Annotated in this window: 167 protein-coding genes, 1 rRNA gene, 1 other RNA gene and 1 pseudogene; 67 read left to right on the top strand and 103 right to left on the bottom strand. The window is 34.4% G+C overall.

Annotated features, from left to right (window positions below):
- Positions 1–133 precede the first annotated feature (133 nt).
- The 3 genes from rrf to trhA all read left to right on the top strand — a co-directional run bounded on the left by rrf (position 134) and on the right by trhA (position 2,336).
- A 5S ribosomal RNA gene (gene rrf, locus B5X55_RS08840) occupies positions 134–245 on the top strand.
- Between the two features lie 107 nt (positions 246–352).
- Positions 353–1,690 carry an amidohydrolase family protein gene (locus B5X55_RS08835; RefSeq protein WP_079512248.1) on the top strand — a complete coding sequence of 446 codons (1,338 nt, stop codon included), beginning with the start codon at positions 353–355 and terminating at the stop codon, positions 1,688–1,690.
- A gap of 13 nt (positions 1,691–1,703) precedes the next feature.
- Entirely contained in the window at positions 1,704–2,336 is a 633-nt protein-coding gene (gene trhA / locus B5X55_RS08830; RefSeq protein WP_079512247.1) for a PAQR family membrane homeostasis protein TrhA, read from the top strand.
- A 31-nt stretch (positions 2,337–2,367) separates the two neighbouring features.
- On the opposite strand, the gene B5X55_RS08825 is transcribed toward trhA, so the two are convergent.
- Together B5X55_RS08825 and B5X55_RS08820 are read right to left on the bottom strand one after the other, a co-directional pair.
- Positions 2,368–2,793, bottom strand: coding sequence for a DUF4268 domain-containing protein (locus B5X55_RS08825; protein WP_079512246.1), 426 nt, complete (start codon positions 2,791–2,793; stop codon positions 2,368–2,370).
- Positions 2,794–3,465, bottom strand: coding sequence for a ZIP family metal transporter (locus B5X55_RS08820; protein WP_079512245.1), 672 nt, complete (start codon positions 3,463–3,465; stop codon positions 2,794–2,796).
- 94 nt (positions 3,466–3,559) lie between these two features.
- Here B5X55_RS08820 and B5X55_RS08815 point away from each other — a divergent pair, with 94 nt between their 5' ends.
- Complete coding sequence (locus tag B5X55_RS08815; RefSeq protein ID WP_079512244.1) at positions 3,560–4,729, top strand: THUMP domain-containing class I SAM-dependent RNA methyltransferase; 1,170 nt, start codon at positions 3,560–3,562, stop codon at positions 4,727–4,729.
- Entirely contained in the window at positions 4,726–4,956 is a 231-nt protein-coding gene (locus B5X55_RS08810; protein WP_079512243.1) for a hypothetical protein, read from the top strand. Before B5X55_RS08815 ends, B5X55_RS08810 begins: the two co-directional genes overlap by 4 nt.
- Here B5X55_RS08810 and B5X55_RS08805 read toward each other — a convergent pair.
- From B5X55_RS08805 to rlmD, 3 genes are read right to left on the bottom strand one after another with little or no spacing between them, the layout of a single operon-like run.
- Entirely contained in the window at positions 4,951–5,718 is a 768-nt protein-coding gene (locus B5X55_RS08805; RefSeq protein ID WP_079512242.1) for a DUF6048 family protein, read from the bottom strand. The genes B5X55_RS08810 and B5X55_RS08805 overlap by 6 nt on opposite strands.
- Complete coding sequence (locus B5X55_RS08800) at positions 5,699–6,205, bottom strand: DUF6452 family protein (protein ID WP_079512241.1); 507 nt, start codon at positions 6,203–6,205, stop codon at positions 5,699–5,701. Before B5X55_RS08800 ends, B5X55_RS08805 begins: the two co-directional genes overlap by 20 nt.
- A 1-nt stretch (position 6,206) precedes the next feature.
- Complete coding sequence (gene rlmD / locus B5X55_RS08795; protein ID WP_079512240.1) at positions 6,207–7,619, bottom strand: 23S rRNA (uracil(1939)-C(5))-methyltransferase RlmD; 1,413 nt, start codon at positions 7,617–7,619, stop codon at positions 6,207–6,209.
- 219 nt (positions 7,620–7,838) lie between these two features.
- Between rlmD and rocD the strand changes: the two genes are divergently transcribed.
- The gene (gene rocD / locus B5X55_RS08790) at positions 7,839–9,119 is read left to right on the top strand and encodes an ornithine--oxo-acid transaminase (RefSeq protein ID WP_079512239.1); all 1,281 of its coding nucleotides are present in this window, start codon (positions 7,839–7,841) and stop codon (positions 9,117–9,119) included.
- Positions 9,120–9,171: 52 nt separating this feature from the next.
- On the opposite strand, the gene B5X55_RS08785 is transcribed toward rocD, so the two are convergent.
- The 3 genes from B5X55_RS08785 to B5X55_RS08775 are packed head-to-tail and all read right to left on the bottom strand — an operon-like array spanning position 9,172 to position 10,169.
- A complete protein-coding gene (locus tag B5X55_RS08785) occupies positions 9,172–9,486 on the bottom strand; it encodes a CCC motif membrane protein (protein WP_079512238.1) in 315 nt (104 codons plus the stop codon).
- Positions 9,487–9,518: 32 nt separating this feature from the next.
- A complete protein-coding gene (locus B5X55_RS08780; RefSeq protein ID WP_079512237.1) occupies positions 9,519–9,848 on the bottom strand; it encodes a CCC motif membrane protein in 330 nt (109 codons plus the stop codon).
- A 15-nt stretch (positions 9,849–9,863) separates the two neighbouring features.
- Positions 9,864–10,169, bottom strand: a complete 306-nt coding sequence (locus B5X55_RS08775) for a DUF2752 domain-containing protein (protein ID WP_079512236.1) — start codon at positions 10,167–10,169, stop codon at positions 9,864–9,866.
- A 60-nt stretch (positions 10,170–10,229) separates the two neighbouring features.
- Between B5X55_RS08775 and B5X55_RS08770 the strand changes: the two genes are divergently transcribed.
- A complete protein-coding gene (locus B5X55_RS08770; protein ID WP_079512235.1) occupies positions 10,230–10,772 on the top strand; it encodes a DUF8465 domain-containing protein in 543 nt (180 codons plus the stop codon).
- A gap of 1 nt (position 10,773) precedes the next feature.
- On the opposite strand, the gene B5X55_RS08765 is transcribed toward B5X55_RS08770, so the two are convergent.
- Complete coding sequence (locus tag B5X55_RS08765) at positions 10,774–11,277, bottom strand: hypothetical protein (RefSeq protein WP_079512234.1); 504 nt, start codon at positions 11,275–11,277, stop codon at positions 10,774–10,776.
- Positions 11,278–11,391: 114 nt separating this feature from the next.
- Between B5X55_RS08765 and B5X55_RS08760 the strand changes: the two genes are divergently transcribed.
- On the top strand, positions 11,392–12,540 hold the full coding sequence (locus B5X55_RS08760; protein WP_079512233.1) for a cysteine desulfurase family protein: 1,149 nt from the start codon (positions 11,392–11,394) through the stop codon (positions 12,538–12,540).
- Here the strand turns inward: B5X55_RS08760 and B5X55_RS08755 are convergent, their stop codons facing one another.
- From B5X55_RS08755 to B5X55_RS08745, 3 genes are read right to left on the bottom strand one after another with little or no spacing between them, the layout of a single operon-like run.
- Positions 12,541–13,194, bottom strand: a complete 654-nt coding sequence (locus tag B5X55_RS08755; protein WP_079512232.1) for a hypothetical protein — start codon at positions 13,192–13,194, stop codon at positions 12,541–12,543. It abuts the gene before it with no gap.
- Positions 13,195–13,203: 9 nt separating this feature from the next.
- On the bottom strand, positions 13,204–15,669 hold the full coding sequence (locus tag B5X55_RS08750) for a TonB-dependent receptor (protein WP_079512231.1): 2,466 nt from the start codon (positions 15,667–15,669) through the stop codon (positions 13,204–13,206).
- A gap of 5 nt (positions 15,670–15,674) precedes the next feature.
- Positions 15,675–17,366, bottom strand: a complete 1,692-nt coding sequence (locus B5X55_RS08745) for a M23 family metallopeptidase (RefSeq protein WP_079512230.1) — start codon at positions 17,364–17,366, stop codon at positions 15,675–15,677.
- A gap of 194 nt (positions 17,367–17,560) precedes the next feature.
- On the opposite strand from B5X55_RS08745, the gene B5X55_RS08740 reads away from it, so the two are divergent.
- The 4 genes from B5X55_RS08740 to rny all read left to right on the top strand — a co-directional run bounded on the left by B5X55_RS08740 (position 17,561) and on the right by rny (position 19,944).
- Positions 17,561–17,851, top strand: a complete 291-nt coding sequence (locus B5X55_RS08740) for a hypothetical protein (protein WP_079512229.1) — start codon at positions 17,561–17,563, stop codon at positions 17,849–17,851.
- A gap of 12 nt (positions 17,852–17,863) precedes the next feature.
- Positions 17,864–18,160 (top strand): cell division protein ZapA, encoded by a 297-nt coding sequence (locus B5X55_RS08735; RefSeq protein ID WP_079512228.1) that lies wholly within the window; start codon positions 17,864–17,866, stop codon positions 18,158–18,160.
- Between the two features lie 56 nt (positions 18,161–18,216).
- Positions 18,217–18,326, top strand: a non-coding RNA gene (gene ssrS, locus B5X55_RS08730) — 6S RNA.
- 49 nt (positions 18,327–18,375) lie between these two features.
- Positions 18,376–19,944 carry a ribonuclease Y gene (gene rny / locus B5X55_RS08725; protein ID WP_079512268.1) on the top strand — a complete coding sequence of 523 codons (1,569 nt, stop codon included), beginning with the start codon at positions 18,376–18,378 and terminating at the stop codon, positions 19,942–19,944.
- Between the two features lie 428 nt (positions 19,945–20,372).
- On the opposite strand, the gene B5X55_RS08720 is transcribed toward rny, so the two are convergent.
- From B5X55_RS08720 to B5X55_RS08640, 17 genes and pseudogenes are all read right to left on the bottom strand, one after another.
- Positions 20,373–22,385, bottom strand: coding sequence for a DUF349 domain-containing protein (locus B5X55_RS08720; protein ID WP_079512227.1), 2,013 nt, complete (start codon positions 22,383–22,385; stop codon positions 20,373–20,375).
- A 148-nt stretch (positions 22,386–22,533) separates the two neighbouring features.
- The gene (locus B5X55_RS08715; RefSeq protein ID WP_079512226.1) at positions 22,534–23,286 is read right to left on the bottom strand and encodes a shikimate dehydrogenase family protein; all 753 of its coding nucleotides are present in this window, start codon (positions 23,284–23,286) and stop codon (positions 22,534–22,536) included.
- Entirely contained in the window at positions 23,258–24,277 is a 1,020-nt protein-coding gene (locus tag B5X55_RS08710) for a DUF368 domain-containing protein (protein ID WP_079512225.1), read from the bottom strand. Before B5X55_RS08710 ends, B5X55_RS08715 begins: the two co-directional genes overlap by 29 nt.
- A 12-nt stretch (positions 24,278–24,289) precedes the next feature.
- On the bottom strand, positions 24,290–25,204 hold the full coding sequence (locus tag B5X55_RS08705; protein ID WP_079512224.1) for a DUF368 domain-containing protein: 915 nt from the start codon (positions 25,202–25,204) through the stop codon (positions 24,290–24,292).
- A gap of 17 nt (positions 25,205–25,221) precedes the next feature.
- Entirely contained in the window at positions 25,222–26,625 is a 1,404-nt protein-coding gene (locus B5X55_RS08700) for a tetratricopeptide repeat protein (protein WP_079512223.1), read from the bottom strand.
- A gap of 102 nt (positions 26,626–26,727) precedes the next feature.
- Positions 26,728–27,903, bottom strand: a complete 1,176-nt coding sequence (locus B5X55_RS08695; RefSeq protein WP_079512222.1) for an aspartate aminotransferase family protein — start codon at positions 27,901–27,903, stop codon at positions 26,728–26,730.
- Positions 27,904–27,912: 9 nt separating this feature from the next.
- Positions 27,913–29,616: an OstA-like protein gene (locus B5X55_RS08690; protein WP_079512221.1), complete on the bottom strand. Its 1,704-nt coding sequence runs from the start codon at positions 29,614–29,616 to the stop codon at positions 27,913–27,915.
- A gap of 71 nt (positions 29,617–29,687) precedes the next feature.
- Positions 29,688–30,410: pseudogene (locus B5X55_RS08685) on the bottom strand (DUF7133 domain-containing protein); the annotation flags it as partial.
- A 21-nt stretch (positions 30,411–30,431) separates the two neighbouring features.
- The gene (locus B5X55_RS08680) at positions 30,432–31,073 is read right to left on the bottom strand and encodes an SGNH/GDSL hydrolase family protein (protein WP_079512220.1); all 642 of its coding nucleotides are present in this window, start codon (positions 31,071–31,073) and stop codon (positions 30,432–30,434) included.
- Positions 31,074–31,202: 129 nt separating this feature from the next.
- Entirely contained in the window at positions 31,203–31,619 is a 417-nt protein-coding gene (locus B5X55_RS08675) for an SGNH/GDSL hydrolase family protein (RefSeq protein WP_079512219.1), read from the bottom strand.
- Between the two features lie 159 nt (positions 31,620–31,778).
- Entirely contained in the window at positions 31,779–33,080 is a 1,302-nt protein-coding gene (locus tag B5X55_RS08670) for a Gfo/Idh/MocA family protein (protein WP_394332841.1), read from the bottom strand.
- A 146-nt stretch (positions 33,081–33,226) separates the two neighbouring features.
- Positions 33,227–34,024, bottom strand: a complete 798-nt coding sequence (locus B5X55_RS08665; protein WP_079512217.1) for a 3-keto-disaccharide hydrolase — start codon at positions 34,022–34,024, stop codon at positions 33,227–33,229.
- A 136-nt stretch (positions 34,025–34,160) separates the two neighbouring features.
- Positions 34,161–35,432: an adenylosuccinate synthase gene (locus B5X55_RS08660; RefSeq protein WP_079512216.1), complete on the bottom strand. Its 1,272-nt coding sequence runs from the start codon at positions 35,430–35,432 to the stop codon at positions 34,161–34,163.
- A 19-nt stretch (positions 35,433–35,451) separates the two neighbouring features.
- Positions 35,452–35,928 carry a Fur family transcriptional regulator gene (locus tag B5X55_RS08655; RefSeq protein WP_079512215.1) on the bottom strand — a complete coding sequence of 159 codons (477 nt, stop codon included), beginning with the start codon at positions 35,926–35,928 and terminating at the stop codon, positions 35,452–35,454.
- A gap of 50 nt (positions 35,929–35,978) precedes the next feature.
- Complete coding sequence (locus tag B5X55_RS08650) at positions 35,979–38,183, bottom strand: RelA/SpoT family protein (RefSeq protein ID WP_079512214.1); 2,205 nt, start codon at positions 38,181–38,183, stop codon at positions 35,979–35,981.
- Between the two features lie 44 nt (positions 38,184–38,227).
- Positions 38,228–39,460 (bottom strand): M48 family metallopeptidase, encoded by a 1,233-nt coding sequence (locus tag B5X55_RS08645; protein WP_079512213.1) that lies wholly within the window; start codon positions 39,458–39,460, stop codon positions 38,228–38,230.
- Between the two features lie 45 nt (positions 39,461–39,505).
- A complete protein-coding gene (locus tag B5X55_RS08640) occupies positions 39,506–40,318 on the bottom strand; it encodes a TrmH family RNA methyltransferase (RefSeq protein ID WP_079512212.1) in 813 nt (270 codons plus the stop codon).
- 207 nt (positions 40,319–40,525) lie between these two features.
- On the opposite strand from B5X55_RS08640, the gene B5X55_RS08635 reads away from it, so the two are divergent.
- The 6 genes from B5X55_RS08635 to B5X55_RS08610 all read left to right on the top strand — a co-directional run bounded on the left by B5X55_RS08635 (position 40,526) and on the right by B5X55_RS08610 (position 44,181).
- On the top strand, positions 40,526–40,768 hold the full coding sequence (locus B5X55_RS08635) for a MoaD/ThiS family protein (protein WP_079512211.1): 243 nt from the start codon (positions 40,526–40,528) through the stop codon (positions 40,766–40,768).
- A complete protein-coding gene (locus B5X55_RS08630; RefSeq protein WP_079512210.1) occupies positions 40,768–41,187 on the top strand; it encodes a molybdenum cofactor biosynthesis protein MoaE in 420 nt (139 codons plus the stop codon). The genes B5X55_RS08635 and B5X55_RS08630 overlap by 1 nt, the downstream gene beginning before the upstream one ends.
- Positions 41,188–41,299: 112 nt before the next feature.
- Positions 41,300–41,773: a cyclic pyranopterin monophosphate synthase MoaC gene (gene moaC, locus B5X55_RS08625; RefSeq protein ID WP_079512209.1), complete on the top strand. Its 474-nt coding sequence runs from the start codon at positions 41,300–41,302 to the stop codon at positions 41,771–41,773.
- Positions 41,757–42,347: a molybdenum cofactor guanylyltransferase gene (gene mobA / locus B5X55_RS08620; protein ID WP_079512208.1), complete on the top strand. Its 591-nt coding sequence runs from the start codon at positions 41,757–41,759 to the stop codon at positions 42,345–42,347. Before moaC ends, mobA begins: the two co-directional genes overlap by 17 nt.
- 2 nt (positions 42,348–42,349) lie before the next feature.
- The gene (gene moeB, locus B5X55_RS08615; RefSeq protein ID WP_079512207.1) at positions 42,350–43,417 is read left to right on the top strand and encodes a HesA/MoeB/ThiF family protein; all 1,068 of its coding nucleotides are present in this window, start codon (positions 42,350–42,352) and stop codon (positions 43,415–43,417) included.
- Positions 43,408–44,181: a sulfite exporter TauE/SafE family protein gene (locus tag B5X55_RS08610; RefSeq protein WP_079512206.1), complete on the top strand. Its 774-nt coding sequence runs from the start codon at positions 43,408–43,410 to the stop codon at positions 44,179–44,181. The genes moeB and B5X55_RS08610 overlap by 10 nt, the downstream gene beginning before the upstream one ends.
- A 15-nt stretch (positions 44,182–44,196) precedes the next feature.
- On the opposite strand, the gene B5X55_RS08605 is transcribed toward B5X55_RS08610, so the two are convergent.
- The 4 genes from B5X55_RS08605 to moaA form a co-directional block, all read right to left on the bottom strand.
- Entirely contained in the window at positions 44,197–44,673 is a 477-nt protein-coding gene (locus B5X55_RS08605; RefSeq protein WP_143814444.1) for a hypothetical protein, read from the bottom strand.
- Positions 44,674–44,737: 64 nt separating this feature from the next.
- A complete protein-coding gene (locus B5X55_RS08600) occupies positions 44,738–45,202 on the bottom strand; it encodes a hypothetical protein (RefSeq protein ID WP_143814443.1) in 465 nt (154 codons plus the stop codon).
- 9 nt (positions 45,203–45,211) lie between these two features.
- Positions 45,212–46,426 carry a molybdopterin molybdotransferase MoeA gene (locus B5X55_RS08595; protein ID WP_079512203.1) on the bottom strand — a complete coding sequence of 405 codons (1,215 nt, stop codon included), beginning with the start codon at positions 46,424–46,426 and terminating at the stop codon, positions 45,212–45,214.
- Position 46,427: 1 nt separating this feature from the next.
- Entirely contained in the window at positions 46,428–47,411 is a 984-nt protein-coding gene (moaA, locus tag B5X55_RS08590) for a GTP 3',8-cyclase MoaA (RefSeq protein ID WP_079512202.1), read from the bottom strand.
- A gap of 92 nt (positions 47,412–47,503) precedes the next feature.
- On the opposite strand from moaA, the gene B5X55_RS08585 reads away from it, so the two are divergent.
- Positions 47,504–48,610: an XdhC family protein gene (locus B5X55_RS08585; protein WP_079512201.1), complete on the top strand. Its 1,107-nt coding sequence runs from the start codon at positions 47,504–47,506 to the stop codon at positions 48,608–48,610.
- A 34-nt stretch (positions 48,611–48,644) separates the two neighbouring features.
- Here B5X55_RS08585 and B5X55_RS08580 read toward each other — a convergent pair whose 3' ends face one another.
- Positions 48,645–49,835, bottom strand: a complete 1,191-nt coding sequence (locus B5X55_RS08580; RefSeq protein WP_079512200.1) for a cysteine desulfurase family protein — start codon at positions 49,833–49,835, stop codon at positions 48,645–48,647.
- 200 nt (positions 49,836–50,035) lie between these two features.
- Here B5X55_RS08580 and B5X55_RS08575 point away from each other — a divergent pair, with 200 nt between their 5' ends.
- From B5X55_RS08575 to B5X55_RS08535, 9 genes are all read left to right on the top strand, one after another.
- On the top strand, positions 50,036–50,905 hold the full coding sequence (locus tag B5X55_RS08575) for an FAD binding domain-containing protein (RefSeq protein ID WP_079512199.1): 870 nt from the start codon (positions 50,036–50,038) through the stop codon (positions 50,903–50,905).
- Between the two features lie 6 nt (positions 50,906–50,911).
- Positions 50,912–51,403 carry a (2Fe-2S)-binding protein gene (locus tag B5X55_RS08570; RefSeq protein WP_079512198.1) on the top strand — a complete coding sequence of 164 codons (492 nt, stop codon included), beginning with the start codon at positions 50,912–50,914 and terminating at the stop codon, positions 51,401–51,403.
- Between the two features lie 24 nt (positions 51,404–51,427).
- Entirely contained in the window at positions 51,428–53,794 is a 2,367-nt protein-coding gene (locus tag B5X55_RS08565) for an aerobic carbon-monoxide dehydrogenase large subunit (RefSeq protein WP_079512197.1), read from the top strand.
- Between the two features lie 226 nt (positions 53,795–54,020).
- Positions 54,021–54,491 carry an SRPBCC family protein gene (locus B5X55_RS08560; RefSeq protein WP_079512196.1) on the top strand — a complete coding sequence of 157 codons (471 nt, stop codon included), beginning with the start codon at positions 54,021–54,023 and terminating at the stop codon, positions 54,489–54,491.
- A gap of 66 nt (positions 54,492–54,557) precedes the next feature.
- On the top strand, positions 54,558–55,430 hold the full coding sequence (locus B5X55_RS08555; RefSeq protein WP_079512195.1) for an AAA family ATPase: 873 nt from the start codon (positions 54,558–54,560) through the stop codon (positions 55,428–55,430).
- 87 nt (positions 55,431–55,517) lie between these two features.
- The gene (locus tag B5X55_RS08550) at positions 55,518–56,654 is read left to right on the top strand and encodes a vWA domain-containing protein (RefSeq protein WP_143814442.1); all 1,137 of its coding nucleotides are present in this window, start codon (positions 55,518–55,520) and stop codon (positions 56,652–56,654) included.
- A complete protein-coding gene (locus tag B5X55_RS08545; RefSeq protein ID WP_079512193.1) occupies positions 56,647–57,648 on the top strand; it encodes an XdhC family protein in 1,002 nt (333 codons plus the stop codon). Before B5X55_RS08550 ends, B5X55_RS08545 begins: the two co-directional genes overlap by 8 nt.
- Before the next feature lie 171 nt (positions 57,649–57,819).
- The gene (locus B5X55_RS08540) at positions 57,820–59,025 is read left to right on the top strand and encodes a DUF3500 domain-containing protein (RefSeq protein ID WP_079512267.1); all 1,206 of its coding nucleotides are present in this window, start codon (positions 57,820–57,822) and stop codon (positions 59,023–59,025) included.
- Between the two features lie 12 nt (positions 59,026–59,037).
- Positions 59,038–59,445: a hypothetical protein gene (locus B5X55_RS08535; protein ID WP_079512192.1), complete on the top strand. Its 408-nt coding sequence runs from the start codon at positions 59,038–59,040 to the stop codon at positions 59,443–59,445.
- 94 nt (positions 59,446–59,539) lie between these two features.
- On the opposite strand, the gene B5X55_RS08530 is transcribed toward B5X55_RS08535, so the two are convergent.
- From B5X55_RS08530 to B5X55_RS08515, 4 genes are all read right to left on the bottom strand, one after another.
- Positions 59,540–61,939 (bottom strand): penicillin acylase family protein, encoded by a 2,400-nt coding sequence (locus B5X55_RS08530; RefSeq protein ID WP_079512191.1) that lies wholly within the window; start codon positions 61,937–61,939, stop codon positions 59,540–59,542.
- A gap of 237 nt (positions 61,940–62,176) precedes the next feature.
- Positions 62,177–63,469: an amidohydrolase family protein gene (locus tag B5X55_RS08525; protein ID WP_079512266.1), complete on the bottom strand. Its 1,293-nt coding sequence runs from the start codon at positions 63,467–63,469 to the stop codon at positions 62,177–62,179.
- A gap of 45 nt (positions 63,470–63,514) precedes the next feature.
- Positions 63,515–66,469: an amidohydrolase family protein gene (locus B5X55_RS08520; protein WP_079512190.1), complete on the bottom strand. Its 2,955-nt coding sequence runs from the start codon at positions 66,467–66,469 to the stop codon at positions 63,515–63,517.
- A 173-nt stretch (positions 66,470–66,642) separates the two neighbouring features.
- The gene (locus B5X55_RS08515) at positions 66,643–67,710 is read right to left on the bottom strand and encodes a DUF3810 domain-containing protein (RefSeq protein WP_079512189.1); all 1,068 of its coding nucleotides are present in this window, start codon (positions 67,708–67,710) and stop codon (positions 66,643–66,645) included.
- Positions 67,711–67,777: 67 nt separating this feature from the next.
- Here B5X55_RS08515 and B5X55_RS08510 point away from each other — a divergent pair, with 67 nt between their 5' ends.
- On the top strand, positions 67,778–69,223 hold the full coding sequence (locus B5X55_RS08510) for an aminoacyl-histidine dipeptidase (RefSeq protein ID WP_079512188.1): 1,446 nt from the start codon (positions 67,778–67,780) through the stop codon (positions 69,221–69,223).
- Positions 69,224–69,259: 36 nt separating this feature from the next.
- Here the strand turns inward: B5X55_RS08510 and B5X55_RS08505 are convergent, their stop codons facing one another.
- The 5 genes from B5X55_RS08505 to B5X55_RS08490 are packed head-to-tail and all read right to left on the bottom strand — an operon-like array spanning position 69,260 to position 73,085.
- Positions 69,260–70,060: a glycoside hydrolase family 5 protein gene (locus B5X55_RS08505; RefSeq protein ID WP_234999697.1), complete on the bottom strand. Its 801-nt coding sequence runs from the start codon at positions 70,058–70,060 to the stop codon at positions 69,260–69,262.
- Positions 70,061–70,324, bottom strand: a complete 264-nt coding sequence (locus B5X55_RS19005; protein WP_234999696.1) for a hypothetical protein — start codon at positions 70,322–70,324, stop codon at positions 70,061–70,063. It lies immediately after the preceding gene.
- Positions 70,325–70,370: 46 nt separating this feature from the next.
- Positions 70,371–71,507: a peptidylprolyl isomerase gene (locus B5X55_RS08500; RefSeq protein ID WP_394332840.1), complete on the bottom strand. Its 1,137-nt coding sequence runs from the start codon at positions 71,505–71,507 to the stop codon at positions 70,371–70,373.
- Positions 71,508–71,541: 34 nt separating this feature from the next.
- Complete coding sequence (gldI, locus tag B5X55_RS08495; RefSeq protein ID WP_079512187.1) at positions 71,542–72,072, bottom strand: gliding motility-associated peptidyl-prolyl isomerase GldI; 531 nt, start codon at positions 72,070–72,072, stop codon at positions 71,542–71,544.
- Positions 72,069–73,085 (bottom strand): DHH family phosphoesterase, encoded by a 1,017-nt coding sequence (locus B5X55_RS08490; RefSeq protein ID WP_079512186.1) that lies wholly within the window; start codon positions 73,083–73,085, stop codon positions 72,069–72,071. Before B5X55_RS08490 ends, gldI begins: the two co-directional genes overlap by 4 nt.
- 75 nt (positions 73,086–73,160) lie before the next feature.
- Between B5X55_RS08490 and B5X55_RS08485 the strand changes: the two genes are divergently transcribed.
- Together B5X55_RS08485 and B5X55_RS08480 are read left to right on the top strand one after the other, a co-directional pair.
- Positions 73,161–74,189 (top strand): alkaline phosphatase D family protein, encoded by a 1,029-nt coding sequence (locus B5X55_RS08485; RefSeq protein ID WP_079512185.1) that lies wholly within the window; start codon positions 73,161–73,163, stop codon positions 74,187–74,189.
- Between the two features lie 46 nt (positions 74,190–74,235).
- Positions 74,236–74,655, top strand: a complete 420-nt coding sequence (locus B5X55_RS08480; protein WP_079512184.1) for a nucleoside-diphosphate kinase — start codon at positions 74,236–74,238, stop codon at positions 74,653–74,655.
- Positions 74,656–74,725: 70 nt separating this feature from the next.
- Here the strand turns inward: B5X55_RS08480 and B5X55_RS08475 are convergent, their stop codons facing one another.
- From B5X55_RS08475 to recF, 3 genes are read right to left on the bottom strand one after another with little or no spacing between them, the layout of a single operon-like run.
- Positions 74,726–75,022: a DciA family protein gene (locus B5X55_RS08475; RefSeq protein WP_079512183.1), complete on the bottom strand. Its 297-nt coding sequence runs from the start codon at positions 75,020–75,022 to the stop codon at positions 74,726–74,728.
- Positions 75,022–75,438 (bottom strand): hypothetical protein, encoded by a 417-nt coding sequence (locus tag B5X55_RS08470; RefSeq protein WP_079512182.1) that lies wholly within the window; start codon positions 75,436–75,438, stop codon positions 75,022–75,024. The genes B5X55_RS08475 and B5X55_RS08470 overlap by 1 nt, the downstream gene beginning before the upstream one ends.
- Before the next feature lie 2 nt (positions 75,439–75,440).
- A complete protein-coding gene (gene recF, locus B5X55_RS08465) occupies positions 75,441–76,520 on the bottom strand; it encodes a DNA replication/repair protein RecF (RefSeq protein WP_079512181.1) in 1,080 nt (359 codons plus the stop codon).
- Between the two features lie 123 nt (positions 76,521–76,643).
- Between recF and B5X55_RS08460 the strand changes: the two genes are divergently transcribed.
- From B5X55_RS08460 to B5X55_RS08430, 7 genes are all read left to right on the top strand, one after another.
- Entirely contained in the window at positions 76,644–77,411 is a 768-nt protein-coding gene (locus B5X55_RS08460; RefSeq protein ID WP_079512180.1) for a tetratricopeptide repeat protein, read from the top strand.
- Entirely contained in the window at positions 77,411–77,896 is a 486-nt protein-coding gene (gene ribH, locus B5X55_RS08455) for a 6,7-dimethyl-8-ribityllumazine synthase (RefSeq protein WP_079512179.1), read from the top strand. Before B5X55_RS08460 ends, ribH begins: the two co-directional genes overlap by 1 nt.
- A gap of 85 nt (positions 77,897–77,981) precedes the next feature.
- Entirely contained in the window at positions 77,982–78,317 is a 336-nt protein-coding gene (locus B5X55_RS08450; RefSeq protein WP_234999695.1) for a riboflavin synthase subunit beta, read from the top strand.
- Complete coding sequence (gene mutL / locus B5X55_RS08445; RefSeq protein WP_079512178.1) at positions 78,317–80,167, top strand: DNA mismatch repair endonuclease MutL; 1,851 nt, start codon at positions 78,317–78,319, stop codon at positions 80,165–80,167. The genes B5X55_RS08450 and mutL overlap by 1 nt, the downstream gene beginning before the upstream one ends.
- Positions 80,168–80,911, top strand: a complete 744-nt coding sequence (locus tag B5X55_RS08440; protein WP_079512177.1) for a rhomboid family intramembrane serine protease — start codon at positions 80,168–80,170, stop codon at positions 80,909–80,911. It abuts the gene before it with no gap.
- A 3-nt stretch (positions 80,912–80,914) separates the two neighbouring features.
- Positions 80,915–81,793, top strand: coding sequence for a rhomboid family intramembrane serine protease (locus B5X55_RS08435; RefSeq protein WP_079512176.1), 879 nt, complete (start codon positions 80,915–80,917; stop codon positions 81,791–81,793).
- 5 nt (positions 81,794–81,798) lie between these two features.
- Positions 81,799–82,827, top strand: coding sequence for an endonuclease/exonuclease/phosphatase family protein (locus tag B5X55_RS08430; RefSeq protein WP_079512175.1), 1,029 nt, complete (start codon positions 81,799–81,801; stop codon positions 82,825–82,827).
- Here B5X55_RS08430 and B5X55_RS08425 read toward each other — a convergent pair.
- The 9 genes from B5X55_RS08425 to udk all read right to left on the bottom strand — a co-directional run bounded on the left by B5X55_RS08425 (position 82,808) and on the right by udk (position 89,744).
- Complete coding sequence (locus tag B5X55_RS08425) at positions 82,808–83,128, bottom strand: DUF6122 family protein (protein ID WP_079512174.1); 321 nt, start codon at positions 83,126–83,128, stop codon at positions 82,808–82,810. The two genes, B5X55_RS08430 and B5X55_RS08425, sit on opposite strands and share 20 nt — an antisense overlap.
- Complete coding sequence (locus B5X55_RS08420) at positions 83,121–83,750, bottom strand: WbqC family protein (protein ID WP_079512173.1); 630 nt, start codon at positions 83,748–83,750, stop codon at positions 83,121–83,123. The genes B5X55_RS08425 and B5X55_RS08420 overlap by 8 nt, the downstream gene beginning before the upstream one ends.
- A gap of 31 nt (positions 83,751–83,781) precedes the next feature.
- On the bottom strand, positions 83,782–85,482 hold the full coding sequence (gene lepB, locus B5X55_RS08415; RefSeq protein ID WP_079512172.1) for a signal peptidase I: 1,701 nt from the start codon (positions 85,480–85,482) through the stop codon (positions 83,782–83,784).
- 97 nt (positions 85,483–85,579) lie between these two features.
- Positions 85,580–86,281 (bottom strand): 4-hydroxy-tetrahydrodipicolinate reductase, encoded by a 702-nt coding sequence (dapB, locus tag B5X55_RS08410; protein ID WP_079512171.1) that lies wholly within the window; start codon positions 86,279–86,281, stop codon positions 85,580–85,582.
- Positions 86,282–86,283: 2 nt separating this feature from the next.
- Positions 86,284–86,931, bottom strand: coding sequence for a DUF5683 domain-containing protein (locus B5X55_RS08405; protein WP_079512170.1), 648 nt, complete (start codon positions 86,929–86,931; stop codon positions 86,284–86,286).
- A complete protein-coding gene (locus B5X55_RS08400) occupies positions 86,924–87,832 on the bottom strand; it encodes a ParB/RepB/Spo0J family partition protein (protein WP_079512169.1) in 909 nt (302 codons plus the stop codon). The genes B5X55_RS08405 and B5X55_RS08400 overlap by 8 nt, the downstream gene beginning before the upstream one ends.
- A 2-nt stretch (positions 87,833–87,834) precedes the next feature.
- Positions 87,835–88,608: a ParA family protein gene (locus B5X55_RS08395; protein WP_079512168.1), complete on the bottom strand. Its 774-nt coding sequence runs from the start codon at positions 88,606–88,608 to the stop codon at positions 87,835–87,837.
- 189 nt (positions 88,609–88,797) lie between these two features.
- Entirely contained in the window at positions 88,798–89,130 is a 333-nt protein-coding gene (locus B5X55_RS08390; protein WP_079512167.1) for an FtsB family cell division protein, read from the bottom strand.
- Entirely contained in the window at positions 89,130–89,744 is a 615-nt protein-coding gene (gene udk, locus B5X55_RS08385; protein ID WP_079512263.1) for a uridine kinase, read from the bottom strand. Before udk ends, B5X55_RS08390 begins: the two co-directional genes overlap by 1 nt.
- A gap of 108 nt (positions 89,745–89,852) precedes the next feature.
- Between udk and B5X55_RS08380 the strand changes: the two genes are divergently transcribed.
- The 4 genes from B5X55_RS08380 (at position 89,853) to B5X55_RS08365 (ending at position 95,375) form a co-directional block, all read left to right on the top strand.
- Positions 89,853–91,076, top strand: coding sequence for a multidrug effflux MFS transporter (locus B5X55_RS08380; RefSeq protein ID WP_079512166.1), 1,224 nt, complete (start codon positions 89,853–89,855; stop codon positions 91,074–91,076).
- Between the two features lie 189 nt (positions 91,077–91,265).
- The gene (locus B5X55_RS08375) at positions 91,266–92,945 is read left to right on the top strand and encodes a tetratricopeptide repeat protein (RefSeq protein WP_079512165.1); all 1,680 of its coding nucleotides are present in this window, start codon (positions 91,266–91,268) and stop codon (positions 92,943–92,945) included.
- Between the two features lie 2 nt (positions 92,946–92,947).
- A complete protein-coding gene (locus tag B5X55_RS08370; RefSeq protein ID WP_079512164.1) occupies positions 92,948–93,604 on the top strand; it encodes an SCO family protein in 657 nt (218 codons plus the stop codon).
- A 52-nt stretch (positions 93,605–93,656) separates the two neighbouring features.
- A complete protein-coding gene (locus tag B5X55_RS08365; RefSeq protein ID WP_079512163.1) occupies positions 93,657–95,375 on the top strand; it encodes a tetratricopeptide repeat protein in 1,719 nt (572 codons plus the stop codon).
- Positions 95,376–95,458: 83 nt separating this feature from the next.
- On the opposite strand, the gene acs is transcribed toward B5X55_RS08365, so the two are convergent.
- From acs to nagB, 8 genes are all read right to left on the bottom strand, one after another.
- Positions 95,459–97,366, bottom strand: coding sequence for an acetate--CoA ligase (gene acs / locus B5X55_RS08360; RefSeq protein ID WP_079512162.1), 1,908 nt, complete (start codon positions 97,364–97,366; stop codon positions 95,459–95,461).
- A gap of 72 nt (positions 97,367–97,438) precedes the next feature.
- Positions 97,439–99,133: a sodium:solute symporter family protein gene (locus tag B5X55_RS08355; RefSeq protein WP_079512161.1), complete on the bottom strand. Its 1,695-nt coding sequence runs from the start codon at positions 99,131–99,133 to the stop codon at positions 97,439–97,441.
- 35 nt (positions 99,134–99,168) lie between these two features.
- Positions 99,169–99,429: a DUF4212 domain-containing protein gene (locus tag B5X55_RS08350; protein ID WP_079512160.1), complete on the bottom strand. Its 261-nt coding sequence runs from the start codon at positions 99,427–99,429 to the stop codon at positions 99,169–99,171.
- Positions 99,430–99,469: 40 nt separating this feature from the next.
- Positions 99,470–100,546 (bottom strand): anhydro-N-acetylmuramic acid kinase, encoded by a 1,077-nt coding sequence (locus B5X55_RS08345; protein WP_079512159.1) that lies wholly within the window; start codon positions 100,544–100,546, stop codon positions 99,470–99,472.
- 53 nt (positions 100,547–100,599) lie between these two features.
- Positions 100,600–102,156 carry a glycoside hydrolase family 3 protein gene (locus tag B5X55_RS08340; protein WP_079512158.1) on the bottom strand — a complete coding sequence of 519 codons (1,557 nt, stop codon included), beginning with the start codon at positions 102,154–102,156 and terminating at the stop codon, positions 100,600–100,602.
- Positions 102,149–103,423, bottom strand: a complete 1,275-nt coding sequence (locus tag B5X55_RS08335) for an MFS transporter (protein WP_143814441.1) — start codon at positions 103,421–103,423, stop codon at positions 102,149–102,151. Before B5X55_RS08335 ends, B5X55_RS08340 begins: the two co-directional genes overlap by 8 nt.
- On the bottom strand, positions 103,407–104,939 hold the full coding sequence (locus B5X55_RS08330) for a glycoside hydrolase family 10-like protein (RefSeq protein WP_079512156.1): 1,533 nt from the start codon (positions 104,937–104,939) through the stop codon (positions 103,407–103,409). Before B5X55_RS08330 ends, B5X55_RS08335 begins: the two co-directional genes overlap by 17 nt.
- A 58-nt stretch (positions 104,940–104,997) precedes the next feature.
- Positions 104,998–106,926 carry a glucosamine-6-phosphate deaminase gene (nagB, locus tag B5X55_RS08325; protein WP_079512155.1) on the bottom strand — a complete coding sequence of 643 codons (1,929 nt, stop codon included), beginning with the start codon at positions 106,924–106,926 and terminating at the stop codon, positions 104,998–105,000.
- A 169-nt stretch (positions 106,927–107,095) separates the two neighbouring features.
- On the opposite strand from nagB, the gene B5X55_RS08320 reads away from it, so the two are divergent.
- Together B5X55_RS08320 and murQ are read left to right on the top strand one after the other, a co-directional pair.
- Positions 107,096–107,878, top strand: a complete 783-nt coding sequence (locus tag B5X55_RS08320) for a DeoR/GlpR family DNA-binding transcription regulator (RefSeq protein WP_317042697.1) — start codon at positions 107,096–107,098, stop codon at positions 107,876–107,878.
- Between the two features lie 4 nt (positions 107,879–107,882).
- The gene (gene murQ, locus B5X55_RS08315) at positions 107,883–108,695 is read left to right on the top strand and encodes an N-acetylmuramic acid 6-phosphate etherase (RefSeq protein ID WP_079512153.1); all 813 of its coding nucleotides are present in this window, start codon (positions 107,883–107,885) and stop codon (positions 108,693–108,695) included.
- A gap of 69 nt (positions 108,696–108,764) precedes the next feature.
- Here the strand turns inward: murQ and B5X55_RS08310 are convergent, their stop codons facing one another.
- Positions 108,765–109,886 carry a PQQ-dependent sugar dehydrogenase gene (locus B5X55_RS08310; RefSeq protein WP_079512152.1) on the bottom strand — a complete coding sequence of 374 codons (1,122 nt, stop codon included), beginning with the start codon at positions 109,884–109,886 and terminating at the stop codon, positions 108,765–108,767.
- A gap of 127 nt (positions 109,887–110,013) precedes the next feature.
- Between B5X55_RS08310 and B5X55_RS08305 the strand changes: the two genes are divergently transcribed.
- The 4 genes from B5X55_RS08305 to B5X55_RS08290 all read left to right on the top strand — a co-directional run bounded on the left by B5X55_RS08305 (position 110,014) and on the right by B5X55_RS08290 (position 120,688).
- Positions 110,014–118,599 carry a T9SS type B sorting domain-containing protein gene (locus B5X55_RS08305; protein ID WP_079512151.1) on the top strand — a complete coding sequence of 2,862 codons (8,586 nt, stop codon included), beginning with the start codon at positions 110,014–110,016 and terminating at the stop codon, positions 118,597–118,599.
- 150 nt (positions 118,600–118,749) lie between these two features.
- Entirely contained in the window at positions 118,750–119,463 is a 714-nt protein-coding gene (locus B5X55_RS08300) for a carboxylesterase family protein (RefSeq protein ID WP_079512150.1), read from the top strand.
- Positions 119,464–119,480: 17 nt separating this feature from the next.
- Positions 119,481–120,104 carry a multiheme c-type cytochrome gene (locus B5X55_RS08295; RefSeq protein WP_143814440.1) on the top strand — a complete coding sequence of 208 codons (624 nt, stop codon included), beginning with the start codon at positions 119,481–119,483 and terminating at the stop codon, positions 120,102–120,104.
- Positions 120,101–120,688 (top strand): hypothetical protein, encoded by a 588-nt coding sequence (locus tag B5X55_RS08290; protein WP_079512148.1) that lies wholly within the window; start codon positions 120,101–120,103, stop codon positions 120,686–120,688. Before B5X55_RS08295 ends, B5X55_RS08290 begins: the two co-directional genes overlap by 4 nt.
- Positions 120,689–120,779: 91 nt before the next feature.
- On the opposite strand, the gene B5X55_RS08285 is transcribed toward B5X55_RS08290, so the two are convergent.
- From B5X55_RS08285 to tsaD, 11 genes are all read right to left on the bottom strand, one after another.
- Entirely contained in the window at positions 120,780–122,534 is a 1,755-nt protein-coding gene (locus B5X55_RS08285; protein WP_079512147.1) for a RagB/SusD family nutrient uptake outer membrane protein, read from the bottom strand.
- A gap of 23 nt (positions 122,535–122,557) precedes the next feature.
- Positions 122,558–125,842: a SusC/RagA family TonB-linked outer membrane protein gene (locus B5X55_RS08280; RefSeq protein ID WP_234999694.1), complete on the bottom strand. Its 3,285-nt coding sequence runs from the start codon at positions 125,840–125,842 to the stop codon at positions 122,558–122,560.
- Between the two features lie 415 nt (positions 125,843–126,257).
- Positions 126,258–129,593, bottom strand: a complete 3,336-nt coding sequence (locus tag B5X55_RS08275) for a VCBS repeat-containing protein (RefSeq protein WP_079512145.1) — start codon at positions 129,591–129,593, stop codon at positions 126,258–126,260.
- A 187-nt stretch (positions 129,594–129,780) separates the two neighbouring features.
- Positions 129,781–133,338: a VCBS repeat-containing protein gene (locus tag B5X55_RS08270; protein ID WP_079512144.1), complete on the bottom strand. Its 3,558-nt coding sequence runs from the start codon at positions 133,336–133,338 to the stop codon at positions 129,781–129,783.
- A 111-nt stretch (positions 133,339–133,449) separates the two neighbouring features.
- Entirely contained in the window at positions 133,450–135,192 is a 1,743-nt protein-coding gene (locus B5X55_RS08265; RefSeq protein ID WP_079512143.1) for a RagB/SusD family nutrient uptake outer membrane protein, read from the bottom strand.
- A gap of 45 nt (positions 135,193–135,237) precedes the next feature.
- Positions 135,238–138,549, bottom strand: coding sequence for a SusC/RagA family TonB-linked outer membrane protein (locus B5X55_RS08260; RefSeq protein ID WP_079512142.1), 3,312 nt, complete (start codon positions 138,547–138,549; stop codon positions 135,238–135,240).
- Between the two features lie 408 nt (positions 138,550–138,957).
- Entirely contained in the window at positions 138,958–140,142 is a 1,185-nt protein-coding gene (locus tag B5X55_RS08255) for a class I SAM-dependent methyltransferase (protein ID WP_079512141.1), read from the bottom strand.
- 7 nt (positions 140,143–140,149) lie between these two features.
- Positions 140,150–141,250 (bottom strand): AI-2E family transporter, encoded by a 1,101-nt coding sequence (locus tag B5X55_RS08250; RefSeq protein WP_079512140.1) that lies wholly within the window; start codon positions 141,248–141,250, stop codon positions 140,150–140,152.
- Positions 141,251–141,253: 3 nt separating this feature from the next.
- A complete protein-coding gene (locus tag B5X55_RS08245) occupies positions 141,254–141,904 on the bottom strand; it encodes a DUF4159 domain-containing protein (protein WP_079512139.1) in 651 nt (216 codons plus the stop codon).
- 83 nt (positions 141,905–141,987) lie between these two features.
- Positions 141,988–142,695 carry a 16S rRNA (uracil(1498)-N(3))-methyltransferase gene (locus B5X55_RS08240; protein ID WP_079512138.1) on the bottom strand — a complete coding sequence of 236 codons (708 nt, stop codon included), beginning with the start codon at positions 142,693–142,695 and terminating at the stop codon, positions 141,988–141,990.
- Positions 142,696–142,711: 16 nt separating this feature from the next.
- Positions 142,712–143,740, bottom strand: a complete 1,029-nt coding sequence (tsaD, locus tag B5X55_RS08235; protein WP_079512137.1) for a tRNA (adenosine(37)-N6)-threonylcarbamoyltransferase complex transferase subunit TsaD — start codon at positions 143,738–143,740, stop codon at positions 142,712–142,714.
- A 65-nt stretch (positions 143,741–143,805) separates the two neighbouring features.
- Between tsaD and B5X55_RS08230 the strand changes: the two genes are divergently transcribed.
- From B5X55_RS08230 to B5X55_RS08215, 4 genes are all read left to right on the top strand, one after another.
- Complete coding sequence (locus B5X55_RS08230; protein WP_234999693.1) at positions 143,806–148,251, top strand: translocation/assembly module TamB domain-containing protein; 4,446 nt, start codon at positions 143,806–143,808, stop codon at positions 148,249–148,251.
- 162 nt (positions 148,252–148,413) lie between these two features.
- Positions 148,414–149,400: a 6-phosphofructokinase gene (pfkA, locus tag B5X55_RS08225; RefSeq protein ID WP_079512136.1), complete on the top strand. Its 987-nt coding sequence runs from the start codon at positions 148,414–148,416 to the stop codon at positions 149,398–149,400.
- A gap of 24 nt (positions 149,401–149,424) precedes the next feature.
- Entirely contained in the window at positions 149,425–150,426 is a 1,002-nt protein-coding gene (gene gap / locus B5X55_RS08220) for a type I glyceraldehyde-3-phosphate dehydrogenase (protein WP_079512135.1), read from the top strand.
- 87 nt (positions 150,427–150,513) lie between these two features.
- Positions 150,514–151,365 (top strand): N-acetylglucosamine kinase, encoded by an 852-nt coding sequence (locus B5X55_RS08215; RefSeq protein ID WP_079512134.1) that lies wholly within the window; start codon positions 150,514–150,516, stop codon positions 151,363–151,365.
- Between the two features lie 3 nt (positions 151,366–151,368).
- Here the strand turns inward: B5X55_RS08215 and B5X55_RS08210 are convergent, their stop codons facing one another.
- Both B5X55_RS08210 and B5X55_RS08205 read right to left on the bottom strand, forming a co-directional pair.
- Positions 151,369–151,749 carry a RidA family protein gene (locus tag B5X55_RS08210; RefSeq protein ID WP_079512133.1) on the bottom strand — a complete coding sequence of 127 codons (381 nt, stop codon included), beginning with the start codon at positions 151,747–151,749 and terminating at the stop codon, positions 151,369–151,371.
- Between the two features lie 18 nt (positions 151,750–151,767).
- Entirely contained in the window at positions 151,768–154,491 is a 2,724-nt protein-coding gene (locus B5X55_RS08205; RefSeq protein WP_079512132.1) for a putative LPS assembly protein LptD, read from the bottom strand.
- Between the two features lie 143 nt (positions 154,492–154,634).
- Here B5X55_RS08205 and B5X55_RS08200 point away from each other — a divergent pair, with 143 nt between their 5' ends.
- From B5X55_RS08200 to B5X55_RS08160, 9 genes are all read left to right on the top strand, one after another.
- Positions 154,635–155,876 carry an N-acetylmuramoyl-L-alanine amidase family protein gene (locus B5X55_RS08200; protein WP_079512131.1) on the top strand — a complete coding sequence of 414 codons (1,242 nt, stop codon included), beginning with the start codon at positions 154,635–154,637 and terminating at the stop codon, positions 155,874–155,876.
- A gap of 47 nt (positions 155,877–155,923) precedes the next feature.
- The gene (locus B5X55_RS08195) at positions 155,924–156,889 is read left to right on the top strand and encodes an MlaD family protein (RefSeq protein ID WP_079512130.1); all 966 of its coding nucleotides are present in this window, start codon (positions 155,924–155,926) and stop codon (positions 156,887–156,889) included.
- A gap of 4 nt (positions 156,890–156,893) precedes the next feature.
- Entirely contained in the window at positions 156,894–158,219 is a 1,326-nt protein-coding gene (locus tag B5X55_RS08190; protein ID WP_079512129.1) for a 4Fe-4S dicluster domain-containing protein, read from the top strand.
- Between the two features lie 8 nt (positions 158,220–158,227).
- Positions 158,228–159,019: a (Fe-S)-binding protein gene (locus B5X55_RS08185; RefSeq protein WP_079512128.1), complete on the top strand. Its 792-nt coding sequence runs from the start codon at positions 158,228–158,230 to the stop codon at positions 159,017–159,019.
- Positions 159,020–159,036: 17 nt separating this feature from the next.
- Positions 159,037–159,519, top strand: a complete 483-nt coding sequence (locus tag B5X55_RS08180) for an ABC transporter ATPase (RefSeq protein ID WP_079512127.1) — start codon at positions 159,037–159,039, stop codon at positions 159,517–159,519.
- A 93-nt stretch (positions 159,520–159,612) separates the two neighbouring features.
- A complete protein-coding gene (locus B5X55_RS08175) occupies positions 159,613–162,522 on the top strand; it encodes a serine hydrolase domain-containing protein (RefSeq protein WP_079512126.1) in 2,910 nt (969 codons plus the stop codon).
- 18 nt (positions 162,523–162,540) lie between these two features.
- Positions 162,541–163,680, top strand: a complete 1,140-nt coding sequence (gene bshA, locus B5X55_RS08170) for an N-acetyl-alpha-D-glucosaminyl L-malate synthase BshA (RefSeq protein WP_079512125.1) — start codon at positions 162,541–162,543, stop codon at positions 163,678–163,680.
- Positions 163,681–163,774: 94 nt separating this feature from the next.
- The gene (locus tag B5X55_RS08165) at positions 163,775–164,116 is read left to right on the top strand and encodes a hypothetical protein (RefSeq protein WP_143814437.1); all 342 of its coding nucleotides are present in this window, start codon (positions 163,775–163,777) and stop codon (positions 164,114–164,116) included.
- Between the two features lie 119 nt (positions 164,117–164,235).
- Positions 164,236–165,417, top strand: coding sequence for an OmpA family protein (locus B5X55_RS08160; RefSeq protein WP_079512123.1), 1,182 nt, complete (start codon positions 164,236–164,238; stop codon positions 165,415–165,417).
- A gap of 871 nt (positions 165,418–166,288) precedes the next feature.
- Here the strand turns inward: B5X55_RS08160 and B5X55_RS08155 are convergent.
- The 26 genes from B5X55_RS08155 to B5X55_RS08030 all read right to left on the bottom strand — a co-directional run bounded on the left by B5X55_RS08155 (position 166,289) and on the right by B5X55_RS08030 (position 199,110).
- Complete coding sequence (locus tag B5X55_RS08155; protein WP_079512122.1) at positions 166,289–166,981, bottom strand: fibronectin type III domain-containing protein; 693 nt, start codon at positions 166,979–166,981, stop codon at positions 166,289–166,291.
- Positions 166,982–167,521: 540 nt separating this feature from the next.
- The gene (locus B5X55_RS08150; RefSeq protein ID WP_079512121.1) at positions 167,522–170,077 is read right to left on the bottom strand and encodes an Ig-like domain-containing protein; all 2,556 of its coding nucleotides are present in this window, start codon (positions 170,075–170,077) and stop codon (positions 167,522–167,524) included.
- A gap of 847 nt (positions 170,078–170,924) precedes the next feature.
- Positions 170,925–171,977 carry an acyltransferase family protein gene (locus B5X55_RS08145; protein WP_079512120.1) on the bottom strand — a complete coding sequence of 351 codons (1,053 nt, stop codon included), beginning with the start codon at positions 171,975–171,977 and terminating at the stop codon, positions 170,925–170,927.
- Between the two features lie 58 nt (positions 171,978–172,035).
- Positions 172,036–172,833 carry a hypothetical protein gene (locus B5X55_RS08140; protein ID WP_079512119.1) on the bottom strand — a complete coding sequence of 266 codons (798 nt, stop codon included), beginning with the start codon at positions 172,831–172,833 and terminating at the stop codon, positions 172,036–172,038.
- Positions 172,834–172,904: 71 nt separating this feature from the next.
- Positions 172,905–173,942: a glycosyltransferase gene (locus B5X55_RS08135; protein WP_079512118.1), complete on the bottom strand. Its 1,038-nt coding sequence runs from the start codon at positions 173,940–173,942 to the stop codon at positions 172,905–172,907.
- Between the two features lie 284 nt (positions 173,943–174,226).
- Complete coding sequence (locus B5X55_RS08130; RefSeq protein ID WP_079512261.1) at positions 174,227–175,000, bottom strand: SDR family oxidoreductase; 774 nt, start codon at positions 174,998–175,000, stop codon at positions 174,227–174,229.
- A 13-nt stretch (positions 175,001–175,013) separates the two neighbouring features.
- Positions 175,014–175,754 (bottom strand): SDR family NAD(P)-dependent oxidoreductase, encoded by a 741-nt coding sequence (locus B5X55_RS08125; protein ID WP_079512117.1) that lies wholly within the window; start codon positions 175,752–175,754, stop codon positions 175,014–175,016.
- A 35-nt stretch (positions 175,755–175,789) separates the two neighbouring features.
- Entirely contained in the window at positions 175,790–177,064 is a 1,275-nt protein-coding gene (locus B5X55_RS08120; RefSeq protein WP_079512116.1) for an ATP-grasp domain-containing protein, read from the bottom strand.
- Between the two features lie 64 nt (positions 177,065–177,128).
- A complete protein-coding gene (locus B5X55_RS08115; RefSeq protein WP_079512115.1) occupies positions 177,129–178,361 on the bottom strand; it encodes a glycosyltransferase family 2 protein in 1,233 nt (410 codons plus the stop codon).
- A gap of 4 nt (positions 178,362–178,365) precedes the next feature.
- Positions 178,366–179,184, bottom strand: a complete 819-nt coding sequence (locus B5X55_RS08110) for an SMP-30/gluconolactonase/LRE family protein (RefSeq protein WP_079512114.1) — start codon at positions 179,182–179,184, stop codon at positions 178,366–178,368.
- A gap of 9 nt (positions 179,185–179,193) precedes the next feature.
- Entirely contained in the window at positions 179,194–179,940 is a 747-nt protein-coding gene (locus B5X55_RS08105; RefSeq protein WP_079512113.1) for an SDR family NAD(P)-dependent oxidoreductase, read from the bottom strand.
- A gap of 70 nt (positions 179,941–180,010) precedes the next feature.
- Positions 180,011–180,628: a sugar transferase gene (locus B5X55_RS08100; RefSeq protein ID WP_079512112.1), complete on the bottom strand. Its 618-nt coding sequence runs from the start codon at positions 180,626–180,628 to the stop codon at positions 180,011–180,013.
- A 381-nt stretch (positions 180,629–181,009) separates the two neighbouring features.
- Positions 181,010–182,191: a glycosyltransferase family 4 protein gene (locus tag B5X55_RS08095; RefSeq protein WP_079512111.1), complete on the bottom strand. Its 1,182-nt coding sequence runs from the start codon at positions 182,189–182,191 to the stop codon at positions 181,010–181,012.
- A gap of 3 nt (positions 182,192–182,194) precedes the next feature.
- Positions 182,195–183,346 carry a glycosyltransferase gene (locus tag B5X55_RS08090; protein ID WP_079512110.1) on the bottom strand — a complete coding sequence of 384 codons (1,152 nt, stop codon included), beginning with the start codon at positions 183,344–183,346 and terminating at the stop codon, positions 182,195–182,197.
- 10 nt (positions 183,347–183,356) lie between these two features.
- Positions 183,357–184,463: a glycosyltransferase gene (locus B5X55_RS08085; RefSeq protein WP_079512109.1), complete on the bottom strand. Its 1,107-nt coding sequence runs from the start codon at positions 184,461–184,463 to the stop codon at positions 183,357–183,359.
- Entirely contained in the window at positions 184,453–185,571 is a 1,119-nt protein-coding gene (locus B5X55_RS08080; protein WP_143814436.1) for an O-antigen ligase family protein, read from the bottom strand. Before B5X55_RS08080 ends, B5X55_RS08085 begins: the two co-directional genes overlap by 11 nt.
- An 8-nt stretch (positions 185,572–185,579) precedes the next feature.
- On the bottom strand, positions 185,580–186,518 hold the full coding sequence (locus B5X55_RS08075; RefSeq protein ID WP_079512107.1) for an ATP-grasp fold amidoligase family protein: 939 nt from the start codon (positions 186,516–186,518) through the stop codon (positions 185,580–185,582).
- A 48-nt stretch (positions 186,519–186,566) separates the two neighbouring features.
- Positions 186,567–187,925 carry a murein biosynthesis integral membrane protein MurJ gene (gene murJ / locus B5X55_RS08070; RefSeq protein ID WP_079512106.1) on the bottom strand — a complete coding sequence of 453 codons (1,359 nt, stop codon included), beginning with the start codon at positions 187,923–187,925 and terminating at the stop codon, positions 186,567–186,569.
- Entirely contained in the window at positions 187,925–189,025 is a 1,101-nt protein-coding gene (locus B5X55_RS08065) for a glycosyltransferase family 4 protein (RefSeq protein WP_079512105.1), read from the bottom strand. The genes murJ and B5X55_RS08065 overlap by 1 nt, the downstream gene beginning before the upstream one ends.
- Positions 189,026–189,209: 184 nt before the next feature.
- Positions 189,210–190,157 carry an ATP-grasp fold amidoligase family protein gene (locus tag B5X55_RS08060; protein WP_079512104.1) on the bottom strand — a complete coding sequence of 316 codons (948 nt, stop codon included), beginning with the start codon at positions 190,155–190,157 and terminating at the stop codon, positions 189,210–189,212.
- Positions 190,158–190,273: 116 nt separating this feature from the next.
- Positions 190,274–192,118 carry an Ig-like domain-containing protein gene (locus B5X55_RS08055; RefSeq protein ID WP_079512103.1) on the bottom strand — a complete coding sequence of 615 codons (1,845 nt, stop codon included), beginning with the start codon at positions 192,116–192,118 and terminating at the stop codon, positions 190,274–190,276.
- Between the two features lie 619 nt (positions 192,119–192,737).
- On the bottom strand, positions 192,738–193,775 hold the full coding sequence (locus tag B5X55_RS08050) for an acyltransferase (protein ID WP_079512102.1): 1,038 nt from the start codon (positions 193,773–193,775) through the stop codon (positions 192,738–192,740).
- 400 nt (positions 193,776–194,175) lie between these two features.
- On the bottom strand, positions 194,176–195,456 hold the full coding sequence (locus B5X55_RS08045; protein ID WP_079512101.1) for a nucleotide sugar dehydrogenase: 1,281 nt from the start codon (positions 195,454–195,456) through the stop codon (positions 194,176–194,178).
- A gap of 129 nt (positions 195,457–195,585) precedes the next feature.
- Positions 195,586–196,578, bottom strand: coding sequence for an SDR family oxidoreductase (locus B5X55_RS08040; RefSeq protein WP_079512100.1), 993 nt, complete (start codon positions 196,576–196,578; stop codon positions 195,586–195,588).
- A 106-nt stretch (positions 196,579–196,684) separates the two neighbouring features.
- The gene (locus B5X55_RS08035; RefSeq protein WP_079512099.1) at positions 196,685–197,716 is read right to left on the bottom strand and encodes an NAD-dependent epimerase; all 1,032 of its coding nucleotides are present in this window, start codon (positions 197,714–197,716) and stop codon (positions 196,685–196,687) included.
- Complete coding sequence (locus tag B5X55_RS08030) at positions 197,713–199,110, bottom strand: nucleotide sugar dehydrogenase (protein ID WP_079512098.1); 1,398 nt, start codon at positions 199,108–199,110, stop codon at positions 197,713–197,715. Before B5X55_RS08030 ends, B5X55_RS08035 begins: the two co-directional genes overlap by 4 nt.
- A gap of 299 nt (positions 199,111–199,409) precedes the next feature.
- Here B5X55_RS08030 and B5X55_RS08025 point away from each other — a divergent pair, with 299 nt between their 5' ends.
- The 6 genes from B5X55_RS08025 to B5X55_RS08000 form a co-directional block, all read left to right on the top strand.
- Positions 199,410–200,396: a UDP-glucuronic acid decarboxylase family protein gene (locus tag B5X55_RS08025; RefSeq protein ID WP_079512097.1), complete on the top strand. Its 987-nt coding sequence runs from the start codon at positions 199,410–199,412 to the stop codon at positions 200,394–200,396.
- A 391-nt stretch (positions 200,397–200,787) separates the two neighbouring features.
- Positions 200,788–201,915, top strand: a complete 1,128-nt coding sequence (locus tag B5X55_RS08020) for a DegT/DnrJ/EryC1/StrS family aminotransferase (protein WP_317042699.1) — start codon at positions 200,788–200,790, stop codon at positions 201,913–201,915.
- The gene (locus tag B5X55_RS08015; RefSeq protein ID WP_079512096.1) at positions 201,912–203,849 is read left to right on the top strand and encodes a polysaccharide biosynthesis protein; all 1,938 of its coding nucleotides are present in this window, start codon (positions 201,912–201,914) and stop codon (positions 203,847–203,849) included. Before B5X55_RS08020 ends, B5X55_RS08015 begins: the two co-directional genes overlap by 4 nt.
- A 43-nt stretch (positions 203,850–203,892) precedes the next feature.
- The gene (locus tag B5X55_RS08010; protein ID WP_079512095.1) at positions 203,893–204,663 is read left to right on the top strand and encodes a polysaccharide biosynthesis/export family protein; all 771 of its coding nucleotides are present in this window, start codon (positions 203,893–203,895) and stop codon (positions 204,661–204,663) included.
- Positions 204,664–204,703: 40 nt separating this feature from the next.
- Positions 204,704–207,070: a GumC family protein gene (locus tag B5X55_RS08005; protein WP_079512094.1), complete on the top strand. Its 2,367-nt coding sequence runs from the start codon at positions 204,704–204,706 to the stop codon at positions 207,068–207,070.
- A gap of 405 nt (positions 207,071–207,475) precedes the next feature.
- Positions 207,476–214,790: malectin domain-containing carbohydrate-binding protein (locus tag B5X55_RS08000; protein ID WP_079512093.1), on the top strand; the 7,315-nt coding region annotated here is incomplete at its 3' end.

Raw genomic sequence — 214,790 nt, 5'->3', positions numbered from 1 at the left:
GATCTTTATTTCTTTCTTTTTTTATAAGTCTCGCTTATTACTATACGTGTTACTTTCCTTTATAGGATCCTGTTCCATTCATGTCAACGATATTGCGGCGGAGGCCGCGATCGGGTACGTCCCGATCTATAACTTAGGTGGCCATGGCGACGGGGCCCACCCCTTACCATTCCGAACAGGGAAGTTAAGACCGTTTGCGCCGATGGTACTGCTATACTAAGTGGGAGAGTAGGTAGCCGCCTTTTTCGAAAGCCCTTTACAGAAATGTAAGGGGCTTTTTTTATACCCAAAATCTAAATAACTTCTTACTAAGTACTTCCTTTTAGTATATTTAAGTATCTAAATACATATTATGAAAAGGATATTCTGCTTACTTATTTTCGGTTCTATCGGTATCTTGGGTATTGCTCAAGAAAATAAAATAAAAGCATTGGTCGGGGGCACCCTTATTGATGGCTTTGGTTCAGAGCCTATTAAAAATAGCGTCATTATTATAGAGGGACAAAAAATAGTTTCTGTGGGTAATCAAGACAATACAAAAATTCCTGAAAATGCAGAGATTATTTCAACTGAAGGCATGAGTGTTTTACCTGGCTTATGGGATATGCATGTTCATACGATGTTAAATGGACATGCAGATTACGCGTATTGGGATAAAACTTATCCACCTCTTTTAGAAAAAGTTATTATGCCATCATCCGCTCATCAATTATTAATGGCAGGTGTTACTAGTGCACGTGATTTAGGTGCACCTTTAAAAGAAAGTATTGCGGTAAGGGATGCTATTAACAACGGTGAGATTCCTGGAGCAACTTTATATGTGTCTGGACCGTTTATTCAGCATAAACCATATCCTGGGACAGAAGATTTTAGATGGGGAATTGATGGTGTTGAAGATGCGCGCAAGAAAATAAGAAAACTAGCTGCCGCAGGTGTGGATATGATTAAACTAATTGACCAAGATCAAATGTCGATGGCAGAAGTTCAGGCTATTGTAGATGAAGCCCATAAGAACAATTTAAAAGTTGTGGCTCATAGTCATAGACCTGAGGAGATTAGAAGAGGATTAATGGCTGGTGCCGATTGTTTTGAGCACACTGGTTTATCATCTGCACCTGAATACCCTAATGATATTATGGAAATGATAAAGGAGCGTACTGCAGATATGAGCCAGGGCCCATTATTTTGGACACCTACAGTAGAAGTATTGTATAATTATGAATATATGCGAGATAATCCTGAATTTATTGATGAGGATTCTTGGCATAGAGGTTTACCGGATAGTGTGGTAACGGATATTAAAAAAAGTATTGAACATTCTGATCGTCTTCCTTATTTTCAATTAACTTCAAGTCGAAGACCCACTCTTGAAACTAAAGTAAATCAATTATTAAATGCTGGTGTTGTTTTAATGGTTGGCACCGATAGTGGAATACCAATGAAATTTCATAGTCAGTCAACTTGGAATGAACTTGATGTGTGGGTGAATGAATTTGGAATTGATCCAATGTATGCAATACGTGGAGCTACATATTGGCCATCATTGTGGATGGGAGTATCAGATGAAGTTGGTACAATAACTCCTGGTAAATATGCTGATATTATAGCTGTAAAAGGCGATGTATTACGATATATAAGTCTTTTGCAAGATGTAGATATGGTAATTAAACATGGTAAGCGATATAAATAAATAGAAGATATTAATGTCATATTTAGACACGATTGAAGAACATGAGAAGCTCAATTTCTTTTCTCATGCAGTAGGTTCGATTTTGGCAATTTTTGCCATGGTAATTTTATTGAGAGAGAATAGTTTCAAATCTTTCTATGCGGTATCTGGCTTAGTCATTTATAGTATTACATTAATTAGTATGCTTACGGTTTCTGCCGTTTATCACAGCGTTACTAACAGAGTTTGGAAGCATAGACTGCGAATCCTTGACCATATTAATATTTATTACCTAATAGCAGGTACTTATACTCCTGTGGCGCTAATTACCTTAATTGATGGTAATGGTTGGTTTATATTTTTTACGGTATGGGGAATAGCGTTGTTTGGAACATTTTTAAAACTGTTTTTTACTGGTAAATATGAAATTCTGTCTTTATTACTTTATTTGGTAATGGGCTGGCTTATTGTTTTTGATTTGGATAACCTTATTAATAATATATCAGAAAGGGGTATTCAACTTCTTATGGTTGGCGGTGCGTTTTACACCGTAGGTATTATATTTTATGCTATAAAAAAGATTCCTTATAATCACTTCATATGGCACATGTTTGTACTTTGTGGCGCAGTTAGCCATTGGTTTTTCATATACTTAAATGTAATATAAAACAAAAAGTATTTACTAGGTATATCTTAATTTAGGAATCAATAATATCCTTATACTCTTCAAAGAAAATCTCAATCTTAAGCATAGATTGATTTAAAAACTCCATTGTTTCTCTCCAGGTGTTTTTGTTGTGGATGGATACGTTATTTAATTCTATGTAAATTCTTGAAATTTCTTTTTTATTTTCTAGTAAAAAGAAGTCTTCGTAAACTGCTTCTGCAAGATATTCCTCTAGTAAAATAGATTTCAAGGCAACTAACTTATCCCATACTTTAATCCGTTGCTCAAATTCGGTATCAACATCTATAGATACCATTGCCTTTCTTAAATCGAAATGAAATTTAAAGGATAACCCCTTTATTTTTGTTTTGTATAATACCCATTTGTTTGGGAATGACTTTCCGAAGGCAATCCAAAATTCCTCACGTAATTTTCTAGAATCTTCTTTGCTGAACATTTACAAAAAATAAGCTATAGTTATCCCAAAAATAATGACTAATAGTTTTCTTAAGTTAAACTTATGGCCTTCAGAGCTTTCAAATAAAATTACGGTAGAAATATGCAAGAATACACCTATTACCAAAGCATTAAGATAGACCGCATAGGTCGATAATATTTCTACGGTATGCGCTAAAAAAGTGCCAATAGGGGTCATAACTGAAAATAGGACCATGAATAAACCTGCATGTATTGGCTTTATTTTAGAACCAAGAAAAAAGATACTTAGAATAATAGCTATAGGAATTTTATGAATTAAAATACCATAAATTATAGTATCGTTCAATCCAATTGGTAAGCCTTCTAATAAAGAATGTATACAGAGGCTTATGAAAAGTAACCATGGAAAATTTGTACTTTCTTTTGAAATATGTACATGTCCATGTTCTGCACCTTTAGAAAAGAACTCAAGAAATATTTGAAATAATATTCCCAACATTATAAATATTCCGATTGTTTTTGGGTCACTGTGGTTGTAGACCTCCGGTAATAATTCAAATATCGTTAGTGCTAATAAAAATGCTCCACTAAACGCTAATAGAAGTTTAAAATATTCATTTTTTTGAGGTTTGCTAACTACCACAAAAAGAAAACTCAAGAGTACTCCCAGTACAGGTAAAATATAAATCATGTAAATGCTTCTTAGGCTTAAATAAAAGGAAATAGGTCTTAAATTAATCTAGCGTCAAAATTAGCGTATTTTTGCGGTACGAGAAAAAGTAGATATGGGTAATAATTTTAAAATGGTCGCTAAGACCCTATTTGGTTTTGAGGAACTACTATCTAAAGAACTTAGAAATCTTGGTGCTAGTAATGTTATTGAGGGTGTTCGTAATGTATCTTTCGAAGGGGATCTGGGTTTTATGTATAAGGCAAATTTATGTCTAAGAACAGCTATAAAGATTATTAAGCCTATACATTCATTTCAAGTTAGAGATGAAAATGATTTATATAAAAAGATTTATGCAATGGACTGGACAGAATACCTTTCTGTCAGTGAAACCTTTGCCATAGATACTACTGTCAATTCTGAAGAGTTTACCCATTCTTTATATGTATCACAAAAAACCAAGGATGCAATAGTTGACAAGTTTCGCGATACTGAAGGTACACGACCAGATGTAGATATAAAGGACCCAGATTTACGTATTAATATACATATTCACAATAATGAGTGCAATGTTTCTTTAGATAGTTCTGGTAGCTCTTTACATCGCAGGGGCTATCGTACGGCTACTAATATTGCACCAATTAACGAGGTATTAGCGTCTGGATTATTGCTTTTAAGTGGTTGGGATGGTCAAAGCGACTTTCTTGACCCCATGTGCGGTAGTGGTACCATGTTGACAGAAGCGGCTATGATTGCTTGTAATATTCCTGCTAATATCAATAGAAAAGGATTTGCCTTTGAAAAATGGTCGGACTTTGATGCCGAATTATATGAGAAAATTGTTGATTCGAGTTTAAAGAAAACTAGAGAGTTTCATCATAAGATAATTGGATATGATAAGGCACCTTCTGCGGTAAGAAAAGCATTGGATAACATTGAAAATGCAAACTTGACAGATTATATCACCGTAGAAAGAAAAGATTTTTTCAAAACTGAAAAAGAATCTGAAGGTGCTTTACATATGTGCTTTAACCCTCCATACGGAGAACGATTGGATATAGAGATGGAAAATTTCTATAGCGCCATTGGAGATACCTTAAAAAAGGGATATCCTGGTACTAATGCATGGTTTATAACTAGCAACCTCCCTGCTTTAAAGTTTGTAGGTCTTCGACCTTCACGTAAAATAAAGGTATTTAATAGCCATTTAGAATCGCGTTTGGTTAAATACGAAATGTATGAGGGCAGCAAAAAAGCTAAACATCAAAAGAATAACGAAGAATGAAACCTAAACACAAAGTTCTTGTCTTTAATTTTTTAGGATTTGCTATTCTTTTTGTCCTGTTTCGATTTGGATTAAGCTTATTTCTGCAGTTAGATTCGTTCTATATGTCTTTAATTGCAGCCATTGCGGCATCTTTTCTCGCTCCTAAGTTTGTAGTAATTAAAAAAGAAGGTGTAGATAAAATTGTAATGAAATGGATTTTCTTGAAAGGTTTTAAAGAACTATAATTCTTCGGCTTCTTTCTCTGCTTGTTCAATTTTCTTATTTACCTTATTTTTTTTCTTGTATAATGGTAAGAAATAGGAAATACTATAATTATAGCCTACACCGAAGCGGCTGTCATCGGTAACTTTATTAAACCCTGGTATCCATAAATTTGGTAAACGGTCATCTTCCTTTTGTGCTAAAATTATCCCTAAACGAATGCTAGCTCCCATATAAATATTAGAAAATAGCTCAACTTTAGTTCCAAAAACTGCTTCTAGCCATGTAGCAGAAAGCCCTGAAAATTTTTCAGGAACATCTGAGCCAGTAGCAAAATCTTCTGGGTTCCAATAACGGTTTGTGTCAAAGTATTGGTAATTGTTTAATGTGTTTTCAAAAGTACTAAATGCCAATCTTCCTCCTAAATAAATTAGATTGCGCTCGCCATACCAATTTGCATAATTGTTTTTATTTACGCCTACTTTTAAATAACTGCCCGATGTGGTAAAATTAAATAAGTCTTCTTGCCTTGTTTTTTCTTCGTTACCTAATTCGGCTGCGATATATAAACTTTGAGTCAATCTATAATCTGCAACTATTTCAAAACCACTATAATTATTGGCTAATGAAGATGTTATAATACGGCTTAGATCTAACCCTAGGCTTATGCCATAAGACTGTTTATATTCAACAGTATCTTTTGGATTAAGGTCTATTGGCTTGCTTTGGCTAATAGCCAAGAATACAAAAAATAAAAAATAAAGATTAATGAAAAATCTTGACATGTGTAGAATCTGAATTGATGACTTGTGCTCTTATTATTTCTATATCTTTAATCCAATTATTGGTGTCAGACGATACATTTGCTTGCAAACTATCATAGTTAACCACAAAACCACATCCGCGAGATAAAAAATCTTCTAACCTTTTATAAGAGAAATTAACCGTATCTATATTGCCTGTCTCTGAACCGTCTTCTGCTGAGGCTGAAGCTGAGATAATTATAAAACTTGTAACGTCGACATCTGTTTTTAATGGAATGGATATAGTGTTCAGCGCCGTTCTATCGGCAACGGTATTAACGGTTACGTTTTGGCCCACACCAACAACCCTAATTGTAGGTACTATTTTTAAAGCCGATGTATCATTAATGTTATAAAATTCTATTACCAACAAAGGTGTATCACCTTCTACACAAATATCATCTTTCTCACAAGAAGCTACAGCTAGGATGCCTATAAATAGTACTATGCCAATTCGAAAACTTCTCATTTTAAACTTTCTTTTCTAAAAGTACAACATTTTCGACGTGGTGGGTTTGCGGAAACATATCTACAGGTTGCACTTTTGTTATCACGTACATATCTTTCATCATTTCTAAATCCCTTGCTTGGGTTGCACTATTACAGCTAACATATACTACTTTATTAGGCGCAATATTTAGTATTTGTTGTACAACATCTTTATGCATACCGTCGCGTGGTGGGTCAGTAATAATTACATCTGGCACACCATTCTGGGCAATAAACTGCTCATTGAAAATATTTTTCATATCTCCAACAAAGAAATCTACATTGTCAATTTCGTTTCTTAAAGCATTTTCCTTAGCATCTAAAATAGCCTCGGGTACAGATTCTATACCTACTACTTTCTTAGCTTTTTTAGACACGAATTGGGCAATTGTGCCAGTACCTGTATAAAGGTCATAAACAAGTTCATTGCCTTTTAAATTAGCAAAATTCCTAGTTATTTTATACAATTCGTATGCTTGTTCTGAATTTGTTTGGTAGAAAGATTTAGCGTTAATTTTGAATTTAAGTCCTTCCATTTCTTCAAAAATATGGTCTCTACCCGCGAAACAAATTATTTCTTGATCATATATAGTATCATTCTGTTTCGGATTGATAACATATAATAAAGACGTTATTTCAGGAAACGTGATTGAAAGATGATTTAAAAGTAGCTCTCTTTTCTCTTTATCGTTCTCAAAGAATTGGACTAGAACCATAATTTCACCATTAGAAGAAGTGCGAATCATTAAGGTACGCAACATACCATATTGGTTTCTAGGATTAAAAAAGGTTAATCCATTTTTAACAGCGAATTTTTTTGTCTCTAACCGAATTGCATTTGATGGATCTTTTTGAAGATGACATTTTTTAATGTCCAATATTTTATCCCACATACCAGGTATGTGAAAACCTAAAGCATTTTTATCTTCAATTTGGTTGTCAGATTGTATTTCATCTAATGTTAACCAACGACTATCTGAAAAAGAAAACTCCATTTTATTTCTATAGAAATATTGTTCTTTAGAGCCAAGAATGGGTGTCAGTTCTGGCAAATCTAGATGGCCAATTCTTCTTAAGTTATTTTCTACCTCTTTCTGCTTATAGAAAAGTTGGTGCTCATAACCCATGTCTTGCCATTTACAACCACCACATACTCCAAAATGCAGACATACCGGTTCAACTCTTTTATCTGAAAAAGAATGAAATTTAATTGCTTTTCCTTCGAAATAAGCTTTGCGTTTTTTTGTTGTCTGAACATCAACCACATCTCCTGGTACGGTGTTAGTTAAAAAAATAACCCTACCATCGGGTGCTTTTCCAATAGTCTTGCCTTTGGCTGCCGCATCTACTACCGTAACATTTTCAAAAATCTCTCGCTTTGTCTTTTTTCGCATGCCGCAAAAATAAATGGTTTCTTTGAAACGAGAATACTGTTGTTGATAGTATTAACAAGATATTGAAACCATTCGCCGTAATTTTTATTTTTGATGGCAATTATTTGTATTTTTGAGTTTCTACAAGGATGATTTCTCTCCCACGCTGAATTTTCGACTCTTCGAAAGGAAAAAGGTATAGAAGGAATTGCTAAAGTTTTATTTAAAGTAATTTTTATCATGTCAATTTTAGAAAACATCACTTCTAAGGATGCAATTGCATTAGAAGAAAAACACGGAGCCCACAATTATCATCCATTACCCGTAGTATTAAGTAAGGGTGAAGGTGTATTTGTTTGGGATGTGGAAGGGAAAAAATATTATGATTTCCTTTCTGCCTATTCAGCAGTAAATCAAGGTCATTGCCATCCAAAAATAGTAGGCGCGATGACAGAACAGGCTAAAACATTATCATTGACGTCTAGAGCGTTTTATAATGATATGTTGGGCAAATATGAAAAGTATGCAACCGAAACTTTTCATTTCGATAAGCTTTTACCAATGAATACAGGTGCAGAAGCTGTTGAGACAGCTCTGAAAATTTGTAGAAAGTGGGCATATGAAAAGAAATGTATTCCCGAGAATTCAGCAGAAATAGTTGTTTGTGAAAATAATTTTCATGGCCGTACAACAACTATTATTTCTTTTTCAAACGATTCTGTAGCACGCAAAAATTTTGGTCCTTATACAGAGGGATTCATAAAAATAGAATATGATAATCTGAACGCCCTAGAAGAGGTGTTGAAATCAAATAAGAATGTTGCAGGGTTTTTGGTTGAGCCTATACAAGGTGAAGCCGGGGTTTATGTGCCTTCTGCAGGATATCTAAGTGGAGCTAAAGCACTTTGTGAAAAGTACAATGTACTATTTATTGCTGATGAAGTTCAAACAGGTATTGCACGAACAGGACGTTTACTTGCGACTTGTGGTAATTGTTCTTGTTCAGATAAGCATTGTAGTGGCACACCTGAAACAAAACCAGATATATTAATTTTAGGAAAAGCGCTATCTGGTGGTGCTTATCCTGTTTCTGCGGTATTGGCGAATGATGCTATTATGAATGTAATTCAGCCAGGTAATCATGGTAGTACTTTTGGTGGTAACCCTATTGCTGCTGCTGTAGGTATGGCAGCCTTAGAAGTAGTAAAGGAAGAAAAGTTAGCAGAGAATGCTTTTGTATTAGGTGAACTTTTTAGAGATGAGCTAAACAAATTTATAGCTACTACTGATTTGGTAAATAGTGTTCGTGGTAAAGGTCTTTTGAATGCAATACTAATTAATGATACTGAAGAAAGTAGCACAGCTTGGGATATTTGTATGGCGTTAAAGGAGAACGGACTACTTGCTAAACCCACTCATGGTAATATCATTCGTTTTGCGCCACCTTTGGTAATGACGAAAGAAGAACTTCTAGATTGTGTTTCCATTATTATTAAAACGCTTAATGATTTTAAAAAATAGAAATAAAAAAATCCCCGATGTGAGTTGGGGATTTTTTTTGATTATAATTTATTTATTGGAAATCTGCAGTCGCAAAAAATGCGATAATCAATCCAAAATAAATAATTGTAAATATTAATAGAATCACGGCTAATGCAAGCCCAATGTAAGATAAAATCTTACCGGTATTTACATTTTCATATCCCCTATAATTACCAGGGTTTGCTTCATAAAAGTTCTTAGCTTTTTTTGCATTGCTTAAACCAATAATACTGAAAATAGCACCAAATGGGCCACAACAGAATAAGGTTAAAACGATAGATAATATGCCAAAAGTAAGGGCATTACTAGCGCCTGGTATTGATTTGTATTCTACAGTATTGTCCATTAATTTATTATGAATAGTATTCAATTAATACTTTATTGTTCAATTCCCCATTGTTCTAAAAGCTGCTTAGATTGTTCCATTTGTACATCCCAACCTGTTTGGTAAATTGACCATGCTGTCATTAAGAAATAAATAGCGCCTATTGCGAGAACAACTATAGCAATTATTTTAGTCGTTTTTAGGGTGCTATAATTTGAATAATCTTCAGGGTTTAGTTTATACGTATTTTCATCTTTTGTCACTAAAAACAAAGCAATTCCTCCTAGAATAATTCCAGGTAATCCTGCAAAACAGCAGCATAAGAATCCTAAAATAGAAAGTACTAGTGCTAATGTAACATTAGGTAATTTTTGTTGTTCCATAATTTAAAGGTTTAGTTAGATAAATTTTAAAATGTAATTGGTCAATATAAAACCTACGGTGCTAATCATAAGTATAATCGTAATAGTATTAGAATATTTTATAGGGGATAACTTATTGAAACCTAAAAAGGCAAATAACAATAACATTGGATAAATAGCCGGATACATTTGAAAAGCGGCCCAATATTCTCCTTTTAGTAAAAATAAAGCTGAACGCTGCAGACCACAACCAGGGCAGTCTATGCCTATTATTTGTTTGGTGAAACAGGGTAACATGTAGTTGTCTAACCCCAAAATAATAACTAACGCTTTAAATCGCATTTTTAATTTGAATTATAAGTCGGAAAATTACCATTATTTTTGAGCATACAAAATAAAAATATGTCTCAATTTCAGATAGGTGATATCGTAGAAACTATTGACGACGTTATAAAGGGCGTTGTAGATTCAATCAATGGAGAAGAAATAACCATAGTTAGTGATGATGGATTTTCGTTAGATTTTATGGCCAAAGAATTGGTTTATATCTCAAATGAGATTCATGTATCAAATTCTGAAATTGCCGAAATTAAAAAAGAAAAAGAACTACCAAAACGTAAAAAGGCTAATGTAGTCAGGGTGAAAGAAAGAACTGCACCTAAAATGGAGGTAGACCTTCATATAAATCAGTTAGTGAAAAATCCTAAACAGATAGGTAAGTTTGAAATGCTGAATCTACAATTAGATACAGCAAAAAGACAATTAGATTTTGCTATTAGTAAACGAATTCAAAAGATTGTTTTTATACACGGTGTAGGTGAAGGTGTGCTAAAAGAAGAACTGGGTTATCTATTCAGAAAATATGACAATGTTAAATTCTACGATGCCGATTATCAAAAATATGGTCTAGGTGCAACCGAGGTTTATATTTTTCAGAATTTTTAAATTACCCTCCTGTAGTTATTGTACCGAATTCATTTATTTGTAGATCAGTAATTCTACTACCATTTTCATTTAAAAATGTAATACCGCTTAATTTAATAGAGTGCGTAAAAGTTATATTATCGGTAGAACTTGTTGTAACTAATATGCTTCCGCCTTGAGCTTCAATTTCTTCCAAAACCGTAGGTGTTAGTGGTGGTGGTGAATCACAGAAATATGCACTAGTTACCTTATCTGAAAATATTCGGTAGCTAACCTGCGAGTTTCCAGGTACAGCACTCTCTATATCAGTTGTAGTTACTGTATTTTTCAAAAGCCCGCTTGGTAATGTTACAATTAAAGCTTCATCACCATTTATTTTGAACAAAACATTTGAAGTTGAAACGGACAAGACATTACAGTTTTGGACAGTATCAATACTATCAAAATTAACAGTTTCTATTTGTAAATCACCGTCATTACAACCAAAAAATAAAATTGAGCAACCAATAAAGAGGTATTTTTTCATAATTCAAATTTAATTTAAAATTTGGAAACCCCTCAGTAGCATGGCTGTCATTTATGGGTTAATTAACTTTATTTGAGCTATTTTTGTACTTTATTTATTTAAGAGTACGCTTATATGAAACATGTATATTTAGACAACGCAGCAACTACACAAGTGCATACAACGGTTATCGCCAAAATGCAAGATGCTTTAGCAAATTCGTACGGTAATCCATCTTCTACACATAGTTTTGGTAGAACGGCGAAAACTGCAATTGAAAGTGCTAGAAAAACTATTGCTAAGTATATAAACGCTCAGCCTTCTGAAATTATATTTACTTCTGGTGGTACTGAGGCTGATAACATGATTATTAGATGTTCAGTACGTGATTTAGATGTTAAAACGATTATCACATCAAAAATTGAGCATCACGCGGTATTACATACGGTTGAAGAATTAGAAAAAAAGGGTTCAATTCAATTACTATTCGTGAATTTAGATGCTTTTGGTAATCCTGATATGGCTCATTTAGAAACCTTATTACAAAGTGATGATTCTAAAAAGCTAGTGAGCTTAATGCATGTAAATAATGAAATTGGAAATAAAATAGATTTAGAGGCTATTACTCTTTTATCCAAAAAACACGGTGCATTAGTACATTCTGATACGGTACAGTCTTTGGGTCATTATAACTGGGATGTTAAGGCATTTCCTATTGATTTTTTAGCTGCTGCTGCTCATAAATTTCACGGGCCTAAAGGAATAGGTTTTGCTTTTATTCGTAAAAACTCAGGAATGAGTTGTATGATTTCAGGTGGTTCTCAGGAACGTGGTCTTAGAGCGGGTACTGAATCTTTTCATAATATAGTCGGACTAGAGGAGGCTTTTGTACATGCTTATGAAAATTTGGATAGAGAAAAGAAATACGTTGAAGAACTTAAATCTTACTTTATTGAAAAGGTGAAAAAAGAAATTCCTGAAGCTAAATTTAATGGACATTCTGGTGATTTAGATAAGAGTACCTATACTTTAGTTAACGTTTGCTTACCCATTACCGAAGATAAAGCTATGATGCTTCTATTCAATTTGGATATTAAAGGCATTGCTTGTTCTAAGGGTAGTGCTTGCCAATCTGGTAGTGATGCAGGATCACATGTATTAAACGAGATTTTATCTATAGAAGATATGAAAAAACCTTCTGTTCGATTTTCATTCTCATCGTATAATACAAAAGAGGAAATTGACTATACGATTGGTGTTTTGAAAGATATTATTGAGGCTTAATTAATCTTTAATTCGGTCACGTTTACGCTCTCTTTCATAAGGAAATTTACGAATAGCCAATTTCATCATACGGTCAATAAGATCAGTGGTATTTTTGCCTGTCTTTTTATTGATTTCTTTTTCGTATTTCCATAATAATTTACCTGATTTTCCATCACTGATTTTTATACCAATGCGGCCATAATTAGCACCACCCGAGATATAATCTGTAAAACTGAATTCTGTAGGCACACCACTAGATAATAAGATGTTTAAATCTAAGGTGCCACTAATAATACCATCAACTCCTAAGATTTCGCTAAGCTGTTTTGTTGTGTACACATCAATATTCTCATACGTAATATTGTTCTTTGCTAGTATAGCGGTTGTATTCTTTATGTTTTGAAATTGAACAGGTAGCTTTTTCTTTTTACTTCGTTCAGAGAAATAGGTTTCTAAAGCATTCTGTACCGCATAACCTTCATTTTGTTCCAGTCTTTTCTGTTCTGATTTAGACACCTTTTCATTGAGGTCTAAATTGGTTAGAAAAGGAATAATAGCCAAAAGGTTGTGGTCTGAACTTAAGTCATCAAAGTTAGGACTCTCATAAATATTCTTTTGAGCTATTACAGCAAAACAAGAAAGTAATGTTATAAAAAAAAGTATTCTTTTCATTTGATTGTTTTAAAGGCGTATTCCTAATCTTAAATTTAATACTCTTGATGTTAGGTAATTAGGAACCGCATATTCGTTCTTGCTGTCTGCGTCTCTCACCCAAGTATTCGTAATTGAATTTTGATTATTGAATAAATTGAAAATTTCAAAACCAAAGCTCAATTCTTTAAAAGTATGAAGCCAGTGTGTATTCGGATACTGTTTATCCTTACTTGCAAAAATATAGGAAATTCCTAAATCTGCACGTTTATAATCTCTTAATCTATTCTGAAATATGTATGGGTCTGCATAACTTGGTGATCCACCAGTAACTCCTGTTTGATATACTAGGTTCAAATACATTTTTAAATCAGGAATCGTCGGTATGTAATCTTGAAAAAGAATCCCCAATTTTAAGCGTTGATCTGTAGGTCTAGGTAAGTACCCTCGGTTATTTCTATTTTCTTCAGTTTTTAAGTATCCGATACTTATCCAAGATTCTGTGCCTGGTACAAATGCTCCGTTCATTCTTACTTCAGCACCATAGACATAGGCTTCTGTATCATTATTCGCTGAATACCGAATACGTACATCTTCTAAAGTATACGGATTTACATTCTCTAATTTTTTATAATAAGCTTCGCTTATTAATGTGAATGCCCGTTCCCATAGTAGAAAACTGTATTCATTACCTGCTACTAAATGAAAGGCTTTTTGTGCCTTTACGTTGGGTTGTATGGTTCCTGAACTATCTCTTAATTCTCTATAAAAAGGAGGTTGATGATATATACCTGTAGATAAGCGAAATAACATATCCTTATCCCATTTAGGTTTTATGGCAAGTTGCCCCCGAGGGCTAATAACAGTTTGTGATACTTTTTCAACATCGGTGCCACTAACTGTCCAATGATGAGAACGTACCCCTATATTATAATAGATATCTGTGTCGTTCCAAGTTTTTTGAGTACCCAATTGAACAAAACCAGAAAATCGATTCGTTTTTACAAAGTTCAATGCGTATATACCATTATAGGCTACTAATGGAGCATCAAATGAATCTGCCGGCTGATTATTAGTGAATTCAGCTCTTGGAGGTCTAATAGAGAATCCTGCGGAATCTATAAATTCAGATTCTCTCAATTGATCTCTTATATCTTCATGTGTGTATTTTGCGCCCCATTCTAAAACAGAATTGTTCATAGTATGAGAACCTTTATGTTCTATATTAAAGATAAGTGCATCTAGGTCATTTCTAGTTCGATTAAACTGAGAGCCAATACCTCGTGATGTAAGAACTTCACCTGCTGAATCACTACTTAGGTTACTATCGACCTCTCCAAGTTCATAAGAAGCAATTACGTCTGAATATTCTTCTTCGATAGTATGGTATATAGATGATATTAGTTTTAGTGTAGTATTTTCATTTAGAAAATAACTCCCTTTTAAGGCGCCTAGAGCTGTGGTATATCTGTTTTTCTCTTGCCCTTGGTAATAAACTACCAATGCTTGCGGATTATCTAAGGTGCCAAAATTGGTCTGTCTGTTTAAAGGTTCATTGGTATAATCATTAACTGCTAAGTTGCCTAAAAAGTTCAGTTGTAATTTAGATGAAACCGTATAGGTCAAGTAACTTTGCACATCAGTAAAAGACGGAGTGAAGTTGCTTTGTGTTTGCTGACTATTTACCAATAACGAATTGTTTCGATATCGAATACCAGAAACCGAGCTAAATTTATTGTTTTTAGATACTGTCTCAAGACTCGCGCTGGCACCAAGAAAACTCAAGTCGGCCCTTAGCGAAAATAGGGTAGGAGTCTTATATTTGATATCTAAAACAGAAGCTAATTTATCCCCGTATTTTGCTTGGAAACCACCTGCAGAAAATTTCACATCTTTAACTAAATCGCTATTCACAAAACTAAGTCCTTCTTGTTGGGCTGATCGTATTAAAAATGGTCTGTAAACTTCTATCTCATTAACGTATACAAGGTTTTCATCATAGTTGCCACCCCTAACGGCATATTGTGTACTTAGTTCGTTATTTGATGATACACCAGGTAACAATTTTAAGATTGTTTCTACTCCAGAATTTGCACCAGGAATTTTTCTGATGGTCTCTGGTGTAACATTTAAAATATTTTCTAACGTACGTTCACCAGTAGCAGATACCGATACTTCGTCTATTTGAATGACATCTACTTTTAGAACAGGGTTAAATTCAAAAGTTTCATTTGTTGTCAGTAGTAAATTTTTCAATATTACATCCTTATGCGCTATATGAGAGAAGGTAATAGTATTTTCTATATCCGCAGTTATTTCTAAAATATAGAATCCGTTAGACGAGGTTATGGTGCCAAGCCCTTGAGTTGTAATGTTAACATCTGCTAGGGGTTGGTTGTTATCATCTAGAACAATACCAGTTATAGTTGCGTTTTGAGCAAAACTTAGAGCATTGCACAGTAGTAATAAAAGGACAAGAATGCTAAAATGTTTCAAGTATACTATTTTCTATAAAACGAAGTGGTAAGGGTATTCTCATTACCTACATTATCAGTAACGGTAACTTTAAGGACACATTGCGTCTGGTCAGCTATCTTGTCGTCGAAATTATAAGTTAATGTTCTTCGCTTAGGTTCGTATTCCATTAAAATCCATTCACCATTTAAGGTTGCTGAATACGTGTCTACACCACTAAGATCATCCGCTATTTGTACACTTAAATATTTGTAATTATTCAACCATTGTTTTTCCTTGAAGTTTTTAGTTCGAATGGTTGGGGCTATCGAATCTCTCGCTATGGTGTACGTTCCTAAATTTCTAGTTCGAGTTGTAAATAGGTCACCTCGTTTATAGGTATTTGTATGATTAGGTTGAAGTTTAGAATCTAGTCTTGCAATGAATAATTGTTTTTGTATTTCTTTCGGATATTTCGAAGCATCAAAGGTAATAGTGAAATTTCTATGGGCTGGTACCGTGTTATTATGAATAGTTACGGTATCATTTCCTTTTTTTAAATCGATGTAGAAATCTTCATAAAAAGTATTGGTGGGAAAATATACTTTGGCGCTGCCTAAATCAAAATTATTTGGCTTGTTGGCAATTACGTAATTTTCTGTGGTTTCTTTTTCTCGGCTACGAATGTCATTATTTTTAATACCTTCAATTGGTATGTTGAGTTCTGTTTTGTTACCTGCATAATCTTTAATTAATAATTTTGCAGTATAACTCAACCCTTGGTTAATATCAATTTTTCCGTTATTATATAATTCTTTATAGATACCCAAATTGTTGCCGGCCGATTTAAAACTTTTCTGTATACGTTGTCTATTTCTACCTAGATAATCATAATCGACAAGAGTGTTTATATATCTAGTTTCTCCGAAAGAGAACGATTCAAAATCATAGAGCGAATATATTTTACCGTTAATACTAAGCTCAACTGAATAAACTCCATTTTTATTTGCAGCCATATCTAGACGGTCAAAGCCTATAAACCCTATTCCTATATTGCCAAGAGCGGTAACCTTATCTGCTAAATAGGTTCCATCACTTTCTCTACTGAAATTAACTTGTGTTCTTTCGTAATTACCATTCACATGAGATTTATCTGTTAAAGGATAAACAAAGAGCTTCTCTAAGATTGGGTTAGTAGCATCGGCCACATCAATGCCATATAATAAAGGATTGGTTGGTTTTTCTGATATGCTGCTTCTAATTTCAAAATGTAAATGAGGCCCTGCAGAACCGCCAGTATTTCCACTATATGCAATAAGTTCACCTTTCTCTACTTTTAGCTCTCCAAAATCAGGAAAAACTTCAACCTCAAAAGATTTTTTATCATACTGTAACTTCTTAATGTATGCTTCTATTGAAGGAGAAAATTTTTGAAGATGACCATAAACAGATGTATATCCATTTTGGTGCGCTATGTATAATACTTTACCGTAACCCCATAATGAGACTTTTATTCGGGTTATGGTGCCATCGCCGATAGATATAACCGGTATGCCTTCGCGTTGTTGTGTTTTAATATCAATACCAGAATGAAAGTGATTTGAGCGAAGTTCTCCAAAAGTTCCTGCTAATATGATAGGAATATCCATTGGTGGTCTGAACGCATCTTTAGGATACTCTTCTTGTGCTACTAGGGTAAAACAAAACAATAACAGAAGGGCAAAGGATATTTTTTTCATAAGTAGATAGCAATAGTGCGAAAATAATTAATCAATAACAATTCTATAGAGTTGCATGCGCTAAAATTATAATAAAGAGCTGTAACATATTGGTTTATCAGTTTAAGTTTAACCGATTTAGGAATATTTCACAAAACTATTGCTAAGTCATCGAATCTATGTTAACTTTGTGTAAATCGCATTGACTTTGATGTATGAGCGGGTTGATTAAAATCGTTGATTCTTTAGAAAATAAAATAAGCAAATTGTTGCATAAACTTGAGGTTTTGAACAATGCTAATTTGGAGTTGGAAAAAGAATTGCACGATATTAAATCTTCTCAAGAAAACGCAAGTAAAACGGATTCTGAGTGGGAAGAGAAATATAATTCGCTCAAACTTGCAAATTCAATGTTAGGCAGTAATACCAATAAAACAGAAGCTAAGCTTAAAATAAATACATTGATACGAGAGTTGGACCATTGTATAGCTCAATTGTCGGAATAATGTTAATATAATATGTCAGATAAGCTCAAAATAAAACTTTCGATTGCTGATAGGGTCTACCCTTTGACTATTGATCCTGCGCAAGAAGAAGGTTTGCGAAAGGCCGCTAAGAATATAGAACAGTTGGCTAAAAAGTTTGAGCAAAATTATGCAGTTAGAGATAAACAAGATGTTTTGGCCATGTGTGCCTTGCAGTTTGCCTCTAAAATAGAGCAAAATGGCATAGAGCAAACAGAAGGAACCAAAGAAGCTGAAGAGCGATTGAAAGCGCTTGAAGAGTTGGTGAGTTCTAAATTGGCTATGAAATAAAAACGTTCTTTTAAATACATCAAGTTACTGCCCACATTGGTAATACCTTTTGACAAACTCAACATTTATTTTTTTAAAAAGGGTGAGTTTAGATTGTAAAAGCAGGCCCTACTCGTATAGGGATCCTTGATCAGTCTGTTAGCCCTAAACCTGTTTACCGGAGTTTGATCAAAACTTCTCCAATGTGGGCTTTTTTTTTATTAATAAATTACACTATGGATAGTACAATGATAATTATTGCCGCAATAGTTGGGCTGGCAATCGGTTTTGCAATAGCGAAATTTTTGGAAAAAGGGAAAGCCTCTAAAACCATAATAAATGCAAAAAAAGATGCTGAACGCATATTAAAGGATGCCAATGCAGAAGGGGAAAGTGCCAAGAAAGAAAAAATCTTACAAGCGAAAGAGAAGTTTTTAGAATTAAAAGCTGAGCATGAAAAGGTTATTAATGGTAAGGATAGAAAAATAAATGAAGCAGAGAAACGAACTAGGGACAAGGAGTCTCAAGTGAGTAGTGAGCTTGCAAGAAACAAGCAAATTAATTCTTCATTAGATGGTAAATTAAAAGAAGTAGAACAGAAAAAAGAATTGTTCGATAAGCGCCATGAAGAGTTAGATAAAATGCATAAGAGTCAAATTCAGCAATTAGAAGTAATTTCTGGATTATCTGCTGACGATGCGAAGAGCCAATTGGTAGAGAGCTTAAAGGAAACCGCAAAGTCTGATGCTATGGCTTACATTCAGGCAACGGTAGAAGAATCTAAATTAACGGCGCATCAAGAAGCCCGAAAGATTATCATCAATACAATTCAACGAATAGGTACTGAAGAAGCTGTTGAAAATTGTGTGTCTGTTTTTAATATTGAGTCTGACGATGTAAAGGGACGAATTATTGGTAGAGAAGGTAGAAACATTAGAGCATTAGAAGCCGCTACAGGTGTTGAGATTATAGTAGATGATACGCCAGAAGCAATTATACTTTCTTGTTTTGATTCGGTTAGAAGAGAGGTAGCTAGACTATCACTTCATAAATTGGTTACTGATGGAAGAATTCACCCAGCGAGAATTGAAGAAATTGTTAAGAAGACAGAAAAGCAAATAGAAGCTGAAATTGTTGAAATAGGTAAGCGTACGGTAATAGATTTAGGTATTCATGGTTTACACCCAGAATTGATACGTGCGGTTGGTAGAATGAAATATAGATCATCATACGGACAAAATCTTTTACAACACTCAAGAGAGGTAGCGAAACTTTGTGGCGTTATGGCTGCTGAATTAGGACTTAATCCTAAGATAGCTAAACGTGCAGGTCTTTTACATGATATTGGAAAAGTACCAAATACTGAAAATGAAGTAGAAACTCCGCATGCAATCTTGGGAATGCAATGGGCTGAGAAATTTGGAGAAAAAGAGGAAGTCTGTAATGCAATAGGTGCTCACCATGATGAGATTGAAATGAAAACCTTAATTGCACCAATTGTTCAGGTTTGTGATGCTATAAGTGGAGCAAGACCAGGGGCAAGAAGACAAGTTCTAGATTCTTACATTCAACGTTTAAAAGACCTTGAAGAGGTTGCTTTTGGATTTAGTGGTGTACAGAAGGCTTACGCAATACAGGCTGGTAGAGAGCTACGTGTTATAGTTGAGAGTGAGAAGGTGACTGATGATAGAGCATCGCAATTATCATTTGAAATCTCTCAAAAAATTCAAACTGATATGACTTATCCAGGTCAGGTTAAGGTAACAGTGATACGGGAAACAAGAGCCGTTAATGTAGCTAAATAGTATTTACATTAGTATAAAAAAAGCCTCTATGTATATAGAGGCTTTTTTTATGGAATTTTTAAAGATTCAATACAACTATTCAATTTGGCTTCTTCTGCCAAATTAAGCTTATTTTTTCCACTCTTTAGCTATGAACACTTGTATCTCAATAGAAGTCGATAAGCTATTCATATTATCTAAAGTAAAAGCTACCCTATTTTTTTTCTGTGCATAAAAAAAATGTATTTAGTGTAAAGAATAAAATACACTTCCTTTTTAAGTTCTTTTTTTGATAGATTCGCCCTATATAGGTTGATGAATTAATTTCTGTATTCCAATTTGTAAGTTGAATTATAAAAATTAATATTAAATGATTTATATATTAATATTCGCCTTTATAATGACGTAACATTTCTAAAGACCTTTGCATTTTATTGCATTAAACTTAGCTATTCTTCTTCGCTCGAGTTTTCAGTTTCTTCAACCTCTTTATTTAAATTATTCTTTAAGATGTTCAGTTTTTTCAATTTAGCTTTCCAGGCATCTAAAGATTCTTTATGCTGATTCACTCTTTTGATTACATCTTGTACTAATGGATTATTTTCTGATGCATTAGAGAAAAATTCTAAGTTGTTTTCTAATTGTCTTATTTCAGTCTTACTCTCATCAATCTTTTTTCTAATGAAAGCACGCTCGTTCTGTATCGCTCGTTCTTGGTTATCATCATTAGAAAGTTGCTGAATTTTATTACCATATTTCAATAGTTCAGATTCTTGCTTACTAACTCCCATTTTCAGGAATAAGGCATCAATTATTTTATCAAATTTTTGATTAATGTTTTTCTTTTTGAAAGGAACTCTACCAAAGGTTTTCCATTCCTCTGTAAATTTTTTGATTGAAGCTAAATCCTTGTCTTGCTTACCAGTTAATTCAAAACTCTTAAGACGTTCAATACAAGCTTCTTTTTGTTTGTAATTATCCTCTTCTTCTTTAAATGCATCATTTTTAAGTGCATTTAATCTGTCGAAATAATGGTTACAGGCATTCTTAAAGTCTTTCCATAATTTATCTGAATACTTACGAGGAACATGACCAACTTTCTTCCATTCGCCTTGTATGCGCTTCATTTCGGATGTAGCGGCATCCCAATCTTCACTCTCTTTAAGCGAAATAGCAACGTCTAATAAAGCTCTTTTTTTATCTAAATTATCTTGTTGGTCTTTTTTAAGGTTCTTGTAAAACGCATTTTTATTGTGATTAAACTTACGTACTGCCCCTTTAAAAGAATTCCAAGTTTTCGAATTTACTTTTTGAGGTACTTGGCCTGCGTTAAAAAATGCTTCTCGTAATTCTTCAATTTTTTTAATTTGTTGCTGTAATGTACCGTGGTTGGTGGATATTTTTTCTGAAATACCGTTTATTTCTTCAATTATAGCATTTTTACGTTTTAAATTTTCATCCTTTATTTTGTCAAGATTTTTAAAATAATCTTGTCTTCTTTCATGAATGATTTTGGTTGCGGCACTAAATCTATCCCATATATCTTCTCTATGGTCTTTGCTTACGGGACCCAAATCTTCTTTCCAAATTTTATGTAATACCTGCAATTCTCTAAAAGCACGGTTTAAATCTGGTTCCACAGCAAGTTCTTCAGCTCTGGCAACTATTTTACCTTTTTCCTCTAGATTATGCTTAAAATCTAGGTCTCGTAATTCTCTATTTATATTTAAGAAATCGTAGAAAATTTCGATATGGTGGTGATATGTTTTCCAAACATTATTATAGTTGGCTTTTGGTATTGGTCCTGCATGTCGCCATTTGGCCTGTATATCTTTAAAATTGTTATAGGTAGTATTTATGTCTTCTTCAACATTTACCAAGGCTTTCAATTGTTCAATTAAGTCTAAACGATACGCTAAGTTTTCTTTGTGGCTTTTTTCTAAGCTTTTGTAATGTTGATTTCTTTTATCGCGATATTCATTATATACTTCGTTGAATTGTCTCTTATCGACCGAATTATATCTGAAATCAATTTCATTACCACCGTTAGATGTAAATTCCTCTTTTTTCTCTTCTAAAAACTCATCGAACTTTTGATTGAACTCATCTTTTATGGTGTCAACATGTTTTCTAATAGCTTGAACCTTTTCATTTTTCACTAAACGTTGTAATTCACCTACCAGATTCTCCATGCTCATCTCATGATAATCGGGCATGGGTATATCATGTCGTTTTACCGTATCGATATCTTCAGCATCCTCTGCATTAGAGTCATCTATTTCTTCTAAAACATCAGTTTCTACCGTAGCCTCAACTATCTCTTGAGTTGATTCTTCGGGAGTTGTTTCAATCGGAACTTCATTTTGTTCAACTGTATTCTCCACTATGTTTTCGGTGGTTTTTGTTTCAGCTTTTTGCTCTATTGAACTTTCTGGTGTTTTTTGTTCTTTATCCTCAGACATAATCCTAAATTATATGTTTACAAGATAGTGACAACCCCTAGAATTGCAAAGTAATGCAGGTTCTTTTTAGTTTTGTTTTCCATGAGTTATTTGAGTGAATGGTAGTATTCACTGCAATAATAAAGGTATACTTTGAGGTTAATTTAAATTATTGGTTCCAAATAGACCATGATTTTTCGGCTTGAAATTCTAACATTCTATGTCCGTTGCATATGGTTGCGCCGTTTGCTTTTCCCGCAGCTAAAAAAACGGTTTCCTCGGGATTGTAAATTAGGTCGAAAAGAAGATGTTCTTTGCTTATTGAATTATAAGGTATAGCTGGTTTTTCTTCAACATTTGGAAAAGTACCTACTGGTGAACAATTGATTATTAAAGTATGCTCACTAATAATGTCATCCGTTATTTCCTGATATTTAAAACCATTGTTTTTACCACTTCTAGAAACAAAAGAGAAAGTTATACCAAGTTCTTCTAATACAAAAGCGATTGCTTTAGAAGCTCCGCCAGTACCAAGTATTAAGGCTTTCTTGTGATGATTTTTCAAATAAGGTTCTATTGACTTTTGAAATCCGTAAGCGTCGGTATTGTAACCAATCATACCATTTTCACTAAATTTAATGGTATTGACGGCTCCTATTTTTTTGGCGGCCATATCGATATCATCAAGAAACTGAATTACTTCCTCTTTGTAAGGTATGGTGACATTAATACCTTGTATGTTCGAGGTATTTTCGAAAATGGAAGGGAATTCGGATATTGATTGTAAATCAAAATTATTGTAAACGTAATTAGTCAAGCCTAGTGCATCAAATTTTTTTTTGAAATAACCTCTCGAAAATGAATAGGAAATATCCTTACCTACTAAGCCAAAATTAACGTTCTGTTGTTCTATTTTTTCCATACCAATCTAAAAGTAGCAAAATACTAATACCAAAAATAATAAAGAAAATAGCTGTCCAATTTTCTACGATGGTCATATCTGGCAGAAATCGCTCGTAGTTCATTATTATTTGTTTTCCATTCGTGTCAAATATGGTTTCTCCATCAATTCCGATTTTATAAATAGTTTTTTTCCATGGCCATACAACACCTAGTGAACCAGTTATAAAACCTAATATTGTTGCTGTAGTCACATGTTTAAAATGTTTAAGAACGTAAGTTAATACATGTGATAAAGTAACAAGGCCAGTTGCAGAGCCTAAAGTGAATACAGCTAAAATCTTAAGTGTATGAAGTCGTTCTACGTTTGAAGTGACACTGAAATCACCAACGATTAGTTCTAAAAATGTATCATACAAGGCGTTTACCGAATCAACTAATAATAACACATAATTACCTAATAGTATAAGAATAAATGAACCAGAAAGACCTGGTAAGGTCATACCAGATACACTTATAATTCCACAAAGGAAAATGAATAATAGGTTATCGTTTTCTTTTGCAGGGCTAAGAAAACTTATTGCCACGCCGATACTCAGTCCTATGATGGCTGCTGTAAATGTCTTTTTTTTCCAATAATCGAAATCTTTCCCAATATAATATATAGATCCTAAAATCATTCCGAAAAAGGAAGCCCAAACAAACAGTTCTCTTTTTACTAAAAAATAATCTAGAATTTTAGAGATGCTGAAATAGCTAACCAGCATTCCGAAAATAAGAAGTGATAAAAAGGAACCATTAATATAGCGATAGAAACTTTTAAGCCTACCGCTAATAAGTAGTTTAAAAGCTTTAGCATTTATTTTTTGAAGCGAATAAATGAATTCTTCATAGAAACCACCGACAAAAGCAACAATACCACCCGAAACACCAGGCACTTTGTTTGCAGTACCCATACATAGTCCCTTAATGACCAAGAAAAATTTATCGGTTAAGGTTCGGGGTTCGTTCATGTAGGTGTGCGCTTACTTCTTTGAAGCTGATTTTTCTAATATAAAAATAAGAGAAAAACCGATGATAGCGGCAACTATGGCAAAGGTTAATTGATTATCTCCTGAAAAAGAGAGTGGAGAGATATTTTCGTCAATAATAATTTCTTTTTTACCAATTTGAATTATCTCAATTACATTTTTCCAAGGCCAAATTTTGTTTAGTGATCCTAATATAAAGCCAGTTAAAATTGCAAGTGTGGCATCTTTATAGTTGGTAAACATCCATTTTAAAATTCTCGCGAAGCTTAATAGGCCGAATACAGCTCCGAAGGCGAAAGTCACTATAATGCTAAGGTCTTTATCGTTTACGGCTTCTAATACAGTTTTGTATGAGCCTAATAACACTAAAATAAATGAACCCGAAATTCCTGGTAACACCATTGCACAAATTGCTATTGCGCCAGAAAAGAAAATGAACGGTAAGCTACCTGAACTTGTAGATGGAGGTAAAGTAGTTATATAAAATGCACTTGCCGTGCCAACAATAAATAGAAAAACCGCTAAAAAATTCCATTTGTTAATTGACTTGGCAACAAAAATTACGCTTGCCAATACTAATCCAAAAAAGAATGCCCAAGTAGGTATTGGATGTTCTTCTAAAAGCCATGCAATCACTTTCGACAAAGAGAAGATGCTAATCATCATACCGACCAACAGGGCTAGTAGAAAATTACCGTTTAGTTTTTGCCAAAACATTTTAAAACCATCTTCCTTTAAAACCTTTAAAGTTCTAAGGTTAACATTATTGATAGATGTAATGAACTCTTCGTAAATACCGGTAACAAAAGCAATGGTACCACCTGATACGCCAGGTACTAATTCAGCAATACCCATTGCCATACCTTTTAAAGTGATAAAAATATAATGTACTAGTTTTCTATTCTCCATGAAATGTAGAACCTTTTCTACGAGGCTTTATTGTATTTGTTTACAATTTCTTTGGTCCAGGAAGAATTGCCAAATTCAGGAAATTTATCTGTAAAAAGATGTAATTTTTTTTGATTCTTATCTAGTTTCAATGCATCCATAAAGGTTATTCTTGCATTTATCAAGTCTTGCGCTATAAGTTGGTATCCTACAGATTTGTATAACAATTTAAGACTATCAGGATAAAATTCTCTTCCCTGAGATAAGATTTGTACGGCAGAAATCGTTTCCCCGTTCGAATGAACCACATCAGCCCATTTTAACCAAGTATCCAATTCATAATTACCTAAATCTACAGCTTGTTTAAATGCGAAATCTGCTTGGTCGTAATTTTTTAATGCAGTATGTATCTGAGCGCATTTTTTCCAATACGAAGGGTTTTCACCGTCAATATTCAGCGCTTTATTAATATAGTAAATGGCCTTTTCGAAATCTCTAATGTTGAAATACAAATTCGTTATGGCCAACCAACCTTTATCTAACAAAGGATCTTCATGAACTGTTTGATAGAAATAGTATTTCGCCATTTCGGTATCCTTCAGTTTTTCATAACATTTACCAATTCTAAGAAACGCATGAGATGTTGGGTCTTCAATTGAAATGGTTGTCTCGTAGTTTTCAATAGCTTCTTTATGTCGCCCTAATTTTTCAAGTACTTTTCCTTTCTCAAAATAAGCACCTATAAATGAGTCATCAGAAATAATAGCAAAATCAAAAGCTGATAATGCCTCAGAATACATTTCTTTATAGAAATACTGCTTACCTAATTGATGCCATGCGACTTCACAATACGGATTATTTTCTAAGTATTTGTTCAAGTAAATGATGGCGCCATCATAATCTTCTAAAAACTCAAAACAGTAAATTACATTATATAGAGAAGAGTAATCTTGTTCATCGAACTCAACACATTTCATAAAACTTTCTTTGGCCTTTTTGAAGTTATCCATAAATAAATACTCCATCCCTAGAAGGCTATAAATATCAAAGCTATCGGTAGTTATACTTAAGGCTCTTTGTAAAAGTTCTACTGCCCCTTCATGATTATCTTGTTTAGAATATATATTCGCGCGTTGAATATAAATTTCTTCGTTCTGATGATCTAAAAGTTGTAATTCGTCTAAAAGTGCTTCTGCTTTTTCTGTTTGGTTCTCAAAAACCATCACCTCTACTTGTAGAAGCTTCAATTCTATAGAAGCAGGATGTTGTTGAAGGCCAATTTTAATCCCTTTTTTAGCCAAAGAGATTTTGCCATGATTTAAATAGTGGTGCACGATATCCTCAAAATCTTCTGCATCAAAGAAGTAGACATCGTCTGTCTTTAACATTGATTCGAATTTGGTGATAGGCTTGTCTGGTCTCTCGTTAGATTCTAACGCCATAGAAACTTTTGGTTTTACTATATAATTAAAAGTAGGTGTTTGTAAGGGTGTTGAGCCTTTGGTATGTTCTTTATTATTAACAAATTAGTTAACAACGATGATTTAGAGAGAATTTAAAACCTTTAAAATAGTAGTGCACCCTTTGCGAATTTCGGCATTTGAAATAGTCAAGGGAGGTGATATTCTCACCGCCTTATTTTCAAATAATAGCCAAAACAAAATTAGTTTATCTTCTTTTGCACGCAGTACTAATTCATTGGCTGTTTCAGCAGAATCCATGATAAGGGCAAGCATTAATCCCTTACCCCGAATTTCTTTTATCTTCTGGTGTTTCAATAGTTCTTTAAAGAGTACCTCTTTTTTTAAGGTGTCTTCAATTAATGAAGTTTTCAGTAATACTTGTAAAGTTGCTAAACTGGATGCTGCAATAACCGGGTTTCCTCCAAACGTTGTGATATGACCCATTTTAGGGTTTTCACTTAGAGTTTCCATTATTTCTTTACTAGATGTAAATGCTCCTACAGGTAAGCCAGAGGCCATTCCTTTACCGATTACCAAAATATCTGGAACGCAATCGAAATGTTCAAAGGAAAATAACTTACCTGTTCTTCCAAAACCTGGTTGTATCTCATCAAGTATAAGAAGGGCGCCCATTTCTGTACAGCGCTTTTTTACTTTTTTTAAATAATCATTTTGAGGTACGATAAAACCAGCGCCACCTTGTATGGTCTCTAAAATTACACAAGCCGTTTTATGCGTAATTTTAACTAAATCTTCTTCATTGTTAAACCTAATATGATAAATATCGGGTAGTAATGGTCTAAAAACACTTTTACGTTCCTCAAAATCCATTAGGCTTAAACTGCCCATAGTATTACCATGGTAGGCTGTTTTTGCTGAAATTATTTGTGAGCGTCCTGTATATCTACGTGCTAATTTTAAAGCGCCTTCAATTGCTTCTGTACCCGAGTTAACCAAATAAGTGACCTCTAAAGGATCTGGTAAATTCTCTGCCAATAACTTAGTGTAGTTAGTAGCTGGTGATTGGGCATATTCACCATAAACCATAACATGCATGTATTTTTCCGCTTGATTTTTTATGGCTGATACTACTTCTGGGTGGCAATGACCAAGTGTACAGGCCGAAACACCTGCTACAAAGTCTAAGTGAGCATTGCCTTCAGTATCATAAATGTAACTTCCACTGGCATGTGAAATTTCCATGCCTAGAGGATATGGTGATGTTTGTGCTTGATATTTTAAAAAATCATTTTTCATGTGAAATTTCTATTTCACTTTTTTAGAGGTAGTAGACTTTTTAGGTCCTGTAGCCTTAGTCTTAGGTTGAATGTTGTTTATTGGGTCCGTTTCATTTTGGCTACGCTGCTGTTCTTCAGCATCAATATCAATAGGATTATCAATCCCTTTTATAACTACAAGCTCTAAATTATTATCATCCTCGTCAAATATATCATCTTTAGATAAAATACGTTCATCGCCACGCCACACAAACCCTTTCAAAATTCTACTGTTCTCTGGTAAGTCCTTTTCTGGGAATATATCACCGTCGGGATCGGTATAAAAAGTTAAGTCCTCAATATCATTTTCAGCCATCGTAATTCGAATCTTACTACAAACTGTTTTATCAATGCCTATGAGTTCATCGTCATCGTTATACAAATAATAAACAACCTCGGTATTTTGAATAAGATCAATGATTTTTAATTCATTTTCTATGAACTGTCCAAATAAATTTATTCCCTTAGCTTGGTTGTATCCGGTCATGCTGACACTATCTAGAGAAATAATAAAAGCATTTTCTAGTACTTTTAAAGAGTCTAACTTTTCCGTTTCTAAATTAGATTTTAAATGAATGCTATCGCCCGTCATTTGATTTGCACCGTTCCAAATAATCGGATTCTTTATGAGTTGGGTAATACCTGTCTTTTGTTCAGAATGTATACTATCACACTTTCCGCTTAAATCTGTTTTGTAAAACTTGGCATTTCTAAATGCCCTAAGTAGACGTTCTTCTGGTTTTCCTGTCACCATTAAGGTGTCACCGTGAACATAAAGAGAATCTCGCTCTTGCACAGAAATTGAAACTGCCCTTCTAGTAGCGAAAACAGAATCTTTGGCTTTATATACCTCGGCATAGTGGGCTCTTATAATTCCATTATTTATGGTGTCGGTAACAGTGATGTTATTAGTTGCTGAAGCAAACTCATTGACCTTATTAAAATAGACGCTATCTCCCTCAATTATTCGATTATTGTAGTCTATACGCGTATTTTTTATCCCATAACCACTTTCTACTTTGGTGTCATAAAATCCTCTTTCACAATAAATTTTATAGGTCTTTCCGTTAATGGTAGAAGGACCATACATGTATGCATTTTTTGAGGAGGTATAGTAATCTAACTGTTCAGAATCTAAAGTATATTCCGGATTTTGAACATGTACGCTATCTAAAAACTGATACTTTTTTAACTCCATAAAATACTTTCCGATTTTACTGGTCAAGGTATTTGATGAATCTATTACTGTACCATTATCTTTATAATAAGCTTCTTGTTTTTCACGGTCTAAACGCAAGGTGTCTGTTCGTAAGGTCATATCAGAATTGGTCAAAACCACATTACCCCATGCCTTAGCAAGTTTTACATTTCCTAAATAGTTGATTTTTTTACTGGTCATCTGAACAGAATCTCCCTGCTTTAATATGACATTTCCTATGGCTTCTAAACGGTTGTCTTTTTGATAATAAATGGCAACATCGCACCAAAGGTCAGCACCTTGATGTTCGAATTGAACCTGACGGTCATCTTTACTGAAAATAGATGCACCTGGGTATTCAACTTCATTTTTAGTGAAGTTGGCACCATAAACTATATTAATTTGTTTTGATTCTTCTTGATCACCTTTTTCTTGGGTTTGACCCAATAATGAGAAACCGAAAAATAAAAGAATGGATGCGTAAATGGTTTTCAATCTACTTTTTTTTCAAAAATAGAACATTTTAAAAGAGCGTATAACACTATTAGCATACATTTAGTATAGAGCTAGTGTATAGGTGTAGGTTTTTGGTTCTTTTTAAACTTTTGTCCGAAACCAGAATTGTTTGGCAAGAAGGGTTCATCTAAAACTACGTTTACACCATCTTCAGGAATTTCACCTTCTTTTCCTAATGCCCAATATATTCCATTCATTGCTATCTTGCGTACCACAGGCATTTTAAAATCATAAGGATGACCTAAAGTTGTAAAGAAAACTCGTGCTTTATTTCCGGAAGTACCAGTATAACTCTTGGTCCAAGCCACAGGGTTGTCTAAAGAAAATTTGTCAAGGTCTCCGTCGATTTCATGTTGTGACTTTGTCGAATGTCCCATCAACAAAGGTTCACTATCGCCTTGAAGTTTCCAATCTCCACCATCTACATGGTACAACCAAGAGTATGCTTCAAATTCTTCAAATCCGTTCAATATTGGATTTTTAGTTTGGCTTTCTATAATTGAGATATTTGTTACAGGAAATTTACCATCATCAAAATGACCATGATGAGTAATCCATTGTTGGCCGAATACTTTTGCAGGTTTTACTAACGGCCTAGAAGGATATGTAATTCTATATATTCTACCATGCACATAATCTCGTAATGAATCACGGGCATTATGTTGCATGTGACCAATTAAGACATTATGCCAATCAACAATGTAAAGAGAGCTATCAGGAGCGAATTCCATTTCTACTGGTCTAAAATTTGGGTCATTACTGGTAATTAAATCTTGGCGATGTTTAGAGGTGTATCATGTTCCATCTTCCATCATTTGATGCTGCTTTAGGCCTAAAAACCCAATGGAATTAGCTAAAAGCATATCACCTTGAACTTCATCGGGGAAATGGCTGCTAGAAATAAATTCCATGCCAGATGTTGGTCGAACTCGAAGGGCTTCATCTCCATATTTGTATTGTAAAATAGATTCCTTATGACCAAGATTATAGTTAGTTTTTACAGGAGGTAACTTACTGGTCAACGCATCTGCGGACGCTACATCATACGATTGGTTTTGTACGGTTGCCCAAATCATTGAATCGCGTATGGCAGTGAGTTCTCTTGTTTTCTTTATTTCATAAGGATAATTGTCTGGTCCGTATGGTGCATGACGCCTGCCGAAAACATGTACACCGTTCGGAATTTTATAATCATTATGCCAATAGAAGTTTTTTTCTTTGATAGCTTCATTTACGGCAAGTCTTTTTCCTTCTGACTTTATTGATTTATTTCCGGTAAGTTCATCTACTAAGAATTGAGCAAATTTTTCATATCCTTCTTTGTTCAATTGTGAACCATCTATGGTAAGGTCATTATTATCTGTATCGTACCCATTCTTTGATGCTTGAAATGCATTTATGAAGGGAATGTTATTCGTTAAACAAACTTCTTTCATGGCCTCTGAATACAATTTGAGATTCTGATTTGCAGCTTCTCCATTTGGTACATCTATATGGTTAGAAGTGTCTTCAAAAGCAATAGAGGAAACGATTATTAATTGAGGTGGTGTCGTACCATTATATTTTTACTTTAAGGAGTGTTTAATGAATGCATCTAATTCTGCCTTATAGTTTTCTAGACCTTGTGGCCCTTCAAAAGATTCGTTATAGCCAAAAAAACCTAATATGATATCAGCTTGTAATCGTGATAACCATTCATCAGGCGTTCCAAAAGCACCTTCACTTCCAGAATTCTGTGCTAACTCGGTTTGAAATTTCTCAGCACCTGGAAAAGCCCATGATGAAACTCTGCCAGAATGAGGTCTAAAACCTGATGTATCGCAACCATCGGACATGTTTCTAATAACCAATGAATCTGTAGGATATCGAAGTTGCATTTCAGTTTCAAATGTGCCAAAATTCAACATTCTGGACCCTAAATTATTTCCAATTAAAACTATTGAAGAATGCGGTTTCACCACTACTAATGGTTCTTGGTGCAACTTTGAATGACTAGTATTGAAATTAATAGTAAAGTGAATCTAAAAGATGTTTTGAAGATTTCTTTCATGGTCGAGGTTGGTGGTTTAATTAATTTCTTCTTTAAATATAGATATAAAAAAACCACTCGAAAGTGGTTTTTGTTATAATAAAAATGAGATTTAGAAATTTCTATAATCGCCTTCTAAATAAGCATTTGCTTCATCTTCAGCGAATTTAGCATTTTCACTATCCCAGTGTAAAACTTGATTAGGGAATCTGCCGGCTATTACACCGAGAAGTATTGTTTCTGTAAGTCTTGATGCGTATGAAAAAGGAGCTGTAGTTTCATCGTCACCTAAACAGGCATCTACAAACTGATGATAATGTTTAGGACCTTCAGAATCATAATCACGAATAGGTTTACCCATGTTATTGGCTTTTTCGACTGCTTCAATTTCCGCTGAAATATCTACATATTCTCCATCGACAATTTTCTTTGGTAACTGCATAAAATGAGGTAATAACAGTCTGCCTTTTTCACCTATAAACATGGCGCCTTGGTCTGGTAAGGTTCCTTCACTTCCTGTTTTGGTTTCTAAAGACATTTTGTCCTCCATAGAATCTTCAGTAGCTTCTATTGAGGTTTCCATTTGGTCTGCACCTGGAAGTTTTAAATCTTCATGGTCTTGTGGTGCACCTGGGCCATCATACCAAACCCATTTCAAGGTTTCCGTAGTGTAATCGGTTTGTGGAAATTCGTAGGTTACAATATTATTTTGTGGAAATCCGAATCCATTAGGTTCTCTACATTCATTCTTAATAGTCATTGGTACTTGTAAATCTAGCGCGTTGTAAGGGGTATCGAAAATATGAACTCCCATATCACCTAAAGTACCGCAACCGTAATCAACTAATTTTCTCCAATTTCCTGGATGATAAAAACCTTCCTTGTACGGTCTTTCAGCTGATGTGCCAAGCCATAAATTCCAATCTAATGTTTCAGGAATTGGATCTTGCCCTGTTGGCTCAGGCCCATCATATCCCCAATCTTTAGGAGACCAGGCTCTTACGGTATGTACTTTACCTATAATGCCAGATTGTATTAATAATGTTGCTAATTTATAATCGTAAAATGAATGAACTTGAATTCCCATTTGGGTAACCAAACCTTTATCTGCCGCTAATTTATTCATGGCCCTAGCCTCAGATACATAATGGGTTAGTGGTTTTTGACAATAGACTGGTTTATCCATTTCCATCGCCATCATAGACGCTGGTGCATGCGTGTGGTCTGGGGTTGATACTATCACTGCGTCTATTTCATCACCCATCTCCTTTAGCATCACTCTATAATCGGTGTATGTTTTTGCATTTGGATGTAGTTCTTTTGCTGCGGCCAAATTATTAGCATCTATATCACACAAAGCGGTAACATCTACCTTGCTATGGGATGAAATTGCCTTTAGGTCTTCAGCTCCCATATTACCAACGCCAATATGTGCGGTTCGTAATCTGGTTAATTTTTTAACTTCTTTTTTACATGACCATAGTCCAGATGGTAATAATACAAATGTGGACAGCGCTGCTGCGCTTTTTATAAAATCTCTTTTGTTCATTGGTGTGGTGGTTAAAGTTTTTTAATTTTTATATTACGGAACCAAATAGGGCTAGAATGGTCTTGAAACCCTATATAGCCTGTTTTGAACTTTCCGTAATCTTTACTGTTTTTCCATTTATCGGAATTTTTTTTCTCGTACCAAGCTTCGTCCCATGGTACAAAAGATACTACTTTTTTTCCGTTCAGCCAGTGTTCAACCTGCTCTGGTGTAAAGATGATTTTAGTGGTATTCCATTCTCCTGCAGGATTTAAAACTTTACCATTAGGGTCAGCTGCATGCATAGCATAATCAGAAGCCGTCTGTTGCAATGGTTTTAATTCTTCTGGTTTATCGGTATATCCTAAGCTTAAATTGTAAGATGTTAAGTCATGCATACTAGCATAATTTTCATCATCTATTAATTGATATTCAGGGGATACCTCTGGTGGGCTGTCATAACCTTCTTTTAAGTGATAAAAAATACCGCTATTTCCTCCTTTTGGTAATTTCCACTCAACATAAAGTTCGAAATTATCAAATTCTTCAGCACCATAAATGATATCCGTTCCACCTGTATAATCTTGTTCTTTTCCTAGTTCGGTGTCGAATTGTAGTTCTCCATCTTTAGCAATCCAACCTGGGGGTAATTCTTGTCCATTATATGCGCGCCATCCTTTTGTCGTTTTTCCATCGAAAAGGGTAATCCACTCATTTTTGGTTTCCATTTCAGTGGTGACTTTAGAATCTTCTTCTTTATTCTTATCTGTTTTACAGGATACGGTAGAAAGTAATAAAAACAATATTGTAGTGTAGGCGAATTTTTTCATTTTTTCAGTTGGTTTTGGTAATGTGAGTAAAAATCTCACACCGTTCTGAAATTACAAAAAAAAAGAATGGCGATAAAGGTATTTCCCTATATCGCCATTCTTGTTAGCCGAACAACTTAATTAAGCTGTTAAATGTTTATCTGTGAATTGTTTGAGTTCGGTCTGGGCCAACAGAAACTATCTTGATTGGCACTTCTAATTCTTTTTCTAGAAAATAGATATAATCATTCAATGACTTCGGTAATTGGTCAGCAGAAGTCATTTTGGTTAAATCTTCCTTCCAACCATTCATTTCTGTGTATATCGGAGTCACATTTTCTGCTTCTATATTGTATGGGAAATGCTCTATTTTTTCTCCTTTATAGTTATAGGCGGTGCAAACTTTTAGTTTTTCGAATCCGCTCAACACATCACCTTTCATCATCATTAGTTCGGTAACGCCATTTATACGAACTGCATATTTTAAAGCCACTAGGTCTAACCATCCACAACGTCTTGGTCTACCCGTCGTAGCTCCAAATTCATTGCCTACGCGACCCATTGTTTCGCCATCTTCATCAAATAATTCAGTTGGGAAAGGACCGCTACCTACTCTTGTGGTATATGCCTTAAATATTCCTTTAACTTCACCAATTTGATTTGGTGCAACACCTAAACCAGTACATGCACCAGCTGCGGTAGTATTAGATGAAGTTACAAATGGGTAAGTTCCAAAATCAATATCTAGAAGAGATCCCTGTGCACCTTCGGCCAATATTTTTTTACCTTCTTTTTGTGCTTGGTATAAGTATTCTTCACTATCTATAAAAGTTAATGCTTTTAACTCTGTTACAGCTTTGAAGAAATCGGCTTCTAGTTCAGCAAGATTATATTGAATATCTACATTGTAGAAACTTATCATAGCTTCATGCTTATTAGCTAGGCTACGGTATTTTTCTTTCCAATCGCTTAGTTCTAAATCACCAATACGCATTCCGTTTCTACCTGTCTTATCCATGTAAGTAGGACCAATTCCTTTTAGGGTAGAACCGATTTTTGCTTTTCCTTTAGATGCTTCAGAAGCTGCATCTAACAAACGGTGGGTTGGTAAAATTAAATGTGCTTTTCTAGAAATGAATAATTTGGACTTAATATCCAGATTAAATTTCTTTAATGCATCTAATTCTTTTTGAAAAATAACTGGATCGATGACAACACCGTTGCCAACAACGTTAACTGCATTTTTATGAAAAATTCCTGATGGAATAGTATGTAACACATGTTTTATTCCATCAAACTCTAAAGTATGACCAGCATTTGGCCCGCCTTGAAAACGAGCAATAATGTCATAATTTTCGGTTAATACATCAACGATTTTTCCTTTTCCTTCGTCACCCCATTGTAGGCCTAACAATAAATCTACTGCCATCTAAATATTATATACTTGGTTAGTTCTTTTTATTTTCTTTTGTACCTACTTCTTTGGTAGGTGTGTTTTTGGTCCCATAAAAATAAAGGGAATGTGCATTTATCGTAATATCAAAAACTTCTTCAATTGTTTTTTTAATAGATTGAATTCTAGGATCGCAGAACTCCATTACTTCGCCAGTATCGGTAAGAATAACATGGTCATGCTGGCGGTCAAAATAAGACTTTTCATATTGAGCCTGATTTTTACCAAACTGATGCTTGCGTACTAGTTTACAGTCTAAAAGAAGTTCTATGGTGTTATATAAAGTAGCCCTACTAACTCTATATTTCTTATTCTTCATGTTAATATAAAGTGATTCTATATCGAAATGTTCATCACTTTCATAAATTTCTTGAAGTATAGCGTAGCGTTCAGGGGTTTTTCTATGTCCTTTGTCCTCTAAAAAGGTAGTGAAGACGTTTTTTACAATTTCTTGATTTTTATCCGAAGACATATTTACTGCATTAATATACAAATGTACAGTTAAATTTTAATTTCCTTTTTCTAAATACGGGTTACTTTGTCAATACCATTAATCTCTCTTAAAGTATCGGTCAATTTTTTAAGAATAGCTTTGTTTTTTACCACCACCGTAATTTTTCCTTTAAAGGTGCCACCATCTGTGCTAAAGTTTAGATTACGCATATTTACATGCATAATATCTGATATCACTTCTGTAATATCACTCACCAAACCAAGATTGTCAATACCTGTTAGCTCTATATCTGCCTGGTATTCTTGTTGCGATGAATCTATCCATTTAGCGCTAATTATACGATATGCATAATTCGATTGTAAGGATATTGCATTCGGACAATTCTTTTTATGCACTTTAATACCTTCGGATACACTTACGAACCCAAATACTTCGTCGCCCGGTATAGGATTGCAACATTGAGAAAGTTTATATTCTAATTTTTCTTCTTCTTTACCAAAAACCAGCATGTCGTATTTAGAGGTGATTTCATCTCTATTGACATCTTCGGGTATTGGGGTTTTGCGCATCCTATTTTTAAAAAAACTGATGAATGCATTGCTATAAGAGGATGCAAAATCTTTTAGCATGGTATTATCGATTGAGCCAATGCCTACTCGATAAAAGAGATCTAAACTTGTTTTTAACTTAAAGAAGGTGACCATTTTATTAATAGAGTCCTCGTTTAAACTAATTTTTTGAGATTTTAATTTTCTACGTAAAATTTCTTTTCCATCTTCGGCAACAGATTTTTTCTCTTCTCTTAAAACTGATTTAATTTTTGCCCTAGCTCTGGCTGTTGTAGCATAATCTAACCAGTTTTGATTTGGTGTGGCTTGCTCAGATGTAATTATCTCTACTTGATCACCACTTTGCAATGTTGTATTTAAAGGGACTAGTTTTCCATTTACTTTAGAGCCTCTTGTTCGCATACCAACTTCGGTATGTATATTAAATGCAAAATCTAATGGTGTGGCTCCTTTTGGCAGAGATTTTAATTCACCTTTTGGGGTAAACACAAAAATCTCTTTTGAATATAGATTGAGCTTAAATTCTTCAACAAAGTCAACAGCGTTGGTATTTGCATTTTCTAATGCTTCTTGAAGTTTATTCAACCATTCTTCAATACCTTGTTCTTTTTGATCTCCATGTTTGTATTTAAAGTGTGCAGCATACCCTTTTTCAGCAATTTCATGCATACGATCACTTCTAATTTGTACTTCTACCCATTTTTCTTTAGGCCCCATTACAGTGATATGTAATGCTTCGTACCCAGTTGATTTAGGAGAAGAAATCCAGTCTCTTAAACGAACAGGATTAGGAGTAAAGTGATCTGTAACAATCGAATATATTTTCCAAGCAAGAAACTTTTCATTTTGTGCATCAGACTTATAAATTATTCTAATGGCAAACTTATCATAGATTTCTTCGAAGGTTACGTTCTGATTAAGCATTTTTCTACGCATAGAAAAAATAGACTTCATTCTTCCCTTAATTGTATAATTAAGGCCTTCTTGTTTAAGTGAATTATCGATAGTGTCTGAAAAAGCGTTAATATAGGCTTGTTGCTCTTCTTTACTATCCTCTATTTTATCTTTTATAGAATTGTAAACTTCAGGTTCTGTGTATTTTAAACTTAGGTCTTCTAGTTCTGTTTTAATATTGTAAAGGCCTATTCTATGGGCTAATGGGGCGTATATGTATAAAGTTTCAGATGCGATTTTCACCTGTTTATGCTCTGGCATTGAGTCCATAGTGAGCATATTGTGGTAACGATCTGCAATTTTAATAATGATTACACGTACATCATCATTTAAAGTCAATAACATTTTTCTAAAATTCTCAGCTTGCTGAGAAATGTTCATGTCCTTTTTTAAATGTGATATTTTGGTAAGACCATCTACGATACGGGCAACTGTTTCACCAAACATACGATCGATATCATCTAAAGTATACTCGGTATCTTCGACCACATCATGTAATAGGGCAGAGGCAATAGAAACGGCATCAAGGCCTATCTCGGAGGCAACAATTTTCGCTACTGCTATAGGGTGAAATATGTAAGCTTCACCAGATTTTCTGCGTTGATTTTTATGCGCATCAACAGCCACCTCAAAAGCACTACGTATAAGTTTTTTGTCCTCGTCAGTGAGGGTTTGGTAGCTAATACGCAATAATTCTTTATACTCATGAGCTATGAGCTTATTCTCTTCTTCTATTGCGGCTTGTGTCATACTATATTAAAAATAAGATAAAGTTATATGATGGGCAACAAAAATCACGCCTTTAAATTACGTATACGCTCTTTAAGGGGTGGATGAGAATAATGCATAAAAACATATGCAGGATGCGGAGTTAAATTGCTAAGACTATTTTTAGATAGCTTTTTTAATGAAGAAACTAATGGTAAGGCAGCATATGTGTTTTTGGCATAATCATCTGCTTCGTATTCGAATTTTCTTGAGAAGTAATTGATTAATAAACCAGTAATTTCTGAAACCGGACTATATAAAATGCCAAAACCAATTAGGGCAGCATGAAAGCTAGGCCTGTCAACACCAATCGCCAAGGAAACTTCGGGATTGTTAATGAAAAGGGATAATAGAAACAACATAAACCCTGTAAGTAAAATTGATGATACCAAATTGAAGATAATATGTTTGTGTTTATAGTGACCAATCTCATGTGCTAAAACAGCAACGATTTCTTCTTCTTCCAAATCATTAATCAAGGTATCGTAAAGTGTCACCCTTTTTTCTTTTCCAAAACCAGAAAAATATGCATTGGCTTTTGTTGAACGCTTAGAGCCGTTAATGACAAATATATGTTGTAAGTCAAAACCAACATTTGCAGCATAGTGTTCTATTTTTTCTTTTAAGCTACCAGCTTCCAGGGGCTCTTGTTTGTTGAATAATGGAACAATTAGCTTACTATAAAACAAGTTCATTAACAGTGTGAAAATGGTGATTAGACCCCAAGTATATAGCCAAAAATTTGTGCCAGCCCATTGAAAGAACCAAATCACCAACGATAAAATACCTCCTCCAATAATAATGGTCATTGCCCATTGCTTCAACTTATCAATCAAGAATGTTTTATGAGTGGTTTTGTTAAACCCGAATTTTTCTTCGATTACAAAAGTTTGGTAGTAAGAAAATGGAATATTTAAAATGTCGCTGCCGAGCATTATTATTCCGAAGAAAATTAAAGCTTGTACAATTGTATTACTAGTGAGTTTATATGCGAAACCATCTACCCAAGCAAAACCTCCAAAAAATAAAAAACCAAGAATTAAAGCTAAAGAAAATATAGAAGTTACTATGCCAAATTTGTAATTACTTAATTTATAAGCTTGAGATTTTTCATATTCTTCAGAATTATACACATCGTTAAGGTCAGTTGGAATTGGGTCTTTAAATCGTTTGGCATTTAGATAATTCATTACTGTAGCGAGAATAAATTCACCGACTAGAATAAAAAGAATACAGTAAAATACAAATGTTTTATCCATAGAATATATTATAATAGGAAAATTCAAATAGTGACCTTAAGCTTTTTAAGTATTTAATTTTCGCTGGCGTTTAGCTTCAAAGATAAGTATTGCTGCAGATACTGAAACGTTCATAGAATCGATTTCGCCTTCCATGGGAATTATAATATTTTGGGTGGAATTATTTAGCCAGTCTTCACTTAAGCCTGAGTTTTCGGTTCCAACAACGATAGCGGTAGGCCCATTAAATTCTACTGTCGTATAATCTTTTGAAGCAGATAGCGCTGCGCAGTAAATCTGAAATCCTCCTTTTTTTAAGAATTCTATGATTTCTTCGGTGCTACCCATTCTAACATTTCTTGAAAATATACATCCTACACTGGATCTTATAATATTAGGATTATATAGGTCTGTTTTTGGGTTAGCAATTAGTACAGCATCTAAGTTGGCTGCATCTGCTGTTCTTAATAAAGCTCCAATATTGCCTGGTTTTTCAGGTGCCTCTGCTATAAGTACTAAGGGATTTGAACCTTCAAATTTTAATAAGGAAAGGTTATGATCTTTGCTTTTGGCTATTGCTATTATGCCCTCGGTAGTATCTCGATGTGCTATTTTTTTATACACATCATTACTTACCGAAATTAATTTATCCGCAGAAAATGATTGTAAAAAGGTGTTGTTTTGGGCATCAACTAAAATATTCTCACAATAGAAAATAGTAGCTATTTCGTATTGAGCCCGGTTTGCAATTTGTAGCTCGCGCATTCCTTCTAAAAGAAATAGTCCGGTTTTTTTGCGTTCCCTAGATTTTTCTTTTAGCAATAAAGCCTTTTTGATCAAAGGATTTTGAGCGCTGCTTATATGTTTTGTTGAATGCATGATTTACAAAAGTAATCTAATCTGTTTATTGGTATGTAATATTTCGATCAACCTAGAAATATACTTTGATTGAAATAGGTTTAACAAAGAATTCATTTTACACACTTGTTTTACCCAATGCACCTAAAATAATTTCTTAAAGTATCACCTTTTCTATGGCGACTTAAATTTTATAAGTAACTTGAATTTCATCAAATTTTTATAAAAATGAACGTACTTTTTTTTGGGATTGCCAAAGACATTGTGGGAAGTTCTCAAATTACATTTTCTGATGAATTTAAAAGGCCTAATTCTGTTGCTGATTTAAAGGCTCAGTTGATAATTTCTTATCCAGAACTTTCAAAATTAACTTCTTTGGCGGTAGCTGTAAATAGTGAATATGCAGAAGATGACGTATCTTTAACTGTGGATGATGAAATAGCAATCATACCACCTGTAAGTGGAGGATAATGAGTGAAAAAATAGTAGAAATAGTAGATAATATTGATGCTTCGCAAGTGTTTAAGGAGCTTTCTCACCCTAAGAGCGGAGGTATTTGCGTGTTTGTAGGTACTGTGAGAGAATTTACAAGGGAAGAAGAGGTAGTTTCTTTGGAATTTGAGACATATAAGAAAATGGCTTTAAAAGAAATGGACAAAATTGCGTCGGATGCGGTTGTTAAATGGAATTTAAATAAAGTGATTATTCGTCATGCAGTTGGTTTAAAAGAAGTTGAAGTGCCTGTAGTTGTCGTAGGTGCTTCTTCTGCACATAGAGATGCTTGTTTTGAGGCTTGTAGGTATTTAATAGACACCCTTAAAAAAACTGTCCCAATTTGGAAAAAAGAACGTTTTGAGAACAAATCTGTTTGGGTATCGGCGCATCCATAAATTTTAAAGTTTTTTTGAATTATGGAGTTAAAGAGTTTTATTTAAATATGAAATAAACTCGATAAACCTAAGATTAAAACAACCTCCATCTTATAGGTACATAACAATACATATGACTAAACAACTTTCACATATAGACGAATCTGGCAATGCCTCAATGGTAGATGTGTCAAATAAACAAGTATCAGTGCGAACAGCGGTTGCTACGGGAAAAGTTGTTTTTCCTTCAGATGTTTTTGATACCTTGGCCTCTCAAGACTTTTTGGGACATAAAGGAAGTATAATTCAAACAGCCGTTATTGCAGGAATTCAAGCGGTTAAAAAGACTGCTGAGTTAATTCCGCTTTGTCATCAACTCAATCTTTCCAAAATACAGATAGATATAGCCCCAATAAAAAATGCTTTACAAATTACCTGCAAAGTAAAATGTAACGAGCAAACTGGGGTTGAAATGGAAGCCCTAACGGGAGTTTCTGTCAGTGCATTAACTATTTACGATATGTGTAAGGCCTTGTCGCATGATATCAAAATTTCTGAAATACAATTAGAACAAAAAACAGGAGGTAAGAATGACTTCAATCGCTAAACTATACGGTCTCGTTTTATCTGGAGGGAAGAGTACTCGAATGGGTACAGACAAAGGATTGATTGAATATCACGGCATTCCTCAACGTGAATATTTGTACAATTTACTTAGTCAAGTTTGCGAAAATACTTTCATTAGTCTGCGTGAAGAACAGGAAGATGAACTACCAACGGCTATGAAAACTATTGTTGATTTAAATGAATTCAAAGGACCTTACAACGGACTTTTGTCTGCACACAAAAAATATCCAGATGTGGCTTGGCTAGTTTTAGCCTGTGACCTTCCTCTAATGGATTTAGACGCCTTAAAAGAATTGATTTCCCAACGCGATACCGCAAAAGAAGCAACTGCCTTCGCTTTAAAAGAGAATCCGCTACCAGAACCTTTATGTGCAATTTGGGAACCGCATGCGTTGCAACAATCTATTACTTATTTAGAAAGTGGGAACGGGACTTGCCCGAGAAAATATCTTATCAATCATTATACGAAATTGGTGTTTCCGAAATATGAGAATGTTTTGTTGAACGCCAACTCTGAGGAGGATTATAAAGAGGCATTGGAGAAATTGGCATAAGCATGAACAACCAACGTTATACCAGACAAACCATTCTTAAGGGCTTCGGCATAGAAGGCCAAAAAAAACTTGCCGAAGCAAAAGTTTTGGTGGTTGGTGCTGGGGGTCTAGGTGTACCAGTACTTACATACTTGAACGCAATGGGTGTAGGTGCCATTGGCATTGTAGATAATGATATTGTTTCGCTTACTAATTTACACCGCCAAGTACTATATTCGGAAAGTGATATAGGCCAATCGAAGGTAAAAGCGGCGCTAAAGAAACTAAAGGCACAAAATCCAAATACCGAGATAGTCATTTTTAATACATTTTTAACCACAAAAAATGCTCTTGAAATTATAGCGGATTATGATATTGTGGTTGATGCATCAGACAACTTTCCTACCCGCTATTTAGTGAATGATTCCTGCGTAATCCTTAAAAAGCCTTTTGTGTATGGTGCATTGCATGGTTACGAAGGTCAAGTAAGTGTTTTTAATTATAAGGATGGACCAACCTACCGCTGTCTTTTTCCAAATATGCCTAATGAAAATGAGGTTCCGAATTGTAATGAACATGGCGTACTTGGAATTATCCCCGGAATCATAGGTAACCTGCAGGCTTTAGAAACTATTAAAGTACTCACTGGAATTGGGGATTTGCTTTCGGGAAAACTGTTGATTTTTGATGGCCTCCAACAATCTTATCAAAAAATAAAATTCAAATTACAGCCCGAAAATATAAAAATTGAAAAGCTGCAAGATTTTTATGAGTGGAATGACCCTTGCGAAATCGTTCCAACAATTGAAGCACAAGAAATTCAAAAATTACTAGTTGATAAGCCACAAATTATTGATGTACGTACGATTGAGGAATTTAAAAATTATCATCTACCAGATTCCGTTCATATCCCTTTAAATGAATTAAAGGCTAATACTGGGAAGATTAACTTTTCACTCCCCGTGTATTTATTATGCCAATCAGGAAAACGAAGTGAGACCGCTCTAAAACAATTGCGCGAACAGCACCCACAAAGTTCGCTTTTTAGTATTTTAGGAGGTCTAAACCAGTATTTGGCTTTATGCTCCTAACTGTTACCGAACTTGTATTATTAATGCTTGGCTTTTTGGTCATTGCAACGCTCTATTCTTCAGTAGGTTTTGGGGGTGGTTCTAGTTATTTAGCCTTATTAGCATTGGTTTTGACAAGTTTTTTTGCCATTAGAAGTACGGCTTTGATTTGTAATCTGGTTGTCGTTTCTGGTAGTACTTATCTCTATTGGAAAAACGGACACTTAGATTTTAAAAAGTTTTTACCTTTCATATTGGCAAGTATTCCATTTGCCTTTTTAGGAGCGCGATTTCGATTATCTGAGCAAGTCTTCTTTATCATTTTAGGAGGTGCTTTAATAGTATCTGCCTTAGCGTTGATATTTCAGACTTTGAAACTGAAGAAATCGGAAGAGGTGAATCCGAATTATCCCCCATATGTAACATATTTGTTAGGGGCAGGAATTGGTCTGTTGTCTGGATTGGTAGGAATAGGTGGAGGTATTTTTTTAGCACCTATTCTTAATCATATGAAGTGGGATAAATCAATCAAAATTGCGGCGTTGGCTAGCTTTTTTATCCTGGTGAATTCTATTTCAGGCATAGGTGGTTTATTGACAAAAGGAATGTTCGAACTCCCTTGGATAGAAGCTAGTGGTCTAATTGTTGCCGTGTTTATAGGAGGACAAATTGGAATTCGTTTAAGCTTAAGTAAACTTACAGGAAACGGTATTAAAGTGGTTACTGCAATTTTGGTGTTGATTGTTGGAATTCGGGTTCTGTTTGTTAATGGGTTGCAGTTTTGAAATCACCAAGATTTTTTAAGGATATTGCTCAAGTAAACCAAACTGCCATAGGTGATATTTAATATGCATGTAATGAAATAACTCTTCATCTTCATAAGAGACCTCACCCATGAAAGAAGCGTAAGGTATGTAATTTGGGTTATTGTCTTGAAAGGCATAATATTTTTCGACTGCATCAGGAATGTTTGTAATTGCTTCTTCTATTGATGCGTATTTCAATGGCGGTAAATCTGCTTTTGTTTTTTCACTTGGTCTGTGAACCAAAACAGATCCACTTTTTATAAACTGCTGCATACCCAATTGTTGCTCAGAAGCAGGTTTTATTCTTTCTCCTTCAAATTTAGTCGTAGCACTCCCTAAAGCCATTATTAAATGTTCAACCATATGTTGAGGTGTCATGAGCCCGAAATTTGCTTTTGTGTCTATGTTTAAGTTGTTCAAAAGCTTAGGAAATGAATTGGCAAGAAATTCTCTTTTGCTACTGGAGGTCATTTTTTGTTCTATTATAAATTGTTCGGTTTTATTATGGTTGTCCGAATTGATGTAAAGATATTGATTATGGTTTAGCAACTACTTGGCTATTTTTTTTAGATTTCAAGAACCGGTAAAAATATTGGAAGTTACCATTGTACCAAATCGCAAATATAAATGCGATATATAGTATCCAATCAGGTAACAACAAAGCGGTAGCGAAATAGGTTTTTAAAACCAAAAAGGTCAATGCAATCCCTGCAATCCCCAAAGAAATATAAGTTCTCTTATCTTTTCTATTTAACAGAATCATGGTGATGATTAAAAGTGCCATAATAGGTTTTGTATGTAGTAATACAGGAACCAAGGTTGAATATTCAACATCGAAGAATAGTACCATAGCGCTCATATAGGCTGTCAAACAAAGCGGACACTTGGGGATGAGAATCATTAAAATGGTGGAAATAAAAGACATAGAGCCGCTTGCAGCTTCCACTTTTTTGACTGAAACAAATTTAGTTTTACAGCAAGTTGTCTTTATGGTTTCCATACCAATAGTTTACCATTTTGTACGGTAAGGTACAAAAGGATAGACTTCATTCGCAAAAAATTGGCTTTTATTTTGCGGTAATATTAAAAATCCGTCCGTTTTAACGAGATTAGCGAAATCACCTGAGCCATTTCCTTTAATCGCCTCAGCAGAAAGAGTTCCGTCAGGGTTGCTTTCTAAAGTTGCTTCTAAGAAGTATACCAAGTCTGGTTTAAATTCTACATCGTTTTTGAGCTTTACATGAAGGACTTCCTGTTCAATACCCAATGATTTTTGAAGCCAAAACTGCAAATACATATATACACATACAAAAGAAGAAACTGGATTCCCTGGAAGGGCAAAAATCTTTTTCCCTTCTGTATTACTTCCAAACCAAAAAGGTTTGCCTGGGCGTTGCTGAATCTTATGAAAGTGTTTTTTAACTTTTAATTCTTCAAGCACATCAGGTAGGTAATCAAATTTTCCTTTTGATACGCCTCCTGTAAAAATAAAAAGGTCGTATTCCTTGAGCAATACCGAAATGGTTGCTAACATTTCTTCTTTGTTGTCCGCTAAATGCTCTAGTTTAGCTAAAACCCCCCATTCTTTTAGCGTTGCTTGAATTCCGTAAATATTCGACCTTCGTATTTGATGTAATTTTGGGGTTTGATGTACAGGTACCAATTCATCTCCCGTTGAAAAAATAACCACTTTGGGCATTTTCTTAACCAGCAAGGAAGCTTTTCCTACTGCGGCGGCAATATTTATTTCGGCACTCGAAAGCTTTTTTCCTTGATTGACAATTTTGGTCCCTTGTGCAATATCTATTCCCTTGAAATGCACATTCTGTTTGTGATTTAAGGAATCAAGATTAATTGTAGCTTGATTATTCTCAATTGTAAGGTCTTCATAACGAATTACCGTGTCAACTCCGTTGGGCATTATAGCGCCTGTCATTACTTCGATACAATTTTGAGTGTCTTTTAAAGTAAGTTGTGGAGTTCCCGCAGCAGCGACCGATTCAATATTAAAAGTTCGTTTTCCATTTTCAAAAGTGCCATAAACAATGGCAATACCATCCATGGTAACTCTATCAAAAGGAGGGAAGTCACGGTCAGCTAATAAGTCTTCTGCAAGATAGGCACCAATACAATCTTCTAAGTTTCTTGATTCAATGGGGAATTCGCCTTTGTGTTCTTCTAAAATTGAAAGGGCTTTTTCGTAGGGAATAAAAGTGTTTTCCATATTATCCTCCTATACTACTCATACTTTGCATTGCATCTTTTGGAGATTTCCGCATTTTTTCTGCTTCAAATCCGTCTTTTGGTTTGAGGCGAACGATTTCTCTAAACTTATCCGCTAATTCTAAATCTGTAACTCCAGAGCGCATATAATCACGAATATTAAAAACGCCATCATCATACAAACAACTTTTGATTTCTCCTTTAGAAGATATTCGAAGTCGATTACAGGTATTACAAAAGGTTCTTGAGAAAGCGGCAATTACGCCAATATTCCCTTTGTAACCAGGTACCGAAAGCAAACTTGCAGTATCACCATGTTTACCAGGAATTTCTTCTAAACCAGAAAAATGCGCTTTTAAATCGGCATTGATATCACGTGCCGAATACATCTCTACATTTTCTTTATATCCACCATTAAAAGGCATTTCTTCAATAAAACGTACATCAACAGGATAATCTTTAGCCAATTCTGCTAAAGGAATAATATCTTGGGTATTGATACCTTTCATGATGACCGCATTCAGTTTGATTTTAAATCCGTTGTCAATGAGCATGTGAAATGTCTCAATTACTTTTTCAAAATCATCACGACGGGTGATTTTATGAAAGCGTTCCTTATCCAAAGAGTCAATACTTAGGTTGATTTTGGTGATTCCTAATTCCTTTAATTTCGGAATATGTTTTTGTAAAAGTGTGCCGTTTGAAGTAATATGGATGGATTTGTAATCATCTAATCCTGCAGTATTTTCCAACAATTTCATGAAATCTTTACGAAGAAAAGGTTCGCCACCGGTAAATCGTACTTTTTGAAAACCCAGTTCACCTAATACTTTTAGTAATCGAGTAATTTCCTCATAACTAAGTAAATGTGCTTTAGGTTCATAGGGTATGCCTTCTGCCGGCATACAGTAAAAGCACCGCAAATTACAGCGGTCTGTTACAGCAATACGAACATAATCTATAGTTCTGTCAAAGGAATCCTTCATAGCAATACTCGGGAGTTTAAGAATATTGAATATAGGTATTTTTAGATATATTAGCTTTGTTAATGCGAAAAAGAAAATTATAACCTATAAAAATGAAAGAAATTAAATCGATTCTTCAACTGTACAATAATTTCAAAGAATCTGGTGAGAAATGTGCCATAGCGCAGGTAGTGAGAGTAGAAGAGTCATCATATAGAAGAGAAGGTGCTCGAATGCTTGTTTTTGAATCTGGGGTTTTTGAAGGCGGAATAAGTGGAGGATGTTTAGAGGGAGATGCTTTACAACGTTCTCAAATCGCAATTCTTAAACAAGAACCATCTATTGTAACCTATGACACTTCTAAAGAAAATGAAATTGGTGTCGGTTTAGGTTGTAATGGGGTCATTGATGTTTTGATTTCACCTATTTCTGAAAATTCTGCTACTTTAGAAATGTTACAGAAATGTGTTTCAGATAGAGGATTTCATGTTATCACTACGGTAACAGCGCTAAATACCCAAATAGAAACTATACCATTAGGAAGAAGTTTTTATTATAATAAGCATTCAGCGTCTTTAGAAGATTGCCAACCTAATGGATTACGAAATTTTCTTCAAGACAGAATTAAAGATGTTTTAGAAAACCAAAAATCGAAAACCTATCATTTTGAAAACCAAGGGGTGAAGGCAAGTGTTTTTATCGAACTAATTCCACCGCAATTTCATTTAGCAATTTATGGTGACAATTATGATGTATACCCCATGCTTGAAATGGCAAAATTGATGGATTGGGATGTAAGCTTAGTAGGTAATGTTCAGAAGCTCAAAAAGGAAAAATTACAATCTGTAAAATACATCTATCTAAAAGATTTTGATGCCCGCCCAAAAATAGATAGTCGTACAGCAATTATTTTAATGGCACATGATTATAAAACCGATTATGAAAATCTAAGACAATTGGTAAATAGCCCCGCTCCTTATATAGCTTCTTTAGGACCAAGAAAACGCTTTGATAAAATGATTGCAGAATTTAAATTAAATGGTTTTGAGTTTTCAAAAGATGAACTTCAACGAATTTATGCGCCATGCGGATTAGAAATAGGCGCCAATACACCAGAAGAAATAGCTATGAGTTTATTCAGTGAAATATTAAGTGTTCTTTCTGGAAATACCGGAGGCATGCTTCGCAATAAGGTTGGACCGATTCATGAGCGAAACTAATTTTCAGGATTGATTTTTTCCACTTCGGAAAAGATTAAGGGGTGGGTTCTTTTTCACGCCGATCCCAAAGAATATTGTTATCTCGTTGTTTGACAACTTCGTTGGTAATTATTGCAATCGCTTTTTCAATATCATTTTCCGTAGAATATTTCCCTAGGCTTAATCGCAAAGAGGCATAAGCCAAACTTCGCTCAATACCCATAGCCGTTAATACATGCGAAGGTTCTACAGAAGCAGAATTACAAGCGGACCCATTTGAAACGGCAATTTGTCGACTGAGAGCAGTTAACAAATTTGCACCATCAACATAGGGAAAAGAAATATGAACAGTATTTGGTAATCGCTGGGGAGTTGTACTGTTCGATATTGCTAATTCAATTTGTAGCAAACCTGTTTCCAGTTTATTTCGCAAAGTTTTTAAGCGCTGTGTTTCTATATTAATATTCTCAATGGCCAATGCAATCGCTTTTGAGAAACCTACTATTAAAGGTGTGTTTATAGTCCCACCTCTTTGTTTTTTTTGTTGACCTCCTCCCTGGATAAAACTAGGTAAACCATTTCCGTCCTCATTATCCTTTATAAATACCAATCCAATTCCTTTAGGGCCATATACTTTATGGGCTGAAAAACAGGCGAAATCAACTAGCTGGAATACTTTGCTTAAATCTACTTTTCCCAAAGCTTGGGTAGTATCAGAAAATAGCAAACTTCCATTTTTATGGGTCAGTCTTGATATTTCATCTAAGGGTTGAACTGTACCAGTTTCATTGTTAGCGTATAAAATAGACACCAGAATAGTTTCAGGGCGCAACATTTCGCTTAACATTTCAACGGAAATCAATCCTTTAGAATCAACGTCTAAATAAGTCACTTCAAAACCATTTTCTTCTAAAAAAGCACAAGTATCCAAAACAGCCTTATGTTCTGATTTTGTTGTAATGATATGATTTCCTTTGGATTGCATTTTTCGAGCAACCCCTTTTAAAACCATATTAATGCTCTCTGTAGCGCCAGAAGTAAATACTAAACTACTTGGCGAAATACCTAAATTTTGGGCGATAGCTAGTGTAGCATCTTCAACTGCACTTTTTGCTAACCAACCATAAGGGTGATGGCTACTTGATGGATTTCCAAAATCCTGATTAAAATAAGGTAACATGCTATCTACTACTTCTTTAAGGCAAGGAGTGGTTGCATTGTAATCAAAATAGAGTTGGGAGTACATTTTTTGAGCTTCGTCGATTTCTTCTTTATAAAGGTAAGGATTAAATAATTTTTGATGCTTACAAGATTCAGAATATTGGGATGGGGATTAGTCAAGGTTAATTTTTTATTAAATTAATAGCATATGATCTACATCATTGTTATTTTAATGTATTTGAGGTATATTTAATGCTTACTACGTAATTTAATTCCTAAAACATTATGATTCCAGCTAATTTCAATTACCACAAGGCTAATACTTTGAAAGAAGCGATTGCCTTGTCACAAGAGCTTGGCGAAGAAGCGAAATACATGTCTGGCGGACATAGTCTATTGCCGATGATGAAACTTCGTTTTGCCACTCCAGAACACATTATCGATATCAGTAAAATTAAAGGGCTCTCTTACATTAAAGAGGAGGGAAATCTTTTGAAAATAGGTGCGTTGACCACCCAAACTGAACTAGAACATAATCCGAATTTAAAAGAAAATTACCCGATTTTCGGTGATGCAGTTTGGTTAACTGCTGATCCTTCGGTTAGAAACTGTGGAACTATAGGTGGTAATATCGCCCATGGTGATGCTGCCAATGACCAACCAGCGTTGATGTTAGCATTGCGAGCGACGATAATTGCTGAAGGCGTTGATGGGAAAAAATCAATTCCAATCGATGATTTTTTTCATGGATTTTATATGACTGCTTTGGAGCCTGGTGATATATTGACTGAAATTCAAATTCCAAAAACAAAAAAGAATAGCGGTGGTGCATATCATAAGGTTGAACGTAAAGTTGGTGATTATGCAACGGCTGGTGTTGCCGTTCATATTGAACTAGACGACGATGGGGTATGCCAAGAAATAGGTATCGGACTAACTAATGTTAGCGCAGTGCCGATGCGATTGGAAAGAGGCGAGGAAATACTTCGCGGTAAAAAAATAACAGATGAACTCATTGAACAAGTTGGTGTTATAGCTGGTGAAGATGCCGAGCCTGAATCTGATTTAAGAGGTTCAGAAGCTTATAAACGGTCGATAGTAAATACAATAACAAAACGAATGTTGAACAAGGCTTTAGAGAGAGCAAGAAAATAAAGAATTATGGCAAAACATAAAGTAACAATGACAATAAATGGAAAGAGCGTTACTGCCGAGGTAGATTCGCGCTTGCTCTTGGTTCATTTTATTCGAGAAAATTTAGATATGACAGGCACACATATTGGGTGTGATACATCAAGCTGTGGTGCGTGCACAATTTTAATAGATGGTAAATCGGTCAAGTCTTGCACCTACTTAACTGTTCGAGCAGATGGTGCTGAAATCACAACAATAGAGGGTATTGCCGCAGATGGTACAAACCATCCGCTGCAAAAAGCATTTCATGACCAACATGGTCTGCATTGTGGTTTCTGTACGCCTGGAATGATAATGAGGTCAATAGATCTGTTGAAAACAAACCCGAACCCTACTGAAAAAGAAATACGTTGGGGTATTTCAGGAAATCTTTGTCGTTGTACTGGTTACAACAATATCGTAAAATCTGTGCAGCAAGCTGCGGCAGAAATGGCAAAAGAAAAAGAAGCTTCAGTCTAAGTCTAACCTCTAAATAAATTAACTATGTTTAAATGTAAAACATCACCAGAGGTTGGCGGAATGGGCCACTCTGTAAAACGAAAAGAAGATGCAAGATTTTTGCACGGCAAAGGTAAGTTTACCGATGATGTGAAATTACCTGGCATGTTGCATATGGTCATTGTGCGTAGTCCTTACGCCTATGCCAAAATCTTAAGTATCAATAAAGAAAAAGCGTTGGCCATTGATGGAGTTTTAGCTGTCATTACTGGAGAAGACCTAGCGCAATACAATTTGCATTGGATGCCTACATTACTTTCAGATTCACAAATGGTTTTACCTACGGATACAGTTATGCACCAATCGCAAGAAGTGTGCGCTGTTATTGCTACAGATAGATATATTGCTGTTGATGGGGCAGAAGCTGTAGACGTTCAATACGAGCCAATGAAAGCACTTGTTGACCCATATAAAGCCCTAGATAAAGATGCACCTTTGTTGCGTCCTGATAAAGAAGGTCAAAAAGATAATCATATTTACCATTGGGAACGAGGCGAAAGGGCAAAAACGGATGCTGCTATTGCCGCTGCCGATGTGGTTGTAAAGGAACGTATTTATTTACCAAGAATTCATGTTGCATCTATTGAAACTTGTGGTGTGGTTGCTTCCTATGATAAGGATACCGAGAAAATGTTGATTTATTTAACATCTCAGGCGCCACATGCGATTCGTACTATTCTAGCCTTGGTTGCCGGACATGTTGGTCTATCTGAAGAAAAAATTCGAATTATTGCTCCTGATATTGGGGGTGGTTTTGGAGGAAAGGTGCCTGTATATCCTGGGTATGTAATAGCTATTGCAGCTTCCTTTTTAATAGGAAAACCAGTGAAATGGATTGAAGATCGTTCTGAGAATTTGGTTAATGGCTTTGCACGTGACTATCATATGGACTGTGAATTGGCGGCTACCAAAGATGGTAAAATTCAGGCCTTTAAAGTTTCGACTTTAGCGGATCATGGATACACAGATTCATCCGCTAATCCTTCTAAATATCCTACGGGCATGTTCTCTATCTGTACAGGTTCGTATGATTACGAACATGCTTTTGCAGAATTAGACGCGGTATATACAAATAAAGCACCAGGTGGTGTAGCCTATCGCTGCTCTTTCCGTGTGACGGAAGCTGTACATGCAATCGAGCGTATGGTTGATAAACTGGCTGCTGAAATAGGTAAAGATCCTGCGCAATTACGTTTCGAAAACTTTATTAAAAAGGAACAATTTCCATATGCCTCTCCCTTAGGATGGAGCTATGATAGTGGCGATTATAAACAAACTTTAGAAAAAGCCATGGATATGATTGGGTACGCCGATTATAAAAAGGAGCAAGCCGAGAAGCGAGCACAAGGAAAATTGATGGGTATTGGCATTTGTACTTTTACGGAAGTTGTAGGCGCAGGACCATCTAAAGATTTTGATATTTTAGGAATAAAGATGTTCGATAGTGCTGAAATACGTGTACATCCTACAGGAAAGGCATTGGCACGCTTTGGTACGAAGTCACAAGGTCAAGGTCATGAAACGACCTACGCTCAGATTCTAGCGGAAGAATTGGGAATTCCTTACACTGATATTGAAATTGATGAAGGAGATACAGATACAGCACCTTATGGGTTAGGTACTTATGCAAGTAGAAGTACACCTACAGCAGGAGCTGCTGCGGCGATAGCAGCACGTAAACTTCGTGATAAGGGCAAGAAAATTGCTGCTCACTTGTTAGAAGTTAGCGAAGAGGATATTGAATGGGAAGTTGGCAAGTACTTTGTAAAAGGCGCCCCTGAAAAGTCTAAAACGATTCAAGATGTAGCCTTTGCGGCGTATACGAATTTCCCAGAAGGAATGGAACCCGGATTTGAAGCAACACATTACTATGATCCACCAAATTTAACCTTCCCTAACGGCGCTTATATTTGTGTAGTTGAGGTCGAGGAAGAAACTGGAGCTATTGATGTAAAACGCTTTGTGGCTATCGATGACTGTGGAAATATCATCAACCCAATGATTGTTGAAGGTCAAATACATGGTGGACTAACGCAAGGAATTGCCCCTGCTATGTATGAAGGTATCGTTTATGACGATGAAGGAAATGTCTTGAATGGAACTTTAATGGATTACTTAGTGCCAACCGCAGTAGAATCTCCACATTGGGAAACGGGTCATACTATTACACCATCACCACATCATCCATTAGGTGCAAAAGGTGTTGCTGAATCACCAACGGTAGGTGCGCCACCTGCAATTGCAAATGCGATAATAGATGCATTGTATCCGTTAGGAATTAAGCATTTGGATATTCCTATTACTCCCGATAAGGTTTGGGATGCTATTCAAGTAGCAAAAGCGAAAGCATAATAAAGTATTTGGTTAGAAGTTTCAAAAGCAAAGAACAAAGGAAAAATAAAGTGGATCCTCCCTTCTAATAATGGGAGGTATCCAACTTTGTTTGACTGAGGGTTTGAAAGCCCAAGTCATTAGGGTAGGGTAGTTCTTCGTTTAGAAAGCCCTTTACTTGAATTAACCATTTAGTAAAAATAAATAGGTTCTCACCTTTGTGAGAATGAAATAAAATTGCACTACTATGAAAACACAATTAGATAAATCATTCGAAGTGCCCCAAAGCACAGAATTAGTCTGGGAACACCTAATCGATCCAGAAAAAATAATGGACTGCGTACCTGGTGTCACCATAGATGAAAAGGTGGGTGAAAATCATTATAAGGGGAAAGTTGGTATGAAATTCGGTCCTATGGGGGTCAAATACGATGCCGATATCCATTATAATGAAATTGATAAAGCGAACCGCAAAATTATTATTACAGGTGAAGGTGTTGATTCTAAGGGTAACGGTAATGCTGAAATGATGATGACTATTGACCTTAGTGAGCGTGCTGAAGGTGGAGTGAAATTAGATGCCATAATGGACGTTACCGTAAACGGGAAAATTGCTCAATTTGGTTCTCGTTTAATTACAACGGTATCCAATCAGCTTTTTAAGCAGTTTGTTTCAAATTTTTCAAAGAAACTTGCCGAGGCAGAGGCAGCAGCATAGCTAGACTAATTATCTATAATAATAAAGCTATGCTGGGGACAGCATAGCTTTTCTAAATTAAAGCTATTGAACAAAGACATCGAAAAGCTTATAAAAGATTTTTATGAGCACGACTATATTCTAAATGAAGAACTGGCAACTTCTATTTTTCTTTTGAAAAATTTAGAGAAACCTTTATTATTAGAAGGTAATCCAGGAGTTGGAAAGACCATGCTGGGCAAAACTTTGGCCGAACATTTGGGCACAAATTTAATTCGTTTGCAATGTTATGAAGGTTTGGATGTAAGTACTACCATTTACGAATGGAATTACCAAAAACAGCTTTTGCACATTAAGCTTTTTGAGCAGGATGAAGATAAGTTGGCGCTTCAAAATCAGATTTTTGGGATGGATTATGTACTTCAACGCCCCTTGTTACAATCAATAAGTGCTGACAAACCTGTAGTACTGTTGATTGATGAAATTGATAGGGCTGATGAAGAATTTGAGGCATATCTATTAGAGCTACTTTCTGATTTTCAAATTAGTATACCTGAATTGGGAACGATAAAAGCAAAATCAAAACCTTTGGTTATTTTGACTTCAAATCGAACTCGAGAGCTCAGTGATGCTTTAAGACGAAGATGTTTGTATCATTGGGTTGATTTTCCATCGAAAACAAAAGAGATTGATATCATTGCTAAAAAGCTTCCGAATATTGATGAAGCATTGGCAACACAGGTGGTTACTTTTATTCACAATTTAAGAAAGTCAAGTTTACATAAACCACCGGGTATTGCAGAATCTCTAGATTGGGCAAAGACCTTGTTGTTGATGAATCAAAAGAATATCACTGATGAGATTGTAAAAACAACCATTGGTAGTGTTCTGAAACATAAAGATGATGTAGAGTTTGTGAGGAATAAGTCTGTTCAGGAATTTTTATATCCTATTGATTAGAATGTCATCCTAATTGGAATCCTAGACTAGGCCTTCAACATTATAAAAAAATAAGTTCAAACTCAAAAACCTAAATTTCTATAATCTGTGCAAGCTGTAGAAAAAACATTCAAAGAACGCCTCATCGACTTCACCATGTATTGTCGGGAGCGTCAGTTTGTTTTGGGTCCTCAAGAAACTAGGGATGCTTTTGAAGTTGCAGAACGAGGCTGGGTTTTAGATCGTAAGCTGTTTCAGTATAGTTTAAAGGCTATTTATTGTAAACGCAAAGAGCATTTTGACCGCTTTGATGAAATGTTCGACCGTTTTTGGAGTCGTTATTACGAAGAGAGATTAGAACAACGTAAAAAACAAATCAAACAACTTAAAAAGGAAAAAGAGACTGCCACAGTTATATTTTTGGGAACAGAATTTAAGGTACCCAAAAAAGAAGTCATAGAACAAGAAGCTAAAGAAACTGTTGGCGCAAATGAGAGTATACGACTAAGACTTACCGATTTTTCTAAGGTAAATGTTGCTGATAAGGAAAAGTTGGAAGAATTGGCCGAAGAGCTTTTTCATCAAATGAGTATGCGTTTTAAACGTAGGCTTGAGAATGCTAACAAGGGAACAATTGATATTCGAAATACGATTCGCCATGGAATTTCAAAAGGTGGAATGTTGTTAGATTTATCCCATAAAAGAAAACGCAAAGAAAAGCGGAAAGTGGTTTTTATTCTCGATGTAAGTGGTTCTATGGACACCTATAGCTATTATCTTTTACGATACGTGATGGTGTTAAAGAAGTATTTTAAGAGCCTTGAATTTTTTACTTTTAGTACAACCTTGACACATGTTACCCCAATGCTCCGACAAAACAACGAACAAGAAGTTTTAAAGCAGATTGGTAAGAATGTAAATTCGTGGTCAAGTGGCACTAAGATAGGGGAGTCGCTTACGGAATTTCTTTCCGTATACGGAAGTAAATTTTTGAGTCAAAAACATATTGTAGTGATTTTGAGTGACGGACTTGAAACAGGAAACGTAACAGTGCTTAGGGAGGCCGTAAGAACGATACGCAGAAAATGCAAGACCTTAGTTTGGCTGAATCCGTTAAAAGGTATGGAAGGTTATCAGCCTATTCAAAAAGGAATGGTGAATGTGATGCCGCATTTAGATGCGTTTGAATCAGCACACAACTTGGATAGTTTATTAAAATTAGAAAAATTATTGATGGATGTTTAACGAACTCGCGTTACAAATAGAAAAGCACTTGGCCAAAGGCTCCAACTTTGCCATTGCACAAGTGGTAGACCGTATAGCCCCAAGTTCTGGTAAAGTAGGGGATAAGGCCCTTATTTTAGAAACCGGTGAGCTTATCGGTTGGATAGGTGGTGGTTGTGTGCGTGGTATCGTTATCAAAGAAGCCTTAGATGTTATTAAAAGCAAACGCTACCGACGCGTGCGTATTTCTCCTGAAGGTGGCACACGTTCTACAGCTACGTTTAAAGAATATGTTATGTCATGTCAAAGCAAAGGAACCCTAGAAATTATGATAGAACCTGTAATACCACAACCCGAATTAATTGTAGTGGGTAAGAGTAATATTGCCCGTAAATTGGTGCAAATGGCTTCGGCCGCTGATTTTAGAGTTTCTGTGATGGCGACTGATGCAGATTTACTAATGTTTCCATCGGCCAATAGTGTTTCTGATAAAGTGGATTTTAGCACTTTTAAAAATTTGACAAATACGTATATAATTATTACAACCCAAGGCGAAGATGATGAACTCTCTGTAAAGAAGGCTTTGGAAACTTCAGTGAATTATGTTGGCTTTGTAGCTAGTGCTAAAAAGGCAGAAGATATTAAAACGTATTTGACCAATGCAGGTATTTCCGATGCGCGTATCTCAGAGTTACGCAGCCCAGTAGGTTTAGACATTAATGCAAAACTTGCTAGTGAAGTGGCTATAAGTATATTAGCAGAGGTAATTGACGATTTTCGTAAAGAAAAAACCAGTAGTGGTTCTTGTTGCGGGAGCTCTAAACCTTCCAAAACTGAAGCTGATGTGAATAATCAGTTTAATGAGGAGTATTATATAAATCCGGTTTGTAATGTACCCGTGTCGAAGAAAAATCCAAAGCATATTATAGAATATGCAGGTGAGAAGGTTTATTTCTGTTGTGATGGTTGTAAGGTTAGTTTTGAGAATAATCCAGGTAAGTATATAAAAGTGTAGTTTTAAGGTCTAGGCTATTTTTTAAACCCAAAATGAGCCTTATGTATTAGCTGAATTAATGAGAATAGTAACTAGTATTCATGTATTAATTATTCTTTTAAAATGCAATTTTACGTTGAAAGGGTGTATTCTACCAAAATTAAATACCTTGTTGTTAATTTAATCTCAAAAATGAATACAAAAAATTCACTAATCGTTATTTTTTCCTTTGTTTTTTCTTTTGTCTTTTGTCAAGAAAAAACAAATGAAAAAGAACCGAATACAGTAGACTTCAAAACCTATTTTGAAAAAATGGAGAGGTCTAATCTCGCCCAAGAGTATAGGGGAATAGAAACTGATGCTGGAAGGGAAACCAATCTATTTTCAATTAAACCTACCGGTATTTCAACTGAATCAATTCAGAATGCAGCTATAATATTTTTAAAATCTTTGAATCCTGAACAGAAAAATCGTACAACTTTTCCTATTGAAGATAAAGAATGGCGAATGTGGAGTAATGTTGATAATGGAATCTATAAGCGTCAAGGAGTGAGTATAAAGGAGATGGATGAAAATCAACGTAAGCTGGCATTTGATTTAATGCAAGTATCCTTAAGCATTAAGGGATTGAAATTAAGTAAGGATATTATGAAAACGGATCAGACCTTACGTGAATATAATAATGATGATCCGGCATATGACGAGGAATTGTACTACTTCACGATTTTGGGTGAACCTTCTGAGACTGAACCATGGGGTTGGCAAATAGATGGTCACCATTTGGTTATCAACTATTTTTTATTAGGAGATTTGGTGGTCATGTCCCCTGTGTTTATGGGAGGAGAACCAATAATTACAACAACTGGAAAATATAAAGGGAATACATTATTTCAAGATGAGCAGAATTTAGGATTGGCATTTATGCAAACACTAAATAAAGCACAACAAGATAAGGCTACCCTCAATCCAAACAAGAATCATAATGACTTAAAGGCGTCAGCAAGTAAGGATAACATTACCTTAAATTACTCAGGAATAGCCTATTCAGAACTTACGGGTGAACAACAGGAAGCCTTAATTCATTTGGCAGAGCAATATATTAATAATTTAAAAGAGGGTCATAGCCAGGTAAAAATGGAAGAAATTAAATCTCATCTAGATGATACTTGGTTCGCTTGGGTGGGAAACATTACAGCGGATGCCGTTTTTTATTATCGTATTCATAGTCCTGTTGTTCTCATTGAATTCGACCATCAAGGGATAGTAGGTATGCCTAAAAATGGATATGATGGTCCTTCTAGACAACATATTCATACTATGGTGCGAACCCCAAATGGGAATGATTATGGTAAGGATTTGTTACGTCAGCATAAAGAAATTCATCATCATGAAAATTAAAATTTAAAGTATATGAATCCGACATTCAAAAATGTTTTAGCTGTAGTTGCAGGAATAATTATAGGCAGTATAGTAAATATGGGGATTATAATGATAAGTGGATCCATCATTCCACCACCAGAAGGTGGGGATATCACCACTATGGAAGGTTTAAAATCTACTATGCATTTATTTGAACCTAAACATTTTTTATTTCCATTTTTAGCTCATGCCTTGGGTACTTTAGTTGGAGCATTTGTAGCTGCCAAAATAGCGGCTACGAGAAAGCAACTTATGGCCTTATTAATTGGTGTATTTTTTCTAATCGGTGGTTCTATAAGTATATCTATGTTAGACGGCCCTATGTGGTTCAATGCCTTAGACCTACTAATGGCATATATTCCAATGGCGTATTTAGGATGGATGTTTGCTAACAAGTAATTTTCTATTATATAGCTAATCCCACTTTATAGGTAATGATTTATCGCTTATAAAGTGGGAATAACAATATTTTTGATTAGTGCTATTGTCTCTGTTATTTCTCCACGGGATTTAAAATTTGGGTACTTACCGCTACGGAATCAATCTTGGATTTAGAATAATACAAAGGAAAATATTGGTCATTTGCCCAAGGTTCAAATAGATTGCTATAAAATTGACTGTCTGGGTTTCCAGATTGCCCAGGGCCATTGGTGGCTACTGAGGCATCCCAATCACCAGTGTTGATAATTACTCTAAATGAAGCACCGCTGCTTTGTCTTGAATTTCCGCCAGTAGAACCTACAGTTTGGCCGTTTCCTCCTCTTGGTAAGGGGCCTAGATCTAAATTACTTTTGGTTGTTTCATTTACAACACTACCTAAAGCATGCTCCATATACGTATGCTTGTTTTTTACTTGACCATATTGCCAATGGTTCATATCTGATCCTAGTCTGGTTTCCAAATTGGTTACGGCAGCTTTGAAAGCCTCACCTAAAAATTTATTTCTGCCAACTATTGGGTTTGTTCCGAATTTTTTGTCTGGTTTAATCAGCCAATCTAGTACTCGCTTTAACTGTAAATTTGGAACAATACCTTTGCCGGCTTTGGGTATAAACATGTCATCGGCTTTCTGCATTATTTGATCTTCCCATGCAACGTAAATTGCCGCAGGAATAGAATTGGCTTCCAATTTATAATTCCATTGATTCAGTTTGTCCCTTGCCTGTAAAACCTTATCCTCAAAACTAATTTGTTCTAATAATGGTACTAGTTCACGGGCAGGAATAGAAAGATAATCCGTTTGAAGAGCCTTCATGTCATTCATTGTCATTTTACTACCTGATTCTAGCACTTCCTTAATGCGCTCACCACGATAAGGATCGGCCCAAGAATATCCTATAGCATCCCAATGGGTGTAGTCATTTGGGGTTACGTTTTGGTTGGCGGTGGCCAAGAAGCCTTCTTTAGGATTTACACTATGGGGCTTTTCTTTAATGGGTAGATACCCATCCCATTCATAACGCCCATCCCCAGGCACTGGAACAAGACCGCTAAAATTTCTACGAATAGGGGCAATGCCAACAGCTTGCCATCCTATCGTCCCTTCTTTATCAGCCCAAATCATATTTTCCCCTGGAATGTGACTATAATTACACGCTTCTCTAAATTCTTCCCAATTTTTAGCTTGGTTCATTCTTAGCGAAGCTAAATAAGGAGAACCGCCAGGTTCAAGCCAAGCACAGCGAACGGCATAAGCAACATTATTCCCTTTGTCCTTATAAATTACAGGGCCATGAATGGTATATACTAAATCTACGATACTATCTTTTTGACCTTTTATTTTTATATTTTCCGAAATATGTGTCATGTCTACCCATTGATCCTTATATCTATACTGATTTTGATTCTCAGGATTTAATTCATACACATATAAATCTTCTCCGTCAGTTTCAAATACCGTTAGGCCCCATGCTCCATATTCATTATGCCCAATAGAAATACCCGGAATTTCTGGTTCTCCACCTCCTATAACATTCCAGCCAGGAGCAACTAAGTGAGTCATGTAGCGTAATGATGGAATTGCAATGGTTCTATGGGGGTCATTTGCCATGTAGGTATTGCCATCTTCCATTTGTGAACCATCTACCACCCAATTATTACTTCCTATACCTAAGGAATCAGATTTAACACTTATAAGGGATATTATCGCTTTTTCTTCACTCGTATTTCGAAATGATGGTATAATGTCTTCTTTTTTAAACTTAACGGTTTTACGATAGGCATTATAAAGCTCTAGGATGTCATTACTTAATAAACTTGTATTTATAATTGGATCAATTTCTATATTGGGTTCTTTTGGATGCAACCAGAACAATTCTTTTGTTTTATCTGTACCTAACTTTGCGACAGTACGACCTATCTGAAGTTCCTCGCCAATATTCCCTAAAAGTCCTTGATGCCTTGAAATAACCACTTCTGGTGTCCATTTCTGAGGTTTAATATCTAAAATTTGAAATTCAATAGGTAATAGTTCTGGCGTTTTTAAAATATTTTCTATGTATGCATTTACCCCATCAGTATAGGCGGTTATTATTTCAACACCATCTTTATGGTAATGATTCATTTCGGTCTTCATATCGCCTCTAAATTTGAAGAGACGAGTGCCGATATCTCTTTTCAGTTCACGTTCTCCTAATATTTCAGAAACGGTTCCGGTAGCTTGCCTTCGCCAAATTTCGAATTGAAAAAGGCGGTCTGCCGCAGCGGCATATCCTTGAGCATAAAAAAGATCATGTTGATTTTTTGCGTAGATATGGTTAATACCCCATTCATCTCTAACCATCTCAACAGGTTCTTGTAGTTCCGCAAGCAACAACATATCTGAACTGGTGGTCTTTGATTTTTTACAGGAAAAAGCAAGGACCAATAAAAAAAGAATAAAAATGTTTTTCATAAGATTATTGGTTTATTGGTTATAAATAAAGGGTATATAAAAAGTCCATTTATTGATTTTATTCAAATTAGATTCAATAGTGAACTATTGAATCTTTAGATTATTCGAATTTATCGGACTTTTTAAATACCCTCTTAGTGTAAATACTCAGAATTTAATTAAAGTAAATATGTGATTTTAAGGCCGATGGGTATCAGCTTAAATTTACAGTTTTATTTTATTCTTCGTACTACTTTTTTATTCTCCTTCGTATTTACCTAAATAACGTTTCCATAGTTCGGTTTGGTGTGTTTCAAGTGAAACTGACCTACCATCTATAAAAGCATGTGTTAGTTGATTGCCAGCCATATCTAAGGCATCACCTTCAGATATAAAAAGCGTTGCGCTTTTACCATTCTCTAAAGTTCCATATAGGTCATCGATGCCTAATATTTTAGCTGTATTACCCGTTAAAAGCTGCACAGCTACTTCTTTATCTAAGCCCTGTTGTACAACTTGCCCAGCATAGAAAGGTAAATTTCTGGTCTGAAAATTTTCTGCATCCGAATTTTGAATAGCTACCATCAACCCAGCATCTACCAATAATTTAGGAAGCTTATAAGGTAAGTCATAATCATCATCATCATAAACAGGTAAATTATGGGTGTATTGAACTAAAACAGGAATGTTATTACTCTTTAAAAATTCAGGAATTTTATATGCGTGATATCCTCCTATAAGAACAATCTCTTTGGTGCCATTGGCTTTTAATGTATTAATGGCATCAATGATTTCTTTTTCGCCATCGGCGTGAACATATAGTTTTTGAGTGCCATCAAAAATACCTTTCATTGCTGCAAAAGCAGGATTCACCTCTTTAGAAGTAGATTTGCCATACGCAGCTGCATTTTTGAAAAAAGTAACTACTGCTTGTGTTTGTTCGCCGTAATCCTTATTTGGTTGGTATCCTCTTTCTTCACCAGCCCACCAACGACCTTGTCTAAATGTATTTGGCCAGTTTAAATGCACACCATCATCAACTTTTATTGCCGCGTCTTCCCAGTTCCATGCATCAAACTGTACAATTGATGAGGTGCCAGAAATTCTACCGCCAGTAGGCGCTATCTGGCCAATTAAAACTCCATTAGGCCGCATACTTTCTACAACTTTCGATTCTGCGTTATAAGCGATTAAACTTCTTACATGGGGAATAAAGTCTCCAAGTTCATCTTCATCTTTAGTTGCTCTAACAGCATCAATTTCAACTAAACCTAAGGTTTTTGCTGGAGCTATAAACCCTGGATATACATGTTTTCCAGTTGCATCGATTACTTTTCCTTTGCGGGCGATTTTCATTTTAGAATCTCCAACAAAAGTCAGTTTACCATCTTCGAACATGATAAGGGAACTTTCAATTACTTCACCATTACCCAAATGAGCCGTTGCACCTTCAATAGTGATAGCTTCTGTTTGTTTAGGTGAAGGTGTTTGTTGTGCCATGGTTTGTAAGACCAAACCAAATGCTATTAATAAGGTTATGTATTTTTTCATTTCTGTATTTTTAGATTTTGTGATACTTCGCATAGGTTGATTAAATTAAAGACTTTCACAGGTGAAATCTCTTTTAACACTTTGCTTTGGGCCTTGCGTTTTTTTACCACCGCTCTTTTCTTTAAGCATCATAGTAACCAACTCATTTCGTTCTTTTTTAATTTTTTCGCGGTTTTGCTTATCCGTTTCTAAATCGAAATATGTTGTCCCTTCTATCATTGTTCTTTCTGCTTTAGAATAAACTGATAATGGACTACCAGACCATAAAACTAAATCTGCATCCTTTCCTTCTTTTATGCTTCCTACGCGATCGTCTAAGTGTAAAAGTTTAGCAGGGTTAATTGTAACCATTTTCCAAGCTTCCAATTCGGTCATGCCACCATACTTTATAGTTTTTGCAGCTTCTTGATTTAACCTTCTTATCATTTCTCGGTCATCGCTATTTATAGCGGTAACAACACCTTGCTTTTGCATTATAGCAGCGTTGTATGGTATAGCATCATTCACTTCATATTTATATGCCCACCAATCACTAAATGTGCCGGCACCTGCACCATGCTCAGCCATTTTATCAGCAACTTTATAACCTTCAAGAATATGGGTAAACGTGTTTATTTTAAATCCGAAATGTTCAGCAACTTTCATCATCATATTTATTTCGCTCTGAACATATGAGTGACATGAAATATAACGTTCGCCATTTAGTATTTCAGCTAAAACTTCCATTTCCTCATCATAACGATATGGCTCTCCATTTTTCTTTTTGGTATCATATTCCTTGGCTCTTTGAAAGTAATTCATGTAAAGTTGTTCTACACCCATTCGTGTTTGTGGAAAACGAGAGTAACTACCCCAGTTACTTTGCTTAACATTTTCACCTAAAGCAAATTTGATAAACTTAGGCGAGTTGTCATAGATCAGACCATCGGCCTCTTCGCCCCATTTTAATTTTAAAATTGCTGATCTACCACCTATTGGGTTAGCGGAGCCATGTAATAATTGAAGGGATGTTACTCCACCTGCAAGGGAATGATATATACCCATATGTTCAGGGTCAACAACATCTTCCATTTTTACTTCGGCAGTGCTATTATGACCTGATTCGTTTACTGCTAATGCAGCGATATGGCTGTGCTCATCAATAATGCCAGCAGTTAAATGCTTACCTGTAGCATCTACAACTTTAGCACCTCCTGCGCTTAAGTTCGTTCCTATCTTTGCTATTTTACCATTTTTGATAAGTACATCGGTATTTCTTAAAATACCGGCTTCTTCACTTGTCCATACCGTAGCATTTTTAAATAAAACGGTTTCTGATTTTGGTTTGTTAGCAAAACCATATCCTACATTCGGGTACATTACAGGCATTACTTTAGGTGCATCCTTAGCTTTGTCATCTTTACCGTCTTTTTCTTCAAATGCTTTAGATTTAGTCGCTGTAAATTGTGTTTCATTTCCGTTAGGTAGAACTAACAGACCAGAAAGATTATCAGAAGCTTCCGTTGCAGCTCCAGTCATTCTATAGGTTTTTTCACCTTCATCAGTTGCGAATGAAATAGTCATCCAATTATTGTCATATGCTATTTTAGAAGTAAGCTTTGTGGTATCTTGTTTTACTTCTATCGCAGGTTTTGCAACTTCACCTGTAATTGACATTGCGTATATTTTTCCTTGTACGTTTAGGTTATAATCTCCACGAATATCTTTCGTTTCCATAGATGTGATGACACTTTTAGTGCCTTGAACCCAATTCTCGTAAAGAGTGGTAGAGGTATCAAAAACATCCCCTGAGGTAATTAGAAAGTTTGCAAATGCGCCATTTTTTAAGGAACCGATTTCATTCGATTTGCCTAAAATTTGAGCCGGAACCGTAGTTAATGCTTCTAAAGCCTTTGTTTTGGATAGTCCGTATTCAATGGCTTTCATTAATTTTTCCTTGAAATTTGAAGGAGATTTTAAATCATAGGTAGTTAGAGAAAACTGAATGCCATTGTCTGCCAATACTTTTGGGTTGGTAGGTGCTTGGTTCCAGAACCGCATATCTTGCAGTGAAACGTAACCAACTGCATATGGGTCAGAAACGTCATAAGCATCAGGGAAATTAATTGGAATTATAAATTTCGCATTAGTTGCTTTAATCTCTTCGATTCTTTCAAACTCATTTCCACCACCTAAAATGGTATATTGAATTCCATTAGCATCACCTATTTTATCAGCACGTAAATCATTTCCTTTGTCTTTCGCTTCAAAAATTTGAACTAAATTTTTATTGGCATTCAATGCTTCTAATGAAAGGTCGGTGGTTTTTGAATTACCTTTTGAATACCAATCGGAATCGCTATACATTTGTCTTAGCAATGCTAAGGCGCCCATTAAAGAGCTAGGATATGATTGACCTTTTGCGATACTTTTATCCAATGAAAAGTATTGTGCAGACTCATCATCTAGAATTCGATTAGCGTCTGTACCTTCACCATTTAGTGCGATTAATACACCAGTTCCTCTCGCAATACCGTCTTGTATATGAGAATTTACGACACCAAAACCAGCTTCACGTAAAACTTTGGCCTCTTTATCATCGTATTTAAACTTGGCAATTGCTTTATTCTCTGGCATAATGTGGTCGTTCCAATAATAACCATCTCTAGAAGGCGCGTATTCTGCAGATCGCCCACTACCTGGTTTCTTTTTAGGTTGTTCCACTCCAAATTTTGAATAGATATCAATAAAAGATGGATAAATGGACTTTCCATTTAGGTCAATAATTATTGAGTTTTTTGGTATACTGACTGTACTAGAGGCGCTTACAATCTTACCATGTTGAATTAGTAATGTTCCTTTTTCAATTATTTGTGTAGGAGTTACATAAATTTTAGCGTTCGTAAAAGCCGTGTAGTTATTATTGTTGACTTTTACCCCTGCATTTTCGGGAAAATACTCTTGAGCAGTTAAAATAGTACTACACCAAAGAAGGCATAGTGTGAAAATTAGTTTTTTCATTATGTTTGGTTTGAATTAGTACTTTAAAAATACTTGGATTTACCAGTATGTACGGTCTATTTCACTTTTGTTTAACAGTTGAAAGTTCTTTAATTCATAATATGTATTTTAATCTTAAAATATTATATGAAAGACTGTTACTACCTAATTTGATTGCGGAATGTATAAATCAATTATAATGGATGTTGTTTGTGGTAGGCTACTAAAAGAGAAACTACAGCATTGTAACTTCTAATGCCTTCAGTTTGATTATTTGCTTTTAGGAAAGAATTGAATATTGACTTAAAAACTGGTTCCATCGGATTTTCGTAAGAATTCCAAAAATCGGCCATTTCCTGAAAGTTGTTCTTTACACCAGGGTTTAAGGTTGAGAGTAATCGGTTGAATTCTTCTTTATTTGCACTTCTTATATCACTTAAGCAATATCCCAAAGCATATGCATAGGCTGCATATTGAAAATAAATATCATTATTTTTAGCAGTAACCAAATAGCCTATAAAGTTAGTTTCGTTCTCTGCAGAATAGCCCAATTGATGACCAATTTCATGACCTACTACCACTGGAAATCTAAAATTTGGAAGCAAACCGTTTACTTGGGCTTCATTCGTGAAAGGATTGAGATAACCAGCGTATCCCATATAGGTGAGTCCTTTACTAAACAAAGAAGTTTTTGCACTAGGGGTAGTATATTTTAAAAATTGATGTATGGTTTTAAGTTCATCATACCCAATAATCGTCTTGTCAAAAATTTGCTTCTGACTGTACGGTATAGATACGGCCAAACTAGAATCATTAGTAATGTTTAATTGTGCATCGTTGGTTTTTCGAATTAATTGCTGTGTAAAATCTAAAAGTTCTTGATAATCTCTAGTTTCTGTCAAGCTTAACTTATCTGCTAATGGTTCTCTATAATAGTTCATGCCCCACATAAAATGAAAGGTGAAGTATGCGACAGAAAGTATCATTAAAACGTTGCGAGCAAAAGATAATTTGTTTTTCCAGATAGATTTTCTATTTCGATATAGATAAGTAAGTGCAAGTATTATTAGGGCGAAATACATAAGATCACCGATAGAAAAAGGAATCCAACCAAACAATATTCTAAAAACTCCAGAGATAAATGGATAAAAACCTGTGCTGTAATAATTCTCAACGAATTCTGAGTGGTTGCCGAGCCATTTTACGATTACGATTTGGGGAATCAATGAAAGTGCTACGGCATTTTTAAATGATATCTTCATTATCTCAAAAATAGCGAAATCCTTTTTCTATCAGTATTTTTGTAGTCATTAACTATGAAAATAAGCTATGAATATTGATCAGTTAGAACCTAAATCGGTTTGGAGTAATTTTTCAAAATTAAATGCGGTACCTAGACCTTCAAAAAAGGAGGAAAGGGTAATTGCTTTTATGTTAGGTTTCGGAAATGAACTTGGCTTGGAAACTTTTTCTGATGCCATAGGTAATGTTATTATTAGAAAGCCAGCAACTTCAGGTATGGAGGGTAAGAAAATGATAACGCTTCAAAGCCATTTAGATATGGTTCATCAAAAAAATACAGAAACTCAATTCGATTTTGATGTACAAGGTATAGATATGTTCGTCGATGGTGATTGGGTAAAGGCTAAGGGAACGACCTTAGGTGCTGATAACGGTATGGGAGTAGCTGCAATAATGGCGCTGCTTGAGAGTGATTCAATTTCTCATCCTGCTCTTGAAGCATTGTTTACTATTGATGAAGAAACAGGTATGACCGGTGCCTTTGGGTTAGAGGGAGGAATATTAAAAGGAGAGATACTTTTAAATCTTGATACAGAAGAAGATGATGAAATTGATATAGGTTGTGCCGGTGGTATTGATGTTACCGCAACTAGGTCATATAATAAAAAACCAGGAACACATGGTGATGCGGGACTTCAAATTACTATTAAAGGATTGAAAGGTGGGCATAGCGGAATGGATATTCATAAAGGCCTTGGTAATGCAAATAAAATTATGAACCGTTTACTTTATTTGGGTCTTGATTATAATATGCGAATTAGCTCTTTAGAAGGTGGAAGTTTACGAAATGCAATACCTAGAGAAAGCACTTGTCAATTGAATATTGGTAGAAAGCATGTTGCTGAGGTCGTAACAAAATTCAATGCCTTAGCTGATGCTATTAAAGCAGAATTAAAAGTACAGGAGCCAAACCTTACAATCAACTTAGAAGAAATTAAGCCTGCAAAAGAAGTAATGGGACTAGGTGCTCAAGGCAAATTAATAAAGGCTATATATGCTGCTCATAATGGGGTATATGCAATGAGTGCTTCGATTGAGAACCTGGTTGAAACATCAAATAATATCGCAAGAATTTTGGTTAAAGATGGTAAGATTACTGTTGCTTGTCTAACACGTTCTTCAGTTGATTCTGCAAAATTGGACTTAGCAAATTCTTTACGTTCTGTTTTCGAATTAGGAGGTTTCGATGTGAAATCTAGTGGTGCGTACCCTGGTTGGAATCCAAATCCGGATTCTAAAATACTTTCTATAACTAAGAATACTTATATAAATTTATTCAAAGAAGAACCTAAGGTAATTGCTTGCCATGCTGGTTTGGAGTGTGGTATCTTAGGGCAAAACTATCCTGATATTGATATGGTTAGTTTTGGGCCCACAATTTTGGGTGCTCACTCGCCAGATGAGCGTGTAAGTATATCTTCTGTTCAGAAATTTTGGAAATTACTTTTAGAAATTTTAAAGAATACGAATTAGAAATATGTAAACTTATTTTAATTAAGAATCCCGGTTTTATTTAAAATTGGGATTCTTGCTTTTAAGTTCTTCGCGAACTAGTAAACCACTTTGGGTTAAGTCGCTCTCGTTCCATTGACCTTCTGTGCTTGTATTTGGAAATAAGGCTGCGGAGTTTTCACTTTTATCGGCTATAGACCAATTACACCATGATATTTTGTTTTCATCTAAGAAATTCCACCAGGTATTTGCTTCTTCTACATCAATAAAACCGTCGCCCGAATAATCGGTTGTGCCAAATTCGGTTACAAAAAGCGCAATGTTATTGTCAATTGCTTCTTGTGCTATATCACGTAATTCTTGTTTATGCGTTGCTGCATAATAGTGAAGGGTATATACAACATTGTCATCATCAATTTCATTACCGATGACATCATCTACATTTTGCGACCAGTTTCGAGTACCGCAAATTACAATATTGTCTGGGTCATGTTTTCTAATTTCAGCTAGTACTGCTTCATGGTATGGTTTAAGAACCGTATTCCAAGCTACATCTAAGGGTTCATTATATAATTCATAAATGATGTTCGGTTGGTTTCCGTATTTCTCGGCTACTTCAGAGAAAAACAATTTTGCCTGTTCTTCATAGTCTTCTGCATGGTGACTATGCCAATCTACAATAACATAAATACCTTCAGCAATTGCAGCATCTATTACGGTAAATATTTTATTCTTTTCAATCTCAGGATTGGTGATGTAACCGTCTGAATCATCAACAGCCATAGCTGCCCTTACAATAGTACATTGCCAATCTTCTTTTAACCATTGAACCGTTTCGGGTGTATAGTACTTACCCATCTATTGACTCCAAAAAAATGACATTCCTCGTAGTTGAACATCATTATTATTTTGGTCTAAAATTCGATTTCCCTCAACATGTAATTGCCCATGTAGGGAAACAATTGAGCCATCTATATTTGGGGTTGTGAGAATATCGGTTTCGGTAGTAGGAGTTTCTAAAACCTTTATTTGTGCAGTATTTTCTTCGTTTGAAGATTCACATGAAAATACAATACTCGAAAAAAGAAAAACTATAATCGTTAAGCCACATTGTTTAAACATACTATTTATGAATTTTGGGTTAACGATTATAGTTTTACATAGTTGTTTATTGAGTAAGACCAGTTATTTCTAAATCAAATACCAAGTCAGCATCAGCAGGTATCGGACCGCCCCCTTGTGCACCATAACCTAAGTGAGATGGTATGAACAAACGAACTTTATCGCCAATTTTCATTGTTAATAATCCTTCTCTGAATCCTGCAATCAATCTGGATTCAGGAGAATAATCCATAGGTACTGGCATATAACCGCCACCTTGCTCTCTGTTCGAATCGAAAGTACCATATTTGCGAGCAACTTCTTCGTAATTACTATCGAACAAAGTACCGTCCATTAAATAGCCTGCGTACATAACATTTACTTTTTGTCCGACTTTAGGCTTTTCGCCATCTCCATCTTTTAAAGTCAATACTTTAAGTCCGGAAGGTAAAGTAGTAGCTTTTGCCTTTTCAGCTTCTATTTCTGTTGCAAACTCTTCCTTAACTCTTTTAATTGCTTCTATTTTATCAGCCTTTTCTTTTTCTATTGCAGCAAGTCTATCTTCTTCCCCATCAAAGTATTCTGTCATTACTTTAACTGCATCAAATTTACGAGCCTCTTTACCGTTACGAATAATTTCTACAGTATTCATCGTAACTTGTTCTACAGGTTTGTTACCTGCACCAACAGCTACGTTAGCAATAGAATCAACAACATCCATACCCTCTACAACTTCACCGAAAACGGTATGTCTATTATCTAGCCAAGGTGTAGGTTTGTGAGTGATGAAAAATTGACTACCGTTAGATGATGGACCACCGTTGGCAGATGATAAAATTCCTTTTTTGTCATGAATCAATGAATCGTTGAATTCATCCATAAACCGGTATCCTGGGTTTCCGGTTCCATTAGCTAATGGATCGCCACCTTGAATCATAAAATCCTTCATCACTCTATGAAACGTTAGTCCGTCATAATATTTTTTACCTTTATATTCTTCGCTAACAAAAGTATTTGTGCCTTCTGCTAATGATATAAAATTTGCAACGGTAACAGGTGTTTTATCTTGCTCTAAGCGAATGATAATATCACCTTTAGAAGTTTTTATATCGGCAAAGATGCCATCACCTAAGTCAGCTCTTTTGCTGGTTTTACAGCTGGTCATAATTAAACCGATAACTGCAAGTAAGTACATTTTTTTAATCATAATGGTCATTTTAATTTACTGTATTATCTTGTTATTTTTCAATTTGTAAAATGGTAATAGTTGATTTTAAAGGAACATTGCTTCCAATTTTATTTTCATCGCCATGATACCCAAATGCTATTGAAGAAGGAAACAAAAAAGTAGCCCGTTCATTTACCTTTAACATTTTAACAGCATCACGTAGTCCTAGAAAAAGTTCCTGTTTATTAACCTTGTAGGTGACAATACCAATATCTTCTTTTGAGTATATGGTGTCATTATCCAAGGTTAATATATCATAATTGAACACTACTAAATCATCTGTTTTAGGAGTATAATCACTTTCCTCGTTTACATTTAAATAATGGTACCATGATCCAGAAGCGCTATGAGAATAGTCCTTAAGTGAATCAAGTTTTATAATATTTTGAATTTTACTTTCCTCGGCTTCTAATAATTTTCGACTTCTTTCAATAGATTCTTTGAAAAAACTACCACTTTTTGTCTGAACTGGTTTTCTAGGTTCTGGACCATCACAGCTGCTAAAAATTATAAAAAGAAATAATAATGAAACTAATCTCATGATTGTAATTGATTCTTATATAATGGTAATAATGAAATAAAGTATGCAATGGTTTCTTCTATCGAATAATCACTTTTTCCGCCAGCTGCATTGGTATGGCCTCCTCCATGAAAGTGTTTCCTTGCGAAGTCATTTACTGAAAAATCACCCACTGATCTAAATGATATTTTAAAAATACCTTCTTCTTTATTTTCAATGAATATTATAGCAAAACGAATGCCATCTAAAGTTAAACCGTAGTTTACAAAGCCTTCGGTGTCTCCTTTTTGGTAGTTGTATTTGTCTAATTCCTCTTGGCTAAGTGTAATATATGCAGTTTGGTATTCTTGTAGAATGACCATGTTTTTTAGCGCGCAGCCCAAAAGATGTAATCTACTTGGTGAATTGGTGTCGTAAATTCTGTGGTGAATTTCGGTACCTTCTGCACCTTTATCCATAAGGTCGGCAATAACTCTATGCGTATTACTTGTCGTAGCGGCAAATTTGAAAGAACCCGTATCTGTCATGATTCCTGTATAAATACAGTTGGCCATTTCAGGGGTTATACTATTCTCATTACCTAATTTTTTAATTAGAACATAGACCATTTCACAGGTTGAACTCATACTTACATCTGAATACATGATTTTTGCATAATCAGATGGTTCTTGGTGATGATCCACCATAACAAAGGTTGCATTCGCAGATTCTAATGTTTCACTCATGTGACCCACACGCCCCAAATGATTAAAATCTAACGTAAAAACAATATCTGCCTTTTCTATGCATGATTTTGATTGTATATTTTCCTTTTCAAAATTTAATATCTTGTCTGCACCTGGCATCCACTTTAAAAATTTCGGAAAATCATTAGGAGAAACAATACTCGCAGTATGTCCGCTATTTACCAGATAATGCCAAAGCGCCAACGTTGAGCCAATGGCATCGCCGTCGGGATTTTTATGTGGTATAATAGCTATTTTCTTTGAAGAAGAAAGCAGCTTTTTAAGCTCATTTAGGTGCTCTAAATTCATGGCGGCAAAGATACAATTTAAAAATATAGGCTTTAAACTGAATAACGTAATTTTACTCAGACATAACTTACTGCCATGAAAATTTCTATAATTTCTATCATTACAATTCTATTACTGTCTTGTTCCACAAATAAAAAGGTTTCAATGAACAAGGTAGAAAGCACTGATTTTGTTCTCGCTTTTGGTTCTTGTAATAGAACCGATTTGCCAAACCTCTTATGGGACGATATTTTAAATACAAAACCCAATGTTTGGGTTTGGGGTGGAGATAATGTTTATGCAGATACTGACGATATGGAAGCGTTAAGAGCAATGTATACAATGCAAAACGAGAATAAGGAGTATAAAAAACTTATTAAAAAAACAGAAATCATTGGAACTTGGGATGACCATGATTACGGACTAAATGATGGTGGTGTAGAATTTGAGGCTAAAGCGGAAAGTCAACAAGAGTTTTTGAATTTTATGAATGTTTCAACGGATAGTCCTTTAAGGGAACAAGAGGGAGTCTATAGTTCAAAAAAATATGATTTAGAGAAGGGCAGTATTAATATAATAGTTCTAGATACCAGATATTTTAGAACAGCTATTACACTGGATACTGAAACAGATAAAAGAGTAAAACCAAATGAATATGGCATGGGCACTGTACTTGGAGAAATTCAGTGGACTTGGTTAGAGAAACAGTTGAACCAATCTAATGCAGATTTTAATATTATTGTAAGCAGTGTTCAAGTTTTATCTAATGAACATGGTTTTGAGGCGTGGGGTAATTTTCCTCATGAGGCAGACCGTTTAGAAAAATTAATTTCTAGCTCTAAGGCTGAAGGAGTTATTATATTATCTGGAGATCGTCATATCTCTGAGTTTTCTCAAACTCAAATAGATGGCATGAATTATCCATTAATCGATTTTACGAGTAGTGGACTCACACATGCTTATAAAGGATTTACAGGAGAACCTAATCCGTATAGAGTAGGGGATGTTGTTTTTACAGAAAGTTTCGGAACTTTAGAGTTCGATTTTAGTTCTAAAAAGGTTGATTTTAAGATAATTGGTAACAACGGTGTTGTCTTGCAGAAATTAGAACAAAGCTATCAATAGTTGTGAGTTATGTGGAAAAACGTATTTTTGCGCAAAAATTTAAGATATGAGTACGAATAGAACGTTTACTATGATTAAGCCAGATGCCGTTGAGAATGGACATATTGGGGCAATATTAGAAAAAATTACAGCTGCTGGTTTTAAAATAGTAGCTTTAAAATATACACAACTTAGCTTAAGAGATGCGCAAGAATTTTATGGTGTACATAGAGAGCGTCCTTTCTTTGGCGAGTTGGTTGAGTTTATGACACGAGGACCAATAGTTTCTGCTATTTTAGAGAAAGAGAATGCTGTTGAAGATTTTAGAGCATTGATAGGTGCTACTAACCCTGCAGATGCAGCTGAAGGTACTATTCGTAAAATGTTCGCTACTAGTATTGGTGAGAATGCAGTACATGGTTCAGATAGTGATGAGAATGCTGCTCTTGAGGGTTCTTTTCATTTTGCAGGTAGAGAGATTTACTAAATTTTAAAATATAATATTCAAAGAGCCAGTTCGAAAGGACTGGCTCTTTTTATTTTCCTTCAACCAACATTTAACGGAGTACTATTTTTTTTACTAGTTCTTTTCCAATTTCTTCATTAATCATGCGTATTATTTTCGATTTCCCTAAGCTTAATTCTTCTCTTAATACCGATGAGGATAGTGAAACATAAAGGGTGTCGAAACGTAATTCAATTTCGGTCGTGTAATTATTTACCCCATTACCCATTAGTCTTACCCATGCCTCTCGTGCCTCTACTTTGTCCATTCCCTTTTCTAATTTATTCTTTTGAATAAATGCAGAAAGAGCATCTTTCATAGATGAATTTTCGTTGTCTCGCCTTGCCATTATGGGTTTATATTAATAGGTTCAAATCGTTCATATGTATAGGTAATACCTTGTTCGTTTTTTACTGAGAAACTTTTTTCAGAAAGAGAGAGTAAAACTTCTTCCCAAGTGTTGAATTCGGTGGTATAATTCATAAAGATAGAATCGTTAGAGATTCGTATCAATATCGGCTCGGCATCATTAGAGGTTTCAAAAGTACCATTGAATTTAGGACTCATTTTTTTTCTAAACCCCTTCAAAGAATCCAAACTGATGTAATCGACTGTGGTGTTTACTGAATACTCTTTTTTTGTTCCATCCTTAAAGGTAACCTCTTTTATTTCCCAGTAGCCATTTAAAAGATGTAATTGCTCTTGGTCAATTTTTGAGCCACATGAGATAAATAATAAAGCACAAAATAGAAGAAGTTGTTTCATTATTATAGTTTGAATATTTTATACGACTGATGAATTTTTTTAACCACACTTTCTGTCCGTTCTGCATGGGTATCACTTAAGAAAATTTGACCAAAGTTCTCATCATTTACCAAAGTAATAATATGCGATACACGATGTTCATCTAATTTGTCGAAAATATCATCCAAAATTAAAATTGGAGTTGTACCGCTTTGCGATTTCATAAAATGAAACTGCGCAAATTTAAGGGCAATTAGAAACGATTTTTGTTGACCTTGACTACCGAATTTTTTAATAGGAAATTCACTAATCTCAAAACTAAGGTCGTCTTTGTGAATGCCAACACTGGTGTATTGCAATGCCCGATCTTTATCTAAATTTTTGTTTAGTAAAGTCAGTAGGTCGTCTTGTAACAATTTACTGTCGTAGCTAAGTGATACTTTTTCAGTGTTACTGGTTATAGCTTTATATTGTTCCTGAAAAATTGGAATAAAAGCTTTTAAAAAAGAAGTTCTTTTATTGAATATTTCAGTACCATACTTATGCAATTGCTCATTGTAAACCGCTAAAGTATCTTTATTAAAAGTGCGGTTAGCGGCAAAATATTTTAAAAGTGCATTTCTTTGTGATACTACTTTGTTATAGTTGATAAGTTGCTGTAAATAGTTTTTGTCGGATTGACTGATAACTCCATCAATAAATTTGCGACGGGTATCACTACCCTCAATTATTAGATCACGATCTGCAGGTGAAATAATTACTAACGGCAATAAACCTATATGGTCGGCAAAACGCTCGTAGGTTTTTCCGTTTCTTTTAATAATTTTTTTATTGTTCCTTTTTAAACTGCACACAATTTTTTCTTCTCGATCATCTTTTTCGAAGGATCCGTCAACTACAAAGAAGTCGGATCCATGACGTATGTTTTGAGAAGAAATAGGATTGAAGTAGCTTTTTCCGAAAGAAAGATGATAAATAGCATCGAGAATATTGGTTTTACCAATGCCATTATCGCCCACAAAACAATTTATTTTAGAATCGAATACAAGTTCTTTGGACTCAAAATTTTTGTAATTGATCAATGATAATTGTCTCAGCAGCATTAAATTTCTTGAATTTTAGATTTGGAAGGATGAAAACTACCTTAAAATATCCAAAAATAACGAATAAATACCCTATAGGATTTCAATAAAACCTTTATTTTTGCGCGACCAATAAAATTAGAGATGGCTACATATAAGAAAAGAGGATATAAACCTGAAACCAAAGCTGAAAAGCAAGAATTTGATGAACAGGAAAGTACAACCGCTGAGGTTTTTAGTTCTTTAGATGAAGGAGCTTCAAGATCAGAAGAATGGGTTTCTAAAAATCAGAACTATATATTAAGTACTATTGTCGTAATAGCTATATGTGGTTTAGGTTATTTGGCTTACAACCAATTTGTTGTAAAGCCTAAAGAGACTAGTGCTGCTAATGAAATGTACTATCCACAACAATATTTTGACCAAGCATTGGCGAGTGCAACAGCTAAAGATTCTTTGTTTACATTGGCTTTAGAAGGTGCTGATGGTAAATACGGCTTCTTAGATATCATTGAGGAATATAGTGGTACTAAGGCTGCAAATTTAGCAAATTATGGTGCTGGTATGTCTTACTTGAATATGAACAATTATCAAGAAGCAATAACTTATTTAGAAGATTTTAGTTCAGAAGATGCTATTTTAGGCGCTTTGGCTAAAGGTGGTTTAGGAGATGCATTTATGCAATTAGACCAGCCTTCGGATGCTTTAGGTTACTATGAAGCTGCTGTAGCTCATAGCAAAAATGAATATACTACTCCTAAATTTTTATACAAAGCAGGTGTAACTGCTCTAGAAATGGGAGATAAGAGTAAAGCTTTAGGCTTTTTTGAAAGAATTAAAAGTGAGTTTCCAAAATCAGAAAATGCAAATTCTATAAATGCTTTTATAGGAATGGCTAAAAGTGGTGAGTAATGGCAACAATAAATAAAAATTTATCAGTTTATGATAAAGCAACAATCCCAAACGCGAACGGACTTCGGTTTGGGATTGTTGTTTCTGAGTGGAATTCTGAAATAACTGAAGGGTTGTTTTCTGGAGCATTAGAAGCTTTAATAGATTGTGGAGCCGTGAAAACTGATATTTTAAGATGGAATGTGCCTGGTAGTTTTGAACTTACTTATGGTTCAAAGAAAATGATTGAGACACAGAAAGTTGATGCGATTATTGCTATTGGTAGTGTGATACAAGGCGAGACCAAACATTTTGATTTTGTGTGTGAGGCAACTGCACAAGGTATAAAAGACTTAAATGTAACTATGAATGTTCCTGTTATTTTCTGTGTTCTTACAGATAATAACATGCAACAATCCATTGATCGTAGTGGAGGTAAACATGGTAATAAAGGTATAGAGGCTGCAATTGCAGCCATTAAAATGGCCGTACTCGGAAAAGAGTAATCACCAAAATTCTTACTAATTTTTTGTAGAGACTAACTTTAGTGTAGGTTTACTGCAGCTGTTAACAAATTTTGGCATTCCTTATATGCCCTGTTTTTCTATTTTAAGTAACTTTGGTACTATGGGGATGTTGAGTAAAATAACGCGGTTACGAAAAAATAGGAAATTCGACTATAACCCTAGATATTATGATGGCAAGGGTAAAGGCAATCCTTTTAAGATGGAACCCAAATTTGACCAATTTCGTAGCACCTTAGATACATCTCGTGGATTAAAAAGAAAAATCAATCGTGCTTTAGAAGATGCTAAAAGAAAAGGAGATCGTAATCTGAAGATTAGGATGCTCGTTATTTTAGCTGTTTTGGTGTTTATTTTCCTCTATATAATTGATTTTGACCTCTCAATATTCTATTCTTCATAATGGCCGATATTATTAGATTATTACCTGATCATGTAGCAAATCAAATTGCTGCAGGTGAAGTTGTTCAGCGTCCATCTTCTGTGGTAAAAGAATTATTGGAAAATGCTATAGATGCCGGCGCAACCGAAATTCAACTAATTGTAAAGGATGGCGGTAAAACATTGATTCAAATCGTAGACAATGGCAAGGGTATGAGTGGTACCGATGCGCGGTTGAGTTTTGAACGGCATGCTACATCTAAAATTCAAAAGGCAGAAGACTTATTTAATTTACATACCAAAGGCTTTAGAGGTGAGGCGTTGGCTTCAATCGCTGCAATTGCACATGTTGAAATGCTTACCAGAACTGAAGAAGATGAGATTGGCACGCGAATAAAAATGGAAGGCAGTAAAGTTGTTGCCCAAGAAGTAGTTGTTGCGCCTAAAGGGACTTCAATGCTGGTCAAAAATCTATTTTTCAATATTCCGGCCCGACGCAATTTCTTAAAATCTGACCACGTTGAATTTAGACACATTACCGATGAGTTTCATAGAATTTCATTAGCGCACCCTCAAGTTGCGTTTAATTTCTATAATAATGGGAGTGATGTTTTTCAATTACCGGCTAATGATTTTAGAAAGCGAATTGTTCAGATTTTCGGAAGAAAGACAGATGAAAAATTGGTGCCTGTTGAGGAAGAAACCCATGTTGTCAAAATTTCAGGTTACATACAAAAGCCTGAATTTGCCAAAAAGAGTAGGGGTGAGCAGTTTTTCTTTGCCAATAATCGGTTTATTAAGAGCCCGTATTTACATCATGCTATATTAGGTGCTTTTGAAGGATTAATTCGACCGGGTACTCACCCAGGTTATTTTTTAAACTTAGAAGTTGACCCAGGCACTATAGATATTAATATACATCCAACTAAAACAGAAGTTAAATTCGATGATGAGCATACCTTATATGCTATGCTCAAGTCTACAGTTAAACATAGTTTAGGGCAATTTAATGTTACCCCTGCTTTAGATTTTGAACAAGACCAGAATTTAGATACTCCGTATTCCTATAAAAATAAAGAGGTTGGTATACCTCAAGTAGTTGTTGATTCCTCATTCAATCCATTTGAGGCTGTTAAGACGTCGAGAGGTAATTCTACCAGTAATTATTCTAAACCTAAGGTTGAAGGATGGGAAAACCTGTATTCAGGAATGGATATGTCTATAGATGGGGATAATCATAGTAATTTAGAATTTGAGTCTGAAGTTGTAAATAGTAGTATTTTTGATGAAGGGCAAGAAGTTGTAGACCATACGACTACGACTTTTCAATTGCGTAAAAAATATATTATAACGACGATAAAATCTGGGATGGTTGTTATTAATCAGAGTAGAGCACATCAACGAGTTCTTTACGAGAAATTCTTGAAAAATATAACTATTAAAGAAGCGGTTAGCCAGCAATTATTGTTTCCGCTTACGTTGTCATTTTCGCCAAGTGAGATTAGTATTCTTAATGAAATTAAAGAGAATTTATGTACCGTTGGCTTTGTATTTGGTGAAGTTGCTGAAGATGGTGTAGAAATTAAGGGAGTGCCTGTTTTAGTGGCAGAAAGTGAAGTGCAAATGATAATGGAGCAGTTAATTTCTGATTTTCAACAAGAGGTGCCAGGCGATAGTTTTTCGCAAAGTGATATGTTAGCAAAAACACTAGCTAAAACATTATCAGTAAAAACTGGTGAAACGTTAGATGAGTTTTCTCAAGTAAAATTGGTAAATGATTTATTTGCCTGTAAGGAAACAACCTTGAGTCCGTTTAATAAAAAAGTATATATGACAATCACAGAGAATGATATTGAACGAAAATTTATTTAAATGGGAAGACTAACTGAAACAATCAAGCACTTACTTATAATTAACGTTCTGTTCTTTGTTGCCACACAAATGTATGGCGAACAAATGTATGAGTTGTTTTCGCTATATTTTCCTAAGAATGAGCATTTTCAGCTTTGGCAAATTATAACCCACATGTTTATGCATGGTGGCTTTATGCACATATTATTCAATATGTATGCTTTGTGGGCATTTGGTACGCCATTAGAGCGTATGTGGGGCAGAAATAAGTTTTTGTTTTTCTATATATCTGCTGGTTTAGGTGCAGCCCTAATTCATATAGGTGTTAACTATTATTATTACAATGCTGGTATGAGCGCCTTAATAGAATCTGGGTTGACAGAAAGTAGCATTTTAGAAATTATCAATACCGGACAATACTACACAGAATGGTATTCCATTGCAGGTAAATCTACTATTGATAATTTTCTAGGAGCATTCAATACTCCTGTGGTTGGTGCCTCTGGTGCAATTTATGGTATTCTTGTGGCATTCGGCATGTCATATCCTAACAGTGAACTTTTTCTTATATTTCTGCCAGTACCTATAAAAGCAAAGTTCTTTATTCCGGTTCTTATCGCATTAGATTTATTTTCGGGTGTAACTGGGTATAGTTTATTCGGACAAGGAATTGCCCACTTTGCCCATGTTGGTGGAGCACTATTCGGATTCTTAATGATGTGGTATTGGAAAAAAAATCAGTTTAATAATAAAAGGTGGAACTAAGATATGGCTCAACCCGATTTAAAATATCAGTTTAGTAGGTTAAACATTGCAGAAAAGCTAATTGCGATAAACGTTTTAGTTTTTATCGTAAATGCTTTGGTGCCTTTTTTATTGGGTATACCTAAAAATAGTATTGTACAGTGGTTCGAATTGCCAAATGATATCGTTGATGTTGCATTTCAGCCATGGTCGATTGTGACTTATTCTTTTTTTCATGGTGGAATTGGGCATCTATTTTGGAATATGCTGATGATATATTTTGTTGGGAAAATCTTTCTTAATCTATTTGATACGAAACGATTTTTGAACGTTTATATACTCGGTGTCATATTAGGTGGACTGTTTTTCGTTTTAGGCTACAACATCTTTCCGGCTTTTTTTAATACTAATGCATATTTAATAGGTGCTTCAGCCGGAGCAAGTGCAGTTCTGATTTTTATATGTACTTATCTGCCGAATCAAGAAGTAAGAATTATTTTTTTCAATGTAAAACTTTGGATGGTAGGAGCGGCGGTTGTTTTATCAGATCTAGTTCAATTGCCAATTAGTAATTCTGGAGGGCATTTGGCACACCTAGGAGGTGCTTTCTTAGGCTATTTATACGCTAGCCAATTACTTAAAGGAAATGATATAGGTTCTGGCTTTTCTAGGTTTATGGACAGTATTGCAAATCTATTTAAAGGCTCAAAAAAGAAAGCTCCGATGAAAACTGTTTATAAAAATAAAAAGACGAGTAGCAGCGTTTCTTCTACGGATGATTATGATAAAAAGACTCATCAAAAAAAGATTGATGCTATACTTGATAAGATAAGTAAGTCTGGTTATGAAAGCCTTTCTAAAGTAGAAAAAGACTTTCTGTTTAAGGCAGGTAAAGAGAGCTGAACAAGATGAAAAAACTATCTTTTTTCTCAAAAATCATGTTGCTAGTAAACATGATTTTCTCTTTTTGTTTATTGCTGGCATGTATAATTCCATATACTTCTTCCGCTAGTTTGGCATTTGTCAGTTTAGCAGTGCCTTTGTTGGTGTTTATAAATATCTTATTCTTTATATACTGGTTGTTACGTAAAAAATTTTATTTTTTACTCTCCCTTTCAATTTTGGTTTATGGTTATTTGACATTAGGTACTTTTATTGGTTTTAACTCAATTAATAAGACTATAAATAATGAAGACTCATTGTCTATTATGAGTTTTAATAGTTTGGGGTTTCAAGGTAAAAAACATGAATGGGAAAGTACCGCTGGTGATACTATAGTAAAGTTTATTCAAAATGAACGTCCTGATATTGTTTGTTTTCAAGAGTTTGATTACAAGAAGATAAGGTCTCATTATTTTGAAGAATACCCGTTTAAGTATGTTGATTTTGAGTTCGGACCTGATAATGGAAGGGTTATTCAAGCGGTGTATTCTAGGCATAAGATTTTAGAAAAAGGTATTTTAGATTTTCCTGAATCATCTAATAGCGCAATTTTTGTTGATGTAAAGTATATGGGTGATACCATACGAATTTATAACCTGCATTTAGAATCTTTAAATATCCGGCCAAATAACATTAAAAAAGAACGGTCAGATAAATTGTTTGGAAGATTAAGGCATTCTTTTGCCAAGCAGCAAGAGCAGTCCACTATTGTTAGGGAGCATTTGAATAATAGTCCTTATAAAAATATTGTTTGTGGGGACTTTAATAATACTCAATTTTCAAACTCATATTTTACTATAAAGGGTAATTTAAAAGATAGTTTTTTGGAAAAGGGTAGAGGTTATGGTAAGACTATTAACTTCTGGAAATTTCCATTTAGGATTGACTTTGTTTTAGTGGATCCATCTTTAGAAGTACTATCTCATAAGAATTATAACATTAATCTTTCTGACCATGAGCCTATCATGGCGACGATTAAAATTTTGAGCGAATAAATAGACAATCTACCGTGTCTGCAAGTATATGTAATAATAAGGCTAAGCCGATTACTCTTGTTTTTTTGAATATAAAAAGAATTATATATACTGCTATTGCCCAATAGCTATGAAGTGGGTGAAAATTAATACTACAACGATTTGGGTCGAACATTGGGTTGGCCAATACATGATCTAAGTCTATAACTATACCTAATAATAATATTAAGGATACCCAAAATCGATTATCCTTATAAAAGTAAAAGGCTATAAAAATAGGTGCGATAAAATGAATACCATAATGAGCTATAAACCTAATCATTTGTTGGTATAATGAATTCGTGGTTTAAATAATCTACCGTATTTGGGCCAACATTAAAAAGTAAGTCTAAGATGCTTAAATTAGGTATAAAGCCATTACGGTCATTAAATACTTGAACATAGGGTTCAAAGTCTAATTGGGGTTTTAATTTAGCACTAATAAGAAATCTATAGTCCTCCTGATCAACAGGTGCAACTTCAAACTTTTCCGTTTTTAACTGAGGCATTTCTATCTGAAGACACTCGAAAATAGTTTCTATGGTCTTAAGATTAAAGTCTAGTAAGCCTTCAAAGGTTTCTGTGTATAAAGGTTTAATGTCATCTTCATAGAACTCAAAGAAAGGAGATGTTCTATAAGCTGTTTCTAGTGTACGCCAATGTTGCCTTTGCCAAGGGTATGAATTGTCTATGGTTACATCTTTATATTTTTGTCTTCCGTTGGTAGAACCTACATGTATAATGGGTATACTTAGTATATGTTTGCCTCGGTCATTGCAAATATAGGTACGGTTTCTAAATGTCTGTTTTTGGTAATTGTCCTCTACTTCCAAACAGATATCATGGTGCATAATATAACTGAACGTAATAATGTTCGGAAAATAAGATGGATGAATTAGTTTCATCTGTTAAGATTTAAAGTTCAGAATGCTAAATTTACTTCTTAGCCTTGTTTCGTTTCCAAAACCAGTTTCCAACGAAATAAGCAACCAATAAAATTAAAAAATACTTGAAGTAAGACTGTGGCTCGCCTTCCCCGTTTACTGTGGTAAAGATACGGTCCCATCTAGGTCTCCAGTTGCTAATACCTTCAGTGAAATTATCGAAACTCATCCAAATGAAAATTGGTGTTCCTACAATGTGATTTTCAGGTACATAACCCCAAGCTCTACTATCTTCAGAATGATCTCTGTTATCACCCATCATCCAATAATAATCCTGTTTAAAAGTATATGTAGTAGCTGGTTTCTCGTTAATGAGTATCTGATTACCTGAGACGGAAATTTCATTTTTTTCGTATTCTCTAATAATTTTTTTATAAAGTGGTAAAACTTTAAGATTCAAGTCTATAGTAGCTCCTTTTTGTGGAATATAGATAGGGCCCATTTGACTGTAATTCCAAGGATAGTCAGGACTTTGAGGAAATAAATTGACCCCTCTTCGTCCTTTTTCAGCTACATTTTGAATTACTGAATCTATGCTAGCGTCGGCTTTAAGTGTTTTAACCATATCAGCGGTTAATGGTACTGTGCGTTCACGGTCGGTAATCTCTTTCAGAGATAATCTATATTTTGAAATGACGTTGGCAGGTATGCCAGAACCCTTAGTGAACAGTTCTATCTGACCATTTTCAGCTTGATTGTAACCTAACAGATAACTTCGTATTCCGTTAACCTGTTCTTGATTTAGGGGGTTAGACAAATATTTTCTGGTGAAGTCTGTAATGCCTAATGCATCAAGTGTTCTTGAGGAGACACCTTTAGAGCTATATACCTTATAATCAAATTGTGGTTTGGCGCTACCAGGCAATTCCAATTGTTTTCCATTAATGAATACGTAACCAATTCGAACCTCTAATGAATCGCCTGGGACGCCCACACAACGTTTAACATAATTCGATTTTTTGTCAATAGGTTTATCTACACCTTTTTCTTTTTTAAAGAATACACGTACCGTATCGGCAGGCCAGCTAAAAACTACAATGTCATTTCGTTTGACTTTGGTAAAACCAGGAAGTCTGAAATAGGGTAGTTGTGGCTTTTTTAAATAAGAAGGAACTCCTAAAACAGGAAGTGTATCGTGAACCATTGGTGCTGCAACGGTAGTCATTGGTGTTCTTGCACCGTAGTGAAATTTACTTACGAAAAGAAAATCACCCACTCTTAATGTACGTTCTAAAGATCCTGTAGGAATTACATACGGTTGAATGAAATATGTATGCACCAAAGTAGCTGCTACAATTGCAAATAATATAGAACTTACCCATTCGCCCATTGCAGTTTTTGGCTGAAGGCTTCTATCTTGTATGTAAGTGACCTCTAACGAATAATTGACATAATATATGTAAAAGCCAAAAGTAAATACAACAAGCCACGTTTCTAATGTACTATTACGACCAAAACTTCTAATTGTTTCAACCCAAATTACAGGAAACATCAATAAGTTGATGATTGGAATGAATAGTAGAACTACCCACCATTTAGGTCTATTGATGATTTGCATCAATACGATAGCATTGTAAACAGGTATGGCTGCTTCCCAAGCTTTTCTACCAGCTTTTACATATAATTTCCAAGTACCTAAAAAGTGTATGACCTGTACAAGTAGAATGAAAATAATCCATTGGGTGGCGTTCATGAGCTTTGTTTTTTATTGAAATAATATGAATCTTTTTCGATGTTATTTTTAACATCAATAATCCATCAGTCTTTTTGTTCGATTATTGTTACGTTTTTTAACCAAGGTTTAACACATCGCGCATAGAAAATACACCGGCTTTACCGATAATCCATTCCGCTGCAGTAACTGCTCCTAAAGCAAATCCTTCTCTATTATGGGCAGTATGTTTTATTTCAATACTATCTACAATATTGTCATATGTTACAGTATGGGTGCCTGGAGTCTTACCTATTCTTTTTGAGGTGATGGGTAATGAGCCATTAGAATTATCATCTAGTTTCCATTTTGAATATTCAGAGTTGGATATTATCCCTTCTGCCAAGGTAATAGCCGTGCCACTAGGCGCATCTAATTTTTGTGTATGATGAATTTCTTCTAATGAGACTTTGTACTCAGGTAGGTTATGCATCATTTTCGCTAAGTAATTATTTAACTCAAAAAAGATGTTTACTCCCAGACTAAAATTAGAGGCATAGATAAAGGCTCCATTTTTACTTTCACATAATGCAACGGCGTCCTTATATTTATCTAACCAACCGGTTGTGCCTGATATAATTGGGACATTGTTTTCGATACACTTTGTTATATTACTGTAAGCGCCTTCAGGCATGCTGAAATCTATAGCAACATCCATAGAATTAAAATCGATATTTGGTGTATGCTCATCAATTTTGGCAACGATTTCATGACCTCGTTTTAGGGCAACCTGCTCTATCATCTGGCCCATTTTTCCGTATCCGAAAAGTGCAATTCTCATTCTTAAAATTTTATAATTAAGGCCATGCCGTAATTCGGACTGTTGGTTACCTGATTGAAGTCAAAATACGGTTCAAAATCTATACTAAGATCATCATCAATATTAAATTGCTTTAAGTGTGCATCCACATTAGCATCCACAATATTAAGTGCATACATGCCAATTGCAACAACCAACCACAGGTCACGGTCGCTTTGAAAGCGTTCTTGTTGGTATTCTAAATCATCAACATCTAAAGATGGAATAATACCATTATTTAAATCATAAAATTCATCGTCGGTAAAACCGGCCTGTCTTCTTTTGAAAGCGGTTCTAAAACTTTTATAATTGTCATTATTCCAAGTGTACATGTAGATACTACCACCAATGAGTCCCCATGCAATGGGAGCTTTCCAATACCTTTTGTTGTAAATCTGTCCCATTCCTGGTAAAATGGCAGAATAAAAAGCCGCTTTACTTGGCGCAAGCGGATTAAATTCTTTTTTAGACTTCTTAAATGAGACGGAGTCTTTTATTATAATTCCTTGTTCTGCAAGAGTGGATGATAAGCTATCAGTTTCTGCTGTAGGAACTGTTTCTTGCTCTTCTTGAGAAAAGCAAGAATGTATAGAAAATAGAATACTAATTAATAAAGTGATATAACTACGCACCTGTTATCAATTTTTTGATACGGTCGAACTCCTCTTGAGATTTAAAAGGAATAGTGATTTTACCTTTTGAATTATCAGAAGACTTTATATCTACTTTAACCGATAAAGCATCAGTAAGTTCTTTGATTCCCTTTCGAACAAAAACAGCAGGGTCATTTTGAACCGGCTTTTTTATTTCTTTAGGTATAGTATCTTCAGTATGATAAGCTTTAACAGCACTTTCTGTTTCTCTAACTGAAAGGCTATCGCTTATGATTTTTTCATAAAGAGCAATTTGGTCTTGCTTTTTATCAATATTTACTAAAGCTCTACCGTGGCCCATGCTTAAAAAGCCATCTCTCATACCTGTTTGTATGATTGGGTCTAATTTCAGTAACCGGAGGTAATTGGCAATTGTTGACCTTTTTTTACCAACACGCTCACTCAACTTTTCTTGTGTAAGATTAATTTCATCAATTAATCGTTGGTAGGATAATGCGATTTCAATAGGGTCTAAATCTTGGCGTTGAATATTTTCAACTAAAGCCATTTCTAAAGATTCCTGATCATTTGCTATACGTATGTATGCAGGTATTGTATCTAACCCTAATAATTTAGAGGCGCGATATCTTCTTTCACCAGAAACTAATTGGTATTCATTAAAACCTAGTTTTCGAACGGTAATAGGTTGAATTACACCAAGTTCTCTAATAGATGTGGCTAATTCTTTAATCGATTCGTCATTGAAATTAGAACGTGGTTGAAAAGGATTAACCTCAATATGTTCTAAGTCAAGTTCAATTATATTACCAACTACTTTATCTGCATTTTTGTCTGTGGCAGATTTTATATCATTTTCCGGATCTTTTAAAAGTGCCGAAAGTCCTCTACCTAAAGCTTGTTTCTTTGTCGCTTTTGCCATACTTAAACCGTCTGCTTATTTTTTTTGACTATTTCATCGGCCATATTTAAATAATTGGTCGCTCCTTTACTTGCGGCGTCATATTTAATAATACTTTCTCCATAACTAGGGGCCTCACTTAAACGAACATTTCGTTGAATAACGGTATCGAAAACCATATCTCCAAAATGCTTACGCACTTCATCTACTACTTGGTTCGATAGGCGCAATCTAGAATCGTACATGGTTAATAGCATGCCTTCAATATCTAAATCTGGGTTGTGTAGGCGCTGTACACTTTTAATGGTATTTAAAAGTTTACCTAATCCTTCAAGAGCAAAATACTCACATTGTATTGGTATAATGACAGAATCTGCAGCTGTTAAAGCGTTTAATGTTAATAAACCTAATGAAGGTGCACAGTCAATTAATATATAATCGTAATCTTTCTTGAGATCAATAATAGCTTTTTTTAGCATGTATTCACGCTCATCTTTATCAACCAATTCAATTTCAATAGCAACAAGGTCAATATGTGCAGGAATTAAATCAACATTTGGGGATGTTGTCGGTATGATTGTCTCTTTGGCGCTTTTTGTGTGCTCAAATAGCTGATAAGAGCCTAGTTCAACACTATCTACATCAATACCAAGGCCAGAAGTGGCATTGGCTTGTGGATCAGCATCTATTAAAAGCACCTTTTTTTCCAATACACCTAGCGAGGCAGCTAAATTCACGGTAGTGGTAGTTTTACCTACCCCACCTTTTTGATTGGCTATAGCAATAATTTTGCCCATATTCAAAGTAAGTTAGGTGGTAAAAATACAATTATTTATGGGGCTAATGAAAGGATTTTGTTAACACTAGGTGAATAACCAACTGGTTTTCATTAAAAAAGCGTTAAACTTTTAGTTATTAAAAGGTTACGGTAATTTTTAGGAGATGGAATTTATATGGTACAATAACTTATTAAAATGATATTAAAATTAATCTTTATCCTTTTGTTTTAAGCTGTCCTCATATTCAATTAAATAAATTTCCTCGTTCTTTTTCTTTAAGTAATATTCTTCACGAGCAAACCGTTCAAGCTCGTCTTCATCAGATAATTTTTCAATAATTATTTTGTCTTTGGCTATCTCTTCTTTTAAAAAGTCTTGTGTTTTCTCTAGCTTTTTAATTTCCTTTCTCAATTCAAGATGAATTAATAAAGAATTAGTGTCAAAAAAAAGCATCCAAACTACAAAAACAGAAAGAACCAATACATACATATTGGTCATGATTTTAAACCATTTTTTTTGTTTTATATCTTTAAACGCCATTAGGATTGCATTAATTTTTCATTAATTATACTCCTTACAATTTCAACAGCAACGGTGTTGTATTTGTTATTCGGAATTATAATATCAGCATACTCCTTAGTTGGCTCTATAAATTGCTCATGCATAGGTTTAATGATGGACTGATATTTTTCTAAAGTTTCATCTAAATTCCAACCTCTTTCGTTAACATCTCGTTTTAACCTTCTGATTAGTCTTTCATCTGTATCGGCATGTACAAATATTTTAATATCGAACATTTTACGAATGGCTGAATTGGTCATGATTAATATACCTTCAACTATAATAACTTTTGTAGGGTGTGTTAGTACTGTTTTTGCCGTTCTATTACACTCAAGAAAGGAATACACAGGTTGTTCTATAGACTCACCGTTTTTAAGCGCTATTAAATGTTGCTCTAAAAGGGCAAAATCGATAGAGCTAGGATGGTCAAAATTGGTTTTTCTTCTTTCTTCTAAAGATAAGTGAGATAAGTCATTATAGTAAGAATCTTGTGAAATTACACCAACTTCCTCATTAGGTAGTTCATTGATAATTTGATTTACCACAGTAGTTTTTCCACAACCAGTTCCACCAGCTATACCTATAATTAGCATACATTTAATTTTGTCACAAAAATACATATTTGAATTTCAAATATCCGCAAAACTTAAAAATCAAGTTTAATTAACATTGCTTGAAATACTTAGCCTTATTTTTGCACGATGCAAAATGAACAGGTAAAACCCAATTTTGAGTTTGTAGCCTTAATGGCGTCATTAATGTCTATTGTGGCTTTGACCATTGATGCAATTTTACCAGCTATAGCCGATATAGGTATAGCTATAAATAGTCTTGATCCTACTAGAAATCAATTATTGGTTACTATGATTTTTTTAGGATTAGGGGTAGGACAATTATTCTTTGGTCCACTTTCAGATAGCCTTGGTAGAAAACCAATAGTATATTTCGGATTTATCATTTTTTTAATGGCAAGTGTTGTTTGCTTGTTTGCTCCTAATCTCGAGATTATGTTGGTAGGTCGCGTATTACAAGGCGTAGGACTTTCAGCTCCTAGAACAATTAGTATATCTATAATTCGCGATACCTATAGAGGAGATTACATGGCAAAAATTATGTCGTTCGTAACCGCATTCTTTATACTGGTACCTATTGTTGCACCTGCAATAGGTAAAGCGATTTTAGATATTATGGGTTGGCAAGGTATTTTTTATATTCAATTGTTTTTCGCTTTAGTGGTAGGTATTTGGTTTTGGAAACGTCAAGAGGAAACCCTTAACCCAGATTTTAAAGTTCCATTTTCTTTTGGTGTTTTTATAAAGGGAACAAAAGAAATACTAAAGTATAAGGAGACCGTTTCATGCACCTTCATATCAGGATTAATAACTGGGTCGTTTTTAGTGTATTTAAGCTCAGCGCAACATGTGTTTGAAGAGCTATATGGTTTAACAGAAACTTTTCCATATATTTTTGCTGGATTGGCTTTTTCAGTAGGAATCTCAACTCTCTTGAATGGCACACTCGTCTTGCGTTTTGGTATGCGTAATTTATCCTTTTTAGCATTGGTAATCTTTACTGTTATAGCACTTGGTTACAGTTTAATATTTTGGAATTCAGAAGACCCAAACTTAATTGTTCTATTAACCTTTCTTTCGCTATTATTTTTATGTTTAGGTTTTATTTGGGGTAATATGAGGTCGATAGCTATGGAACCTATCGGTCATATTGCAGGTATTGGTGCAGCAATTACTGGTTTTATATCTACCATATTATCTATTCCAATTTCTATATTCGTAGGTAGTTTCATTGAAAATTCTGTCTGGGCTCTATTTGCAGGTTTAGGAGTTTGTGGCTTATTATCCGTTCTATTATTTTTAGCTTTTAAAACACGGCCGTTATTTGCGAACAACCACGCATTTACCAATTAAGGAATTTTTTTTCTAAACTTATTTAGATTGTTTTCCTATAAATAATTCATTTCTATGAAATGGGAAGTTGTTGCAATTTATACTTGTTTTCTTACTTTCTATACGTTAAGTGTCTGATATACAATATAATATTAGTAAATTGATGGTGTCTCGAGAATGAGGATTTTTGAGAACATCAAGATATATGAAATGAAAGAATTAAAAAAACAAAACGTTGCATTCGGATTATTAATATTACTTTTTTTCTTAGGATGTAAAAATAATAAGCAAAACACCGAACTAGCTTCATTGAATCTATTAAGAGGTGAACTTCAATTATGTGGTAACGGTCAATTTGGTGATGTTAGTTTTTCTGAATCGTGTAGTTATGAAACTAGAAAAACTTTTAATCTTGCAATTTCTTTACTTCATTCCTTTGAGTACATAGAAGCTGAAAAAGCTTTCGTGCAAGTTATTGATGAGGATCCCGATTGTGCAATGGCCTATTGGGGAGTTGCAATGAGTATCTATCACGGATTGTGGGCACCACCTGAACCATCTGTTTTAAAGAAAGGGGTTAAGTTACTTGCTATTGCAGAAAAACTTCCCAAGTCTAAAAAAGCAGAACAGTATATACATGCTATTGGAGATTTTTATAAGGATTGGGAGACGGTAGATAACCAAACAAGAAAAGAACTTTATTCCCAAAAGATGGGGGAAATGTTTAATGATTATATGGATGATACTGAAGTAGCAATTTTTTATGCTTTGGCTCTTCGTGCTTCTGCAATACCGACCGATAAAAGCTATTCAAAACAACGTGCCGCTGGTAAAATTTTACAGGATTTATTTCAAGAAGAACCTAATCATCCGGGTATAGCACATTACATTATACATTCTTATGATTATCCAGAATTGGCTGAACTCGGACTTAGTACCGCGAGAAGGTATGCAGATATAGCTCCCAATTCTGCACATGCACAACATATGCCATCACACATATTCACCAGATTAGGACTATGGAATGAGTCAATTAGCACGAATATCAATTCAGCGTCTTCAGCAGTATGCTATGCCGAAAGCATAGCGCCAGGTTCGCATTGGGATGAAGAAGTTCATGCTATGGGTTATTTGGTATATGCTTATTTACAAATTGGAGAAAATGAAAAAGCTAATGAGCAATATGCTTATTTAAAATCTTTTGAAAAAATATTCCCGCCAAATTTTAAAATCGCTTACACGGCTGCTGCTATTCCTGCAAGAATAGCAGTAGAGAATAAAAATTGGGAAGCAGCCTCTTTGTTAGAACTACCTCAAATCCCAGGAATGGAATGGGAAAAATTCCCTTGGCAACAATCATTACTTCATTTTGCCAAGGCTTTAGGTTCTATTCATGTGAATAATTTAATTGAAGCAGAGAATCAGCTAACATTATTGAAATCATTTAGAGAGGAGTTAAAAGACTTAAATGATAGTTATAAAGCAAATCAAGTTGCTATTCAAATTGAAACAATTGAAGCTTGGGTAGAATTTAAGAATGGAGATGTAAAAAGGGCATTAAGTCTAATGAGAAATGCTGCAGAAATGGAAAGTATGACTTCTAAACACCCAGTTACGCCAGGCGAAATTTTACCTGCAGATGAACTTTTGGCCGATATGCTTTTAAAAGCTAATAAGCCTATTGAGGCATTAGATGCTTATGAGTTAAACCTTAAAAGGAGACCAAATAGATTTAATGGAATTTATGGGGCTGCCTTAGCTGCCAAAGAATCTAGTAATAATGAAAAAGCTATATTTTATTTTGAATCACTCCTTGATCTCACCAAAGATTCTAATAGTGACAGACCAGAGATACGTGAGGCCAAAGAATTTCTTCAACCTAATTCATAATTATGAAATTAAGGTATTTAATATGGTTTTTGGGTACGCTTATTTTTTTAGTACTGTCATGTAATAATTGGGGAAGAGAGGAACTTCCTATTTATAATCCATCAGATTTTAATGCGGAATTGGTAGATGTTAGTTTACAGTCTAGCAATGGAAACCATACCGTTTCAGATTTCGAACTTATAAATCAAAATGGAAAAATAGTTACGCAAGAAGACTATAGAGACAGGGTTTATATTGTTGATTTCTTCTTCACAAGGTGTCCAAGTATCTGTCCACTCATGACCAGTAATATGATTAAAATTCAAAATGAGTTTATAAATAATAGTGATATTATGTTATTGTCACTTTCCGTAACCCCTGAAATAGATAGTATTTCTGTACTGCGAAAATATGCAAATGATAAAGGTGCAATAGATTCTAAATGGAACATAACTACTGGGAATAAAAAGCATATTTATGAATTGGCACGTAAGAGCTATTTTGCAGTTGTAGAACAAGGTGATGGTGGAATGCAAGATTTTATACATACCCCTAATTTTATTTTAGTTGATAAGAAAAGACAAATTAGAGGCGTATATAATGGCACTGAAGATGAGGAAATAAATCGTTTGATGGATGATTTGAGAATTTTGATTAAATCCAATGAAAAGTTATTGTAAATAGTATAATTATATCAAAGGCATAGCCTTAATTTTCGTTAAATCATTCATTATGAAAGACTATATATTCTATCTCAATTTTCTTTTACTGCTATTTATAGGATGTAAGAATAATACGAATTCACATGATCTTGCAAATCGCCCGCTTATAACTTGTGCTCCAATTACCAATGATGCCGAATGGTATAAATCTGATAATATAGCACCTCTAATTGATGGTCTCGATGTGCTTGATTTTCCTATAACTACTACAAATAGTTTAGCTCAGAAATATGTGAATCAAGGATTAGTTTTGGCATATGGTTTTAATCATGCCGAAGCTGCTCGGTCCTTTTTTTACGCATCAAAATTAGACCCTAAATGTGCCATGGCGTATTGGGGATTTGCGTATGTTTTGGGCCCGAATTATAATGCTGGTATGGAGCCCGATAATTACCAAAGAGCATTCAATGCAGTTCAAAAAGCTGTTGAGTTATCTGAAAATTCGGTTTCTCAAAAAGAAAAGGATTTAATAACCGCTTTGGCTAAAAGGTATGTGAAAGTGCCTGTGGAAGATAGAAGCAATCTTGATTTGGCCTATTCAAATACAATGAAAGAAGTCTATGAAGAATACCCCTATGATGCAGATGTTGCTACGCTGTATGCAGAATCTATTATGGACATGCATCAGTGGGACTTATGGGATAAAAAAGGAAATGCTAAAGAATGGACACCAGAGATTATTTCAATTATAGATAATGCGATAAATATTGACCCTAAACATCCTGGTGCGCATCATTTTAATATTCATGTATTAGAAACTTCAGGTAGTCCTGAAGCGGCACTAAAAAGTGCTCAATTGTTTGATGAGGATTTAGTACCAGGTGCTGGGCATTTGGTTCATATGCCATCACATATTTATATACGAACAGGAGATTATCATAAAGGAACACTTTCAAACATTAGAGCTATTTCGGTAGATAGTAGTTATGTTTCTGCATGTAATGCTCAAGGGGCTTATCCACTTTCTTATTTTCCTCATAATTATCATTTTATGGCAGCTACCGCTACTTTAGAGGGTAATAGTAAATGGGCAATAGAAGCTGCTAATAATGTTGCTGAACATTCTAATACCTTGTTGATGAAAGAGCCGGGTTGGGGAACGATACAACATTATTATACTATACCTTACTACATATATGTGAAATTCGGTTACTGGGAGGAAGTTTTAGAAATGGAAAATGAAGATACTTCTCTTAAATATCCTGAGGCTGTTCGTAATTACGCACGAGGAATGGCCTTTCTCGGGTTGAATAAAATAGATGAAGCTAAGAAAGAGCTTAATTCTTTAGAGATTTATTCAGAAGATGATAGTCTAAAAGAAATTACCATTTGGGATATCAATTCGGTAGATGTTTTGCTTCAAATTGCAAAAAGGGTCTTAAAGGCAGAAATTTTGGCAAGTGAGTTTAATTATCAGGATAGCATTGCATTATTAAAGGAAGCTGTAGAAATTGAAGATAATTTAAATTACAATGAACCACCAGATTGGTTTTTTTCAGTAAGGCATCATTTAGGTGCTATTCAAGTTGAAGCAGCATTATATGATGATGCTATAGGTACTTATCAAGAAGATTTAAAAAGATTACCCAAAAATGGATGGGCACTTCATGGCCTAAAATTAGCATATGAAAAACTTGGTGAGTCAACCAAGGTAAAAGATATAGAGGAAAGATTGCTGGTGAGTTGGGTCACTGCAGATGTTCAGTTGACAACCTCTCGAATAAAATAAAAATTCACCAAACTCATAATTTAATAATAAGAGTTTGGTGAATTTTGGTATTATGTTTTTTTCATAATTATAACACGAAAATACTATAGTGCATTATCCATAATTTCTTGAACAATCTCCGGATTTAAAAGTGTACTAGTATCTCCTAAATTACTTGTATCATTACTAGCAATTTTACGAAGAATTCTACGCATAATTTTACCACTACGGGTTTTAGGTAGTCCAGATACAAACTGAATTTTATCCAATTTCGCAATAGGTCCAATGTGCTCTGTAATTTGTTGATTAATCTCTTTTCTTAAATTCTCACGGTCTCTACTTTCACCTGTTTCTTTCAAAATAACAAATCCGTATAGCGCATTTCCTTTTACATCATGTGGGAAACCTACAATGGCTGATTCTGCTACTGCAGGATGTTCATTGATGGAATCTTCTATAGGTGCTGTACCTAAGTTATGACCAGAAACAATAATAACATCATCAACACGACCTGTTATTCGGTAATACCCAACGGCATCTCTAAGAGCACCATCACCTGTAAAATACATGTTTTCGTAAGCTGAGAAATAAGTATCTCTATATCTGTCATGATTACCCCAAATGGTTCTTGCAATAGCGGGCCATGGGAATTTAATACATAAGCGACCTTCAACCTGATTCCCTTTTAATTCTTTGGCATTCTCATCCATAAGGGCTGGTTGAATACCAATAAAAGGTAGTGTCGCGTAAGTAGGTGCTGTTGGTGTTACATACGGTATTGGGGTTATCATTATCCCACCTGTCTCCGTTTGCCACCATGTATCAACAATAGGGCTATTTTTCTTACCTATATTATTGTTGTACCAGTGCCATGCCTCCTCATTAATAGGTTCGCCTACCGAGCCTAATACCTTTAAGCTTGAAAGGTCGTGTTTTTCAACATATTCTAAATTCTCTTTTGCTAATGCCCTTATAGCGGTAGGTGCGGTATAAAATTGATTTACTTTATGTTTTTGAATAACATCCCAAAAGCGACCAAAATCTGGATAAGACGGTACACCCTCAAACATTAATGTAGTTGCACCATTTGCCAATGGTCCGTAAACAATATAGGAATGTCCTGTAATCCAACCAATATCGGCGGTACACCAATAAACGTCATTTTCGGTATATTGAAATACATTTTTAAAGGTGTAGGCTGTATATACCATGTAGCCAGCGGTAGTGTGAACCATACCTTTTGGAGTTCCGGTTGAGCCAGATGTATACAAAATAAATAGTGGGTCTTCAGCATCCATAATCTCTGCAACACAATCGGCATAAGCTTCATCCAATAAAGGCTGTAACCATTTATCCCTACCAGCTTCCATATAAATTTCTGAACCAGTCCGTTTCACAACAAGAACATTTTCTACTCCAGGACATTCTTCGAGAGCTTTATCAACAATCCCCTTTAAATCGATTGATTTTGTACCTCTAAAAGAACCATCGGAAGTAATAACCATTTTACAATCAGAATCATTGATTCGAGTAGATAATGCATTTGAAGAGAATCCTGCAAATACTACAGAATGTATAGCGCCTATTCTCGCACAAGCTAAAAGCGCTACAGCAAGCTCAGGTATCATAGGTAAATAGATGCAAACACGGTCACCTTTTTTTACCCCGTGGTCTAATAATACATTCGCCATTCGACAAACTCTTTCGTGTAGTTGCCTATAGGTAATATGAATTGCTTCCTCTTTTGGATTGTTGGGCTCAAATATGATGGCAGTTTTAGTACCCCTTGTTGGTAAATGACGATCTAAACAGTTTTCTGTAATGTTCAATTTTGCGCCTTCGAACCATTTTATTTCTGGCTTTTTAAAATCCCAGCTCAAAACATTGTCCCATCGCTTACGCCAAACAAAATGCTCTTCGGCAATTTCTTCCCAAAAGGCTTCAGGATTACGAACCGATTTACGATATACTTGAAAATATTCCTCTAAATGTTTGATGTGGTAATTACTCATTGTACTCGTTAATTTTAAATTCTATAAGTATAAAAATCTTTATGCTATTTATAAAAGTTGATTTGTTTTGAATTAATGCCCGGTGGCTTCACCAGCACCACTTGGTATTCTAATGTTCTCTACAATTTCTTGTACATCTTCTGGCGGTTCTGGTGTAAATTGTAAAACAATAATTGCTACAATAAAGTTAGCAATCATTGCGATACTACCAAACCCTTCTGGTGAAATACCAAACCACCAATCAGCCTCAGTACCGCCGCCAAACCAACCAAATTTGAATTTAGTCATATAGAAAAGCATCAGAATTATACCTACCACCATTCCGCTAATGGCACCTTCTTTATTCATTTTTTTATAAAAAATACCAAGCACGATTGCCGGAAAAAATGATGCTGCTGCTAAACCAAAGGCTAAAGCTACTACAGCTGCCACAAAACCTGGCGGATTTATACCAAAGTAACCAGCAATAGCTACTGCAACCGTTGCTGCACCTCTAGCCACCCATAATTCTGCTTTGTCAGATATGTTAGGGTTAAATACTTTCTTTACTAAATCATGAGAAACAGATGCAGAAATTACAAGTAAAAGACCTGCTGCCGTTGATAGCGCCGCTGCAAGACCACCAGCCGCTACTAAAGCTATGACCCATGCTGGTAAATCAGCAATTTCAGGATTAGCCAAAACCATAATATCATTATCGATCGTAAGTTCGTTTTTCTCTTTATCTGCTACATATTGAATTTTACCATCCGCATTTTTATCATCGAATGCTAATAGTCCGGTTTCTTCCCAGTTTTTAAACCAAACTGGCATACTAGAGTATTCTTCATTACTAACCGTGTTAATCAAGTTCGTTTTTGCAAACACAGCAACAGCTGGTGCGGTAGTATATAAAATAGCAATTAAAAGGAGTGCTAAACCCGCAGATTTACGAGCGTCTTTAACTTTCTTTACGGTAAAGAATCTAACGATTACATGGGGTAATCCTGCAGTACCTACCATTAACGCCAAGGTTATTGCAAACACATCGGTTAATGATTTTGAACCGTTTGTATACTCATTAAAGCCGAGTTCAGTAGAAAGGCCATCTAATTTATCCAATAAAAAAGTTCCTGAACCATCATTTAATGTAGAGCCCATACCTAATTGAGGAATAGGGTTTCCCGTCATTTGTATCGAAATAAAAATAGCGGGTACCATAAAAGCGAAAATTAGAACACAATACTGTGCTACTTGAGTATAGGTTATTCCTTTCATTCCGCCTAAGACAGCATAAAATAGAACTATGATCATTCCAATGATTACACCAGTGTTGATATCCACCTGAAGAAATCTAGAGAAGACAACGCCTACACCACGCATTTGACCTGCTACATAGGTAAATGAAACTATAAGGGCGCAGATAACAGCAACAATACGTGCCGTTTTTGAATAATACCGATCACCTATAAAATCGGGTACGGTGAACTTTCCGAATTTACGCAGGTATGGAGCTAACAATAATGCCAGTAGCACATAGCCACCAGTCCAGCCCATTAGGTAAACAGAGCCATCATAACCTGCAAATGAAATTATCCCTGCCATTGAAATAAAGGAGGCGGCCGACATCCAATCTGCAGCAGTTGCCATACCATTGGCAAGAGGAGATACTCCACCACCGGCAACATAAAAATCTTTTGTAGAACCTGCTCGAGAATAAATTGCGATTCCTATATACAGAGCGAATGTGAGCCCTACTAAAATATACGTCCAATTTTGAACACTCATTTGTTGGTTTTTTTTGTGGTTGGTTTTATATTGACCTATTCGTTATAGCCGTATTTCTTATCTAGTTTGTTCATTAATCGAACATAGACAAATATGAGGATTACAAAAACATAAATTGATCCTTGTTGTGCAAACCAAAAGCCTAATTTAAAGCCGCCAATTTTGATAGAATCTAGCGCATCTTTAAATAATATTCCTGCTCCGAATGAAACTACAAACCAAATCGCTAAAAGTATAAATAGGTACCTTACGTTCTCTTTCCAATAAGCTGTTGCTTTTTCTTGTTTTTCTGACATTTCAGTTTGTGTTATAATGTAGTAAATTAGGTAAAAAAGTTCAATTTGGCAGGTAAACAACGCCACTAGAAGAATCTTTTTTTGCTCCTGTAACAGATGAAAGAACATTTGTTTGTTGTTCAACCCTTAAGACACCCATTAAAGCAAACACTAATGCTTCCTTAAATTCTATTATGATTTTTTCGGGTATCATAACGTTGATGGCTTCACCTAATTTCTGCTGTAGTGTTTCTATAAAGTACGTGTTTAAAGCGCCACCACCTGTAACTAATAAACTTTGTTTTTTACCATTGGTATTAAGCTTAATTTGCTGAGCTATTTTATCGCATATGTGATGAATGCTAGTGTGGAGTAAATTTTCAATGGAGTCATCGGTTTCTTCAACTATGGGAACCACTTCATCTAAAAACCACTCATAGCCAATAGATTTAGGGTGGGGTAGAAGGTAGTATTGAAGGTCATTTAGACGTTTAAGCATTTTTTTATTTATGATACCTTTTCTAGCTAATTTTCCATCATCATCATATTCTAAATCAACTTTTCTGGTAATATAGTTTAAGATCATGTTAGCAAGGCCGATATCATAGGCTATTCGTTTTCCTTTTACCTCGAAAGAAATATTACTAATGCCGCCAAGATTTAGGCAAAAATCATATTCATTAAAAAATATTCGGTCACCAATTGGCACTAAGGGAGCTCCTTGGCCGCCTAGAGCAAGGTCGTTCGTTCTAAAGTCGCAGATTGTTTTATGACCGCTTGTATTTGCTAAATGCTGACCTGAACCAACTTGAAAAGTTAGTCCCATTTCTGGTCGGTGATGAGTGGTATGGCCATGACTGGCGATATAGTCAACATCTAGTTTGTCTTCTTCAATAAACAGCAATGCTTGTTCTCCTAACCATGTGCCATACGTATTATGTAGTTCAATTAGTTTTTCTGCGGATAAACCAATGGCATCTTTTAAGGTGTTCAACATTTCTGCATCGTAGGATACACTTTTGGTATCTTTAATGTCAAATTTCCAAGTTCCATTTTTCTCCCAAATATGACAATAGGCAAGGTCTAAGCCGTCTAAGGAAGTTCCTGACATGAGACCAATAATTTTATATGCTTTCATTTTCTTTAAATTTTGATTTTCACTAACCCATAATAATTATGGATTTTATGAAATTAACTTAGAGATACCGGTAATTTTCCTTTTGATTCTAGTGTTCCTGAAAAATGTTCTGTGGCTACATCTTGGAATTCCTTAAAATTTTGATAGGCTATTACGGTTGCGGTTGTTTTACTAGTGTTTAAAACCTTAAGGGCATAAGGATTACCGAAATGATATAAAACCACTTTCTTCAAATCAATCATTTCATTCACAAAATCAATCTCTTCTTGAAGGAATCCGAAGTTGTTATTTGGCTTTATTTGCGGTGGAGTAAGGAGTAAAAGAATTTCAGATTCATTCTCGATTTCTTTTCTCATTTCAATGAGATTATCTAAAATTTCTTGGTTGGTTTGCTCTGTTCCAAATCGTTTTAAGGTTAGTGTACAGTAATTTGTATTCCTGAAGCTTGCTATACTACTTGTTGTACCATGTAGCAAAGTAAGCGATTGCTCGGCAATTTTTCTATTTAGGGAACTTGGGTCTGTCAATCCTTTGTCTAATGTAATGTTTCGAAAGGCCTTTTCTTTAAGTGTCCAGATGCGTTCAATGCTTTTATTAATTTGAGCTTCAGTTGCATTTTCTAATATCATTTGTATTCCATCCTCAATATATTCGGCAAAACATAAAACATCATTACCAGCATCGAAAGCTAGCCACTCCAATTCCCCTGGGGTTGTATAATTTTTTGAAACTGCATGCATGTTCAAGGCATCTGAAATCACCACGCCATCAAATCCCATTTCGTTCCTAAGTACACCGGTAATAATATCTTTATTAATGCTTGATGGTAGATTTGTATTATTAGTTAATGCAGGAACGGATAAGTGCCCTACCATAACCGAATCTACACCTTCATTTATCAATTGTTGAAAAGGATATAATTCATTGGCTAGCAATTCTGCTTTTGTTTTATCAATAACTGGCAACCCTAAATGAGAATCGGTAGCTGTATCTCCATGCCCTGGAAAATGTTTAATACTTGTAAGAACACCTTCACTTTGCGTTCCTTTTACATATGCAGTAGCCAATGAAACTACATTCTCTTTATCATCACCAAAAGAACGATAACCTATTACTGGATTATTAGGATTCGTATTAATATCAACTACGGGTGAAAGATTCCAATGAATACCCGCTGCTTTACAGTCTTTAGCTATTTGCTTGCCTACTTCAAAAGTCAGGTCTATATTTTTGAGATTAGCACCAAGTGTTATTGCGTAAGGATACTGAGGAGTATTTTCGATACGCATGGCCAATCCCCATTCTGCATCAATAGAAATTAATAGGGGATAGGTAGCTGCTTTTTGATATCTAATGATGAGGTTTTTTAATACCTCAAAACTGTTCTCATTTTTTATTACTTTTTTCTTTCCTTCGAAATTGGTAGCTGCACTAGCTCTTGAGTGAAAAAAGCATAAGCCGCCAACATGATGATTTGAAATTAGTTTTTCAAGCTGTTGTATTTCTTCTTCCGTATCATTTATAAATGCTGCAGGCATAAATAACTGACCTACTTTTTCAGAAATAGAAAGTGATTTTAGTGCTTCCGAAGTTGATGGTATTTTATTCATTGGGAACTGTAGTTTTTTTACCGAAATCTGCTGGATAAGAAATATATTTTAATAAAAATAAGGCAGGTAAGGCTGCAATAACAACCCAAACAAAAAAGCCATCATAGCCTAGCCATTGTTGTATGTAGCCGCTAACCATACCAGGCAGCATCATGCCTAAGGCCATGAAGCCTGTCGCTATGGCGTAATGAGAGGTTTTCGATTTTCCGTCAGCAATGTATATGAGGTACATCAAAAATGCTGCAAACCCGAAACCGTAGCCAAATTTTTCAAAAATAACGGTAGCGGTTACGGCAAAAACGTTGGTCGTATTAGTGACGGCCAGTACTGCATATAAAATGTTAGGAAGGTTTAAGGAAAGCACCATGGGTAACATCCATTTTTTTAAACCATCTCTTGATATTAGAATACCACCTAGAATTCCTCCTATGGAAAGAAATACAACCCCAGCGGTACCAAAAATGGTTCCAAGTTGTTCGGTTGAATAGCCAAGACCTCCTTTATCTGGAGTGTCTAATAGAAAAGGAGAAGCCATTTTTACCAATTGCGATTCGCCTAAACGGTAGGTTAAAATGAAAGCTAATGCGATACCTATTCCTGGCTTTTTAAAGAATGAAGAAAATACTTCTAAAAACCCTTTAGGTTTTTCCTTTAGTTCTTCATTTGCAGATTCATATTTCGGAGTAACGAAAAAGTTTGCAACAGTCATAATCAACATCAAAAAAGCGGCTGCCGACATGGTAATGCTCCATGCCTTAGTGTTATCACCATATTTGTTTTCTAAAAATCCTGCGAGTACGACAATCAATCCTTCTCCTGTAACCATAGCCAATCTGTAAAAAGTACTTCGCATACCAACGAAAAAAGACTGCTTCTTTTCGGTTAATCCAAGCATGTAATATCCATCGGAGGCAATATCATTGGTTGCAGATGCAAAAGCGGCCATCCAAAAACAGGCTAATGAGGATATGAAAAACATGTTTGTCGGTAAGGTCAATCCAACCCCTAAAAGTGCTACAGCTATTAACAATTGCATAGCCAAAAACCATTTTCGCTTTGTGCTTTTTAAATCAACAAAAGGGCTCCATAATGGTTTTAATACCCAGGGTAAATATAAAATACTGGTGTACAGGCCGATATCTTCATTGCTTACGCCTAATTTCTTATACATTATCACTGATACCGTGACCACTAATACATAGGGTAGGCCTTGCGTGAAATAGAGAACGGGCACCCAGGCCCAAGCTCCTTTATCTTTTTGTATCATTTTTTGCAAGTTGCTTTATATTAATTATTGTCGGTTCAGTTTCAACACCATATACATCTATAAAACTAAGTGCTAAAAAGTTGTTTGATATTTGGTTTCTTGGAATTAGCAGTCTATTTGAGTTGCCATCTAAGAAAATCTTAAAAATTAATTTTTTAATAGGGTATTCGTCTTTTGTCTTATGACCAGATTTATATAGTAGCGCATAGCGCATATTCTTGGTGTCATCGAGTTGAAGAATTAAGTCTTTTTCGTTTTGTTCTGTAATGGATAATTGTGGTGTTTTTAATGTAGCCTTATTTGATAATGGGAAGGCGGGATTCAAAGCGGGTTGTTTGTAATACTTTTTATGAATGTATTCTACAACATCGTCATTATCGCTCATAAGAGATTTAGCACTGAACATAATATTGCCAGAAATCTGAGGTGTTTCTCTGGCTAGCTCTAATTGCATTGGTAATTCTTTTATATCGTCCCAGGCTTTATCACTGTTATTTCGAATTTTATAAGCTCCGTTTCCAATATACAGGTTCGTTTTGAAATTGTTTTTTGACCACCAATCAACAATAGTTTTGTATGATGCTACGGGTAAATCCATACTCCAATATACTTGTGGTGCCAAATAATCTATCCATCCTTTTTCCATCCAAAGTAATGGGTCTGCATATAAATCTTCGTAGGTAGTTTGCCCAGCTTTGGTGTTTGAACCTTTAGGGTCTGTCGAGTTGTTTTTCCAAACTCCGAACGGACTAATACCAAACTGAACCCATGGTTTTATCGACTTAATTGTTTCATACGATTGTTTTACTAAAGAATCAATATTGCTACGTCTCCAATCATCTAAATTCTGATTTGGTTTGGCATAGGATTCAAAGGCAATAGAATCATTAAAAACTTCATCTTTGATTTTATACGGATAAAAATAATCGTCAAAGTGGATGGCATCTACATCATATTTTGATACAATTTCAGCAATGATGTTTGAAAAATGGTTTCGTACTTCAGGTAAACCAGGATTGTAATAATTCTTTTTGCCATAATGTACCATCCATTCAGGGTGGGTGCAATAATCATGAGATTCGGCTAGTACTTCAAAATTTTCATCGAATGTTGCCCTGTACGGATTTAACCACGCATGAAATTCCATTCCTCTTTGGTGAGCTTCTAATATCATCCACTCAAGAACATCGGTGTTCCATTGTGGTGGAGTTCCTTCTTCTCCAGTTAAAAATCGTGACCAAGGTGCGTAGTCTGATGCATAAAAAGCATCGCCAGCAGCTCTTACCTGTACAATAACTGCATTGTAATTTTCTTTCTGATAAAAATCTAAAATCTTTAGATAGTCGGCTTTCTGTTTTTCAGTGGTATCATTACCGTTCTTTGGCCAATCAATATTAACGACAGTTGCAATCCAAACACCTCTAAATTCAGTTTTAGGATGTTTTTCATAGGTCTTAAAAATGCCGCATGAATTAAATAGAACTAAAATAAAAAGGAACGGTGTGTATTTTGACATAGTATTAAAAAAGGCCCATTTTACTACTAAAATAGGCCTTTTTATACAAGATTAAATGTTAGTTGAATTTATGTCTTACAAAAGCTTCCATGGCAGCATAAGATGATAAGCCCAACGCTTTGTATTTATTTGCAGTATTTCGATTTCTCTCTTCGGCACGCATCCAAAATTCTCTTGAATCATCGCCTTGAAACATTACCCCATCTTTTTGAGTTTGATGACAGAAAATGGCATGTCTTTTCTTTAAAACTTGCCCAGGACTCATAGGTACCGCCATTTCAATTTCGTTGATATCCCACTCGTGCCATGCACCTCTATACAACCACAACCAGCAGTCTTTCATAAAGGATTCAGATTTTATTTCTTCACAAGCTGTGAATACTGCGTCTAAACATACCTTATGTGTGCCATGTGGGTCTGCCAAATCGCCAGCGGCATAAATTTGATGAGGTTTTATTTTTGAAATTATACCTACTACCAAAGCAATATCTTCTTCCGATAAATTCTTTTTTTTAATGGTGCCCGTTTCATAAAAAGGTAAATCTAAAAAGTGAACATTACTATCTTGTAAGCCCATATACCTGGTTGCAGCATAAGATTCACCTCGTCTTATTTTACCTTTTAGATTACGAACTTCTGGCGAGTCTATTTGAGTTTCGTTTTTATCGGTAATCGATTTTATGATTTTTTTAGCCTCATCTGATGGATGAATCTGCAAGGCTATTTCTGCGTACTTTCTTGCATCGGTATCAGATACCGCTATATTTCCAGAAGTCTGGTATACGATGTGTACTTCGTGCCCTTGTTCTACAAGTCTATCAAATGTACCGCCCATAGAAATAACATCATCATCTGGGTGTGGGCTGAATATGATAACCCGCTTTTTAGCTGGCGTAGCACGTTCTGGTCTGTTCGTATCATCTGCATTTGGCTTACCACCAGGCCAACCAGAAATAGTATGCTGAAGTTTATTGAACATTTTAATGTTAAGGTCGTAAGAATCTTCTAAAGCTAGAAGGTCTGCCATGCCATTATCATTATAGTCTTTATCTGTCAAGCTTAAAATAGTTTTGCCAGTAGTTTCGCATAGCCAAACCATTGCTTTGGCTTTTAAATCTTCATTCCATTTACAGGCATCTACCAGCCAGGGTGTTTTATTACGTGTAAGTTCGCTACCTGCTCCTGTATCTAATACAAAAGTACAGTTGTCATGGTGCTGTAGATAAGTCGCCGGTACATGCGAAGAAACTTCTCCCTCAATAGTTTTTTTAATTATATCGGCTTTGTTCTGTCCCCAACCTAATAGAACAATACGTTTTGCCTTTCTCACGGTGGAAATACCCATGGTAATTGCCTTTCGGGGTACATTGTCTATACCTAAAAATGAAGGTGCGGCATCAACACGTGTTATATGATCTAAGGTTATAACCCTAGTACCCGAGTTAAAGTGTGATCCAGGCTCATTGAAACCTACGTGACCTGTTCTGCCTATACCTAATAATTGAAAATCGAGACCGCCATGTTCTTTTATTTTTCGTTCATAACTTAGACAATATGCCGTTGTGTCTTCATTAATCACTGTGCCATCAGGAATATGGATATTTTTTTCAGGAATATCTACATGATTGAATAGATGCTCATGCATGAAGTAAAAATAACTTTGAATATTATTTGGCTCCATTGGTAGATACTCATCTAAATTAAAAGTAACCACATTATTAAAACTCAAACCTTCTTCTTTGTGCATGCGAACCAACTCTTCATACACCCTTATAGGTGATGATCCTGTTGCTAACCCTAAAACGCAATTTCTTTTTTGACCTTGCCTTTTCTTAATTAGACTAGCAATCTCATGAGCCACTTCAATAGATGCTTTGTTGGAATCTTGAAAGATTACATTGTGAATTTTTTCGAATCGTGTTTCTTCAAACTGTCCAATGGGTTGATGGCCAATGTCGATTTTAGTGTCTTTAACGGCGTTTTTCATAAGATTGCAATGAGATTGTAAATTTTTAAATCATGCAAATATATGCGTTATTTTAAATTAATGCAGTTATTTGCAGGTAATTTTGCATTTATTTGCTGTTAATTAATATTTATATCGTGTTTATATTGCATAGACGACATAAAACAGCAAATGAATAAAATTGCTATATTTGCTCATATTATTACTAAAAGGTAACAAATTCATGCTTAAAGAGGAGCGTCAACAAACAATTTTAAATGAGGTAGATCTTCATAATAGGATTTTAATAACAGATATAGCTGAGGCTTTAGATGTATCCATTGATACCATTAGGCGTGATGTAAAAGAATTAGACGCAGATAATAAATTACGAAAAGTTCACGGTGGTGCTATTTCTATGGGTTATATGACCAATAGTGCTAGAAATACCAATATTTATAAAATAGAAGAGAAGGCAGCTATCGCTGCAAAAGCTGTTAGTATGTTGCGAGATGGTGCAGTTATATTTATAGATGGAGGTACAACTTGTATGGAACTTGCACGTATTATTCCTGAAAATTTAAATCTTACTTGCTTTACCATAAGTTTGCCTGTTGCGATGGAATTATCTCATAAGGCGAATATCAATGTAATTTCGATAGGAGGTCAAATTTCAAAGGAAGCGCAAATATCTATTGGCGCTAATGCAATTCATCACCTTTCAGAAGTACGGTTCGATTATAGTTTTATTGGTACAGGGTATGTTGATGCTGTATACGGTCTAACTGAGTTTGATTGGGATATAGTTCAAATTAAGAAAGCAGTCATAAAAGCATCTAAGAAAACGGTTTTATTGTCTATTTCTGAGAAGTTAAATTCTCAGCATCGCTATAAAACATGTGAAATCAATTCTATTAATACAATGATAACCGAATTGAAACCTGAAGACAAACTGCTTAAGCCCTTCAAAAATCACGATATAAAAATTATATAATTATATGGATTATAAGAAAATTACAGAAACCCCATCTAATCATGAGAATTTGGAGTTGATGGATACACAGACCATTTTGCAAAAAATGAATGAGGAGGATCAAAAGGTTGCATCTGCAGTGAAGAAGACCATACCACAAGTGACTAAATTGGTAGATGAATTGGCGAAACGTTTTGAAATGGGTGGTAGGTTGTTTTACATTGGCGCGGGTACTAGTGGGCGTTTGGGAATTTTAGATGCGTCAGAAATTCCACCAACTTTTGGTATGCCACATGAACGTGTAATCGGATTAATTGCAGGCGGAGATACAGCTATAAGAAAAGCAGTTGAAAATGCAGAAGATGCTACCAAACAAGCCTGGGTAGATTTAATGGCGCATGATATTACTAAGAATGATGTTGTTGTGGGTATTGCTGCTTCCGGTAGTACGCCCTATGTTATTGGCGGATTGGAAGATGCAAAAAAGAATGGAATACTAACTGCTGCAATAACTAATAATCCTGGTGCACCGATTGCAAGAATAGCAGATATCCCTATCGAAATTAATGTTGGCCCTGAGTTTTTAACGGGTAGTACTAGAATGAAAAGTGGTACATCCCAAAAACTCGTTTTAAATATGATTTCTACCGCCTTAATGATTAAAATAGGTAGGGTAAAGGGAAACAAAATGGTGAACATGCAACTAAGTAATGATAAGTTGGTAGACCGTGGTACCCGATATATTATGGAAGGTTTAAATATCGACTATAAGGAAGCTGAAAAATTATTAAAAGAACACGGGTCTGTTAAATTGGCTTTAGATGCCGGTAGGGCATAGATTTTCAGATTTGTATTAATAAACGCATTAATCTAAACTAGTTAGATGAATGCGTTTATATTTTACTACTTATCTTATGGGGATTAATTTATAAATTCCTTTCCCTTCAACGGCCACATAAATTAAACCATCTGGACCTTGCTTTACAGCGCGAACTCTTCCAAGCCCATCCATTAATTTTTCACGTGCAATAACTTTGGTGCCGTCTAAAACTAATCTCTCTAAATATTGAAAGGCCAAAGAGCCTACTAATAAACTTCCTTTCCAGTCGGGATACTTATCAGAAGTAACATATGCCATGCCGCTGGGCGCTATAGAAGGCACCCAATAATGAATAGGTTGTTCCATGCCTTTCATTTCTGTTTTGTCTGTAATGGGAGTGCCACCATAATTAATTCCAAAGGTTACCAATGGCCAACCATAATTAGCGCCTTTTTTTATAATATTTATTTCATCGCCACCTCTTGGGCCATGTTCATTGTCCCAAATTTCTCCAGTCTCAGGATGTTTAATTAAACCTTGAGGATTACGGTGTCCATAACTATATATTGCTGTTTTTGCACCTGCAACACCAACAAATGGATTGTCTTCCGGAATTCGCCCATCATCGTATAAACGATAAATTTTTCCGCCGTCTCTTTTAATATCTTGAGGGTTTATATCTCTATCTCCACGTTCGCCTATAGAAAAGTATACATAACCCTCGTTATCAAAGACAATTCTTGAGCCGAAATGTTGACCTTTTGTCGTGTTTGGTACTGCTTTGTAAAGCAGTTCTTTATTTGTTAAAGAATTATTTTTCAGTTTGGCTCTCATTATAGCTGTGTGTCCTCCTTTTTCATCTCCTTCAGCTGATGCATAAGTGAAATAAATCCATCCATTTTTTTCATAATTAGGATGTAATTCAATATCTAAAAGTCCGCCTTGCCCACGTTGATAAACTTCCGGAATATTACCGATTATCGATTTTTTTCCATTTGAAAAATGTATCAATTTCCCTTCTTTTTCGGTAATTAAAATACTTTTATCAGGAAGGAAGGTGAACCCCCATGGAAGCTGTAGCTCATCGACGAACAACTCTGCCTTGAAATTATGTTTTTTAGGCGTATTTACTTTATTTTCAGCATTTTGCGCACAAGAAAAATTAAGCGTTACAGCGAATAAAAGACAAAAGATGATACTTTTTTTCATATTGATACGTTAGAAATATATTAAAGGATATTTGATTATTTAAAGATAAGATATAAGTATAAAAAATTACACCAAAGAACAGTAAAGATCCCAAATCGCTATAGTTCTTAAAAATGAAACTTAACCTATGCTACCAAAAAAACAGCGGTTTACGCTGTATGTACTTTTTCTGATTGTTATTTCAGTAATTGGTACTACGGCAATTGCCAACTCTAAGGTAAGTACCCTATACGAGGAGGTGGCCCATGTAATCAAAAAGACTGTTTCGATTACATCCAACAAGCAGCCTAGTTTAGAAAAGAAAATTAATGTTACAGGTAAGTCTAGTTTGGCTGCGCCAGTAATGTTTGCAACCATTATTCAAGGTGCAGATGATATTGATAATTGTGATGACAATGGTTTTACGGTAGCACGTTTTAACCTTTGTGGTGATTTTGATGATCGCATTATAAGTTTGTCAGGTGGAACATATAGCTCTGTTTCATGGCAAATTTTAGGCGGATCATGTAGTCCAGATGTAAATACAGAGTGCCCTAATACAGGTTCTTGTTATACACCAGTATCAGGAGGTCAAACATTCGCGTTAGATGCAAGTACTGTTCCTTCTACCACTGGTGCAGAATACAGGGTTATTGCAGACGGGCAAACGTATTACTTTAAAGTTAAGAAAAGTACCATTACACAAACTGTTGTGAAAAATGATTATATCTGTGGTGTAGAAGGTAGAATTCAAATTACGAACTTATCTAGTGCATATGAGTTTAGTATGGACAGCGGTAGTGGTTTCGGTGCTTGGCAAGGTCCAATATTTTCAAATTTGGCGCCAGGAACATATAATATTAAAGCTAGATTAAAAAATACGGCAAACACATGTGAGTACCCTTATGAACCTATAGTAATAGAAGAGAAGGAGATAGAAATTTCCGCGACTTTTACAGATGCACTATGTAGTGGTGATACGGGTAGTATTACGGTAACAGCATCTAACGTTCCAGGTCCTTATAAATATACGTTGTTAAATTCTAGTGGAGTTGCCCAAGAATTTACCGCTTTTGTATCTACTAATCCCTATACATTTTCTGCCGTAGGTTTTGGAACATATACAGTACAAGTAGAAACACAACAATGTACAGGAGACCCTTTAAATGGAATCAACCCTCCAAGACAAAATGTTGATACAAGCGGAAATCCTCTAACCATTGGTGCCGGTGCTTCGGCTCTAGATGCCTCTACTGAGGTAAATAGTAGTTTTGGGTGTTCTAATATTTCTAGTGTAGATATTATTTTAAATACAACAGGTGGTTCTGCTCCTTATACTTTTACGGTTAATGGAGGACCGGTACAACCATCTTTTGGTAATGCTTCTACAGATTCAGGAACAACAATCTATACGGTAACAACAGATGGTACATATGATTTTGTCATAACCGATAGCAATGGTTGTGTTATTAATGCCTCTTCTGATGTAGAAACGCTTTTACCACCAGATATAACTGTTGCTGGTATTGACGGTACTTGTAGTAATGGAGGTGCAAAATTAGACTTCACCATAAATAATGGTAGAGGTTATAATATATCTTTTAGAGAAAACACTTCTGAGCCATGGGTCAGTACACTACAAATTTCAGTAGCGGCAGGTACGTATAATGATATTGAAGTAAGATACCAACAAGGTGGTTTTGAATGTACATTAGACTTGCCTTCAATTACGGTAACTACCGTGGGTTCTTTGACCGGTTCTGCAAATAAAGTTTCAGATGTTACTTGTACAGGTTCAGGTACTAATGGAGGGCAAATTGATTTTGTAGGTCCTTTTTCAGGAGGGTCTGGTAGTGGTTATGTTTTTAGTATTGATGGTGTTAACTTTACAGGGACTACCTCATATAGTGGTTTATCGGCAGGGATTTATACACCAATTATTCGTGATGCGGGTGGGTGTCGCTTAGAACTTACATCTATAGAGATTTTAGATGTAGATCCACCAACAAATATAGATTTTGTACAAAGTAATATTAGTTGTTCAGCAGGTACTTCAGATGTTCAATTGACACCTACGAGCAATGCAGCCATCAACAGGTATGAAATAATAAGTCCGGCTTATTTTGATAATGGTAATAATGACACATTCACAGGGCTATTAACATCTCAAGCCTATATTTTTCAAATAACGGATGTTAATGGTTGTACATATACAGAAGGTTTTAGACCTATTGTTTTGAGTTCAATTCGTGTTCGTGTAAAATCGGGTGGCGATTTAAGAGTTTGTAAAGGAGCTACTGATGGAACAGGAACATTTATAATTGACGGATTCGCTAATAACTATACCTATGATATAAATGGCGGTTTATTTACTGGTGGTCCACAGAGTGATACTGAAGTAGTTCTTCCATTATCTGGTGCAGGTACCTATACTATTACTATAACAGATGCTGATACTGGTTGTACAGATACTGCCTCTTTCGATATTCAAGATGCTCCAGTTTTAGACTTATCTACAAGTGTTGTTACGCCAATGAGTTGTGCAAATGGCAATTTAGGCGCTGTTAGAGCAACAGCAACAGGCGGATGGGGAGCATACAGATATACCTTAGCACCACCAACCGGACCACAAATTGGTCCAAAATCAGGAAGAAGTTTTAGTAATCTTTCTGCTGTTGGAACCTATACCTTATCGGTAGAAGACGCTGAAGGTTGTACAGATACTTTTTCTTTTGATTTAAATCCTATTGACGCTCCGACTGTTTCTTTAGACGGACCAGCATCTGATTTTTGTTATTTGGCTGGCGTGGGTGCAACGGTAGCGGTAACTTCAACTGCAGGAACAGCAGCTGTAGGCACGCATCAATATAGAATTAACGGCGGAACATTGCAGGCGAGTGCATCTTTCTCTGGACTTTCACCTGGAAACTATACTATTGAAGTTGTCGATGGAAATGATTGTTCTGACAGTATACCTGTAACTATAGAACCACAATTAAGAGTTAATACAAGTATCGATACTGAAATACCTTGTGGTGGAGCCCCTGGTCAAATTAGAGTAATCGTAAATGGAGGCTACACTTCTGGAGCAGGACCAAAACAATATGAAGTTAGTGAGGATAATGGAGCGACTTTTGGTGTGCCAATAGCTCTTGCTTCTAATGATTTCTTATATTCTACAGCAGTTCCTGGTGATTACGTTTTTAGAATAACCGATAATAATACCACAAGTAGTGGTTGTGTTGCAAACTCTGTTTCGATTACATTAAATCCACCTCAGAATATTGCAGCGGCTTCTTATGTTGCCAGACCAGTAAGTTGTAGCTCAACTAATAATGGTGCTGTTACAATTATACCTGATGCAACTAGTGGAGTACCACCGTATGAGGTTAATTTTAACGGAGGAGGTTGGGGAACCCAAACAGTTTTTTCAAACTTAACCGTAGGAACATACTCGTACATCGTTAGAGATGCAAGAGGTTGTGAGACAGTTGTCGATAGTTTTGATATTTTGTTGGATACAACTCCACCTCCTGCTACAACAATTACCGAAGTACCAGCTACTTGTGGTGGTAGTGGTCCTGTTAGTGGCGGTATAAGTGTAGATGCTGTTTCTGATGGAACTCCTAATTTTGATTTTATAATAGAAGATAATACAGGGGTAGAGATTACACGTAGAGAAAATGTAGACCTTTCTTCATTGCCTTTACAAATTTTAGATCCTAATCTTGTTACGGGTAATTATACCATTATAACAATCGATGCTAATGGATGTACAGATATTGACACGGTTACGATTACTTCCAACGAAGTTGTAATTACTCCAATACCACCAGCTGCTCCCATTGATTGTGATGATAGTACTTTTACCTATGCGGTAAGTGTTAGTGGCGGATCAGGTTCATATCAGATTAGATTACTAGATAATCCAACTTTTGGTAATCTAAATGATATACCAACCACAAACGATCATACTTTTAGTAATACAAGCGATGGTATTCAGTATGGTGTAGCATACACTGTTGTTGTTTTAGATGTTGTGACTAATTGTACCTATGAGCAAGAAATACCTCCTTTAGATGGTCCTTCGACATTAAACGTTACGGCCAATTCTACTCCTGGAGCTTGTGATGTTAATAGAAATGGTGAGATAGCATATGAAATAACAGGCTACAGTATTGGTGATAATTTACGAATAGAATTGATTAATAATGAGGATGGTTCTCAGATAACACTTCAAAATTCTATAACAACTACGGGTATACCATATAATGATTCATATCCTGAATTACCTGGTGAATACCAGATTTTGGTGACCAATTTAACAGATACTTGTACTGATGCCGCATCAGTAATTATAAATCAGAATTTACCTAGTATAGACATTCTATCTGAGGTACCAGCAAATTGTAACGCTTTAGGACAAATAACTGTTCAAGGGCGTGGTGGTTCAGGTGGGCCTTATGAATTTGCTTTTATGGATAATGGTATGATACCAACATACCCAGCTGATTACACGAATGAAACAACTTTTGTTGCACCAGAAGGTGACTATGATGTTTACGTTAGAGATATTTCAGGGTGTACTTCATTCGACATCGCAACAGTTATCTTGTTACAGCCAGATTTACCTGTACCAGATTTTACCGTTGTAAATCAATGTGACCCGACGTCAATAGCTTTTGATATTACAGTTCGGGTGCCGAGTTCAGTAAACACGCCACGATTTACATTAGGCGGAGATGAGCAATTACCATCAATAGTAGGGTCAAATTGGGAATATACATATACTGTAAGTAGTCCTGGAGATTATGTAGTAGATGTGATTGATGCGAACGGTTGTACAAGTCAAGGTACCGCTACTGTATATGACTTTTTATCTGCTACAGGTGATTTTGAGACTGATAGTACCTGTAATGATGCAGATGGTGAAATACGTATAGGTACAAACGGGGGTAGTGGTGATTTTAGCTATGTTCTAACAGGAACTGATTACAATTCTGTTGCAATAGGCCCAGTTACTCAAATAAATGATCCTTTGTTCATTGGGTTAGCTCCGGGTAATTATGAAGTTTTAATAACAGACCGTATTGTAAATGATGGTTCTGGATTTTGTGAAACTACTGTTTCTAATATTATTTTAAATCAGGCCGCACAACCGGTCTTCATTTCAGAAGAAGCGGTTGATATTAGCTGTAGAGATGAAAATGATGGATCAATAGAAGTTGTAGTCGGTCCTGCAAATGCACTAGTTCCTTTTACTTCACAGGATACACCTATAACCTATATTTTAAATAACCTGACAACCTCTACTGAGCAAGATAGAAACACAACAGGGTCATTCGCTGGTTTGCCTGCTGGTGATTATCAAGTTCAAGTGGTAACAGCTCGTAATTGTGAAGTTTTGTCTGCAGTACATACTATAAATAATCCGTTAGATTTTAGCATTACAGCTAGTGCTCCAGACTTTACTTGCGAACCAGGTGCTAATAGATATAGTTCAACTATTATTACAGTGGGTATTATTGATGTAGGTACCGTAGGTTCTGGATATCAATATAGTATTACAGGTTTTTCAAACTATCAAACGGGTAATACTTTTGAAATAGTAGATAATGGTTCTGCGCAAGACATTACCGTTTATGCAATAGATGGCAATGGTTGTCAAACAACTTTTGATGTGCCAACAATTAATCCGCCAACAGATGTAATTCCTACGATTGTTGAAATTGACATTTTAAATTGTAGAGATGATGAGCGTGTGCGTATTGAAGTAAGCGGAACAAATGATTTTACTGTGAATGCGGTATCTGTTGTTCCGGTGGCTGCAGTAACAAATGCATCAGGCGCGAATTATGTTGATGTATATCTCTCAGATGTTGGTGACTATTTATTTGAAATAACCGATAATACTGTTGGGTGTACATATCCAATGCCGGTTCACACGGTTAATCAACCTTTAGTGCCTACTGCTTTAATCAGTGAGGCCAAGCCTGTAAGTTGTGCTGTTCCAGGTAACGATGGGGCTTTGTTTATTACTGTGGGTGATTATTCGGGAACATATAACTATGAGGTTTATGAGGCTACCGATGTTTCGAGGTCTACAGTATTGGCTTCAGGTAGTTTTGATACAAATAATTATCCTGATGTTAATAGCGAGGAAGCTCGTATAGAAAACTTGCCAGGGGGTAATTTAATAGTAGATATTATTTCAACGGATATGCCATTTTGTTCTGTGACAAGTAATGTTGCTAATATTAGAACTCCGAACGGTCCACTTCAAGTAACTGCTGAATCTATAGGAAATGTAAGTTGTACCGATGATACTGGTGAAATAAACGCAACAGGAACTGGTGGTTGGGACACTACCCCATATGAATTTAGATTGTTGATAAGTGCTGACAATGGTGCTACCTATGTGACAGAAATTAACGCATTCTCAAACAATAATGAGTTTACAGGTCTTTCTTTCGGATTTTACCAAGTAGAGATTAGAGATGTTGAAGGCTGTACGAGTACAGTTGAAATAGAATTGGAAGAAGTTCCACAAATTATTGCTGGTATTAGAGAACCACAAAGTCTTGATTGTCCTAATGGTAATAATGCTGTTCTTGAAGCTTATGATGTAACTTCTGGTGATGTTTTGACTGCTATTTCAGGGGCTAGTGGTGGCTTTGCAGGTGCTGGGTATAATTTTACCTTACTTTATTTGAATGGTAATGACAATACAGATGTAGTTTCGCAAAGTGGACTTCAAAACACCCCTACTTTCATTGGTGACAGTGGTGGTTATATCAGTGCTGGGTGGTATGCTATAGAGGTATCTTCTAGTTTTGGATGTTCTTTTGTAACAGATGCCTATTTCGTTAACCCACCGCCACCAATTCAACCTTTATTAGTACAGACAAGGGTGCCTGGTTGTGGGGGTGATGGTGAGATGAGGTTAACAGTTGAAAATCCGGATCCATTATTTACATATGAATACTTGAGGGTAGAAAATGGAATAACTATTGGAACATATATACCTATGACTGTAAATTCAGTTACAGTTTCAGGTGTTGAGGGAATAACATACCAATTTGATGTAAGAAAGGTAAACTCAGCAGGAGCTTGCCCGGCAATACGATCAAATGGTATTACCATGACCAATGCAACGGGTATTACTTTATTACCGAATTTACCAGATGATATTTCTTGTGCTTCAGAACTAGATGGTAGAATTGAGTCATTTGTAAATGGAGGTGTAGGTGAAGACTTATTTTATCTTTATGAGGGTGATCCAGTAGATGCATTTAATCCATCAGCGACAGCTACCTTGGTAAGGGGGCCTCAAGAGAATGGAACTTTTGAAGCATTACCAGAAGGAACAAGTTATTATATAGCGGTAACCAGTGGTGCTACTTGTATGGATATTGCAGGTCCGTTTGAAATCATTAGACCAGAACCTATAATTTTTGATGCTGTACCTACCAATGTAAGCTGTAATGGAGAAGAAGACGGTACTATTACTGTTTCGGTAAGTAATGGCGGAGTTGGTCTAATTCAATTTGCTATCGCACCTAACTTCAATGATTTCTTTAGTGATGCAGCTAATCCTGGGGTTTATACATTCGATGAGCTAGCAGCTGGTACGTATGAGATTTTAATACAAGATGAGAATGGTTGTTTTGAAAAAGATTTCATTACTGTTGAAGAGCCTGATCAGTTACAAGTAATTAATATCAGTACAACTCCAGAGTTATGTATTGGAGCCAATAATGGGTCTGTCGTATTCGATATCGCTGGTGGTACACCTTTTAATGATGCCTTAGTGAGCGCTACTCCATATTTTGAATATAAGATTGAAATGGTTGATCCTATAGACGAAACAGGTACTGCTATATTTGCTCCTTACAACGGGGAGATTATTGAAGATTTACAAGGTGGGGCGTCTTATGTTATTTACGTACAAGATGTTAATCTATGTTCCACTTCTGAACTTTTCACTATAGATATTGGTGTAGATTTAACCTCAGAACCACAAGTACAATACGGTTGTGATGGGATTTTTCCAACAAGTACCACTACCATACAAATGATGGATGATGGATTGCTTCCTCAACTCATGTTCGCTCTAGATCCTTTAGATCCAACAGATGCGATTAGTTCTAATGCTACAGACCAGTATGTATGGGGCGATTTACCTGCTGGTGACCATATAGTGTATGTTTATCATGAGAATGGTTGTACCAACAGTGTAGAATTTAATATTGAAAGCTATGAGCCTTTAAGCCTAGCTGTTGATAAAACCGGACCTAATGAGGTGGTTGCTTCTGCTGCAGGAGGTTATGGTGAATATGAATTCTTCTTCAATGGAGAATCTTATGGTGAAGAAACAACATTTACCACCAATGAAAGTGGTATGGTGAATGTTAGAGTTGTAGATGCTAGAGGTTGTATTTTAGAACTAAATGTACCTTTCGAATTTACAGGAATGTTAGAGTTTCCTAATTTCTTTACGCCGGATGGAGATAATTTAAACGATATATGGTCTCCTAAGAACAGAGGTCTTTTTGCTGGGGTAAGTGTTAAAATTTACGACCGTTACGGTAGAGTTGTGGCCATTTTAGATGAAGTAAGCGGTTGGGATGGTACTTATGAAGGTAGAGAAGTGCCCACAGGAGATTACTGGTATGTTGTAAATGCCAATAGTAATGAAATAAGATACGTAGGCCATTTTACCTTATATAGATAATCATAGATAAAAACAAAAAAGGAGAACAAGTTGTATCTCCTTTTTTGTTTTTAATAGAATTGGTAGTCTATAAATGTAAGCCCAATCAGTATTACACTTTAAAAACAATCCTTTTTAGGTACATTTGATAGACAAACAGAGCTATCATTGATGAAGTATATTTTATATGTTATTTTATTGGTTATTTTTCAGAGTTGCGCTTCTCAAGCTAAGCCAGTTCTAGTAGATTCAGAAATGGAAACCAATGTAAAAGAGAATCTTGCCTATTACCTATATTACCCAGAAGATTACCTTGAAAAGTCCGATAAGAAGTTTCCGATTCTTTTATTTCTACATGGCGGTGGTGAATCTGGGGATAGCTTAATTACGGTTAAGCGAAATGGCCCACCAAAATTAATTGTTCAGGGAAAAAAATTCCCGTTTTTAATACTTGCACCACAGAATCCTGATGCGAAAAAGTGGTGGAATACCAGAGCCGTTAAACAATTACTAGATTCAATTGTAGAAGGAAATCGAATCGATAAAAATAGAATTTACTTAACGGGTTTAAGTAGAGGAGGAGGGGCAGCATGGGAAATGGCCGTGCAATACCCAGATACGTTTGCAGCAATGGCTGTGGTTTGTGGAATGACACCTTTACCTTATGCATCATGGATTAATAAGAAAATGCCAATTTGGGTATTTCATGGTGAAAAGGACAAGTCGATTCCTATTGAAGAATCTGAAACTATGGTTGCCAAGCTTAAGGAAATGGGGTATGAAGTATTATTTACAAAATACCCGAAGGTAGGGCATAGTGCATGGATCAAAGCATATGAAACTGAGGCATTATATGATTGGTTTATGAAACAAGAATTAAAATAGGTATAGCTCTTAATTATATGAAGAATAAGGTAAATTTAAAATACATCATATTTTTAATTATAAGCTTATTGATGATTTATGGTATTTGGTATTTTAATAATTCAATTCAAACCTCAAAATATATTGAGCCTGAAATTGTAGCTACACATTATAATGGTGCTAATTTTGTAGCATCAGAAACCTGCTTGGAATGCCATGCAGATATTTATAATTCTCATTTAAAAACTGCCCATTTTAATACGTCATCAACTGCAGAAAAGGAACATATTAAAGCAAGTTTTAATGCAGGTTCTAATGAATTGAACTTAAAAGGAGTCAAACTTAAAATGTTAGAGGAAAATGATGAATATTTTCAGGTGTCACAGCCAAAGTTTGGAGATGTCAGTATTACTAAATCTAAGATTGATATTGTTGTTGGTTCTGGGGTAAAGGGTCAAAGCTATCTTAGTTGGCAAGATGAGCATTTAATAAAGTTACAAGCCTCATATTTTCAACCTACAGGTTCATGGGTTAATAGTCCAAATTTTCCAGACTATTCACTTAATAGAAAGGTTGATGACAATTGTCTAAAGTGTCACGTAACTTTTGCGAAGATGAAAGCGAATCAGGAATTGGAAATTCTTATGACCGCTCTAAGATGATTTTGGGTATTGATTGTCAACGTTGTCATGGGCCATCTGAAAAGCATGTTAAATATCATCGTGAAAACCCAGAAACAGTTATTGGAGAATTCATTGATAGTTATGAATCGTATACTAGGCAACAACGACTAGACGCTTGTGCAGTTTGCCACTCTGGTTTGCAAGGGCAACATATAAAAGGTAATCCTTTTTCATTTTTAGCTGGTGACACATTGTCTTTATACTCAAAAAATTATAAAAATGTAAATTCTAAAATAAAATTAGATGTACATGGAAATCAAATGGGGCTTTTGAGTGAAAGCGAGTGCTTTGTGAACTCACCAAAAATGGACTGTTTAACGTGCCACGACCCTCATAAAAATCAAAGAGTAGATACGAATATTTTTAGTGCAAAATGTTTGACTTGCCACGAGTCGAATAAGGTTAATAGTGTAGCTATAAGTCATATTCACGATAACCAACAGAATTGTGTTTCTTGTCACATGCCTTTAGTGCCTTCTGAGGTGATGAAGTTGAAGTTTGAAAATGATTTTGAAGAGATCCCCGTTTACATAAGAACGCACCTTATAGGTGTTTATAATTAGTATAGTTGTTAAATATTAAGCAAAAAAAAGAGAGGCTGAAATTATACTTTCAACCTCTCTTCAACTAACAAAAAAATAATTAACTCAAATTTTAATACGCAGGATCTTGTGTTAAGGTTGGTTGACCTTCAATTGACGATCTATCGATTGCCTCTATCGGAATTGGGAAGAACTCATTTTTCCCTGCTACGAAAGATTTACCTGATAAATATGTTCTTTGTTGAGATTCACTAGCGATATACGCATTAAGTGTTTCTGCAGCGATACCCCAACGTTGTAAATCAAAGAATCTGTGACCTTCTAAAGCAAATTCTAAACGTGTTTCAAAACGTACTGCTTTTCTAGCTGTTACAGGATCGGTCCAAGCTGCATCATATGTTGCGATATCATAATTTGCTGCAGGTGTACCTTCTTCAATAGTAAAGTCGTTACGGTCTGTTCCTTGGGTTGCTAATGGTACAAAACCTTCAGGATTCGCAGCTCTTGTACGTATAAAGTTTACCAATTCTCTCGCTCTTTCTAAGTCGCCCAATTCAACTTCTGCTTCGGCCAACCATAAATAAATCATATCTAATCTCATGATTCTGTAGTTGTTTGCAGAAAGGTTTCCCCAACCACCTTGACCAAAAGCTTCTGGTTCAGCCACATGCTTCATAGAGAAGTAAGGCCCGGCATAAGACAGGTCACGTACAAAATCGGTTTGGTATATTTTAAACCCTTTATATAAAATACCTGGGCGACCAACTGAATGATCTAATCTTGGATCTAAAGTGCCCGTGTATGTAGACAATGTGGTGGTTGCATCTGTATCAGATGAAACGTTTGTAGCATTGAAAGTGTCTAACATAGGTAATCCATTTTCAGTTTTATAAGCGTTAACCAAGTTCTGTGAAGCTTGGTAAAACCCACAACATCCCCATGGATCAGTATAAGGATGTGCCAAACCTATACCTCTGTTGGCAGCATCGCCAGATGCACTACTAATCGCATATTGAACTTCAAAAATAGATTCTGGATTGTTACGAGTGGCTACTTTGAAGTTATCCTCAAATTTATCCATCAACTGAAATGGGCCATTATTAATAATATCGTCAAATATTACTTTAGCCTCTCCCATTTTTGCGGTATTAGGTGTACCATTAGCGGCAAAGCCTTGGTAAATTTTTGCCTTACCTAAAAATGCTTTTGCAGCCCAACTTGTTGGTCTACCAACATCGCCTTGTGTTGCAGGTAAAACTGCTGCTGCTGCTGCAAAATCTGCTTCAATTAAGGGCCAAATTTCTCTATCGTTAGGTATTTTTGTACTCTCTAAATCATTAAGAGAAAAAACCTCATCGCTTATATACGTTGGCATTCTCCACATTTTTCTAGCTTCCATATGAAAAAGACCTCTTAGGAACCTTGCCTCGGCAGTAATCTGTGCTCTTCTTTCATCACTAATATCCTCTACCTCTGTTAGGGTAGTCAAAACAATGTTGGTTGCTGCCACACCTTTGTAGAGCCCTCTCCATTTATCTCTAATATGTCTGTTGAACGATTGAAAATCGTACGCTTCAATAAAAGATTGTTCTGGTTGATCACCTGCATCTGTACCTTTTAAGGCATCATCAGAAGCAATGTTAAATACCCAGCTATGGATGTCATTGTGCCAAGTCTGACCTTGAAGACCTCCACCGGGCACCATGGTATAGGCACCAATAAGAAGTCCTTCGACCCCATCAGCAGTCTTTACATCCCCTTCGCTAAAACTGCCTTGGGGGTCACGTGTTAAATATTCATCACTACACCCGGTTATAAACACCAGAGCGGTGAGACAGGCTGTGAAAATTAAATTTCTTGTTTTCATGTTATATATTTTTTGCATTTAAATTAGTTTAATGTAATGTTAAGACCCATTAAGAAGGTTCTTGAAACTGGTAAGAATCCACCATCATATCCAAGGTTTGTATTGTTCCCTGTTTGAACTTCAGGATTTAAACCTGTGTAATTAGTAAACGTTGCCAAGTTCTGACCTTGAACATAAATAGATGCTCTAGAAATACCACCAATACTAGAAAGAACTTCATCAGTAAAGTTATACGTTAATTGTACATTTTTAATTCTAAAGAAACTACCGTCTTCTATGAAATACGATGATGGTCTACTACTAATTTGGTCGTTTGCATCCATAATTGGAACAGTAGCGTTAGGATTTGCTGCAACCCATTGGCTTACAGGAGCAGTAGGGTTTGATGGTTGCCATGCGTTATATAAAGCACGTCTAGACCTATTCCCTTGAAAGGTGTTAAAATCTGCAAAATAACGAACATAGTTATAGATGTCATTACCTTGAGAACCATTTCCAAAGATGTTAAGTGCTAAATTCTTGTACGAAAAATCAAGATTGATACCATAGGTAAAATCTGGGTGAGGATTACCAATAATGGTACGATCATCATCATTGATGACACCGTCATTATTAATATCTGCAACCTTTAATTTACCAGGTGCATTGTAAGCACCATATGTTGGCCATGCATCTGCTTCAGCTTGAGACTGGAAAATACCTTCCGTTTTGAATCCATAAAATGAAGATATTGGAGATCCTGCCTGAGTAACCGTTAAGGCTGGCACCCTTCTTGAGCCACCAAAAAATCTAGTGTCTGCACTTTCGCTTAATTGATCCACGTTGTTGGTATACTGTGATAAGTTCGCATTAATACCATATCCAAAATCACCTTTTTTATCACTGAAGCCTAAATTAAGGTCAATACCTTTATTCGTTACACCACCTACATTAAATCGTGGTTCATCTGCCTGACCGGCTGTAAAGGTAACAGGAACTTGAAATAACATATCTGTAGTAACACGATCCCATACATCTAGATTGAAATTAACTTTGTTATCAAACATGACTAAATCTATACCAAAGTTGTTCGATGTGGTTGTTTCCCATTTTGCGTTAGGATTACCAAAAGCTCTAGTTGAAAATCCAATTGTAGGTGAACCAGTGCTACCATCAATTGGGTAACCGCCTGTGCCAATATCTGAACGGAAGGTGGTAAAGGCATTGTAATCTCCAATCTGTTGGTTACCAGTCGTACCCCATCCGTATCTTATTTTCAGGTCATTAATCCAAGAAACATCTTTTAAGAAATTCTCATCAGACATTCTCCAACCTAAACTGAATGCAGGAAATAAAGCACTACGGGCAGCTGACTGAAATCTTGAAGATGAATCGTTACGTAGTGTAACCCCAGCAAGGTATTTTCCGTCATAATTATAATCTATTTTACCGAATTGTGACCAAAGTGTATAATCTTGGTTTACAAAACCATAATTTCCTGCCGTCGTTGCGTTACCTAAATCTAGATAACTTAAAATATTCGGAGTGTTAAATGCAAAACGCTGACGACTAGCACCAAAACGTTCTTCAAATTGTTGAATAGATTCAACACCTACATAGGCAGAAACATTATGAACCTCATTAAATGTTTTAGCGTAATTTAATGTATTGGTCCATGTCCATTGGTACTCATATTCTTCTCTTGCAGTTGAAGTATTGATAAAGTTTCCTTCCACATATTCTGGTTGAGGACGCCCTAAATCTCTTTGTCTTTGTGCACGAACATCTACACCAAAGCTAGACCTAACAGTTAAGCCATCAAGTATAGCATAATCTGCATACACATTACCCAAAAGTCTTAATCGAAACGTTCTATCATCTTGATCTCTCGATAAACTTGCATACGGGTTAAAGTTGTTTCCTAAGTTCGCACCTCTACTACCAGCAAAATTACCAGCTATGTCATAAATAGGTAATAAAGGATGGTGTTTGTAGCCTGCAGAAACAGCATTTTGCTCCTCATCATTGCCAAATCGCCCTTTTTGATTATCAAAAGACGCTGTAAAATTTTCGCCAATTGTTAACTTGTCGTTTAATCCTTTAAACTCCGTATTGGCACGTATAGATATTCTATCGTAACTGGTGAACTTGGTAATGTAGTCAGCAGAAAAATAGCCTAAAGAAAAAGCATATCTTGCTTTATCTGTAGCACCAGATGCTGTAATGTTATGACTTTGAATAGGAGCTGAACGTGTAACCTCTTTCCACCAATCTGTATCAGCTGATCTTGTGATGGCATAAATATTCCCTTCTTCTAAAGCATAAAGGTCTGCGTTAGTACCCGCATCGCCCTCATTTGCACCACTAGGGAAAACATAATCTGGTATAGTTACTTCTCCATTAGGACCAAAGGTATATTGACCGTGGCCTGGAGTTTTGCCGGCATATAAATCTGCCAAATATAAATATTGCCCTAATTCACGAGAATTCAAAGCTTCTACATCGTTAGCGGCAGTCTGCGTACCATAATAGGTGTCATATGTAATTTTTGGAGCTCCCATTTTACCTTTTTTAGTGGTAATGATAATAACACCGTTACCAGCCCTGGAGCCATAAATAGATGCAGCAGAAGCATCTTTAAGAATCTGCATAGACTCTATATCATTTGGGTTTAAGTTGGCCTGTGCTTGTGTTGGTACACCATCGATAATGTAAAGAGGGTCGTTGTTACCTACTGTACCAAAACCACGAATACGTACGGTAGCTTCACCACCTGGTCTTGCATCGTTAATAATACTTACACCCGCAGCCCTACCTTGTAATTGTTGGGCGAAGGTTGTTGCAGGTGTTGCCAATAGCTCATCTACATCTACAACTGATACTGCACCGGTCAAATCTTTTTTGATTTGCGTACCATACCCTGTAACTACAACTTCGTCTAATGCTGAAGCATCTTCTTGTAGTGTCACATTAATGGTGGTCTGATTGTTTACGGCAACTTCCATAGTTTTGTAACCAATGTAGCTTATCACTAAGGTAGCATCACTTGGTGCATCAATGGTGAAATTTCCATCAAAATCCGTTTGAGTACCGTTCGTAGTACCTTTTACTAGAACACTAGCTCCAGGTAGTGGTCCCATTCCATCTGAAACAGATCCTTTGACGGTCGTCTGAACCATTGTTAGATTAACATCCGTTGACGTATTTAATTTTTCATTCGCAACCATGCTTTGGGTGCAAATACAAGCTAAAACCAGTAAAAATCCATTGCTGAGGATAGAAAATCGCCCTTTGGATTTAACTGATTTAAAATCTAGTTTTTGATTCATAATAAGTTATTGTTTAGTTAATTATTGACTTATCATAATATTCACTAAGGTGTTAATGAATTTATAATATTATGATAAAATTAAGTAAAATTATTTCAATAGACGAGGATATTTGTCAAATTTTAAGAAATAGTCATTGGTCTACAATCACTTGTTATTTGTCGTTAAATTGGTGTTATTAATAATTAAAAAATCTAATAAAATGAAGTGCTATTTTAGAAAAATTTGTGAAGATTGTAGAGAAATTAATTTATCACTGAAACTTTTAAAAGAAAAGTAAGTTAAAATGAGATAATTTGTTATTATAAAATAACTACAAAGCGTGTAAATGCTTTTGCTTTTAATCGATGCTTAATAAATTTAGAGTATCGATTAAAAGATAATGAAAGAAATAGTTTTATTAAAATTTAATATCTTATTTCTTTTGAAAAACCCTAATAGAATCCCTGTTTTGCGAAGCTATAAAGTATGGATAATTACTTTTTACACTGTTAACAGTTATAATACTTTTAGCGTCACCTGGGACTAAAAATCCACTTTCTGAAGTGGGTATGAACTCATAGTTTCCATTACTGTTATTTTTCAATAATCCACCATTAAAAGCGTCATATCTACCAATAAAAACTTCATTTCCAAAATTGTTGCCAACCAGTAAAATATCTTCTTTTTGGTCATTATTATAATCTACTACTGCCATTCCATTAATTGGCGAAACTTGAGTGTCTGTAGGCAAGGGACTATATTTAAACGTACCATTACCTAAATTCTCCATAATAATACTTTTGTCATAATTGCCAATTAATTTAGTTGAACCTTTTAATTCATCTTCATTCAATAGATTCGAAATTGTTGCTCTTGAATAGGATTTAAAGGTGTTGTATTTAGCTCTAAAAATAGGGCTTTGACCATTTAGTTCTCCCCAGAAATTCACAGGAAAAGAATTATATGTGGGGTTTAAAAAGCTATCCTTGAAATAAGCAAAAATTACTGGGTCGATAGTACCATTATTATCAAAATCTTTGGCAATAAGAGTTACTGGTCTTTCATTAGATGGTTGATACCAATTGTTTGCACCTATATTGCCAACTATAAAATCAATATCGCCATCATTATCTATATCTGTTTTAATAATACTTTCCCACCATCCTAATAAATTCTCAACTCCTGTTTGGTTTACTTTTTTAAAAGTATTTATGTGGTTTTTGAAAATGGTTGTGGCCATTAATTCACCTGTAACTACTAAATCTTCATAACCATCTAAATCAATATCTGCCCATACTGCATCGGTTATCATGCCTATGTTCCTTAGTTCTGGTGCAATTGAATCTGTAACGTCTTTTAAAACTCCATTTTCATTTTTTAATAAGAAACTTTTTTCTGATTTTGGATATTGTAAAAAAGGTGTTCTACCACCAATAAAGAGGTCAACGAAACCATCTTTGTCAAAGTCTGAAATTTTTACGATGGATCCACTTGCGCTAATAACGGGTATTCTATCTTTAGAGATAGTGAAATTGCCATGGCCATCATTTATTAGTAACCTGTCGGTGTACTGATTATTATCAATATTGAACTCATTACTTCCAGAAACCAAGAATATATCTAAATCACCATCATTCTCCAAGTCGAAAAAAGCAATGCTTTCTTCTTCATATTTCATGCTTTCTTCATCGGTGAATAAAGGTTTTTGACTAAAAACACCTTCTTTATTCTGCAGAAATAATTGAGGCGAAAAACTGGCAGAGCTACCAATGATGAAATCTTCAGTACCATCACCATTGAGATCACCAGCTGCCATGCAAGGACCATTTTGAGTGAATTTATGGGGTATTATTCGTTGTAAATTATAGTCTACAATGTCTTTTTCTTGATGAACATATTCAATACCTATTGCTTTGGAAACTTCCTTGAAGATGGGGCTATTTTTATTCGGTGCTAAAGGAAAATTTAAATCACTAATGGAGATGTTTGAGGCATCAGAATAATTTAAAGATATTTTTTGATTGGCTCCTATATTTGATGTTTTTTGATATTTGCCATCAGGCCAAAGAATTTCTAAAGAACTAATCTGTTTTTTATCACCTAATCCAAAATGTATAATGTCTTGAACTGTAGACATATATCCTCTATAGGTGTGGTGTTCTTGAAATTGAAAAGTACTATCCGAAAATCTGATGACAACTTTAGCTCCAGCTACTAGTGATTTTGTAGCAGGCCCAACCAAGTCAATGCTTAAATAGTTATGATTATCTTCCTTTTGCTCATCAATAGTGTTTCGAAATAGGAGGGCTTTATCATTAATATTATTTACAATGTAATCTAAATCACCATCATTATCTAAATCTACGAATGCAGAACCATTAGAGAAAGATGGTATTCCGATACCCCAAGCCTTACTAATATCTGTAAACGTGTTATTCTTATTATTCTTAAAGGCATAATTAGGAATTTTAATTTTTGGAATGGAATCTAAAATCTGTGCTGGAGTTAAGTACCTACTCACGTTAAATTTGAAATCTCCAAAGTCTAAATCAGTGATATCTCGAGGAAACCCGTTTGTTACGAGGATGTCTTTAAAACCATCATTATCCATGTCAGCAAATAGAGGAGACCAACTCCAATCAGTTTTGGCTACGCCAGCCATCAATCCAATTTCATTAAAGGGTACACCATTACCATTTCCTTTTTGAAGCATGTTTCTAGTATACTGGTACTCATAATCATATCTTTCATTGAGAATATATTCTGTGTACTTATGGCCTGATAAGGTGGTTTTTAATCGTTGGTTTGTTTCACCTAACATATCTAATGTTATGATATCTAGAAAACCATCATTATTAAAGTCGGAAATGTCATTTCCCATAGAGAACTTACTTTGATGTTTAATGTTCTCTTTTATATTGTTTGTGAATGTCCCATCTTGGTTGTTGATGTATAAAATATCATTGGTTAAATAGTCATTACTTACATAAATATCAGGCCATCCATCATAATTTAAATCAGAAATTGCAAGACCTAATCCGTAGCCCTCTATAGTAATACCTGCTTCAATTGTTACGTCTTTAAATGTACCATCACCATTATTTTTATATAATCGATCATTACTTAGTGATGATCCATCTGTAATTTTGGTTCTATAATTAGCAGGTAGAATATGTATATCTACATTATTTAAAACATATAGATCCAAGAGTCCATCTTTGTCATAATCAAAAAAGGTCGCACCCATACTATTGCCCGGTTCCTCTACTCCAAATTCTTTAGCCTTATTCTTGAATTGAGGAATTTGGTTTTCATTCAATCCTTGATTTATAAAGAGGATATTTTTTTTCTGGTCTTCCTCAGTAAGCATCGCAGAGCAAACGTAGATATCTAAATATCCGTCGTTATTAATATCTGCTAAAGCAACCCCTGTGTTCCATTTATTGAGAGCTTCAATGCCAGACTCTTTTGAAACATCTTTGAATTTAAAATTTCCTTGATTTAAGTATAGTTTATTGGCTACTTGATTTCCGCTAAAAAAAACATCTGGCTTTCCATCGTTATTAAAATCACCTACAGCAACTCCACCACCATTAAAAATATATTCACTTGTGAGTATATTAAAACTGTCGGTTTCTATAATTTTATTGTTGAATTCGATTCCAGACTCTGAGGCAGGTACAATTTGAAATAATGTAGAATTTTTATTGTCACATGAAATGATGATGACAAATAAGAATAGAATCGATAAAGCAGAAAAGACCCGCATATTTTGGTTTATTTTGGTTATTCGTCTAATTGACCTTTAAAATAGTTTAAATTAGAATACCGTATTATTGTTTTTAGTACTTATGACAAATATAGGGTCTTCTTGAACTGCCTATTGAACTAATTTAGGTTGTTCCAATAAAGGTGAATTACCTTATTTTTTAAATATTAGTTAATTGTCTAACCATTTAAAAAGGTATACTTCTAGTGGTTTCGCCAGTGTTATTATAGAATTTAATTTCTGAAATTTTATCAGTAATTAAAATATTTTGTGTCGACTGTGAATTAAAACTATCGCCCCAATATACCTCTTGAATTCTTTTTGAGCCATTTCTGAAATTTATAACAGCCTTAACTTCGTTGGGGTTAAATTTCACGAGTTTACCAGCTCTTTTTTTAATGTACTCATGGGTCTTCAATGAATCATTGTTTTGAGATGCAATTATTAATTCATTTCCGTTTCTTAAATTAACATTTACCAAGGCTTTGGCATCACCAGGCACATAAAAGTGAGTTTCATCTAAGGAGAGTGCAGTCATTTTTAAATCACCTTCATTTTTTAGTACCAGACCAACTAATGCATCCGCCATGCCTTGTTGTACTTCCATACCAAAATCATTACCTACCACTAAAACATCTAATAAATCATCATTATTAATATCTTGTAATAATATTCCATAAATAGGGGCATATTGTATTTCCATAGGCAAGGGATGGATTTTAAATTTTCCATTACCCAAGTTTTCAATCAAAGAAGTTTCCATATAGTTGAAACTAAGTTTGGTGGCATCATCTAATAGACCATCATTAAACATCTCAGGTAGGGTAGAGGCGCCAAATTCTCCAAAAGAATTATATTTTTTTCTTATGCCTACATATTGTTTAGTGACATCTTGCCAAGGATGATAGAGGTATTCTTTTTTAGTGCCAATACTATCTCTAAGATAAAAGGATAACAATGGGTCAATGGTGCCATTATTGTCTAAATCTTTGGCGTACAATCGTATAGGTTGGTCTTCGGTACCTTGAAAGTTTATATTTCGACCAAAATTACCGGCTATATAATCGGTATCGCCATCGTTGTCTAAATCACCTGCAGATAGGCTATTCCACCAACCAAGTTTATTTTGAATACCAGAGTTATCTGTAACTTCAACTAATTTACCTTCTCTGTTTTCAAAAAATCGAATCGGCATCCATTCTCCTGCCAAAATTAGATCTGGCCAAAAATCATTATTGAAATCAGTCCATAATGCATCGCTAATAAGTCCAGGATATTCAAGATCAGGATTTATTTTAGCGGTTACATCAACAAATTTAATTTGATTGCCCACAGATTGATTTTCAAAAATATATGACCTATCGGAAGATGGGTATGAAAATGGTAATACTCTACTACCTACGAAAAGGTCTAAATCACCATCTTTATCAAAATCAGCAGCTTTAACACTAGTCGAATTTGTTTTTACATCAGGTATGGCGTCAGAAGAATCGGAGAAATTCCCTTTACCATCATTAAGTAGGAGCTTATCTTTATAAAGTTCATTACCTGAAGGGTATTGTGCGCTTCCTCTGGCTAAATATAAGTCTAAGTCTCCGTCTCCATCAGCGTCAAATAATAATGAGCTAGAATCATCTTCAAGCTTTCCTTCGCTTTTATAAGAGACCGTAGTTTTAATAAAGGTACTTTCTGGGGTCTGTAAAAACCAAGCCTCATCTTCTCCTCTACTAGCGGCTATAAAAATGTCTTCTAAATTATCACCATTAATATCTCCCACAGAAATGGAAGGACCAAACTGAGAGAATTTGTGAGGTAAAGTTCTCTGAAAATTAAAATCTATAAAGTCGTTATCCTTACTTAAAAAATCTAATCCTAGTTTTTTTGGTGCTTTGCTAAATAAAGGAGTATTATTCTTATTTGCAATCAAATTTAAAGGTCGATATGTGTACTTGTTCAGCGTATTGACTACTGGGTTAGTTTCAATTTGTATGTTCCCGTTAGGCCAAATGATTTTTAAACTATCTACTTTTTTTGTTTTTCCAAGTCCAATATGAAATATTTTCTCTGGTTGTGACAAATACCCTCTACCTGAAAGTAAGGATTTGCGTTGTTGTTTATTGTCGTAATAAGTTATGACGGTACTGCCAATTGCCTCTGGGTTTTGTTCGGCTCCTATGAGTTTAATTCTTAAGTAATTTTCATCAGGCGTTAACTCATTTGAATGGTTTTCCATTAATAAAACAGGATCATTAATGTTGTTAATTATCAAATCTAGGTCACCATCATTATCTAAATCACCATAAGCTGCTCCGTTAGAAAAGGTGCCGAAATTCAAACCCCAATCTTTTGTTACATCCTTAAAACCTTTTCCTTCCAAATTTTTAAATATAAAGTTTGGAATCTTAATTTCAGGTATGGCATCGATTAATGTTTGTTTACTTACCAGTCTGCTCGCGGTAATTCTAAAATCACCAAAATCACGGTCTGTTACATCTTTTGGAAAACCATTGGTAATAAGTAAATCATTCCATCCGTCATTATCATAATCAGCAAATAGGGGAGCCCAGCTCCAATCGGTTTCTTGAATACTAGAGAACATTCCTATTTCACCGAAAATTGGCAAGTCGTTTTCAGGATTTATGCCTAGATTTTGTTGTAAAGTATTTCTAGTGTATTGATGTTCATAAGAGTATTTTCTGGTAAAAATTTCTTTTTGATAACTGCTAGGTCCTTGAAATAATTTCTTTCTTTTATTGTAGTAGGGTTGCATTTCTGTAGTGAATATATCCATACGGCCATCATTATTGACGTCGGTTATATCACTGCCCATAGAAGATAGACTAAAATGTTTAAATATTTCACCAGCTTTATTGGTGAATGAACCATCTTGATTGTTGATGTAAATTAAATCGTTACTTAGAAAGTCATTAGCAACATAAATATCGGGCCACCCGTCTTCATTAAAATCATTAATCAAAGTACTGTGACTATACCCATGGTATCGAATGCCTGCTTTTTCTGAGACGTCAATAAATTTTCTTTGGTTTAGACTGTCTATAAAAACATTCTCATATAATACATCTTTACTTTTAGAAGTGCCATCATCGGTTAATGGGCTAAATTGATTTGGATTAATACCCTCAATACGATTAACACCAATGAATACATCTAAGTCGCCATCATTGTCGTAATCAAAAAACTGCGCATGAGAAGAATAAGTCTGGTCGTCTAAACCATATTTTGCAGCTTCTTCTTTGAAAAAAGGAATGTTTGTTTCTTTATTTCCTTGATTAATATATAATAGGTTTTTTCTTTGAATACTGTCTTTTCTAAACGTATTGCTAATATAGATATCTTGTAAACCATCTAAATTAATGTCTAGAATGGTAACCCCTGAAGACCATTGCAAACTATCCGTTTTACCAATCTGTGCTTCTTTACTAATGTCCCTGAATTTTAATTTTCCTTCATTCAGAAATAATTTATTGTCAACTTGGTTTCCTGCGAGGAAAATATCTTCGAGTCCGTCACCATTTATATCAGCAATAGCAACCCCGGCACCATTATAAACAAATTCATTGTCTAATATATTGATTGAATCATTTTCAAACAATTGATTGCTGAAATTAAGTCCTGATGTATTAGAATCAACTTTTGAGAAAAGTGTTTTCTGATTGTTTTCACTACATCCTACAAGGATAAATAGAGTTAAAAAAGCAACAATTTGAAATTTTGAATTTTTCATTTTTCTTTTGAAATATACTTTTACAAATATGCAAGAACCTTAAGGAAGTAACAAAAAAAAGGCTACCAATTATGGTAGCCTTTATGATAAAATCACGTAAGTTATAAATATTTAATAACCAGGGTTTTGAGTTAATACATCAGAACCAGTTATATCTATCTGAGATTGTGGAATTGGTAAATATTCAGTTTTACCAGTCTTAAAGGATGCACCTCCAAATTTAGTAACTAAAAGAGTAGACTCGTAATTTAAATAGTCAGTCAATTCTGCAGAAGCAACTCCCCATCTTACTAAATCGAAAAAGCGATGTCCTTCTCCTGAAAGTTCTAACTTCCTTTCAAAACGGACAGCTGTTCTAGCGAAATCGGCATTCGGAAATGAAGTATATTCAGAAATTACATAATTTGCAGCGTTATCAGTAGAACCATATTCTTTAACCCAATATTCAGAGTTTGCAGCTCTTCTTCTTACTTGGTTCACATAATCTAAAGCTGTAGCCAAAGAACCACTTGGTGCTTCTATTTCAGCTTCTGCAGCCATTAATAACACATCTGCGAAACGAATAATAGTATAGTTCATAGTTGCATAACCACGTGTCCAAGAACTACCATCAGTAAAGCTGTTTTCTTGACTTCTGTAATAGATGTATTTCTTTGGAGAATATGGACCAGCATAAGGTTGGCTACGAATCCATGCTTTACCTGGGTGTTCAATCCAATCTAAATAAGGAATACCTCTTCTACCAATTGCATGGTCAATTCTTGGGTCTAATGGGTCTGCATCTTCAACAAACGGCTCGTCTGCTTCTAAACCATAATCATTTTTAACCGCATTTGCTGCACTATTATATGACTTATCTAATAAGGGTAGTCCATCAGTACCAGTTCTATAAGAATTAGCCATTTCGAAACTAGGTTGAAAGAAACCACAACAGTTACCAGGACCATCAGGACCTGTATTGTAAGGGTAGTTTAAATCATCATAATAATTAGCATTTTGTGTACTACCTGTATTATTAGCAGATTCTACATCAAATACAACCTCTGCATTATTGTCATTTTCTGCATTATATATTTGCGCATAATCATCTAATAGAGCGAATTTAATTCCATTAGAAGTTACACCATTTGCAATAACATCATCAAACCAAGTCTTAGCTTCACCAAATTTTTGTTGGTATAACTTGGCTTTTCCCATTAGAGCAGCTGCTGCCCATTTGTTTACACGGCCTGCACCATTTACTCCTGGTAAATTGTCATATGCGTATTGAAGATCACCTTCAATCATTGCCCAAGCGTCTCCGTTGTTAGGTAGTGTTGCCAAATCTTCAGCCGCTACAGTTTCATCAAAAACTACAATGTTGTTAAAATGCTTTTTAAGGTCAAAATAAAAATGACCTCTCAACATTCTAGCTTCACCTGAAAGTCTTGCAGCGTCTGCTGCTGACAATTCAGTTGAGTTAGCTATTGCTGATAACACTTTGTTGACCCTACTAACCCCTTCATATCTTCCTCTCCAAAGATTGTTTATATCACCATTGGTAGGATCGGTCTCGTAACGTTGAATTGGATTGATGGTAGAATAATCCCCAGCATCGGTACCTTTATTCGCTTCGCCACCTAATATTGAACCGGTAACCCAGTGGTTAGGGCCTTCAAAACGATTCCCGAACACCCCATTTAGGGCAGCATAAGAACCTATTAATAAACCGTCAATACCTGCTTTGGTACTTACTTGAGCATCTGCAAGCGAGTCCGTAGGGGCTACTTGCAAAAATTCTTCACTACAAGACATCGATGCGAGAAGCAACGCGCCTAGTAATAACGATGTTTTTTTAAATTTAAATGTTTTCATAGTTTACTTTTTCTTAAAGTTACTAATTATTATATTATCTTTTTATTATATACCTATTTCTAAGGTGATTGCATAACTAGGCGTAACAGGGAAGTTACCAACATCGACACCGAAGTTAGTATCAGGACCAGCTACTTGAGGATCAAGACCACTATAATCGGTAAGTGTCCAAATATTATTCGCTGATAACCCTACTTTAAATTTACGAAGTCCCATACTTTCAACCAAGTTGGTGTCAAAGTTATATCCTATACGTAATTGTACTAATCTTAAGTAACTACCATCTTCTACATACCATGAGTTAGATGCGCCACTAGTACTTAAATTAGAAGCACTTTCCCAAATTGGTGAACCAGCATTATTACCTAATTCTGGAGTCCAAGAATTAAAAGCTGATGTTCCTTTTGCGGATCCTTCAAAAGTTCCAAAGAAATCTCTAAACCATTTAGATTGGTTGAATATTTCGTTACCTACTGAACCATACCAAAAGGTTTGAAATTCTAAGTTTTTATAACGCAATATTAAATCTAAACCACCTGTAAAATCTGGCACAGCACTACCAATAACAGTTCTGTCATCTGGTGTAATTGCTCCATCACCATTAACATCCTCGTATCTGAAACGGCCTAATCCTTTACCATCTTGTGCAGGTGAGTTAGCAACTTCATCTAGGCTATTAAAATATCCTAAAACATTATAGCCAAAGAAGGTAGAAATAGATTCTCCTACCGAGTTGCGAATTGGTGCAATACCTCTAAAGGCAATGTTGTCTCCAAAGGCATCAATACCTGGTGCTAAGGCAGTAATTTCATTTTTAAGGAAAGAACTTGTGCTATTTACTTCAAAAGATAAGTCTTCAGTAATATTACCTCTTCCTATTATTTGAAAATCGACACCTTGATTACTCATTCCACCAATGTTCACTGACGGAGCAGAAGCATAGTTACCTGCAACACCAGGTAATGGTACTTGGTATAAAAGATCTCTAGTATCCTTCTTCCACCAATCAAGAATAAATTCTAGTTTATTATTGAACATAGATAAGTCAAAACCAATGTTTGTAGTTTCAGAAGTTTCCCATTGTGCATTAGGGTTACCAATTCTACTAGCTGCAAAGCCTTCATTTGCACCACTGTTTTGTCCATCTATAGGATAAAAAGTATTTCCACGATCAGAAGCAAATAAAGAATATTGGTTGTTTGGTGATACGTTAGAATCACTACCCATTTCACCCCAACCACCTCTAATCTTGAAATCAGAGAAAATTTCTTGGTTTTGCATGAACGGCTCATCTATAACTCTCCAAGCGGCTGAAATAGCAGGGAATGTACCATATCTCTTGTTTTCACCAAAACGAGAAGATCCGTCACGACGAAGTACACCAGTTATATAATACTTTTCATTAAAATTATAATCTAATTTACCAAAGGTTGAGAAGTACGTAGATCCCTTGAATTGATTACTGTTTACATTAGGACTTTGTACTACTGATAAACTCTGGAAATCTAAATCGGTTGAAAATGGATTGATACCATTACCAGAAATATTTCTTCCTCTTCCAGTATTCAATGCTTCTATACCACCAAATGCTGTTATTTTATGTTCACCGAATAATTTTTCATAACTAAAGGTATTGGTAAATGTCCATGAAAAAGCGTAACCGCTACCTTCACTAAAAGAGTTACTTGCCTCAGGCTCAGAATCACCTAAATATTTGTAGTTATAATCTACATAGTAATAATTCCCGTAACTACCACCAAGGCTAGAACGTAATGTCATCCCTTCAAATGGCTTTACCAACGCATACATGTTACCGAAACCACCAATGTTATAAGATTTATCATCCCCATTGTTCAGTTTTAATCTTCTAACTGGGTTTCTTGGGTTGTTGAACCCTGCTGCTTTAGTACTTGCATAACTACCAAATTCATCATAAACAGGAATAATAGTAGGCATTCTAAAAGCAGATAAAACTTCAGATTCATCATCAGCTGCTTCTACACCACCATTACCACCGGCAATACCAAGAGCAGACCTATAGGTTACTTGGAAGTTTTCACCGATAGATAACCACGGCGTAACATCCCATTCAGAGTTGAAACGTGCAGCATATCTTGAAAATTCTTGACCAAGTACGATACCATCTTGATTTTGTGCAGAAACGCCCATATAAAAGCGGCCATTCTCCGTACCCCCATCAAAACCTAAAGAAACTCTGCTTTGTGGTGCAATTCTAGTAATTTCTTTATACCAATTTGTTCCGGCTAAATTAGGTCGTATTAGGAAAGTATTCCCAGGGTCAGCTTCATAAGCAGCTCTAACGGCAGCTAAGTCTACATCACCAGCACTAACACCATTTTGACCATTTGCATGCAAATAGTCTGGTATAGTTGGATTGGCGTTAGAACCATATTGAGGGTGTGTATATTGAACTGCAGTACCATTGGCAGCTGCATTATTCTCATACCCAATATGAGTATACCTTGCCATGTCTAATGGGTTAAGTTGATCTGGCGAACCAGCAACATTTGGATCTACAACACCACTATTAACATTCAAAGTCATTGACGTTTTTCTTTTGGCCCTAGAACCTTGTTTTGTAACGTAAACAATAACCCCGTTAGCAGCTCTTGCACCATAAATAGAAGCAGCAGCTGCATCTTTAAGTACTACCGCTGTCTCAATATCGTCTGGGTTTATAAAATCAACATTTCTTGTTGGTACACCATCTACAACATATAAAGGTGCATTGTTTCCAAAAGAGTTGAAACCACGTACTCTAATTTGACTTGTAGTTCCTGGTTGACCGTTTGTAAGAACAGTTACACCAGCTACCCTACCTTGTAATTGTTGTTCAATGTTACCAGAAGGTACAGCAGCCAAATCTTCGGCAGCTACTATAGAAACCGCAGCTGTAGTTTCACGTTTAGTTTGTACTTGGTAACCTGTTACTACTACCTCGTCTAAAGCAGCAGCATCTTCTGCTAATGAAGTGTTCACTACCGATTGACCATTAACAGCAACTTCTTTTCTTTGAAAACCTAAATAACTAAATACTAATGTAGCACCTGGGTTTACATTTAATGTATAGTTACCATCAAAATCTGTTTGAGTACCATTAGTTGTACCCTTTTCTATCACATTTGTTCCTGGTAATGGTGTTCCTAAATCATCTGTTACAGTACCGGTAACCGTTGATTGTACAGTTTTAACCTTTACTTCATTGGAAGTGTCAGTCATTTCATTTGCTTGGGCCAGTTGGGCTCCTAAGCAAACAAGCATCGATAAAATCCCTGATTTAAAAAAGGAAGACCTTTTTTTGGATTTGATCGACTTGTAATCACGTTTTTGACTCATAATCGTTGTTGTTTGTTAGTTTAAATTAATTAGTGTGTTTTTTGACTTTTAAAATTATTTTACGAAGCTGTTAAATGTTAAAAAAATCAAAATCCGGCATAATAATAGTAATTAAAACGCAAATAGTGATAATTCAAATGCGATATTTTACGAGACCTTTAATTCTATTTAGTGCATTTGTATTTAAAAAATTCTCTTCAAACAGCCGTAATGGTTGATGTATCAATAATTTAGACCTCTTTGAATTAGCAAATTCCAATGTTAATAATTTTAACATCTTAAGTTTAAATTGTAGTAAAATAACACGATAAAATGGCTTTCTATATCGTTGTAGTGGTAGCGTGGATCGAGGATTTATTTATAATATATCATATATTTATGTCAATAAATGATGAAAATCTCACTCGATTATTTGAAAATTTGGGTGCAATTAATCACAATAAGTTTTTGATCTTTATCTGTAGTGAAAAACAGGTAAGAATTGCCTCCATCTTTTAATCGAAGTTTTTTTCTGATTTTTTCGACGGAATCAGGAAAATTTCTTGTAGTAATATTAGCCTTAGAAGTATTTATTTTTTTTAAGGATTTTTTAGAGTAGTCAAGAATATTTAAAATTTTAAATACACGACCTGGAAATGAAATTAATTTGCCTGATGTATATAAGTGCGAATTAGAATGTAACTTATTAAGATTGTAATGCTTACCTATGTATTCAAATGCTCCAGATTTTAATATAGCTGCATTTGGCTCGTATAAAAATGCCAATGGTCTAGAATAAGTTGAAATTACAGACCGTTCTTGATTTAAATGAAATTGAAAAATCTGTTCAGTTTCATTTTTAAAATTTATTGTTTTTATTTGCGGTTCTTCGCTGTAATTTTTATCTAAAAGCCATAGTACTTCTTTTACTTCGTTACCTATAGCTATAATATGTATTTCTTTAACGTTTCTTAATTGTTTTAAACCGTTGTTTAAATCAAGCAATGGACCTGTTTTAATTAAAATGTTGTTTGATTTAGTGAATAAGAAATCTAAATGTTCGGTTACGTCAGGTTCACAGTCAGATAAATAATATACTTTCTTATTGTTTTTATCTCTTCTTGAGGGGTCTAGGTATATCCAATCAAAAGATTGTGGATTATTCTTTAGAAAAGATATTCCGTCTGTAGATATACACTCAATGTTCGTTGCCCCTAACTGAATGAAATTATGTTGTGCAATAGCAGATAATTCTTCGTTTTTTTCAACATGAAATACTCTATTTATGTTTTTGCTGAAAGCATAAGAATCAATTCCAAGACCAGCAGTAATATCAATTAGGGTTTTACCTTTTACTAGATTAGATTTATAATGCGCTGATATTTCTGATGATGTTTGTGAAAGATTAAGTTTATTGGGGTAGAAGATATTTTTTGTTTCAAACCAGGTTGGTAGCTTTTGTTTCGCCTTTGATTTTGATTCTATTTGTTCTACAAGCTCTTTAGACGTTACTTCGGCAAAAGGTGATTTCTTCAAAAGAATCTTATGAATATCTGAAGCTAGATTATCATTGATAAACTGTTGTACTTCATTAGATAAAATAAAAAGATTCACGAAAATTTTAGAGGTTATGGGTCAATGATTTAACGATTTGATTCTCTGATAGAAACTCTTTCAAAATAACCTTTATGGCAGTGTAACCAGGTACTGCGACAATCATACCTACAACACCGAAAAGTAAACCAGCGATAATGATTATCAAGAAAATTTCCAAAGGATGTGATTTTACACTATTCGAAAATATCAAAGGCTGTGAAAAGAAATTATCGACCAATTGCCCGAATACTAATCCTAAGAAAACATAACCCGTTTTAGGAAGTATTATTTCGCTGAAATCAAAACCTAAGTTACTAGTCATGGTTAATGTCAGCATCATTACACCACCTATAATTGGTCCTATGTAAGGTATGATGTTAAATAGCGCACAAAGAAATGCTATAACTACGGCATTCTCAATACCAACTATTAAAAGAACAATGGTGTAAATGACGAAGAGAATGAATATTTGAAGCAGTAAACCAACGAAGTATCTAGATAACAAATTATTTATTTTTTCTATTGAATTTGTTGTACGCTGTTTTTTAGTTTGGGGAATAAATATTAAAAGGCCATGTTCAAAAAGCCTTCTGTCCTTTAGAAAGAAAAAAGAAATGAATAGAACTGAAAATAAACCTATGCTAGCAGAGCTTAAAACTGTTAAAAAAGAGTTTAAAAAGTCAGGAATGAACCCAATGTCTAAGCCTTGAAGAATATTTTTCTCTAAGCCTACATCCTCAATTACATCTTCAACGATATGAGATGAAAGGCCTATGAAATTAGTAATTTGATGGTATAATGCATTAAGACTCTTTTGTAATTCATCAATATCAAGAAGAGAAAGGTTTTTACTTTGTTCTGATAACAGTGGAATGAATAATGCAACTATGCCGGCTAAAACCCCAACCATAATTAACATTGTAGCAACAACAGCAAGAATATTTGGGAATTTAAGTTTCAACCTTAAGAACTTAACTAATGGTCTTCCTATTAAGGCGACAACTGCAGCGATGGCTAAATATGCCAATACTGAACGTATGATGTATAGAAAATAAAGCAATAGGGCAACACCAACTATGAACCCTATGGCTCTAAGAATGCCTTTTGATATAGTTTTTGAAGTCATTAATTAACTTTTAAATACATAGGTTATAATGTTAGCGCCCATTTTTAGAGCTTTTTCTCGTATTTCGGCAGAATCGTTATGTACGGTGGGGTCTTCCCATCCATCTCCTAAATCTGACTCTGAAGTAAATAGCAATACAATTCTGTTATTAAAAGTAATCGCGAAAGCTTGCGGGCGTTGACCATCATGCTCATGTATTTTAGGTAACCCTTGTGCAAATCGGTAGCTATTTGAAAATATAGGATGATCTGCTCCAAGTTCTTCTAGATTAGAATCTGGGAAAAGTCTTTTTATTTCTCTAGTGATATAAGGTTTCATGCCATAATTATCATCAATATGCAGAAACCCACCAGCTAAAAGATAGTTTCTTAAATTCTCTATATCTTCTTCAGAAAACACCACATTGCCATGGCCTGTCATATGTATAAATGGATACTGAAAAATAGAAGAACTGCCAACCTCTACAGTTTCAGGTTTACTGCTCAAAGTAGTGCCAATATTGTTATTGCAAAATTTAATTAAATTGGGTAAGGCAGTAGGGTTTGCATACCAATCACCACCGCCTTGATATTTTAAAATTGCAACTTCTTGTGCCTTTAATGAAAAGCTTGAAACTAAAATACAAAAGAAGAGTAGGCGGATAAAATTTTTCATAATCAAATCTACGAAATTAGTAGATGAAAAATTATCGGAGTATTATTATGAATATGTTGAAGAGTCATCAATAGATATTTTAATTATCCATTATTTATGGAGGCAACAATGGTACATGCTACAATGGCTGCAGTTTCTGTTCTCAGCCTAGTTTTGCCCATGGCAACTGGTGTATACCCTTTTGATATTGCACTTTTAATTTCAGTAGGGGTGAAATCACCTTCAGGACCAATTAAAATGGTTACATCTTGGTCGGCAACAACTCTTCGCTTTAGTTCATGACGTTCATTGTCTTCGCAATGGGCTATAAACTGTAAACCGGTAATAGGTTTTTCTAAAAAGTCTGATAAACTTATTGGCTCATTTAATTTGGGTAAATAAGTTTGAAGTGATTGCTTCATGGCAGATTCTATAACCCTTTGTATGCGTTCTAACTTAAGAATTTTACGTTCAGACCGATCACAGATTATTGGGGTGATTTCATCAACACCTATTTCTGTAGCCTTCTCAACAAACCATTCGAAACGATCGTTCATTTTTGTAGGCGCTACCACCATATGAAGCCAATGTGATTTAGGATGTGTTTTTTTTGAAGATATGAGCTCAACTTCACATTTCTTAATAGAATCATCTAAAATTTTAGCTTGAAATAAGTGACCTTCGCCATTTGTAATCCATAATTCATCACCGATTTTTTTTCTTAGCACTTTAATGATATGTCTGCTTTCATTGGTGTCGAAAGTAAAAAGAGTATCTGTAGCTTTTACATCAGAATTATAAAATAGTTGCATACAATTTTCGATTAAATCAAGAAATTAAATATCTCGCTTTTGCGGTCACATCTTGCTTAGCAAAAACTTCATTTTTATATTTGTAATACCCAACTATGCCAATCATGGCTGCATTATCGGTGCAATATTCAAACTTAGGCACATAGGTTTTCCAACCGTATTTGGTTTGAGCATCCACTAAAGCCTTTCTAATTCCAGAGTTTGCAGAAACTCCACCACCTATAGCTATCTCTTTAATACCTGTTTGTTTAACCGCTTTTTTAAGTTTTTTCATTAAAATGGTTATGATGGTATGTTGAATTGATGCGCAGATATCTTCAAGATTATTTTCAATAAAATCTGGGTCTTCTTTAGTTTGTTTCTGAATGAAATATAAGATACTGGTTTTTAATCCGCTGAAACTAAAATCAAGCTCTTTCACTTTTGGAATAGGGAATTCGAATTTATGCGGATTTCCGGTTCCAGCATATTTGTCAATTAAAGGTCCGCCGGGGTAGGGTAAGCCTAAAATTTTAGCACTTTTATCAAAGGCTTCACCAACAGCATCATCTAGTGTTTGGCCTATGATTTTCATGTCAAAAAAATCATTGACTAGTACGATTTGAGTATGTCCACCACTTATGGTTAAAGCTAAAAAAGGAAATTTAGGCGTCTTCATACTATCATCATCAATAAAGTGTGCCAAAATATGAGCTTTCATATGATTTACCTCTATCAAAGGTATTTGCAAGCCTAACGACAAAGACTTAGCAAATGAGGTGCCTACAAGAAGAGATCCCATTAAGCCAGGTCCTCTTGTAAATGCTATGGCTGATAATTGTTTTTTATCGATATTTGCTTTGGCTATTGCTTGATCGACTACGGGAACAATATTTTGTTGATGTGCCCTTGATGCTAGTTCAGGTACAACCCCTCCGTATTCCTTATGAATTGCTTGGGTTGCAACAACATTACTAAGTACTTTATCGTTCATTAAAACTGCCGCAGAAGTATCATCACAAGAAGATTCTATTGCAAGAATATAAATTGTTTCGTGTTCCAGCATATTTGGAATAAAATTTGAATAACAAAGGTAAAACATATAGCCCTATCAAAAAACTTAGGAAAATATTGGTTAGAATAGTATTGGTGCTTTTACTGATATGTGTTTTAGGCACCCTAATTTTTTCATTGCCAGTAGTTCAAACTTTATTGGCACAGTATGCTACAAAAACAATTAATCAGCAATATGGCACTCATATTAATATTAATCGTTTAAAACTTTCATTGATTTCTTGGGATACCGCACTAGAGGGTGTCTTTATCGAAGATTATAAAAAAGATACGCTTTTCTATATAAATGAACTCAAAACATCTATTCTAAGCATAGGTAATTTGGCTCAAGGTAATTTGGAGTTTGGTGACATTTCTGTAGACAAATTGAATTTGAAATTGAAGACATATTATGGTGAAGAAAATACGAACCTTGAAGTCTTTGTAGATAAACTTGATGATGGTAAACCTAGGGAACTAGGTACTCCACCCTTCAAATTATCGTCCTCTCAAGTTGATATAAAAAAAAGTAGATTTAAATATATTGATGAGAATTTAGAAAAACCTACTATTCTGAATTTTGACAGCCTTAATATTAGTGCGGATAATTTTCTTATTCTTGGGCCAGAAGTGATTGCTGATATTCGAGATATGTCGCTATATAGCGATAGGGGTTTAAAAGTAAATAAGTTAGCTACTAATTTTAAGTATACGAAGCAGCAAATGCGTTTCGATTCTCTTAGGATAAATACGCCACTTTCTGAATTAGATGGTAATCTGGTTTTTAATTATAATCGAGAAGATTTCCGAGATTTCTTGAATAAGGTAAATGTAATTGCCGATTTTAAAGAATCGAAGGTAGCTTTTGATGAGATTAATCTATTATATAATGAGTTTGGAAAAGGTAAAGAGGTAACCTTCAGCGCTAACATAAATGGTGTTTTAAATGACTTAAATACCAATAATCTTTTTCTTTTTTCTGATAATACCGGTATACGTGGAGACTTCAATTTTAAAAATCTATTTAGCAAACAAAAACCATTCAGCTTAAATGCTGAAATGAAAAATGTTACTAGTAGTTATTATCAATTGAATGCTTTATTGCCTAATTTAATTGGTAATTCATTACCATCAACTTTTAGTAAGCTCGGTCAATTTACAATTCGTGGCAACGCATTAATTACCAACTCATCAATTGATGCAAAGGTTAACTTAAATACGGCTATTGGTAGTAGTTATGCTGATATCGTATTAAGTAATTTTAATAATATAGATAATGCCACTTATAAGGGATTTATATCCTTAATCGATTTTGATTTAGGCGATTTTGCTGAAAACAAAAGTTTAGGTAAAACCACGTTAGATTTCAATGTGGAAGGAAAAGGTTTCGTTAAAGAAAGATTGAATACCGAAGTTATAGGCCAGATTTATTCTATCGAATTTAATAAATATAATTATCAAGATTTAAGAGTATCAGGTATAATAAAAGACCAATTATTCGACGGGTCTTTGATAAGTAATGACGAGAATTTAAAATTTAACTTTAAGGGTCTGGCTAATGTTGCTGAGACTAGAAATAATTTCAATTTTATTGCGTCTGTAGATTTTGCAGATTTAAAGAAACTAAATTTTATTAAGGACAGCGTTTCCATTTTTAAAGGGAACTTGAGCATGGATATTACGGGGACTAGCCTAGATAATATTGTTGGGGACATTAAGTTCACTCAAACTAATTATCAAAATGTAAATGATACGTATTATTTCGAAGATTTTGCGATTACCTCTATTTTTGATGATGAGAAAGCACGTATTATAAATATCAATTCTCCAGATATTATTACCGGTTTTATGAAAGGTAATTTTAAAGTTCGTGAATTAGGGAAGCTTGTTCAAAATTCGTTGGGAAGTATTTATACTAACTATAGGCCGTTTCAAATTTCGGATGGTCAAAATCTTTCCTTCAATTTTAAAATTTATAATAAAATAGTAGAGGTATTTTTTCCTGAAGTGCGATTTGATCCGAATACGTTTATAAAAGGAAATATAGTTGCCGATGAAGGTGATTTTAAACTAAATTTTGAATCTCCTAGTATTGAGGCTTTTGGTACTGCTGCTGATAATATAGAAGTTCGTATAGATAATAAAAACCCGCTGTTCAATACCTTTGTTTCTGTTGGGGAGTTAGATACTCCTTATTATAATTTTAAGGACTTTAATTTAATAAACACTACTCTTAAAGATACTTTGTTCTTTAGATCTGAATTTAAAGGAGGAAGTGATTTTAATGATTCTTACAATCTCAATTTTTACCACACCTTTAATAAAGACAATAAATCTGTCATAGGTTTAAAAACATCTGATGTTAACTTTAAGGGAAATAAATGGGTTTTAAATAAAGATGGAGATTCTAAGAATAAAGTAATATTGAATAGGGCTTTAGATAGTATTACTATTCAAGAAATAGTGATGAATAATGATGAGAAAGAGCAAATTAGATTAAAAGGTCAGTTAGCAGATTCTACCTATAAAGATCTTCAATTACAGTTTAAAATAGTTTCATTAGATAAAATTACTCCGGTCATCGATAGCCTTAAATTGCAAGGTGAGGTAAATGGAACTTTAAATGTTTTGCAAAAAGATGGTATTTATTTACCCTCATCGAACTTAAATATCGAACACTTCGGTATAAACGATATTCCTTTAGGGGATCTGGCAATTAGTATTATAGGTAACAAAGATTTAACTGAATTTCAAGTTAATTCGCAACTCTCTGATAATGGTTTAGAAAAGTTTAGCGTTTTGGGTAGTATCAATAATAAAGGCGATATCCCCAAAGCTAATTTAATAGCCAATTTCAGTAATTTTAGTTTAGAGCCATTTAGCCCCTTGGGAGAAGGGGTTATAGATAATATACGAGGAGATATCGATGGTCGGGTAAGTATTGTTGGTAATGTGGATAACCCAAGTTTTAATGGACTTTTGACATTAGATAATGCAGGTATTGCCGTGCCTTATTTAAATGTAGATTATAGTTTTGCACCACGTTCTAGAGTAGTGCTTTCTAATCAGACTTTCGATTTTGAAAATATTGCATTAGAAGATGTGCATAAGGGTACCAGAGCTAATCTTGATGGTACCATTTCACATAGCTTTTTTGATAACTGGATTTTAGATTTAAATGTAGATACTCAAGATCAACCATTCTTAATATTGAATACCGAGTTTAAAGAAGGGGAGTTGTATTATGGTACGGGTTATTTAAATGGTACTGGGCGCATTTATGGCCCTACCACTGCATTAAATATTACAGTAGATGGTTCTACTGCGAAAGGTACTTCCTTGAAAATTCCATTAAGCGATGTAGCTAGTGTAGGTGATTATTCTTTTATCAATTTTATTGATAAGAATGATAAGCGAACTATAGAGGATCAACGGCAATTAAAAGATTATCAAGGTTTAGAATTGGAATTTAACTTAGATGTAACCCCAGATGCAGAGGTCGAAATTGTAACCGATACCAAAACTGGTAGTTCTTTAAAGGGTACGGGAGACGGAATTATTTTGATACAGATTAATACGAATGGTAAGTTTGAAATGTATGGCGATTTTGTAGTTGTTACTGGTGAGTACCATTATAAATTCGGCGGAATAATCGACAAAAAATTTAAGGTTAAACCTGGAGGTACCATAAATTGGGACCAGAAACCATTAGAGGCTTTGTTAAATATGGAAGCGGTCTATTCTCTTAATGCTAATCCAGCTCCATTGTTAGATGATCCGCGTTTTACTAGAAGAATTCCAACAGATGTTATAATACGTTTAACAGGAGAACTACAAAGTCCAAATATTGACTTTGGAATAGATTTTCCGGGAACAAGTTCAATTGTGCAATCAGAATTAGAATATACCCTTCAGGATCCAACAGTAGAAGAGAAAAATGCTATATTCTTATTAGCTCAAGGTACATTTGTCAACGCACAGAGCGGTATTAATCAACAAGCGATAACGGGTAATTTGGTTCAAAGCGCATCTGGTATTTTAAATTCTATTTTAAGTGGAGGCAATGATAAGTTCAATCTTGGCCTTTCATATGAGCAAGGTATACTAGATAGGTCTGCCGATATTGAAACAGATGACCGAATTGGGGTTACAGTTTCAACACAAATATCAGATAAGATATTGTTCAACGGTAAGGTTGGTGTACCAGTAGGTGCTTCTAGTGAAACTTTGGTCGCGGGTGATTTTGAAATACAAGTTTTATTAAATGAAGAAGGCACCTTTAGCGCGAAATTTTTTAGTAGACAAAGTGAAATTCAAGCATATTTATCTGATCAACAAGGCTCAACCCAAGGGGCTGGATTATCCTATGAGGTTGATTTTAATAATTTTAAAGAACTCTTTAGAAAAATCTTAACTAAAAAGGTGGAAATTGAAGAGCCCAAGAAGCTGAAAGAGACTCCTTCTTCAGTAATGGGAAATGATAGTTTAATTCGATTTTATGATAAACCAAAATCAATAAATTGATAACGTTATGTGTGCTTATTGTTAAGAAAGGTGGAATTTTAAGAAGTATCGTACTAAAATGTCACAACTAAAACGTTTTCTTTAATTTCTGTTTAAAATGTGGACTCACATTATTTCTTTATTGCATTAAGATTTAGTACTTTCGTTGGCTTAAATTTTTCGATGTCTTCAGAAATAAAAAAAATAGCAGTACTGACTTCTGGTGGTGATTCTCCTGGTATGAATGCAGCCATAAGATCAGTTGTTCGAACCTGTGCCTACATGAAGGTAGATTGCGTTGCAATTTACAGAGGGTATCAAGGTATGATAGAAGGGGATTTTAAACCTATGGATGCCCGTAGTGTAAATAACATCATTAATAAAGGAGGGACAATATTAAAGTCTGCCAGATGTGATGATTTTAGAACACCAGAAGGTAGAAAGAAAGCACATGACGAGCTTATAAAAGCGGGTATAGATGCATTTGTTGTTATCGGTGGTGATGGGAGCTTTACAGGTGCTATGATATTTAATAGGGAATTTAACTTCCCTGTAATGGGTATACCTGGTACAATTGATAACGATATTTTCGGAACTACTTTTACTTTAGGTTTTGATACCGCTCTTAATACGGTAGTAGATTGTATTGATAAGATTAGAGATACGGCAAGCTCTCATAATAGACTGTTCTTTGTTGAAGTAATGGGTAGAGATGTTGGCCATATTGCATTAAATGCAGGTGTTGGTGCTGGGGCAGAGGAAATTTTAATTCCGGAAGAAAATCTTGGTCTTGACAGATTGTTAGAATCCTTGAAAAGAAGTAAAGAGTCTGGAAAATCTTCTAGTATTGTAATAGTTGCAGAAGGTGATAAATCTGGTAAAAATGTATTCGAACTTAAGGAGTATGTTGAAGAACATTTACCTATCTATGATGTTAGGGTATCTGTTTTAGGTCATATGCAAAGAGGTGGTGCGCCATCTTGTTATGACAGGGTTCTTGCTAGTAGAATGGGGGTAAAGGCGGTGGAAGCTTTGTTAGAAGGAAAAACCAACTTAATGGTAGGTATTCAATGTAATAAGTTGACATTGACGCCTATAAATAAAGCAATTAAAGGGCATACAAAAATTGATAAGGAACTCATAAGAGTTTCAGAAATAATGACTACGTAATATTAAATATTAAAATTAGAGAAAATGTCAAATTTGAAAATAGGAATTAACGGATTCGGTAGAATAGGTAGATTAGTCTTTAGAACAACGGTAAAACGTGGTGATGTTGATGTGGTTGCCATTAATGATTTACTAGATGTAGAGCATTTAGCTTACCTTCTTAAATATGATTCAGTTCATGGTGCTTTTGATGGTACTATTGATGTGAAGGATGGTGATTTAATCGTGAATGGTAAAACTGTTCGTATTACTGCGGAAAGAGATCCTAAAAATTGTAAGTGGGATGAAGTAGGTGCTACAACTGTGGCTGAATGTACTGGTATATTCACAACTTTAGAAACTGCTCAATATCATATTGATGGTGGTGCCAAAAAAGTTGTTATTTCAGCTCCGTCTAAAGATGCTCCAATGTTTGTAATGGGAGTGAATCATAAAGATGCGAAAGCTTCTGATACTATCGTTTCTAATGCATCTTGTACAACAAACTGTTTAGCTCCAATGGCTAAGGTTTTAAATGATAAATTTGGAATCGAAGAAGCTTTGATGACAACAGTTCACGCAACGACTGCTACTCAAATGACAGTTGATGGTCCTTCAAGAAAAGACTGGAGAGGTGGTAGAAGTGCTATGTTAAATATTATACCTGCATCTACAGGCGCTGCTGTTGCGGTAACTAAAGTAATACCTGCATTAAAAGGAAAACTTACAGGTATGGCATTTAGAGTTCCAACTGCAGATGTTTCTGTTGTTGATTTAACTGTTCGTCTAGAAAAAGAAACTTCTTACGAAGAAATTAAAAAAGCTTTCAAAGATGCTTCTGAAGGAGAATTGAAGGGTGTTTTAGGATATACAGAAGAAGCTGTAGTTTCTCAAGATTTCATTGGTGAAACTCACACAAGTGTATTTGACGCGGGCGCAGGAATTGAATTGAATTCTAAGTTCTTCAAATTAATTTGCTGGTATGATAATGAAGCAGGTTTCTCCAATAAAATGGTAGACCTAATGCAGCATGTGAACACGCTATAACTAACAATTTAGTATAATAAAGATATTTCCTGAAAATGAGGCATTTTTTCCTTATTTTCAGGATTATTTTTTAAATACAATCTGTATATGATTTTAATAGTAGATAGTGGCGCAACCAAGTCAGATTGGATTGCCCTAGATGAAAAGGGAGAGCAGCTTTTTTTAACCCAAACTTTGGGTCTAAGTCCAGAGGTTTTAACGAAAGATGTTATCGAAGATCGCTTGGCTAATAACTTTGAGCTTTCTAAGAATCGCGAAAAAGTAACTCACTTATATTTTTATGGAGCTGGCTGTGGAACGGATCGAATGAAAATGTTTTTAAAAGCTATTTTTAAAGATTTCTTTCCTAATGCTAAAGCTGATGTAAAAGAAGATACCTATGCGGCAATATTTGCTACTACGAAAGTAGGTCATCAAGGTATTGTTTGTATTCTTGGTACAGGTTCTAATTGTAGTTACTATGATGGTAATCAATTATTTCAAAAAGTAACATCATTGGGTTATATACCAATGGATGATGGTAGTGGTAATTTCTTTGGGCGTAAACTTATTAGAGATTATTATTTTCATAAAATGCCTGCAGACTTGGCTCATAAATTTGCTAAGCAGCACGACCTTGATGCTGATGTAATTAAAGAAAACCTGTATAAGCAACCTAACCCTAATACTTATCTTGCAACTTTTGCTCGTTTCTTAATAGAGAATAAGGACCATCCTTATTCTAAAGGAGTAATAGATAAAGGATTTCAGCAATTCATTAATAATTACGTAATGCAGTTTGAATTGGCTACTAAAGTGCCAATTAACTTTGTAGGAAGTATTGCCCATTATTTGAGAGATGAGCTAACTTCTGTATTATTAAGAAATGACTTAATAGTAGGTGTAATTAGACAAAGACCAATTGAAGGTTTGGTAGAATTTCATCAAGCAAATATGTAATTTTTATTTAACGGCGATCATAGAAATTTCAACGTTTACAAATTTTGGTAAATTTGCTACTTCTACGGTTTCTCTTGCAGGTGCAGTTTCCGCATTAAAATAAGATGCATATACTTCGTTTACTTTTGTGAATTGTTTCATGTCGCTAAGAAATATAGAAGATTTTACAACATTTTCAAAGGTCATTTCAGCTTCGGTTAAGATGGCCTTTAAATTTTCCATAGACTGTTTAGTTTCCTTTTTTATATCTCCAGAAACTAATTCACCGTTCTTTGGATTCAATGGTATTTGACCAGATATGTATAATGTTCCATTGCTTAAGATAGCTTGATTGTATGGGCCTATTGGCGCTGGGGCATTTGAAGTATTAATTATCTTTTTCATATCGTAAATTGAATTTTATTAATTTCTAATGGGTTGACTTCGATTTTCCCACTTAAGATCTTTTAGGATAGATGAATCTATACCGATAAAGAAGTACCATCTTTTGTATTGTCCGAATGGGGTCCAGTTAAAACGCATGGTAAAACTCTTCAAATCTCGTTGAAAACGTAATTGAGTTAAAGTGAAACCTTGATTTTTAAAATCATAACCAGAAGAACCACCTACCGACCATCTCGGAGCTAATTCTATATCACCAGAAAACATTAAAGAGTGACTACTGAACTCACTCTGCCTTGCGGAATTTGCATAACTGGCAGAATAAGCTAGTCTTAAGTTCCATGGTATTTTGGTACCGTATATTGGGTTCTCAACATCACTGTTCTTATCATCTTTGCGAACAGGATTGTCGTTGAAATTATCAGCTCTACCAAAGAGATCATCGTCTCTACCACCACTTTGTGCTACATAATCGAAAGGATCTTCCTCTTCTTCTGTTTCATCATCTTCTTTTTTGCCAAACATTTCACTACTAATTGAATAGGAAATGTTGGCATTTGCTCTTGTAAGCCTAAAAAGGCTGCCGCCATTGTCAATATTCCAAGTGTCAATTCTTTTGCCATTATTGTCAATGGCATAAGGATCTAGACCTGCTGAAAAGTTAATCGACATTTTATTGTTTAAAATATTTGTACCACCATTTACGGTCAAAGGATTTAAACGAAGTGAATCAGATTCAAAATTATACCCTGTTGAGATATTGAAGTTGCTTAATAAAGAAACTTTTTTAGGTTCTATTTTAGTGGAATCCTTATCTCTAACTTTTGCCTCAAGGGTGTTGGCTAAAGAAAAACCTAAACTATTAGATTTACCTAATGAAGGTGCACCGTTTAGGGTTCCTTGAAAACGGCTAAATTGAACAACATCGCCATCACCATCAATATATTCATCATAAAACTGGTCAAAAGAAGGTGCGTAGCCATAACTTATTGATGGGCGCATGGTGTGCCGTATCGCTTGTATTTTCTTGTCTTCACCTAAATCGAAAGTTCCATAAAGTGTAGTACCAATGCTTGCGCTAAAATTATATTTATTATAACGGTCAAAACCACTTACCGTGTCTCGCACTATTGACTTGGTTTCCGCATCATAACTTTGATTGTACGTTTCTAAAGTCCAAACATCTTCATAGTTGCCGCCAACACTTACGCTAAAAAATTTAGCTACTTTAAAGTTTGTGGTTAACGGTATACGATGCCTTGCGCCAACTTTAGCATTATCGAACATTCTAGAGGTTAGAAAATCATCATCGTTGGTAGTTAATCTGTTTTGTGCATTAACATCATATTGAAAATTAATGTTTTGTATAATTCCTTTTTTTATACCATCTCTTTTTGCAAAAGGATAAATACGCTCCATGCTTGCCTGAAAAGTAGGCAGGGTCATGTTAATATTATCCGCATCAGAGGCGGTTGCAGTTGGTGATGTTAATTGTGAATGTGTCGCCGTCAAACTCATGTTGACTGACGGATATTCAGGAAATGTTTTAGAATATGAAATAGACGATGAGAGTGTGTTGTTTTGAGTATTAGGTAAATTTCGTTGCTGTAACGAATTTCTGTAATATTCACTACTACCTAAGTTTACCGAGGCCGAAAATCTAGAGTTAGGGCTAGATTTTGGATCTTGTGAATGTGAGAATTGAATGTTATAATTTTTTGATAAGCTATAATCACTAAAGCCTTTTTGGCTTCGAACTTGATTTTCATACCTCAGATTAACATTTCCTCTATATTTATATCTTTTGGTGTAGATAGAGGCTGATCTAAAAGCATAGCTTCCATTTGTGTAAAAATCCCCTGAAAGAGTTACATCGGCGTAATCACCTAATGGAACATAATACCCCATATCTTGCAAAAAATACCCTGTATTTGGGTCATTACCAAAAGAGGGCATTAAAATACCTGCAGATCTGCCTACTCCTAAAGGAAAATAAGCAAAAGGCATTGCTATAGGGGTTGGCACATCTGCTATGTATAAATTGCTAAAACCAGCAATGACCTTTTTGCCAGGAACAAACTTGGCCTTTCGAACCCTAATATAATAATCAGGATTTATAGTGTCTGTAGACGTAGTAAGTTTACCTTCACTTAAAAAATATACCGAATCATTTTCCTTTTTTGTAATCTCGGCATATACTTTCATGGCATCGCTACCTAGTTGCCCTGCGGCTGCCTGCTGTTCGGTTCTTGAATTCCAAATTAAAGCTTTCTGTGTATCAAAATTAAAACGAATAGAATCTGGTATAACAATGTTTGATCCTTGTTTAAAATAGGGCAGTTGAGAATAATTACCTAAAGAATCTTTCATTCTGCCAGCGTAAACTTCGTTTTTTATATAATCCATAATGATTATACCCGCCTTTAACTCAGTATCCTGATAGTAAATTTCTGCCTCGTTGTAGAGATATATTTTATTTTCCTTTTGACTTAATTTAACGTAATCTTTCGCCTTATAGGTTATTTTATCTAATAATAAAGGAGGTTTTTTATTAATAGAATCATTAGCTAACGAATCTGCCGTAATAGAATCTCTAATGCTTGTGGAGGGGAATAATGGGGCAGTAATAGAATCTTTCTCTACTTTAATGTTTAGAGGAGTGATTTTTCCTTCTTGTCCGAAGGCATAAAAAGCACCGGCAAAAACTACGAATAGGAAAAGTAAGTATTGTTTGTTTGATTGCAAGGCTATATATCCTATTTTTGTAAAGGTTTGGCAGTCCAATGAGCCATTGTTTCAGATGTCAAACTTACATATATTTTTTAATCCTAATGTAGGGTGTTACAATAAATTTAACCATTATCAGGGCTATATAATCCCTAGTACTTATGAAAATAAAATTCTTTTGCATTTCACTAGTTATAGTAATCTCATTTTTGCTTCAATCTTTTACAGGGTTAGATACAGAAAAAAAGTCTGATGACCCTTTTATTGTTGTATTAGATGCTGGTCATGGTGGCCATGATCCTGGTAACTTAGGTAATGGTTATCTAGAAAAAAAGATAGCACTTAATATAGTTTTGAAAGTAGGTGAAATTTTATCTAATAATAAAGATATTAAGGTTATTTACACACGTAAAGATGATACTTTCATCGATTTGTATGTAAGAGGCGAAGTAGCGAATAAGGCAAATGCAGATTTATTTGTTTCGGTTCATTGTGATTCTCATACTTCAGACGCACATGGTGCAGGAACTTTTGTACTTGGACTGCATGCCAATAAGCAAAACTTTGAAATTGCCAAGAAAGAGAACTCTGTAATTTATTTAGAGGATAATTACGAAAATAGATATGCTGATTATGATATTAATTCACCGGAATCTGTTATTGGACTGACGATAATGCAAGAAGAATTTTTAGATCAGAGTGTAGCTTTGGCTACCATGATTCAGGAGAATTTTTCAAGTTCTTTAAAGAGGACGGATAGACAAGTGAAGCAGGCTGGTTTTATTGTGTTGCATCAAACCTTTATGCCTAGTGTTTTGGTTGAAACGGGTTTCTTAACCAATAAAGATGAAGGTGCCTATTTGAATTCAGGTAAAGGTCAAAACGAAATAGGAAATGCTATTGCAAAAGCAATATTGCATTATAAAGAGGGGGTTCAGCCAACCATAAAAACAGTAGAAACATCTATTGAGAAACCAAAAGCACCACCAATTAAAGAAGAAATTGCTGTAATAAAACAACAAGAACCGACTGATGTTCCCGCAAAAGCTGAAGAAGTAAAAGATGTTATAGAAAAGCCTGTAGTTGTAGCTAATCCAAAGGAGGCTATTACTTCTAAAGAGGTTGCAGAATCAATTATATTTAAGATTCAGTTAATGGCTAGTAGTAAAAATGTACAACTAACTTCTGCTAATTTTAATGGTCTTTCAAATTTGTCGCAAGAGCCTTATAAAAATTTATATCGTTATATGTACGGGGAAACCAGGTCATATAGAGAAGCGAAAATGATGCAAACCTTAGCACAAGAAAAAGGATATAAGTCAGCGTACATAGTTGCTTATAAATTAGGAGAAAGAATTCCTATTAAACAAGCAATGGATGAGGTTTCTGAATTAACTCCATAAAGTGTGAATATTATTCCTAATTTTGAGTATACTAAAAATATAATTGCTTGAAACTATCTAGAGAAGTAAAAACAGGAATTATTGTAATAGGAGGTATTCTTTTGTTTATCATGGGATTCAGCTATTTGAAATCCACTCCTATTTTTGACAACAGCAAAACTTTCTATGCCGTTTATCCGAATGTTGGCGGACTCCAATCTGGTACATCCGTGTCAATTAACGGGTTTAGTGTTGGAAAAGTTAATGATATAAAGTTTTTGGATGAAAAAGGGAATTTATTAGTGACTTTTACGGTTGGTAATGATTTTAAATTCTCTAAAACTAGTCTAGTTGAACTTTACGACACAGGCATAATAGGAGGTAAGGGATTGCAAATTAGACCTGTTTTTGATACTACTGGTATTGCGCAATCTGGTGATACCTTAAAAACTGAGACAAGGCCAGGTATTACAGATTTAGCACAACAAAAATTAACTCCTTTGGTGCGTAAGTTCGAATCTGCAATTTCTGGCGCTGATTCTGTTTTAGTTAACGTAAATTCTGTCTTAGATTCAAAGACGAAAAAGGAATTGAAAGAAGTGATAGGAGGACTGAATGTTTTAATATCAAGTTTAAACCAGAGTGCCACTTCACTTAATTCTGTCTTAGAAGGAAATAAGGAAAAATTAGATAATTCATTTAAGAATTTTGATGTACTTACTTCAAATTTCGCTAAGCTTTCAGATTCATTGAATTCAGCAGGTTTGGGGCGTACTTTGGCAAGTTTAGAATCAACCATGGCCAGTTTAGATAAGATAACCCAAAAAATTGAAAATGGCGATGGTACCCTAGGTTTACTGATGAACGATAAGGAACTATACTCAAATTTGAATAGTACTAGCAGAGAATTAGACCTTCTCTTACAAGATTTTCGTTTAAACCCAAAACGCTATGTCAATGTTTCTGTCTTCGGCAAAAAACAAAAGGATTATACAGTTCCAGAAGAAGATCCAGCTGATAAAATAGAAGAATAAATTTATGCAGTATCTCCCTAATATTATTTTTGTACTCTTACTCATAGTTGGTGTCGGATTCTTTGTTAAGAATATTTCAAAATTAAAACGAAATATCTTCCTTGGTAAGGAGTCTTCTATAAATGACAATAAGTCACAGCGATGGAAAAATATGGCCAAGATTGCTTTAGGTCAATCTAAGATGGTTGTTCGCCCTATTGCAGGTTTTCTTCACATTATCGTTTATGTTGGTTTTGTTATAATTAATATCGAAGTACTTGAAATTATCTTAGACGGTATTTTTGGTACACATAGAATGTTTTCTGTATTAGGTGGGTTATATAGTTTTCTAATTGCATCGTTTGAGGTATTGGCATTATTAGTGATTATTGCAGTAGTTGTTTTTTGGATAAGAAGAAATGTTATTCGTTTAAAAAGATTCTTTAAACCAGAAATGACGGGTTGGCCAAAAAATGATGGTAATCTTATTCTGTATATCGAATTGGTATTGATGTTTTTATTTCTTACTATGAATGCAGTAGATTATCAATTGCAACAAATGGGAGCCGAACATTATGCTAAAGCTGGTTCGTTTCCAATTAGTAGTTTTATAGCTCCGTTATTCGAAAATTTATCGATATCAACTTTAATAGTAATTGAACGTACTGCTTGGTGGTTACATATTGCAGGAATTTTATTTTTCCTCAACTATTTGTACTATTCTAAACACTTACATATACTACTTGCATTTCCGAATACTTATTATGGTAAACTAACTCCGAAAGGGCAGTTTAAGAACTTGCAATCTGTAACCGATGAAGTTCGTATGATGATGGATCCAGATGCTGATCCTTATGCGGAGCCTGCAGAAGATGCTGCAGTACCAGATAAATTTGGTGCTTCAGACGTACAAGATTTAAGTTGGGTTCAATTATTAAATGCCTACACCTGTACCGAATGTGGAAGATGTACCAGTGAATGTCCGGCAAATCAAACAGGTAAAAAATTGTCTCCTCGTAAGATAATGATGGATACTCGTGACCGCCTTGAGGAAGTGGGTAAGAATATAGATGAGAATAATGGCGAGTTTAAAGATGATGGCAAGCAATTATTGAACGATTATATTAGTCCAGAAGAATTATGGGCTTGTACTTCGTGTAATGCTTGTGTAGAAGCTTGTCCTATTAGTATTGACCCTCTTTCCATAATTATGGATATGCGACAATATTTAGTTATGGAACAATCTGCTGCTCCAACAGATTTGAATAACATGATGGGTAATATTGAAAATAATGGAGCACCTTGGCCATTTAACCAAATGGACCGTTTAAACTGGAGTAAAGAATCTTAAAAGAAGATATGGTAAGTGAATTGAAAGTGCCTACAATGGCAGAATTTTTTGCGGCGGGTACCGTGCCTGAGGTTTTATTTTGGGTAGGTTGTGCCGGTAGTTTTGATGACAGGGCAAAAAAGATAACAAAAGCTTTCGTTAAGATTTTGAATAAGGCTAATGTATCATTTGCTGTTTTAGGTACTGAAGAAAGTTGTACTGGTGACCCAGCTAAACGTGCAGGTAATGAATTTTTGTTTCAAATGCAGGCAGTTACCAATATAGAGGTGCTAAATGCCTATGAAATTAAGAAGATAGTAACAGCTTGTCCTCATTGTTTTAATACCATTAAAAATGAATACCCTGGTTTAGGAGGAAATTATGAAGTTGTTCACCATACACAGTTTTTAAAAGAACTGCTAAGCGAAGGTAGAATTTCGATTGAAGGTGGAATGTTTAAAGGTAAAAGAATCACTTTTCATGATCCTTGTTATTTGGGCAGGGCTAATGGTGTTTATGAAGCTCCAAGAGATCTTATTCGAAAATTGGATGCAGAGTTGGTAGAAATGAAAAGCTGTAAACAAAGAGGTCTTTGTTGTGGTGCTGGTGGTGCACAAATGTTTAAAGAACCTGAAAAAGGGGATAAAGACGTGAATATTGAACGCACCGAGCAAGCCTTAGAAATAAAGCCTGATATAATTGCAGCAGGATGTCCTTTTTGTAATACGATGATGACCGATGGTGTTAAGAATAAAGAGAAGGAAGATTCAATTGCTGTAATGGACATTGCAGAGTTGATTGCGACCGCAGAAGATTTATAACTTTTAAATTACATAATTTGCTAGTAGAATTTAATACGTTACCAGAGACTGCAAGAGTTTGGATATATCAATGTAGCCGTTCATTTTCTGAAGATGAGTTAGTTGATATAAGGTCTGAAGTTGATGTGTTTTTACGAAATTGGACAGCCCACGGTAATGATCTAAATGCGGGGTATGAGATAAAGTATAAGAGATTTATAGTAATTGCATTAGATCAGAATACACAAAGCGCTACAGGTTGTTCAATTGATGCATCTGTTCATTTTATTCAAGCTTTAGAAAAGAAATATGACGTTTTGTTATTGGATAAAATGAATGTGTCTTATAAACAAGGGGAGTTCGTAGCTTATAAAAGCTTACTTGACTTTAAGGCAATGGCGAAGCAAAAAGCTGTTTCAAAGAATACCATTGTATTCAACAATTTGGTAACCAATAAAGGTGAATACCTTGAACATTGGGAAGTACCAGCCTCTGAGAGTTGGCATGCTCGTTTTCTATAAAACGATTTCTTCTTAACTATCATTATTATTGGGTTTTATCGATGAAATGCAATAATTTCATGCCATAATAGTTATCTCAGTACATACATTTTTATGCGCCTTATTTTAATATTTTTTTGTGGTTTATTTTGTTGTTCAAGCCTTCTTGCTCAAAATCCTTTAGTTACTAAGGATAGCTTAGCTCAAAAGACTTGGGTTGATAGGCAATATGAAAAAATGACCTTAAATGAAAAGTTGGGTCAATTGTTTATGGTTAGCGTCGCATCAAATCAAAGTAAGCAAGCAACAGATCAGATTAAAAATTTGATTATTAAAGAAAATTTAGGAGGAGTTATTTTTTCTAAAGGTGGGCCTGTTAGGCAAGCCTTGCTTACGAATGAATATCAGGCGGCATCAAAATTTCCTTTATTAATTGGTATGGATGCAGAATGGGGACTATCCATGAGGTTAGATTCTACCTATGCCTTTCCATGGAATATGACTTTAGGTGCCATACAGGATAGTTCAGTGGTTGAAAAGGTAGGCTATCAGATTGGTAAGCATGCAAAACGATTGGGAGTACATATCAATTTTGCTCCAGATTTAGATATTAATACAAATCCGAATAATCCCATAATAGGCAATCGTTCGTTTGGTGAAAATAGAGATAATGTAGTTGAAAAGGGAATCGCATTTGTTAAGGGTATGGAGCGTGCAGGCGTTTTGGCAAATGGTAAACATTTTCCGGGTCATGGGGATACCGAAGTAGATTCACATCACAATTTACCGGTAATACCTTTTTCTAAAAAACGTCTTGATAGTTTAGAATTATATCCTTTTAAGAAAATGATTGCTTCTGGATTAAGCAGTATAATGGTAGCACACTTAGAAGTGCCTGCACTAGAAATAAAAAAAGGATTGCCTTCTTCTATCTCTGAACAAATAATTTCAGGACTTCTTAAAGAAGACCTTGGCTATAAAGGATTGATTTTTACTGATGCCCTTAATATGAAAGGAGTGTCGACCAAAGGAAGTGATGGCAGTGTAGAATTGTCAGCATTTATGGCTGGTAATGATATGCTTTTAATGCCAGAGAATGTAGTAAGTGCTAAATTGAAGTTAACAAATGCTTATGAAAAAGGCAGATTGACCGAAGTACGCTTAGCATATTCGGTTAAAAAAATTCTTTTAGCAAAATACAAAGCAGGTTTAAATAATTATAAGCCAATTGCTTTAGATAATCTATATGATGATTTAAACAGCTTAGAAGACGATATTATTTATGAAGAGGCCATTGAGAATGCGATTACTATTGTAAAGAATAAGTTAGACTTAATGGCTATCAAAAATTTGGACAATAAGAAAATTGCCTATGTGAAGTTCGGTGATGCTTCTAATAATGCTTTTGTGAAAGGACTGAAAAATTACGCAAACGTAACAGTTGTAGATGCGAATGATATCAACACCTTAAAAGTGAAATTAAAAGAATTTAACCTTGTTATAATTGGCCATCATAAAAGTAATGAAAGCCCATGGAAAGGCTACAAATTTAGTGCAACCGAGCTAAATTGGTTGCAAGAGATTGCGGCCGAAAGAACGTCTAATCTTATACTTTGTGTTTTTGCTAAACCTTATGCTTTGTCTGATATTAAGTCATTTCAGAATATTGATGCTGTAGTTATGTCTTATCAGAATAGTGATTTAGCTCAAGAGAAAACTGCTGAAGTTCTTTTTGGCGCGGTAGGAGCTTCAGGGAAATTACCGGTTAGTGCACACTCTGATTTTCCGGTAAATTCAGGAATTAAAACACAATCACTAAGTAGGCTTGGTTATAGTATACCTGAGCGAGTAGGTATGAGTTCGAAAGGCTTAGGGGATATTGACCGTATGGTGAATGATGGGTTGGATAGTTTAATGTTTCCGGGAGCGCAAATTTTGGTGGCAAGAAAAGGCAAAATTATATATCAAAAAAGTTTTGGGAAGCCTACCTATGATTCCAAAGAAAAAATAACTAATGATTATATCTATGATTTGGCTTCATTGACAAAAATATTGTCAACGTTGCCCATGGTAATGAAGATGGAAGAGGAAGGTAAAATTGGGTTGAATGATACTTTTGAAGAATTAGTACCAAATTATTCCGATACCGAAATTAAAAATGTAACCGTTTTAAAGGCTTTGTCACATTATGGTCGCTTACCTGCATGGATACCTTTTTACATTAATACATTAGATGAAAATAGGAAGCCATCTGGTGAGTTTTATCGAAATTCACCATTGCCTGGTTTTTCAACTAAAGTCTATGATAACCTTTATTTGGTAGATGCCTATAAAGATTCGATTTATAATAGAATTGGAAGGCAAGATTTAAAGTCTAATCGATATCGTTATAGCGATGTACCTTACTATGTGATGAAAAAGGTTATTGAAGAAAATTATGGTCAACGCTTAGATTATTTGACCAATAATTTTCTATATAGTCGGCTTGGTGCTAACCATACCTCATACAATCCTTTAGATAAGTTTGAAAAAAATATGATTGTACCTTCAGAAGAAGATGATTATTATAGATACGGTACTGTACAAGGTTATGTTCATGATATGGGGGCAGCGATGCAAGCAGGAGTAGGAGGACATGCCGGACTTTTTAGTAACTCAAATGATGTAGCGAAGATTATGCAAATGTATCTTCAAAACGGATATTATGGCGGCACCAAATTTTTTGATTCTAGAACAGTTAAGAAATTTAATACTTGCTATTTTTGCGATATGAATGTGCGTAGGGGAGTGGGTTTTGATAAACCACAATTAGAACATAGCGGACCAACCTGTGGTTGTGTTTCTAGAAAAAGTTTTGGTCATAGTGGTTTTACAGGTACATATACTTGGGCTGACCCTGAAGAAGAAATTGTTTATGTGTTTTTATCTAACAGAACATATCCATCAGCTTCTAATACTTTATTAGTTAAATCTGGGTTAAGAACTAGAATTCAACAAGTCATTTACGACTCAATTATAAATTAAAAAGCTAGTTTTGTAGTAATGAAAATAGCAATAGTATGTTACCCTACTTTTGGTGGTAGTGGTGTTGTAGCAACAGAATTAGGAATCGCATTGGCCAATAGAGGTCATGAGATTCATTTTATAACCTACAAACAACCTGTGCGTTTAGAGTTGTTAAGTAATAAAATATTCTTTCACGAAGTTCACGTTCCTGAATATCCACTCTTTCATTATCAACCTTACGAGCTGGCATTATCTAGTAAATTGGTAGATACCATAAAGCTTCATAAGATAGATTTATTACACGTTCATTATGCCATACCACATGCATATGCGGGGTATATGGCTAAGAAAATGCTAGAAGAAGAAGGAATTTTTGTTCCTATGATTACAACACTTCATGGAACCGATATAACTCTAGTAGGTAAGCATCCTTTTTATAAACCTGCGGTAACCTTCAGTATAAATCAATCTGACGTGGTTACTTCAGTATCTGAGAGCTTGAAAAAGGGAACTTTGGAAACTTTTGATATTAAAGGTGAAATTGAAGTTATACCTAATTTTATTGATGCCAAAAAATATAGTACATCCTTTACCGATTGCCAACGTTCTAATATGGCTACTGAAGACGAGCGAATAGTTACACATATCAGCAATTTTAGAAAGGTTAAACGAATTCCTGATGTTATCAAGGTATTTAGTAAAATTCAACTAGAAATACCCTCTAAGCTTATTATGGTGGGCGAGGGCCCTGAAAAAGAAGGTGCTGAAAGACTTTGCGAAGAATTAGGTATAGCTGATAAGGTTATCTTTTTAGGTAATAGTAACGAAATCGATAAAATCTTGTGTTTTTCAGATTTGTTTCTTTTACCGTCGGAAACAGAGAGTTTTGGTCTTGCAGCTTTAGAAGCTATGATAAATAAAGTACCTGTAATATCAAGTAATGCTGGAGGTATTCCTGAGGTGAACAAAGAAGGGGTAAGTGGATTTCTTAGCGATGTTGGTGATATTGAAGATATGGCAGCTAAAGCAATAACTATTTTAAAAAATGATGAGGTATTAGAAAGGTTTAAACTTAACGCTCTACAAGAAGCTCATAAATTTGATATACAGAAAGTACTTCCGCTTTATGAAGAAGTTTATGAGAGGGCATTTAAAGGTCGTTTCAAGAATGTATAAATTCGTCACTTTTTTTATCCTTTTTTTTATAGTCCAATTGAATTCATGTAAAAGTTCAGTTACTAGTAGTTTACAGAATTCTAATGAAATGAGTATGCAGAATATCTTGAATGAAAATTATAGTGGTTTTGAAGAAGAAGATTATTTTTTAATTAGAAATCAAGAGGCTTTAAATACTTTTTACGGCAAAATTAATAGAACAAGAAAGCCAGGTTTAGTTCCTCCAGTAGTCGATTTCAGTCAAAATATGCTATTAGTTTGGTGTGGAGATAGTGACACATCTAATTTTGTAGATTTAGAAATAAAAGAGGGTGCTGATAGCTTAATCGTACATAAGCTTGAATCTAAGACTAAGAAACAAAACAATTTTATAGTCAGTCCTTTTAGTATTTTTAAATTACCATTAAGTGTGAAATCTCTAAAGATTCAACAGTAATTCGTCGTTAATTAATCTACATTCAACTACCAATCGATTTTAATTACCGTATACAGAAATTATTTGTCAACTACCTGAACTACAACTAATTTTACATTTAATAACCCAAATTTTATATTATGAAAACTACAAAAGTTTTTGGTTTTTTAATATTATTACTAGCTGTCAATTTTACTTTTGCTCAAGACGAGCTTCAAATTACGGAAAAGGATAGTATTGTTCAGAGTTCATGGATTGTCGGTGTTGGTTTCAATGCTGTTGATGATTCAGGAAACGTTTTTGATGGTATATTCAACGTAGGACAAGAATGGAATATAGTTCCATTTCCTTCTAGAGTAAGCATCGGTAGATATTTTAAGAATGGCTTAGGGATTGAAGCTATTGGTACTTATAATAAATATAAGTCTGGTAATATCATTGATGCAACTGTAATCCTTGAGGATATAAATTATTTTGGTCTCGATGCTCGTTTGACATACGACTTAAATCAAATTATCGGACAAACAGGATGGTTTGATCCATATATTGGAATCGGAGCAGGGTATACAGATGCTAATAATTTGGGTAGAGGTACTTACAATGCAGTGGTAGGATTTAGAACTTGGTTTTCAGATAGGTGGGGTTTAGATTTTAATTCTTCTGGCAAATGGGCTATGAGTCAGGGTGACGGAGCCTCTAACCATATTCAACATGCTGCAGGTGTAGTTTATCAATTTGGAATAGAAAAAGGATTATCGAAAAGAGGAGAAGAAAAGTTAGAGCTTTTGGCAGCAATAGAAAAGGAAAAACAACGTCAAATGGATTCTATAAATGAAGTTAACAGATTAAGAGATGAGGCGTTATTGGCAGAAAGACTTGAAAAGCAAAAAAAGGAAGATGCCTTAGCTGCTGCGGAAAAAGCAAAATTAGATGCTCTTAATAAGAAAAAGGACGAATTAAGATTAAGAATTGAGAATTTAGGCTACGTGTATTTTGATCTTAATTCATCAGTGATAAAAGGAAAGTCTAAAACTATTTTGGATTCGTTGTCGTTGATAATGGAAGAAATTCCAACATTAAAATTAACAATAACCTCCCATACAGATTCTAGAGGTGCCGCTAATTATAACGATTGGTTGTCTCAAAGAAGAGTTGATAAAACAAAAGATTATCTATTGTCTAAAGGTATTTCGGAAGATAAATTAGTTACAGAAGCTTATGGTGAGCGTATGTTATTAAATGAATGTGATGACAATACGTATTGTCCTGAGGAGAAGCATGCTGTAAATAGACGTTCTGAGTTTGTTATAATCGAATTTTGATAAGAAAAAAGTAATCGATTTGTTTAACTAGACTTATATTAATTGGAGGTGAAACTAAGTTAATCATTTATTAATACTATTATTTTAAGGGATGATTCACTAATTTATAGTTGATTTTTAACTTTGGTATTTTGGAAAAAAGGAATAGACCAAGTCAGTATTAATATTACTTATATTATTATTTTCTTGACCAACAATTGTTATAAACTTCTTGGTTAGGATTTTCCTTCCAGGATAAAAAATTAGGCATTTATTTTTTGTCAAATCGTTCCCATTGTAAATCTTCGTTTATGATTTCACAACATACATTATTTAAGGTCGGCACTAACGTTCCATTATAACCTTATCTATTCTGTATCATATAGATTAGGTGATGATGTTATTTTCTTTATACCAAAAATCAATTAAATGCCAGAATAGATTTAAATCTTGTGCAGATGTAGAATTAGAAATCAAAGGGTCACTGTAACTATAAGGACTAACAATATATTTGTAAAGAGTTGGCCTATTTTTTTATTCATGGATTTAATTAATGACTATTAGAATTTTTATAGACACCAGAATACAAAGCATAACTTTAAAGATTAAGTTTATATTGAAGGTATTTTTGGGTAATTTCTGTTTAAATTGGTGAATTGTTTTATTTAAAAAGTATTTAATGCTTTTTAAATCTAAATGCTATTTTAAGATAGTTTGATGAAGGTATTTACCGTAGGTTCTAGCCGGTTTATTTAATAATAGTAATACTTGTTTTTCACTAATTTAGTTGTTAATGCGACAAACATTATATTAAGTTTATGATTTGTGCAAATTTTAACTGCTTAGTTTTGAACTAAAAAAAGACAGTTGTCTATATGTTATAATTTTAGATTTATGACCCAACACCGAAGGTGAAAATAGGCGAGATAGATTCATTTCCAGCACTGTCTTTTGTTACTATCTTCCAATAATAAAAATTACCAGCTACAACTGGAATATCATTATACCGAGACCCAGTAATATTTTCAACAAAAAGTTCTGGATCTTCAGTCTCACCGAAATAAAGGTCATGACCAATTATATCGTTATCGGCATCTTCAGATTTCCAAATTAAATTCACGGTGGTACTTGTTTGTGAAATTGAAGCGCCAGATACGGGTGAAATAGCTTTAGCGGGTAAAGGTGCCGTTAATTCATCCCCTGGGCCAACATTATAGAAACTCCAAGTTTCACTTTTGCTATTTAATACTCCTGTTACAGACCATGAATATGATACATTACGTTGAAGTATAATAGCCGATTCAGTTTCTAGACTTTCATAAACAATTGTATCATTGTTCGAAAGGTCTATTAATTGTAAACTGTATGGGCTGAAATCACTGTCGCCCTCATATTCCCATTCAAAAATAAGCTCGCTTTCTGTGTCAGAAACAATAATACCATCGGTACAGTTGGAATCATTCTCAGGGAATAGCAGCAAGATATTAATTCCGTTATCCGCGTCGGCGTATTCTAATATATCCAAATCGACACCACAAGATTGGAGAATGGTTACTGCCAACAATAGAATCAAACCTTTTTTCATTCTTTTATAAGTTTGAAGAATCTGTTTATGTTATCCTTTTTCAAGCTTATGAAATAAATACCAGAGCTTAAACCACTAGTTTTTGTCTCAATAATTGCTTGTTTAGCATTATAGGCTTCAGAATGCATTATAACTCCTGCTTATGTAAAAATAGCTATTTCAACGTTATTTATCGTAAGAGATTTTATATCTATTGAAATACTTTTCTGCCACAAGGGTGGCATATGTAGAATACAATATTCAAAATGATTAAGCCTTTAAATTATCTTGATAATAAGTTCATTGTATCGGTCATTATATCGAAAGGAATAAAAGCCTCATGCATCCGAAAGTTGTACTTATTTAAAAGAATTATGGTTTTGGTCAATAAAATATGAAAGTAAAAAAAATACTCTCTTTGAGAAGCCATTTGGAAAATGCGATAACAAACAAAACCATAAAACGTATTCTAAACTTTATTCCCATTTAAGATTCTAATTACAAGTAAAAAAGTCGGCTTCTAAATTTAGAAGCCGACTTTTTTATCTACTAGAATACTGATTATTGTCTTAGAAGAGGTATGATTTGATTAGATCCACCAGAGGTAATACTCAGATAGTAAACACCTTTCATCTGTCTTCCTACATTAGATAGCTCTAGGTTAATGTCTGGCTCTGATTGTTTAGCACTAAAAGTACCTTTCTCAATTAGAACTCCCATAGCATTTGAAACACTATAGTAGTAGTTACCGGTACTGCCTTCTGGCAAACGAACAGAAACTTTACCATCACTAAGAACAGGATTTGGAAATGCAAATGCAGTTTTACTTGTAGTTGAACCCACAGTAAAGTTTATAGTTTCGGCAGCAATAAGTACTCCTCTACCATTACTATCTGAATATGCGGATACAATAAGTTTGTATATACCATTCGAAAGGTTGGCAGCACTATAATCACCATTGACATCACCAAATAAAGCATATGGAGCTAAATTTTCATACCTAGTTTCAATTTGTGTTCCCGAAAGTTCAAATAGAACACTCTTAGCTTTCGAAGGAACATTTGCCTTAATATTTATATTTTGTGTTTTTGTAGGGCTTATAGTTGTTCCATCTGATAATGTGCCGATGTTATCATTTGATATGGCGTCAATTAAATTAAGCGTTATGGATGGTGTCGTTGGGTTCGAATTCGTACCTACGATAACATTGACCACGGTAGAACCTGTAGCACCATTATCATCAGTAACAACTACCTTTATTTGGTAATCCCCAGTTATTGATTCTTGAAAAGGATGCGCCGTGTAAATAGCGCCATCTGTATCAACTAAATTACCGTTAACATAAACTTGATGTTTTACAATACTACCATCGCTATCATTGGCTGTTACCCCAACTAAAACTTCTTTTCCTACAGGTATGATTTGTCCTTCATTTAGAGTGGTAATTTGAACTGTTGGAGCCTGATTGCCAGATGTTGGAGGATTTGGAGAAGTTTCCGAACCAACTACAATATTAACAATTGCAGAATTACTGTTATCGTCATCATCAGTTACTGTAGCTTTAATCTCATAACTGCCATTGGCAATTTCACTCATAACATGTGGAGTATAGCTAGAAGCATCGGTATCTACCAAAACACCATTTACGAATATTTGATGCTTTACTACGCTACCATCTGAATCAGTGGCGCTTAGATTAACTGTAACATCAGAACCAGCAGTAAAGCTTTGTCCATTGGTAAGATTAGTAAAGCTTACAGAAGGATTCAAATTCGTTGAGGGTGGAGTTGGATTGGTATCTGGTTCATCATCATTGTTTGCTGTTATAATTATAGTACTCGATGCAGTTTTGCCTAAATTATCTGTTACTGTAGCCTTAATGGAATAATTACCAGCACTAATTCCCGTTATTATATGAGGTGTATAGTCTGTACCATCAGTATCAGCCAAAACATCATTGACATAAATTTGATGCTTAACGACACTTCCGTCAGAATCGCTAGAGTTTAAGGAAACAGTTACATTAGTCCCAGTTGTGAAACTTTGGCCATTAGTTAAATTGGTAAAACTAACAGAAGGTGCTGAATTTGATGTTGAAGGTGTTGGTTCTGGAGTAGGCTCTGTACTATCATCACTATCCACAGTAATGTTGACAGTGCTTGAATCAGATGCACCATTACTGTCGGTTACTTTTGATGTAATTACATAGCTACCTTTTTGAATATTAGAAATAGTGTAAGGGCTATAATTAACGCCATCCGTATCTACCAAATTATTATTTACAAAAAGCTCATGCTTAGAAATATTACCATCTGCATCGCTAGAAGATAATTGTACTGTTACAGAACTACCTTCGTTAATATTTTGTCCATTACTTGGACTAGTGATAGTAACAGACGGTGCTTCATTTGTTGTCGGTGTCGGTGTCGGAGTAGTCGGTGTACTACCAGAACAAGTTGTAACTGACCTAGATAAGCTTTCGGCTTGAGCAGAAGAATAACTACCTTCTTTATAAAGTACCATTCTATCAATGGTATGACCATTAGATCTTGCTGAAACTTGAATGTTATAGACTCCTGGGCTATTAAATGTAGCATAAACACCATGAGCATCATTGTCACTAGTTTTTGTACTATAGCTCCAGTCTATCGTGTTGGTATAAACCTTGAACCAACCTCCTGAAGTAGCACCTTCAGCAACAGGAGATTTTCCTGAACCTCCAGGATAAACTTTACTACTGCCTTGTTGACCAAAAAAATTAGAAGCATTTATTTTTAACCAAGAATCATTATGTTCGGTGGTTGCATTACTGCTGGCAATGACGCTAATTTTGTTCCTCCAAATAAACCTATAAGTACCAGATGAATTTATTTTAACTTTATAAGTTATCATGGAATTTCCAGGTGAACTGAAGTAATTAGAGCCTCTATAGGTTAATGCAGAACCACCTGATGAGCCAGAAATTGATTCCTTTTTCCAACTTCCGGAGACCTTTGAGTCTAATTCTAAAATGGCTATTCCACTCTTTTCTTCAAAATCAGCCCCATCACATTGGGCATAAATTTGATGAAAGCAAAAAGCCTGTAAACATAAAAAAAGAGTAATTTTTAATTTCATAATTAATGAATGTTTAGTGGAGTTAATGATTTTTAAGTAGTTATATATTTTTATTTGTAAATATCAAGGGGGGACTACATGCAGGTTAGAAGTTTATATATATTATTGTGCTCTAACGATGAAATGTAACTTAATTACGATGAATATATCTTTTTGGCCCATCAAATACCAAAATAAATTAAAAAGATCGTTGAAATGCACAATACGAACCTAAATGATTGAAATACTGTCTATTGATTTGAATTAATTGTAATTTTTTTTCTACTTAAAATGATTTTTGGTAAGCCCTACGGATAGTTAAGATAGATGTGGGAATTGGTGCCGATTACTTTGAAGGTGAAGTGTATTAAAAGGGTTAATGATCATCCCCCCTCTTAGGACAATAAATCTATAAAAATAAGTTTAATGATGGTGCTGAAAGAGGGAGGTCTGGGGGGAGACTCATAACCTGCCCGATTTGTTGAAGACCCTGTTTTTTTTAGTATCATCATGCCACTTGTTTCTTGCGTTGTTGATACATTATTGACGGGTCTCTACTCCAAACCTTTTGTGCCTCTGCTAATTGTTGTAATACCTGATTTTTTTCAGCCCACAGTAGCCTCTAGGTAGTTATTGACTTGGAAAAGGTACACGTTCTAGTACTTCATGCAGCTCCAAAGCCGTTCCACGAAAAGTTTTTATTTAGATATATGCCCTACACTTTCCGTCCATGCTAGGGCTTGTGGCCTGTTAAGGTAAATCTCCAAGTGTTCGCACTATTGTGATACGCTCAATCTTCCCAAAGAAAGCACTTTGGTAACACCCAGAAGAAATATTTGATTTTGTCGTTTGATCGAACAGAAGTTAATTAATATCCTGTTATGTAGGAAGAATTGTCTTTAAAAACCTTCTTAATAGCTGTTGCTATCAATATACTAGTTAATATGATTAAAACTAAGCTTGCGAAAAAGATTAAAAGAGGTTGTGAAAACTCTTCTATTTCTAGATGTTCTTTTATAATATAAAGGAGCCTCAAAATATAACCATGTAGAAAATATATAGCAAAACTTGTATTCGCTAGTAACATAACATATTTATTGTCGAAACCTTCAAAACGACGTAACCAAACTATTAAAAAAAGACAAAGAAAGATTTTCTGAGGTAGAATAGAATCGATTCCTTCGTATGAAAAAAAATTTTTCTCGGCATTCCCTTCAATTCCTAAATAGGTTTGTAACAATAAAATAATAAGAAAGGGAAATAAAAACAGGTACTCTTTAGCCCTGAAAAAGGAATACATACTTTCTTTATATATAGAACAGTAAATACCAAATAGATAAACAGGAGTAAAGTATATAAGGGATTGTATACTTAATAAACTTAGGGGAGGAGGTCTCTGAACTATGAGTGAAATAGATAAAGTGATTGCCAATATTAAGATTTGACCCTTGTAATTGGCCTTAATAAACATGTTATGTAAAGGAAAACACAAAAACAACAGCATGGCAAAGGAAATATACCAATATGCTACAAGATGGTCACCACCAATTAGAAAAAGGAAAATAGGATATATATATTCATTCAAAATACCTGTTTTCTCATGGTGAATGTAGCTAGACCAAAAATTTGGTTGAGAATAAATCTTGTATGCTATTGGAATAATAGATAATATTAAATACGGAATAAGTAATCGTATAGCTCGTTTTTTTAAAAAAATATTAGTCCTTCCTTTTAGGTAAAAAATGTGATGATATAGAAATCCAGATAGGAATACAAAAATTACTGTTCCGCCCGCCGTTATATTAATTAATAAGCGATGAATAAAGTTACTTGGCATAATATTGGAAATTCTATGACAATGAGACCCTACAATTAATAGTATTGCAATAGCCCTTAACATGGTAATAGAATGTAAATACATGAAAAATTAGTTAGCTTAAACTTTCAGGAAATAGACGCATTTTGTATTAAATATTACCCTAAGATATTTTATAAAAAGTAAATGTTTTTTTAAAACGGCTACCTATAAATCTTGGTCTATATCTTGAGATTTTCGAGTAAACACTTTTAATGTGTTCCATGGTAAATAATTTCGTTTGGTTAACCAAATTCATCATTTTTGATTGTGACATATAATGATTTTCGCCATTGGCCATACTGTATAGTGCAGCAGGTTTTGGGTAAGGTATCAATGATAAGTTATCCTCTAGCTCTATTTTTTCATGAAAGTAGTATAGATATGGCTCTTGTTGTAGTACTTGTGGAAATAATTCTTTTTTAATGATTATACAAGTACCACACCTAACATTAAAATTGCTACGAATCATAAAAGCGAATTTACTGCCTTCTGTATAGAAGTAGCCTTTATTAACGTACCATCCAGGGATGTTGTTTTCTAATCTCGAGTTTACATATTTACTTATGCCGTTGTGAATACAATCATCAGAATCAACAACCATAAAATAGTCAACATCAAAGTTGTCATTAGCATATTCAAAAGCATGCTGTATCTTTCTTGCTTTATCTCCTTCTTTTAGTTGTCTGTCTTTTTCCCAGTCTTCATTACTTAATTCAGGAACTCCGAAATTAACTTGTACATAATGTACTCTTGGATGCTCAAATTTATTTTCCGGTAACTCATGGCAGGCTACAACAATTTGAAAATCCTTATCTTTTTGCCCGTTTATGGATTTAAGACTACGATTTACCAATTCACTGAATTTATCCCAATCGGAAGAAAGTTTCTCACTCTTTACAGGTACAAGAAAACAAATCATATTTATTATTTTTAGTTGAAGAAATAAAGCGTTTAGGTATGTTTTAACCTTTGCTTATTTTATTTATTTTTTTAAAGAAATTTTAGTTTCCTTATAATTTTTAAACCTAATAAAAGGCTAGTTCTATTGTTTACTAAAGGAAAGAAAATTATTTTTTGAATTAAGCTAAGCTTTCCTATCCCTCCTTTATTATAATCAATGGGGTAGGCTTCTAACGTATTCATTTTGTCCAATATTGCACTTAAGTCCTTTGGATTCAGTTTATATTTAAACGCACGTATTAATAATGCATAAACTACAGCTTGTTGTTTAGCTTTTAGCTTATTTATTACTAAGGCATTATTTTCTTTTGACTCATCATACTTTTTAATCAGATTATCAAGCTCTTCTACAGCTTTAACCATACCAAGAATGAATTCTAGATTTTTTTCAGGATTTTTACTTGTAACAATAGAGCCAGCTACCTTAATATATCTATGGGCATCAACACTTACTTTAGATATTCTTTTCGCTAATAAAAATACACTAGCAGTAAATATTAAATCTTCATAAGCCCGCATATCTACTAAAAAGAGAATATCGGTATCTAGTAAAAATTTGCGTTTAATTAAATAACGCCAAGCCTGGTTTCTTAAGTCATATTCAGCAATGAAGGATTTACCTTCCATGACAGAAACTTTTATTTCCTTTGTATCGAATAAGGATGAGTCTGGTAAACCGGATAATTTACCTTCTTCAATTTCTTTAGTGTCAAATTCTAAAATGTCAAGATCATTCTCTTTACTTAATGTAATAAGATAACTTAGAGCATGTTTAGAGAGTAAATCATCTGCATCAAGAAAATAAATATAATCCCCTTTAGCTTCTAGTAAACCATTATTTCGGGCAGCACTAGGTCCCTGGTTAATTTGTTGGATCAATTTTATATTGACTATGCCATTTTTCTTTGCATAAGTATTAACAGCATCAACACTAGAATCTTTTGAACCATCATCAACAATAATTATTTCGTAATCATTTGATGCTAGCCCTTGGTTTAAAAGACTCTGCAAGCAACGCTCAATGTATTTTTCCTTATTATATAAAGGAATAATTATGCTTAACTTCATTGCTTGTAGTTGTTATTTTTTAATCAAATTTTTAAATTGAATTCAAGATGAAAATGATTGTGGTAAGAAATTCACAATAATTGTAATCTAAATTTTTAGATCTATTTAAATCATAAAAATGTAAATAGGTCGTAAAATTATTGAAACCAGAACTATCAATTAATAAAATTGTTTTAAGACATTTTTATCGGATTAAATACTTCAATTTTTATTCGTTATAATTTTACAGACCTATTTCATAATTCTTAGATGTTATCTTGAAAATAGGTAGTAGGAAGAAAATTTTATCTTCCTAAATATCCACCATCTACAGGTATAACTGTTCCCGTAATGTAATCACTGGCAGAAGAACATAAGAAAACTGTCAATCCTTTTAAATCTTCGCCATTACCCCATCTTTTCATAGGAACTCTATTGAAAACTTCTTCAGTCCTTTTTTTATCGTTTATTAAAGCTACATTAAGCTGAGTATCCATATAACCAGGAGCTATTGCATTAACACAAATTCCTTTAGCCGCCCAATCATTTGAAAGTGCCTTAGTTAATTGGCTAACACCGCCTTTAGAAGCAGCATAAGCTGGTATTGTAATTCCTCCAAGAAAACTCATTAATGATGCAATGTTGATGATTTTACCGCCGCCATTTTTAATCATGGTATTTCCGGCATATTTACAATAGTAAAAAGTGGCATCAAGGTTGATTGCTATTACTTTACTCCATTCTTCTTCAGGAAAATCTTCACTAGGATATCTTCTTTGAATTCCTGCAGAATTTATTAAGATATCAACTTTACCGCCTAAGATGTCTAAAGCAGATTGATAAGATTCTTTTATTTCTGATAATTTGCTAACATCTGCCTTTATCGGATCTACTTGTAACCCATCTTTCTTGAAACTTTCACAAATATCATAAACTCTTTCATCAAAGTCAATAACAACTGTTTGCGCTCCTGCTTGTGAAATAGCTTCCACCATGGCTTTTCCTAAATCTCCTGCACCTCCAACAACTATTGCTTTTTTTCCAGCTAAACTAAATGCTTCTAATATATTTGTTTTCATATCTTTTCTTATTTTAACCCATAAATAATCCTCCATTAACATCTAGAACAGAACCTGTAGTAAAGCCTGCGTCGTCACTTGCAAAATAGCAAGCTGCCGCGGCAACCTCTTTAGGTGTTCCAAATCTTTCTAAAGGAAATCTTTCTTTTAATTTTTTTAATACCTCTGGACTACGTGCGGCGGACATGTCAGATTCTATAGTTCCCGGTGCAATACAGTTAACTGTAATTCTTTGTTTAGCAAGTCTTCTGGCTAAACCATATGTTAATGCAATTATACCACCTTTTGATGCGCTATAGGCCATTCCGTTTTCAAATCCTCCCATACGCCCAGAATTGGATGATAAATTAATTATTCTCGGATGCTTACTTTTTTCCAAATATTTAATTGATTTTTGAATCATTGTAAACGTACCTCTAAGATTAACGGCCATAACATTATCCCACTCCTCAATAGAAGTTTCTTCTATGCTGGCCATATCCAAAATACCAGCACTATTTACAAGTATATCTATACCACCGAAGTGTGAATTTATATTCGCTAGTGTTTCTTCAACACATGATACATCTGTAACATCACATCTGTACCCTATTACTTTATTGCCAGTATTGTCAATATTTGTTGCAGCTTTTTTAGCACTGTTTTCTGAAACACTTAGAATTGCTACATTGTAACCAAGAGTATAAAATTTCTCTGCAATTGCTAAACCTATATTTCTAGATCCACCAGTAATAACGGCTGTTTTATTTTCCATATTTTTATATCATTAATTAATTCTATATGTTGATATTAATTGTAGTTTTCTGAAATAATAGTTTCTGGCCAAGTTAATATCATATTTTTTCCAGAATTATCAGTAATAACTAGCTTATTTTTAAATTCAGACATTTTGGAATTCAACTCTTCAATAGAATCGGCTACAACATATATACGAGAAAAAACTTGTCTCTCAGTTCCTAACCATTCTTTTTTAACGACATCACCTTCCTTAAACCTATCTAAAACAAAAATGACATTTTTATCAGCTTTAATTTCAGATATTCCTTTAATAGAATTGATAGTTCCTTCCTTTAAAAGTACCCAAATTGTACATGCTTTTTTCCCTTTAAACATGTAGTCATTCTTTTCAGGGAAATCATCATCTCCTAAAACACCGGTAAATGCAAAGTTAATAAGCATTTTTCTATGATCGAAACCATTAATATGAGCTAAATGAATATGTGGTGCTTCACCCTGTAATCGAAACCCTGGATCATATGCGTAAAAAACGTCATTTTCTACGAAGAACTGAAGGTTAAGTACACCATTTTGAATATTTAATTTTTTAAAAAAATCACTGAGTTTTGGGTGTATTTTTTTAACAAATAAATCTGTGTTTTTAGAAGGGTATATGGCGCCGATACCAACCGGGCTAAAATCTCCTTGTATTTTAGTTGTTATTCTATCATAAGTAGCTGAGAGGTATGGTATGCCATTTCTAAACGTATAATAGACAGCCATATCATCACATTCCATGTATTTTTCTACTAGAACGACTCCTTTTTTAGAGAAGTTTAGTGCAGTTTTTACAGATTCTTGAAAATCTTTATCATCTCTACAAATTTTCATTCCTACACCACCACCATTGTCAACCGGCTTAATCATTAAAGGGTAGGCGATATTTTCTGGTTTTTCTATACTTGAATTATTATCAAGATAGGTGCCAGGTATGTCTTGTATATTGAATTTTTCACAATATCTTTTAAATCCATCTTTACTACAAAAAGCTTCAATTGCTTCTTTATTAGCGTAAGTTGGTATATTTAGCTTTTCGCAAATTTCTCCATAAGGTTTAACTAAAATATCAGCTACACCTACCAAAACGGCGTCAACCTTTAGGTCTTTTGCTAGTTGAACTATTTTGTCAACCTCAAAACCATCTATGTCGTAAGTTTCAGATGCATTCTTTTTTGCTGGTGCATTAGGGTTAGGGTCAACAACAATAGTATAAATACCCATTGAAATTGCTATATCAACTAAAATTGCTGTTTCAGGATTTCCTCCTAATATTATAAGTTTTTTCATAGGTAAAACCTTGTTTTTTATATAAAATCGTAGTTATAATGATGTTGGTTAATTTCAATAAAATTTAATTTTTTTGAAATATAAAATTAGTGTCAAACCCTAACTGAAGTAGTAGTTTACTGATTTCGTTTATATCAGTATTGATTTTTACTATTTTTTTCTGATCGACACCTACTAAGCTCAACTCTTTTTTAATATCGTTATAATATGTTGGGTTTATAGTTGCTATAATTAAATAATCATAGTCTGAATTTGATATAGAACTAATAGGTTTTACAAAATTTTCACCAATATTCAATTCATGATAATCAATATCTATCCATTCAATAACTTTAAAAAAGTTGTTTTTAATATTAGTTGAAAGTATATGTTGACCAAAAGACCCAGAACTATAGATGATAACTTTAGATTTGGATTCAACATTTAAAAAAGGATTGAAAATTAATTTTCCTTCTTCATCATATATTAAACCCCCGGATCTTACTAAAATTTGGGAGTACAAGTAATAGGTTATCTGTTCTTTAATGTTATTCTCATCTAATGAGTTTTGCAATTTAGATTGCAGGTAATTCATTAGCAACCCTAATCTATAATATTCAGTTTTTGGATTTTCTACAGACTTTACAATCGAATCATGTCGCTGTCTATAATAATAAAGAGGAGTACTACTTATTACAAGACTCTTAGATATGGTTAGATATGAGAAGGTAATTGCAGCATCTTCTCCCATAACAATTTCATTTGGTACATCAAAAAGAACTGTAGAAAGCAATTCTCTTTTAAAAAGCTTGTTCCATACATATGTTGATATTCCATGTTCACAAAACTCGCCATTGTAGATGGCATTTGGTAGAATTAAAGATTTTAATTCGTTTTCATCATATACCCCAACCATTTTTGGCTTAATAGTTTCAATCTTTCCGTCAAATTCTCTAAAATGACCAGTAACAACTAGGTCGGCATCATTTGCCACAGCAAGATTAAATAATATGTCTAGATAAAATTTATCTACCCAATCATCACCGTCCACAAATGTTACATAGGTGCCACTAGCGTTCTTCAATCCTTCTTTTCTTGCACTTACAAGTCCACCATTTTTTTTATGAATGACTTTAATTCGCGAGTCTGTTTTTGCGAAATCATCACAAATTTTAGGACAATTGTCAGGACTACCATCATCTACCAAAATTAACTCAAAGTCATTAAAAGACTGATTTAATAGGCTGTCAATACATTTAGGTAAATATTTTTCTATTCGAAAAATAGGAACGATTACACTAATTTTAACAGTGTTCATAGATTTAAATTTTATTTAATTTAAGGTAGAACAATCCACCACCGTAAATATCATTTTTAGATTCAGACTTTGCAGTCGTAACATATAAGTTCGAATGATTGTCAAAACAGCAAGATGTAACATTAATACAGGGTAGTTCTAATTCTTTTAGTTTTAAACCGTTCATTGGATTCCACTGAGAAACACATCCGCCTCCCCATTCGGCAATCCATAACATTCCCTGACTATCAATACACATTCCATCAGGACTCCCAGAGCCTTTTAATTGGACAACGTATGATTCAAATTTTAATTCTCCAGTTTTTAAATCATAAAAATACCGTGCAACTTTTTTTGTCGGAGTATCAATAAAGTAAAGATATTTATTATCTAAGGAGAAAGCTAAACCATTAGAAATAGTAGTATTGTCTATAATTGTTTTAGACTCTCCTTTATGGTATGAAAACACCTTTCCTACATTTTTTTTCACCTCAGGATACCCCATGGTTCCAATAATAAATCTTCCTATTGAATCTTTTATTCCGTCATTATATCTAACTGAATCATCTATGTCTATTTGAAAAACAAATTTCTTTTCTAATGTATTAAAGTCAATTTCGAAAAAACCATTTTTAGATGCAGCTAAGACTTTCTTATTTCCTAATATATAAATACAACTAACAGGTGAGTCTAGTTTTATACTTAGGATTTCGTTGGTTTGTGGGTTGTGAAAATAAATCAAATAGTCTAAGATGGATACAAAATAAAGGTAATTATTCTCTTTATCAAATACAGGTCCTTCTAGAAGCTCAGAATTAGAATGAAATATTAATGAATGAATCATAAATGATAACTATATATACTCTCCGCCTGTAATTCTTATAATTGAGCCGGTAGTCATTGCTGACTGATCAGAAATAAAATACATTACCGCAGGTACCGGATCAAAACTATTAAGCATTCTTCCCATTGGAACAACGTTTGAGGCTTTATTTTTCAATTCCTTTTCACTTATTCCTTCCTTGGTTCTCAATTCAAGTTCACCTTCTGTATTAGTCCAGCCCATAACCACATAGTTAGATCTAATGCCATATTTTGCATAATGATGAGCAATATGATTTGATAATGTATAAAGGGAACTTTTAGTTAGCGCATAAGGAGCTCTATCTATTTCTCCATAATCCATATGGGCTGAACCAAAGAAAACAATAGAACCGGTGTTATTATTCTTCATTGATTTTAGAACATGCTTTAATAGGAAAAATGGAGCCTTTAGGTTTATATTGAATACACTGTCGTAAATTTCTTCTTCCGTGTCCAGTATTGAGGATACTGGTGATATACCGGCATACAAAATTAAAGAGTCTATCTTTTTAAATCGTTTAATGGTTTCAAGGTAAAAATTCTCGATTTCATTTATATTGTTCAGGTCTAATTCATGAAAATAGAGCCTGTTTTTCGCATTTAATGATTGGATAAGTTGATTGCCTATAGTTGATTTTCTGCCACTGAAAGCAACATTGTATCCTTTTTCAATACAAGACTTCAATATTTCTTTGCCTACACCTTTGGCACCCCCTAAAATCATTACTGTTTTCATTTTCACAATTTACTATGCGATAGTATAACGTGCCCTATACAGGTATTATTATTGCTTCTACCTGATAAAGCTATAGATTAGGATTTTCATTTCCAACAAATCTTTCCATGGTAGTATTATCCGATGCTGATATATCTGCCCTCTTGAATACTTTTTTAAGGGTCATGAAAAATATTTTGACATCAAGTAAAAAAGAAAGGTGTTCTACATACCAAACGTCATATTCAAATTTTTTATCCCAAGAAATGGTATTTCTACCATTAACTTGCGCCCAACCGGTAATACCAGGTTTAACCAAATGTCTTTTGTTTTGTTCAACACTGTATAAAGGGAGGTAGGAAACCAGAAGAGGTCTTGGACCTACAAGACTCATGTCACCTTTGAGTACGTTTAATAATTGTGGTAATTCATCTAGAGAGGTATTTCTAATGAACTTACCTATGGCGGTCATGCGTTGATAATCAGGAAGAAGATTTCCATCTTTATCCTTTTTATCATTCATTGATTTGAATTTTAAAATTTTAAACACCTTTTTCTCTTTACCTGGTCTTTGTTGATAAAAGAAGGCGCTACCATTGTTTGCAATAGACAACGAAACCCAGATGATTAAAAATAGGGGGCTAAAAACCAAAAGAACTAGTGCAGCTATTAAAACATCGAAAAATCCCTTAAAAAACCGCGTATACATACTATTATTTATAATTAGGACGCTAAATTACGTAATAATAGATTCTTAAAAGATAGTAAATAGACCAAGTACTTTTATTCTGGATTAAAGAACTGGTGCAAATCTTTAACTAGCGAATTCTCAACTTATTGCAAGGTGTATTTTTAAGTTTAATAAGTCCGTTTGGAAATTAAATTCTTATTTTATAGGAAGTTAATTTATTGGTAAACATGGCGAAAAACGCGTACCTATTAATAACCAAAATACATATTTTTCACGTAGTTGATGCTCAAATAAACTTGAAAAAATTCATCTAATTATTAATGTACAGACTTCTATTTAGGAGATAGGTCGATTTATGGGGTCTAAATCCATTACCTATAAAAACCAAGTAGTGGATCCTTAACTATCCTTATGCTCTATTCGCTTATATTCATTTAATAGCGATTCCCAAACAAAGTTTTGTTCATAACGATTTGCAATCATCGGCCGTGCAAGCTGCGCCATATTCGATACTAACTGTGAATCTTCTACAAATAGCGTCATGGCTTCTAATAGTGCCTGTTCATCTTTCGACGGAACAATATATCCATTCTTGCCATGTACAATAATTTCATTACTTCCGTTAATATCCGTTACCAAGGCGGGTAGACCCATTGCACCTGCCTCAAGCACTACGTTTGGGAACCCTTCACGATAGCTAGGAAAAACAAGGGCATTTGCCATTGATAAATAAGGTCTAATATCATCTTGTTGCCCTACCCAAATTATATTTTCCTCAGAATTCAGTAAACCCCAAGTGCTATTTGGTAAAACATCTGTTTCACCTTCGTGTGATCCCACAAGAATCAATTTAATCGCAGAATGTTTTTTACTTAGTTGGGAAAAAGAATGGATTAATTCGTTAATACCTTTATCATTCACTAACCTTCCAATAAAGATGAAAACAAAATCGTTTTCAGTAATACCAAGTTTGTTCTTTTCAGATTTTGTAGATTCTTTGGGGAATAGGAGAGGGTCAAAGAAAGTTAAATCCTTACCATTTACATTGCCATTTGCTATTACTTTTAATGGTTTTTTGGTTACTTTATACTGTATTAAATCGTTTTTTACGCCGTTGCCTTCTGGGTAAACGTTGGTGGCGAATGCACAGATAATTTTGTCAAATAAGAGTAGTAATTTTTTTAAAAAACCAGTTTGCGTTGGGAATATTAAACCTGTAAAAGTATGAGCTCTAACAGGAACTTTTGCGAAATATGCGGCTACCATACTAAGCAGCCCAGCTTTAGGAGTAATGGAATGCACCATCATTGGTTTTTCTTTAAGAAAAAACCTGTACAGTTTAAATAATGAAATTAAGTCTTTAATTGGGCTAATGGAGCGCTCTATATTTATAGATTCTGTACGTATACCTTCGCGCTGAGCAACTATTTCCATAATAGCTCCTTCAGAAGCTACACCAATTACTTCATAGTGTTGATTTAAAAACCGAAGTTGACCAGTTAATAATCCATACAACGAACCTGGTACTGCGGCCGATCTAATTATTTTTTTTCTGGATGTATAGGGTTTAACTGAAGACATATTTTAAGATAAAATGTGAGCAGTGTATAATTCTAAAATAGGTTCTCGTTTAAAATCTTGAATGCGTTTTTTTACGTTTATTCTACATTGAGCTAAATAGTCGGGATGTTCTAGGCAATAGGAGAGACCTTTTTTGAAAAGTTCAACGTTTTCAACTGGCGATAATATACCATAATCGGTTAACATAATATCATCGGTTATGGGAGTGGTAAGTTGCATAATTTCATCAGGTCCTGATTTGCAATTAGTGCTTAGTATTGGTAATCCACAGCACATTGCTTCAAGAAGTACATTAGGAAATCCTTCATGATTAGATCCAAAAACAAATAAATCTGCAGCTTTTAAATACTTAAAGGGGTTGTTATCAAAGCCTAAAAACGTTACTCTGTCCTTTAAATTTTTATCAATAACTAATCCTTCTAAAAAATCCCGTAAAACTCCATCACCAAGTATGTATAAATGAATATTAGAAAAACCTTCTACTGCTCTAATTAACAGTTCGTGATTTTTACCTTTATCCATACGACCTATGGTGACAAGATTAAATGTATTCGATTTAAAAATTTCTTGTTCTTTTTCTACAGCCTCTATTGCCTCAATATTGATGGGATTATTAATAACTGTAATTTTCTGTTTTGGAATATTATAATTGTTGATTAAATCTTCTCCATTACCTATAGAATTACATATTATCTTATCTGCTTTAGGGTATAAACGTTTAATGAGCCAATTATTGATTTTAGATTGTAAATTGCCATATCCATATTGCATACTTGGATGAGAACGTTCACTTATAATAAGTTTGAATTTGTGGGAGGTGAAATATCGCGATAGAATATTGATATAACTAGACCTAGTAAGCATGGCAAACGAATGCGTGATTTCTAATGACTTTAATAATTTCGCATATTTATACGCCAATATGGGTAATTTTACTAGTTTAAGAAGACCACTTTCGTTACCCCAGGAATTTTCAATAAAATGTATAGGTATATCTTTTGGTATATCATAGCTTATAGTTTCGTTCATTAAAATCAAATGAACGTCAAAACCTTTATTTTTTAGAAAAGGCAGTAGATATGAAACTACTCGTTCTGCTCCACCACCTGCTAACGAGAATATTAATATTGCAATTTTTGTGTATTCGTTTTTCAAAAAAAATTATTTATGACTTATTGGTTATTAGTGACTCAAACAAATCTTCATATTGTGATAGTATTTGTGCAGAACTATATTTTCTTCTAACCTCAGCACTAACCTTAGTTGGAGTGAAGTCCTTAATATCATTAACAATACTTTCAAGTTTTTCAGAAAACATTTCTTCATTATCAACTAAGTATCCGTTTTCGCCGTTTAACATTATTTCATTCATTCCACCTGGAGCATTGAAAACTATTGCAGGTGTACCTACAGAAATACTTTCAATAAGCGCATTAGGAAAGCCTTCAACAAATGATCCTTGTAGGTATACATGGCTGTTAGTTAAATAGTCATTCACTTTGTCGGTAAATGATATATAGGTTATTTTATCAGTCAAATTCAATTTATCAGCTAATTCTTGGATACTAGCTTTTTCTTGACCATCGCCTATTATAGTGTAATGAAAGGGTAATTTAAATTTAAAAAGTATATTTAGAATTCGATTATACCCTTTTTTTTCGGTTAATCTACCTACAGTAATAAATTGATAAAAATTGCCAATTTCTGGTATTTTATCTTTTACCTTAAAATTTTGTGAAACAGGGTTGTTGATAGTTACAACCTTTTCTTCGTTAACACCCTGATTTTGGACAAGGTCATTTTTCATATCATCAGATTGACTAATTAATTTATTTAAACCTTTGTACCCTAGGTAGTAGGCGAAATTAAATAGTTTAGTTTTAATACCTGTTCTGCCTGTGAAATCTTTTTGAGCACTTTGAACTATTGTTTGTCTACCAATAAATATAGTTTTAGGATTGAAATAAGAAACATATCCCATAATCGCATTTAAATGGGATAATGAACTCAACACTACATTAGGTTTTTCAGAACGCACTAACTTTAAGATAGTCATAAAGGCTTTACCTACGCTAGTATTATTTAAATATATAGTATCTACATTTGATATATCGTAGGCGTTATTTTTTTCAAAACCAATAACAACAAGTTTAGTTTGAAATTTTTTATCATTAAGATTTTGCGCTAAAAAAGACATTACTTTTTCAGCTCCACCAGCAGATAAACTGGGTATTATAAAAAGAATTTTCAAGGCTGTAGTTTTATATTTCATTAGCTTTTAACGTTCTTATCTTTAAAAAGATAAAAATAGATAGAGTTATGCTTTGATAATTAGAAAAGAATGTATGGCTTGCCATTAAATTTAATAGTACAACTAGAACTGTATACAGTAAATAAGGCTCTTCTTTAAAATACCTTAAGCAGTAGCGTAATAAATATATAAATGTACCGATGAAAAGTAAAAACGGTATTATACCAGATTCACCTATAATCATTAAATAAGTGTTATGGGCTCCAGGTGACCTCGAAGTAACCCTTTGGAAAGATTTATATCCGTGACCAAAAAATGGCTTTTCATAAATTTTATCATAATATAAAGCCCATGTTTCATTTCGTGAATCATTTTTTACTGTTTTAGTTTTGACTTCACCTTCTCCAAAAAAAGCGGTAAGCGCTTCAAATCTATCTGCGGCAAATATTTTACGATCCGTAAAAGTAACCATTACGGTTAAAGCAAGAATACCAATAATAGGTACAAACAAATTTTTTCGGTCTTTTATTATTGCTAAAAAATTTATAAATAGCCAAACAACAATAAATGTTCTTGATAATGTCAAAAAGCCAGCGAGGGTAAAAGTGAGTTGCCCTACAGTTCTCCATTTAACATTGTTTATTGAATAGGATAATGCAATACCTAGTAAGCAAACAATACCTGCTGTATTCGGGTTAAGAAAGAAGCCGCCATATCTACCTTTTACCAAACCATATAAGGCATTGGTATATGGAAATATAAATGCATTAATAATAACACTAATTGCACCTAGTAATAGTATATAAAATAAATCTTTGTAAGTTGATCTATACATTACTTCGGTGATGCAAATTACTAAAATTAAAAAGCGAATAAACTCTTTAAATAATTCAGCTTCTCCACCATAATAATTTAAACTACCAATGGTAAAATATAAAATTGTAAAAAGAATAAATGGTATTACAGGTTTTTGCCAAGGCTTTGAAAGAAAAAAAAATAGTATTAAAAATATAGATGTTAGTATGCTAACAGCTGAAGAAAGTGTAGCGTTTGTAAATACATATAAATAACCAGGTATGTTACACAATACTAAAAATAGAACAAGATATTTTAATACTTGAGTTGCCAAAATATTTTTCAGTTTACATTAGAATTTAACTTAACCATTTCCCCAAGTTTATAATCCCATTCTTCAGGTTCAATAGGTCTATTACCGCTATCGTGATGAAATGTTATTTCACCAAAATACAATTTATCATCTGCATCATACCAATCTACGCGAACATAATCAAATGGTTCTGCTAAATGGTTGGATAACAAGCACATTTTTTCTAAATCTTTAGGCGGTGAAACATCAAATTCAGCAGGATTAGTTTCTTTTAAACCTGAAACTGATGTCCATTTAAAGGGGCATCTCGTCCAGTCTGTATAATACCAATTTCTATAGTGTTTATTTGTACCTCTCCCTATATCCACTTGAATCATGTGGGCTTTTCCATTAAAACAATGTACTTTAAAATCCAATGGAATATTACCGGTTTTAGTTATTAGTAATTTTTCTACTATAATTCGAGGGGTAATGTTTTTATATTGCCATTCCCTACTAGAGCTATAATAATTTTTTCCCAATCTAATTTTCAAATTACCTTGTAATTCAGGATAGTTCAATTTATTTTTGTTATGCACGAAAACTCCTCCACTACTATCATGGTTTGCTTTTATAATACATGGAATATCAGGTAGATTTTCTGGTTTTAAATCCTCCGGGTTTTGGGTTTGAAAATATAGAGGCACTAAGTAATCTTCACCGATTTTCTTCTTTACATAACTACGTACTGCATATTTATCAGCACATTGGGTGTGTAAGGACCTCCTGTCGTTCAACTTTAACCAATTAATTTTTTCGTTAAGGGTTTGAGGATCTTTTAAGTTCAACGATTTTTTTCTTCTTTTCCTATAATTATATCTAATAACCCATTCATCTGGCCAAAGTTTATTTTTACTGGTGTGAAAAGAATAAATCAATAATTTACCAAATAGAGTATTATGATATACCCACTTAAAAACTTTTTTCATATAATTTTAGTTAACTATTGATTTTATAAATACGCTTTCAAAGTAGTTTTATTGTGTAATAGAATCATTCTCTTGCTTTAAACGTTTTAAATACCAATACATGGTCATACTTTTTAAAACGGTTATAATTGTTGTACAAAGTGCTATACCAAAAACGCCATACATTTCCATGAAAACATAGTCCAACAAAACATTTAGTACTAAGGCTACTAAAGATATGTATGCCATAATACTGTTTTTATTGATGCTGGTGGCAAAATTAACCATAATCATACCTGTAATTTTAAAGGGAATGTATGCAAGAAATACCTTTTGTATAGTAGAAACTACTTGAGTGTCTTCAGCTGTGAACTCCTTTCGTTGATATAATAGGGTTACTACCAAATCAGATACCAAAATTCCAAATATTGTTATCACTACCAATCCAATAAAAACCCATTTTAAATTTTTAAAAAGATTCTCAAAAGCTAATTTCCTATTGCTTAAAACCAATTTGGTAAAATAGGGGAGTAGTACATTGCCAAAAGCCACCAATAACAAGCCGCTTAAAAAGGCAGGTATTTTTAAGCCATATTGCAAAGCTGCAATAGAACCTATAACCAATTGAGCAGCAAAAAATTGATCTACAACAGAGTTCAAGGCAGTTAAAAGACCTGAGCTGATTTTTGCAGGTAGTTGTTTAAAGGCTATTTTGATATTACTATTTTGATAATCTGGTTTTCCTAAAACAATTAGATTCTTTTTTTTAGCAACTATCAATAAATAAGCACAACTAGCAAAGGCGCCCAATGTTGTTCCCCAAGCTAATATGGTATTTTTAAATTGATCACTAAAAAAATAGATACCTATTAGTATGAAAATTGGTGTGTAAATACCCGCAAAAGAACTTAATCGATATTCATCGTTTACATTTAATAATGCACCTAAGGTTGAGGCAATGCCCCAGAAAAATATAGCGAATAAAAGAATTGGTAATTGGAGTTTTACAAGATTGTAAAACTCCAATGATTTATTAGGGTATAGTATTTCAAGAAAAGTATCCGTTCCTAAATAGCTAATACCAGCGAAAAATAAACTTACTACTAGAGTAATCATTAAACTAGTAGATTGAAAGCTACCAATGTTACCTTTTTTTCCTACTTCGTTAATATAATTGGGTATAAATACACTTTTGAATGAACCAAGAAAAACCGTATTTATAACACCGGGTATTAAAATTGCAACATAGAAGGTATCCAATTCAATAGAAAGCCCATAATTTGCTGCAACTACGGTTTCTTTGATAAAACCTAAAATGCTAATAAATAATGTTACTCCACTGACTAAAATTATGTTCTGAAGTACTTTTTTTTGTAAAAGTTCTTTAGATTTTAATTTAACGTTATCAATTATAGAAGTTAAATGCATTAGTTAAGACTTTCGGAAATTAATTTTAACCATTGTTCTACTACCTTGTCTTCTTCCAAATGTGTAACACTAAGAGCTGCATTATCGCCTAATTTTGTCCTTAAAGATTTATTATTTATTAATATTTCTAAATTGGCAGTTAAATTTTCAACATCATCAACAGGTATTAAATACCCATTTTTATCATTATCTATTAATTCTGAAGGTCCAGTAGGGCAATCCGTAGAAATGCTGGGTAAGCCCATGTACATAGCTTCTGTAAGCGCATTTGGAAATCCTTCGAAACGACTTGGAAAAATAAATATCTTAGATTTTAGATAATAATTTGAAATATTATTGTCTCTACCAATAAGTTTAATTTTATCGGTCATTTTCAGTTTAATGATTAACTCTTCGTATTCTTTTCTTTTTGGACCTTCACCAACAATATGTAACTCCCAATTATTTGGTTTTAGTTTGGTGAAAGCCTTTATTGCAATATCGTGCCCTTTTTGATTACTTAATCTACCAACGCTTAAAACAATGTTTTCTTTTATAGGAAGGTTAATTTTTTCTTTAAATTCTCGGTGTACAGATGAAATGGGATTTGGTAATATTTTAAGTTTATCTTTTTTAACAAAAGCTTCAAAATAATGTTTAATTGGTTCTGTTTGAATTATTAAATAATTTGCACTGGGGTAGGTTAATCTTCTCATAATACTCCATAATTTAGGTAATATGCTAAACTTCGGATTAATTCTTTCGCTTATCAAAACTGGAATTTTTAACGATTTGGCCGCCAAAACTGTGAGTATATTGGTATTGGTCATAAAACCAATTAATAAATCGATTGATAGTGCTTTTGATTTTACTTTTAATTGTTTGAAAAGATTATAATTTGTAGATATAGAATCTATAAAATTTTTACTTGGCTGAAGATTGGAAAAACAATATACCACATTTACTTTTTCATCTAATTCGTAAAATGGTGGAATATCAGTAAATGTTATGATGGTGACATTATAATATTTAGTAAGCCCATTAGCTAGTGTGGAAACAACTCGCTCTGCTCCACCAGAATTCAAGGAATAAATAACAAAGGCTATATTTTTTTTGCTCATATTGTGTCTTATTTAGGTAAATCTAGCCTAAATGTAACTTTTAAAATGAGGTTTTATTACTGTTGATAATGAGTAATTTAATTGTTAAAAGATTAATTTCTGTATTTAGCCTCTATTCTTAGTTAAAAAATTTAGTGATTTCCTTGTGATAATGACATAATAATTTAAAATTGAAGTGATGGTGTTATTTTAAATCTAACTCTTGCCCTAATTTTAAATCCCACGATTCTGGATAAATAGGTCTATGACCACCATTGTGATGAAAGGTTAATTCACCAAAATATAGCTGATTATTGAAAATGTACCAATCTACTCTTAAATAGGGGAAACCTTTTGCCAATTTTTCAGACAATAAGAGCATTTTTTCTAATAATTCAGGTTTTGGTACATCTTTTTCACTTGGATCTGTTAAGGTACCGTCACCTAAAACTGAAGACCATTTGTAAGGTTCACGTTTCCAGTTACTTGAATACCAATTCCTATAATGGTTTTTAGTGCCTCTACCCATATCTACGTTAATCATTCTTGTTTTTCCATTAAAACAATGAACCTTATAATCAGCAGGTAAAGTTCCCGAATTGTCGGTCAAGAGTTTTTCTGCAATTATTCTGGGTTTTATATTTCTGTATGGTTTCTCTCTACCGTCCCAATAAAAATTTTGAGACATATTGGCATGTAATCGGTTTTGAATTTCTTTCCAATTTTTCACTTCACTTTTATTTCTTACGATAATGCCTCCCGAGCTATCATGATTTGTTTTTATTATGCAGGCAATATCAGGTAAATTTTCAGAAATGATATCTCTAGGGTTTTCTGTTGTGTAGAGTAGGGGAACAAGGTATTCATCACCAATATTTTTTGAAATGTAATTTCTTACTTCAAATTTATCTACCATTTGGGTAGACAAAGGATTCCAATAATTTAATTTTAACCAATTAATTTTTTCATTTAGTGTTTGGGGATCATTTAGATTTAATTCATAACCAAAACATTTTTTAAATCTTTGTTTAACAAATGCTTCTCGAGACAAATACTTTTTATGTAGAAAATATTGATAAATACGAGCGAATGGTCCAATAAAAATAAAGCCTAATTTTGAAGTTTGATATAATGATTTTAATTTTTCTTTCATTTTGTAACGGATTATTAACAAATCCAATATGCAAATTTGAAATAAAAATAGTTCATAAAAAACAAAAAGACGTTCAAAGGAACGTCTTTTTAGTCAAAATTAATTTTGTTAATATTTTATAGTTCTAGCGAATATAAAAAGGCTTCTAAATTGGTATACCCATCACCATTTTCATCGGTATCAGATTTCTTTGATAAGTTACCGAATGTACTTCTTTCCCAAGCATCAGACATACCATCTTTATCGCTATCATAGTTTTCAGATCTAATATCTGACTTTAGGGTAGGGTAACCACCAACACTATTCTCATTAGATATGATATTACCAGTTCTGCTTTTAATGGAATTCATAATTCTAATATCTGCTTCATCGTAGTGTATATTGTCACCGACATAATCGATTAAACTGTTTTCAAGTTCTGATTGAGAAATTATTTCTAAATTGGTGTTATGATTTGGAGAATTAACAATATACGGTGAAGCTGTATTATTATAGCTGTCATCAGCATTCTTTGAGTCATCAACATTGCCATTTAAATATATAGCTGAGTTTTCAATATTGTAATCGAGTGGACCAAGTTCCATTCTAAATGTTTGATATTGTCGTTCATATGGCCCAGTAATAAATTTGTTCCCTATAAAATCTACAACATTACCTTGGATATACCATGCTGCTTTTGGTGTTCCATAGATTAGATTATTTACCATTTCCACTCCTTTGCCTTCTGCACTTTGTACTGCAATGTTTCTAGAATTTGTAAAAGCTATTATATTACGGTAAAATGACAAATCGTAAGCCCTTTGAATCAATACTCCATAATGCTTATCAATATTTTCTCCCAATAAGCAATTTTGAATAGTTATATTTCTGGCATAGGTGCTTAAATCAAGATTTGGAGAACCTACATCAATCAAGCCATCATGAGCCCATGTTACAGTACAGTGGTCAATTATAATATTCTCTATAGAATTACCTGAATACGCAACAATTTTTATTCCATCATCCGGCTCATAATTAGGGTCAGATGATGAGAGACCTGCTGGATTATAAGCATTTTTTCCAGGTTTAATTTTTAAGTACCGTACTATTACATTTTCAGCGTGAATCCAAATTGAAGAACCGCGAATAGTGATACCATCATTTGGAGCTGTTTGTCCGGCAATTGTAATATTCCCATATCCCGCTCTAATTTTTATAGGAGTTTCTAAATCAATATATCCAGAAACTTCAAATACTATTGTACGTGTAACATTTAAAGTTTCAATGCCATATCTTAAGCTTCCTGCACCACTATCATTTAAATTTGTAACACGATAGACCATGCCACCTCTACCTCCAGTTGTATTTTTTCCATATCCAGCTGCTCCTGGGAAAGCTAACAGTTCGCCCATATCTGTATTTGTCGATGACACAGTTACTGTAGCTTCTTCTATAGTAGCTGTACCCGTTTCTTCGTCTACTACTTCTGCGGTATAGGTAAAGGTGTCCTCTATTGGTGTCGATTCAACAGGGGTTGTTTCCTCTGGTGTCGATTCAACAGGGGTTGTTTGTTCTGGAGTTGTTTCCTCTGGTGTCGATTCAACAGGGGTTGTTTGTTCTGGAGTTGTTTCCTCTGGGATAGAATTAGTGTTAATAAGGGTAGGGTCTTCCCAAGCTTTGTATGTTAATGTGTTATCATTATTTATGGTAACAGTACCATTTATTGGCGATGAAGTTTCTATAATGGTAACGTTAGCGTTGTCGCTAATATTATCATTATTTAAAACATCCATTAGAATAGAACCTTGACCGGGCGCCATGTAAAAACTATCATTGGCTAGCAGTGCAATACTTTGTAAACCATCATCTTTAGTAATCACATATTCTGATAAAAGATCGGCATCTTTACTACAGGAAAAAAGACTGAATAAAACAAAGGAGGTGAGGGTTACCTTTTGAAGGGTATTTGTTGTTATGGGCATAAGTAGGTATTTTGTATTAGAATAAAAAATGATTTCATTTGGGATACAATAGTACGAGAATATTTTTTTTTGTCGGTGAAATAATCAATATTTTCGATGAACTGCTCTTTTACCTTTGGGGCTCTATACTTCAACGTTGATAATTTTTATTTATTTCGGAAATAATCCTTATTTTAATATGTTAATTATTAGACTTTATTTAGAATTTCAACTTAATGCTTACGGACAGAATCGATTATCGGATTTTATTGATCGATGAAATGCACTACTTTTATTAAAAACTCGATAAACTACCTGTTCTGTTAACATTTTTATAAATAAAGGGAAGAATTTACTTGATTGGGATAATAAATTTGAAAAGTATTTAAGTTCAAAGCACTACAGTATTCTGTTTTCATATAAATGTGGTAATAAAAGGATAATCTTATACTATCAATAATAGAGTTTGGTCAAAAATTGAAATAGAGAAGCATTAAGTGTTCTAAAAGTGGTTCGACTATTAAGTCTTACTAAGGAACAAAATTATCTTTTAATACCATTTAGGCCTATTCCTTTATAATTCAATTTTAAATAGTGTACTTATTTATATCCCGCTCAAAATGCCAAAACTTAATAGGTACTATGAAGCTCCTATTAATCTTCTACCCCAATGAAATTTCAGTAAAACATTACCCAAAATAAGAGATGACAATATAACACTTGGAAAGACAAGCAAAATTACATACAAAGGAGGCAAAGCCTGTAAAAACTTTAATTGAAATAACCACAACAGTAAAGGTTGATGAATAATATAGATATAATAACTCGTTATATTGATGTTCTCAATAATTGGACTTTCATTGGATGTGGTACGTTTTTTTGCTATTGTAAAAAAAAGGAAAAGCATTGAAACCGACATAAGCCCTAATGGCAAATTTATAAATGCTCTGAATAAGGTTTTTAATATACCGTTTTGAATAAATTCAGGAATGAATAAAGACCCAATAAATAAAAGCGAATGCAAAAAAAATAAAATCCAAAATTTACCTTTTAATAATTTTGAAATAATTATACTGTTGTAATGGAAAAAGTAGCCTGTAAAAAAGAAAGGTAAATATTGAAAAGCTTTAGATATAGGATATAGCTCTAGAACAGAGAAACCAGGGTACAAGCAAAATAGAAGAACTACTGCTACAAAGCTTTTTAATGGATTTTTTTTGAAGTAGCTTTCTAAAGGGTAAAACAGCATAAAAATGGTGAAAATCATCAAAAGAAACCATAGATGACCTGCTCCCATCCAAAATTGTTTTAAAAAATCAAAGGTTGTATTGATGTCTATAAAGACTACAATATAAAGAGGAGCCAAAACAAAATAGGGTCTTAAAAGGCGAGCTGTTTTCTTTGATAGTAAAATGGTATAAGTAGGGTACTTTTTTAAGTTATTTCTTAGGTAACTGAAGAGGAATCCCGAAATGAAAACAAACAAAGGCATTGATATGGTAGAAATATATTTACCGGTTATATCTGCATATATATTATATTCATAAAAAGTGCTTACAGGCCACGAGCTCATAAAAGGCGCAAAACAATGTCTTAAGACCACGAGTAGAATGGCAATAGCCCTTAATAAATTAAGATCATCAATCTCTATGGCAGTTTCTTGAATATTTTTCATCATAGAAAGAGGTTGTAATTTCTATAGTTCATTTCTTATTGAAGGATTACTTAATATACGTAGAATGACAAATATTTATTTACTATTGAACAAAGTAGTTATCAAAATAGAATTTATTTCTATATCTAGTTTTTTCCCAATTAATAAAAAACTTCATCTCTATTTTTATCAGTCTAAGGTGTGATAATTATAATTACCCTTCAATATGCTACCCATATATTATCTCTTTAATGGCTAACTAATCAAAACTTTGTAGTAATCCATAATGAAGTCCATTAATTTTAAATATTTACTATGTATATTTTGTAAGGATTTTTGTTATGTGATTTCTTTGATTGTATAATCTGATTGGATATAAGGTTTATTTTATGTAATAGCAATAAATAAACAATGACTTTTGAAATTATAATCTCCCATCCACATCCTTTTTGAGAATACCTTTTACATCATAAAGAATACCTTCTGGTTTTAGCAGGCTCTTAAGCTCCATTTCTAAAAATTCGTTATGCGCTACCGTTAGCACAATAGCGTCAAACTTTTCAGTAGGAACATCTTTTGTTACTTTCATTTGGTATTCATGCTCCACTTGTTTCGCTGAAGCCCAAGGGTCATAAATGGTCACATTAGTACCATAAGACTTTAAGTTGTTGATAACATCTACTGCCTTTGTATTACGAACATCTGGGCAGTTTTCTTTAAAGGTGATGCCTAGTACTAAAATTGAACTCCCTTTTATTTTAATATCACGCTGCACCATTAACTTAATGACTTCAGATGAAACATATTTACCCATAGTATCGTTCATACGTCTACCAGCCAAAATAATTTCGGGATGGTAGCCAAACTCTTGTGCTTTTTGAGCCAAATAATAAGGGTCTACACCAATACAGTGACCCCCAACCAAACCTGGCTTAAAGGGAAGAAAATTCCATTTGGTTCCTGCAGCCTCTAAAACATCATGGGTATCAATACCCATTAAGTTGAAAATTTTGGCCAATTCATTAACAAAGGCAATATTAATATCACGCTGCGAATTTTCAATAACCTTTGCTGCTTCCGCTACTTTTATTGTTGGGGCTAAATGTGTTCCTGCTGTTATTACCGATGCATAAAGTGCATCTACTTTTTTACCAACTTCAGGGGTAGATCCAGACGTAACTTTAAGTATTTTCTCTACGGTATGTTCTTTGTCGCCCGGGTTAATACGTTCTGGCGAATACCCGGCAAAAAAGTCTTTGTTGTATATTAAACCACTTTGTTTTTCTAAAACCGGAATACACTCATCTTCGGTTACGCCAGGGTATACGGTAGACTCATAAATAACCGTATCTCCTTTTTTTAATACTTGGCCAACTGTTTCACTGGCCTTATATAAAGGAGTTAAAATTGGGCGATTAGTGCTGTCTACTGGTGTGGGTACCGTAACAATATAATAATTACAGTCTGCAATATCCGCTAATTGATTACTACAGAATAATCCTGTCTCTATTTTTGGGCTATCTTTTAATACCCCTTGTAAAATATCATCTTCAACTTCAAGTGTGCTATCATGACCTTTTCTAAGTTCATCGATACGTTCTTGATTAATATCAAAACCCACTACAGGGTACTTTGTTGCAAATAATCTAGCAAGTGGCAAGCCTACATAACCTAAACCTAAAATGGCAATTTTAATATCGTTCATATTTTTAATTCTTATTCATTTTGCTTTCGCTATGTTCTTCAAATTATGTTTTATTTTATGCTATTTTTTGGCTCTGTTACTTTTTATGAAACAAGGTAACCTGTCAATTATCAACTATCACTCAAACCATTATTTTAAATTCTCCCAATACCAATTCACAGCTTCTTTAAGTCCAGTCTTTATATCAAATTGTGGATCATAGCCTAAAAGTTCTTTTGCTTTATCTATGGAAGCTAAAGAATGTGGTACGTCTCCTGCACGAGTAGGGCCATAGGTATTTTCAACATTCTTTATTTCGGGATCGAAATCACTTAGATATTCTTTTAAGAGTTGGGTGAGTTCATTTAAATCGGTTCGTTCGCCATAGGCAGTGTTATATACGGTATTCATAGCGTTTTGGTTTTTTGTAACCATTGCACGCACATTCATTTGAATGACATTATCTATATAAGTGAAATCTCTTGAAAAAGAACCATCCCCATTGATAACAGGAGATTCATGTTTCATCAATTGCATCACAAATTTTGGAATTACCGCTGCATAAGCTCCGTTTGGGTCTTGTTTTCTTCCAAACACATTAAAATAGCGTAAACCAATGGTTTCTATACCGTATGTTTTACTGAATACATCTGCATATAATTCATTTACATATTTTGTAATGGCGTAGGGGGAAAGGGGTTTGCCGATAATATCTTCTACTTTTGGCATATTCGTAGAATCACCATAGGTAGATGAACTTGCTGCGTATATAAAACGTTTTACTTGGGCATCACGTGCTGCTACTAGCATATTTAAGAACCCAGAGACATTGACGTCATTACTAGTAATGGGGTCATTTATGGATCTTGGTACCGACCCTAGGGCAGCTTGGTGTAATATGTAATCAACACCCGTACAAGCGTTTTGGCAATCCTCTAAATTACGAATATCACCCTCAATTAAATTGAATTTGGGATTATCCATCAAAGGAGCCAAGTTCTCGCGTTTTCCTGTAGCAAAATTATCAAGGCAGGTAACTTGGTTTCCATTTTGTAATAAAGCGTTACAAAGATTAGAACCAATAAAGCCAGCACCGCCAGTAACTAAGATGTGAAATTTTGAATTGAGGTTATATAAATTCATCTGTTTAATTTGCTTTGCGATTTAGGATATGATTTTATTTTATTAAAATATAAATAAACTTTACTATAAGCTTAACCAACGGTATAGCACCTATATAAAATCATTATTAAGTTAATGGACCATAATAGGTCTTATACCAGTCAACAAATTGTTGTACTCCACTTTTTATTGGTGTATTAGGTCTGTAGTCGTAATCTGCAATTAAATCATCTACATTGGCCCAAGTTCTTTCAACATCACCAGGTTGCATAGGGTACATATCCTTTTTAGCTGTGGTGCCCAAACTTTCTTCTATTGCAGTAATAAAATCCATAAGCTTCACAGATTTACTATTCCCTATATTGTATATTTTAAATAGATTTTCCTTATCTGATTCTTTTACTATTGGCTTCTGAATAATGCGAACAACACCTTCCGTAATATCATCTATGTAGGTGAAATCACGTTCTAATTTACCATTGTTAAAAACCTTAATAGGTTTGTTGTTAACTATGGCGTCAGTGAATAAAAACATGGCCATGTCTGGTCTTCCCCACGGGCCATATACGGTAAAGAAACGTAATCCTGTGGTTTTAAACCCATACAAATGTGCATAGGTATGAGCCATAAGTTCATTACTTTTTTTGGTAGCGGCATATAAGCTAATTGGGTGGTCTACGGCGTCACTAGTTTCAAATGGTATTTTTTCATTCAGCCCATAAACGCTAGAACTACTAGCATATACTAAGTGTTTAATGTTGTAATTTCGACAACATTCCAAAATATTCAAAAACCCTACTACATTACTGTCCACATAAACTTCAGGGTTTTCTATACTATAGCGAACACCTGCTTGAGCTGCTAAATTGCAGACTTTGTCGAATGCTTCCGCTTTGAATAATAAAGGAAGATTTTCGCGATCTTCCAAAGCTAGTCGTATAAAAGAAAAATTTTCGTAAGTTGAACTAGATGCTAGATTGTTGAAAATTTCAGCATCGTTTTTTTCAATGCCTAATTCTTTTAATCTGTCATACTTGAGATTAATGTCATAGTAATCATTAATATTATCTAAACCAACTACGGTATGCCCTTGATCCAGAAGAGATTTTGCGACAAAAAAACCAATGAACCCAGCAGCGCCTGTTACTAAAATTTTCATGACTGCCCAATTTTATAATAATTAAAGCCTAAAGAATTCATTGTTTCGGTATCTAACAAACGTCTGCCATCAAAAACAAATGCTGGTTTTAACATGTTTTCATATATAGCAGCCCAATCGTAAGTCTTGAACTCGTCCCATTCCGTCAAAATAGCGATTGCATGAGCTTTTGCAGTTGCTTCTATAGGGTCATTTGTTACTTTTAATAATCTTCTGTTTTCTTCTGGAGAACGTGTGTTCAAATAATCAAGATCAGCATAAATGCGTTCGGCAGAAACCTTAGGGTCGTAGACTAAAATTTCAGCTTGCTCTTCCAATAAAGCATCAGCTACCGCTATTGCAGGAGATTCCCTTGTGTCATTGGTATCTTTTTTAAATGCCCAACCATAAAGAACTATCTTTTTACCAGAAATAGTATTGTACAATGATGAAATCATATGTTCTGCAAAACGACTTTTTTGATAATCGTTTGCTATAATAACCTGTTCCCAGTAATCGGCTACTTCCATAAGACCATAAGAACGTGCGATATATACTAAATTTAAAATATCTTTTTGAAAACAAGAACCACCAAAACCAACAGAAGCATTTAAGAATTTAGATCCAATTCGGCTATCATAGCCAATCGCTCTAGAAATCTCTTGTATGTTTGCGTCTGTCTTTTCGCATAATGCAGAAATAGTGTTAATTGAAGAAACACGTTGTGCTAAAAAAGCATTGGCAACCAATTTAGAAAGTTCAGAAGACCATACATTGGTTTGTAATACACGCTCTTTAGGTAACCATTGTTCGTATATTGAACTTAAAGTATCTTTAGCTTCCTGTCCTGAGGGTGTGTCATCGCCACCAATAAGTACTCTATCTGCATTTAAAAGATCCTCTATAGCTGTACCTTCGGCTAAAAATTCAGGATTCGATAATATCTCGAAATTAACTTTATTTCCAGTATGTTGTAAAATACTTTTAATAGCACTTGCGGTACGAACAGGTAGGGTAGATTTTTCGACAACAATTTTGTCATCTTTAGCAACTTTCGCAATATTTCTTGCACAAAGTTCTACAAATTTTAAGTCTGCAGCCTGCCCTTTTCCTTTACCGTAGGTTTTAGTTGGCGTATTTACAGAAATAAAGATAATTTGAGCCTCGTCTATAGCTTTGTCAACCTCGGTAGAAAAAAAAAGGTTTTTATTTCTTGCTTTACTAACAATTTCTTTTAAACCTGGTTCGTATATAGGTAGGTTGTCCAAATCTTCATCATTCCAACTATTAATTCTGTCCTGATTAATATCTACAACAGTAACTTTAATATCTGGACATTGACTTGCTATAACAGACATGGTTGGTCCACCTACGTAACCAGCGCCTATACAGCATATATTTGTAATTTTTTTCATGTTTTTTATTTGAATCACGTGCGAAATTTGCAAAGATAATTTAATAACTAGTATTTAGTCGTTAAAGAGTTTATTTAATAGATTTCATGTTTTTTTATCGTTGGGTACTAAATGTATTATATAACCTTTATAACAGGTATTATAACGGTTGAAAATAAAGTTATACACATTGTGAACTGCTATTTTACCTGTTTAGTATGATTTCATCCAATTTTTTTGAAGTTTAAAGTATTTTGGGTATTCCTTTTTCGTCGTTACTGTCATTGACCTATCTTCGTATAACCTAAAATAAAAATATTTTGAAAAAAGTTTTAATTACAGGTGGAGCCGGATTTTTGGGATCACATCTCTGCGACCGTTTTATAAAGGAAGGATACCATGTTATTGCTATGGATAATCTAATTACAGGAGATATCAGGAATTTGGAGCATTTGTTTCACTTAGAACAGTTTGAGTTTTTTCATCATGATGTCACTAAATTTGTACATATATCTGGAGATTTAGATTATATATTGCATTTTGCTTCTCCAGCAAGTCCTATTGATTATTTGAAAATACCGATTCAGACTCTAAAGGTGGGTGCCCTTGGTACTCATAACTTATTAGGTCTGGCAAAAGAGAAAAATGCTAGAATTTTAATAGCATCAACTTCTGAAATTTACGGAGATCCATTAGTACACCCGCAAACAGAAGAGTATTATGGTAATGTAAATACTATTGGGCCTCGTGGAGTTTATGATGAAGCCAAGCGTTTTATGGAATCAATAACGATGGCCTATAATAGGTTTCATGGTGTAGAAACTAGAATTGTTAGAATATTTAATACCTATGGACCTAGAATGCGGTTAAATGATGGTAGAGTTATACCTGCTTTTATTGGACAAGCGCTAAGGGGAGAAGATTTAACCGTTTTTGGCAAAGGAGATCAAACAAGGTCATTTTGTTATGTAGATGATGAAGTAGAAGGTATTTATAGGTTGTTATTAAGTGATTATGATATGCCTGTAAATATTGGTAATCCTCATGAAATTACTATTAAAGATTTTGCAGAAGAGATTATTAAATTGACTGGAACGAAGCAAAAAATTATTTATAAACCGCTACCTCAAGATGATCCAATGCAACGTCAACCTGATATTTCTAAAGCAAAAGAGATTTTAAAGTGGGAGCCTAAAGTGTTAAGAGAAGAAGGAATGAGAAAGACTTACGAATATTTTAAATCTTTGCCTTCTGATGATTTGTACAAAAGAGATCATAAAGATTTTAGTACTTTTAATAAGGCGTAAGTTGTTTCGTTATACTATCGAAAATTATGGTATAATGTAGTATTCAATAACATATTTATACGATATCATAATTTTAAATGAGTACAGAATTAAGTTAAATTCAATTTTAATTCTATTGACGATTTGAAGTTTTAGGTAGCATGTATTTTAGTTTCTAAAAGGCATTTTAGGTGTGATTTTTAACACATGAATTGTGAAAGTTTTTCGATTGGAAATTAAATTGAAATAATATGAAGGTAAATTCTTAAGGTGAAAGGTAGAATTTTACTATAAATGGATTGTTAAAAGTAGTTGAACGATTTAATTTTAGGATTAATCGAATTATGGTATTGCAATTTACCTTTAGTAAAAACTAGACGTACATTTACTTAAATACTAAAAGTCAAAAGTGATAGACACAAAAGAAAAAATATGGCTGTCCTCTCCTCACATGGGAGGGTCAGAACAAGATTATGTCAATGAAGCCTTTGATACCAATTGGATAGCTCCTTTGGGTCCTAATGTTAATGCTTTTGAGTATGCTATATCTGAAAAATTAGGAGATCAGGTGCATGTGGCAGCCTTAAGCTCTGGTACTGCCGCAATCCATTTAGGGTTGCAACTTTTAGGAGTTGAACATGGTGACGAGGTGCTTTGTCAAAGTTTTACTTTTTCTGCATCAGCAAATCCAATAATGTATTTGGGTGCTACGCCTGTTTTTGTAGATAGTGAAAAAGATACTTGGAATATGTCTCCCTCACTTTTGAGAAAGGCAATAGAAAATAGAATTATAGAAAAAGGAGTTCCAAAAGCGATTATTGCGGTACATCTTTACGGCATGCCTTATAAAGTAGAAGAAATACAGCGCATTGCAAAAGAATATAACATTCCAGTTTTGGAAGATAGTGCAGAAGCATTGGGAAGTACTTATATGAAAAGAGCTTGTGGAACTTTTGGCGATATCGGTGTACTGTCCTTTAACGGAAATAAGATAATCACTACTTCTGGCGGTGGTGCATTAGTATCTAGAAATAAAGCATATACAGATAGAGCAATATTTTTAGCTACACAGGCTAGAGATGACGCACCACACTATCAACATTCAAACGTAGGGTATAATTATCGAATGAGTAATGTTTTGGCAGGTATTGGTCGAGGACAAATGGAAGTACTACAAGACCGAGTTGATTCTCGTAGAGGTAACTTTGAATTTTATCAAAATAAGTTGGCTTCGTTGAAGGAAATTGAATTTTTGCACGAAGCAGATGGTTTTTATTCCAACCGATGGCTAAGTTGTATTCTGACGCCTTCATTTGAAATTCGAGAACGAATTCGATTAGCTTTGCTGGATGAGAATATAGAATCTAGACCGTTATGGAAGCCTCTCCATTTACAGCCTATTTTCAATGAATATAAAAAATTTGTTGACGGAACATCAGAATCTTTATTTAGTCGTGGACTTTGCCTACCTAGTGGTAGTAACCTTAGTCTGTCAGATTTAGAGCGAGTTACGGATTGCATAAAAAAAGTACTGTTATGATACTAAAATATTTGACTAATTCTTCACAACGCTACGCCTCAAAATGGCTTGTTTTGTGTATTGACCTTCTTATTGTCGGTTTTTCATTTGTATTGTCTTATCTGATTAGGTTTAATTTAACATTTGATTTTGACGTTAAGAATTTAATGGTTCAATTACCAATGGTAGTGCTTACCGCTTTAATATCTTTTCTTATAGTAGGCTCATATAAAGGTGTAGTGAGACACACAGGTGTGAGAGATGTATATAATATCTTTAATGCCGTATGTTTATCAAGCATTATTTTAATCTTTATTGTCATAGGAAATAGGCAATTAGATTTCATTAATAGCTTTACGGTGCCATTATCCATTATTATAATTAATAGTTTGATAACGTTTGTTGTTCTTACTGCTTCAAGATTCGTATTTAAATCGATGTATAATCGAATGAATGGTACTATTAAAGCGAATAAATATGTGTTAATTTATGGTGCAGGGGAATCAGGTGTTCTTACTCATGGTGCTATAACAAATCATTCTAAAAGTAGATATAAAGTACTAGGTTATGTCGATAGTGATGTAAAAAAAATCGGTAAAAATATTAATGGGGTGCCTGTATTTGGCAGGAAGTCTTTAACAGAAACTTTTATTGTAAAAAATAATATTTCAGAAATTATATTTTCAATACAAAATATTGACTCTAGAAAATTACGTAAAACCGTAGAGGGGTTAGTAGACTTGCCTATAATTGTTAAAATAGTTCCACCTATTGAAGATTGGATTAACGGAGAATTAAAAGTATCTCAAATAAAGCAAGTACAGATTGAAGATTTATTGGATCGTGCACCCATTAATATTAAGAATAGCAAGATTGCTATGGAGTTGATGAATAAGTCCATATTGGTAACAGGGGGTGCCGGGTCTATTGGTAGTGAAATTGTTCGCCAAATATGTAATTATTCATATAAATCACTTATCATAATCGATTCTGCAGAATCTGCACTGTATGACCTTCAGCAAGAGTTAAAGCAAAACGGATTTCATAACTTTATTCCTATCGTAACAGATATTCGAGATAAAAATCGGATGAATGCTTTATTTGAGGAACACAGACCAAATGTGGTTTTTCATGCTGCAGCCTATAAGCATGTTCCTTTAATGGAATATAACTCTTATGAAGCAATTAAAATTAATGTCGGTGGAACTAAAAATGTAGCTGACCTTTCTGTACTACATGGTGTTGAGAAATTTGTTTTTATATCTACAGACAAGGCTGTGAATCCTACTAATGTAATGGGTGCTACTAAACGAATCGCAGAAATGTACATTAGTTGTATGCAGAATGAGAACAAAACTAAATTTATAACTACACGTTTTGGTAATGTGTTAGGATCTAATGGATCTGTTATACCTTTGTTTAGAAAGCAAATAGAAAAAGGGGGCCCGTTAACATTAACCCACAAAGATATTACGCGTTATTTTATGACTATACCAGAAGCTTCACAATTAGTGTTGGAAGCAGGAGCTATGGGTGAAGGTGGTGAGATATTTATTTTTGATATGGGAGAATCGGTTAAAATTTATGATTTGGCTAAAAATATGATTAAACTTTCTGGTTTACGTTACCCTGAAGATATTGATATAAAGATTACTGGTCTACGACCAGGTGAAAAACTATATGAAGAACTTTTAGCCAATGGAGAAAACACGTTGCCAACGTATCATCAAAAAATCAAGATTAGTAAAGTTCGCGATGTAGATTATGCAAGGGTAAGATCTAAAATTGATGAATTGTGTATTACTAATATGTTTTTTAGTGGCAACACAGTTAAATTAATGAAAGAAATTGTTCCTGAATATGTTTCAAAAAATTCGCAGTTTTGTGAATTAGATAAAAATTCAAATATCAGTGATTTCCAAAATAAAACGACATTAAAAATTGTAGAACAATAATAACCATTCCAACGAAATTACCGTTGCTAAATTAATCTTCAAAATGATTAGAAAAAAAATTGAATTAAGTACATATTTAGTACTTGTAGTAATAGGGTTAGTTGTAACCTCGTGTGGCTCTAAAAAAGATGTGGTTTATTTTCAAGATGCACAAGATTATGAAACAATAGTTAGTGATAATTCACATAACAATACTTTCAAAATTGATGATGTATTGTCTATAAATGTTTCAACATTAGACGCTGAAGCAAGTCTACCATTTAATGTTTTTAAAGGAATTCAAGGAAACGGTTCTAGGCCAGAACAGTTAGATTATATTGTAGATAAACAAGGAAATATTGATTTCCCTGTACTTGGTGAAGTTAAATTATTAGGGCTGACGCCAGAGGAAACTAAAAAAATGTTAAAGGAAAAATTACAACCTTATCTTAAAAATCCTATTATTAATATTAGACTGGTGAACTTTACGGTTACTATTTTAGGTCAAGTAAATAACCCCGGAACTTATTTTGCAAATGGAGAACAAATTACAATATTGGAAGCGATTGGTTTAGCAAATGATTTAAATATTAAGGGAATGCGTAACAATGTATTGGTTATTCGTGATTTCAACGGTACCAAAGTGTATACCCGAATAGATTTAACAAGTAAAGATGCTTTGAATTCTCCTGTGTATTATTTAACACAAAATGATGTAGTGTATGTTCAACCTAACAAATCTGCAGTAACCTCTTCTACTTTGGATAATAGGGCAGGAGTAGCTATTTCTATTGCTTCCCTTTTAATTACAACTACGCTTATACTTATTAGATAGAGATTAGAGAAATTTCACTTACCCACTTCAATAGCATGCTATGAGTTTTTCAGATAAAAAAGAAGATATAAAAAATGTAATTTCTACCTACGCAAAGCATTGGAAATGGTTTGTGTTATGTGGTCTTGTGGCATTAATAATTGCATACGTTAATATTAGATATACTACTCCTGAATATGCTGTAAAATCGCAAATTCAAATAGTTCAAGAGAAAAACGCTGGTAATGAAATGAGTGTTTTTCAGGATCTTAATGTTTTTGGAGGTTCATCAAAACAAGTAGAAGATGAAATTGAAATTTTAGGCTCGAGATCTAATTTTATAGAAGTAGTCAAGGAATTGGGTGCTAATGTTCGTATCATAGCTTTAGGTAATATTATTAATTCTGAAGTGTATACTAATCCGCCTGTTAAAATAAATTTTATTGCAGCAGATTCAACTATAGCTAACGCCAATTATAGTTTTTTTATTGAATTTTCTTCAGATAATACTTTTGGATTTACTGAAAACGAAAATGTTCCGTCTAAAATATATTCATACGGTAATGGTATTTCAACTCCTGTAGGAGATATGGTAATTACTCCAAATGTAAAGGATCCTAAGGCTTTAATTGGTAAAAGATATCAGGTCTCTCTTAGTCCTGTCGAAAAGGTAGCACGTGCTTTTAAGTCGGCTGTTAATATTTCGGTAACTGCTGAATTTTCAAATATTTTAGATGTTTCTATGACTAGTGCCATACCCAAAAAGGCAAAAGATATTATAGATAAATTAATTGAAATTTATAATAGAAATGCCATTGAAGAAAAACGACGTATTGCAGACACTACTTCTGACTTTATTAACAACCGAATTCAATTAATTTCTGGCACCTTAACTAATGTTGATAAAGATGCCCAAGAATTATTGACTGAAAAAGGAATGACTGGTTCAGGTATTGAAGTTGGTGCTGCCGTTCAGGTTAGTGCTAGCAGTCGCTCGAATTTAGAGAATGCAAAGGTGCAGCTGCAAATGGTTAGTGGATTAAAAGATTATGTTGCTAGTGAAACAGGGTATGATCAAATGCCTGTTGTAGATGTTGGTAGTGGAGCCCTTAGCCAGGCAACTGTTCAGTATAATGCATTAGTAGCTGAAAGAAAGAGACTTTTAAAGAGTTCGAATGAGCAAAACCCTATGATTGTTAATCTTGATCAGCAATTAGATGGAATAAAAAATACTATGCAATCTAGCTTAAATTCATTAGAACGTAATGTTGGTATGAACGTGAGTACTTTGCAGAGTCAATTAGGGCGAATTCAAGGGACTATTTATTCCGCACCTGAAAATCAGCGAGAATTGCGTAATATTACCCGTAAGCAAGAAACGACAGAATCACTGTATTTGTATCTTTTACAGAAGAGGGAGGAATCACAAATTGCATTTGCTTCAGCGTCTCCAAAGTCTAATGTTATAGATACTGCGTATGTTTCTAGTCCTACGCCAGTAAAACCTAAAAAAGCAATAACTTATTTAGCGGCCCTAATACTAGGTTTGTTGTTACCATTTGGTGTAATTTATGTTAAAGATCAATTAGATACTAAAATTCATAATAAACATAGTTTAGAGAAATATACCAAAGATATTCCTGTCTTAGGTGAATTGCCTAGACTTGCTAAAAAGGATAGTAAAATAATTATTAATGATGATCGATCTGTATTAGCGGAAGCTTTAAGAATTATTCGTGCAAATTTGGACTTTTTAATCAAGACTAAACACGCCTCTGATAAAAACAAGAACAATATTATTTATATTACCTCAAGTACTCCAGGAGAAGGTAAAACATTTGTTTCTTCTAATCTATCGATGATATTGGCAAGTACAGATAAAAAAGTGTTATTGGTTGGTGCAGATATTAGAAACCCTAAATTATATTCTTTCTTTTCAGGGGATTCTGTAGATAAGCTTAAAACTGCTACTAGAAATAAGGATGCAGGTTTAACAGAATACCTATTAGATGATACTATTGGTGTTAAGGATATTATTAGGCCAATGTTGGTACATAATAATACTATAGATGTCATTTATTCAGGAAAGATACCACCAAACCCTGCAGAACTATTAATGAGTTCTAAGGTAGAAGAATTGCTGAAAGAAGTTTCTGAAATGTACGATTATGTCATTGTAGATACAGCTCCAATGATGGTGGTAAGTGATACATTATTAATTGCACCTTATGCTAATCATATTATTTATGTAACAAGAGCTGGTGTTACTGATGAAACTGCCGTTAAATTCCCATTGAATTTACGTGATGAAGGTAAATTGAAAGGAGTTTCCTTCGTAGTAAACGATGTAAGTTTAGATAGCTTAGGCTACGGTGGTAAATATGGTTATGGGTATGGTAAAAATGCTAAAAAATGGTGGAAATTCTAAAAGTCTTTAGTAATAATTATAATTTAAAGCACAGTTAATTTTGCTTGTATTTTCAAAATATATTAATAAAAAAAGCCGTCTTGCGGCTTTTTTTATGCGTATAAATTAAGGAAATAGTATAAGTAAGTTGTAGCCTTTTAACTTTCTGTTTTCCATTTGTTTAGCTTCCTTTTACTTTTGATTTTATAGGACGTTTGGTGTTTCTTTATATCCTATTTCTGGTTTATAGCTTTTTTCCTACTATTTCGTGTGTTTTTTATATCTGTATTTTATCGAGTAACATTAAGGTTTAAACGAATATAAGAAGGGTAATATTTTTTCAAAGTGTTATTCGATTATATTTGTTTTAAAATTAAATGACCGTGAAAATCGGTTACATATTAGCATCACTTTATTCTATAGAATATGAAACATAAATGCCTAAAATCATTTTCATTTATTTCACTTGTCACTACCCTTTTGTTTAGTGTTTTGGGAATTAGCCATTTAAATGCTCAAATTAATTTTGGGCAGAGTAATTTGAATCTTAATGGTTTTGCTTCCTTTCAATCTGGAATAACTGCATTAGAATTTGGTCCTGATGGAAGGCTATATGTCGCTGAATATACAGGTGCTATAAAAGTTTTAACAGTAGAGAAGGTAGCCGCCAACAATTATATCGTAATGGATATGGAAATTTTGAATTCACTTGCCAATATTCAAAACCATAATGACGATGGTTCGCTTAATAGCTCAACCCAAAGGGAGACTACAGGGATAAAGGTAGTTGGTACGCCTCAGGAACCTATAATTTATGTTTCTTCTAGTGATATTCGTATTGGAGGTAATGTTAATAAAGGAGATACTAATTTAGATACGAATTCAGGAATCATAACTCGCTTTACTAAAACTGGGTCAGTTTGGTCTGTTGTAGATATAGTACGTGGATTACCAAGGTCTGAAGAAAATCATGCTACAAATGGCATTCAGTTTACCACTATTGGTGGAATCGATTATTTATTGGTTGCTCAGGGCGGACATACAAATGGAGGAGGGCCTTCTAATAACTTTGCATTTATAACTGAATATGCTCTTTCTGGTGCGGTACTATCTATTAATTTAACAGCATTGGAAGCCTTACCTATTTCCAATGATGCTGGTAGAAGTTATATATATGATTTACCTACTGTTGACGATCCTACACGAAATAATGTTAATGGAATTACAGATCCTAATAATCCAAATTACGATGGGGTGGATGTAAATGATCCGTTTGGTGGAAATGACGGACTAAACCAAGCTAAATTAGTTATTGGCGGACCTGTTCAAATTTTTTCTCCAGGATATCGAAATGCATATGATTTAGTGATTACTCAATCTGGAGCGGTGTATGTAACGGATAATGGGGCCAATGTGGGCTGGGGTGGATTCCCTATAAACGAAGGTACCCCTTTTGTAAACAATGACTATGATCCAAACGAAACTGGAGGAGGAGGTATTAGTAACCCTGCTCCCGATGGTGAGTATATAAATAATCTTGACCACTTGGAGCTCATAACAACCAATGTTCAAAATTATACATTTGGGTCTTATTATGGAGGACACCCTAATCCTATTAGAGCGAACCCTATAAGTGCGGGACTGTATACTGATAACGGTACGACAGCAGTTTTTAGAACTAAAATTTATGATCCTAATGCAGATGGTACTGATCCAAATACCACTGCAAATGTGGCAGAAGCACTTCCGGCAGATTGGCCACCAGTTCCTATAAATTTAGCTAATCCTGTCGAAGGAGATTGGCGAGGACCAGGATTACCTAATCCTGAGGGTGATGATGATGCGATAATTACAGGTTGGGGAACTAATACAAATGCTATTGTAGAATATTCAGCTAGCAATTTTGAAGGTGCTATGGAAGGCGATTTATTAGCTGGTGTAAATACTGGAGTTGTGAGAAGGGTTGAGTTACAGCCAGATGGTAGCCTTGAAACCTTATCAAGCACATTTATAACAGGAATAGGAGGTAATGTATTAGGTTTAACCGCTCAAGGTGGAAGTGATATTTTTCCAGGAACGATTTGGACTGGTACCTTAAACGGTAAATTAGTTGTTATAGAACCTGCGGATGCGGTAAATTGTATTGACCCCAATGACCCTCTTTATGAAGCTTTAGCTGATTATGATAGTGATGGATATACAAATCAAGATGAAGTTGATAATGGTACTGATCCCTGTAATGGAGGGTCTCAACCCGATGATTTTGATAAATCTGCAGGAGCTCCTTTTGTTTCTAATCTTAATGATCCAGATGATGACAATGATGGGATACTGGATAGCGAAGATCCTTTTCAGTTAGGAAATCCTGATACTGGTGGAAGCGATGCCTTCATGCTGCCAATACAAAATGATTTACTTAATAGTCAACAGGGTATTGGAGGAATTTTTGGTTTGGGTATGACTGGTCTTATGAATAATGGGGATACGGGTCCCAATTGGTTGGATTGGATTGATAGACGGGCCGAAGAAGGAGATCCTTATAATCCCAATGAACCCAATATTAATGATGTTCTCGGAGGGGCACCAGGAATTATGACTTCACATATGCGATGGGGTACAGCTAAAGGAACTTCTAATGATCAGGAAAAAGCTTATCAGATGGGGGTACAGGTAAGTGAAACTACTGGTGATTTTACTGTGGAGGCTTGGATGAAAAACTTTGATAGTAATCTGCAACTTTACGGTAATTCTAATGCAATTGGCGGTGAGTTAGGTATTTTCTTAGGAACAGGTTTTCAGGATAATTTTGTGCAATTTGTTATTACCCAAAATGGACTATCTGTAATACAAGAAGTAAATGATGTTCTTGATACTGCGAACGCTCTTTTCTTACCATTACCTGAAATAGATAGACCAAGTTCGAATTTATATCTTTATATAGTGGTTAATCCTATAACGGGGGTTTTACAATTCGATTACAAAATTGAAGATGGGGTACGGCAAACATTAGGTACCATTACAGCTACTGGGAATACTTTAGTCGCAATACAAGATGCGAATACCGATTTGGCTGTAGGATTTATTGGTACATCTAATACGGTCGGTGTAGAATTAGAAGGAAGTTGGGAGTACCTCAAAGTGAGTACCAATATACCATCAATAGTAACCGAAATTCCAGATTTATATCGATATATTAATTCGAATGATGAGGTAATTGAATTGGATAATTATTTTGACGATAATAATGGAGTTTCCAATCTTATATATACAGTTGAAAATAATTCGAATACGAATGTAGGTGCGGTTATTAATGGTAATGAGTTAACTTTATCTTATCCTGGTGTAGCAGCAATATCAAATATTACAATACGTGCTACAGATGCAGAATCTAATATTGTAGAGCAAACTTTTGAAGTTAATGTTACAGATTCACCGATTGTTTTATATCGTATTAATGCGGGTGGACCGCAAATAGCGGCCATTGATGGCGATATTGATTGGGAGCAAGATACTCCTACAAACAATTCCGCTTATCTTACTGTTCCCGGAAGTAACCAATCTTTTGCCTTTACAGTAAATAGTGGTCCTACTGTTCCTTCTACAACACCAAGTTCCATTTTTAATACCGAAAGAGCGGATAGTGCTAAAGGAGCACCGAATCTTACATATTCATTTCCGGTGGCACAACAAGGCAATTATGAAGTAAGACTTTATATGGGTAACGGCTGGTCAGGAACTTCAGCTGCTGAACAACGTTTGTTTGATGTTCAGTTAGAAGGGATTACTTATCCTGCTTTGAATGATATAGATCTATCAGGAACTTTTGGGCATCAAGTAGGTGCTGTAATAAGTCATGTTATTAAGGTAACCGATGGTGTTATTGATATTTCTTTTGTCCATGGAGCTATTGAAAACCCTATGATCAACGGGATTGAAATTTTGGATGCTTCCGATTCTGAAACACCTATATATGTGGCAGATATTGAAAATCAAAGAACTCCTGTTGGTGAGCAACTTGACGGCAGTTTAACTGTAATTGCTTTCGGTGGTGATGGCAATAATAAAAATTATACAGCAGTTGGTCTTCCTCCAGGATTGGTAATTGAACCTACTAATGGACAAATAGGGGGTACTGCTGAAGTTGGTGCTGAATTAAATAGTCCTTATACTGTTACCATTACGGTAGATGATGAGGATGGATTAACTAATGATGCGGTCGTTATTACTTTTAATTGGATCATATTTGATGCTATTACATATAGAGTAAATGTAGGAGGTGATTTGGTTACTGCTACTGACGATGCCACAGATTGGAAGTTTAATAATACAAATGGGGCATATACATCAGGTATGTATTCTGTAAATACAGGATTTTCTATAAATTCTACATTAGAGTTCAATAAGAAAGATGCAACTGTACCAGCTTACATTGATAAAACCACTTTTGATGGAATTTTTGGAAGAGAACGCTATGATGCTGCTACAGGAAATGAGATGGAATTTAAATTTCCTTTGCAGAATGGAGATTATGTCGTAAATCTTTATTTAGGAAATAGTTATGAGCCAGCAAATGAGATAGGTGATAGAATATTTGATATTTCATTGGAAGGAGTTATCGTTAAAGATAATTTGGATTTAATTTCTGAGTTCGGACATTTGACGGCGGGTATGCTTTCTTTTCCAGTGAGACTTAATGATGGTGAAATAAATATTCTATTTCTTCATGGAGTTGCTGAAAACCCTATAGTTAGTGCTATAGAAATTATAGAGGTAGATTCTTCAAATCCTACTTTAACAATATCATCTATAGCCAATCAATCGAATGACATAGACGAAGTAGTTAATTTCAATGCCTCTGCTTCTGGTGGTGACCCTGGTGAGGATATCATTTATTATATATCTGGTCAACCAGACGGTATTAGTATAGATTCAAGTAGTGGTCAAATTAGCGGAACAATTGAAGCAACAGCTTCTATTGGTGGACCAAATAGTAATGGTGTACATAAAGTAGTAGTTACCGCGAATAAACGGGGTTCTGCTCCAGCAAGTACCTCATTTACATGGACTATGGCTTCAACTTGGGTCAATAAGAATGAAGATGAGACGTATACGGCGAGACATGAAAATTCATTTGTTCAGGCAGGTGATAAATTCTATCTAATGGGTGGAAGGGAAAACGCCAAAACGATTGATATATATGATTATAATTCAAATACTTGGAACTCGTTGGTTGATTCAGCTCCTTTTGCATTTAATCATTTTCAAGCTACGGAATACCAAGGATTAATTTGGGTAATAGGCTCCTTTAAGGATAATGCCTACCCGAACGAAACCTCTGCTGAATTTGTATGGGCATTTGACCCAACTAATGAAGAATGGATTCAAGGTCCTCAAATACCTGCCAATAGAAGAAGAGGGTCAGCAGGATTGGTTATGTACAATAATAAGTTTTATGTTGTTGCCGGTAATACTCTAGGACACAATGGAGGCTATGTTTCATATTTTGATGAATTTGACCCTGCAACTGGTGTATGGACAGTCTTGACCAATACGCCAAGACAAAGAGATCACTTTGCTGCCGTAGTTATTAACGATAAATTATATGTTTCAGGTGGTAGACTTTCAGGAGGACCAGGAGGAACATTTGCACCAACAATAGATGAGGTTGATGTATACGATTTTGTAAGTCAAAGTTGGACCACATTGCCAGCTGGTCAGAATATTCCAACATCAAGAGGTGGATCTTCTGCAGTTAATTTTAACGATAAATTAATGGTCATTGGTGGGGAAAGTGAAATCGCTGGACCTTCTTTAACAACCGTTGAAGAGTATGATCCAGTAGCTCAATCATGGAGTACATTGCCTGGTTTGAATTCACCTAGACATGGTACTCAGGCTATAGTTTCTGGAAATGGCATATTTATCTTGGCCGGTTCGCCAGTACAAGGAGGAGGGAATCAAAAAAATATGGAGTTTTATGGTGAGGATGCACCTGTAGGTAGTCCAAGTATAGCTAGCGACCTTACTTCATTAAGCGGTTTGTTGATTGCTGATGGAGCAACGGAATCCATTGATTTGAATTTAGAAAATGGTAACGTTGGGGTATTTATTACTTCAATGATTATTTCTGGTACGAATGCCAGCGATTTTAATATAGTATCAGGGGAGTTAACCAATCAATTGTTAAATCCTAATACTGTACATCCTATAGAAATTTCCCTCACAGGTACTGGAGCTAATAGAAGTGCTATTTTAACCATTAATTATGGAAATAATTCTTCTAAGGAAATCAATTTATCCAATTCAATTGATGTGCCGGACGTAACTGATCCTGGAACTCAAAATAATAACGAAGGTGATATTGTTTCCCTTCAAATTAATGCAACAGGGGCTTGTACAGATGAAACATACAGCGCTACAGGCTTACCTTCGGGTTTAACAATTGATGCCAACACGGGTTTAATTACTGGAACGGTTTCTAATGGTGGTTCAGGAACTGGTGCGTATCAGGAAAATAATGGTCTGGTAGTTATAGAAATGGAGAGTTTGACTTATGGAAGTAATTGGTCTGAACAAACCTCTGCGTCTGGTTTTACAGGTGATAGCTATCTTTTTAATTCAGTAGATAGTTTTGGTAGCCCAGGTAATGGTACCATTACTACTCAGGTTGAAATAACGACACCAGGACTTTATAGATTTCAATGGTACAATAAGATTGGAATCATTGCGGCTACTGACCCGACTACAGAGCATAATGATGCATGGCTACGTTTTAACGATGCGGATGATTTTTATGGAGCTATAGATGATGCAGGAACTACAGGTATTGTTTATCCTGTGGGAGTAGGAAAAACACCTATTGTCCAGGGTGCTTCTTCAGGTGGTTGGTTAAAAGTATATACCAACACCATTGCATGGAATTGGAATACAAAAACCAGTGATAATGATGCACGTAAAGTTTTTGTACAATTTGACAATCCAGGTATTTATACTATGGAAGTTTCATCCAGATCTGATGGTCATCTTATTGATCGTGCGACTTTACATAAAGTAGATCAAAATTATACCCCAACTCAGTTGTTAGCCGCTGCTGAGTCTCTTCAGGGAGGTGGAACCAATGGTGCTGCGGATAATAGCCCTTATAATGTAGAGGTAACAGTAACAGACGACTGTAGCCCTTCTCAATCAAATACAGTTGAATTTGTTTGGAATATTGGCGAAGCTGGTAATCAAGCTCCAGTAGCTGTGTTAGAGGCAGATGTTATAACAGGTGATGCTCCATTGACAGTGAATTTCACAGGAAGTAATTCAACTGATGATACAGGGGTGATAAACTATTTGTGGGACTTTAAAGATGGGACCCCAAATGAGATGATTGCGGATCCAACACATATCTTCAATACACCTGGTACATATGATGTAGAGTTAACGGTTAGTGATGGAGTTCTAACGAATCTTGCTACTTTAACTATTACAGTTAATACACCAGCTAATCAAGCTCCAACGTTGACGAATCCAGGAGTTCAAAATGGTTTAGTAGGAGATGTTGTCTCGTTACAAATAGATGCTACAGATACAGAGGACGATGGTATGGCCTATTCGGCTACCAATCTTCCGACCGGACTTTCGATAGATATGGTAACGGGATTAATTAGCGGAACCATTACTACTGGTGCTGCCAACAATAGTCCTTACGCAGTCGATATCACGGTAACGGACGACGGTACTCCGTCGGAGTCTG

The sequence above is a fragment of the Maribacter arcticus genome (assembly GCF_900167935.1).
Lineage (GTDB): Bacteria > Bacteroidota > Bacteroidia > Flavobacteriales > Flavobacteriaceae > Maribacter > Maribacter arcticus.
This window is presented reverse-complemented; position numbering and strand designations above follow the sequence as displayed.

Excerpts from the sequence above, each read along its gene's own strand:
- B5X55_RS08835 (WP_079512248.1), top strand. The coding sequence starts at position 353 with ATGAAAAGGATATTCTGCTTACTTATTTTCGGTTCTATCGGTATCTTG.
- trhA (WP_079512247.1), top strand. The coding sequence starts at position 1,704 with ATGTCATATTTAGACACGATTGAAGAACATGAGAAGCTCAATTTCTTT.
- B5X55_RS08825 (WP_079512246.1), bottom strand. The coding sequence starts at position 2,793 with ATGTTCAGCAAAGAAGATTCTAGAAAATTACGTGAGGAATTTTGGATT.
- B5X55_RS08820 (WP_079512245.1), bottom strand. The coding sequence starts at position 3,465 with ATGATTTATATTTTACCTGTACTGGGAGTACTCTTGAGTTTTCTTTTT.
- B5X55_RS08815 (WP_079512244.1), top strand. The coding sequence starts at position 3,560 with ATGGGTAATAATTTTAAAATGGTCGCTAAGACCCTATTTGGTTTTGAG.
- B5X55_RS08810 (WP_079512243.1), top strand. The coding sequence starts at position 4,726 with ATGAAACCTAAACACAAAGTTCTTGTCTTTAATTTTTTAGGATTTGCT.
- B5X55_RS08805 (WP_079512242.1), bottom strand. The coding sequence starts at position 5,718 with ATGTCAAGATTTTTCATTAATCTTTATTTTTTATTTTTTGTATTCTTG.
- B5X55_RS08800 (WP_079512241.1), bottom strand. The coding sequence starts at position 6,205 with ATGAGAAGTTTTCGAATTGGCATAGTACTATTTATAGGCATCCTAGCT.
- rlmD (WP_079512240.1), bottom strand. The coding sequence starts at position 7,619 with ATGCGAAAAAAGACAAAGCGAGAGATTTTTGAAAATGTTACGGTAGTA.
- rocD (WP_079512239.1), top strand. The coding sequence starts at position 7,839 with ATGTCAATTTTAGAAAACATCACTTCTAAGGATGCAATTGCATTAGAA.
- B5X55_RS08785 (WP_079512238.1), bottom strand. The coding sequence starts at position 9,486 with ATGGACAATACTGTAGAATACAAATCAATACCAGGCGCTAGTAATGCC.
- B5X55_RS08780 (WP_079512237.1), bottom strand. The coding sequence starts at position 9,848 with ATGGAACAACAAAAATTACCTAATGTTACATTAGCACTAGTACTTTCT.
- B5X55_RS08775 (WP_079512236.1), bottom strand. The coding sequence starts at position 10,169 with ATGCGATTTAAAGCGTTAGTTATTATTTTGGGGTTAGACAACTACATG.
- B5X55_RS08770 (WP_079512235.1), top strand. The coding sequence starts at position 10,230 with ATGTCTCAATTTCAGATAGGTGATATCGTAGAAACTATTGACGACGTT.
- B5X55_RS08765 (WP_079512234.1), bottom strand. The coding sequence starts at position 11,277 with ATGAAAAAATACCTCTTTATTGGTTGCTCAATTTTATTTTTTGGTTGT.
- B5X55_RS08760 (WP_079512233.1), top strand. The coding sequence starts at position 11,392 with ATGAAACATGTATATTTAGACAACGCAGCAACTACACAAGTGCATACA.
- B5X55_RS08755 (WP_079512232.1), bottom strand. The coding sequence starts at position 13,194 with ATGAAAAGAATACTTTTTTTTATAACATTACTTTCTTGTTTTGCTGTA.
- B5X55_RS08745 (WP_079512230.1), bottom strand. The coding sequence starts at position 17,366 with ATGAAAAAAATATCCTTTGCCCTTCTGTTATTGTTTTGTTTTACCCTA.
- B5X55_RS08740 (WP_079512229.1), top strand. The coding sequence starts at position 17,561 with ATGAGCGGGTTGATTAAAATCGTTGATTCTTTAGAAAATAAAATAAGC.
- B5X55_RS08735 (WP_079512228.1), top strand. The coding sequence starts at position 17,864 with ATGTCAGATAAGCTCAAAATAAAACTTTCGATTGCTGATAGGGTCTAC.
- rny (WP_079512268.1), top strand. The coding sequence starts at position 18,376 with ATGGATAGTACAATGATAATTATTGCCGCAATAGTTGGGCTGGCAATC.
- B5X55_RS08720 (WP_079512227.1), bottom strand. The coding sequence starts at position 22,385 with ATGTCTGAGGATAAAGAACAAAAAACACCAGAAAGTTCAATAGAGCAA.
- B5X55_RS08715 (WP_079512226.1), bottom strand. The coding sequence starts at position 23,286 with ATGGAAAAAATAGAACAACAGAACGTTAATTTTGGCTTAGTAGGTAAG.
- B5X55_RS08710 (WP_079512225.1), bottom strand. The coding sequence starts at position 24,277 with ATGAACGAACCCCGAACCTTAACCGATAAATTTTTCTTGGTCATTAAG.
- B5X55_RS08705 (WP_079512224.1), bottom strand. The coding sequence starts at position 25,204 with ATGGAGAATAGAAAACTAGTACATTATATTTTTATCACTTTAAAAGGT.
- B5X55_RS08700 (WP_079512223.1), bottom strand. The coding sequence starts at position 26,625 with ATGGCGTTAGAATCTAACGAGAGACCAGACAAGCCTATCACCAAATTC.
- B5X55_RS08695 (WP_079512222.1), bottom strand. The coding sequence starts at position 27,903 with ATGAAAAATGATTTTTTAAAATATCAAGCACAAACATCACCATATCCT.
- B5X55_RS08680 (WP_079512220.1), bottom strand. The coding sequence starts at position 31,073 with ATGAAAGAAGTTTGTTTAACGAATAACATTCCCTTCATAAATGCATTT.
- B5X55_RS08670 (WP_394332841.1), bottom strand. The coding sequence starts at position 33,080 with ATGGGAGCTGAAGACCTAAAGGCAATTTCATCCCATAGCAAGGTAGAT.
- B5X55_RS08665 (WP_079512217.1), bottom strand. The coding sequence starts at position 34,024 with ATGAAAAAATTCGCCTACACTACAATATTGTTTTTATTACTTTCTACC.
- B5X55_RS08660 (WP_079512216.1), bottom strand. The coding sequence starts at position 35,432 with ATGGCAGTAGATTTATTGTTAGGCCTACAATGGGGTGACGAAGGAAAA.
- B5X55_RS08655 (WP_079512215.1), bottom strand. The coding sequence starts at position 35,928 with ATGTCTTCGGATAAAAATCAAGAAATTGTAAAAAACGTCTTCACTACC.
- B5X55_RS08650 (WP_079512214.1), bottom strand. The coding sequence starts at position 38,183 with ATGACACAAGCCGCAATAGAAGAAGAGAATAAGCTCATAGCTCATGAG.
- B5X55_RS08645 (WP_079512213.1), bottom strand. The coding sequence starts at position 39,460 with ATGGATAAAACATTTGTATTTTACTGTATTCTTTTTATTCTAGTCGGT.
- B5X55_RS08640 (WP_079512212.1), bottom strand. The coding sequence starts at position 40,318 with ATGCATTCAACAAAACATATAAGCAGCGCTCAAAATCCTTTGATCAAA.
- B5X55_RS08635 (WP_079512211.1), top strand. The coding sequence starts at position 40,526 with ATGAACGTACTTTTTTTTGGGATTGCCAAAGACATTGTGGGAAGTTCT.
- B5X55_RS08630 (WP_079512210.1), top strand. The coding sequence starts at position 40,768 with ATGAGTGAAAAAATAGTAGAAATAGTAGATAATATTGATGCTTCGCAA.
- moaC (WP_079512209.1), top strand. The coding sequence starts at position 41,300 with ATGACTAAACAACTTTCACATATAGACGAATCTGGCAATGCCTCAATG.
- mobA (WP_079512208.1), top strand. The coding sequence starts at position 41,757 with ATGACTTCAATCGCTAAACTATACGGTCTCGTTTTATCTGGAGGGAAG.
- moeB (WP_079512207.1), top strand. The coding sequence starts at position 42,350 with ATGAACAACCAACGTTATACCAGACAAACCATTCTTAAGGGCTTCGGC.
- B5X55_RS08610 (WP_079512206.1), top strand. The coding sequence starts at position 43,408 with ATGCTCCTAACTGTTACCGAACTTGTATTATTAATGCTTGGCTTTTTG.
- B5X55_RS08605 (WP_143814444.1), bottom strand. The coding sequence starts at position 44,673 with ATGACCTCCAGTAGCAAAAGAGAATTTCTTGCCAATTCATTTCCTAAG.
- B5X55_RS08600 (WP_143814443.1), bottom strand. The coding sequence starts at position 45,202 with ATGGAAACCATAAAGACAACTTGCTGTAAAACTAAATTTGTTTCAGTC.
- B5X55_RS08595 (WP_079512203.1), bottom strand. The coding sequence starts at position 46,426 with ATGGAAAACACTTTTATTCCCTACGAAAAAGCCCTTTCAATTTTAGAA.
- moaA (WP_079512202.1), bottom strand. The coding sequence starts at position 47,411 with ATGAAGGATTCCTTTGACAGAACTATAGATTATGTTCGTATTGCTGTA.
- B5X55_RS08585 (WP_079512201.1), top strand. The coding sequence starts at position 47,504 with ATGAAAGAAATTAAATCGATTCTTCAACTGTACAATAATTTCAAAGAA.
- B5X55_RS08580 (WP_079512200.1), bottom strand. The coding sequence starts at position 49,835 with ATGTACTCCCAACTCTATTTTGATTACAATGCAACCACTCCTTGCCTT.
- B5X55_RS08575 (WP_079512199.1), top strand. The coding sequence starts at position 50,036 with ATGATTCCAGCTAATTTCAATTACCACAAGGCTAATACTTTGAAAGAA.
- B5X55_RS08570 (WP_079512198.1), top strand. The coding sequence starts at position 50,912 with ATGGCAAAACATAAAGTAACAATGACAATAAATGGAAAGAGCGTTACT.
- B5X55_RS08565 (WP_079512197.1), top strand. The coding sequence starts at position 51,428 with ATGTTTAAATGTAAAACATCACCAGAGGTTGGCGGAATGGGCCACTCT.
- B5X55_RS08560 (WP_079512196.1), top strand. The coding sequence starts at position 54,021 with ATGAAAACACAATTAGATAAATCATTCGAAGTGCCCCAAAGCACAGAA.
- B5X55_RS08545 (WP_079512193.1), top strand. The coding sequence starts at position 56,647 with ATGTTTAACGAACTCGCGTTACAAATAGAAAAGCACTTGGCCAAAGGC.
- B5X55_RS08540 (WP_079512267.1), top strand. The coding sequence starts at position 57,820 with ATGAATACAAAAAATTCACTAATCGTTATTTTTTCCTTTGTTTTTTCT.
- B5X55_RS08535 (WP_079512192.1), top strand. The coding sequence starts at position 59,038 with ATGAATCCGACATTCAAAAATGTTTTAGCTGTAGTTGCAGGAATAATT.
- B5X55_RS08530 (WP_079512191.1), bottom strand. The coding sequence starts at position 61,939 with ATGAAAAACATTTTTATTCTTTTTTTATTGGTCCTTGCTTTTTCCTGT.
- B5X55_RS08525 (WP_079512266.1), bottom strand. The coding sequence starts at position 63,469 with ATGAAAAAATACATAACCTTATTAATAGCATTTGGTTTGGTCTTACAA.
- B5X55_RS08520 (WP_079512190.1), bottom strand. The coding sequence starts at position 66,469 with ATGAAAAAACTAATTTTCACACTATGCCTTCTTTGGTGTAGTACTATT.
- B5X55_RS08515 (WP_079512189.1), bottom strand. The coding sequence starts at position 67,710 with ATGAAGATATCATTTAAAAATGCCGTAGCACTTTCATTGATTCCCCAA.
- B5X55_RS08510 (WP_079512188.1), top strand. The coding sequence starts at position 67,778 with ATGAATATTGATCAGTTAGAACCTAAATCGGTTTGGAGTAATTTTTCA.
- B5X55_RS08505 (WP_234999697.1), bottom strand. The coding sequence starts at position 70,060 with ATGGGTAAGTACTATACACCCGAAACGGTTCAATGGTTAAAAGAAGAT.
- B5X55_RS19005 (WP_234999696.1), bottom strand. The coding sequence starts at position 70,324 with ATGTTTAAACAATGTGGCTTAACGATTATAGTTTTTCTTTTTTCGAGT.
- gldI (WP_079512187.1), bottom strand. The coding sequence starts at position 72,072 with ATGAGATTAGTTTCATTATTATTTCTTTTTATAATTTTTAGCAGCTGT.
- B5X55_RS08490 (WP_079512186.1), bottom strand. The coding sequence starts at position 73,085 with ATGAATTTAGAGCACCTAAATGAGCTTAAAAAGCTGCTTTCTTCTTCA.
- B5X55_RS08485 (WP_079512185.1), top strand. The coding sequence starts at position 73,161 with ATGAAAATTTCTATAATTTCTATCATTACAATTCTATTACTGTCTTGT.
- B5X55_RS08480 (WP_079512184.1), top strand. The coding sequence starts at position 74,236 with ATGAGTACGAATAGAACGTTTACTATGATTAAGCCAGATGCCGTTGAG.
- B5X55_RS08475 (WP_079512183.1), bottom strand. The coding sequence starts at position 75,022 with ATGGCAAGGCGAGACAACGAAAATTCATCTATGAAAGATGCTCTTTCT.
- B5X55_RS08470 (WP_079512182.1), bottom strand. The coding sequence starts at position 75,438 with ATGAAACAACTTCTTCTATTTTGTGCTTTATTATTTATCTCATGTGGC.
- recF (WP_079512181.1), bottom strand. The coding sequence starts at position 76,520 with ATGCTGCTGAGACAATTATCATTGATCAATTACAAAAATTTTGAGTCC.
- B5X55_RS08460 (WP_079512180.1), top strand. The coding sequence starts at position 76,644 with ATGGCTACATATAAGAAAAGAGGATATAAACCTGAAACCAAAGCTGAA.
- ribH (WP_079512179.1), top strand. The coding sequence starts at position 77,411 with ATGGCAACAATAAATAAAAATTTATCAGTTTATGATAAAGCAACAATC.
- B5X55_RS08450 (WP_234999695.1), top strand. The coding sequence starts at position 77,982 with ATGCCCTGTTTTTCTATTTTAAGTAACTTTGGTACTATGGGGATGTTG.
- mutL (WP_079512178.1), top strand. The coding sequence starts at position 78,317 with ATGGCCGATATTATTAGATTATTACCTGATCATGTAGCAAATCAAATT.
- B5X55_RS08440 (WP_079512177.1), top strand. The coding sequence starts at position 80,168 with ATGGGAAGACTAACTGAAACAATCAAGCACTTACTTATAATTAACGTT.
- B5X55_RS08435 (WP_079512176.1), top strand. The coding sequence starts at position 80,915 with ATGGCTCAACCCGATTTAAAATATCAGTTTAGTAGGTTAAACATTGCA.
- B5X55_RS08430 (WP_079512175.1), top strand. The coding sequence starts at position 81,799 with ATGAAAAAACTATCTTTTTTCTCAAAAATCATGTTGCTAGTAAACATG.
- B5X55_RS08425 (WP_079512174.1), bottom strand. The coding sequence starts at position 83,128 with ATGATTAGGTTTATAGCTCATTATGGTATTCATTTTATCGCACCTATT.
- B5X55_RS08420 (WP_079512173.1), bottom strand. The coding sequence starts at position 83,750 with ATGAAACTAATTCATCCATCTTATTTTCCGAACATTATTACGTTCAGT.
- lepB (WP_079512172.1), bottom strand. The coding sequence starts at position 85,482 with ATGAACGCCACCCAATGGATTATTTTCATTCTACTTGTACAGGTCATA.
- dapB (WP_079512171.1), bottom strand. The coding sequence starts at position 86,281 with ATGAGAATTGCACTTTTCGGATACGGAAAAATGGGCCAGATGATAGAG.
- B5X55_RS08400 (WP_079512169.1), bottom strand. The coding sequence starts at position 87,832 with ATGGCAAAAGCGACAAAGAAACAAGCTTTAGGTAGAGGACTTTCGGCA.
- B5X55_RS08395 (WP_079512168.1), bottom strand. The coding sequence starts at position 88,608 with ATGGGCAAAATTATTGCTATAGCCAATCAAAAAGGTGGGGTAGGTAAA.
- B5X55_RS08390 (WP_079512167.1), bottom strand. The coding sequence starts at position 89,130 with ATGGCGTTTAAAGATATAAAACAAAAAAAATGGTTTAAAATCATGACC.
- udk (WP_079512263.1), bottom strand. The coding sequence starts at position 89,744 with ATGCTAATTATAGGTATAGCTGGTGGAACTGGTTGTGGAAAAACTACT.
- B5X55_RS08380 (WP_079512166.1), top strand. The coding sequence starts at position 89,853 with ATGCAAAATGAACAGGTAAAACCCAATTTTGAGTTTGTAGCCTTAATG.
- B5X55_RS08375 (WP_079512165.1), top strand. The coding sequence starts at position 91,266 with ATGAAAGAATTAAAAAAACAAAACGTTGCATTCGGATTATTAATATTA.
- B5X55_RS08370 (WP_079512164.1), top strand. The coding sequence starts at position 92,948 with ATGAAATTAAGGTATTTAATATGGTTTTTGGGTACGCTTATTTTTTTA.
- B5X55_RS08365 (WP_079512163.1), top strand. The coding sequence starts at position 93,657 with ATGAAAGACTATATATTCTATCTCAATTTTCTTTTACTGCTATTTATA.
- acs (WP_079512162.1), bottom strand. The coding sequence starts at position 97,366 with ATGAGTAATTACCACATCAAACATTTAGAGGAATATTTTCAAGTATAT.
- B5X55_RS08355 (WP_079512161.1), bottom strand. The coding sequence starts at position 99,133 with ATGAGTGTTCAAAATTGGACGTATATTTTAGTAGGGCTCACATTCGCT.
- B5X55_RS08350 (WP_079512160.1), bottom strand. The coding sequence starts at position 99,429 with ATGTCAGAAAAACAAGAAAAAGCAACAGCTTATTGGAAAGAGAACGTA.
- B5X55_RS08345 (WP_079512159.1), bottom strand. The coding sequence starts at position 100,546 with ATGAAAGCATATAAAATTATTGGTCTCATGTCAGGAACTTCCTTAGAC.
- B5X55_RS08340 (WP_079512158.1), bottom strand. The coding sequence starts at position 102,156 with ATGAATAAAATACCATCAACTTCGGAAGCACTAAAATCACTTTCTATT.
- B5X55_RS08335 (WP_143814441.1), bottom strand. The coding sequence starts at position 103,423 with ATGATACAAAAAGATAAAGGAGCTTGGGCCTGGGTGCCCGTTCTCTAT.
- B5X55_RS08330 (WP_079512156.1), bottom strand. The coding sequence starts at position 104,939 with ATGTCAAAATACACACCGTTCCTTTTTATTTTAGTTCTATTTAATTCA.
- nagB (WP_079512155.1), bottom strand. The coding sequence starts at position 106,926 with ATGAAAAACGCCGTTAAAGACACTAAAATCGACATTGGCCATCAACCC.
- murQ (WP_079512153.1), top strand. The coding sequence starts at position 107,883 with ATGGATTATAAGAAAATTACAGAAACCCCATCTAATCATGAGAATTTG.
- B5X55_RS08310 (WP_079512152.1), bottom strand. The coding sequence starts at position 109,886 with ATGAAAAAAAGTATCATCTTTTGTCTTTTATTCGCTGTAACGCTTAAT.
- B5X55_RS08305 (WP_079512151.1), top strand. The coding sequence starts at position 110,014 with ATGCTACCAAAAAAACAGCGGTTTACGCTGTATGTACTTTTTCTGATT.
- B5X55_RS08300 (WP_079512150.1), top strand. The coding sequence starts at position 118,750 with ATGAAGTATATTTTATATGTTATTTTATTGGTTATTTTTCAGAGTTGC.
- B5X55_RS08295 (WP_143814440.1), top strand. The coding sequence starts at position 119,481 with ATGAAGAATAAGGTAAATTTAAAATACATCATATTTTTAATTATAAGC.
- B5X55_RS08290 (WP_079512148.1), top strand. The coding sequence starts at position 120,101 with ATGATTTTGGGTATTGATTGTCAACGTTGTCATGGGCCATCTGAAAAG.
- B5X55_RS08285 (WP_079512147.1), bottom strand. The coding sequence starts at position 122,534 with ATGAAAACAAGAAATTTAATTTTCACAGCCTGTCTCACCGCTCTGGTG.
- B5X55_RS08280 (WP_234999694.1), bottom strand. The coding sequence starts at position 125,842 with ATGAATCAAAAACTAGATTTTAAATCAGTTAAATCCAAAGGGCGATTT.
- B5X55_RS08275 (WP_079512145.1), bottom strand. The coding sequence starts at position 129,593 with ATGCGGGTCTTTTCTGCTTTATCGATTCTATTCTTATTTGTCATCATC.
- B5X55_RS08270 (WP_079512144.1), bottom strand. The coding sequence starts at position 133,338 with ATGAAAAATTCAAAATTTCAAATTGTTGCTTTTTTAACTCTATTTATC.
- B5X55_RS08265 (WP_079512143.1), bottom strand. The coding sequence starts at position 135,192 with ATGAAAACATTTAAATTTAAAAAAACATCGTTATTACTAGGCGCGTTG.
- B5X55_RS08260 (WP_079512142.1), bottom strand. The coding sequence starts at position 138,549 with ATGAGTCAAAAACGTGATTACAAGTCGATCAAATCCAAAAAAAGGTCT.
- B5X55_RS08250 (WP_079512140.1), bottom strand. The coding sequence starts at position 141,250 with ATGACTTCAAAAACTATATCAAAAGGCATTCTTAGAGCCATAGGGTTC.
- B5X55_RS08245 (WP_079512139.1), bottom strand. The coding sequence starts at position 141,904 with ATGAAAAATTTTATCCGCCTACTCTTCTTTTGTATTTTAGTTTCAAGC.
- B5X55_RS08240 (WP_079512138.1), bottom strand. The coding sequence starts at position 142,695 with ATGCAACTATTTTATAATTCTGATGTAAAAGCTACAGATACTCTTTTT.
- tsaD (WP_079512137.1), bottom strand. The coding sequence starts at position 143,740 with ATGCTGGAACACGAAACAATTTATATTCTTGCAATAGAATCTTCTTGT.
- pfkA (WP_079512136.1), top strand. The coding sequence starts at position 148,414 with ATGTCTTCAGAAATAAAAAAAATAGCAGTACTGACTTCTGGTGGTGAT.
- gap (WP_079512135.1), top strand. The coding sequence starts at position 149,425 with ATGTCAAATTTGAAAATAGGAATTAACGGATTCGGTAGAATAGGTAGA.
- B5X55_RS08215 (WP_079512134.1), top strand. The coding sequence starts at position 150,514 with ATGATTTTAATAGTAGATAGTGGCGCAACCAAGTCAGATTGGATTGCC.
- B5X55_RS08210 (WP_079512133.1), bottom strand. The coding sequence starts at position 151,749 with ATGAAAAAGATAATTAATACTTCAAATGCCCCAGCGCCAATAGGCCCA.
- B5X55_RS08200 (WP_079512131.1), top strand. The coding sequence starts at position 154,635 with ATGAAAATAAAATTCTTTTGCATTTCACTAGTTATAGTAATCTCATTT.
- B5X55_RS08190 (WP_079512129.1), top strand. The coding sequence starts at position 156,894 with ATGCAGTATCTCCCTAATATTATTTTTGTACTCTTACTCATAGTTGGT.
- B5X55_RS08185 (WP_079512128.1), top strand. The coding sequence starts at position 158,228 with ATGGTAAGTGAATTGAAAGTGCCTACAATGGCAGAATTTTTTGCGGCG.
- B5X55_RS08175 (WP_079512126.1), top strand. The coding sequence starts at position 159,613 with ATGCGCCTTATTTTAATATTTTTTTGTGGTTTATTTTGTTGTTCAAGC.
- bshA (WP_079512125.1), top strand. The coding sequence starts at position 162,541 with ATGAAAATAGCAATAGTATGTTACCCTACTTTTGGTGGTAGTGGTGTT.
- B5X55_RS08165 (WP_143814437.1), top strand. The coding sequence starts at position 163,775 with ATGCAGAATATCTTGAATGAAAATTATAGTGGTTTTGAAGAAGAAGAT.
- B5X55_RS08160 (WP_079512123.1), top strand. The coding sequence starts at position 164,236 with ATGAAAACTACAAAAGTTTTTGGTTTTTTAATATTATTACTAGCTGTC.
- B5X55_RS08155 (WP_079512122.1), bottom strand. The coding sequence starts at position 166,981 with ATGAAAAAAGGTTTGATTCTATTGTTGGCAGTAACCATTCTCCAATCT.
- B5X55_RS08150 (WP_079512121.1), bottom strand. The coding sequence starts at position 170,077 with ATGAAATTAAAAATTACTCTTTTTTTATGTTTACAGGCTTTTTGCTTT.
- B5X55_RS08145 (WP_079512120.1), bottom strand. The coding sequence starts at position 171,977 with ATGTATTTACATTCTATTACCATGTTAAGGGCTATTGCAATACTATTA.
- B5X55_RS08140 (WP_079512119.1), bottom strand. The coding sequence starts at position 172,833 with ATGATTTGTTTTCTTGTACCTGTAAAGAGTGAGAAACTTTCTTCCGAT.
- B5X55_RS08135 (WP_079512118.1), bottom strand. The coding sequence starts at position 173,942 with ATGAAGTTAAGCATAATTATTCCTTTATATAATAAGGAAAAATACATT.
- B5X55_RS08130 (WP_079512261.1), bottom strand. The coding sequence starts at position 175,000 with ATGAAAACAAATATATTAGAAGCATTTAGTTTAGCTGGAAAAAAAGCA.
- B5X55_RS08125 (WP_079512117.1), bottom strand. The coding sequence starts at position 175,754 with ATGGAAAATAAAACAGCCGTTATTACTGGTGGATCTAGAAATATAGGT.
- B5X55_RS08120 (WP_079512116.1), bottom strand. The coding sequence starts at position 177,064 with ATGAAAAAACTTATAATATTAGGAGGAAATCCTGAAACAGCAATTTTA.
- B5X55_RS08115 (WP_079512115.1), bottom strand. The coding sequence starts at position 178,361 with ATGAACACTGTTAAAATTAGTGTAATCGTTCCTATTTTTCGAATAGAA.
- B5X55_RS08110 (WP_079512114.1), bottom strand. The coding sequence starts at position 179,184 with ATGATTCATTCATTAATATTTCATTCTAATTCTGAGCTTCTAGAAGGA.
- B5X55_RS08105 (WP_079512113.1), bottom strand. The coding sequence starts at position 179,940 with ATGAAAACAGTAATGATTTTAGGGGGTGCCAAAGGTGTAGGCAAAGAA.
- B5X55_RS08100 (WP_079512112.1), bottom strand. The coding sequence starts at position 180,628 with ATGTATACGCGGTTTTTTAAGGGATTTTTCGATGTTTTAATAGCTGCA.
- B5X55_RS08095 (WP_079512111.1), bottom strand. The coding sequence starts at position 182,191 with ATGTCTTCAGTTAAACCCTATACATCCAGAAAAAAAATAATTAGATCG.
- B5X55_RS08085 (WP_079512109.1), bottom strand. The coding sequence starts at position 184,463 with ATGAAATATAAAACTACAGCCTTGAAAATTCTTTTTATAATACCCAGT.
- B5X55_RS08075 (WP_079512107.1), bottom strand. The coding sequence starts at position 186,518 with ATGAAAAAAGTTTTTAAGTGGGTATATCATAATACTCTATTTGGTAAA.
- murJ (WP_079512106.1), bottom strand. The coding sequence starts at position 187,925 with ATGCATTTAACTTCTATAATTGATAACGTTAAATTAAAATCTAAAGAA.
- B5X55_RS08065 (WP_079512105.1), bottom strand. The coding sequence starts at position 189,025 with ATGAGCAAAAAAAATATAGCCTTTGTTATTTATTCCTTGAATTCTGGT.
- B5X55_RS08060 (WP_079512104.1), bottom strand. The coding sequence starts at position 190,157 with ATGAAAGAAAAATTAAAATCATTATATCAAACTTCAAAATTAGGCTTT.
- B5X55_RS08055 (WP_079512103.1), bottom strand. The coding sequence starts at position 192,118 with ATGCCCATAACAACAAATACCCTTCAAAAGGTAACCCTCACCTCCTTT.
- B5X55_RS08050 (WP_079512102.1), bottom strand. The coding sequence starts at position 193,775 with ATGATGAAAAATATTCAAGAAACTGCCATAGAGATTGATGATCTTAAT.
- B5X55_RS08045 (WP_079512101.1), bottom strand. The coding sequence starts at position 195,456 with ATGAACGATATTAAAATTGCCATTTTAGGTTTAGGTTATGTAGGCTTG.
- B5X55_RS08040 (WP_079512100.1), bottom strand. The coding sequence starts at position 196,578 with ATGAATTTATATAACCTCAATTCAAAATTTCACATCTTAGTTACTGGC.
- B5X55_RS08035 (WP_079512099.1), bottom strand. The coding sequence starts at position 197,716 with ATGAAAATTTTAGTAACAGGCGCTGCTGGGTTCATTGGTTTTTTTGTC.
- B5X55_RS08030 (WP_079512098.1), bottom strand. The coding sequence starts at position 199,110 with ATGAAAAAAATTACAAATATATGCTGTATAGGCGCTGGTTACGTAGGT.
- B5X55_RS08015 (WP_079512096.1), top strand. The coding sequence starts at position 201,912 with ATGATACTAAAATATTTGACTAATTCTTCACAACGCTACGCCTCAAAA.
- B5X55_RS08010 (WP_079512095.1), top strand. The coding sequence starts at position 203,893 with ATGATTAGAAAAAAAATTGAATTAAGTACATATTTAGTACTTGTAGTA.
- B5X55_RS08005 (WP_079512094.1), top strand. The coding sequence starts at position 204,704 with ATGAGTTTTTCAGATAAAAAAGAAGATATAAAAAATGTAATTTCTACC.